This is a genomic window from Kitasatospora sp. NPDC001309, assembly GCF_042896295.1.
Classification (GTDB): domain Bacteria; phylum Actinomycetota; class Actinomycetes; order Streptomycetales; family Streptomycetaceae; genus Kitasatospora.
Genome location: NZ_JBIAXC010000004.1, coordinates 114,142 through 312,136, shown reverse-complemented (window position 1 = coordinate 312,136; position 197,995 = coordinate 114,142). Strand labels below are relative to the sequence as shown.

169 protein-coding genes and 3 pseudogenes are annotated in these 197,995 nt (G+C 73.8%); 90 read left to right on the top strand and 82 right to left on the bottom strand.

The features are described from left to right. Positions 1–406: 406 nt before the first annotated feature. The 3 genes from ACFY2K_RS06720 to ACFY2K_RS06710 all read left to right on the top strand — a co-directional run bounded on the left by ACFY2K_RS06720 (position 407) and on the right by ACFY2K_RS06710 (position 5,753). The gene (locus ACFY2K_RS06720) at positions 407–1,483 is read left to right on the top strand and encodes a GAF domain-containing protein (protein ID WP_380395852.1); all 1,077 of its coding nucleotides are present in this window, start codon (positions 407–409) and stop codon (positions 1,481–1,483) included. Between the two features lie 361 nt (positions 1,484–1,844). Next, a complete protein-coding gene (locus ACFY2K_RS06715; RefSeq protein WP_387709968.1) occupies positions 1,845–3,434 on the top strand; it encodes a lipase maturation factor family protein in 1,590 nt (529 codons plus the stop codon). Positions 3,435–3,638: 204 nt separating this feature from the next. Next, positions 3,639–5,753 carry a hypothetical protein gene (locus tag ACFY2K_RS06710; RefSeq protein ID WP_387709954.1) on the top strand — a complete coding sequence of 705 codons (2,115 nt, stop codon included), beginning with the start codon at positions 3,639–3,641 and terminating at the stop codon, positions 5,751–5,753. Between the two features lie 91 nt (positions 5,754–5,844). Here ACFY2K_RS06710 and ACFY2K_RS06705 read toward each other — a convergent pair whose 3' ends face one another. Next, the gene (locus ACFY2K_RS06705; protein WP_380532384.1) at positions 5,845–6,888 is read right to left on the bottom strand and encodes a transglycosylase SLT domain-containing protein; all 1,044 of its coding nucleotides are present in this window, start codon (positions 6,886–6,888) and stop codon (positions 5,845–5,847) included. A gap of 57 nt (positions 6,889–6,945) precedes the next feature. After that, on the bottom strand, positions 6,946–7,698 hold the full coding sequence (locus tag ACFY2K_RS06700; RefSeq protein ID WP_380644439.1) for a helical backbone metal receptor: 753 nt from the start codon (positions 7,696–7,698) through the stop codon (positions 6,946–6,948). Between the two features lie 219 nt (positions 7,699–7,917). Here ACFY2K_RS06700 and ACFY2K_RS06695 point away from each other — a divergent pair, with 219 nt between their 5' ends. From ACFY2K_RS06695 to ACFY2K_RS06685, 3 genes are all read left to right on the top strand, one after another. Then, positions 7,918–9,012, top strand: coding sequence for an ABC transporter substrate-binding protein (locus ACFY2K_RS06695; protein ID WP_380532382.1), 1,095 nt, complete (start codon positions 7,918–7,920; stop codon positions 9,010–9,012). A gap of 87 nt (positions 9,013–9,099) precedes the next feature. Further along, positions 9,100–10,134 carry a FecCD family ABC transporter permease gene (locus ACFY2K_RS06690; protein WP_387709966.1) on the top strand — a complete coding sequence of 345 codons (1,035 nt, stop codon included), beginning with the start codon at positions 9,100–9,102 and terminating at the stop codon, positions 10,132–10,134. Continuing rightward, positions 10,131–10,949 carry an ABC transporter ATP-binding protein gene (locus tag ACFY2K_RS06685; protein ID WP_387709951.1) on the top strand — a complete coding sequence of 273 codons (819 nt, stop codon included), beginning with the start codon at positions 10,131–10,133 and terminating at the stop codon, positions 10,947–10,949. Before ACFY2K_RS06690 ends, ACFY2K_RS06685 begins: the two co-directional genes overlap by 4 nt. Here the strand turns inward: ACFY2K_RS06685 and ACFY2K_RS06680 are convergent. The 4 genes from ACFY2K_RS06680 to ACFY2K_RS06665 all read right to left on the bottom strand — a co-directional run bounded on the left by ACFY2K_RS06680 (position 10,931) and on the right by ACFY2K_RS06665 (position 15,594). Further along, the gene (locus ACFY2K_RS06680) at positions 10,931–11,902 is read right to left on the bottom strand and encodes an L-tyrosine/L-tryptophan isonitrile synthase family protein (RefSeq protein WP_387709949.1); all 972 of its coding nucleotides are present in this window, start codon (positions 11,900–11,902) and stop codon (positions 10,931–10,933) included. The genes ACFY2K_RS06685 and ACFY2K_RS06680 overlap by 19 nt on opposite strands. Before the next feature lie 63 nt (positions 11,903–11,965). Next, positions 11,966–13,324 carry a cytochrome P450 gene (locus ACFY2K_RS06675; RefSeq protein WP_380640095.1) on the bottom strand — a complete coding sequence of 453 codons (1,359 nt, stop codon included), beginning with the start codon at positions 13,322–13,324 and terminating at the stop codon, positions 11,966–11,968. Positions 13,325–13,363: 39 nt separating this feature from the next. Then, positions 13,364–14,740, bottom strand: a complete 1,377-nt coding sequence (locus ACFY2K_RS06670; protein WP_387709947.1) for an MFS transporter — start codon at positions 14,738–14,740, stop codon at positions 13,364–13,366. A gap of 290 nt (positions 14,741–15,030) precedes the next feature. Beyond that, positions 15,031–15,594, bottom strand: a complete 564-nt coding sequence (locus ACFY2K_RS06665) for a sigma-70 family RNA polymerase sigma factor (protein ID WP_380520846.1) — start codon at positions 15,592–15,594, stop codon at positions 15,031–15,033. Positions 15,595–15,724: 130 nt separating this feature from the next. Here ACFY2K_RS06665 and ACFY2K_RS06660 point away from each other — a divergent pair, with 130 nt between their 5' ends. Next, positions 15,725–15,991 carry a zf-HC2 domain-containing protein gene (locus ACFY2K_RS06660; protein WP_380520848.1) on the top strand — a complete coding sequence of 89 codons (267 nt, stop codon included), beginning with the start codon at positions 15,725–15,727 and terminating at the stop codon, positions 15,989–15,991. 337 nt (positions 15,992–16,328) lie between these two features. Here ACFY2K_RS06660 and ACFY2K_RS06655 read toward each other — a convergent pair whose 3' ends face one another. After that, entirely contained in the window at positions 16,329–17,255 is a 927-nt protein-coding gene (locus ACFY2K_RS06655) for a hypothetical protein (RefSeq protein WP_387709945.1), read from the bottom strand. A 258-nt stretch (positions 17,256–17,513) separates the two neighbouring features. Between ACFY2K_RS06655 and ACFY2K_RS06650 the strand changes: the two genes are divergently transcribed. Next, positions 17,514–18,773, top strand: a complete 1,260-nt coding sequence (locus ACFY2K_RS06650) for a cytochrome P450 (protein WP_380520852.1) — start codon at positions 17,514–17,516, stop codon at positions 18,771–18,773. A gap of 62 nt (positions 18,774–18,835) precedes the next feature. Here the strand turns inward: ACFY2K_RS06650 and ACFY2K_RS06645 are convergent, their stop codons facing one another. Beyond that, positions 18,836–19,531, bottom strand: a complete 696-nt coding sequence (locus ACFY2K_RS06645; RefSeq protein ID WP_380520854.1) for an N-acyl homoserine lactonase family protein — start codon at positions 19,529–19,531, stop codon at positions 18,836–18,838. Positions 19,532–19,758: 227 nt separating this feature from the next. Between ACFY2K_RS06645 and ACFY2K_RS06640 the strand changes: the two genes are divergently transcribed. Both ACFY2K_RS06640 and ACFY2K_RS06635 read left to right on the top strand, forming a co-directional pair. Beyond that, positions 19,759–21,261, top strand: coding sequence for a CoA transferase (locus ACFY2K_RS06640; RefSeq protein ID WP_387709942.1), 1,503 nt, complete (start codon positions 19,759–19,761; stop codon positions 21,259–21,261). An 86-nt stretch (positions 21,262–21,347) separates the two neighbouring features. Next, positions 21,348–21,986 (top strand): DUF6461 domain-containing protein, encoded by a 639-nt coding sequence (locus tag ACFY2K_RS06635; RefSeq protein ID WP_380520858.1) that lies wholly within the window; start codon positions 21,348–21,350, stop codon positions 21,984–21,986. 29 nt (positions 21,987–22,015) lie between these two features. Here ACFY2K_RS06635 and ACFY2K_RS06630 read toward each other — a convergent pair whose 3' ends face one another. Beyond that, complete coding sequence (locus tag ACFY2K_RS06630; RefSeq protein WP_380520860.1) at positions 22,016–22,696, bottom strand: HdeD family acid-resistance protein; 681 nt, start codon at positions 22,694–22,696, stop codon at positions 22,016–22,018. Between the two features lie 72 nt (positions 22,697–22,768). Here ACFY2K_RS06630 and ACFY2K_RS06625 point away from each other — a divergent pair, with 72 nt between their 5' ends. Then, positions 22,769–24,649 (top strand): NAD-binding protein, encoded by a 1,881-nt coding sequence (locus ACFY2K_RS06625; RefSeq protein ID WP_380640107.1) that lies wholly within the window; start codon positions 22,769–22,771, stop codon positions 24,647–24,649. 149 nt (positions 24,650–24,798) lie between these two features. Here ACFY2K_RS06625 and ACFY2K_RS06620 read toward each other — a convergent pair whose 3' ends face one another. From ACFY2K_RS06620 to ACFY2K_RS06600, 5 genes are all read right to left on the bottom strand, one after another. Further along, complete coding sequence (locus tag ACFY2K_RS06620; RefSeq protein WP_380640109.1) at positions 24,799–25,590, bottom strand: enoyl-CoA hydratase; 792 nt, start codon at positions 25,588–25,590, stop codon at positions 24,799–24,801. Between the two features lie 142 nt (positions 25,591–25,732). Next, positions 25,733–28,477, bottom strand: coding sequence for a pyruvate dehydrogenase (acetyl-transferring), homodimeric type (gene aceE / locus ACFY2K_RS06615; RefSeq protein ID WP_387709939.1), 2,745 nt, complete (start codon positions 28,475–28,477; stop codon positions 25,733–25,735). A 207-nt stretch (positions 28,478–28,684) separates the two neighbouring features. Further along, positions 28,685–29,362, bottom strand: coding sequence for a GntR family transcriptional regulator (locus ACFY2K_RS06610; RefSeq protein WP_387709937.1), 678 nt, complete (start codon positions 29,360–29,362; stop codon positions 28,685–28,687). A 103-nt stretch (positions 29,363–29,465) separates the two neighbouring features. Continuing rightward, entirely contained in the window at positions 29,466–30,599 is a 1,134-nt protein-coding gene (locus tag ACFY2K_RS06605) for an enoyl-CoA hydratase/isomerase family protein (protein WP_387709935.1), read from the bottom strand. 188 nt (positions 30,600–30,787) lie between these two features. Next, complete coding sequence (locus ACFY2K_RS06600; RefSeq protein WP_380520872.1) at positions 30,788–31,432, bottom strand: TetR/AcrR family transcriptional regulator; 645 nt, start codon at positions 31,430–31,432, stop codon at positions 30,788–30,790. A gap of 95 nt (positions 31,433–31,527) precedes the next feature. Between ACFY2K_RS06600 and ACFY2K_RS06595 the strand changes: the two genes are divergently transcribed. Beyond that, a complete protein-coding gene (locus ACFY2K_RS06595) occupies positions 31,528–32,301 on the top strand; it encodes an SDR family oxidoreductase (protein ID WP_380590921.1) in 774 nt (257 codons plus the stop codon). Positions 32,302–32,443: 142 nt separating this feature from the next. Here the strand turns inward: ACFY2K_RS06595 and fahA are convergent, their stop codons facing one another. The 5 genes from fahA to ACFY2K_RS06570 form a co-directional block, all read right to left on the bottom strand. Then, complete coding sequence (fahA, locus tag ACFY2K_RS06590) at positions 32,444–33,664, bottom strand: fumarylacetoacetase (RefSeq protein ID WP_387709933.1); 1,221 nt, start codon at positions 33,662–33,664, stop codon at positions 32,444–32,446. Beyond that, the gene (locus ACFY2K_RS06585; protein WP_380640123.1) at positions 33,661–34,530 is read right to left on the bottom strand and encodes a hypothetical protein; all 870 of its coding nucleotides are present in this window, start codon (positions 34,528–34,530) and stop codon (positions 33,661–33,663) included. Before ACFY2K_RS06585 ends, fahA begins: the two co-directional genes overlap by 4 nt. Beyond that, the gene (locus ACFY2K_RS06580) at positions 34,527–35,729 is read right to left on the bottom strand and encodes a homogentisate 1,2-dioxygenase (protein ID WP_380520880.1); all 1,203 of its coding nucleotides are present in this window, start codon (positions 35,727–35,729) and stop codon (positions 34,527–34,529) included. Before ACFY2K_RS06580 ends, ACFY2K_RS06585 begins: the two co-directional genes overlap by 4 nt. 66 nt (positions 35,730–35,795) lie before the next feature. Continuing rightward, positions 35,796–37,010 carry a 4-hydroxyphenylpyruvate dioxygenase gene (gene hppD / locus ACFY2K_RS06575; protein WP_375890714.1) on the bottom strand — a complete coding sequence of 405 codons (1,215 nt, stop codon included), beginning with the start codon at positions 37,008–37,010 and terminating at the stop codon, positions 35,796–35,798. 269 nt (positions 37,011–37,279) lie between these two features. Further along, the gene (locus tag ACFY2K_RS06570; RefSeq protein WP_387709930.1) at positions 37,280–38,701 is read right to left on the bottom strand and encodes a phosphoribosyltransferase family protein; all 1,422 of its coding nucleotides are present in this window, start codon (positions 38,699–38,701) and stop codon (positions 37,280–37,282) included. Positions 38,702–39,048: 347 nt separating this feature from the next. Here ACFY2K_RS06570 and ACFY2K_RS06565 point away from each other — a divergent pair, with 347 nt between their 5' ends. Genes ACFY2K_RS06565 through ACFY2K_RS06555 form a run of 3 tightly spaced genes read left to right on the top strand, consistent with a single transcriptional unit; the run spans position 39,049 to position 40,606 of the window. Continuing rightward, positions 39,049–39,489, top strand: coding sequence for a hypothetical protein (locus tag ACFY2K_RS06565; protein WP_380520885.1), 441 nt, complete (start codon positions 39,049–39,051; stop codon positions 39,487–39,489). Continuing rightward, on the top strand, positions 39,486–39,896 hold the full coding sequence (locus tag ACFY2K_RS06560) for a hypothetical protein (protein WP_380520887.1): 411 nt from the start codon (positions 39,486–39,488) through the stop codon (positions 39,894–39,896). Before ACFY2K_RS06565 ends, ACFY2K_RS06560 begins: the two co-directional genes overlap by 4 nt. Before the next feature lie 26 nt (positions 39,897–39,922). Then, positions 39,923–40,606 carry a hypothetical protein gene (locus ACFY2K_RS06555; protein ID WP_387709927.1) on the top strand — a complete coding sequence of 228 codons (684 nt, stop codon included), beginning with the start codon at positions 39,923–39,925 and terminating at the stop codon, positions 40,604–40,606. A 26-nt stretch (positions 40,607–40,632) separates the two neighbouring features. Here the strand turns inward: ACFY2K_RS06555 and ACFY2K_RS06550 are convergent, their stop codons facing one another. Both ACFY2K_RS06550 and ACFY2K_RS06545 read right to left on the bottom strand, forming a co-directional pair. Continuing rightward, positions 40,633–40,857 (bottom strand): hypothetical protein, encoded by a 225-nt coding sequence (locus tag ACFY2K_RS06550; RefSeq protein ID WP_380520891.1) that lies wholly within the window; start codon positions 40,855–40,857, stop codon positions 40,633–40,635. A 178-nt stretch (positions 40,858–41,035) separates the two neighbouring features. Further along, the gene (locus tag ACFY2K_RS06545; RefSeq protein ID WP_380590945.1) at positions 41,036–43,135 is read right to left on the bottom strand and encodes an ATP-binding protein; all 2,100 of its coding nucleotides are present in this window, start codon (positions 43,133–43,135) and stop codon (positions 41,036–41,038) included. Positions 43,136–43,364: 229 nt separating this feature from the next. On the opposite strand from ACFY2K_RS06545, the gene ACFY2K_RS06540 reads away from it, so the two are divergent. Beyond that, a complete protein-coding gene (locus ACFY2K_RS06540; RefSeq protein WP_375890700.1) occupies positions 43,365–44,060 on the top strand; it encodes a response regulator in 696 nt (231 codons plus the stop codon). Positions 44,061–44,170: 110 nt separating this feature from the next. Here the strand turns inward: ACFY2K_RS06540 and ACFY2K_RS06535 are convergent, their stop codons facing one another. Both ACFY2K_RS06535 and ACFY2K_RS06530 read right to left on the bottom strand, forming a co-directional pair. Further along, positions 44,171–45,871: an acyl-CoA dehydrogenase family protein gene (locus ACFY2K_RS06535; protein WP_380520896.1), complete on the bottom strand. Its 1,701-nt coding sequence runs from the start codon at positions 45,869–45,871 to the stop codon at positions 44,171–44,173. Between the two features lie 143 nt (positions 45,872–46,014). After that, positions 46,015–46,581 carry a PadR family transcriptional regulator gene (locus tag ACFY2K_RS06530; protein WP_380395886.1) on the bottom strand — a complete coding sequence of 189 codons (567 nt, stop codon included), beginning with the start codon at positions 46,579–46,581 and terminating at the stop codon, positions 46,015–46,017. 188 nt (positions 46,582–46,769) lie between these two features. Between ACFY2K_RS06530 and ACFY2K_RS06525 the strand changes: the two genes are divergently transcribed. Further along, the gene (locus ACFY2K_RS06525) at positions 46,770–47,240 is read left to right on the top strand and encodes an SPW repeat protein (protein ID WP_380395887.1); all 471 of its coding nucleotides are present in this window, start codon (positions 46,770–46,772) and stop codon (positions 47,238–47,240) included. An 88-nt stretch (positions 47,241–47,328) separates the two neighbouring features. Here the strand turns inward: ACFY2K_RS06525 and ACFY2K_RS06520 are convergent, their stop codons facing one another. Beyond that, positions 47,329–48,735, bottom strand: coding sequence for a class II fumarate hydratase (locus ACFY2K_RS06520; protein ID WP_375890692.1), 1,407 nt, complete (start codon positions 48,733–48,735; stop codon positions 47,329–47,331). A 53-nt stretch (positions 48,736–48,788) separates the two neighbouring features. Continuing rightward, positions 48,789–49,586, bottom strand: a complete 798-nt coding sequence (locus ACFY2K_RS06515) for a carbon-nitrogen hydrolase family protein (RefSeq protein WP_387709923.1) — start codon at positions 49,584–49,586, stop codon at positions 48,789–48,791. A 295-nt stretch (positions 49,587–49,881) separates the two neighbouring features. Between ACFY2K_RS06515 and ACFY2K_RS06510 the strand changes: the two genes are divergently transcribed. Next, complete coding sequence (locus ACFY2K_RS06510; protein ID WP_387709922.1) at positions 49,882–51,750, top strand: cholesterol oxidase substrate-binding domain-containing protein; 1,869 nt, start codon at positions 49,882–49,884, stop codon at positions 51,748–51,750. Positions 51,751–51,850: 100 nt separating this feature from the next. On the opposite strand, the gene ACFY2K_RS06505 is transcribed toward ACFY2K_RS06510, so the two are convergent. Beyond that, on the bottom strand, positions 51,851–52,441 hold the full coding sequence (locus tag ACFY2K_RS06505) for a helix-turn-helix domain-containing protein (protein WP_375890687.1): 591 nt from the start codon (positions 52,439–52,441) through the stop codon (positions 51,851–51,853). Positions 52,442–52,639: 198 nt separating this feature from the next. On the opposite strand from ACFY2K_RS06505, the gene ACFY2K_RS06500 reads away from it, so the two are divergent. Continuing rightward, positions 52,640–53,386, top strand: coding sequence for an AzlC family ABC transporter permease (locus ACFY2K_RS06500; RefSeq protein ID WP_387709920.1), 747 nt, complete (start codon positions 52,640–52,642; stop codon positions 53,384–53,386). Then, positions 53,386–53,694, top strand: coding sequence for an AzlD domain-containing protein (locus tag ACFY2K_RS06495; protein ID WP_375890767.1), 309 nt, complete (start codon positions 53,386–53,388; stop codon positions 53,692–53,694). The genes ACFY2K_RS06500 and ACFY2K_RS06495 overlap by 1 nt, the downstream gene beginning before the upstream one ends. 86 nt (positions 53,695–53,780) lie before the next feature. Here the strand turns inward: ACFY2K_RS06495 and ACFY2K_RS06490 are convergent, their stop codons facing one another. After that, on the bottom strand, positions 53,781–54,095 hold the full coding sequence (locus tag ACFY2K_RS06490) for a hypothetical protein (RefSeq protein ID WP_380395893.1): 315 nt from the start codon (positions 54,093–54,095) through the stop codon (positions 53,781–53,783). Positions 54,096–54,154: 59 nt separating this feature from the next. After that, on the bottom strand, positions 54,155–54,694 hold the full coding sequence (locus ACFY2K_RS06485) for a GNAT family N-acetyltransferase (RefSeq protein WP_387709918.1): 540 nt from the start codon (positions 54,692–54,694) through the stop codon (positions 54,155–54,157). Positions 54,695–54,783: 89 nt separating this feature from the next. On the opposite strand from ACFY2K_RS06485, the gene ACFY2K_RS06480 reads away from it, so the two are divergent. The 6 genes and pseudogenes from ACFY2K_RS06480 (at position 54,784) to ACFY2K_RS06455 (ending at position 60,817) form a co-directional block, all read left to right on the top strand. Further along, positions 54,784–55,971, top strand: a complete 1,188-nt coding sequence (locus ACFY2K_RS06480) for an acyl-CoA dehydrogenase family protein (protein ID WP_387709917.1) — start codon at positions 54,784–54,786, stop codon at positions 55,969–55,971. A 74-nt stretch (positions 55,972–56,045) separates the two neighbouring features. Further along, positions 56,046–56,423, top strand: a complete 378-nt coding sequence (locus tag ACFY2K_RS06475; protein ID WP_387709915.1) for a hypothetical protein — start codon at positions 56,046–56,048, stop codon at positions 56,421–56,423. 5 nt (positions 56,424–56,428) lie between these two features. Next, a pseudogene (locus ACFY2K_RS06470) lies at positions 56,429–57,226 on the top strand (ATP-grasp domain-containing protein). Between the two features lie 173 nt (positions 57,227–57,399). Then, entirely contained in the window at positions 57,400–58,278 is an 879-nt protein-coding gene (locus ACFY2K_RS06465; protein ID WP_387709913.1) for an alkaline phosphatase family protein, read from the top strand. A 519-nt stretch (positions 58,279–58,797) separates the two neighbouring features. Further along, positions 58,798–59,280: a hypothetical protein gene (locus tag ACFY2K_RS06460; protein ID WP_375890675.1), complete on the top strand. Its 483-nt coding sequence runs from the start codon at positions 58,798–58,800 to the stop codon at positions 59,278–59,280. Between the two features lie 220 nt (positions 59,281–59,500). Continuing rightward, a complete protein-coding gene (locus tag ACFY2K_RS06455) occupies positions 59,501–60,817 on the top strand; it encodes a multidrug effflux MFS transporter (RefSeq protein ID WP_380520918.1) in 1,317 nt (438 codons plus the stop codon). Positions 60,818–60,928: 111 nt separating this feature from the next. On the opposite strand, the gene ACFY2K_RS06450 is transcribed toward ACFY2K_RS06455, so the two are convergent. From ACFY2K_RS06450 to ACFY2K_RS06405, 10 genes are all read right to left on the bottom strand, one after another. Beyond that, positions 60,929–62,983 carry a glycosyl hydrolase family 18 protein gene (locus ACFY2K_RS06450; RefSeq protein WP_387709910.1) on the bottom strand — a complete coding sequence of 685 codons (2,055 nt, stop codon included), beginning with the start codon at positions 62,981–62,983 and terminating at the stop codon, positions 60,929–60,931. 494 nt (positions 62,984–63,477) lie between these two features. Further along, positions 63,478–64,050, bottom strand: coding sequence for a hypothetical protein (locus tag ACFY2K_RS06445; RefSeq protein WP_380520922.1), 573 nt, complete (start codon positions 64,048–64,050; stop codon positions 63,478–63,480). Positions 64,051–64,236: 186 nt separating this feature from the next. Then, positions 64,237–65,214: an ABC transporter substrate-binding protein gene (locus ACFY2K_RS06440; protein ID WP_387709908.1), complete on the bottom strand. Its 978-nt coding sequence runs from the start codon at positions 65,212–65,214 to the stop codon at positions 64,237–64,239. A gap of 50 nt (positions 65,215–65,264) precedes the next feature. Then, the gene (locus ACFY2K_RS06435) at positions 65,265–65,942 is read right to left on the bottom strand and encodes an ABC transporter permease (protein WP_375890664.1); all 678 of its coding nucleotides are present in this window, start codon (positions 65,940–65,942) and stop codon (positions 65,265–65,267) included. Next, positions 65,939–66,607 carry an ABC transporter permease gene (locus tag ACFY2K_RS06430; protein ID WP_375890662.1) on the bottom strand — a complete coding sequence of 223 codons (669 nt, stop codon included), beginning with the start codon at positions 66,605–66,607 and terminating at the stop codon, positions 65,939–65,941. Before ACFY2K_RS06430 ends, ACFY2K_RS06435 begins: the two co-directional genes overlap by 4 nt. Then, positions 66,597–67,778, bottom strand: a complete 1,182-nt coding sequence (locus ACFY2K_RS06425) for an ABC transporter ATP-binding protein (protein ID WP_387709905.1) — start codon at positions 67,776–67,778, stop codon at positions 66,597–66,599. The genes ACFY2K_RS06430 and ACFY2K_RS06425 overlap by 11 nt, the downstream gene beginning before the upstream one ends. Positions 67,779–68,056: 278 nt before the next feature. Next, entirely contained in the window at positions 68,057–68,443 is a 387-nt protein-coding gene (locus tag ACFY2K_RS06420; RefSeq protein WP_375890658.1) for a rhodanese-like domain-containing protein, read from the bottom strand. Further along, positions 68,437–69,024, bottom strand: coding sequence for a cysteine dioxygenase (locus tag ACFY2K_RS06415; protein ID WP_387709903.1), 588 nt, complete (start codon positions 69,022–69,024; stop codon positions 68,437–68,439). Before ACFY2K_RS06415 ends, ACFY2K_RS06420 begins: the two co-directional genes overlap by 7 nt. A 217-nt stretch (positions 69,025–69,241) precedes the next feature. Further along, positions 69,242–69,319, bottom strand: a complete 78-nt coding sequence (locus ACFY2K_RS06410; RefSeq protein ID WP_101948289.1) for a putative leader peptide — start codon at positions 69,317–69,319, stop codon at positions 69,242–69,244. 171 nt (positions 69,320–69,490) lie between these two features. Continuing rightward, complete coding sequence (locus ACFY2K_RS06405; RefSeq protein WP_387709901.1) at positions 69,491–72,652, bottom strand: hypothetical protein; 3,162 nt, start codon at positions 72,650–72,652, stop codon at positions 69,491–69,493. Between the two features lie 486 nt (positions 72,653–73,138). Here ACFY2K_RS06405 and ACFY2K_RS06400 point away from each other — a divergent pair, with 486 nt between their 5' ends. The 4 genes from ACFY2K_RS06400 (at position 73,139) to ACFY2K_RS06385 (ending at position 78,261) form a co-directional block, all read left to right on the top strand. Beyond that, entirely contained in the window at positions 73,139–73,981 is an 843-nt protein-coding gene (locus ACFY2K_RS06400; protein ID WP_375890653.1) for a nitrilase-related carbon-nitrogen hydrolase, read from the top strand. An 11-nt stretch (positions 73,982–73,992) separates the two neighbouring features. Next, positions 73,993–75,423, top strand: coding sequence for a dihydropyrimidinase (hydA, locus tag ACFY2K_RS06395; RefSeq protein WP_380590978.1), 1,431 nt, complete (start codon positions 73,993–73,995; stop codon positions 75,421–75,423). Positions 75,424–75,575: 152 nt separating this feature from the next. Next, positions 75,576–76,589 (top strand): TIGR03842 family LLM class F420-dependent oxidoreductase, encoded by a 1,014-nt coding sequence (locus tag ACFY2K_RS06390; RefSeq protein ID WP_380395910.1) that lies wholly within the window; start codon positions 75,576–75,578, stop codon positions 76,587–76,589. A 91-nt stretch (positions 76,590–76,680) separates the two neighbouring features. Further along, positions 76,681–78,261, top strand: a complete 1,581-nt coding sequence (locus ACFY2K_RS06385) for an NCS1 family nucleobase:cation symporter-1 (protein ID WP_387709898.1) — start codon at positions 76,681–76,683, stop codon at positions 78,259–78,261. A gap of 107 nt (positions 78,262–78,368) precedes the next feature. Here the strand turns inward: ACFY2K_RS06385 and ACFY2K_RS06380 are convergent, their stop codons facing one another. Beyond that, the gene (locus ACFY2K_RS06380) at positions 78,369–79,610 is read right to left on the bottom strand and encodes a glycosyltransferase (RefSeq protein WP_387709896.1); all 1,242 of its coding nucleotides are present in this window, start codon (positions 79,608–79,610) and stop codon (positions 78,369–78,371) included. 185 nt (positions 79,611–79,795) lie between these two features. Between ACFY2K_RS06380 and ACFY2K_RS06375 the strand changes: the two genes are divergently transcribed. Together ACFY2K_RS06375 and ACFY2K_RS06370 are read left to right on the top strand one after the other, a co-directional pair. Further along, a complete protein-coding gene (locus tag ACFY2K_RS06375) occupies positions 79,796–80,062 on the top strand; it encodes a GlsB/YeaQ/YmgE family stress response membrane protein (RefSeq protein ID WP_375890644.1) in 267 nt (88 codons plus the stop codon). Positions 80,063–80,112: 50 nt separating this feature from the next. After that, complete coding sequence (locus tag ACFY2K_RS06370; RefSeq protein ID WP_375890643.1) at positions 80,113–80,376, top strand: GlsB/YeaQ/YmgE family stress response membrane protein; 264 nt, start codon at positions 80,113–80,115, stop codon at positions 80,374–80,376. A gap of 81 nt (positions 80,377–80,457) precedes the next feature. Here ACFY2K_RS06370 and ACFY2K_RS06365 read toward each other — a convergent pair whose 3' ends face one another. From ACFY2K_RS06365 to ACFY2K_RS06350, 4 genes are all read right to left on the bottom strand, one after another. Further along, the gene (locus ACFY2K_RS06365; RefSeq protein WP_387709894.1) at positions 80,458–81,363 is read right to left on the bottom strand and encodes an ADP-ribosylglycohydrolase family protein; all 906 of its coding nucleotides are present in this window, start codon (positions 81,361–81,363) and stop codon (positions 80,458–80,460) included. A gap of 152 nt (positions 81,364–81,515) precedes the next feature. Next, entirely contained in the window at positions 81,516–82,136 is a 621-nt protein-coding gene (locus ACFY2K_RS06360; RefSeq protein WP_380395915.1) for a TetR family transcriptional regulator, read from the bottom strand. Between the two features lie 66 nt (positions 82,137–82,202). Next, the gene (locus ACFY2K_RS06355) at positions 82,203–83,216 is read right to left on the bottom strand and encodes an aldo/keto reductase (protein ID WP_380520943.1); all 1,014 of its coding nucleotides are present in this window, start codon (positions 83,214–83,216) and stop codon (positions 82,203–82,205) included. A gap of 183 nt (positions 83,217–83,399) precedes the next feature. Continuing rightward, a complete protein-coding gene (locus ACFY2K_RS06350) occupies positions 83,400–84,242 on the bottom strand; it encodes a class I SAM-dependent methyltransferase (RefSeq protein ID WP_387709892.1) in 843 nt (280 codons plus the stop codon). A 163-nt stretch (positions 84,243–84,405) separates the two neighbouring features. Here ACFY2K_RS06350 and ACFY2K_RS06345 point away from each other — a divergent pair, with 163 nt between their 5' ends. The 8 genes from ACFY2K_RS06345 to paaE all read left to right on the top strand — a co-directional run bounded on the left by ACFY2K_RS06345 (position 84,406) and on the right by paaE (position 92,957). Then, entirely contained in the window at positions 84,406–85,869 is a 1,464-nt protein-coding gene (locus ACFY2K_RS06345) for a sensor histidine kinase (RefSeq protein WP_387709890.1), read from the top strand. Next, complete coding sequence (locus tag ACFY2K_RS06340; RefSeq protein ID WP_375890631.1) at positions 85,866–86,525, top strand: response regulator; 660 nt, start codon at positions 85,866–85,868, stop codon at positions 86,523–86,525. Before ACFY2K_RS06345 ends, ACFY2K_RS06340 begins: the two co-directional genes overlap by 4 nt. 718 nt (positions 86,526–87,243) lie before the next feature. Beyond that, positions 87,244–88,716, top strand: a complete 1,473-nt coding sequence (locus ACFY2K_RS06335) for a M20 family metallopeptidase (RefSeq protein ID WP_380520950.1) — start codon at positions 87,244–87,246, stop codon at positions 88,714–88,716. Positions 88,717–89,013: 297 nt separating this feature from the next. Beyond that, the gene (gene paaA / locus ACFY2K_RS06330; protein WP_387709888.1) at positions 89,014–90,075 is read left to right on the top strand and encodes a 1,2-phenylacetyl-CoA epoxidase subunit PaaA; all 1,062 of its coding nucleotides are present in this window, start codon (positions 89,014–89,016) and stop codon (positions 90,073–90,075) included. Beyond that, the gene (paaB, locus tag ACFY2K_RS06325) at positions 90,072–90,377 is read left to right on the top strand and encodes a 1,2-phenylacetyl-CoA epoxidase subunit PaaB (protein ID WP_387709886.1); all 306 of its coding nucleotides are present in this window, start codon (positions 90,072–90,074) and stop codon (positions 90,375–90,377) included. The genes paaA and paaB overlap by 4 nt, the downstream gene beginning before the upstream one ends. Then, entirely contained in the window at positions 90,361–91,296 is a 936-nt protein-coding gene (gene paaC, locus ACFY2K_RS06320) for a 1,2-phenylacetyl-CoA epoxidase subunit PaaC (protein WP_387709884.1), read from the top strand. Before paaB ends, paaC begins: the two co-directional genes overlap by 17 nt. Beyond that, positions 91,290–91,832, top strand: coding sequence for a 1,2-phenylacetyl-CoA epoxidase subunit PaaD (paaD, locus tag ACFY2K_RS06315; RefSeq protein WP_387709882.1), 543 nt, complete (start codon positions 91,290–91,292; stop codon positions 91,830–91,832). The genes paaC and paaD overlap by 7 nt, the downstream gene beginning before the upstream one ends. Beyond that, the gene (gene paaE / locus ACFY2K_RS06310; RefSeq protein WP_387709880.1) at positions 91,833–92,957 is read left to right on the top strand and encodes a 1,2-phenylacetyl-CoA epoxidase subunit PaaE; all 1,125 of its coding nucleotides are present in this window, start codon (positions 91,833–91,835) and stop codon (positions 92,955–92,957) included. A 9-nt stretch (positions 92,958–92,966) separates the two neighbouring features. Here the strand turns inward: paaE and ACFY2K_RS06305 are convergent, their stop codons facing one another. Together ACFY2K_RS06305 and ACFY2K_RS06300 are read right to left on the bottom strand one after the other, a co-directional pair. Beyond that, positions 92,967–94,142: an NAD(P)-binding domain-containing protein gene (locus ACFY2K_RS06305; RefSeq protein ID WP_387709878.1), complete on the bottom strand. Its 1,176-nt coding sequence runs from the start codon at positions 94,140–94,142 to the stop codon at positions 92,967–92,969. 164 nt (positions 94,143–94,306) lie between these two features. Continuing rightward, complete coding sequence (locus ACFY2K_RS06300; RefSeq protein WP_375890615.1) at positions 94,307–94,678, bottom strand: YbjQ family protein; 372 nt, start codon at positions 94,676–94,678, stop codon at positions 94,307–94,309. A gap of 124 nt (positions 94,679–94,802) precedes the next feature. On the opposite strand from ACFY2K_RS06300, the gene ACFY2K_RS06295 reads away from it, so the two are divergent. The 3 genes from ACFY2K_RS06295 to ACFY2K_RS06285 all read left to right on the top strand — a co-directional run bounded on the left by ACFY2K_RS06295 (position 94,803) and on the right by ACFY2K_RS06285 (position 97,164). Further along, positions 94,803–95,732 (top strand): hypothetical protein, encoded by a 930-nt coding sequence (locus tag ACFY2K_RS06295; RefSeq protein ID WP_380520961.1) that lies wholly within the window; start codon positions 94,803–94,805, stop codon positions 95,730–95,732. A 105-nt stretch (positions 95,733–95,837) separates the two neighbouring features. Then, positions 95,838–96,320, top strand: coding sequence for a hypothetical protein (locus tag ACFY2K_RS06290; protein ID WP_380591017.1), 483 nt, complete (start codon positions 95,838–95,840; stop codon positions 96,318–96,320). Positions 96,321–96,411: 91 nt separating this feature from the next. Beyond that, positions 96,412–97,164: a peptidyl-tRNA hydrolase gene (locus ACFY2K_RS06285; protein WP_380520964.1), complete on the top strand. Its 753-nt coding sequence runs from the start codon at positions 96,412–96,414 to the stop codon at positions 97,162–97,164. 125 nt (positions 97,165–97,289) lie between these two features. Here the strand turns inward: ACFY2K_RS06285 and ACFY2K_RS06280 are convergent, their stop codons facing one another. Together ACFY2K_RS06280 and ACFY2K_RS06275 are read right to left on the bottom strand one after the other, a co-directional pair. After that, positions 97,290–98,408 (bottom strand): fatty acid desaturase family protein, encoded by a 1,119-nt coding sequence (locus ACFY2K_RS06280; RefSeq protein ID WP_375890607.1) that lies wholly within the window; start codon positions 98,406–98,408, stop codon positions 97,290–97,292. A gap of 7 nt (positions 98,409–98,415) precedes the next feature. After that, positions 98,416–99,501, bottom strand: a complete 1,086-nt coding sequence (locus tag ACFY2K_RS06275) for a ferredoxin reductase (RefSeq protein ID WP_380593358.1) — start codon at positions 99,499–99,501, stop codon at positions 98,416–98,418. 86 nt (positions 99,502–99,587) lie between these two features. On the opposite strand from ACFY2K_RS06275, the gene ACFY2K_RS06270 reads away from it, so the two are divergent. From ACFY2K_RS06270 to ACFY2K_RS06245, 6 genes are all read left to right on the top strand, one after another. After that, positions 99,588–100,727 carry a PucR family transcriptional regulator gene (locus ACFY2K_RS06270; RefSeq protein WP_375890603.1) on the top strand — a complete coding sequence of 380 codons (1,140 nt, stop codon included), beginning with the start codon at positions 99,588–99,590 and terminating at the stop codon, positions 100,725–100,727. Between the two features lie 231 nt (positions 100,728–100,958). After that, positions 100,959–101,543, top strand: a complete 585-nt coding sequence (locus ACFY2K_RS06265) for a bacilysin biosynthesis protein BacA (protein ID WP_375890601.1) — start codon at positions 100,959–100,961, stop codon at positions 101,541–101,543. After that, positions 101,540–102,868 (top strand): DUF6421 family protein, encoded by a 1,329-nt coding sequence (locus tag ACFY2K_RS06260; RefSeq protein WP_387709875.1) that lies wholly within the window; start codon positions 101,540–101,542, stop codon positions 102,866–102,868. The genes ACFY2K_RS06265 and ACFY2K_RS06260 overlap by 4 nt, the downstream gene beginning before the upstream one ends. Before the next feature lie 41 nt (positions 102,869–102,909). Further along, positions 102,910–103,938 carry a DMT family transporter gene (locus ACFY2K_RS06255; RefSeq protein ID WP_387709873.1) on the top strand — a complete coding sequence of 343 codons (1,029 nt, stop codon included), beginning with the start codon at positions 102,910–102,912 and terminating at the stop codon, positions 103,936–103,938. An 89-nt stretch (positions 103,939–104,027) separates the two neighbouring features. Continuing rightward, a complete protein-coding gene (locus ACFY2K_RS06250; RefSeq protein WP_387709871.1) occupies positions 104,028–105,347 on the top strand; it encodes an ATP-grasp domain-containing protein in 1,320 nt (439 codons plus the stop codon). Beyond that, positions 105,344–106,225: a branched-chain amino acid aminotransferase gene (locus tag ACFY2K_RS06245; RefSeq protein WP_387709869.1), complete on the top strand. Its 882-nt coding sequence runs from the start codon at positions 105,344–105,346 to the stop codon at positions 106,223–106,225. The genes ACFY2K_RS06250 and ACFY2K_RS06245 overlap by 4 nt, the downstream gene beginning before the upstream one ends. 193 nt (positions 106,226–106,418) lie before the next feature. Here ACFY2K_RS06245 and ACFY2K_RS06240 read toward each other — a convergent pair whose 3' ends face one another. From ACFY2K_RS06240 to ACFY2K_RS06230, 3 genes are all read right to left on the bottom strand, one after another. Beyond that, positions 106,419–107,165 (bottom strand): hypothetical protein, encoded by a 747-nt coding sequence (locus ACFY2K_RS06240; protein WP_380640177.1) that lies wholly within the window; start codon positions 107,163–107,165, stop codon positions 106,419–106,421. An 81-nt stretch (positions 107,166–107,246) separates the two neighbouring features. After that, entirely contained in the window at positions 107,247–107,981 is a 735-nt protein-coding gene (locus tag ACFY2K_RS06235) for an ABC transporter permease (protein ID WP_380640179.1), read from the bottom strand. Further along, positions 107,978–108,895: an ABC transporter ATP-binding protein gene (locus ACFY2K_RS06230; protein WP_375890588.1), complete on the bottom strand. Its 918-nt coding sequence runs from the start codon at positions 108,893–108,895 to the stop codon at positions 107,978–107,980. The genes ACFY2K_RS06235 and ACFY2K_RS06230 overlap by 4 nt, the downstream gene beginning before the upstream one ends. 179 nt (positions 108,896–109,074) lie before the next feature. Here ACFY2K_RS06230 and ACFY2K_RS06225 point away from each other — a divergent pair, with 179 nt between their 5' ends. Both ACFY2K_RS06225 and ACFY2K_RS06220 read left to right on the top strand, forming a co-directional pair. Continuing rightward, positions 109,075–110,346: a sensor histidine kinase gene (locus ACFY2K_RS06225; protein ID WP_387709867.1), complete on the top strand. Its 1,272-nt coding sequence runs from the start codon at positions 109,075–109,077 to the stop codon at positions 110,344–110,346. 80 nt (positions 110,347–110,426) lie between these two features. Beyond that, complete coding sequence (locus ACFY2K_RS06220) at positions 110,427–111,086, top strand: response regulator (RefSeq protein WP_375890584.1); 660 nt, start codon at positions 110,427–110,429, stop codon at positions 111,084–111,086. Between the two features lie 65 nt (positions 111,087–111,151). On the opposite strand, the gene ACFY2K_RS06215 is transcribed toward ACFY2K_RS06220, so the two are convergent. The 3 genes from ACFY2K_RS06215 to modA form a co-directional block, all read right to left on the bottom strand. Continuing rightward, the gene (locus ACFY2K_RS06215; protein ID WP_380520981.1) at positions 111,152–112,273 is read right to left on the bottom strand and encodes an ABC transporter ATP-binding protein; all 1,122 of its coding nucleotides are present in this window, start codon (positions 112,271–112,273) and stop codon (positions 111,152–111,154) included. 112 nt (positions 112,274–112,385) lie between these two features. After that, positions 112,386–113,201: an ABC transporter permease gene (locus tag ACFY2K_RS06210; RefSeq protein ID WP_375890764.1), complete on the bottom strand. Its 816-nt coding sequence runs from the start codon at positions 113,199–113,201 to the stop codon at positions 112,386–112,388. A 131-nt stretch (positions 113,202–113,332) separates the two neighbouring features. Next, positions 113,333–114,199, bottom strand: a complete 867-nt coding sequence (modA, locus tag ACFY2K_RS06205; protein ID WP_380593350.1) for a molybdate ABC transporter substrate-binding protein — start codon at positions 114,197–114,199, stop codon at positions 113,333–113,335. 424 nt (positions 114,200–114,623) lie between these two features. On the opposite strand from modA, the gene ACFY2K_RS06200 reads away from it, so the two are divergent. The 9 genes and pseudogenes from ACFY2K_RS06200 to ACFY2K_RS06160 all read left to right on the top strand — a co-directional run bounded on the left by ACFY2K_RS06200 (position 114,624) and on the right by ACFY2K_RS06160 (position 125,079). Next, a complete protein-coding gene (locus tag ACFY2K_RS06200; RefSeq protein WP_387709863.1) occupies positions 114,624–115,691 on the top strand; it encodes an RNA ligase (ATP) in 1,068 nt (355 codons plus the stop codon). Positions 115,692–115,812: 121 nt separating this feature from the next. Continuing rightward, positions 115,813–117,177, top strand: coding sequence for a cytochrome P450 (locus ACFY2K_RS06195; RefSeq protein WP_387709861.1), 1,365 nt, complete (start codon positions 115,813–115,815; stop codon positions 117,175–117,177). A 368-nt stretch (positions 117,178–117,545) separates the two neighbouring features. After that, on the top strand, positions 117,546–118,481 hold the full coding sequence (locus tag ACFY2K_RS06190) for an MHYT domain-containing protein (protein WP_387709859.1): 936 nt from the start codon (positions 117,546–117,548) through the stop codon (positions 118,479–118,481). Between the two features lie 51 nt (positions 118,482–118,532). Then, positions 118,533–120,524: pseudogene (locus ACFY2K_RS06185) on the top strand (nitrate- and nitrite sensing domain-containing protein); the annotation flags it as partial. Positions 120,525–121,392: 868 nt separating this feature from the next. Next, positions 121,393–121,803, top strand: coding sequence for a roadblock/LC7 domain-containing protein (locus ACFY2K_RS06180; protein ID WP_375890573.1), 411 nt, complete (start codon positions 121,393–121,395; stop codon positions 121,801–121,803). Further along, positions 121,800–122,315, top strand: a complete 516-nt coding sequence (locus ACFY2K_RS06175) for a DUF742 domain-containing protein (RefSeq protein ID WP_387709963.1) — start codon at positions 121,800–121,802, stop codon at positions 122,313–122,315. Before ACFY2K_RS06180 ends, ACFY2K_RS06175 begins: the two co-directional genes overlap by 4 nt. Positions 122,316–122,391: 76 nt before the next feature. Further along, a complete protein-coding gene (locus ACFY2K_RS06170; protein WP_380520994.1) occupies positions 122,392–122,991 on the top strand; it encodes an ATP/GTP-binding protein in 600 nt (199 codons plus the stop codon). A 367-nt stretch (positions 122,992–123,358) separates the two neighbouring features. Beyond that, a complete protein-coding gene (locus ACFY2K_RS06165; protein WP_387709857.1) occupies positions 123,359–123,955 on the top strand; it encodes an RNA polymerase sigma factor in 597 nt (198 codons plus the stop codon). Positions 123,956–124,113: 158 nt separating this feature from the next. Continuing rightward, positions 124,114–125,079 carry a hypothetical protein gene (locus ACFY2K_RS06160; protein ID WP_375890567.1) on the top strand — a complete coding sequence of 322 codons (966 nt, stop codon included), beginning with the start codon at positions 124,114–124,116 and terminating at the stop codon, positions 125,077–125,079. Between the two features lie 137 nt (positions 125,080–125,216). On the opposite strand, the gene ACFY2K_RS06155 is transcribed toward ACFY2K_RS06160, so the two are convergent. Further along, complete coding sequence (locus ACFY2K_RS06155; protein ID WP_380521000.1) at positions 125,217–126,611, bottom strand: cation:dicarboxylate symporter family transporter; 1,395 nt, start codon at positions 126,609–126,611, stop codon at positions 125,217–125,219. 208 nt (positions 126,612–126,819) lie between these two features. Between ACFY2K_RS06155 and ACFY2K_RS06150 the strand changes: the two genes are divergently transcribed. From ACFY2K_RS06150 to ACFY2K_RS06135, 4 genes are all read left to right on the top strand, one after another. Next, positions 126,820–128,544 (top strand): ATP-binding protein, encoded by a 1,725-nt coding sequence (locus ACFY2K_RS06150; protein WP_387709855.1) that lies wholly within the window; start codon positions 126,820–126,822, stop codon positions 128,542–128,544. Next, a complete protein-coding gene (locus ACFY2K_RS06145; protein WP_387709853.1) occupies positions 128,541–129,284 on the top strand; it encodes a response regulator in 744 nt (247 codons plus the stop codon). The genes ACFY2K_RS06150 and ACFY2K_RS06145 overlap by 4 nt, the downstream gene beginning before the upstream one ends. A gap of 229 nt (positions 129,285–129,513) precedes the next feature. Then, a complete protein-coding gene (locus ACFY2K_RS06140) occupies positions 129,514–131,016 on the top strand; it encodes a diaminobutyrate--2-oxoglutarate transaminase (protein WP_387709852.1) in 1,503 nt (500 codons plus the stop codon). A gap of 32 nt (positions 131,017–131,048) precedes the next feature. Beyond that, complete coding sequence (locus tag ACFY2K_RS06135) at positions 131,049–132,533, top strand: pyridoxal phosphate-dependent decarboxylase family protein (RefSeq protein ID WP_375890760.1); 1,485 nt, start codon at positions 131,049–131,051, stop codon at positions 132,531–132,533. 99 nt (positions 132,534–132,632) lie between these two features. Here the strand turns inward: ACFY2K_RS06135 and ACFY2K_RS06130 are convergent, their stop codons facing one another. The 10 genes from ACFY2K_RS06130 to ACFY2K_RS06085 all read right to left on the bottom strand — a co-directional run bounded on the left by ACFY2K_RS06130 (position 132,633) and on the right by ACFY2K_RS06085 (position 145,076). Then, positions 132,633–133,430 (bottom strand): inositol monophosphatase family protein, encoded by a 798-nt coding sequence (locus ACFY2K_RS06130; protein ID WP_380521139.1) that lies wholly within the window; start codon positions 133,428–133,430, stop codon positions 132,633–132,635. A 286-nt stretch (positions 133,431–133,716) separates the two neighbouring features. Continuing rightward, positions 133,717–134,949 carry a type III PLP-dependent enzyme gene (locus ACFY2K_RS06125; RefSeq protein WP_387709850.1) on the bottom strand — a complete coding sequence of 411 codons (1,233 nt, stop codon included), beginning with the start codon at positions 134,947–134,949 and terminating at the stop codon, positions 133,717–133,719. Next, complete coding sequence (locus tag ACFY2K_RS06120; RefSeq protein WP_387709848.1) at positions 134,946–136,724, bottom strand: IucA/IucC family protein; 1,779 nt, start codon at positions 136,722–136,724, stop codon at positions 134,946–134,948. Before ACFY2K_RS06120 ends, ACFY2K_RS06125 begins: the two co-directional genes overlap by 4 nt. Continuing rightward, positions 136,721–137,944, bottom strand: coding sequence for an MFS transporter (locus tag ACFY2K_RS06115; RefSeq protein ID WP_387709846.1), 1,224 nt, complete (start codon positions 137,942–137,944; stop codon positions 136,721–136,723). Before ACFY2K_RS06115 ends, ACFY2K_RS06120 begins: the two co-directional genes overlap by 4 nt. Next, positions 137,941–139,725 carry an IucA/IucC family protein gene (locus ACFY2K_RS06110; protein WP_387709844.1) on the bottom strand — a complete coding sequence of 595 codons (1,785 nt, stop codon included), beginning with the start codon at positions 139,723–139,725 and terminating at the stop codon, positions 137,941–137,943. The genes ACFY2K_RS06115 and ACFY2K_RS06110 overlap by 4 nt, the downstream gene beginning before the upstream one ends. Further along, positions 139,722–140,921 (bottom strand): acetyl-CoA carboxylase biotin carboxylase subunit family protein, encoded by a 1,200-nt coding sequence (locus ACFY2K_RS06105; protein WP_387709842.1) that lies wholly within the window; start codon positions 140,919–140,921, stop codon positions 139,722–139,724. The genes ACFY2K_RS06110 and ACFY2K_RS06105 overlap by 4 nt, the downstream gene beginning before the upstream one ends. Before the next feature lie 154 nt (positions 140,922–141,075). Continuing rightward, positions 141,076–142,077, bottom strand: coding sequence for an ABC transporter substrate-binding protein (locus tag ACFY2K_RS06100; RefSeq protein ID WP_380521015.1), 1,002 nt, complete (start codon positions 142,075–142,077; stop codon positions 141,076–141,078). A 62-nt stretch (positions 142,078–142,139) separates the two neighbouring features. After that, the gene (locus ACFY2K_RS06095) at positions 142,140–142,994 is read right to left on the bottom strand and encodes an ABC transporter ATP-binding protein (RefSeq protein ID WP_387709840.1); all 855 of its coding nucleotides are present in this window, start codon (positions 142,992–142,994) and stop codon (positions 142,140–142,142) included. Next, positions 142,994–144,028: a FecCD family ABC transporter permease gene (locus ACFY2K_RS06090; protein ID WP_380644470.1), complete on the bottom strand. Its 1,035-nt coding sequence runs from the start codon at positions 144,026–144,028 to the stop codon at positions 142,994–142,996. Before ACFY2K_RS06090 ends, ACFY2K_RS06095 begins: the two co-directional genes overlap by 1 nt. A gap of 82 nt (positions 144,029–144,110) precedes the next feature. Beyond that, positions 144,111–145,076, bottom strand: a complete 966-nt coding sequence (locus ACFY2K_RS06085) for a FecCD family ABC transporter permease (RefSeq protein ID WP_375891472.1) — start codon at positions 145,074–145,076, stop codon at positions 144,111–144,113. Between the two features lie 232 nt (positions 145,077–145,308). Between ACFY2K_RS06085 and ACFY2K_RS06080 the strand changes: the two genes are divergently transcribed. Then, positions 145,309–146,220 carry an iron-sulfur protein gene (locus ACFY2K_RS06080; protein ID WP_387709837.1) on the top strand — a complete coding sequence of 304 codons (912 nt, stop codon included), beginning with the start codon at positions 145,309–145,311 and terminating at the stop codon, positions 146,218–146,220. A 48-nt stretch (positions 146,221–146,268) separates the two neighbouring features. On the opposite strand, the gene ACFY2K_RS06075 is transcribed toward ACFY2K_RS06080, so the two are convergent. Next, positions 146,269–146,586: a DUF6191 domain-containing protein gene (locus tag ACFY2K_RS06075; protein ID WP_387709835.1), complete on the bottom strand. Its 318-nt coding sequence runs from the start codon at positions 146,584–146,586 to the stop codon at positions 146,269–146,271. 119 nt (positions 146,587–146,705) lie between these two features. Here ACFY2K_RS06075 and ACFY2K_RS06070 point away from each other — a divergent pair, with 119 nt between their 5' ends. From ACFY2K_RS06070 to ACFY2K_RS06050, 5 genes are all read left to right on the top strand, one after another. Then, a complete protein-coding gene (locus ACFY2K_RS06070) occupies positions 146,706–147,467 on the top strand; it encodes a dienelactone hydrolase family protein (protein ID WP_380521025.1) in 762 nt (253 codons plus the stop codon). A 109-nt stretch (positions 147,468–147,576) separates the two neighbouring features. Then, positions 147,577–148,611 carry an alpha/beta fold hydrolase gene (locus tag ACFY2K_RS06065; protein WP_387709833.1) on the top strand — a complete coding sequence of 345 codons (1,035 nt, stop codon included), beginning with the start codon at positions 147,577–147,579 and terminating at the stop codon, positions 148,609–148,611. Positions 148,612–148,723: 112 nt separating this feature from the next. Beyond that, positions 148,724–150,754, top strand: a complete 2,031-nt coding sequence (locus tag ACFY2K_RS06060; RefSeq protein WP_387709831.1) for a serine/threonine-protein kinase — start codon at positions 148,724–148,726, stop codon at positions 150,752–150,754. Next, a complete protein-coding gene (locus tag ACFY2K_RS06055) occupies positions 150,751–151,092 on the top strand; it encodes a glutaredoxin domain-containing protein (protein WP_380589890.1) in 342 nt (113 codons plus the stop codon). Before ACFY2K_RS06060 ends, ACFY2K_RS06055 begins: the two co-directional genes overlap by 4 nt. Positions 151,093–151,645: 553 nt before the next feature. Continuing rightward, positions 151,646–153,241 carry a M4 family metallopeptidase gene (locus ACFY2K_RS06050; protein ID WP_380589995.1) on the top strand — a complete coding sequence of 532 codons (1,596 nt, stop codon included), beginning with the start codon at positions 151,646–151,648 and terminating at the stop codon, positions 153,239–153,241. 384 nt (positions 153,242–153,625) lie between these two features. On the opposite strand, the gene ACFY2K_RS06045 is transcribed toward ACFY2K_RS06050, so the two are convergent. Then, on the bottom strand, positions 153,626–154,621 hold the full coding sequence (locus ACFY2K_RS06045) for an ABC transporter substrate-binding protein (RefSeq protein ID WP_387709828.1): 996 nt from the start codon (positions 154,619–154,621) through the stop codon (positions 153,626–153,628). A gap of 58 nt (positions 154,622–154,679) precedes the next feature. Further along, complete coding sequence (locus tag ACFY2K_RS06040) at positions 154,680–155,468, bottom strand: MerR family transcriptional regulator (RefSeq protein WP_375891348.1); 789 nt, start codon at positions 155,466–155,468, stop codon at positions 154,680–154,682. A 225-nt stretch (positions 155,469–155,693) separates the two neighbouring features. On the opposite strand from ACFY2K_RS06040, the gene ACFY2K_RS06035 reads away from it, so the two are divergent. From ACFY2K_RS06035 to ACFY2K_RS06025, 3 genes are read left to right on the top strand one after another with little or no spacing between them, the layout of a single operon-like run. Continuing rightward, a complete protein-coding gene (locus tag ACFY2K_RS06035; RefSeq protein WP_380521038.1) occupies positions 155,694–157,280 on the top strand; it encodes a flavin-containing monooxygenase in 1,587 nt (528 codons plus the stop codon). Continuing rightward, complete coding sequence (locus tag ACFY2K_RS06030) at positions 157,277–158,338, top strand: alpha/beta fold hydrolase (RefSeq protein ID WP_387709826.1); 1,062 nt, start codon at positions 157,277–157,279, stop codon at positions 158,336–158,338. Before ACFY2K_RS06035 ends, ACFY2K_RS06030 begins: the two co-directional genes overlap by 4 nt. Further along, positions 158,335–159,246 (top strand): SDR family oxidoreductase, encoded by a 912-nt coding sequence (locus ACFY2K_RS06025; RefSeq protein ID WP_387709824.1) that lies wholly within the window; start codon positions 158,335–158,337, stop codon positions 159,244–159,246. The genes ACFY2K_RS06030 and ACFY2K_RS06025 overlap by 4 nt, the downstream gene beginning before the upstream one ends. Positions 159,247–159,325: 79 nt before the next feature. Here the strand turns inward: ACFY2K_RS06025 and ACFY2K_RS06020 are convergent, their stop codons facing one another. After that, positions 159,326–160,672: a PLP-dependent aminotransferase family protein gene (locus ACFY2K_RS06020; RefSeq protein WP_380521044.1), complete on the bottom strand. Its 1,347-nt coding sequence runs from the start codon at positions 160,670–160,672 to the stop codon at positions 159,326–159,328. Between the two features lie 100 nt (positions 160,673–160,772). On the opposite strand from ACFY2K_RS06020, the gene ACFY2K_RS06015 reads away from it, so the two are divergent. Beyond that, the gene (locus tag ACFY2K_RS06015) at positions 160,773–161,453 is read left to right on the top strand and encodes a LysE family translocator (RefSeq protein ID WP_380521046.1); all 681 of its coding nucleotides are present in this window, start codon (positions 160,773–160,775) and stop codon (positions 161,451–161,453) included. On the opposite strand, the gene ACFY2K_RS06010 is transcribed toward ACFY2K_RS06015, so the two are convergent. The 4 genes from ACFY2K_RS06010 to ACFY2K_RS05995 form a co-directional block, all read right to left on the bottom strand. Continuing rightward, positions 161,450–162,487 carry a serine hydrolase domain-containing protein gene (locus tag ACFY2K_RS06010; protein ID WP_387709822.1) on the bottom strand — a complete coding sequence of 346 codons (1,038 nt, stop codon included), beginning with the start codon at positions 162,485–162,487 and terminating at the stop codon, positions 161,450–161,452. The genes ACFY2K_RS06015 and ACFY2K_RS06010 overlap by 4 nt on opposite strands. Continuing rightward, positions 162,484–163,416 (bottom strand): DUF6895 family protein, encoded by a 933-nt coding sequence (locus ACFY2K_RS06005; RefSeq protein ID WP_375891362.1) that lies wholly within the window; start codon positions 163,414–163,416, stop codon positions 162,484–162,486. Before ACFY2K_RS06005 ends, ACFY2K_RS06010 begins: the two co-directional genes overlap by 4 nt. Continuing rightward, positions 163,413–164,147: a hypothetical protein gene (locus ACFY2K_RS06000; protein WP_387709820.1), complete on the bottom strand. Its 735-nt coding sequence runs from the start codon at positions 164,145–164,147 to the stop codon at positions 163,413–163,415. Before ACFY2K_RS06000 ends, ACFY2K_RS06005 begins: the two co-directional genes overlap by 4 nt. A 91-nt stretch (positions 164,148–164,238) precedes the next feature. Then, the gene (locus ACFY2K_RS05995; RefSeq protein ID WP_375891366.1) at positions 164,239–164,439 is read right to left on the bottom strand and encodes a hypothetical protein; all 201 of its coding nucleotides are present in this window, start codon (positions 164,437–164,439) and stop codon (positions 164,239–164,241) included. 154 nt (positions 164,440–164,593) lie between these two features. Here ACFY2K_RS05995 and ACFY2K_RS05990 point away from each other — a divergent pair, with 154 nt between their 5' ends. Next, complete coding sequence (locus tag ACFY2K_RS05990; RefSeq protein ID WP_380404085.1) at positions 164,594–165,367, top strand: SDR family NAD(P)-dependent oxidoreductase; 774 nt, start codon at positions 164,594–164,596, stop codon at positions 165,365–165,367. Positions 165,368–165,571: 204 nt separating this feature from the next. Next, positions 165,572–167,404 carry an ABC transporter ATP-binding protein gene (locus ACFY2K_RS05985; RefSeq protein ID WP_387709818.1) on the top strand — a complete coding sequence of 611 codons (1,833 nt, stop codon included), beginning with the start codon at positions 165,572–165,574 and terminating at the stop codon, positions 167,402–167,404. Between the two features lie 112 nt (positions 167,405–167,516). Here ACFY2K_RS05985 and ACFY2K_RS05980 read toward each other — a convergent pair whose 3' ends face one another. Continuing rightward, positions 167,517–168,185, bottom strand: coding sequence for a lysophospholipid acyltransferase family protein (locus ACFY2K_RS05980; protein ID WP_375891371.1), 669 nt, complete (start codon positions 168,183–168,185; stop codon positions 167,517–167,519). 176 nt (positions 168,186–168,361) lie between these two features. Here ACFY2K_RS05980 and ACFY2K_RS05975 point away from each other — a divergent pair, with 176 nt between their 5' ends. Continuing rightward, entirely contained in the window at positions 168,362–168,574 is a 213-nt protein-coding gene (locus ACFY2K_RS05975) for an EF-hand domain-containing protein (protein ID WP_375891373.1), read from the top strand. Between the two features lie 92 nt (positions 168,575–168,666). Here ACFY2K_RS05975 and ACFY2K_RS05970 read toward each other — a convergent pair whose 3' ends face one another. After that, positions 168,667–170,889 carry a CDP-glycerol glycerophosphotransferase family protein gene (locus ACFY2K_RS05970; RefSeq protein ID WP_387709815.1) on the bottom strand — a complete coding sequence of 741 codons (2,223 nt, stop codon included), beginning with the start codon at positions 170,887–170,889 and terminating at the stop codon, positions 168,667–168,669. Between the two features lie 785 nt (positions 170,890–171,674). Here ACFY2K_RS05970 and ACFY2K_RS05965 point away from each other — a divergent pair. Together ACFY2K_RS05965 and ACFY2K_RS05960 are read left to right on the top strand one after the other, a co-directional pair. Beyond that, positions 171,675–171,944: a hypothetical protein gene (locus ACFY2K_RS05965; RefSeq protein ID WP_375891376.1), complete on the top strand. Its 270-nt coding sequence runs from the start codon at positions 171,675–171,677 to the stop codon at positions 171,942–171,944. A 204-nt stretch (positions 171,945–172,148) separates the two neighbouring features. Next, positions 172,149–172,604, top strand: a complete 456-nt coding sequence (locus ACFY2K_RS05960) for a YjbQ family protein (protein ID WP_380521061.1) — start codon at positions 172,149–172,151, stop codon at positions 172,602–172,604. An 85-nt stretch (positions 172,605–172,689) separates the two neighbouring features. Here ACFY2K_RS05960 and ACFY2K_RS05955 read toward each other — a convergent pair whose 3' ends face one another. Beyond that, complete coding sequence (locus ACFY2K_RS05955; RefSeq protein WP_387709813.1) at positions 172,690–173,187, bottom strand: DUF1990 family protein; 498 nt, start codon at positions 173,185–173,187, stop codon at positions 172,690–172,692. A 178-nt stretch (positions 173,188–173,365) separates the two neighbouring features. Between ACFY2K_RS05955 and ACFY2K_RS05950 the strand changes: the two genes are divergently transcribed. Next, complete coding sequence (locus ACFY2K_RS05950; RefSeq protein WP_380589919.1) at positions 173,366–173,599, top strand: hypothetical protein; 234 nt, start codon at positions 173,366–173,368, stop codon at positions 173,597–173,599. 57 nt (positions 173,600–173,656) lie between these two features. Here ACFY2K_RS05950 and ACFY2K_RS05945 read toward each other — a convergent pair whose 3' ends face one another. Together ACFY2K_RS05945 and ACFY2K_RS05940 are read right to left on the bottom strand one after the other, a co-directional pair. Further along, complete coding sequence (locus ACFY2K_RS05945; RefSeq protein WP_380521066.1) at positions 173,657–176,701, bottom strand: AAA family ATPase; 3,045 nt, start codon at positions 176,699–176,701, stop codon at positions 173,657–173,659. Further along, positions 176,698–177,867, bottom strand: a complete 1,170-nt coding sequence (locus tag ACFY2K_RS05940) for an exonuclease SbcCD subunit D (protein ID WP_380521068.1) — start codon at positions 177,865–177,867, stop codon at positions 176,698–176,700. Before ACFY2K_RS05940 ends, ACFY2K_RS05945 begins: the two co-directional genes overlap by 4 nt. 538 nt (positions 177,868–178,405) lie before the next feature. On the opposite strand from ACFY2K_RS05940, the gene ACFY2K_RS05935 reads away from it, so the two are divergent. Continuing rightward, positions 178,406–179,833: a serine/threonine-protein kinase gene (locus tag ACFY2K_RS05935; protein WP_387709810.1), complete on the top strand. Its 1,428-nt coding sequence runs from the start codon at positions 178,406–178,408 to the stop codon at positions 179,831–179,833. 219 nt (positions 179,834–180,052) lie between these two features. On the opposite strand, the pseudogene ACFY2K_RS05930 reads toward ACFY2K_RS05935, so the two are convergent. Beyond that, positions 180,053–180,429: pseudogene (locus ACFY2K_RS05930) on the bottom strand (GntR family transcriptional regulator); the annotation flags it as partial. Positions 180,430–180,979: 550 nt separating this feature from the next. Between ACFY2K_RS05930 and ACFY2K_RS05925 the strand changes: the two are divergent. From ACFY2K_RS05925 to ACFY2K_RS05910, 4 genes are all read left to right on the top strand, one after another. Then, positions 180,980–181,969, top strand: coding sequence for a hypothetical protein (locus ACFY2K_RS05925; RefSeq protein WP_387709808.1), 990 nt, complete (start codon positions 180,980–180,982; stop codon positions 181,967–181,969). A gap of 191 nt (positions 181,970–182,160) precedes the next feature. Continuing rightward, a complete protein-coding gene (locus ACFY2K_RS05920; RefSeq protein ID WP_375891388.1) occupies positions 182,161–182,799 on the top strand; it encodes a hypothetical protein in 639 nt (212 codons plus the stop codon). 320 nt (positions 182,800–183,119) lie between these two features. Further along, positions 183,120–183,917, top strand: coding sequence for an SGNH/GDSL hydrolase family protein (locus ACFY2K_RS05915; RefSeq protein ID WP_380589931.1), 798 nt, complete (start codon positions 183,120–183,122; stop codon positions 183,915–183,917). A 274-nt stretch (positions 183,918–184,191) separates the two neighbouring features. Beyond that, the gene (locus ACFY2K_RS05910; protein WP_380521077.1) at positions 184,192–184,989 is read left to right on the top strand and encodes an SGNH/GDSL hydrolase family protein; all 798 of its coding nucleotides are present in this window, start codon (positions 184,192–184,194) and stop codon (positions 184,987–184,989) included. A 142-nt stretch (positions 184,990–185,131) separates the two neighbouring features. Here ACFY2K_RS05910 and ACFY2K_RS05905 read toward each other — a convergent pair whose 3' ends face one another. The 3 genes from ACFY2K_RS05905 to ACFY2K_RS05895 form a co-directional block, all read right to left on the bottom strand. Then, a complete protein-coding gene (locus tag ACFY2K_RS05905) occupies positions 185,132–186,022 on the bottom strand; it encodes a nitroreductase/quinone reductase family protein (RefSeq protein ID WP_387709805.1) in 891 nt (296 codons plus the stop codon). A gap of 432 nt (positions 186,023–186,454) precedes the next feature. Next, positions 186,455–187,621, bottom strand: coding sequence for a polysaccharide deacetylase family protein (locus tag ACFY2K_RS05900; RefSeq protein WP_387709961.1), 1,167 nt, complete (start codon positions 187,619–187,621; stop codon positions 186,455–186,457). 274 nt (positions 187,622–187,895) lie between these two features. Beyond that, positions 187,896–189,725: an AMP-dependent synthetase/ligase gene (locus tag ACFY2K_RS05895; protein WP_387709803.1), complete on the bottom strand. Its 1,830-nt coding sequence runs from the start codon at positions 189,723–189,725 to the stop codon at positions 187,896–187,898. Between the two features lie 550 nt (positions 189,726–190,275). Here ACFY2K_RS05895 and ACFY2K_RS05890 point away from each other — a divergent pair. From ACFY2K_RS05890 to ACFY2K_RS05870, 5 genes are all read left to right on the top strand, one after another. Continuing rightward, positions 190,276–193,431 carry a nitrate- and nitrite sensing domain-containing protein gene (locus ACFY2K_RS05890; RefSeq protein ID WP_387709802.1) on the top strand — a complete coding sequence of 1,052 codons (3,156 nt, stop codon included), beginning with the start codon at positions 190,276–190,278 and terminating at the stop codon, positions 193,429–193,431. Continuing rightward, positions 193,428–193,847, top strand: a complete 420-nt coding sequence (locus ACFY2K_RS05885) for a roadblock/LC7 domain-containing protein (RefSeq protein ID WP_375891400.1) — start codon at positions 193,428–193,430, stop codon at positions 193,845–193,847. Before ACFY2K_RS05890 ends, ACFY2K_RS05885 begins: the two co-directional genes overlap by 4 nt. An 8-nt stretch (positions 193,848–193,855) precedes the next feature. Further along, positions 193,856–194,464 (top strand): DUF742 domain-containing protein, encoded by a 609-nt coding sequence (locus ACFY2K_RS05880; RefSeq protein WP_387709799.1) that lies wholly within the window; start codon positions 193,856–193,858, stop codon positions 194,462–194,464. Continuing rightward, positions 194,445–195,092, top strand: a complete 648-nt coding sequence (locus ACFY2K_RS05875; protein WP_380404130.1) for an ATP/GTP-binding protein — start codon at positions 194,445–194,447, stop codon at positions 195,090–195,092. Before ACFY2K_RS05880 ends, ACFY2K_RS05875 begins: the two co-directional genes overlap by 20 nt. Before the next feature lie 722 nt (positions 195,093–195,814). Continuing rightward, on the top strand, positions 195,815–196,570 hold the full coding sequence (locus tag ACFY2K_RS05870) for a winged helix-turn-helix domain-containing protein (protein WP_387709797.1): 756 nt from the start codon (positions 195,815–195,817) through the stop codon (positions 196,568–196,570). A gap of 241 nt (positions 196,571–196,811) precedes the next feature. Here the strand turns inward: ACFY2K_RS05870 and ACFY2K_RS05865 are convergent, their stop codons facing one another. Beyond that, complete coding sequence (locus ACFY2K_RS05865) at positions 196,812–197,594, bottom strand: IclR family transcriptional regulator (RefSeq protein ID WP_387709795.1); 783 nt, start codon at positions 197,592–197,594, stop codon at positions 196,812–196,814. Positions 197,595–197,995 lie beyond the last annotated feature (401 nt).

The window sequence follows — 197,995 nt, the reverse complement described above, 5'->3', positions numbered from 1 at the left end:
CCGCGTTGTCGTCGGTCGCCAATGCGCTGCATTGGGCTCCCTCCTCCGCCTTGCGATGCACGCACCCCAACGCCGCCCCGCCCGCCCTCCGGGCGGACGACGGGAGTTTGAAGACGGACCCTAGGGGCGGCGCTCCCGTGGGGCCCGGGGAACTACCGTCCGTGTCTTCGGCAGGGCTCATTGTCATATGGGCACATGGGATCCATACATAGTGGATCTTGGAATGGCGGGATTCGGCCCGTCCGCTTCGGGGCGGGTTTTGCCAGGGGGTCGGGAGGGGATTGACCTTCCCCCCTCGGCCGGAGCGCCCGTGGTCGCTCACATGCTGCTTTGACTGTCCATCAGCAACGTCGGTGGCCGGTACCGGTAGCACCGCGGCGCCCGGATGTCTGATTACATGTGCGCCATGACTGATGTGATGAGCACTCAAGGCCAGTTCCCGAGTGCTGCCGGGGAATCCGAGCGGACCCGCAGGCTGCGCAGCCTGGGTCTCAACGAACCCTCCGCGGACGAGGCCTTCGACCGCTTCGCCCACCTGGCAGCCAGCATCACCCGCGCTCCCATCGCGATGGTCAACTTCATCAACGACGAGCGCCAGATGTTCCGGGGGCTCTACATTCCGCCAAATTCCTCCGACCTGGCGGCCGAAGAAGGCGCGTCCTGGGCGGATCGGGGCATCGCCTTCGACCTCCCCACCCGACAGATGCCGATGAGTCACGGTTTCTGCCCGCACGTGGTCGCCCAGCGCTCACCCCTCGCACTGGACGACATCCTCGCCTACCCCCGGTTCGCCGGTAACCCGGTCGTGGACGAACTCGGCGTCCGGGCCTACCTCGGCGCCCCGCTCGTGGACGACACCAACACCGTCATCGGCACCGTCTGCGTCCTCGACCGGGAACCCCGGCAGTGGGGACGCGAGCGGCTGCGCGACATCCAGCACCTCGCCGAGGCGCTGCTCTCCGAGATCCGGCTGCGCGACAACCTGCTCGCCCAGCAGCAGGAGATGTTCGCCGCCTTCGACGGCTCCCCGTTCCCCATCATGCTGACCGACGGCCCCGGCCAGGAGATCCGCTACGCCAACGCCCAGCACGCCGACACCTTCGGCGCCCCGGTGGCGTACGGCTCGATCGGCACCGCCTACCCCCAGCTCGGCGCGGCCGGCCTCCAGCAGGCCGTCGCGGAGGCCTTCCACACCGGACGGGCCACCGTCCTCAACGACGTCCGGATCCAGTCCGGCCGTCCCGAGGCACAGCGCATCCAGCAGATCTTCAGCTTCACCTGCACCCCGCTGCGGACCGCGCGCACCGGCCAGGTCAACGGCGTCCTCACCGTCGGCATGGACGTCACCGCCCAGTCCCGCACCGAGGAAGAACTCGGCACCCTGGCGGCCCTGCTGGTCGACCGGCTCCAGCAGAACGGCGCGGCCACCGCGACCGGCCGACCGGGCATCGCCGGCGGCACCGGACTCGTCCTGCCGAGCTGAGCGGCCGACCGTCGCTCGTGCGCGGCAGCACGGCGCCCGGGCGCAACCGGCCACCGCACCAACCGAACCACTCGCACCACTCGCACCACTCGTATCGACGGCGCCAACCGCGCCAACCGCATCAACCGCACCGCCCATCGCACCACCCGCACTGCCCACCACTGTGGCGGGGCGCCTCTCACCCCCGAGGAGAGGCTCCCCGCCACAGTGCTGTCCCGGCCGGACCCGCTGTCCCGGCCGGACCCGCTGTCCCGGCCGGACCCGCTGTCCCGGTAGGGCCCGCCGTCCCGGCCGGGCCGCAACCAGCGAGCCGCCGTCCGCCGCCGGTCCGCCGGTGGTAGGCATGGGCCGCATGGACTGGATGGACTGGTTCGCCGCCCCCGACTACTGGCTGAGCCGACTGCTCGTCCAACGCCTGCTCGCCGGCCTCTACCTGATCGGATTCCTCAACGCGGCCGCGCAGTTCCGCGCCCTCATCGGCACCGACGGCATGCTCCCGGTGCCCCGCTTCACCGCCCGGGTCCCGTTCCGCCGCTCGCCCGGCCTCTTCCACCTCCACTACAGCGACCGCTTCTTCACCGCCGTCGCCCTGACCGGCGCCGCACTGGCCGCCGCAGTGGCGGCCGGCCTCGGCGACGCCCTCCCGCTCTGGTCCTCGATCCCGGTGTGGGCGGTGCTCTGGGCCCTCTACCTCTCCATCGTGAACGTCGGGCAGACCTGGTACTCCTTCGGCTGGGAGTCGCTGCTGCTCGAAGCGGGCTCGCTCGCCGCCTTCCTCGGCAACGCCGACACCGCCCCGCCCACCCCCGTGCTCTGGCTGATGCGCTGGCTGGTCTTCCGGGTCGAGTTCGGCGCCGGGCTGATCAAGCTGCGCGGGGACAGCTGCTGGCGCGACCTGACCTGCCTGCGCTACCACCACGAGACCCAGCCCATGCCCGGACCGCTCAGCTGGTTCTTCCACCACCTGCCCGACCCGCTGCACCGGGTCGAGGTGGCGGCCAACCACGTCGTCCAACTCCTCGTCCCGATCGGCCTGCTGCTCCCGCAGCCCGTCGCGAGCTGCGCCGCCTGCGCCGTGATCGCCACCCAGCTGTGGCTGATCGCCTCCGGCAACTTCGCCTGGCTCAACTGGCTGACCGTCGTGCTCACGCTCGCCGCCGTCGAACCGGCCCGCCTCGGCCTGCCCGTCCGCGCCCACACCGTCCCCGACGCCCCCGTCTGGTACCAGGCGGTGGTCATGGCGGTCACCGCCGCCGTCCTCGTGCTCAGCTACTGGCCGGTGCGCAACCTGCTCTCCCGGGGCCAGGTGATGAACCGCTCCTTCAACCGGCTGCACCTCGTCAACACCTACGGCGCCTTCGGCAGCGTCAACCGCCTGCGCCGGGAGGTCGTCGTCGAGGGCACCGACGAGGCCGTCGTCACCCCGCACACCGTCTGGCGCGAGTACGGCTTCAAGGGCAAACCCGGCGACGTGCGCCGCCTCCCGCGCCAGTACGCCCCCTACCACCTGCGCCTGGACTGGCTGATGTGGTTCGCCGGCATCTCGCCCGCCTACGCCCGGCCCTGGTTCCTGCCCTTCGTCGCCCGCCTGCTGGCCGGCGACCGGGCGACACTGCGGCTGCTGCGCCACAACCCCTTCCCCGACGCCCCGCCGACCCACGTCCGGGCGACCCTCCACCTCTACCGGTTCACCGGATGGCGCGAACTGCGCGAAACCGGCGCCTGGTGGCACCGCACCGCGCTCCACGCCTACCTCGCGCCGGTCGACCTGGCCGCCCTCGGCCGGGCCGGCCACCACCCGCCGCCCACCCGGCCCGGCCGCGGCCTGCGCACCGTCCCGCTCGACCGGCTCCGACGGTCCGCTCCACCCACGTCGGGCCCGCCCCGGACGGAGCACCCCGGCCACCCGTCCGGACCAGCACCGGGCCACCCGGGTGGCCCTCCCGAGTAGCGGCCAGGCGGGCGGTACGGCATACGACACCAGTCCGTCCGGCGGTGGGTGCGTGCAAGGCTCGAACGGGCACCCGTATTCTGGGCCTCCACAACCGGCGGCCCGAATCGCACGCCCCCCGGTCCCGCCCCAGGGGCCCCGTGCACCCGGGCCGCCGCCCCCTCGCCGTCAGCCCCGCCGTCGTCGCCCAGAACCGGACCTCACATGACAGTGCTTCACTCGCGCAACGCCGACGCAGCCGACCCGGCGGACGTCGCCGACGCCGCAGACGTCAAGGACCCCCAGGACGCCGCTGCGGAGCCCGACCTCCGCGAGGACCTCGGCCGCTACGCCGAACTCGGGGCCTTCACGCTCAGCGCCGACACCCACGCCTGGTACGCGGCCGTCGACACCGTGGCCACCCCCGAGGACGCCCGCGCCGCCTCCACCGCGCTCGCCGAACTCCGTGGCAGCGACCTCCAGCAGACCTGGGAAGCCGTCACCGCGATGGCCGCCGAGGTCAAGCTGGACGAGCCCGACACCGTGGCCAAGACCGCGCTGCTGGTCGAGATGCTCCAGCGGGTCCGCCGCACCTCCGCCACCCTCACCGACGCCGCGTACGACGCCGACCTCGTCGCCCTCGCCGCCGCCACCGCGGACAGCACCTGGCGCCGCGAGAACGGCGTCAAGCTGTCCTGGCTGCGCGGCCGCTCGCTGCGCAAGCAGGCCGCCGCCCTCGCCCACGACCGCAAGGTCCGCCGCGAGGACCTGCACGAGGCGCTCACCTCCGCCGAGATCGAGCGCCGCGCGTGGGCCGCCGTCGCCCCCGCCGGCACCCTCCCGCGCGTGCCCGCCGACGGCAGCCTGGTCGAGCGCACCGCCCAGGCCTTCGAGCCGATCAACACCGGCCTGCGCGGCCTCGCCCGACTGCTGCCCGAGCACGACCTCGACGGGCTCGCCTTCGCGGAACTGGCCGACCTGGTCGAACGCCTCGCCGCCGACGAGGGCACCCTCTACCGCCTGCCCACCATCCGCGGCCTGCGCGCCACCCTGGAGGAGGCCGGCCTCGCCGACCTGCTCGCCGAACTCACGGCCGCCAAGGCCGACCGCCGCGCCGCCGAGGCCGCGTACGCGGCGCGGCAGGCGCTCGCGGGCGGGCAGCGGGACGGGCTGGCGGGGTCGTCGGCCGCGGAGCCGGTCGTCGCGGAGCCGGCTGCCGAGGAGCTGGACACCGAGGAGACGGACACCGAGCTGCCCGAGGCCGAGGCCGAGGCCGAGGTTGAGGCCCAGGTCGAGGCCGACGCCGACCCCTCGGCGGAGGCCGTGGACGAGTTCCAGGCCGAGGCGGACGTCGAGGCCGAGTCGGCTGCGGTGGAGGAGGAGAAGGAGGAGGCTCCGGTCGCCGTGGTCTCCCTCCCGGCGCCCTCCCCGGCCGCTGACGACCTGGTGGCCGCCGCCACCGCCGCCCTGGCCGAGGCCGCAACGGCGGACGAGGTCGCGGAGGAAGCGGACGAGGCGAAGGCAGAGTCGGTCGAGGTCGAGGAGCCTGCCGCCGAGGTCGAGGTCACTGCCGAGGCCGAGGTCGAGGCCGCGGCCGAAGTTGAGGCCGAGGCCGTCGAGGTCGCGATCGCCGTCGAGCCGGAGGTGATCGCGGAAGCACCCGTCGAGGTCGCCGAGCCCGAGGCCGCTGAGCCTGAGGTCGCCGAGCCCGAGGCTGCTGAGGTCGAGGAGTCGCCGATCGAGGTCGACGCCGTCGAGGAGGCTCCGGCCGTAGCGGAGGAGGAGGCCGAGGCTGTTGCCGAGGCGCCCGCCGTCGAGGTCGCGCCCGAGATCGCCGTCGAGGTCGAGGCCGTCGAGGAGCCCGCTGTCGAGCCGGAGGCCGTGGTCGAGGCCCCTGCCGTCGAGGTCGTTGAGGTCGTCGAGCCGGTGGCCGAGGTCGAGGTCGTTGAGGAGGCTCCGGTCGTAGGTGCCGAGGCCCCTGCCGTCGGGGCCGTCGCCGAGGTCGAGCCCGAGGTCGTCGCCGAGGTGGCCCCTGAGGTCGAGGCCGTGGTCGAGGCGGAGCCCGAGCCCGAACCGGCCGTCGACGTCGAGCCCGAGCCCGAGCCCGTCGCCGAGGCGGCCACCGGCCGTCCCGCGAAGCCGGACTTCACCCCCGGTCGCCCCGTGACCGCCTACTCGGCGGACGAACTGCTCGCCGTCGTCCGCTGGATCGACGGTGACGGCACCGGGCGGAGCGACGAGGAGCTGCTCCGTGCGGCCATGAAGGAGCTCGGCTTCGCCCGCCTCGGCCCCCGGATCAAGGAGGCGCTGGGCGCCGCCGTCACCGCCGCGCGCGGCTGACGTCCGGGCGGCAGCCGGACACGCAGGGCCCGGGACGCGATCGCGTCCCGGGCCCTGCGCCGTGTCTGCCGGTCCTGCTGCGAAGGGGCGGTCAGCCCGCCTTGTTCCAGGGCTGGCTCGCCATCAGCGCCTTCACGTTGGCGACGTACTTCGGGTTCGGTATGTCGAGGCTGCCGACGACCTCGCCCGAGGTGGGGTCGGTGACGGTGGTGTAGTGCACGTTGCCCGCGCCCGCGTTGTACGCGGAGATGACCAGGTCGAGCAGCGGTGTCTTACCGGTGGCCGGGTCGGGGGAGAGGTCGTACTTGCCGCCGAAGGAGGAGTCGCCGTAGTAGGCGACCAGCCAGTCGATCAGCTGGGTGCCGAGCTGGACGTTCCCGGTGAGGGTCTTGGGGTCGGAGCTGGTGCCGTACTTGCCGTTCATCCAGCTGACGGTGTTGGGCATGACCTGCATGGTGCCGATCCCGCCGTCGCAGGCGAGGATGCCGGACTGCCAGCCGCTCTCCTGCCAGGCGATCGCCTTGACCAGGTTGACCGGCAGCGGCGGGAGCCTGTCGGTGCCGCCCGAGCTGAGGTTGAGCACCCGGGACTGGCCGGCGGCCGTCGTGAGCGCCGCGGCGACCGCGGGCTTGGCCTCGTCCGGCTGGGGCTTGCTGGGCTGGCAGCCGCTCTGCGCCGGGGGCACGTGGCCGGCGGGCGGCGCGGGCGGTGCCGGGAGGGCGACGGCGCCGGGCTTGGCGGTCGGTACGGGCGCCGGGATGGCGGGCTTCTCGACCGGCGGCTGGGTGGCGGGCGCGCCGGCCGCGGTGCCGCCGCTGCCCTTGGCGTTCCCACTCTGGGCGTTGCCGCTCTGGGTGGTGGGCGAGGCCTTTGCGGCCTTGCTCGGGCCGGCACTCGGGCTGTGCGAGGCGTCGGGGCTCGCGGAGGCGGAGGCGCTCGGCGTCGGGGTGGTGCTCGCGGGCGGGCTCGCGCTCGACGTGTCGGTCGGCGCGGCGGAGGCCGCGGTGAGGGTGGTGCCGGATCCGGCGCTCGGGTGCTTGTCACCGCTCTCGGTGCCGCAGCCCGCCAGGACGGCGGTCGACACGGCGACGGCCGACACCAGGACGGTGGCCCGCCGGGTGGTGCGCAACTTCATTGGTGGTCCCCCCACTCGTCGCCGGTGATCCCGTGATCCCGGCGAGTGGCGGTCATCCTATGGTGCGGTCGTCTCCCCCTGGACGAACGGGTGCTCGATCGCCCGCCGGAGGACGGCCGGGGCCTCCGCGAGCGAGGGCCCGTACCAGGTCAGGTGCCGTCCGCCGACCAGCGCGACCGAGATGCCGGGGAAGGCCTCCGGGCCGTCCTCGGCGGTGAAGCGGTACGGCTCGTCCGGCAGCACCACCAGGTCCGGCCGGTCAGCAAGCAGTTCGGGCAGCGGCACGGCCGGGTAGCGCTCGGGGTGCTCGGCGTGGACGAGCCGCAGGCCGAGGCGGCGCAGCAGGTCCCCGGCGAAGGTGTCGCGGCCGAGCACCATCCACGGGCGGCGCCAGATCGGCACGACCGCCCGCGGGCCGCGGTCACCGCTCGGCCGGACGTCCCGCCACGCCTCCTCCGCCTCGTCCAGCCAGGCCGGGCGCGGCAGTCGGCAGGCGACGGTGAGCAGCCGGTCCAGCGAGCGGAAGGCGTCGTCCAGGGTGCGGATGTCGGTGACCCACACCGGAACCCCGGCCGCCCGCAGCGCCTCCAGGTCGGGGCGGCGGTTCTCCTCGTCGTTGGCGATCACGAGGTCCGGGCCGAGCGCGAGGACGCCCGGCACGTCCGGGTTCTTGGTGCCGCCGATCCGGGTGACGGCGAGTTCGGCGGGGTGGCTGCACCAGTCGGTGGCGCCGACCAGCAGGCCGGGCGCGGTGGCGGCGACGGCCTCGGTCAGCGAGGGCACCAGCGAGACCACCCGGCGGGGCGGCAGCGGCCCGAGCCGTACGGGCAGGCCGAGGTCGTCGCGCGGGTCGGTGAGGTCTGCCACCCGGCCACCCTATGCGCGACCACTGGGTACGGGGGCCTCCGGAAGCTCCGGAAGTCCCGGAAGTCCCGGAAGTCCCGGGAACCCGGTGCGGACCCCGCCCGACTACCTGGTCCGGGTCCGCAGCGCGGGCCCTCAGCACGATCACCGACCAGGAGAGTCCTCATGCGCCCTCGCGTCGTCTGCGGTATCGCGGCCGCCGTCGCCCTGTTCGCCACGGCCTGCGGAAGCGGCGGTGGCGGGAACGGTGGCGGTGGCAGCGCCGCCCTCACCGCCCAGGCCACCCCCGCCGGGGCCGCCTACCCCGTCACGGTCGCCGACTGCGCGGGCAAGGAGACGACCATAGCCAAGGCCCCGACGAAGATCGTCACCAGCAACGCGTCGAGCCTGGAGCTGCTGCTCCAACTCGGCGCGGGCGACCGGGTGATCGGCACCGGCTTCCCGCCCGGCAAGGGCACCCTGCCGGCCGCGCTCGCCGAGCAGGGCGCCAAGGTCCCGGTGCTCGGCGACAAGACCATCCCCAAGGAGAAGCTCCTCGGCTCCGGCGCCGACCTCTACGTCGACACCTTCGGGGCGATGCCGATGATGGGCGGCGGCGCCACCGGGCCCAGCGAGGCCGAGTACGCCGCGGCCGGCATCCAGCACGTCTACCTGCTCTCCACCGCCTGCGCCGGCACCCCGAAGGCCGCCAAGGCGCCGCGCACCGACCTCGCCGGGATCGAGGAGGACATCCGCCGCCTCGGCGCCGTCACCGGAACCGGCGCCCGGGCCGAGGAACTCGTCACCGGGATGGAGAAGCAGATCGGCGGGGTCCGCACCGCGCTCGCCGCCGTCCCGGAGGACAAGCGGCCGAGCTACTTCGTCTTCGACTTCGACGCCGGGACCAAGCAGCCGGTCGCGGTCTGCGGCCGGCAGGTGGCCAACGCCGTCATCACCCAGGCCGGTGCCCGCAACGTCTTCGCCGACTGCGACGCCGACTTCAAGCCCGGCTCCTGGGAGGACGTGGTGGCCAAGAACCCCGACTGGATCCAGCTCGCCGTGCGCAACCGCGGCAGCGAGGAGGACACCCGCAAGGCCTTCGACGACGCCGAGGCGTTCCTGCGCGGCTTCCCGGCGACCCAGGGCCTCAAGGCCGTCCAGGAGGGGCACTTCGTCCGGCTCGGCTCCGAGGTGACCACCATCGCGGGTGTGCGCAACGCCGACGCCGTCCGGCAGATCGCTGCCACCGTCCACCCCGACCTCGTCAAGAACGGGCAGTAGGCGGTGACTTCGGCCGACCTCGCCGAGGCCCCGGACAACCGGAGCCCGGACAGCCGTGGTCCGGACAGCCGGCGCCCGGCCCGCACCCTGCGGGCCGGGCCGCTGGCCGCCGCGCTCGCCGCCGCCCTGGTGCTCGCGCTGACCGCCGCCGTCTCGCTCGGCTCGGTGGACATCCCGCCCGGCGAGGTCTGGTCGGTGGTCGCCCACCACCTCACCGGCCGGGCCCCCGAGCCCGGCACCCGCGACCTCATCGTCTGGCAACTGCGCGTCCCACGCGCCCTGCTGGCGGCCGTGGTGGGCGCCGGACTCGGCCTGGTCGGCACCGCCGTCCAGGCCCTGGTCCGCAACCCGCTCGCCGACCCCTACCTGCTCGGCATCTCCTCCGGAGCCTCCCTCGGAGCGGTCGCCACCCTCGTCCTCGGCACCGCCTTCGGGCTCGAACTCTCCCTCGGCAGCGGGCTCGGCCTCACCGTCTCCCTGGCCGCCTTCGCCGGGGCGCTCGCCGCGTTCTCCCTGGTCTGGCTGATGGCCCGGCGCGGCGGCGGCTTCTCCCCCCTGCGCCTGGTGCTGGCCGGCATCGGCATCGCCCAGTTCCTCGGCGGCATCACCAGCTACCTCGTCCTGCAGACCAGCGACGAACAGCAGACCCGGGGCGTGCTGTTCTGGCTCATGGGCAGCCTCGGCGGCGCCGTCTGGTCCCAACTCGCCGTCCCCGTCGCCGCCGTGGCACTCGGCCTGGCCCTGCTCCAGGCGCGGGCCCGCGGGCTCAACGCGATGCTGATGGGGGACGAGACGGCCGCCGGACTCGGCGTGGACGTCACCCGGCTGCGCCGCGAGGTCTTCGTCGTCACCAGCGTCCTCACCGGAGTGCTGGTCGCCGTCTCCGGGGCGATCGGCTTCGTCGGGCTGATGGTCCCGCACGTCTGCCGACTGCTCGTCGGCGGCGACCACCGGCGCCTGCTGCCGCTGTCCGCCCTCATCGGGGCCGTGCTCCTGGTCGTCGTCGACACCGTGGCCCGCACCGCCCTGGACGGCCAGGAACTGCCGATCGGCGTGGTCACCGCCGTACTCGGCGCCCCCACCCTGCTCTACCTGCTGGACCAACGACTGGAGCGCAGTTGAGGATCGCCGTCGAGGGCCTGAGCGTCGCCCTGGCCGGGCGCACCGTGGTGGCCGGAGTCCACCTGGTCGCCGAGGAGGGCGAGATCGCCGGACTGGTCGGGCCCAACGGCAGCGGCAAGTCCAGCCTGCTGCGCACCGTCTACCGGCACCTGCGGCCCAGCGCCGGCCGGGTCCTGCTGGCCGGGCGGGACCTGGCGGAGCTGCGGCCCGCCGAGTCCGCCCGGCACATCGGGGCACTGCCCCAGGAACGCGGCGGGGACTTCGAGTTGAGCGTGCGCGAGGTCGTCGCGATGGGCCGCACCCCGTACAAGCGGGCGTTCGCGGCCGACGACCCCGAGGACCACCGGATCACCGCCGAGGCCCTGCACCGGGTCGGCATGTCCGGGGCCGCGGACCGCCGCTTCGCCCAGCTCTCCGGCGGTGAACGGCAGCGGGTGCTGCTCGCCCGCGCGCTCGCCCAACAGCCGGACGTCCTGGTGCTGGACGAGCCGACCAACCACCTGGACGTCCGCCACCAGGTCGAACTCCTCGCTCTGCTGCGGGAGCAGCGCCGCACCACCCTGGTCGCGCTGCACGACCTCAACGCCGCCGCCTCGGTCTGCGACCGGCTGCACGTGCTGCACCGCGGCGCCCTGGTGGCCTCCGGGGCGCCGCGCGAGGTGCTGACGGCGGAGCTGCTGGCCGAGGTCTTCGGCGTCCGGGCCGCGGTGGTCGAACACCCGCTGACCGGGGATCCGTTGATCGCCTTCGACCACCGCGCCCCGGCTGGGTCCGTTGTGCCGCGGCGGTCCGGGGCTCAGGGCCTGGCCGGGTAGCCCTCGTAGTGGCTCGGACGGCCGTCGCGCAGCACCGGCCGCCCGAGCCGCGCGGCCTCCTCGTTGCGCAGCAACTCCCAGCCGCCGTCCGGCCGGTGGAGTGCCGCGGAGTGCCAGGGCGTCATCCAGGCGTCGGCGGCGGCGAGCAGCCGGATGCCGAACTTGGGCGCCCCGGCCGGCTGCGGATGGATCGACAGCCGCACCGCCCGAGGATGCTGCTCGGCGATCAACTCGCCCCAGGCGCGACTGCGTTGGATCACCCCGTAGGCGCGCCGACGGCACTCCCGCTGGAGGGCCGACCTGGTGCCGGGGAAGTTCACGGCGTCCTCGGTGAGGAAGCGGGTGATGCCCCGGTAGAGCCGCAGGGTCTCCTGCTCGGTGAGCACCTGCTCGCGCAACTCCTCGACGCTCGGCGCGTACCGCGCGTGCACCCGGGCGCGCTTCTCGTCGTACGGCAGGTCGCCGAGCACCGCCCGCAGGTCGAAGGTGTCCAGGTGGCGCAGGCCCTCGCGCTCGATCATCGCGGTCAACTCGTCGGAGTACTCGTCGATGTGGTGGTCCGGGACGTCGATCAGGTCGCCGAAGATGTGGCCGTCCGAGCAGATCAGGATCCGGGCGCCGGGCGGGTGGATCCGGGCTATCCGGCGGCAGAGCCCGTCCAGGAAGGTCAGCGACAGCCGCTCGCCCTCGTCGGGCAGGTGACCGAGCACCTTGGCCGGGTTCGGCGACTTGCAGGGGAAGCCCGGGAGGGTGAGGACGATCGGCTCACCGGCCGCGATGAAGTCCGCCAACTGCGCCAGCTGGAAGGGGAAGTGCTCGGGCCGGGCGTCGAACTCCGGGTCGGAGGCGCGGCGGTGCGGGAGCAGCAGGCCGAGGACGCGGGCGGCGAGCTGCGCCGTCGACGGCTGACCGGGGGCGCTGGTGGCGAGGGTGGCGGTGCCGACGGGCGGCATGATGGATCTCCTCCGGGGGCGGCGGGTAGGGCTGGTCGGTGGGTGTGGCGAGGGGCGGGGGGCTCAGCGGCGCCGGTCGTAGGCGACCGGCAGCCGGTTCACCCCGCGGGCCAGGACGGCCGGGATCCAGGCGAGTTCGTCCAGGCCGTCCCCGGGCGCACCGGCCGGGCGCAGCCCGTCCAGTCGGCCGACCAGGGCGTGGACGGCGATCTGGAGCTCGGCCCGGGCCAGGGCGGCGCCCGGGCAGTAGTGGATGCCGTGGCCGAAGGCGAGGTGGGCGTTCGGCGTGCGGTCGAGGTCGAGGCGGTCGGCCTCCGGGAACTGCGCGTCGTCCCGGTTGGCGGCGCAGAGCGAGACGATCACCGAGTCGCCGGCCGGCACGGTGGTGCCGAACAGGTCGCTGTCCTCGGCGAAGAAGCGCCAGGTGGTGAGCTCGAACGCGGCGTCGTGGCGCAGCAGTTCCTCCACCGCCCGGGCCAGTCGGCCGGGTTCGTCGAGGCCGGCGCGCAGCGCGGCCAGCTGCTCGGGGTGGCGCAGCAGGGTGATCAGCATGGTGGTGATCTGGTTGGTGACCGGCTCCTGGCCGGCGACCAGCAGCTGGAACACGATCGAGTCGAGCTCCTCGCGGCTCAACTCGCCCGCGTCGTGGGCGGCGACGAGCCGGCCCAGCAGGTCCTCGGCCTCGGTCCAGCCCGGCTCCCGGCAGTCCGCGCGCTTGCGGGCGACCACTTCGGCGATGTACGTCTGCAGCCCGCGCAGCCGTGCCTCGTACGCCGGTCGGCCAGGGTCCTGCGGGCCGACCGGCTGGACCACCTTGCCCCAGTCGCGGTCGAAGCGCTCGGCCAACTCGGCGGGCAGGCCGATGACTTCGGCCAGCACCCGGAAGGGGTAGTGGGCCGCGAAGCCCGCCACCAGGTCGGCGCCGCCGGTGGCGGGCAGGCCGTCCACCAGCGAGTCGGCGAGCTCCCGCAGCCGCGGGCGCAGCGACTCCACCCGGCGCGGGGCGAAGGCGTCCAGCACCAGGCGGCGCATCACGGTGTGCTTGGGCGGGTCCTGGTGCAGCAGGTGGACCTGGAGCTGGGAGTGCTGCGGCTCCGGCATGATCGAGGCCAGCCGGCGCCAGTTCTCGTTGCCCAGGCTGTGGTTCTTGCCGAGCCGGGGGTCGTTGAGGGTCGCGTGGGCGGCCTGGTGGCCGGTGACCAGCCAGGCGTGGATGCCGCTCGGGAACTCCACCCGGTGCACCGGCCCGGCCTCGCGCATCCGGGCGTAGAGCGGGTACGGGTCGCTCTTGTAGGCCTCGCCGTACAGCGGGACGGGACTGGGGAGCCGGTCGTGCCCGTACGGGCAGCGCGGGGGTTCGGCCTCGGCCGGGGCCTGCGCCCCGGTTCCGGACGTGGTGGGCATGGGTGCGGTGTCGGTCATGGGTGTGCTTCCTCCGAGGGGGCGGATGTGTCGGGGGCCCTACGCGCGCGGGCGGCGGCCGTGCAGGGCGAGCAGCGGTACGGCGGTGGCGGCGGCCACGGTGGCCAGGGCGATGCCCGCGTGGGTGCCGGTGGTGGCGCGGTCGCCCGCCAGGGCGGCGGCGGTGGCCAGGGCCGGGCCGAGGGCGAAGCCCAGGCTGCGGGAGAGTTGGACGGCGGAGCCGGCGGTGGCGAGCTTCCCGGGCGGGGCGGCGGTCATCACCAGGGCCTGGGTCGGGCCGCCGTTGAGGCCCATGCCGGCGCCCGCGACGGCCAGCCGGACGGCGATGTCGAGGGCCGACCAGTCGCCGCCCACCGGAATGAGCGAGGCCAGGCCGCAGGTGGTGACGACGGCGCCGGTGAGCGCCGTCGGCCGGGCGCCCCAGCGGTCGGCCAGCCGACCGCCGACCCGGCCGGCCAGCACCATGCCGAGCGGGAAGGCCAGCATGGTCAGCGCGGTGGCGGTGGCGCTCTCGTCCCGGGGGCCGCGCAGCTGCTGGACCAGCAGGTACTGGCAGGCCGCGAAGCCGGCGGCGAGCGCGAGCACCGAGGCGTTCACCCCGGTCGTTCGGGCGGCCCGCAGCACCTCGGCGACCGGCCGCCCGCCCGGGCGGCGCAGCCACCGCAGCACCAGGGGGACGGCGGGCAGCGCGAGCAGCAGCCACGCCGGGGCCGTGGGTGCCAGGGTGAGCCCGAGCAGCACGGCGGCCACGGCTCCGCCGATCAGGGCGGCGTCGCCGAGCGAGCCCCGGTCGGGCAGGCGGAGCCCACCGCGCCGCGGGGCGTGGCGGTGCACGATCAGTACGGCGGCCAGGCAGACTGGCAGCTTCACCAGGAAGACCGCCCGCCAGCCGAAGTGGTCCAGCAGCAGGCCGCCGACCACCGGGCCGGTGACGGCGCCGAGCGGCCCCAGCGTCGCGGGCACGCTCATCGCCCGCGCGCGCAGCTCGGGCCGGACGGAGGTCGCGGCCAGGACCGGCATCAGCACGAACAGGACGGCCCCGAAGGCACCTTGCAGCAGCCGTGCGGCTATCAGCCAACTCGCCCACGGGGCAAGGGCGGCCAGCACGCTGCAGGCCGCGAAGCAGCTGACGGCGAGCAGGAGCGCGGGCCGGGTGCCCACCTGGTCCAGCCACCGCCCGGCCGGCAACAGCAGCGCCACCAGGGGGAGTTGGTAGCCGAGCGCGGCCCACTGCGCGACCCCGGCGGAGACGTGCAGGCCGGAGGCCAGGTCGGTGAGCGCCAGGTTGACCACGTTCATGTCGAGCATCGCGACGAACGAGAGCATCCCTGCGGCCACGACCAGGCTCCACCGGTCCACCGGTTCGATCTGATGGCCCGTCAGGTCGTTCGTGGCCGAGGGGCGTTGCGCTCGCATGAAGGTCCTCCGTTCCCCGCTGCCGTACCGGCACCGCCTCGGCGGCGGCGTCCGGTACAGCAGTCGGAGGCGGGCGGGCTCCAGTTCCGAACACTTGGGGGATTTTTCGGCGGAGGCCGTCGCGGCGTCGGCGGCGAACAGATGACAGCAGACGGATAACAGATGACAGAGTTCGAAATCTGTCATCTGTTATCCGTTATCTGTTCGCTGTCATCTGTTCGCCGTCGGTCGTCGGTCGTCGGCCGCCGACTGTTGGATGTCAGCCGTCAGCCGTCGGCTGCGCCCGCCCCTCAGCAGGCCGCCGCGAGTTCCCCGGCCTCGGCGGCCCGCAGGCGCGCGACCAGTTCCTCCCGTGCCCGGGCGACCCGGGAGCGGACGGTGCCGATCGGGCAGCCGGCGACCTCGGCCGCCTCCGCGTAGCTCAGGCCGACCACCTGGGTCAGGACGAAGGCCTCCCGTCGCTGGGCGGGTACCCGTTCGAGCAGGTCCCCGAGGGCGATCCCGTCCTCGAACCCGGCCGTCGGGGTGCCGCCCTGCCGTTCCGCCGCCTCCTGCCAGTCCGGCAGCGCCGCGCAGCGCGGCCGGGCGGCGGCCATCCGGTACCGGTCGATGACCGTGCGCCGGGCGATCGACAGCAGCCAGGTGCGGGCCGAGGAGCGACCGGCGAAGGCGGGCAGGCCGCGCAGGGCCCGTAGGAAGGTCTCCTGGGCGAGGTCGTCGGCGGACTGCACGTCGGTCAGGTGGGCGACGAAGCGCCAGACGTCCCGCTGGGTCGCCCGGACGAAGGCCTCGACGTCCGCCGCCCGGCCCGAGCGGGCGGTCAGCGCGAGTGCGGTGAGCTGGTCGTCATCCACGGCGGCCCCCGATCCGGCCCGCGCTGCCCCGGCCCGCGTGAGCCCGGCCTGTATTGACCCGGCCCGCGTGGGCCTGGCCCGCGCTGCCCCGGCCGGTACCGCCCTGGCCGCCGTGCGGGACGATGGTCATATGAGATGCGCGCAGTTCCGTACCGCTCTGTCCGCCCGGCTCGACGGCGAACCGAGCGGCCTGCCCGGCACCCGGCTGGACAAGCACCTGGCGCGCTGCGCCGGCTGCCGCGACTGGCTGGACCGGGCCGAGCGACTGCGCGCCCAGGTGCGGGCGGCCGCCGACGACGGCCCGGCGCCCGAGTGGGCGGCCGGGCTGTCCGCCCGGCTGGGGCTGGAGGGCCCGGTCGGCCCCGCGCCGGAGGCGCCGCAGGCCGCGGAACGGTAGGACGGTGGCGCCGGTGTGAACCGGTGCGCCGTCGAAGTGAGGCATGGGAAGGTCCCGAGGGGAAGGCAGGGAGCGGCGCCGCGCACAGCGGCACCGCAGGCGTCCATGGGCCGGCCGCGCGGCGCTGCGCACCTCCCGCGGAGGTGTCGGCGGTCGCGGATCCGGGCCCGGGCCCCGACGGCACCCACGGCGCGGGAGGCGACGACACGGGACGTGACGGCGCAAGGGCGCGGTGGAGCGGCAGGGCGACCTGCCCGACGGCGGGGTCCCGGAAGTTCCGGCAGCGGGGCCGGTCACCGACCGGTCATCGGCCGGATGGGGGAGCGCGTCGGGCGCGTCAGCAGGCGAGGGCGAACGCCGGTGGACCGCGCCGGACGACGGCATGCGTGAGCAGTACCGACCGGGCCAGGCCGTCCGGCCGTTCGACGGGCCGGGGGACGACCGGCGGCCGGTACCCGAAGGGGCGGGCGAACAGCGTCAGCAGCGGAAGCGGCAGCGCCCCGGCGACGACCGCCCCGAGGGCGGCGAGCAGCTCGAAGACCCGGACCAGCGCGGCGTCACCGCGCCAGAGCAGCAGTGCGCAGGCCAGCGCCGCCAGGACGTGGGCGAGTGCCATCCCGGGCGACATGCCGTGCGCCATGTCGTGGCCCATCCCGTGACTCATCCCGTGGGACGTCCCGTGGGCCGGGCCCGTCGGCAGTGCGTGCGACATCCCCGGCATGTCCGGCATCCCGGACATGCCCATGTCCATGGACGCCCCGTCGGCCATCCCGCCCCCGCCCCCGCTCCCGGGAGCGACCCCGGTCCCCGCCGTCGCCCCGTGGTGCATGCCCGCCATCGGCCGCAGGCTGCCCGCGGCCGGGGGGACGTCCGGGTCGATGCCCGCCATCCGGGCCAGCTCGGCGGGCGAGAGCCCGCCGGCCGTCCGGTCCGGGTTGCAGAGCAGCAGGGCGGCCCAGTCCGTGGCGGCGAGCCGGCCCAGGCCCCCGCCCCCGCGGCCGAGCGTCGCGGCGTGTTCGAAGAGCAGGTGCAGGGCGGCCTGCGCCGAGACCATCCAGGCGCTGATGACCCCGAGCCCGCGCCGCGTCCCGGCCAGCAGCCAGGTCAGTCCGAGGACCGCCCCGAACGCGCCGAGCAGGACCGGAGCCGAGACCCCGGCCCCGGCCATGGCGACGTGCGCCGCGGCGGCCATCGCCACGCACAGCGCGGCGAAGACCGCGGCGCGCAGCAGGCGGATCCGGTCGGTCATCACGATGGCACTCATCGTCGCACCCGCCACGCCCCGCCCGTGCCGCACCCTCCGGTGATGGCCGGTTCCGGCCCGTGAGACCATGCCCGGCCCGTCGGGTCGACCGGCCACCGGCCTCTAACACCACCCCGCACCACGGTCCAACCGGCTTGACACGCGCACCCTCCACTCACTAAATGTGCACACTCCGGCACGGAACGTGTGCGCCGGAACGAACCCTGACCGAACCGGCACGAGTCGGCGCGAACCCGACCGGAAGCAGGAGGCACGGCCATGGACACCCCGACGGAGGTCTCCGCCCCGGCGGCAGGCACCCCCGACCTCACCGACCCCCGCTTCTGGCAGCTACCCGCCCCCGCCCGCGCCGCCGCCTTCGCCGAGCTCCGCCGCCGCCCCGCCCCCGTCTACTTCGGCGACCGCGCCACCGGCCGGGGCTTCCACGCCCTGGTCCGGCACGCCGACGTGGTCGAGGCGAGCCGCAACCCCGCCGTCTTCCGCTCCGCCCCCGGGGTGACCACCCCCGAACCGGCCCGCTGGGTCCGGCTGCTGTTCGGCGACTCGATGGTCAACCTCGACGACCCCCGGCACGCCCAGCTGCGCCGGATCGTCTCCCGGGCCTTCACCCCGCGGCTGCTCGGCCGGGTCGAGGAGGACATCCGGCACGTCTGCACCGCCCTGGTCGACGCGGTCGAGCGCGACCGGCCCGAGGACTTCGTCCGCCCGGTGGCCGCCCAGCTCCCGTTCCAGGTGATCTGCACCATGATGGGCATCCCCGAACAGCCCCGGCGCACCATCCTCGACCTGGTCGACCGCAACTCCGCGGACGTCGGCGTGGCCCGGCCGCTGCGCCGACGGCTCCGGGTGCCCGGGCGAGGCCTGGCGGCGCTCGCCCGGATGCAGGGCATCGTGGCCGCGGTCGGCCGCGAGCGCCGACGCCGTCCCGCCGAGGACCTGATCTCCGCGCTGGTCGCCGCCGACGTGGACGGCCGCCGGCTCACCGGCCGCGAGCTGGGCGCCTTCTTCTCGCTGCTGCTGGTCGCCGGGATCGAGACCACCCGCAACGCGCTCGCCCACGGGCTGCACCTGCTGACCGTCCACCCCGAACAGCGCGCGCTGCTGCTCGCCGACCTGGACGGCCGGCTCCCCGGGGCGGTGGACGAGATGGTCCGCCACGCCACCCCGATCGTCCAGTTCCGCCGGACCGTCGCCGTCGACCACGAGCTCGGCGGCCCTGGCGGCCCGCTGCTGCGGGCGGGGGAGAAGGTCACGCTGTACTACGGCTCGGCGAACCGGGACGAGGCGGTCTTCCCCGATCCGGAGGCCTTCGACATCACCCGCACCCCCAACCCCCACCTCGGGTACGGCGGCGGCGGGCCGCACTACTGCCTGGGCGCGCACCTGGCCCGGCAGGAGATGACGGCGCTGTTCCGCGAGCTGTTCACCCGGCTGCCCGGGGCGCGGTCGGTCGGCGAACCGGTGCTCGTCCCGTCCAGCTTCGACCACCGGGTCCGCTCACTGGGCTTCACCTTCTGAACCCGCACCGCTCGGCTTCCGGACCAGCACGGCTCGGCCGGACCCGCACGGCTCGGCGTCGGCTAGACCGACAGCTCCCACACCGCGTGGTCGTGCGCGAACATCGCGTGGCACGGCCGGTGCTCCGCGACCCGGTCCAGCCAGGCCCGGTAGCCGGGCAGCGGCGCCGCCACCCCGTCGCGCGCGGCCTGCCGGGCCAGCACCGCCTGTCCGTACTCGGAGGCGAAGTCGTACGCCTGCCCGGCCAGCAGCACCCTGGAACCGTCCATGCGCTCGACCAGCAGCGACTGGTGCCCCGCGGTGTGGCCGGGCGTGGGCAGCACCCGGACGCCGGGCCAGAGTTCGGTCTCGCCGTCGAGCTCCTGGTGGACGGCGCCGGGGAAGTCGACCAGGGCGTCGATGGTGTAGCCGCCGCGCCGGGCGGTGGCCAGTTCCCCGGCCTGGACGAGGACCGGTGTCCCGGCGAAGAGCGGATTGCCGCCGCAGTGGTCGAAGTGCAGGTGGCAGTTGACCACCAGGTCGATGTCCGAGACCGCGACGCCGGCGGCCGCGAGCGCCTCCGGCAGCGGACGGCGGGACGGGCGGTAGTGCGCCTCGGTCTCCGGCGAGCCCGCGCCGATCCCGGTGTCGAACAGCAGCAGCGACCCCGGGCCGCGGACGAGGTACGCGAGCACCGGCTCCACCCGCGGTTCGGGGCCGCCCACCTCGGCGGCCGGCCGGACTATGTGGCCCAGGTCCAGACGGCGGATCGTGTGCATGCGTCCCCCTTTTCGCTCAGCCCCCGTGTGCCGGCCGTGGCGGCCGCCGTTCGCACCCTACCCGGCGTCCGGAAGCCGCCGGCCGGACTTCGGCTGCTCGTCCGTCAGGGCTGCTCCGGCGGGCAGGAATGCGGGGCGGAGTGGGCGGCGTGGGCGGCGCGGACGGTCGGCAGGCGCGGTGGCGTGCGTCACGGCGGGCGGTCCGGATGCGGAGCACAATGCGCGGCATGACCGATCGTCCGACACCGCCCGAGTCCGCGCTTGAGTCCGCGTCTGCACCCGGGGCCCGGCCCGAGCCCCGGCCCGAGCCCTGGCCCGAGTCCCGGTCCGCGGGCGGCCCCGCCGCCGACCGTCCCACCGCGGAGGTCTGGGCCGCCCTCGGCGGGTCGGCCGGGCTCCTCGACCGGGTGGCCTTCCACGGCCCGCAGGGCGGCCTGCCCTCGGGCCTGCCGGTGAGCCGGTTCGCCCGGGCCACGGTGGCCGCCTGCTCGCTGGCCGCCGCCGAACTCGCCGCGCTCCGCAGCGGCGGGCCCGTCCCCGCGGTCCGGGTGGACGAGGGGGCGGTCGCCACCTCCTTCGTCAGTGAGCGCCACCTGGAGATCGACGGCCGCAAGCCGGTCGGCTTCGCCCCGCTCTCCGGCTTCTGGCGCACCGCCGACGGCTGGATCCGCACCCACGCCAACTACCCGCACCACCGGGACCGGCTGCTCGCCGTCCTCGGACTCGCCCCCGGCGCCGGGCCCGAGCAACTCGCCGAGGCGCTCGGCAAACTGCCCGGCGAGCAGGTGCAGGAGCGCGCGTACGCGGCCGGGGCGCTCGCCGTGGCGGTCGCGCCGGTGAGCACGGCCGCGCACCCCCTGGTGGAGTGCCGGGAGATCGGCGCCGCGCCCGTGCGCCCGCTCGCCGCGGCCCCGGTGGACCGCCCCGCCGCCGGGATCCGCGTCCTCGACCTCAGCCGGGTGATCTCCGGACCGGTCGCCACCCGCACCCTCGCCCTGCTCGGCGCCGACGTGCTGCGGATCGACTCGCCCCGGCTGCCCGAGGCCGAGGACGCCCACACCGACACCGGCTTCGGCAAGCGCTCCACCCGCCTCGACCTCGCCGACCCGGCCGACCGCGCCACCTTCGAGGGCCTGCTCGACACCGCCGACGTCGTCGTCAACGCCTACCGGCCCGGCTCCCTCGACGCCCACGGCCTCGCCCCCGAGGCGCTGTTCGCCCGTCGGCCCGACCTGGTCCTCGCCCGGATCAGCGCCTGGGGCTGGACCGGCCCGTGGGCCGGACGCCGCGGCTTCGACAGCCTGGTCCAGGCCGGTGTCGGGATCGCCGCCCACGAGGCAGGGCCCGACGGCCGGCCCGGGGTGCTGCCCGCCCAGGCACTCGACCACGGCACCGGCTACCTCCTCGCCGCCGCCGTCCTGCGCGCCCTCACCGAGCAGCGCACCCACCGCCCCGGCGGCCGCCACCTGCGCTTCTCCTTCGTCGGCTCGGCCTCCTGGCTGATGCACGGCATCCCGGCCGGGCCGGCCGAACCGGTTGACCAGGGCGGCCCGGCCGGACCGGGGCTGCCGGGCACCGAGCCGTACGACCCGGCGCGCTGGCTCACCGAGACCGACTCGGCGTACGGGCGGCTGCGGTACGCCCTGCCGCCGATCGGCTACGCCGGCGCCCCCACGGACTGGGCCCGCCCGCCCGGGCGCTGGGGGACGGACGCGCCGGTCTGGCGCTGAGCGGGGTCGGGCCGGGGCACGGGCGGGGCCGGGGCGTGGGCGGGGGCGGGGTGGGCGGTGTCGGTGAGGTCTGACAGCATCACCGCATGACCGCCCCGCACGCCACCGACTTCACCTGGTTCGACCAGCGCTACCCCGTCCTGGGCGAGGCCTACTGCCTCACCCACGTCCAGGCGGTGACCGGTGAGGAACTGCTGCCCCGCTTCGACGCCCTGATCGGCCGGGAGGTGACCGGGCTGAACGCGGTCGTCGCCGCCTGGGAGACCTTCGACGACGGCGAGGACGCGGAAGCCGAGGAACTCTTCGACCTGGACGAGGACCGGCTGCTCGTCGCCGTCACCGAGCTCGACGGCTGGGCCCTCGCGATCGAACCGTACGGATACCTCGGCAGCCTGCCCGAGGTCATCTCCCGGCTCACCGAGGGCACCCGGCTGGTCTCGCACTTCCGCAACGCCAACGCGGTGGACCACTTCAACTGGTGGGAACGCGCCGCCTGCCGCCTGCAGTTCGAGCCGCTCTTCGCGGACCAGCGGCACGGCGCCGACGCCGACGCCCCGGGCATCCCCGAACTGCTCACGGCCTGCGGCTTCCGGCTGGACGGGGAGCGCGGCGCGCTGCACACCGAGGCCGCGTTCGCGCTCGCCGAGCGGCTCACCGACGTGCGGCTCACCCCGGAACGGCTGGAGGCCGCCACCTTCCGCCTCGGCTACGCGCGCCGACCGTAAGGCCGCGGCCTCCCCGCGGTGGCGGTGGGTCAGACCCCGGAGGGGATCCGCTTGGCCCGACCGCGCACCTGGACGGCGGTCGCGATCTCGACCAGGCCCAGGATCACCAGCCAGCACCCGGCCAGCACGGTCAGCGCGGCGATCGAGCCGACCGGCCAGACCATCAGCAGCACGCCGGCCAGGGTGTTGGCCGCGCCCGCGAAGGCCTGCCAGCCGCGGGCGGGCATCAACGGGTCGGAGATCGCGGCGGCGAGCTGGGTGATGCCGCGGAACAGCCAGCCGATCCCGATCCAGAGGGCGAGCAGCAGCAGCGACTGGACCGCGCTGCGGAAGCAGAGCAGCCCGAGCAGCACGCAGATCGCGCCGCTGATGAAGGCCAGCACCCGCAGGGCGGTGGTGGCGTGGGTGCCGAACGCGGCGACCAGCTGGACGACGCCGATGACCAGCAGGTAGAGGCCGAACAGCACGCCCACCACCAGCAGCGTCTCCCGTGGCCAGGCGAAGACGACGATCCCCAGCGCGAGCGAGGCCACTCCCGCGGCCAGCAGCACCTGCCAGGCGGCCTTGGCGAGCAGGCCGAGCGGGCCCTGGACCGGGGTTCCGTCGGGGGTGATGATGGGAGGGGCCACGGCGGCGTACTCCTCGTGGTCGGGGGCGGAGAACGAACCCCAGCCTCCGCGCACCGTCACCGGACCGCCCGTCAGGTACATCCGTTCGAGTGATCCCCCTCGGTCTCCGGATTGACACCCTCCGGTCACCTGCCGTCGATACCATCCGTCGGTATGACTTCTGAAGGGTGGGGGACCCCTCCGGTCGAGCCGATCAGCCAGCACTACATCGTGTGCGGGGGCAATGCCCTGGCGCACCGGCTGGTCCTGGAACTCGTCGAGCACTACGAAGTCCCGGTCGTCGTCCTGGTCACCGACCGCACCCGGGACCACGCACCGCGGATCGAAGAGATCACCGGCGTCGCCGCCGTCGTCGAATACCCGAACATCACCGAGGAAGCACTGCGCGCGGTCTCCGTCGACACCGCCCGCGGCCTGGCCCTGGTCGAGGGGAGCGACCAGGAGAACATCCACGCCGCGCTCAGCGCCCAGGGCCACAACCCGAACATCCGGATCGTCTTCCGGATGTTCAACCAGCGCCTCGGCGAGAACATCGAACGGCTGCTCAGGAACGGCGCCGCGCTCTCCGGCTCCGCCACCGCCGCCCCGGCCTTCGCCGCGGCGGCGCTCGGCCGGCCCAACTCGGTCGAGATCGGCGGCCGTTACCTGCACATCGCGTTCGACGACGCCATCACCCCGGACCGGATCTGCGTGGTCGCCGACCAGATCGACCGGCAGGACCTCAGCAAGATTCGCCTGCTGCCGGAACAGGAGGGCGACTCGGCCGAGTTCGTCCGGCTCGCCTCCGAGTTCGGCGGCGACGGGCCGGTCCGGCCCGGCGGGGTCCGCCGCGAGGCGGCGCAGGGGCCTGAGCCCGAGCCGGTGCCCGAGCCTGTGCCGGGGCCTGGCCTTGAGTCGGAGCCCGAGCCGGAGCCCGAGCCCGAGGAGTCGCCGGGTGGGATCGCCGCCCTCCAGGCGCTGCGGATGGAGCCCGGGGAGCCGATCACCTGGGCGCGGCGGCTGCGCTGGCGGGTGCTCGACACCATGCGCTTCTTCACCAGCGCCCGGATGCGGCTGGTGCTGCTCACCGCGCTCGCTGCCGTGCTGCTGGCGTTCAGCGTGCTCTGGTACCTCAGCCGGGACTTCGGCTGGACGGTCTACATCTCCCTGCTCGACCTGGCCGGCGCCGCCCAGCCCGACCAGCAGGCCGACATCGCCGCCGGGACGGGTACGGGCGGGGCCTGGCAGCGGGTCGCCCAGGTGGTGATCACCCTCTGCGGGATCACCTTCGCACCGGTCGCCACCGCCATCGTCGTCGAGGTGCTCGGCTCCGGACGGCGCGGACTTCCGCGCAACCCGAGCGCCGGCACCCGGGACCACGTGATCGTCGTCGGGCTCGGCAACGTCGGCACCCGGGTCGCGACCCAGCTGCACGAGATGGGGGTGCCGGTGGTCTGCATGGAGCGCGACCCGCAGGCCCGCGGCATCGCCGCCGCCCGGGCGCTCGGCATCCCGGTCGTCCTGGGCGACGGGCCGTTCGAGGAGCAGCTGCGCCGGGCCCGGTTGAAGCACAGCCGGGCGGTGGTCGCGGTCAGCGGGGACGACGCCACCAACCTGGAGGCGGCGTTGGAGGCGCGCCACGGCAATCCCGAGGTCCGGGTGGTGGTCCGGCTCTTCGACGACAACTTCGCCGGCCACTTCTACAAGACGCTGGACAACGCGGCCTCCCGTTCGGTCTCCTACCTGGCGGCGCCCGCCTTCGCCGCCGCGCTGATGGGCAGTGAGGTGCGCGGGACGCTCTCGGTCTTCCGGCACGCGCTGCTGATCGCCGAGCTGACGGTGGAGGACGGCAGCGGACTGATCGGCCTGAACCGGCACGACCTGGAGGACCCGGGCGGCGTCCGGGTCATCGCGGTCCGCTTCGCCCGCAGCAACCAGTTGCACTGGGGCTTCGCCGACCGCACCCGGCGACTGACCCCGGGCGACCGCATCGTGGTCGCCGCCACCCGCAGTGGGCTGGCGCGGCTGAACACGGTGCTGGTGGAGGAGGGTTGACGGCGAACAACTGACAACAAACAGATGACAGCGAACAGATTTCAGATGATGAAATCTGTTCGCTGTCATCTGTTGTCTGTTATCTGTTCGCCGCCACCCGCCACCCGTCACCGGTCACCCGTGGCCGGTCGTCGACCGCCTGTCGGCCGTCAGCGGTTCTCGAACTTCGGCGCCCGCTTCTCGGCGAAGGCGGCCATGCCCTCCTTCTGGTCCGCCGTGGCGAACACCGAGTGGAACAGGCGGCGTTCGAAGCGGACGCCCTCGGCGAGCGTCGTCTCGAAGGAGCGGTTGACGCTCTCCTTGAGCATGACCGCGGCCGGGCTGGACATCGCCGCGACGGTCTCGGCGGTGGCCAGCGCCTCGGTGAGCAGCTGGTCGGCCGGGACGATCCGGGCGACCAGGCCGGCCCGCTCGGCCTCCTCGGCGCCCATCATCCGGCCGGTGAGGCACAGGTCCATCGCCTTGGCCTTGCCGATGGCGCGGGTGAGGCGCTGCGAGCCGCCGATGCCCGGGAGGACGCCGAGCTTGATCTCCGGCTGCCCGAACTTCGCGGTGTCCGCGGCCAGCAGGATGTCGCACATCATCGCCAGCTCGCAGCCGCCGCCCAGCGCGAACCCGGCGACCGCCGCGACCACGGGCTTGCGCAGCGCGCCGAAGCGGTCCCACGGGCCCAGCCAGTCGTCGAGGTAGACGTCCGGGAACCGGTTGCCCTGCATCTCCTTGATGTCGGCGCCGGCCGCGAAGGCCTTCTCCGAGCCGGTGATCACCAGACAGCCGATCTCCGGGTCCCGGTCGAACGCGGTGGCCGCCGCCACGACCTCGTTCATCAGCTGGGTGTTCAGCGCGTTCAGCGCCTTCGGCCGGTTGAGCGTGATCAGCCCGACCCGGCCCTTGCGCTCGACCAGGATCGTCTCGTAGGTCTCGGTCCCGCTCTCGGTCATCGCCGCACTTCCCATCCGCTGCTCGGCCATTCCACTGCTCGCCGCCCTAGGGGCGCGCCCTGACCACCCAACGATCTACGACGCGCCCCGTCGCGCGCCAGTCCCGGCATGCGAGACGCCGGTCACCAGCGCGGCGGGGGGTTCAGAACCGGACGCCGTACCGTTCCGCGGCCTGGCGTACGGTCTCGGCCTTGACCTCGCCCCGGCGGGCCAGTGCGGCCAGCGCGGCGACCGTGACCGACTCGGCGTCCACCCCGAAGTGCCGCCGGGTGGCCGCCCGGCTGTCCGAGAGGCCGAAGCCGTCGGTGCCCAGGGAGGTCCAGTCCTGCTCGACCCAGGGGCGGATCTGGTCCGGCACCGCGCGCATCCAGTCGCTGACCGCCAGCACCGGGCCGGGTGCCCCGGCCAGCGCCCGGGTGACGTACGGGACGCGGTCCGCCGCGCCGGTGCCGGCCGCGGCCCGGGCCAGGTTGGCGGCGTCGCAGTCGAGCGCCTCCCGGCGCAGCTCGGTCCAGGACGGTGCGGACCAGACGTCGGCCGCCACGCCCCACTCCTCGCCGAGCAGCCGCTGTGCGGCGAGCGCCCAGTGCACGGCGGTGCCGGAGGCGAGGAGTTGGAGCCTCGGTGCGTCGGTGGGCAGGTGGTCGGCGTCGGCCGCGCGGTACCGGTAGAGCCCGCGCAGGATGCCGTCGACCACTCCCTCCCCGACCACTCCCTCCCCGGCCACTCCGTTCGCGGCCGCCGGGCCGTCCGGGAGCGCGGGCTGGGGCAGTGGCTCGTTGTAGACGGTCAGGTAGTAGAACACGTCCTCGCCGTCCGGGTGTTGCTCGCTGCGGCCGTACATCCGGCGCAGTCCCTCGCGGACGATCACGGCGACCTCGTAGCCGAAGGCCGGGTCGTAGGAGAGTGCGGCCGGGTTGGTGGAGGCGATCAACGGGGAGTGGCCGTCGGCGTGTTGCAGGCCTTCGCCGGTCATGGTGGTGCGCCCGGCGGTGGCGCCGATCAGGAAGCCGCGGCCCAACTGGTCGGCCAGCGCCCACATCTGGTCGGCGGTGCGCTGCCAGCCGAAAATCGAGTAGAAGATGTAGAACGGCACGACCGGCTCGCCGTGGGTGGCGTACGAGGTCGCGGCGGCGGTCAGCGAGGCCATCGAACCGGCCTCGGTGATGCCCTCGTTGAGGATCTGGCCGCTCACCGACTCCTTGTAGTGGAGGAGTTGGTCGCGGTCGACGGGGTCGTAGGTCTGGCCGAGCGGGGAGTAGATCCCGGCGGTCGGGAAGAGCGACTCCATGCCGAAGGTGCGCGCCTCGTCCGGGACGATCGGCACCCAGCGGTGGCCGGTGGCCCTGTCCCGGACGAGCTCCTTGACCAGTCGGACGAAGGCCATGGTGGTGGCGATCTCCTGCGTGCCGGAGCCCTTGAACAGTGTCTCGAAGGGCTTGGCGGGCAGTTCGGGCAGCGGGGTGAAGCGCACCCGGCGGGCCGGGGCGGGGCCCCCGAGCGCGGCGCGCCGTTCGCGCAGGTAGCGGACCTCGGGCGAGTCCGGGCCCGGGTGCGCGTACGGGACCAGCTCGGTGTCCAGGGCGCTGTCGGGGATGGGGAGTTCGAGCAGGTCGCGCATGGCGCGGAACTGCGCCCCGGAGAGCTTCTTCATCTGGTGGTTGGCGTTGCGGGCCTCGAAGCCGGGGCCGAGGGTCCAGCCCTTGACGGTCTGCACCAGCACCACGGTGGGGGCGCCCCGGTGCTCCAGGGCGGCCCGGTAGGCGGCGTACACCTTGCGGGGCTCGTGGCCGCCGCGGGAGGTGGCGACGATCTCGGAGAGCCGTCGGTCCTCCAAGGAGTCGGCGAGGGAGCGCAGTCGGGGGTCGGCGTGGAAGAGGTGCGCGCGGATGTAGCGGGCGTCGGAGGCGGCGTAGGTCTGGAACTGCCCGTCCGGTACCTCGCCCAGCCGGCGGACCAGGGCGCCGCCGGTGTCGCGGGCCAGCAGCTCGTCCCAGGCCTCGCCCCACAGTGACTTGACGACGTTCCACCCGGCCGCGCGGAACTGGCGCTCCAGCTCCTGCACGATCTTCCCGTTGCCGCGGACCGGGCCGTCCAGGCGTTGGAGGTTGCAGTTGACCACGAAGGTGAGGTTGTCCAGGCTCTCGCGTGCCGCCAGGGCGAGGGCGGCGGTGGACTCCGGCTCGTCCATCTCGCCGTCGCCGAGGAAGGCCCACACGTGCGAGCCGGAGGTGTCCTTGATCCCGCGCGCGGTCAAGTACCGGTTGAAACGGGCCTGGTGGATCGCGGAGAGCGGGCCGAGCCCCATCGAGACGGTGGGGAACTCCCAGAACCAGGGCAGTCGGCGCGGGTGCGGGTAGGAGGGCAGTCCGTCGCCGCCGGTCTCCTGGCGGAAGCGGTCCAGCTGGGCCTCCGTGAGCCGGCCCTCCAGGAAGGCGCGGGCGTACACGCCCGGGGCGGCGTGGCCCTGGACGTACAGCTGGTCGCCGGAGCCGTCGGCCTCCTTGCCCCGGAAGAAGTGCTGGAAGCCGACCTCGTACAGCCAGGCGGCCGAGGCGTAGGTGGCCATGTGCCCGCCGAGGCTGCCGCGGTGGTTGCCCCTGGTCACCATGGCGGCGGCGTTCCAGCGGTTCCAGGCGGTGATCCGCCGCTCCATCTCCTCGTCGCCGGGGAACTCGGGTTCGGCGGCGGTGGGGATGGTGTTGACGTACGGGGTGTCCAGGAGCGGGGGGACGTCGAGGCGGCGCAGTTGGGCGTGTTCGACGAGGCGGCGCAGCAGGTGGGCGGCGCGGTGGGGCCCGCCGAAGTCGCGGGCGGCGTCGAGCGAGTCGCGCCACTCCGCGAGCTCCTCGGGGTCCTGGTCGTGAAGCTGGTCGAGCTGGGACACGGGTGGTTCCCCTTTGCCGGTTGCCTCAGGGCACTTATTCCGTGATGCGGAATAGTGTTTCTCCTAATGGAACTCACTGTGGACGGTAGGGAGTGGCGGGGCGGTGCGTCAACCGCTACCGGTGAGTAGTCTGCTCGATGATCGATCATCCCTGTGCGAACAATGGGAGGGTGGGGAGACGCCGAGCGGGGGCGTCGAAGCCGGTGCTCAGTGGGAGCGGTCGGCGTACTCCAGGACGTGCTCCGCGAGCAGCCGCCCGACCTCCGGGTCCTGCCGCCGGAAGGCCTCGATCAGCGGGAGGTGGTCGGCGGCGTTCTCGTGCAGCTCGGGCCGGACCCGGTGCAGCGACAGCACCGTCCAGACCTCCACGCCCAGGCCCTCCCAGGTCCGCAGCAGCGTCCCGTTGCCCGAGGCGGCGACGATCTCGCGGTGTAAGGCCACCCCGTGCCGGGCCTGACCGAGGGTGTCACCGGCCGCCGCGGCGCTCGCCATCCGTTCGGCGTGCCGCTCCAGTGCGGTGGTGTCACCGGCCAGCCGGACGACCGCGGCCTCGGCGGCCGGGCGTTCCAGTGCCGCCCGTACCAGGTAGACCTCGCGCAGTTCCGCCGGGCCGATCTCGCGCACCCGGACGCCCCGATTGGGCTCCGCGTCGAGCAGCCCGAGGGTCTGCAGCGAGCGCAGCGCCTCGCGTACCGGCGCCTGGCTGACGTTCAACTCGGCCGCCAGGCGCCGTTCGACGATCCGGTCACCGGGCTGCCAGCGACCGCCGAGCAGGCCCTCCAGCAGCAGCCCGCGCACCTGCTCGCCGAGCGGGACCCGGGACAGCGGGTCGGCGCCCCCGTCCGGCGTCGGCGTGGCCGCCCGCGTCGGCAGCGGATGGGTCATGGCGTTCTCCAGGCGTTCCGGGGAGCAGGTGTTCTGGCGGGGAAGGTGTTCCGGTGGGGTGGGCTTTCCGGCGGGGTGGGTGTTCCGGTGAGGGGCGGGCGGGTCAGGCGAGGCCCAACTCGTCGCCCTCGCGCGGGGCGAGGAAGCTCGCGACCTCGGCCTCCGTCACCTCGGCGAGCGTGCGCGGCGACCACTGCGGATCGCGGTCCTTGTCGATCACCTGGGCGCGGATGCCCTCGGCGAGGTCCGGCCGGTCGAGCGCGGCGCAGGAGATGCGGTACTCCTGGTCGAGCGCGGCCTCCAGCGAGGGCAGCGTACGGGCGCGGCGCAGTGCGGCCAGGGTGACCTTGACGGCGGTGGGGGAGTTTCCGAGCAGCAGCTCGGCGGCCTCCTTCGCCTCCGGCACGCCGGAGTCGAGCAGGAGCCGGACGATCTCCTCGACGGTGTCGGCCGCGTAGCAGGCGTCGATCCACTCCTGCTGAGCGGCCAATCCGGCGGGGCCGGTGGTCCCAGTGGTCCCGGTGGCTTCGCCGGCTCCGGTGGTTCCGGCGGTCGGCGCGGGCTCGGCGTGGGCGGCGACGGTCGCGGCCGGATCGGCGCCACCGGCGAGGGCGTCGAGCAGCTCGGGCAGGCGGGAGGACGGGACGAAGTGGTCCGCGAAACCGCACAGCAGCGCGTCGGCGGGGCCGATCGAGGCCGAGGTGAGCCCGAGGTGGGTGCCGAACTCGCCCGGGGCACGGGCGAGCAGGAGGCTGCCGCCGACGTCCGGGGTGAGCCCGATCCGGGTCTCGGGCATCGCGATCACGGAGCGCTCGGTGACGATCCGCACTGCGGCGTGGGCGGACAGGCCGATGCCTCCGCCCATGGTGATGCCGTCCATGACCGCGACGAAGGGCTTCGGGTAGCGGGCGATCAGCGCGTTCACCCGGTACTCGTCGCGGAAGAAGGCGCGGGTGCCGGCCCCGCCGGCCGTGACGTCGGCGTGCATCGCGCGCAGGTCCGCCCCCGCGCACAGGCCGCGCTCACCGGCGCCGGTCAGGACGACGGCGCGCACCCGGTCGTCGGCGGCCCAGTCGTCCAGCGTCGCCCGGATGGCGGTGATCATGCCGTGGGTCAGGGAGTTGAGGGCCCGCGGACGGTTGAGCACGATCCGCCCGAGGCCGCCGTCGCCGTCCAGGACGGCCTGGACCTCCTGGACCTCCTGGACCGCTGCCGTCTCTGCCGCCCCTGCGCTCATCGGAACCGCTCCCGTCCCCTCGGTGATCTGGCCTGCCGCGGTCCACCGTACCGGGGCGGTGGGGCCGTTGTGATCACGAGGCCGCCCGGGCCTGCGGCCCCCCGGGTGGGGCAGCAGGGGCGGCCGGGTGACGGTTGTGGTCGAGGTCGTGGCGGGCGCTCGTGGCGGGCGGCCGCGGCAGGTGGTGGCTACGGCCAGGCGCGCAGGGCGAGTTCGGCGACTCGGCCGAGCTCCTCGGCGGTGGCGCCGTCGCGGGCCTGCTGGGACATCCCCTGGATGACCGTGGCGAGATACCCGGCCAGCGCCTTCGGGTCGGTCCCGGGCGGCAGTTCGCCGTCCTGCCGGGCGGCGAGCAGCCGGTCCTCGAAGACCTGCCGGTTCCGGTTGCGCAGGTCGCGCAGGAGGGTCTGGACTCCGGCGTCCTGCGGGGTGACGTTGGTGGCGGCGCTGATCACCAGGCAGCCGGCGGGGTGGGACGGGTCCGGGTAGATCGCGGCGGCCTCGCGCAGGATCCGGGCGAAGGCGGCCCGGGCGCCGGTCTCCTCGGCCAGCGCGACGCCGACGAACGCGCCGACCGGGGAGTGCCCGTACCGGCGGACGACCTCCTCGAAGAGCGAGCGCTTGTCGCCGAAGGCGGCGTAGAGGCTGCCGGGGCGGATGCCCATGGCGGTGGTCAGGTCGGTGACGGAGGTGGCCTCGTAGCCGCGTTCCCAGAACAGCCGGGTCGCGGCGGACAGGGCCTCGTCCCGGTCGAAGGCGGGTGGCCGTCCGCGTCGGGGGCGGGGGGCCGGGCCGGCCGCCGGTGCGCTGTCGGGTGTCGCTGCCTCGGTCATGGATCGAATTTTAGAGCAGTCGCTCAAGAAGTGTGTGCTAGGTTCCTTTTTGAGCGATCGCTCAAGAAATGTGGACGCAGCAGGAGGGCTCGGTCATGGGTGCGTACGGACTCGAGGGCAAGGTGGCGCTGGTCACCGGCGGCAGCAGGGGGATCGGCCGGGCGATCGCCCGCCGGCTCGGACGGGACGGTGCCGTCGTCGCGGTCGGCTACGCCCGGGACGACGCGGCGGCACGGGAGGTGGTCGACGGGATCCGGGCCGACGGCGGGCGGGCCTTCGCGCTGCGCGCCGAACTGGGGCGGCACGGGGACGCGGCCGCGCTCTGGGCGGCCTTCGACGCGGAGGTCGGGGCGCACGCGCCCGGCGGCGGGGTCGACATCATCGTCAACAACGCCGGGATCGGGCGTAGTTCGGACCTCGCGACACTGACCGAGGAGGGTTTCGACGAGGTGTTCGCGGTGAACGTCCGGGCGCCGTTCTTCGTGGTGCGGCACGGGCTGGAGCGGATGCGGGACGGCGGCCGGATCATCAACGTCTCCAGCGGGGCCGCCCGGCTGGCGATGCCGGAGATCATCGCCTACGGCGCGACCAAGGGCGCGCTCGACACCTTCACGCTCAACCTGGCCAAGCAGCTGGGCCCGCGCGGGATCACGGCGAACTCGGTCGCGCCCGGCGTGGTGGACACCGACGTCAACGCGGGTTGGCTGCGCGGCAACCCGCAGGCGGAGGCGCACGCGGCCTCGCTCGCCGCGCTCGGCCGGGTCGGGCAGCCGGAGGACATCGCGGACATCGTCGCCTTCCTGGCCTCGGACGATGCGCGTTGGGTCACCGGGCGGGTCGTCGACGCCACGGGCGGCGCCGGGCTGTAGGCGGGGGCGGGCACAGGCGGGGCGGGGGTGGGGCGGGCGAACAACGAACAGCTGACAGATTTCAGATGATGAAATCTGTCAGCTGTTGTCCGTCGTCTGTTATCTGTTACTTGTCATCTGTCATCTGTCAGCCGCCGAGCCGTCAGCCCCGCACCCGCCCAGAGACCTCGCCGAAGCCGACCGGCACGCCGTCCGGCCCCGGGGCCGTCGCCGTGATGACGACCTCGTCGCCGTCCTCCAGGAAGGTCCGGGTGGTGCCGTCCGGCAGCTTGAGCGGCTCCTCGCCGTTCCAGGTCAGCTCGATCAGCGCGCCGCGGGTGTCCCGCTCCGGCCCGCTGACCGTCCCCGAGGCGAACAGGTCGCCGGTGCGCAGCGAGGCGCCGTTGACGGTCATGTGGGTCAGCTGCTGCTGCGCCGTCCAGTACATGGAGGCGAACGGCGGCCGCGACACCAGGTGCCCGTTCAGCCGGACCTCCATGGCCAGGTCCAGGCCCCACGGCTCGCCGCCGCGGTCGTCCAGGTACGCCAGCGGCTCGACGTCGCGCTCCGGCGGCGTGACCCGGGCGTGCTGGAGGGCGTCCAGCGGTACGATCCACGGCGAGATCGAGGTCGCGAAGGACTTGCCCAGGAAGGGGCCGAGCGGCACGTACTCCCAGGCCTGGATGTCGCGCGCCGACCAGTCGTTGAGCAGGCAGACGCCGAAGACGTGCTCGCGGAAGTCGTCCAGCACGACCGGTCGGCCCAGCTCGGACGGCGTGCCGACGACGAAGCCGACCTCGGCCTCGATGTCCAGCCGCCGGGTCGGCCCGAAGCTCGGCGCGGTGTCGGCGGGCGCCTTGCGCTGCCCGTGCGGGCGCACCACCGGCGTGCCGGAGACCACGACCGTGCCCGCCCGCCCGTGGTAACCGATGGGCAGGTGCTTCCAGTTGGGCGTGAGCGGCTCCGAGCCCGGGCGGAAGATCCGGCCCAGGTTGGTGGCGTGGTGCTCGGAGGCGTAGAAGTCGACGTAGTCCGCGACCTCGAACGGCAGGTGCAGTTCGACCTCGTCGGCCGGCAGCAGCGCCGGCGACAGCGCCTCCCGGAACGTCTCGTCGGTGAGCCAGGTGGTGAGGTCGGCGCGCACCTGCGTCCACACCGAACGACCGCCCGCCATCAGCGGGTTGAGCGAGTCCGCGTCCAGCAGGACGGACGGCGCCCCGGCCGCTCGGGCGGCGGCCCCGGCGTCCAGCACGAAGTCCCCGACGCGCACGCCGATCCGGCGCCGCCCGGGCCGGTCGGCCGCGGTGAAGACGCCGTACGGCAGGTTGTGCACGCCGAACGGCGAGTCCTGGGCGCTGGCCAGCCAGCTGCGGGGGGTGCTCAACGGTCCTCCTGGAGGAGTGGACTGGGCGACAGCAGGCCGAGCGCGGCCAGGTCGTCCAGGGGTTCGGCGACGCTGCAGGTGCCGAACGCGGTGAACGAGTTGCGGATCACCGTAACCTGGTGCCCGGTGAGGGCGTGGACGGCCTTGGCCAGTACCTCGCCGTCGCGTTCGGCCAGGACCGCGGCGGCTGCCGCGCGGTCGGTCTCCTGGGCGGCCAGCAGCACGTTGAGGAAGCCGTGGTGCTCGAAGCCGGTCACCGGGTCGGTGTGCCGGACGGCGTTGTGCAGTCCGGCCGTGCACTTGTACGGCAGGCCGCGCTGCGCGCAGCCGGTGAGGAAGGCGGCCAGTTCGTCCTCGTCCGGGAAGGCCGCCGCGACGACCCCGCCGGTGCGGAACTTCGCCCGGTAGGCGCTGTCGACCAGGGCGTCCAGGGTCTCGTCCAGGCCGTCCCCGCGCAGGAGTTCGCGCGGCAGCTCGACGGCGGCCGGCACGTCCGGCGGCAGCAGCCGGTCCAGTTCGGCCACGGCCTCCCGCACGTCCCGGGTGGCGAGTTCGACGCCCGCGAGCTCGAACGGTGCGGCGGCGGTGAGCGCCGGCCCGAGCTCGGCGCTGCCCCCCGGCAGCACGAGCCCGACCCTGAGCGGCCCGGTGCCCGCCACCGCCGCGGCCAGTTCGCCCAACCGGCCCGCCCCGCACAGGAACGGGCCGACCGCGTCGGCGTACCAGGCCGTGCGGTGGACGCGGTGCGCGGGCACCGCCTCGACGACCGGCAGGTTCCCCGGGGGGAACACCGCCGCGTCGTCGAAGAGGCCGCGGAACAGCTCCGGGACCGGCGAAGCCTGTGCCGGCGAGCCGTCGGCGCTCATCGCGCGGGCCCCCGACCCGCCCAGGTCCAGGCGTAGTTGGCGTCCTCGCTCGCCCGCCCGCCCTCGCCGAGCTCCAGCGGGCGGAAGGTGTCCACCATGACGGCCAGTTCGTCGAAGAACTCCGCGCCGATGCTGCGCTCGTAGGCGCCCGGCTGCGGCCCGTGGGTGTGCCCGCCCGGGTGCAGCGAGATCGAGCCCTGGGCGATGCCGGAGCCCTTGCGGGCCGCGTAGTCGCCGCCGCAGTAGAACATCACCTCGTCGCTGTCCACGTTGGCGTGGTAGTAGGGCACCGGGATCGACAGCGGGTGGTAGTCCACCTTGCGGGGAACGAAGTTGCAGATCACGAAGTTGTTGCCCTCGAACACCTGGTGGGCCGGCGGCGGCTGGTGGATCCGCCCGGTGATCGGCTCGAAGTCCCGGATGTTGAAGGCGTACGGGTACAGGCAGCCGTCCCAGCCGACCACGTCGAAGGGGTGGTGCGGCACGGTGTAGCGGGTGCCCGCGACCCCGTTCGGGCCGCGGTGCTTGACCAGCACGTCGACGTCGCCGTCGGCGTCGACCACCAGCGGCCCGACCGGCCCGCGGAAGTCCCGCTCGCAGTACGGCGCGTGCTCCAGCAGCTGCCCGTACTTGGAGAGGTAGCGCTTGACCGGGGTGATGTGGCTGTTGGCCTCGATGCAGTAGGCGCGCAGCGGTTCGTCCCCGGTCGGCACCCAGCGGTGGGTGGTGGCGCGAGGGATGATCACGTAGTCGCCCTGGCCGACCTCGATCGAGCCGAAGACCGTCTCGACCGTGCCCGCGCCGGACTCCACGTACACGCACTCGTCGCCGAGCCCGTTGCGGTACAGCTCGCTCGGGGCCCCGGCGGCGACGTACGAGATCCGCACGTCGCCGTTGCCGAGGACGAGCCGGCGGCTGCCGACGACGTCCGCGGACTTCCACTCCTGGTCCGCGAACAGCTCGTGCAGCTTGAGGTGGCGGGGGAGCAGGGGATGGTTGGGCACCGTGGACTGGTCGGGCAGCTCCCACGGCACCGCGTCGACCACCGCCGAGGGGATGCCCCGGTGGTAGAGCAGCGAGGAGTCGGAGGAGAAGCCCTCCTCGCCCATCAACTCCTCGTAGTACAGCCCGCCTTCGGGTGTGCGGTGCTGGGTGTGCCGCTTGGGCGGGATGCTGCCCAGCTGCCGGTAGTACGCCATCTCCGTGCTCCTCCTCGACGCCTCGAACGTCCGTCAGGGCCGCCGTCAATCAGGGTAGGCCGACGCTCACAGGTTGCCGCGACGGTCCTGCTCGCGCTCGATGGACTCGAACAGCGCCTTGAAGTTGCCCTTGCCGAAGCCCAGCGAACCGTGCCGCTCGATGAACTCGTAGAAGACGGTCGGACGGTCGCCGATCGGCTTGGTGAAGATCTGCAGCAGGTAGCCGTCCTCGTCGCGGTCGACCAGGATGCCGCGCTTCTTCAACTCCTCGATCGGCACCCGCACCTTGCCGATGCGCTCCCGCAGTTCCGGGTCGTCGTAGTAGGCGTCCGGGGTGTTGAGGAACTCGACGCCGCGCGAGCGCAGCACGTCGACGGTGGTGAGGATGTCGTTGGTGGCGAGTGCCATGTGCTGGCAGCCGGGGCCGGTGTAGAACTCCAGGTACTCGTCGATCTGGGACTTCTTCTTGGCGATGGCCGGCTCGTTGAGCGGGAACTTCACCCGGTGGTTGCCGCTGGCGACGACCTTGGACATCAGGGCGGAGTACTCGGTGGCGATGTCGTCGCCGACGAACTCGGCCATGTTCACGAAGCCCATGACCCGGTTGTAGAACTGGACCCACTCGTCCATCCGGCCCAGCTCGACGTTGCCGACGGCGTGGTCGAGGGCCTGGAACAGGCGCTTGGGGGTGCCCTCCGGGCGGGTGACGCTGCTCTTCGCCACGACGTAGCCCGGCAGGTACGGGCCCTGGTAGCGGGAGCGGTCGATCAGGGTGTGGCGGGTCTCGCCGTAGGTGGCGATGGCCGCGCGGCGCACGGTGCCGTTCTCGTCCGAGACGTCGTTCGGCTCCTCCAGGACGGTGGCGCCGCTGGCCCGGGCGTGCTCGATGCACTTGTCGACGTCCGGGACCTCCAGGGCGAGGTCGACCACGCCGTCGCCGTGCCGGCGGTGGTGGTCCAGCAGCGCGCTGTCCGGCTGGACACCGCCCTTGATCACGAAGCGGCAGGAGCCGGAGCGCAGCACGTAGGCCTTGCGGTCGCGGCGGCCGGTCTCCGGGCCGGAGTAGGCGACCAGCTCCATGCCGAACACGACCTGGTAGAACTGGGCCGTCTGGGTGGCGTTGCCGACCACGAAGACGACCGCGTCCTGGGCGGTGACCGGGAACGGGTCGGAGGCCTGGTCGTGCTCGACGAGGCCGACGAGGCGGCGCAGCTGGTCGGCGTCGAGGCCGGCCTCGCGCTCCTCGGGGGTCAGCTCAAGGGCGTGGGACTGCGGGGTCATCGCTCGTTCCTCCAGTCAGGGCCTCGGCGTTGAGGCTTCCGGGGGTGTTCGGGGGCCTTGCGGCCCGCCGGGTCGGATCGCGTGGATCGCGGCCGCACGGCGACGGGTGGGCGGTGCGGTTGCGGAGAGCTTGCTCCTGTCGTGGGGGTTGGGCAACAGGTCGGTTTTTCACTGCTCAATGTGTACAAGCTGGCCAGGAAATCCCGGCTTCGGCTGCGCAAAATGCGCTGCCTCCGGGCGGTCGCCGCCCGAATTCTGCGCAGCCGCACCTACCGGTCCACGGGGCCGGGCCCGTCGGCGGGCGGGAGGTGACGCAGGAACCAGTCCCCGGCCAGCTCAGCGGCCTGGTCGAGGGTTCCGGGCTCCTCGAACAGATGGCTCGCGCGCGGCACCACCACCAGCTCGCCCGCCCCGCCCAGCCGGGCCAGGGCCCGCCGGTTGAGGTCCAGCACGGCGGTGTCCAGCGCGCCGACCACGAGCAGCGTCGGCGCGTCCACCCGGGCCAGCACGTCCGGCCCGGCGAGGTCCGGCCGCCCGCCCCGGGAGACCACGGCACCTACCGCGGGGCCCAGTTCGGCGGCCGTGTACAGCGCGGCGGCCGCGCCGGTGCTGGCGCCGAACAGCCCCAGCGGCAGCCCACGAGCCCCCTCGGTGCGCCCCAGCTCCTCGGCCACGGCGGTCAGCCGCGAACCGAGCAGGGCGACGTCGAACACCTTGCGCCGGTCCGGCTCCTCGGCCTCGGTGAGCAGGTCGAACAGCAGGGTGCCCAGCCCGCGGCGGTTCAGGTGCCGGGCGACGTGCCGGTTGCGCGGACTGCGCCGGCCGCTGCCGCTGCCGTGCGCGAAGACCACCGCCGCGCGGGCCCCGGCCGGCACGGTCAGCCGGCCGGTCAGCCGGACCCCGGCGACGGCCAGCGGCAGCTCGCGGTCGATGCCGTCCCCGCCGGGCGGCTCCTCGTCGGGCGGCTCCTCGTCGGGCGGCTCATCGTCGTGCGGTTGGCGGTCGTGCGGTTCGCCGTTGGGTGGCTCCCCGTCGGGCGGTCCGCGTCGGGCCTCGGCCAGCAGCCGCAGCACCTCCTCGTCGCCGGTCTGCGTGAAGTCGGCGTAGAACTCGCCGATCGCGAAGAACGGCGACGGCGTGTCGACGCAGACCAGCTCGTCGGCGACCTCGGACAGCCGCTCCGTCCAGTCCCGCGGCGCCACCGGGACGGCCAGCACCACCCGTGCCGCCCCGCGCGCCCGGACTATCCGGCAGGCGGCCCGGGCGGTCGAGCCGGTGGCGACGCCGTCGTCCACCACGACCACCGTGCGCCCGCGCAGGTCCGCCGCCGGGCGGTCGCCCCGGTAGCGCAGCGCCCGGCGCTCCAACTCGGCGCGCTCGCGCCGCTCCACCTGCGCCAGCTGCCCGTCACCCACCCCGGCGAGCCGGATGACCTGCTCGTTCAGCACCCGGACGCCGTCCTCGCCGATCGCCCCCATGCCCAGCTCGGGCTGGTACGGCACGCCCAGCTTGCGGATCACGCAGATGTCCAGCGGCGCACCGAGCGCCGCCGCCACCTCGGCCGCCACCGGTACGCCGCCCCGGGGCAGGGCGACCACCACGGTGCCGGGGCCGGCGAGGTGGCCGAGCCGGCCGGCCAGGCGGCGGCCGGCCTCTGCGCGGTCGGTGAAGGGGGTTCCGGTGACGTGCATTCCACGGCCTCCGGGTTCCACCGTACGCCGGTCCGGTACACCGGTCCCGGGCGTCGCTGCGGGGGGTTCGGTGGGCTGTCCGGCGGTCGCCTGCTGGGGGCCGTACGGGGGGCGTGCGGGGCCCGGTGGGACAGGGGCGGGACCGGGGTGGGACCGGGGCGGCCACGGGCCCGGGACCGCGACGGGCACCGCCCGGGACTTCGCGCGTACGGGCCCGGGACGGTCCGGCCGCGCGGCCGGGAACGGGACGGGACGACACCCCCGTGCGACCGGGACGGCGGGCGGCGGAACGTGGTGCGCAGAGGCGGTCCGCAGAGCCCGCCCAGAGCACCGAAGGAGCGTCCGAGATGCCGGGCACCGTCATCACCGACCTGCGCCGCCGCGGCTGCGCCGTCGACCCCGGAGGCCTGCTCGCGGGACCGCTGCGCGCCGTCGGCCTGCAGTGGCTCGAACCGGGACGGAGCGCCGAGGTGACCGCCGAGGGCGTCGAGCACGCGCTGTACGTCACCGCGGGCTCCGGCCTCGCCGCCTTGCCGGAGGACGTCGTGCACCCCGACCACCCCGAGCGCGCCGACACCGGCCTGCCGCTGGTCGAGGGCACCGCCGTCGTGCTCCCGCTCGGCGCGCGGACCGTCCTGACCGCCGGAACGGCCGGACTGGAGTACTTCCACGCCGTCCTGGCCGTCCCCCCGTCCGCGGAGCCGGCCGCCGAACCCTCCCCCGAAGTACCCGAAGGACTCGAAGAACCCGAAGTACCCGAAGTACCCGAAGAAGGTGACCAGAGGTGATCGTCACCACCGACACCGGCTCCGCCATGGTCCTGCTCGGCCCGAACGGGGAGCGGGTCCGGATCCGCTCACTGGCCCGTCGTGCCATGCTCGCCAGCGCCTGCGAGGCCTTCGACCACCTGCGGCTGAGCCCGGGCGCCCATCACGTCCTGCCCGGGCGGCCCGACGCCGAGACGGTACTGCACGTCCTGCGCGGCGCCGCCGTCATCGGGCAACTCGCCGACCAGCCGGACCATTTGGCCTCGGACGGCGACCTGCTGCTGGCCCGCAGGGGCCGCACCCTGCGGATCGAGGCCGGCCCGCTCGGCGCGGAACTGCTCTGCCTCACCCTGGCCGTGCCCCGCCACCGCGCCGGCACCCGGGCTTCCCTCGCCCACCGTCGCGCCGAACGCCGCGACCGGCCCTGACCTTCACCGTTCTCCGGGAGCCACTTGTGATCCTCGTCCCCGCTGCCGTCCCGCGCACCGCGCCCGTCTTCCAGCGGCTGATCGACCCCGGGCACCGTCCGGCCGTCCGTGCCGCGCTGACCGTCGAGACCCTGCCGCCCGGCGTCCTGGTCGAGCAACTTCCTTGCGAACCGGTCGAGTCGGTCACCGTGGTGCTGGCCGGACGGCTGTCCGCGGGCGGCCGGATCCTGTCCCCGGGCGAGGCGCTGCACCACCCGCCCGGCAGCAGTCACCGGCTCACCGCCGTGCGCGGCGCACCGACCGCCGTGCTCACCGTCCGGCCGGTCCGGTCCGCAGCCGACATCCCCGTCCAGCGCGGCGGTTCGCGAGCCCTCGGGCCCGTCCGGTCCGCCCGGCGGATCGCCGTCGACACCGTGCTGCTCGCCCCCGGCGGACAGCACGGGCCGTACGCCGTGGCCGCGGTGGACACGTTCCTGGTGCTGCTCTCCGGCGCCGACGCCCGCCTCGCTCTCGACGACCGTGAAGTTCCCTTGTTCCCAGGTGACTTGGTCTACCTCCGGGCCGGTGAGCGGTACGTCCTGCGGGCCGGTGCGGGTGAGCCGGTGGCCGCCGTGCGTGGCCGGGTCGGCGCGGTTCTGGGACCTGAACAGGACCTCGAACCCATGCGAACGGGGCAGGCCCGTCCGCACAGTGGTGGGCAGAGCGATTGATCGATCGGATCGGCCGCTCGGAAGAATCAGGAGTACCACCTCATGTCCACGAACACCGCGACTGCCTCGACGACTGCGACCATGATGATCTGTACGGCTGGAGTGCTGGCGGGCGTGATCGCGGCAGCCCTGGCACTGCGCAAGGTCTGTTCCGGCTCCGCCTCGGAGTCGATCGGGCGTTCCGGGTCGAAGTCCGGCACGGTCACGCCGAAGGATTGCCCGTTCGGATGCGGGCCCGGCCAGTAGCTCACCCCGGCCGCCCCCTCTTCCGACTGACAGATGACAACGAACAGCTGACAGATTTCAACATCTGTCAGCTGTTCGTTGTCATCTGTCAGCTGTTATTCGTCGGCTCTCGCCCGCTGCCTGCTGCCTGCTGCCCGCCGCCCGCTCGCACCGCCACCCCCGGGCCCGCTAGTGCTGAGCCCGCTACCGGTTGGCCGCCGCCGAGCGCGGCAGCACCGCCAGCACCTGCGTGCCGTGCTGCTGGGGCAGCGGTCCGACGGTGCAGCGGCCGCCGATCTCCGCGGCCCGGTCCGCCATCGACCGCAGGCCGACCCCGCCGCCGGGCGGTTCGTCGACGGTCTCGGTCTCCCGGTACCCGACCCCGTCGTCCTGCACGGTCAGCGTCAGCGCCTCGTCGTCCACCCGGAGCGCCACCCGCACCGTCCGGGCCCGGGCGTGCCGCAGCACGTTGTTGAGCGCCTCCGCGCTGATGCGGTAGGCCGCGACCTCCACCGCCGCCGCCAGCTCCGGCAGCGGCTCCGGCGAGACCTCGACCGTCACGGTCAGCCCGGCCCCGCTGAAGTTGTCCGCCAGCTGCCGGACCGCCCGGGCCAGTCCGAGTTCGCCCAGCGGCGCCGGCCCGAGCCGGTCGGTGATCCGGCGGACCTCCTGGATCGCCATCCCCAGGCCCTCGGAGACCGTGTGCAGCGGGTCCGCGAGCCCGCCGTCCGCCGTCGAGGCCGCGTTGTCCACCCGCAGTCGCAGGCCGGCCAGGGCCGGTCCGAGCCCGTCGTGGATGTCCCGCCGCAGCCACCGTCGTTCCTCCTCCCGGGCGGCGATGATCTGCTCCCGGCTGGCCAGCAGGTCCTCCTGGAGCTGCAGCGAGGCGACGGCGGGCGAGGCCTGGTCGGCGAGCGAGCGCAGGATGTCGACGTCGGTCGCCGCCAGCCGCTCCTCGCCCGTCCGCAGCCCGACGGTCAACTCGCCGATCGGCAGCCCGTTGTGGACGAGCGCGAAGCCCTGGCTGCGGCCGTTCAGCCGCCCGGCGGTGGCCAGCGTGCGCCGTCCGGCCCGGGTGGTGACGGCCAGGGTGACGCCGGGCAGTTTGAGTTCCTCGGCGACCGTCGCGCACAGCGCCGCCGGCAGCTGCTCCGGGTCGACGACCTGCCGCACCCGCCCCGCGAGCGTGCGCAGCACCTGGTACGGCTGCGCGCGTTCGCCGTAGTACAGCCGGTCCACCACGGCGACGGCTCGTCGCGCCGCCTTCGGCAGGGTGGCGCCGAGCGCGTACACCAGGGCGATCAGCAGCAGGGCGGGCCCACCGCGCCCCGGTAGCAGCGAGTTGGACAGTGCGGCGGCGGCCACCACGAACAGTCCGGTGACGCCGGTGCCCAGCAACAGCCCGATCAGGACGCTGCGGGCCGCCCGGTCGAGCCGCCAGCCGTGGTCCCGGATCACCAGGAAGCCGATCGCGACGGCCCAGACCGCCCCCGCCGCGGTGAACAGCCAGTAGCTGAGCCAGTAGTGGTCGGCCCGGTTGCGCATGTAGAAGTCCTGCAGCGCGACCCAGAGCACGTACGCCCCGAGCATGCCCGCCACCCGCAGCCGGTGCCGACGGGTCTCGGCCGCGTCGCGCCCCGGGACGGCGGCCGGCCGCAGCAGCCGGGACAGCAGGACCAGCGTGACGAACCCGAGCACGCACTCGCTGATCAGCAGGTCGTGGCCGCCCAGTCCGTCGACCACTCTCACGGCGAGGTGCGCCGGCGGGCTGTCGGCCAGCGGATTGGTCCGCCCGTAGGTCGTCGGGTCGGCGAGGCCCTGGGCCACCTCGGCGCTCACCCACACGCCGACGGCCCCGATGAACCACCACCATCGCCGCGTCGTCAGCCGTCCGCTCGGCAGCCAGAGCGGCAGCGCGTAGATGAGCGTCGTCCTGACCGCGCTGAGCACCGTGTCGAAGGCCAGCACGGCGCCGGCGATGCCCGGGTCGCGGACCTCGACCCAGAGCGGTGCGGCCGCCACCCGGGGGAGGATGTTGGTGAGCGCGTAGACGAGCATCACCCAGCCGAGCGGGCTGCCCGGGCGGTGCGCGTGGAGCAGCATGCCGGCCCCGGCGGTCGGCAGGGCGTAGACCAGGATGGCGAGTTCGTCGCGGGGGTGGGAGACGCCCGGTTCGCCGAGGTGGACGAGCACGTAGCAGATCCACACCGTCGCCGAGACGAAGCAGAGCGCGGTGACGACCGCGGCGGCGGTCAGTTGCCGCTCGGCCCGGGTGCGGCGCGGGGGAGAGGAGACCGTGATCATGGCACCACCTCGGTTCTCGACAGCGGGTGTTCCGCCGGCCGCGTCGTGGTCCGCCGGCGCCTCGTCCCCAGGGTGTCCGGTCCCAGTCTGCTCGGCCCGGTGTCCCGGTCGCCTGAGGCAGCGGTCACGCATTCCGGGCGGGACGGCGGTGGGCGCCACCCCCGCCGTGCGGACGACCTCCGGGCATGTCACGGAGAGTCACGTGATCGCCGCTGCTAGTGTCGGCCGGGTGGATGAACACCAGCTGGTCGCACCCTCCGGCCCGGCGGGCGGGGCGGCACCCGTTCGGGTACTGATCGTCGACGATCACCCCCTCTTCCGGGAGGGGCTCAAGGCGGCGCTGGAGAGTGCCGAGGGCGTCACCGTGGTGGCCGAGGCCGAGCGGGTCGCCGATGTCCCGGACGCGGTCGCCCGACACAGCCCGAACGTGGTGATCATGGACCTCTCCCTGCCCGACGGCTCCGGGCTGGAGGCCGTCCGCCGGCTCTCCGGCCAGGAGCAGTCCCCGCCGGTGCTGATGCTGACCATGTCGGACGACGACGGCAACCTGCTCGCCGCGCTCCAGGCGGGCGCCCGCGGCTACCTGGTCAAGGGCGCGGGGCGCGAGGAGGTGCTGCATGCCGTCCGGACGGTCGCCGCGGGCGGCGCGGTGTTCGGCGGCGAGGTCGCCGGGCGGATCACGGCGCTGCTGGCCGGGGCGAAGATGCGCGAGGCCGGGCAGCTCTTCCCCGACCTCACCGCCCGCGAGGCCGAGGTGCTGGACCTGGTCGCGCGCGGCCACGACAACCGGCGGATCGCCCGGGAGCTCGTGGTCGCGGAGAAGACCGTCCGCAACCACGTCACCCACATCTTCGAGAAACTGCACGTCGCGACCCGCGCGGAGGCCGTCGCCCGGGCCCGCGACATGGGCCTCGGCGACGGCTGAAACCGCCCCCGACGGGGGAGCGCCGCAGCCGTCCGGGGGTGCCGGTCCGCCGACCGGCACCCCCGGAGTCGTCCTGGTCCCACCGGACCTACGACTGCGTCACCACTGCGTCACGGCTGCATCTCGTACGCGCCCGAGAGCGCCTCGACCCGCGCCCACACCTTCGCGGCGCGCTCGGCGTCCGCCACCGGGCGGCGCACGTTGGCCAGCGCCCAGGCGGCCTGCTCCTCGGTGGCGGAGGCCTTGCCGTGCAGCTCGGTCGCGTGCGCGGAGAAGTCGCGGACCAGCGCGTCGAACACCTGGTCCAGGACATCGGCGTCGAGGCCGGTCAGCTCGGCCTGCTCCAGCACCAGCTGGCCGTAGACGATCAGCGCGAACAGCTGGCCGATCTCCAGCAGGAAGTCCAGGTCGGCCTGCTGCTCCTTGCTCGGCGCGTGCTTGAGCAGCAGCTCGCAGAAGCCGTCGGCCTGCTCGCGGAAACGGGCGACGTTCGGCAGCTGGGCGTGGCGGTCGTAGGCGGCGCGCCAGTCGTGGAAGCGGATCGCGCCGAGGCCGCGGGCCGGGCCCTGGTGGAACAGGAAGGCGTCGTCGGCGGCGTCCAGCCGGGTCGGCACCGGCGGGTACTCGGCGGGCGCGAACAGGTAGTTGCCCATGAACTTGAGGATCAGCGCCAGGTTGACGTGGACCGTGCCCTCCAGCTTCGGCAGGCCGCGGATGTCCTTGGCGGCCTTGTCGAAGTAGGTGTCCGCCTCGAAGCCCTTGGCCGCGATGACGTCCCACATCAGGTCGATGACCTTCTCGCCCTCGGTGGTGACCTTCATCTTGGTCATCGGGTTGAAGAGCAGGTAGCGGCGGTCCTCGGCGGAGGCCGTGCGGAAGTAGTCGACGGCCCGCGCGCTGAACAGCTTCATCGCCACCAGACGGGCATAAGCGTCGGTCAACTCCCGCCGCACGTGCGGGAAGTCGGTGACCTTGCGGCCGTACAGCACCCGGTTGTGGGCGTGCGTGACGGCCTCGTACATCGCGTGCTCGCAGATGCCGACCGAGGCGGTGCAGAGGTTGAACTTGCCGACGTTGACGGTGTTCAGCGCGGCGTCGAAGGCGGCCTGCCCGGTGTGCAGCACGTCCTCGGCCCGGACCGGGTAGTCCTCCAGACGGAACTCGCTGACGTACATCTGGGCGTTCACGACGTTCTTGACCAGGTGGTACGCGTCGTGGCGGCTGTCGGCGGCGAAGAAGACGTAGCCCTCGGGGCCCTCGACGTCCGAGCGGCGGCCGAACACCGAGACCAGGCCGGCCACGTTGCCGTTGCCGATGTAGTACTTGGGGCCGGTCGCGGTGAAGCCGCCCTCGCCGTCCGGGGTGAGGATCATGTCGGTGGAGTAGATGTCGGCGCCGTGGGAGCGCTCGGACAGGCCGAAGGCCATCACGTGGCCCTCGGCGAGGAGCTTGGCGGCGCGGGCCCGGACGGCCTCGTTCTCGCTCTGCCAGACCGGGCCGAGGCCCAGGATGGTGACCTGCCAGGTGTACCAGTAGCCGAGGCCGTAGAAGCCGAGGATCTCGTTCAGCTCGGCGATCCGCGCGGTGTCCCAGCGCTTGTCGGCGTCGGCCGCGGACGGGGTCAGGAACTCCGCGAACAGGCCCTCCCGGGCGGCGAATTCGAGGAAGTCGCCGTACCAGGCGCGGTCGATGTAGGTGTCGATGAGCGCCTTCTTGCCGCGGGACTCGAACCAGTCGACGGTCGCGCGCAGCAGCCGGCGGGTCGGCTCGTCGAACTGCGCGGGGTCGTAGGTGCGCGGGTTGAAGAGCATCGGGGGCTCCCAGGGGGTCGAGGGTGTGAGGACTCGGCGGGGCGGGGTGCGGCGGGCGGGTGGACGGACGGCGGCGAACAGAGTTCAGAAGACAGATGTCAGCGAACAGATTTCAGATTTCAAACTCTGTCATCTGTGATCTGTCATCTGTGATCTGTTCCCCGTCCGTCCTCCGCGAGCCGGCGCAGGGTGGCGAGCACGTCGTCCAGCCAGGCGAGGGTCATCCGCTCGAACTCGATGCCGCCGCGCAGCACGACGTGCTGGAGCTCCTGCCGGGTGTCCAGCGCGGTGAGGTCGGGGAAGTCCCGCTGCTCGCCGTGCAGGTAGCGGGCGAGGAGGGCGGCGTGGCTGTCGCGGTGCCGCTCGACCTCGGAGATCAGCGCGGCCGGGTCGTCGAAGGCGGCGGCCCGGATCTTGACCGCGAGCTCGTGCCGTACGGTCTCCGGTTCGACCGGTTCGCGCAGCCAGTCGGCCAGCGCGGCCCGTCCGGGCCCGGCCGCCGAGTAGACCTTCTTGTCCGGGCGGCCGTCCTGCGCGACCTCCTCGGCGGCGACCCAGCCGTCCGCCTCCATCCGCCGCAGCACCCGGTAGATCTGCTGGTGGGTGGCGGTCCAGAAGCGTCCGATGGAGCGGTCGAAGCGCCGGGCCAGTTCGTACCCGGAGCCGGGCTGCTCCAGCAGCGAGACGAGGATCGCGTGCTCCAGTGCCATGCCCAGCATCCTGCTATGCAACGAGTTGCATAGGCAATGGGCCCTCGGAGTGTTGAGACGCAGGTCACCGGCGTGATCGGATGGTTATCGGTCATTTCGGACTATCAGGTGCAAAACCTTGGAGAAGCGCCAGAATAGGTACGGGGCTTGCCCCTTCCCATGGTCCGAAACCACAGGAGGTGGTATCGGTGGCAACCCATGTGCCGACAGGCATGGAGCACCACCCGGACATCGTCGAACTCCGGGAACACTACGAGCGGGTCACCTCGACCCCCCGCGCCCAGGGCGTCGAAGCCCTGGCCGTTCTGGCCGGCCTGTTCCTCGCGGCATCGCCGTGGATCGTCGGCTTCACCGCGTTCAGCACCCTGACCGTGACCTGCCTGATCGTCGGGCTGGCCTACACGGCACTGATGGCCGGCTACGGCTCGGCCTACGAGCGCACCCACGCGAGGGCCTGGGCCGCCGCCGCGCTCGGTATCTGGACGATCATCTCTCCCTGGGCCGTCTCAGGGTCCGTCGCGCACGGCAAGAACATCGTCACCTGCGTCATCGTCGGTGCCGTGATGTTCCTGCTCGGACTCGCGGCGATCTCGATGGCCACGATCACGTCGAACGGAGCAGCGATGCGGCTCGGCCGGGCCGGCCGCGCCAAGGGCTGACCTTCCCCGCAGCCCGCGTCCGGGGCACGGAGGGCACTCGTGCCCGCCGCGCCCCGGCGCACCGGCCGACGAGGCCGGGCCGGGCCGGCTACGGGTGCGTCATCCGCAGCACGTCCAGCGCCCGGTCCAGCTCCTCCTCGGTGAGCGCGCCCCGCTCGACGTACCCGCGTTCCAGCACCACCTGGCGGATGGTCTTCCGCTCGGCCAGCGCCTGCTTGGCGACCTTCGCCGCCTCCTCGTACCCGATGTAGCGGTTCAGCGGCGTCACCACCGAGGGCGAGGACTCCGCGTACTCGCGGGCCCGTTCGACGTTCGCGGTGATGCCGTCCACCGTCCGGTCCGCCAGCAGCCGGGCGCTGTTGGCCAGCAGCCGCACCGACTCCAGCACGTTGCGGGCGATCACCGGGAGCATCACGTTCAGCTCGAAGTTGCCGCTCGCGCCGGCCAGCGTCACCGTCGCGTCGTTGCCCACCACCTGGGCGGCGACCATCAGCACCACCTCGGGCAGCACCGGGTTCACCTTGCCCGGCATGATGGACGAGCCGGGCTGCAGATCCGGCAGGTTGATCTCGCCCAGGCCGGTGCGCGGACCGGAGCCCATCCACCGCAGGTCGTTCGCGATCTTCGTGAACCCCACCGCCACCGTGCGCAGTTGGCCGCTCAGCTCGACCAGCGCGTCCCGCGCGCCCTGCGCCTCGAAGTGGTCGCGGGCCTCGGTCAGCGGCAGCCCGGTGGCCCGGGCGACCTCCTCGATGACGGCCGCCGGGAACCCGGGCGGGGTGTTGATGCCAGTGCCCACCGCCGTTCCGCCGAGCGGCAGTTCGGCGACCCGGGGGAGGGTCGCCAGCAGCCGCTCCCGCCCGTGCCGCACCTGGGCCGCGTAGCCGCCGAACTCCTGGCCGAGGGTGACGGGCGTGGCGTCCATCAGGTGCGTACGGCCGGACTTGACCACCTGCGCGAACTCGACCGACTTGCGCTCCAGCGCCTCCGCCAGGTGCTCCAGCGCCGGGATCAGGTCGTGGGTGACGGCGGCGGTGGCGGCGATGTGGATCGAGGACGGGAACACGTCGTTGGACGACTGGCTGGCGTTCACCTGGTCGTTCGGGTGGACCGGCCGCCCCAGCCGTTCGCCGGCCAGGGTGGCGATCACCTCGTTGGCGTTCATGTTGGACGAGGTGCCCGAACCGGTCTGGAACACGTCCACCGGGAACTCGTCGTCCCAGCGGCCCTCCGCGACCTCCTCGGCGGCCGCCGCGATCGCCCCGGCCGTCTCCTCGTCCAGGACCCCGAGGCGGGCGTTCACCCGCGCCGCGGCCGCCTTGACCCGGGCCAGCGCGGCGATGTGCGCGCGCTCCAGCCGTTGGCCGGACACTGGGAAGTTCTCCACCGCCCGCTGCGTCTGCGCCTGCCACTTCGCGGCCGCCGGCACCCGCACCTCGCCCATCGAGTCGTGCTCGACCCGGTACTCCTGCGGCCTCTCCCGCTCGTCACCCATCGCGCGCTACACCTCCTGTACGGGCCGGTCCGGCCCGGTCACGGGACTTCCGATCACCACAGCCGCTCGCGGGCCCCGGGTATTTCCACCCACAGCAGCCCACCCGGCTCGGCGCCGAGCTGCCCGACGACCGTGCCGTCCGGGGCCCACACGCCGGAGCGGCCCGAGGTCTCCGCGAACTCGCCGCTGGCCCCGGCACTGGTGGACAGTACGCCCCAGACCCCGTGCGCGCCGGTCCGCTCCCGCAGGTGCCCGGCGAGCCGCTCGGCCTGCGCGGGGCCGGGACCGTACAGGGTGGAGGCGACGTAGGCGTCGATACCGAGGGCGGCGGTCTCCTCGGCGTGGGCCGGGTCGGCGGCGTCGGCGCACACCGCCAGGCCGAGCCGCAGGCCGTCCAGCTCCAGCACGACGGGCCGCTCGCCGGGGCTGAACCGGTCGAGCTCCGGCCCGTGCAGCCGCATCTTGCGGTAGACGACCCGGGCGCCCCCGCCGGTGACCGCCAGGGTGGCGATGGACTCGCGCCCGTCGGCCTCCGCGACCGGCGCGCCGACCAGCGCCAGGGCGCCGGTGGCGCCGCAGGCCTCGACCAGCGGGGCGAGCCGGGCGTCCGCCGGGTCGACGGCGGGGGCGGTCAGGTCGTAGCCGGTCAGGGACAGCTCGGGGAACACCACCAGTCGGGTCCCCGCCTCCCGGACGGCCGCGGCGTGCCGTCCGGCGTTGACGGCCAGGGTGTCCGGACGGCCGGGGGCGGCGCAGACGGGCTGGGCGACGGTGACCGTGACGGCGGCGGGGGTGGCGGGCGCGGTGCCGACGTCGGCGAGCGGCGCGGACGCAGGCGCGGACGAGGGCACGGCGGAGCCTCCGGCGGGCGGGGGAGTCGATGGTCAAGATCAACCTATGGGTCCCTCGGACGGCCGGGCAACAGTTCGGCGACCGCCGAAACCACGCCGCCCCGCCCCGCCGACCGCACCAGGTGGACGGCCCTCGGCCGTTCGCGCCATGATCACTCGAACGAGTGAGATCCCGGCCGGAACGCTTCAAACGGTCGTACGGCACTTCGTACGCTCCTGACCGGGTCGGGCGGATTCCGACCGCCCCGGAGCGCCGCGATCCGGCCCGGGGAAACCGACGCAGGGGGCGGACCGGATGACCACAGAACACGACGGCAACGACACCCACCGCGGCCTGACCAGACGGCAGCTGCTCGGCGCCTCCGCGGCGCTCGGCGGCGCAGCCTGGCTGCTGCGCGGCACCATCGGCCCCGACAGCGCCGAGGCGGCCACGCCCGTACCGCCCGGCCTTCCCGCCGGCACCGAGCTGTACCAGCGGGTGTTCCAGAACTGGTCCGGCGAGATCCGCACCGACCAGCTGTGGACCTGCGCACCGCGCACCCCCGAAGAGGTCCCGGCCCTCGCCGACTGGGCGCACGCCAACGGCTGGCGGCTGCGCGCCACCGGCTACCGGCACACCTGGGTCCCGCTCACCGTCGCCAACGGCACCCCGGCCGACGCCCGCGTCCTGCTCGTGGACACCAACCGGTACCTCACGGCCATCACCGCCGACTCACCCACCACCGTGCGGGCGCAGACCGGCGCGAGCATGGACGCGCTGCTCACCCACCTGTCCGACCGGGGCCTCGGCCTGACGGCCTGCCCGGCGCCGGGCGACCTCACCGTCGGCGGAGTGCTCGCCATCGGCGGCCACGGCACCGCCACCGGCGCCGGCGGCGAACTGCGCCCGGACGGGCACGGCTACGGCTCGGTCAGCAACCAGGTGGTCAAGCTCACCGCCGTCGTCCTCGACCCGGCGACCGGCCGCTACGCGCTGCGCACCTTCGACCGCGCCGAGGCCGACAGCGCCGCGTTCCTGGTGCACCTCGGCCGCGCCTTCCTCACCGAGGTCGTGCTGCGCGTCGGAGCCGACCGCCCGCTGCGCTGCGTCAGCCGGCTGGACATCCCGGCGAGCGACCTGTTCGCCCGCCCCGGCACCCCCACCGGCGGCGGCGGACTGCTCGGCGGACTGCTGGGCGGCGGCGGTGGCCCGCGCACCCTCGCCGACTTCGTCGAGCGCGACGGCCGGGTCGAGGCGATCTGGTTCGCCTACACCGACTACCCGTGGCTCAAGACCTGGACCGTCGCCCCGAGCAAGCCGCTCGCCTCCCGGGCCGTCGACCAGCCCTACAACTACCCCTTCTCGGACAGCATTCCGGAACCGGTCGCCCGACTGGCCGGCCAAATCATCTCCGGCGCCTGGGGATCGGCCCCGCTGTTCGGCCAACTCCAGTACCTCATCGCCAAGGTGGCGCTCACCGGCGACCTCACCGACGTCCTGCTCTCCGGCGGACTGCTGCGTGACCTGCTCACCGGCGACCTGATCACCCACCTGCTCGCCGGCGGCCTGCGCTCCGACCTCTGGGGCCCCTCGCGCGCCCTGCTGCAGTACGTCCGGCCCACCACGCTGCGGGTCACCGCCAACGGCTACGCGATCCTGACCAAGCGCGCCGACCTGCAGTGGGTGGTCAGCGAATTCGCCGCCTACTACCGGCAGTTGCTCGGCGAGTACCAGGCCAGGGGCGAGTTCCCGGTGAACGGCGCGGTGGAGATCCGGGTCACCGGCCTGGACGACCCGTCCTACTCCGGCGTCCCCGGCGCCCGGCCGCCGCTGCTGTCCGCGCTGCGCCCCCGGGCGGACCGCCCGGAGTGGGACACCGCGGTCTGGCTCGACGTCCTCGCCTTCCCCGGCACGCCCGGACTGGAGCGCTTCGCCCGGGACTTGGAGCAGTGGCTGCTGCGCACCTTCGACGGCACCCGGGCCGGGGCGAGGGTCGAGTGGTCCAAGGGGTGGGCGTACACGGCGGACGCCGCCTGGTCCGACCAGGACGTGATCGGCCGGGCCATTCCCGACAGCCTGCGCGCCGGGGGCGGGCCCGGCTGGGACGAGGCGGTCGCCACGCTCGACCGGTACGACCCGCACCGGGTGTTCGGGAACCCGTTCCTGGACGGGCTGTTGAAGTAACGGCGAACGGCGAACGGCGAACGGCTGACAGAGAACAGGTAACAGATGACAGCTGACAGATTTCGAAATCTGTCAGCTGTCATCTGTTTGCCGTCACCCGTCAGATGTGCTCCATCACGATCACCGCGAGGGTGTCCGGGGCCAGTGCGCGGAAGACGTGGGGGGCATCCCCGGGATAGCTGATGTAGTCGCCCGGGCCGAGTTCGACCGGCGTCTCGGTCGGGCCGACCAGGGCCCGGCCCGAGCCGATCAGCACGTGCTCGACGGTGCCGGGCATATGGGGCTCGGAAGCCCTGGTGTCGCCCGGCTGGGCCTCGATCCGGTAGATGTCGCGCCGGGCGTTCGGCGGGCAGGAGGAGAGCACCGTGGCCGCGTAGTTGGCCTGCTCGGAGTGGGTCACCGGGCCCTCGCCGGCCCGGAGCACCTTGACGGTGGGGCGCGGCGGGTCGACCAGCCTGCTGAACGGCACGTTCAGCGCGACCCCCAGCGCCCAGAGCGTCTCCACGCTGGGGTTGCCCGCGCCCGACTCCAGCTGCGAGAGCGTCGACTTGGCGATGCCGGCGCGGCGGGCCAGCTCGGCCATCGACAGTCCGCTGCGTTCGCGTTCGCGCCGGATGGACGCGGCGATCTGGCCGATCAGCTCCGCACCGGAGCCGTTGGCGCCCTCGGGTCGGGTGGTCCGGTCACTCATGCTCGCCACTCACGCTTTCTCCAGGCTCCTTCGGTCGGCTTCCCGCTGGTGGTGCCGTTCATGCTGCCACGCCGGTCCCCGGGTGGGTCGGGGTCATGGGGCCATGGGGCATGGGGCTGCGGGACCCAAGGGTGTTCGCCATATCGGTCCTTCCGTTCGCCTTGACGAACACGGGCTTCCCGGTTCATTCTGATGAACATGCGTTCGCTACTCCGAACACTCGAACATGCGACCCTTCGCGACATCGCCCTGGTCTGCCTCGCCGACGCACTCGTCGGCGCCTCCTTCGGCGCGATCAGCGTCTCCGGCGGCCTGCCGCTCTGGGTGCCGACCGCCCTCTCCGTCCTGGTCTTCGCGGGCGGCTCGCAGTTCGCGGCCGTCGGCGTGGTGCTGTCCGGTGGTGGCGTGCTCGCGGCCGTCGCCACCGGGCTGGTGCTCAACGCCCGGCTGCTCCCGTTCGGGTTCGCGGTCGCCGACGTGCTCCAGGGCCCGTGGTGGCAAAGGCTGTTCGGGGCGCAGATGCTCACCGACGAGAGTGCGGCCTTCGCGCTCCAGCAGCACGAACCGCGCCGCCGCCGGGCGGCGTTCTGGGTCTGCGGGGTCTCGCTGTTCGTGGTGTGGAACGTGGCGGTGCTGCTCGGCGGCCTCGCCGGCGGACTGATCGGGGACACCGACGCGCTCGGGCTGGACGCGGCCTTCCCGGCCGTGCTGCTCGCACTGGTGCTGCCCTCGCTCACCGACCGCGCGACTCGTACGGCCGCGGTGGTGGGCGCGGTGGTGGCCGTCGCGGCCACGCCCTTCGTGCCGGGCGGGCTGCCGGTGCTGCTGGCCCTGGTCGGGCTGCTGTTCGCCGGGCGGCCCGGGGCGGGGTCGGAACCAGGGGAGCCGGGGGAACCGGGAGAGCAGGCGGTCGCCCCGGCGGCCGTGAAGGAGGAGGTCCGATGATGCCGCTGTACGCGATCCTGCTGCTGGCCGCCGGGACGTACGCCTACCGGGTGGCCGGCCCACTGCTCGGGCACCGGCTCGCGCTCTCCGCGCGGGTCCGGCACCTGCTGGCGGTCGCGGCGGCGGTACTGCTGGTCGCACTGGTCGCGACCGGCGCGCTGACCCAGGGGCACGGCTTCGCCGGGTGGGCCCGTCCGGCGGGGGTGCTGGTCGCGGGCGTGCTCGCGTGGCGCCGGGCACCCTTCCCGGTGGTGGTCGTGGCCGGGGCGGCGACGGCGGCGCTGCTGAGGCTGTGCGGAGTGTGGTGACGGCGGACGGCGGACAGTGTTCAGCGAACAGATGACAGATTTCGAAATCTGTCATCTGTTCGCTGAACACTGTCATCTGTTATCTGTCAGTCGTCAGTCGTCAACCGCTCCGCCTGCACCTCGGGCCGCTTGCTGTCCCACAGCAGCTCCCACACCTTGAACACGCAGTGGTAGTCCCGCATGCTCCCCCGCGAGATCAGCAGGTAGGTGTCCCCGTCCCGCAGCAGCGTCTGCTGCCGACTGCTCATCGGATGCTCCGGGGTGTAGGTCGGGACGATCCGCCGCAGCTCCGCGACGGCCTCCTCCCGGGTGCCCTCGACCTCGCCGAGCACCTTGTTGCCCCAGGTCCGGTCCTTGCCGATCCCGACCGTCTCCTCGACGACCAGCGCCCAACGCGCCATGCCCCGCCTCCCCTTCCGTGTTCCGTACCGGCCGTTCGCGTTCGGCCCGGCCGTTCCCGTCAGCGCACCAGCGACTTGAAGAAGATGGTCGTCGGGTGCAGCACGCCGGTCGTGTCGGCCGCGTAGTCGGGCACCGAGCCGACCCGGGTCCAGCCCGCCGCCTCGTACATCCGCTCGGCCGGGCTGCCCGTCTCGGTGTCCAGCACCAGCAGCCGGATCCCCGACCGAGCCGCCCGCTCCTCCAGCGCCGCCAGCAGCCGCCCGGCCAGCCGCTGCCCGCGGTCCGCCGGGTGCACCATCAGCTTGGCCACCTCGCCCCGGTGCCGCCCGTTCGCCGTCGTGGCCGGCCGCAGCTGCACCGTCCCGGCGAGCCGCCCGTCGGCCGCCGCCCGGGCGGTCCACAGCACCAGCCGTCCGGCCGCGAGCTCGGGGACCAGTGCCCGCCACCACGCCGCGGACTCGTCCGGCTCCAGCGGGGCGAGGAAGCCGACCGAGGCACCGTCGTGGACGGTCGCCGTCAGCAGCCCGGCGAACTCGGCCACCGAGCCGTCCAGTTCCTCGGCCGTCACCTCGTCGAGCACGTACGCCGTGCCGGACATGTCGCCTTCCTCACTCGCTCCCGTCGGTCCCTGACCGGGCGGGTTGCGGAATACTCGCCGATGTCCCGCCGAGACTACAAGGAGCTTCCATGCCGAAGCCGACCCGGATCGACCCGGCCGACCTGCTCGCGGTCGGCGACCTCCTCACCGACGAGGAGCGGCTGGTCCGTGACACCGTCCGCCGGTTCACCGAGGAGCGGATCCGCCCGCACATCGGCGACTGGTTCGAGCGCGGTGTCTTCCCGGCCCGCGAACTCGCCCCCGAACTCGGCGCGCTGGGCGTGCTCGGCATGCACCTCGACGGCTACGGCTGCGCGGGCGCCGACGCCGTGGCGTACGGGGTCGCGTGCATGGAGCTGGAGGCGGCCGACTCGGGGCTGCGCAGCTTCGTCTCGGTCCAGGGCTCGCTGGCGATGCGCTCGATCCACGCCTTCGGCTCGGAGGAGCAGAAGCAGCGCTGGCTGCCCGGGATGGCGGCCGGTGAGCTGATCGGCTGCTTCGGCCTCACCGAGCCCGACTTCGGCTCGGACCCGGCGAACATGCGCACCCGGGCGGTCCGCAAGGGCGGCAAGGGCGGCGACTGGGTGCTGTCCGGCAGCAAGATGTGGATCACCAACGGCAGCATCTCCGACGTCGCCGTGGTCTGGGCGCAGACCGAGGAGGGCGTGCGCGGCTTCCTGGTCGAGCGCGGCACCCGTGGCCTGACCGCGACCGACGTGCACGGCAAGCTCTCCCTGCGCGCCTCCGTCACCAGCGAGCTGGCCTTCGACGAGGTCGTGCTGCCCGCCGACGCCGTGCTGCCCGGCGTCACCGGCCTGCGCGGCCCGCTCTCCTCCCTCAACGAGGCCCGCTACGGCATCCTCTGGGGCACCGTAGGCGCCGCCCGCGACTGCTACACCGCCGCGCTGGACTACGCGAAGAGCCGGATCCAGTTCGACCGCCCGATCGCCGGCTTCCAGCTGACCCAGCAGAAGCTGGTCGAGATGATGCTGGAGGTCGAGAAGGCGTACCTGGTGGCCCTGCGGATCGGCCGGCTCAAGGAGGAGGGCGCGGCCCGCCCGCCGCACGTCAGCTTCGGCAAGCTCAACAACGTGCGCACCGCGCTGGAGATCGCCCGTAGCGCCCGGACCGTCCTCGGCGCCAACGGCATCACCACCGAGTACCCGGTGCTGCGGCACGCCAACAACCTGGAGTCGGTGCTCACCTACGAGGGCACCAGCGAGATCCACACCCTGGTCCTCGGCGAGGCCATCACCGGCGAGTCCGCCTACCGCTGACCGACCGCCGCCCCCCGCCCCGAACGGCGAATAACCGGTGGCCGGGTCCTTCGCGGCCCGGCTACCGTCCCGCCATGACCAGTCAGCCCGCCCGGCAGCAGCCCCCGACCACCACCCTCTGGCGCCCCACCGGCCCGGAGGAGCTGGCCCTGGTCGAGGCCGCCAACCGGCGCGCCTGGCCGCCCCGGCTGCCCGAGCAGCCGATCTTCTACCCCGTGCTGAACGAGGACTACGCGATCCGGATCGCCCGCGACTGGAACGTGCCCGCCTCCGGCGTCGGCTACGTCACCCGCTTCGAGGTGGAGACGGACTTCCTCGCCCGCTACCCGGTGCAGCGGGCCGGCGGCCGGACGATCCTCGAACTCTGGGTGCCCGCCGAGGAGTTGGAGGAGTTCAACCGGCACATCGTCGGCCGGATCGAGGTCGTCCACGAGTTCCGGCCGGAGGGCTGACGGCCGTGCGCGCGCCCGTCCTGCTCACCTCGGCCCAGCCGACCGGCACCACCGGCCTGCTCACCGGGGCCGCCGCCCGCCGGGGCCTGGCCACCGCCGTACTGGCCGGGCCGGACACGGTCGGGCGGCTCGCCGGACGGCCCGTCCACTGGTACGGCGGGCCGCTCGCGGCCGCCCGGATCGCGGCGCCGCTCGGGCTCGCCCTGCTCGAACCCGAGGACGACTGGCTCGCCCGCCTCCCCGAGGAGTTCACCCGCCGCCGGATCGAACTCACCACCCTTGCCGAGGCCTGGACGCTGCGCCACCCCGCCTTCGTCAAGCCGCCCGCCGACAAGTCCTTCCCGCCCGCCGTCCACCCGGACGGCTCCCGGCTGCCCCGCACCGGCGAGCGGATCGGCCCGGACACCTCCGTCCTGGTCAGCGAGCCGGTGACCTTCACCGCCGAGTACCGGCTGTTCCTGCTCGACGGGCAGGTGCGCACCGGCAGCCGCTACGCGCGCTTCGGCCGGCTCGACCCGGCTCCGCTCACCGCCTAGGCCACCGCGTTCGCCCGCCGCCTGCTCGACGCCGTCGGGGGCACCGGGCCGCTCGCCCTGCCCAGCGCCGTCGCGCTGGACGTCGGCCCGATCGCCGACCCGTACGACCCGGTCGAGCACTGGGCCGTGGTCGAGGCCAACCTGCCCTGGTTCGCGAACTGCTACGCCGCGGACCCGGACGGCGTCCTGGACGTCGTCCTGCGCGCGGCGGGGCCAGCCGCCGACCTCGCGGAGTCCGACCGCCGCTTCGTCCGGGCGGCGGGCTGACCTCGCGACACCTCGCGACACCTCGCTAGGCTCCCGACGCTCCCGACACCTCGCGGACACCCGCCGTTCGGCACCCCGTCGCCGACCGGTACGGCCGGCCGTGAAGCATGGCGCGGTCGGCGGCGCCCTCGGCGGGCGCGGCCGGGTGTGCACGACCGAAAGGAAGCCCCACCATGTCCGCAGTCCAGTGGCCCCGCCCCCGCGTCCTCGTGGTCGGGATCGACGGAGTCCGCCACGACTACCTCGCCCAGGTGCCGATGCCGCGCCTCCAGGAGGTCGCCGAGGCCGGGTTCCTGGTGCCGGTCACCGTCGCGGACTCCACCCCGACCATGTCCGGACCGTGCTGGGCCACCATCGTGACCGGCGTCGAGCCCGCCAAGCACGGCGTCTGGGGCAACCACCTCGGCGGCAACCGGCTGGACGTCTTCCCCGACTTCGCCACCCGCCTCAACCGCGGCGACCGCCGCCGCACCTTCGTCGCGGCCGGCTGGGACCCGCTGATGATCAACGAGTCCGGCGGCCCGCTGTTCCGCGCCCCCGGCCGGCTCTCCTACGTGGCCCCCGCCGAGGACACCCCCGAGGCCTGGGAGGCCGTCGACGAGGAGGTCACCCGGGAAGCCGTCCACGTCCTGGGCACCGCCGACCCCGAGGCCTCCTTCGTCTACCTGGGCGCCGTGGACGAGACCGCCCACTTCCTCGGCTGCGGCGAGGAGTACCGCGCCTCGATGCGCACCGCCGACGAGCGCCTCGGCCGCCTGCTCGACGCCGTCCGCGGCCGGGAGGGCTATCCGCAGGAGCAGTGGACCGTCATCGTGGTCACCGACCACGGGCACGTCGACGCCGGCGGCCACGGCGGCCGCACCGTCGAGGAGCGGACCGCCTGGGTCGCCTGCGCCGGGCACGACATCCCGGCCGGCCCGCCCGCCGGCGAGATCCGCCACCCCGACGTCGCCGCCCAGGTGTACGCCTCGCTGCTGCGCCCGATCGACCCGCACTGGACCCTCGACGGCCGCCCCTTCCCCATCGCCCGGCCGGTCCCCGCGACCGCCTGACCCGGCGCCCCGTTCCCAGTCCCGCCCCCAGTCCCAGCCCCGGTCCAGCCCTGGCTCCGGCCCGCCGTGCGCCCGGTCCGCCACGGGCCGGTGCCCCGGGTGCAGCACACCGGGCTGCGGCGGCGCCCCGCCTGGGTCAGGCTCGATCGGGGCCCGGGACGTACCCGGGCCCGGCGTGGCAGCCCGAGCGCCGGAGCGGCACCTACCTCCGGGGTCGGCCCCACGGACATACGCCTGAAGGTGGAGACGGTACCCCGTGGGTTGGATGCAAGCTCGCGACCTGGTGGTGACGATCCGGAAGGTCGGCCCGCGCCACCATGGATACACCCGGACGGCGGACCGTTCAGCTCGGACGGGTCACGGACGGGCCGGCGACGGTCCCGGCCGAACCGGACGTCGTACAGGCACCGGGCGTCGTACAGGCACCGCACGCAGCACAGGCAACGGACGCAGCACAAGCATCGGACGTACCGGACCCACCGGACGCACCGGCACCGCACACGGAGAGGGCAGCCAGGCATGAAGGGCATCGTGAGCAAGGTCGCGCTGGGAGTCGCGGGCACCGGCATGGCCGTCGCCGTGGCAGCGGTGGCAATCGGCCCGCGGGTGTCCGAGTGGTACGACGGGCGCCACCAGGAGCAGGCCGCGTTCGACAGCGGCTCGCAGGCCAAGGCCGAGCGTCGCTCGATGCCGACCTGGCTGCCCGACAACGCCTCCTCGGTCAAGTACCTGAGGTCCACCACCGGCGACGACCGGCTGCTGCGCGCCACCCTCCCCGAGGGCCGGCTGCCCTCCGGCTGCAACACCGGGGTGCCGGGCAAGGGGCCGCACCCGGTGCCGGTCTCGCTCAAGGCGGGCTGGTTCCCGGAGGGCATCGCGGCCAAGGCCATCGGCACCTGCGGGCACTACAATGTGACGCTCACCGGCAACCAGCTCTACGCGTGGCAGGACGGCGCGACACTGCAGGCGGCCCTTCGCGCCGAGCACGTCGCCAAGCACTGAGGGTGCTGACCGGGCACTGGTCCCGGATCAGCCGTCCTGACCAGGGAACGAACGGCCCGCCGGGCACCGGAAGGTGCGGGCGGGCCTTCGTCGTGCGCGTGCTGTGGATCGGCCGGTGGGCGGATCCGTCCCGGTGCACCCCTGCCGTCAACGCGTCCGAGGGGCTGCGATAGGACGGATCGCGAACGAACCCCACGTCACCGCGTCCGTTAGGAGAGCCATGCCCGGCCCGACCGTCGGTCCCACCGACGACACGTCGACCGATCCAGCCCAAGCCCCGGCCCCGGCGTCCGGCAGGTCGGCAGCCGCCGGCCGGGCCACCGTCGTCGTCCTCGGCGGCCTCACCGCGCTCGGCCCGCTCACCACCGACCTCTACCTGCCCGGCCTGCCCGCGATCGCCGACGACCTGGTCGCCGAACCGGCGGCCGTCCAGCTCACCCTCACCTTCTCGATGGTCGGGGTGGCGGCCGGGCAACTGCTCTTCGGGCCGCTCAGCGACCGCTTCGGGCGCCGGCCGCCACTGCTCGCCGGGCTGGTCGTCTACACCCTGTCCAGCGTGGTGTGCGTGTTCGCGCCGAACCTGGCGGTGCTGATCGCGGCCCGCTTCGTCCAGGGCGCGGCCGGGTCGGCCGGACTGGTCATCGGAAGGGCCGTCGCCCGGGACCGCTTCCAGGGCGTGGCGATGCTGCGCTTCCTCGCCTCGATCGCGCTGATCTCCGGGCTGGCACCGATCCTCGCCCCGATCATCGGGGCGCAGCTGATGCGCTTCACCTCCTGGCGCGGCACCTTCGGGGCGCTGACGGCGCTCGGACTGCTGCTCACCCTGGCCGCGTTCGGCGCGCTGCGCGAGAGCCTGCCGCCGCAGGCCCGGGACGGCGGTGGGGTCGCCGCGACGCTGCGCACGATGGCGCGGCTGCTGCGCCACCTGCCCTTCCTGGGGCTGGCGTTGACCAGCTCGCTGGCGTTCGGCGCGCTGTTCGGGTACATCAGCGGGTCTTCGACGGTCCTCCAGCACGTCTACCAGGTGTCGCCGCAGACCTACAGCCTGCTGTTCGGGCTGAACTCGCTCTCCATCGTGGTGATGACCCAGCTGAACGGGCGGGTGCTGGCGCCGCGCTTCGCCGCGCGGTCGCTGATGCTGGCCGGGCTCGGGACGGCGGTCGCGGCCGGGGTGGCGCTGGTGCTGCTGACCGCGGTGTGGGACTTCGGGCTGGCCGGGTTCTGCCCGCCGCTGTTCGTGCTGATGGGCAGCCTCGGGGTGGTGCTGCCGAACACGGCGGCGCAGGCGCTGAGCCTGGTGGAGCCGCAGGCGGCCGGGACGGCCTCGGCGCTGTTGGGGACGGGCAACTTCCTGTGCGGCGCGGTGGTCGCGCCGTTGAGCAGCCTCGGCGGGCGGCCGTCGGCGACCCTGCTGGCGCTGGTGGTGCTGGGCTGCGGTGTGCTGGCGCTGGCGACGTACGCGACGCTGTGCCGGCCTGGGCAGCTGCGGGAGGGGGCGGAGGGGTCTGAGCGGGCCCGAGTAGGCCCGGACAGATGACAACAAACGGATAACAGCTGACAGATGTTGAAATCTGTCAGCTGTTATCCGTCATCTGTTACTTGTCAGCTGTCAGCTGTCAGCTGTCAGCTGCCGTCTGCCGCCCGTCGCTCAGGAGATCGAGAAGTCGTCCCCGTACACGCTGCCCTGCCCGTACCAGCCGTGCAGGTACACCGTGACGCTGCCGGAGGCGTCGGTGGTGAAGGGGACGGAGAGCTTGGTCCAGCCCGAGGAGATGGTCCAGGTGCTGGCGTTGGCGCCACCGCTGACACCCAGGTAGGCGTAGTTGCCCTGCACCCAACCGCTCAGCGTGTAGCTGGTGTTGGGCTTGAGCGTCACGGTCTGGGTGCAGTCGCCGGTCTGGCTCGCGGAGGCCGCGGCCTGCAGCGCGTACGAGCCGGAGTGGACCGGCGTGGTCACGATGCCGCCGCCGCTCTGGCAGGTCCAGGGGGCCACCTTGCCGGTCTCCAGGTCACCGTTGACCAGGCCGGTCGACGGGGCCGTGCCGGTGACGGTCAGCGAGTAGGTCGCCGTGTGGCTGCCGGAGGGCGCGGTGGCCGTCACGGTCAGCGGGTAGGTGCCCGCCGCCGCGGCCGAGGTGGTGGCGATGTTCAGGGTGGCGCTGTTGCCGGCGGTGACGCTGCCGGGGGTGACGGTGGCGGTGACGCCGGTCGGGGCGCCGCTGACCGAGAGGTTGACGCTCTGCGCCGAGCCCGCCGTGACCGCCGTGGCGATCGCCGCCGAGGCGGACGAACCGGCCGCGACGGTACCGGAGTTCGGGTTCACCGCGACCGAGAAGTCGTTGCCCGGCTGGTTGCCCGTGACGGTCAGCGTGAAGACGCCGGTGTGGCTGCCGGAGGCCGCGCTGCCGGTGACCGTCAGCGGGTAACTCCCGGGCACCACCGACGAGGTGGTGGTGACGTTCAGGGTGGCGCTGTTGCCGGCGGTGACGCTGCCGGGGGTGACGGTGGCGGTGACGCCGGTCGGGGCGCCGCTGACCGAGAGGCTGACGCTCTGCGCCGAGCCCGCCGTGACCGCTGTCGCGATTGCCGCCGAGGCGGACGAACCAGCCTTTACGGTGGCGGAGTTGGGGTTCACCGCGACCGAGAAGTCGTTGGTCACCGTCGAGCCGCTGGTGAAGGGCGCGAAGATGTGGGTGAAGTCCCAGGTGCCCTGGTTGATCCCGGAGCAGGAGTCGTCCCCGCCCTTGCCCGGGCAGCCGCCGTTGTCGCGCTGGAGCGCCCAGAAGGACAGCGTGTTGATGCCCTTGGACACCGCCCAGTTGTACACGGTGGTGGCGTTGGCGACCGTGAAGGTCTCGGCGGCGCCGAAGTCGTCGATGCCGGGCATCTCGGTGATCCCGATCGAACCCCACAGCTGGGTGGGGGACTTGGTCGGGTAGAGCTGGGCCAGCTGGTTGTACAGGCCCTGCGCCGAGGTCTGGGTGTCCGCCGCCATGTCGTGGGTGGCGTTGTCGTAGTAGTCGAAGGTCATCATGTTGACGACGTCGATCCGCGCCTTGTTGCTGACGGCGTTGCGCAGTACCGCGAGGCCGTTGTCGGCCAGCCCGCCGGTGGTGGTCGGCAGCGTGTAGGAGAACTGGATGCTGCGCCCGTTGGCGGCGGCCCAGTCCTGCACGACCTTGATCGCCTTGTTGCGGCGGTCGATGCCGGCCGTGTTGGTCAGCGAGTTGTCCTCGATGTCGAGGTCGATCCGGCTGATGTCGTAGGTGGTGATCAGGTTCTCGTAGGCGGTCGCGATCTGGTTGACGTCGGTGCAGCTGTCCGCCAGTTCGGTGCCGGTGTTGTCGGCGGTGTAGCCGCCGAAGGAGGGGATCACGTCCCCGCCGTTGGCGCGGATGGTGGCGATGTCGGCGCCGAAGGTGGAGGAGGACACCGGCTTCGAGGTGTCGCCGTTCCAGTACGGGGTGCAGGAGCCCTTGGTGGCGGCCTGGAGGAAGGCCATCGTCAGGTACTTGGCGCCGGACTGGGCGGCCAGGGTGGCGGGGCTCTGACCGGTCCAGGACTCGAAGTAGGGCGCGAAGACCCGGGTGGGGAGCGGGGTGGCGGCCTGGGCGGAGCCCGTCCCGGCGGCGACCAGACCGGCCGAGGCGGCCAGTGTGACGCAGGCCGTCAGCGCGGCCCGGAGGGTTCTGCGAAGACGCATGGATTCTCCAACAGACGTGGTGGGGCAGGACGTTGGGGATGTGCGGGCCACGGCTCGTCCGGTGGTCGTGTGGGGTCGACCGCGCGGACGTGCGGAGCCGGAGGCGGGTGTGCGGGGGCGGGTGCAGGGGGCGTTCGATGCGGACACAAGGGCGTGCGGAGCCCACCGCCTCGGGTGGAGGCGGGAGGTGGTGCGGGAGGTGGTGCGAAGGTGCGCACGCCGTACGGAGCGGGGGTGGAGCGGAGCAGGGCAGGGCAGTGCCTCAGCCGCCGGTGGTCACACCCCCACAGTGCATCCCGGTCGGATCGACATGCTTATGTTTGGACTAGACCACTGGTCTGTCAAGAGACCTAACAGTTCGTCAGCGGACGGCCCCGGCCGCCGAAGGGCGGGGACGCCGATGGCCGCGCACCCGGCGGGCGGGGCACGGCCACGGCTGCCCGGAGCTCAGGACACCGGGCGGTTCGGGGTGGTGCGGGGCGGCGTGGACGGCGTCAGCGCGCCGCGGGGCAGAGGGTGGAGCGCAGTGCGTCGTCGATCTTCGCGGCGGTGTCCGGTCCGAAGCCCTGCGGGTGCTCGGGCGAGGTGAAGTGCTGGTCGGCCAGTTGGGCCAGCTTCGCCTTGTCCTTGGGGAACTGGTACAGCGCCTGGCACTGCTTGCGGGCCTGTTCCACCGCCTGGTCGGGCTTGCCGCCGACGATCGCCGGGTCGATCGCGTTCAGTGCGGCGACCACCTTGCCGGTCAGGTCGGCGTCCGGCTTGGCGGGCAGGCCGGCGTCGGCCGGCGGTGCGGGCTTGGCCGGGGCCGAGCCGTCCGCGCCGGCCGTGGAGCCCGGGTCGGCGGGCGCGGACGGCGCGGCCGTGGTGGGTGCCGGGGTGCCTGTCGAGGCCGTGGCGTCGGCCGTTGCGTCAGCGGTGGCGGCGACGGTGGGGGAGCCGGCCGCGACGGTGGCCTTGGCCGAGCTCGAGCCGGAGCCCGATCCCGAGCTCGAACCGGAGCTGGAGCAGGCAGCGAGGCTCACCGCGGCGAGTGCCGTGAGGGAGGCGGCGAGGAGACGAGTGCGCATGGCGCCACACTGTCATGTTCGCGGCGTAGAAGGGAAGGTCCCGTGGGGCCGCCCCGAACGGCCCGGGAACGGCGAACGGCGGCCCCGGAGGGAAACCCTCCGCGCCGCCGTCCGCTGCCGTCGATCCCCGGGCCGGGCCAGGTCGAGCCGAGCCGGGTCCAGCCGGGTCAGGACCGGGTCGGACCGTCAGCCGAGCCCGTTGCTCTTCAGCCAGTCCTTGGCCACCGCCGACGGGTCCTCCTTGTCGACCGAGACCCGCTTCATCAGCGCCGTCAGCCCGGCGGTGTCGAGCTTGGCCGACACCGCGTTGAGCGCCGCCGTCGCGTTGGCGTCCACGCCGGCCTTGTTGATCAGCGGGGTGACGTTCTGCGCGCCGAAGACGTTCTTCGGGTCGCTCAGCGGCACCAGCTTGTACTGGACGATCTTCGGGTCGGTGGTGAACACGTTGCCGACCTGGATGTTGCCGTCCTTGAGCGCGTTCGCGGTGGTGTCGGCGGTTGGCTTCCACTCCTTGAAGGTCAGCCCGTAGACGTCCTTGAACTGCTGCTCGCGGCGGGTCTTGAACTCCGGCGGGCCGCCGATGGTGAACTCGCCGGCCTTGGCCGCGAGGTCCGCGATGCTCTTGAGGCTGTACTTGTCGGCGGTCTCCTGGGTGACGCTGAGCGAGTCCTTGTCCTCCGCGGGGGAGGAGTCGAGGATCGCCAGCGAGGCGGGCAGCGCCTTGGTCAGCGCCGCGTTCACGTCCGGGGTGGTGACGGCGGTGTTCTTGGCGTCCAGGTAGGCGAGCAGCGCGCCGTTGTACTCGGGCAGGACGGTCAGGTTGCCGCTCTGCAGCTGCCCGTAGAGCACCTCGCGGCTGCCGATGTTGAACTTCTCCTGGACCTTGACGCCCTTGGCCTTGAGGGCCTGGGAGTAGATCGAGCCGAGCAGCACGTTCTCGGGGAAGTTCGCCGAGCCGACCACCACGGTCCCGCCGGAACCGCCCGTACCGCCGGACCCGCCCGAGGCGGCACCGCTGCCGGAGGCCGTGGCGCCGGCGGAGGCGCTCGACCCGCCGCCGAGCGGGTCGCCGCTGCCCGATGAGCCGCAGGCGGTGGCGCCCAGGGCGAGTGCGGCGAGAGTGCCGAGGAGCACGGCGCGGCGGCTTCCCTTGAATGTCGACATGGTGACAGTTGTCCTTCCGGAGCGGATGGGAGGGAGAAGAGGGAGGGGCCTCAGCGGGTCCGGCGCTGGGCGCGCACCCCGGGCGGGAGCGCGAACCGGGCGAGCAGGGCGAAGAACAGTTGGGCGCCGACCGCGAGCAGCACCACCAGCAGCGCGCCGCCCACGGTCACCGCGTACTGCCGGGTGGCCAGCCCGTCGATGACGTAGCGGCCGAGGCCGCCCAGCCCGACGTAGGCGGCCACCGTGGCGGTCGCGATCACCTGGACGGTCGCGGTCCGGAAGCCCGCCAGCAGGGTCGGCGCGGCGGAGGGCAGGCAGACCTGGAACAGCACCTGCGGGTGGGTGAGGCCGATCCCGCGCGCGGCGTCCCGGACGTCCGGGTCGGTGCCGCGCACCCCCTCGACGGCCGCCACCAGCAGCGGCGGCGCCGCCAGGGCGACCAGCGGGAACAGGACGGCGGTGTCGCCGACCCCGGCGAGCAGCACCGCGAGCGTGACCAGGCCCAGGGTCGGCAGGGCGCGGGCGGCCCCCGCCAGCGCGGTGACCACCGTGACCCCGCGGCCGGTGTAGCCGATCAGCAGCCCGAGCGGGACGGCCAGCAGCGCCGCGAAGAGCAGGGCCTCGCCGGAGAGCAGCAGGTGCTCGGAAACCCGGTGCACGATCGAGTCCGGACCGCTGCGGCGGTCCGGGGCGGAGAAGAAGTCGTTCAGCCAGTTCAGCCAGTTCACGAGCCCGCCCCCTGCTCCCGGACGGCCCACGGCGCGAGCAGCCGGCGGGCGGCCACCAGCAGCAGGTCGACGGCCAGCGCCAGCACGGCGATCAGGACGATCCCGGCCACGATCGGGGTCGGGAAGGTCCGCTGGAAGCCGTCGATGAACAGGTAGCCCAGCCCACCGCGGCCGATCAGCGCGCCGACGCTGGCCAGCGAGATGCTGGACACCGCCGCGACCCGCAGCCCGGCGATCAGGTACGGCACGGCGGCGGGCAGTTCGACGGCGGTCAGCCGGTGCCAGGGCCCGTACCCCATCGCGGTGGCGGCCTGCCGGACGGAGTCCGGGACGGCGCGCAGCCCGTCCACCGTGGTCGGCAGCAGGACGGCGAGGGCGTAGAAGGTGAGCGGGATCATCACGGTCGCCTGGGTGGCGAGCCCGGTGTACGGGATCAGCACCACGAAGACGGCCAGCGAGGGCAGCGCGTAGACGATGTTGAAGACGGCGGACAGCGGCTGGTACAGCCGGGGGAAGCGGGCGCAGGCCAGGCCGAGCGGGACCGCCAGCAGCAGGCCGATGAGCACCGGGACCAGGGCGATCACGGCGTGGTCGGCGAGCAGGTTGCCGAGGTAGCCGACGTGGTCGCCGATCCAGTACCAGCGGACGATCGGTTCATCGTCCACCGTCGGCTCCGTCCGCCGGGGTCTGCGCGGGTGGCTGCGGGAGCGCTTCGTCCGCCGCGTCCGCCGCGTCCGCTTCGTTCGCCGGGACCTCCGGGTCCGCCTTGGTGAGGGCGACCGGCGTGAGGGCCGGAGTGGGGGCGACCGGCGTGAGCGCGGCCAGGACGGCCTCCCGGCCCGCGGTGCCGACCGCCCGGCCGTCGGCGTCCAGCGCGACCGCGACCCCGGCGGGGGAGAGTACGGCGGCGTCCAGGGCGGCGCGCAGGGTGTCGGTGTCCGGGCGGTAGCCGGCGACCGGCTGCAGCTCGGTGGCACCGGCGGCGCGGTCGATCCAGCCGATCGGGCGGCGCTCGTCGTCCAGGGCCAACTCCCAGCCCCCGTGGCCGGGTCCGTCCTCGATCGGGCGGAGCTCGACGGCCTTCGCGGGCCGCAGGCCCAGGCCGCGCAGGCCCCGGTCGCGGCCGAGGAAGGCGGCCACGCCGTCGTCCGCGGGGGCGGTGAGCAGGGTGTGCGGGTCGGCCAGCTGGGCGATCCGGCCGTGCTCGCGCAGCACCACGACCTGGTCGCCGAGCCGCACGGCCTCCTCGATGTCGTGGGTGACGAACAGCACGGTCTTGTGCAGCTCGGACTGCAGGCGCAGCAGCTCCTCCTGGAGCCCGGCCCGCACCACCGGGTCGACGGCGCTGAACGGTTCGTCCATCAGCAGGACCGGCGGGTCGGCGGCCAGCGCCCGTGCCACGCCGACCCGCTGCTGCTGGCCGCCGGAGAGCTGGAACGGGTAGCGCTTGGCGGTCTCGGGGGCGAGGCCGACCAGTTCGAGCAGTTCGGCGGCCCGGGCCCGGGCCTTCTTGCGGTCCCAGCCGAGCAGGTAGGGGACGGTGGCGATGTTGTCGATCACCTTGCGGTGCGGGAACAGCCCCGCCTGCTGGATCACGTACCCGATGCCTCGGCGCAGCTTGGCGGGTTCCAGTTCGGCGACGTCGGTGCCGTCCAGCAGCACCCGGCCCGAGGTGGGCTCGACCATCCGGTTGACCATGCGCAGCAGGGTGGTCTTGCCGCACCCGGAGGGCCCGACCAGGACGGTTATCCGACCGGTCGGGACTTCCAGGTCCAGTCCCTCGACCGCGATGGTGCCGTCTGGGTGGCGCTTGCCGGCGCCCTCGAATCTGATCACGGAGTGTTTCCTCGTCAGGGCGCCCCGGGGAGGCGGCGCCTGTGTCGGTCGGTCTTTCGGGTCGTTCGGTTGGCGGCGGTCGCACCGCCCGGGCGTTCTTCCGCCCGCCTGGCTGCCCAGCTTCGGACCGGCGGAAACTCTGATCAGACTATGACCTGCATCATCTCCTGTCCCTGATTTACCGCCCGGCACGTGGCGTGACTTCCGGCCCGGCGGCCCGCCGGCCCGGGAGGTGACCCGGGCTCAGCCGCCCGGGAACACCCCATGTGACCTCGGGTTCAGTCGCCCGGACGGGTCGGCAGCCCGGACGCCGCCCAGCCGACGAAACCGCCGTCGAGATCCGTCGCCCGGTGCAGCCCGAGCTCGCGCAGCGAGGCCGCGGCCAGACTGGAGGCGTAGCCCTCGGAGCAGACCACGATCACCTCGACGTCGTAGCCCGAGGCCTCGGGGATCCGGTGACTGCCCGTAGGGTCGAGCCGCCACTCCAGCACGTTGCGCTCGATCACCAGCGCGCCGGGGATCCCGCCCTCGGCGGCCCGCTGCGCCACCGGACGGATGTCCACCAGCAGCGCGCCGTCCAGCTGGGCCTGGTACGCCTCCCGGGCGCGCGGGCGGTGGACGCCCTCGCGGGCCCGCTCCACCAGGTCGTCGATCGTGGTCACCATTGCTCCGGTCCTTCCTCAGAGGTGCGGACGAGCCCGCCGGCCCGCAGGTCGTAGTGCGCCATCGAGCTCAGCGGGGGCGAGTAGGCGTGCAGGGTGACCGCCGGGCCCGAGGCGGTGTTGCGCACGTCGTGCACGTACTCCGGGCCGAAGGCGCGGGCGGTGCCGGCCGGGACCCTGCGGATCAGCAGGCCCTGGTCGGGGCCGCCGAGGGACAGCTCCTCCAGCTCGCCGAGCGCGACGGTGAACGCGCCGCGCGAACCGCCGTGGTCGTGGAAGCCGGTCGACTGGCCGGGCAGCCAGCTGATCAGCCAGACCTCGTGGTCGTCGTCGGCGACCAGCCGCTGGTACCAGCGCTCCTCGGTGGAGAGCCGGACCAGGTGGATCCACTGGTCGGGCCGCTCGGCGAGCTCGCGGACCACGGTCCGCAGCGTGCTCGGGCTGAGCGGGGGCTGTGCGGGGTCGGCGGCGGGGCCGGTAGCGGGGCCGGTGACCGGGGCGGTGGTGGCGCCCGTGGCGGGGCCGGCGGCCGGTGGTTGCTCGGGGCGGCGGGTCGGGGTCTCGGTTGCGAGGTCCAGGCTCATGAGGCGTCCTCGGGTGCGGCGGGAACGTCGGGAGGGGCGCTCGGATCCGGCGGCGGGGCCGCGGGCTGCGGGCCGCGGGCCGGCGGAGCGGCCCGTGCTCGGCCGGGCACGGCACGGGCGGTGCCGCCGGGCGGGCGGGTTTCAGGACTGCGGGTACGGGTGCGCGGTGCGGGTCCTGGCAGTGGTCACAGGGCGGAACCGGCGAAGTGGAACAGGGTCAACAGGCACAGATGGAACTCGCCTGGCGTCGCAGATCGACGTGCAGGCGGCAAACCAGAGTGGTGCCGGAGTCCATGCCCCGGATCTTTTCCGAGCCGGTCGCACGAAGTCAAGCCGGGGCGCCCGTTCGTTGCGGCCTGTTGCGCCCCGTGAACGGGCGGCCCGACGCCCCGGCCGGGGAGCCGGCTCAGCGCGCTGCGCAGCCTGCTGCCCGGCTCCCTGCCTGGCTCCCTGCTCAGCTCCCTGCTCAGCTCCCGGTCCGGTCCTCGGCGGGCCGCTCGGGTGCTGTGGGCTCTTCGCCCCGCGGCTGCGCGGGCACGGGTGCGGGTGGCGCGGTGGCCGCCGCAGCGGCGGACAGCGCCCGTTCGATCACCGGGCCGGCCTGCTCGCCCAGGTAGCGGCCGAGCGTCTGGTAGGCGTCGAACTGCTGGTGGTCGAACCACTGGTCGCTGGTGCCGTCGTTCGGGAAGGCCGGGTGGGTCACCGCGTAGGACTGCAGCTCGTACGGCATGTCGGCGGTCAGCACCGCCTGGAGGACGATCAGCGTGCCGTGCCGTTCGGAGTCGGGCTCGCCGTCGATGGCCGGGTAGCGGACGTCCCCGGTGATCACGCCCCGGGCCGAGAGCCGTTCGGAGAGCTGGGCCGCCAGCCCGCGCAGGGGCGTGCCGCCGTCGGCGTCGGTCCCGTCGGCACCGGCCCCGTCGTGGTCGCTGCCGTGGTCGCTGCCGTGGCCCCCGTCGGGGGTGCGGCCGGTGGTGGCGCTGCCCGGGATCAGCAGCTCCGGCCGGTGCAGGGTGATGACGACGCCGAGCTCCTCGCGGGCCAGGGTGATGGCGGCGGCCAGGTTGGCGGCGTAGCCGGAGTCCCCGCTGGCGTCGATGCTCACCGCCGTCCGGACCCGGTGCCGTAGCAGTTCGACCAGCCCGAGGTTCTCGTAGTGCCCGCCGTCGGTGGTGAGCAGGAAGCGGTCGTCCGCCGGGAACCGGCCGGTCAGTTCGCGGAGCTGGTAGGGCAGTCGGCGCACGGCGGGCTGCCCGGCGCGGCGCCAGTCGGGCGTGCCGGACCAGGCCGGGCCGAGCTCCGCCGGGTTGGGCAGCCACGTCCCGAGCCGGGCGTTGGTGACCGCGAACAGGCCCTGGTAGACCCGGGACTGGCGGCCCATCGCGGAGGAGAAGGCGGCGCCGGAGACGGCCATCGCGGACTGCACGGTGAGGTCGCGGGCGATGTGCCGACGAGTCCGCCGCTCCAGCAGGTCGGTGCGCGCGTAGCCGACGTCCGGGCCGCCCACGTAGTCGTACGAGAGCGAGAAGGAGACCGCCCGACGTCCGGGCGGCGTACGGGAGTTGCCCGACAGGTTGGCCGCCGCCGAGAAGATCACCTGGGGGAAGTCGGGGTGCCGGGCGCCGTAGTGGCTCAGCCAGGTCTGCTCCCGGTAGAAGTCGTACCGGCGGGCGAGCGAGCGGCCGCCCTCGGTGACCCGGCGGACGGCGAAGGCCGAGGCCAGGCGCAGCCGGTAGAACGGGTGCAGGCTCATCCAGGTCTGGTCGAGGTTCAGCCCGACGGCGCCGAGCACCAGCGGCAGCAGCACCTGGACGGCCGTCGGCCAGGCGTACCCGGTGGCGATCGCCCAGCCGAGGGCCAGCAGCGCACCGGCCGTCAGGCTGCCGAGGGCGGCCCAGACCACCAGGTACTGCGGGAGGTTGGCGGTCAGCCCGCCGCCGATCCGGCCGGCGCCGCGCAGCGCCCCGGCGGCCGCGCGCACGCCGCTGCCGATCGCCCGGCGGTCGCGCCAGAGTATGCCGAGCAGCAGGGCGAGGTAGCTGAGCACCACGGTCAGGCTGAGCCCCGCGCCGGTCAGTCGCGGGCCGGCCGCCAGCGCCTGCTGGAGCCGGACCGCGCCCCAGGCCAGGCCCGGCACCGCCAGCACCCCGAGGGCCAGCAGCCCGGCCAGCGCGAGCGCGGCGTAGTTGAGCCGGCGCAGCGCGCGCGGCAGCAGCGCGTGCCAGCCGAGCGGTGGGAAGGCCAGCAGCCAGAGCAGCCAGCAGCAGGCCGCCGCGCCCAGTACCACGCCGAGGGCGGCCAGGGCGGGGGTGCGGAACTCCAACCCGCCCGGCACGGCGCCCGGGTGGCGCAGGCCGGCGGCGGCCAGCGCGTCCAGGTCGGTGACCGGGACGGCGTGGTAGAAGCGGCTGAGGCCGAGGCCGAGCACCAGCACGGCGGCCAGCAGCAGGGTGAGCGCCGAGAGCACGCCGCGCAGCAGCGTGCCGAGGGCGACCAGCCACTCGCCGGTGCCGTCGGCGATGTACTTGCTGTGGCGGCGGAGGTGGTCCTCCTCCGGGGAGCCGGGCTCCAGGACCGTGTCGGCCGTCAGGCCCGAGACGGCGCGGACCGGGCTGCCGGGGGCGGAGTCGCTGAGCGCGAGCTGCAGCGCGCCCACGGTGTACCCGCCGCCGGAGACGGAGACCAGGTAGCGGGCCCGTTTCAGCCACGGGCGCAGGGCCTGGAGCGCGCCGAGCGTGACGCAGGCCGAGCGGATGCCGCCGCCCGAGGCGCAGAAGCCCAGCTCGGCGGGCTCGCGGCCGGGCGGCACCCGGCCGGCGTCCCGCCAGTGGGCGTGGGCGCCGGGAGCGTCGGGTGGCGTCGCCGCCTCCGGTCGCCGGGAGTCGCGCGGCGGTTCGTGGGGTGGTTCGTGCGGTGGTTCGGATCGGGACGCGTGCCGGAGCCCGTGCCGGGGCCCGTGCAGCGGGCGGCCGTGCCGGGTGAGGACGGGCCAGGGCGGTATCAGCGCCGGGCGGTCCGGGTCGGCGTCGTCACCCGGCTTCACCGCCGTGGCGCGCAACCCGCGGGCGGCCCTGGCGGCCGTCACCGCGAGCAGGGCCGCGGCCGCCACCCCGGCGGGCAGGAGCAGCAGCCGGCTGACGGTGGTGAGCGCCGCCGCCACCGCGAAGGGGGTGTCGGAGTCGGCGTGGTCGAGCCCCAGGCGCAGCAGGACGTCGGCGGCGAGGTCGCAGCCGGCGGCGAGCAGCCCGGCGGCCCCGACCAGCAGGGCCGGCCCGAGCCGGCGGCGCCGCCCGAGCACGTACCCGCCCAGCAGGGCCGCGGCCGTCAGCGTCAGCCCGTAGCCGGCGATCGGCCAGGGCTCGTCGCCCAGGGCGGCCCGGTACGCTCCGGAGCTCCCGCCGACCACCGCCTCGGCCGCCGCCCGGGAGCCGGCCAGGCGCAGGGCCGTCAGCCCGGCCCGCGGCACCTGCCCGGGGGCGAGGAGGAGGCCGGCGGCGAGCGGCAGCAGGGCCCCGAGAGCGAGCAGCAGGCCGGCCCAGGCCGGCAGCGCGGGCGGCCGCCCCGCCGGCATGCCCGCCGTGCCCGACGTACCCGACGTGCGCTCCGCGCGCTCGTCCGTCGCTGTCATCAGTACCACCCCCCGTTCGGCCCCCGGCCGACCGTCGATCCCCGTGGCCGATCCCCGCATCCGGCCCCGCACCCGATCGCCGGATGATCAGCTCATGATCACCGAAGTCGCCCCGTACGCGCGCCAGATGACGATCTGTCGCACCGTCAAGGCGCGTTTTACCCTGTCGTGGCCGATTCCGCACCCCCGGCGCCCGCTTTCACTCGAATGAGTAAGGAGGCCACCAATGGGGTAGATGAGCATTTCATCCCACCCATGGCCACCCGCGTGTCCGCGTAACAAGATCGCCCCGCAGGCGTTACCGCCGACGTATTGTCAGGCGACCGAAGCCCGGCCTACCGTCTACAGATCGCGCCTTCTACGCACGTAGACCCTTCCCGTAGACCCCCGCGGCCCCCGAGCGGAGCCGCGGGCGAGACCCGCCCCGTCAACCCTCAGACCGCGGGCCCGACCGCACGGCCGGGACGCGGAGTTGCGGAGGTACCCATGTCGCAGATCGTCCGTGCCGCGCTCGTCCAGACCCGCTGGACCGGCGACCAGGAGAGCATGATCGCGCTCCACGAGCGGTACGCCCGCGAGGCCGCCGCCCAGGGCGCGAAGATCATCGGCTTCCAGGAGGTGTTCAACGCCCCGTACTTCTGTCAGGTCCAGGAACCCGAGCACTACCGCTGGGCCGAGGCCGTCCCCGACGGGCCGACCGTGCGCCGGATGCAGGACCTCGCCCGCGAACTGGGCATGGTGATCGTCGTACCGGTCTACGAGGAGGAGCAGACCGGCGTCTACTACAACACCGCCGCGGTGATCGACGCGGACGGCAGCTACCTCGGCAAGTACCGCAAGCACCACATCCCGCAGGTCAAGGGCTTCTGGGAGAAGTACTACTTCAAGCCCGGCAACCTCGGCTGGCCCGTCTTCGACACCGCCGTCGGCAAGGTCGGCGTCTACATCTGCTACGACCGGCACTTCCCCGAGGGCTGGCGCGCCCTGGGCCTGGCCGGCGCGCAGATCGTCTACAACCCCTCCGCCACCAGCCGCGGCCTGTCCGCCTACCTCTGGCAGCTCGAACAGCCCGCCGCCGCCGTCGCCAACGAGTACTTCGTCGCCGCCATCAACCGGGTCGGCACCGAGGAGTACGGCGACAACGACTTCTACGGCACCTCCTACTTCGTCGACCCGCGCGGCCAGTTCGTCGGCGAGGCCGCCTCCGACAAGGAGGAGGAACTGGTCGTCCGCGACCTCGACCTCGGCCTGATCGAACAGGTCCGCCAGCAGTGGGCGTTCTACCGCGACCGCCGGCCCGACGCCTACGGACCCCTCGCCGAGGCCTGAGGAGCAGCGCGATGACCACCCGTGACCCGCAGCAGCGCACCGTTGTCCGCGGCGGCCTCGTCATCACCGCCACCGACGAACTCCACGCCGACGTCCTGATCGAGGGCGAGCGCGTCGCCGCCCTGGCCGCCACCGGCAGCGCCGCCGCCGAGGCCTGGACCGCCGACACCGTCATCGACGCCACCGGCCACTACGTCATCCCGGGCGGCGTCGACGCCCACACCCACATGGAGCTGCCGTTCGGCGGCACCGCCGCCTCCGACACCTTCGAGACCGGCACCCGCGCCGCCGCCTGGGGCGGCACCACCACCGTCGTCGACTTCGCCGTCCAGCCCGTCGGCGGGGCGCTGCGCGAGGGCCTGGACGCCTGGCACGCCAAGGCCGAGGGCAACTGCGCGATCGACTACGCCTTCCACACCATCGTCTCGGACGTCAACGACGCCGTCCTCAAGGAGATGGACACGCTGGTCGACTCCGGCGAGTCCACCTCCTTCAAGCTCTTCATGGCCTACCCCGGCGTCTTCTACAGCGACGACGGCCGCATCCTGCGCGCCATGCAGCGCGGCGCGGCCAACGGCGGGCTGATCATGATGCACGCCGAGAACGGCATCGCCATCGACGTCCTGGTCGAACAGGCCCTCGCCGCCGGGCGGACCGCCCCCCGCTACCACGGCGAGGTCCGGCGCGAACTCCTGGAGGCCGAGGCCACCCACCGGGCGATCAAGCTCGCCCAGGTGGCCGGCAGTCCGCTCTACGTGGTGCACGTCTCCGCCGCCTCGGCGCTCGACGAACTCGCCCGGGCCCGCGACGCCGGGCTCCCCGTCTTCGGCGAGACCTGCCCCCAGTACCTCTTCCTCTCCACCGACAACCTCGCCGAGGAGGGCGCCGACGGCTTCGAGGGCGCCAAGTACGTGTGCAGCACGCCGCTCCGGCCGCGCGAGCACCAGGAGGCGCTCTGGCGCGGGCTGCGCACCAACGACCTCCAGGTGGTCTCCACCGACCACTGCCCGTTCTGCTACGTCGGGCAGAAGGAACTCGGCCGCGGCGACTTCTCGAAGATCCCCAACGGCCTCCCGGGCGTGGAGAACCGGATGGACCTGCTGCACCAGGCCGTCGTGGACGGACGGATCAGCCGGCGCCGCTGGATCGAGATCGCCTGCACCACCCCGGCCCGGATGTTCGGGCTGCACCCGCGCAAGGGCACCGTCGCGCCCGGCGCCGACGCCGACCTCGTCGTCTACGACCCCACCGCGGTGCAGACCGTCTCCGCCGCGACCCACCACATGAACGTGGACTACTCGGCCTACGAGGGCCGCCGACTCACCGGCCGGGCCCGGACGGTGCTCTCGCGCGGCACCGTCGTGCTGGACGACGGCCGCTGGCTCGGCCGGGCCGGACACGGCGCCTTCCTGCGCCGGGACACCTGCCAGTACCTGACCTGATCCCCTTCGCCTTCCTTTCGGTTCCCTCCCCCCTTCCTCCTTCCCTTCCCTGTCCTTCTCTTCGCTTCGCCTTCGTCTCGCCTTCGTCGCCTGGGGCCGCGCCGAGTGCGCCGGCCCCGGGCCGCCCTCCCACCCCTCTCCCGGAGCACCCCATGGACATCGGCCTCGTCCTCCAGACCGACCCGCCGGCCCGCCTGCTCATCGACCGGATGATCCGCGCCGAACAGGCCGGGTTCAGCCACGGCTGGACCTTCGACTCCTGCGTGCTGTGGCAGGAGCCCTTCGTCATCTACAGCCGCATCCTGGCCGAGACCGAGCGCCTCACCGTCGGCCCGATGGTCACCAACCCCTCCACCCGCACCTGGGAGGTCACCGCCTCCCTGTTCGCCACCCTCAACGACATGTACGGCAACCGGACGGTGTGCGGCATCGGCCGCGGCGACTCCGCCATGCGGGTCGCAGGCCGACGCCCCGCCACCCTCGACCGGCTCTCCCAAGCCATGCATGCCGTCAAGGAGTTGGCCGAGGGACGCACCGCCGAGGTGGACGGCGCCGAGATGCACCTGCCGTGGGTCGGCCCCGGCGCCTCGCTGCCGATCTGGATGGGCGCGTACGGGCCCAAGGCACTCGCCCTGACCGGACGTCAGGCGGACGGCTTCATCCTCCAGTTGGCCGACCCCTACCTCACCGAGTACATGGTCAAGGCCGTCCGGGCGGCCGCCGTCGAGGCGGGACGGGACCCGGCCGACGTCACCATCTGCGTCGCCGCGCCCGCGTACGTCACCGCCGACGACTCGCCCGCCGCGCTCGCCCACGCCCGGGAGCAGTGCCGGTGGTTCGGCGGGATGGTCGGCAACCACGTCGCCGATCTGGTCAGCCACTACGGCGAACACTCCGACCTGGTACCCGACGCCCTCACCGAGTACATCAAGGACCGCCAGGGCTACGACTACAGCCACCACGGACGGGCCGGGAACCCCGACACGGCCTTCGTCCCGGACGCGATCGTCGACCGCTTCTGCCTGATCGGACCGGTTGAGGCCCAGCGCGCCCGACTCGCCGAACTCCGCTCGCTCGGCGTCGACCAGTTCGCCGTCTACGCCATGCACGACGCGGTCGAGGCCACCATCGACGCCTACGGGGCGGACGTCATCCCACACCTCTGAACCGCCGGCCTCGTGAGTTCGTGGCCCCCTGGGTCTGTGGCCCCTGAGCCCGTGATTCCTCGATCCTGCCCGTGGCAGAAGGGAGTTGCCCATGGCCGACACCGCGACCGGCGGCGGACAGCGGCAGCATCCCGACGGCCGGGTCGAACTCGACCCGGCCGAAGGGGTGTTGCCTCCCAACGGCTTCACCAGTGACGACCTCCGGCCGGTCCCGGTGCGGCGGCGTACCTGGACCACCTACAACTTCCTCGCGCTCTGGGTCGGCATGGCCCACAACATCCCCTCCTGGACGCTGGCTTCGGGCCTGGTCGCGCTCGGGATGGACTGGAAGCAGGCGGTGCTGACCATCGCGCTCGCCAACCTGATCGTGCTCGCGCCGATGCTCCTCACCGGACACGCCGGGACGAAGTACGGCATCCCCTTCCCGGTGTTCGCGCGGGCCTCGTTCGGGCTGCGTGGTGCCAATCTGCCCGCGCTCATCCGGGCGACCGTCGCCTGCGCCTGGTTCGGCATCCAGACCTGGATCGGGGGTGAGGGGATCTTCCTGCTGGCGGGCCGGCTTCTCGGCGAATCCTGGCGGACCGCAACCGAGTTCGGCGGCTACCCGTGGACGCAGTGGGCCTCCTTCCTGCTGTTCTGGCTGATCGAGATGGTCATCATCGCCCGGGGGATGGAGGCGCTACGGCGCTTCGAGAACTGGGCGGCGCCGTTCGTCATCGTCGGCGCGCTCGCCCTGCTGGTCTGGATCGGCGTCAAGGCGGGCGGGCTCGGCCCGTTGCTCGACCAGCCGTCGAAACTGGGCTGGGGCAGCGGGTTCTGGAAGGTCTTCTTCCCCTCGCTGATGGGGATGATCGGCTTCTGGTCCACGCTGGCGCTCAACATCCCCGACTTCACCCGCTTCGGCGGCAGTCAGCGGGCACAGATCCGCGGCCAGGCCCTCGGTCTGCCGACGACGATGACGCTCTTCGCGCTGCTGTCGGTGCTGGTCACCTCGGGCTCCGCGGCGGTGTACGGCGAACCGGTGTGGGACCCGATCAAGCTCGCCGCGAAGATGGAGAGCCCGGTGGCGCTCCTGTTCGCGCTGCTGACGGTCCTGATCGCGACGCTGTCGGTGAACATCGCGGCCAATGTCGTCTCCCCGGCGTACGACCTGGCCAACCTGGTGCCCCGGTTCGTCAACTTCCGTACCGGGGCGCTGATCACCGGGGTGGTCGGGATCGCCATCTTCCCGTGGAGGCTGACCGCCGACCCGCACGTCTACATCTACGTCTGGCTGGGCGTGGTCGGCGGCCTGCTCGGGACGGTCGCCGGGGTGCTGATCGCCGACTACTGGCTGCTGCGCCGCACCCGGCTGCAACTCGCCGAGCTCTACCGGCCGTTCGGCGCCTACTGGTACGCGGGCGGATGGAACTGGCGGGCGGTCACCGCGCTGCTGGTCGGCGGTCTGCTGGCGGTCGGGGGGTCGTACTCGACGGTGGACGCGCACGGGGTGAAGCAGGGGCCGTTCCCGGTGGACGGGTTGGTCCCGTTCCTCCAGCCGCTGGCGGACTACGGGTGGGCGGTGGGGCTCGCGTCGTCGGCGGTGGTCTACCTGGTGCTGAGCGCGGGGCGAGGAGAGGGGCGGGGCGGAACGGGTCGGGGGCAGGAGGAACGGGGAGCGGCGGGCGGGTGACAACTGGCGGGTGACAGATGTCAGCGAACGGATAACGGATAACAGATGACAGCGAACAGATTTCGAAATCTGTTCGCTGTCATCTGTTATCCGTCATCTGTCATTTGTCACCCGTCACCCGTCGCCTCCACCGCGGCCAGGACCTTGGCGGCGCCGTCCTCGGTGGCGAGGGCGGCTGCGACGGAGCGAGCGCGGGTGCGGTAGTGGGGGTCGTCCAGGGCCTGGCGGATGGAGGCGGCCAGGTGGGCGGGGGTCAGGGCGCGCAGGGGTACCGGGCCGGGGGAGACGCCGAGCGCGGTGAGCCGCGCGGACCAGAAGGGGGCGTCCAGCTGGGCGGGCACCGGGACGGTGGGGGTGCCGGAGCGGAGGGTGGCCGCCGTGGTGCCCGCGCCCGCGTGGTGGACGACGGCCGCGGTGCGCGGGAACAGCCAGTCGTGCGGGGTGTCGCCGATGGTCAGTACGGTCTCCGAGTCCTCGGCGGCCAGGCCGCTCCAGCCGGACTGCAGGAGGAGGCGCACCCGGGCGGCGCGGCCGGCGGCGAGGACGGTCGCGGTGAGTCGTTCGGGATCGGGCACGACCAGGCTGCCGAAGCCGACGAAGACCGGGGGCGGTCCGGCGGCCAGGAAGTCGAGCAGCCGCTGCGGGGGCTGCCAGCCCGCGGGTCCGGCGGGCCACCAGTACCCGGCCACGTCCAGTCGGGGGTGCCAGTCCGTCGGCCGGGGGACGACGCGCGGCGAGAAGCCGTGCAGGACGGGGTGGTCGCGTCGGGCCCGGGCGATGCCCAGTGGCGGCAGCCCGAGCCGGCGGCGCAGTCCGCGGACGGCCGGCACGAACAGTTGGTCGGTGGCCGCCTGGACGGCGTGGCCGGCGAGCAGGTTGCCGGGCCGTCCGAGCGAGCGTGCGCCGGTCACGGCCGGGGCGAACTCGCGGGTGGGGGAGAGCGGTTGGAGGTACAGCCCGATGGTGGGGATGCCGGCCGCCTCGGCCGCGACCTGGCCGAGCGCACTGGTGGTGCTGGTGGTGAGCAGCAGGTCGGCACCGAGCGCCGTCGCGTCCGCGATGCCGTCGCCGAGGGCGGGCATGAACCTCCGCCCCAGGCGCAGGAGTTGCAGGACGACGCCGTGCCCGCTGCCGGCCCGCAGCAGTCGCCGGCCCTCGGTGGAGGCGAGTTCGGCCCGCGGGTCGACAGGCAGCGGACGGAACTCCAGTCCGGCGGCCCGTACCGAGTCGGCGAAGGTGGCGTGGGTGGCGACGGCCACCTGATGTCCGGCCGCCTGCAGGCGGACGCCGAGCCCGGTGAAGGGTGCGACGTCGCCCCGGGAGCCGGCGGTGGCGATCAGGATGCGCATGGCCGCAGTATTTCGGCGGGTACGACCGGCCGGAAGGACGCCACGCGCGGACCGGTCGGCTCCGGGTGGCCGGATCCCGCCGTCGGCCGGGGTCGGCCGGAACCGCCTCGGTGGGTGTCGGCGTCCTCCGTGGCAGAGCGCGCGGGACGGGGCCGTCGCGCCACGGACGGGAGGGACGGGTTCGGATGAGCGTCGTCGCGTGGATCGTGCTGGGCCTGGTGGCCGGGGCCCTGGCCAAGCTGCTGCTGCCTGGGAGGGACCCGGGCGGTCTGATCGTGACCACCCTGATCGGGATCGCCGGCTCCTTCGTCGGCGGCTGGATCGCGTCGCACTTCCTGCACCGGTCGATCACGGCGCGCTTCTTCGACGGGCCGACCTGGGTGTCGGCGATCGGCGGCGCGTTGGTGCTGCTGATCGCCTACCGGCTGCTGTTCGGCAACTCGCGCCGCTGACGGACGAGTGCGGCGGGGTCTCGTCACACCGATGACGCAAGGGGCGGCGGATGAGCTGGATGGAGTGGATCGTGCTCGGCCTGGTGTCGGGGACGCTGGCCAGGATGGCGATGTCGAGGGGGGAGCGCGGTCTGATCGGCAGCACCTTGATCGGGATCACCGGCTCCTACATCGGCACCTGGATCGTCCTGCACTGGATGCACGGGACGGTGAGGGTGGGCCTCCTCGACGTCACGACCTGGGTGTCGGCGATCGGCGGGGCGATGGTCCTGCTCATCGGCTACCGGGTGCTCCGCTTCCTCGCCCGGCGCTGACCGCCCGGCGGTGACTGCCTGGCGCTGACCGCCCGCCGTTGACCGCCCGGAGCTGACTGCCCGGTGCCTCCGGCGTTCCGGCTACCGGTCGGCGGCCCACTCCGGCAGCTCCTCGCAGGCCGCGAGCCAGTCGGCCGGTACGTCCGAGAGCCCGGTGCGGGCGGCCACCACGCCGGCGGCGATGGCACAGGTGGTGTCCATGTCGCCCCAGCCCTCCAGGGTGTGCCAGATCGCGTCGGGCAGTGAGTCCAGGTGCCCGGCGGCGGACCAGAGGGCGAAGGGGACGGTGTCCGGGGCGGAGATCATCAGCCCCGAGCCCAGCACGTTGGCGGCGTGCCGGACGCTGGTGTGCTCCGGCAGCCGGGCGGCGATCCGCAGGCCGGAGCGGACGTCGCTCTCCGGCAGCCGGTCGGCGACCTCGGTGAGGAGCTCGGTCCGGCCCGGCGCCCGGTGGCCCCGGCTGCGGACGGCGAGCGCCGCGGCGAGTGCCACCGCCACCGCCCCGGTGACCGCCTCGGGGTGGAAGTGGGTGGTGAGCGCCTGGAGTTCGGCCTGCCGGGCGACCTCGTCGAGGTCCTCGGCGAACCCGGCGCCCAGCGGGGCGACCCGCATCGCGGCGCCGTTCCCGTACGAGCCCTGGCCCTCGAACTGGCCCGAGGTGATGGCGCGCCAGTTCCCGCCGGCGCCGATCCCGCGCAGCACCCGGTGCATCGACGGGCCGTACTTGCGCTGGTACTCGCGGGCGTACTCGGCCGCGAACCCGGCGGCCAGCGCGTCCTGCCGGACCTCGCCGTGGGCGGCGAGGTGGCGGACCAGGACGAGGGCCATCGCCGTGTCGTCGGTCCAGTGCCAGGGCGCCGGGCGGACCAGGCGGGCCGCCAGGGCGGCGGGTGCCTCGTCCACCGGGACGGAGAACCACCGGTCACCGAAGGCGTCGCCGAGCGCGAGCCCCCGCAGGCTGTCCAGGACGGGACCGGCCGCACGCATGTCATCCTCCGAGTGAGATCAACTGGGTGCGACAGTCTGCCTGAAAGGGTGAGGCGCCGACGACCGGATTTCGCTCCGGCCGCCGACGCCTCACCGCCCTCGCACGGGACGGGCTTCGCTCGGGGCGCGCTCCGCACGAGGACGGGCCCCGCTCAGAACTCCGTCGGCTCGGGGACCAGCTCGGCGGGCCTGCCCTTCAAGCCGCTGAGCACGAGCTTCCAGACCGCCGCGAAGCGCTCGTCCGCGGTGGGCTCGGACCAGGTGTGGGCGAAGACCGGGTTGTGGAAGGGGGCCGTGGCGTCGAAGACCGCGCGAGCGGTGGAGGGGACGTGGGCGAGCTGGAACTCCTTGGCGTCCATGCCGTCGTGGACGATCTGGGCGATCTGCTTGACCAGGGTCTCGACGTGCGCGTCGACGACCGTGCTGTTCTCCTCGGCCAGCACCAGGTAGGTGGCGAACAGCTCCGGGTCGTCCAGTGCCTTCTTCCGCTTGGCCCCGAACAGCGTGGTCAGCCAGCGCTGGAGGCGCTCGACGGCGCCGCCGGCGTCGTTCGCGACCATCTCCAGGTCGTAGTGCGCCTGGTTCAGCCAGCGCTGGGTGACCGCCTCCCGCAGCGCCGCCTTGCTGGGGAAGTGGCGGTAGACGCTGCTGTGGCTGACGCCGAGTTCCCGGGCGACGTCCACGACGGTGGCCTTGGCCGGGCCGAACCGCCGGAGGGCTTCCTCCGCCGCGATCAGGATCTGCTCGGCGGTGAGTGCGGTGTCCGTGGTCACGGGGCCGTCCTTAGGGTCGTGCGGTCGGGTGGTGCGGAGGGTTCTCGCCGGTCAGCGCGGGCTCGGTCAGCGCTCGCTGTCCAGGCGCGCCATCTGCGCGGCAGCGTACCGGTCGCCGGCCGCGGCCCCGGCGGGGACGGCGGCCTCGATGGCGGCCAGGTCGGCGGGGGTGAGGGTGACGTCCAGCGAGCCGAGCGCCTCGGTCAGCCGGTCGCGACGGCGGGCGCCGACCAGCGTGACGACGTCCTCGCCGCGCGAGGCCACCCAGGCGATGGCGATCTGGGCGACGCCGGCGCCCTTGGCGTCGGCGACCGCGCGCAGCGCCTCGACCAGGGCGAGGTTGTGGGTCAGGTTGTCGCCCTGGAAGCGGGGGCTGGCGGTGCGGAAGTCGGTGCCGGCGAGCGAGCGGTCCGGGTTCCAGTGGCCGCTGAGCAGGCCGCGGGAGAGCACGCCGTACGCGGTGATGCCGATCCCGAGTTCGCGGGCGGTGGGCAGGACGGCCGCCTCGATGGAGCGGCTGAGCAGCGAGTACTCGATCTGCAGATCGCTGATCGGGTGGACGGCGGCGGCGCGGCGCAGGGTGTCGGCGCCGACCTCGGACAGGCCGATGTGGCGGACGTAGCCGTCCTTCACCAGGTCCGCGATGGCGCCGACGGTCTCCTCGATCGGGACCTTGGGGTCGAGCCGGGCGGGGCGGTAGACGTCGATGTGGTCGGTGCGCAGCCGGCGCAGGGTGTACGTCAGCGCGGTCTTGGTGGCGGCCGGGCTGGTGTCGTAGCCGAGCCACTGGCCGTCGGGGCCGCGCTGGGCTCCGAACTTCACGCTGATCTGGACGCTGTCGCGGTCGCGGCCGCGCAGGGCCTCGTGGATCAGCAGCTCGTTGTGGCCCATGCCGTAGAAGTCGCCGGTGTCGAGGAGGGTGATCCCGGCGTCCAGGGCGGCGTGGATGGTGGCGATGCTCTCGGCCTCGTCGGCCGGGCCGTAGAGGTCGGACATGCCCATGCAGCCGAGGCCGAGGGCGGAGGTGACGGGGCCGGAGGTGCCGAGGGGGCGCTGGGCGGGGCGGGTGGTCGAGGCCATGGGAGCTCCAGGGGCGGGTGCGGTGCCGGAGGGCGGGGGCAGTGTGACCCGGATCTCACTATGGCACGACAGCGAACAGATTTCAAAATCTGTTCGCTGTCTTTTGTCATTTGTTCGCGGCGAGATGCCCGCTAGGAGTCGCGCCGAGAAGAGTCGCGCCGCGAGGAGTCGCGCCGCCTGGAGTCAGGAGTACGGCCCCGGGGAGCGCAGCAGGTGGGCCCGGGCGGGCGGCAGGTTGCGCCACACCGTGCGCTCGCCCAGCCCGTACGTCGCCTCGAAGCGCCGCAGCAGCCGCACCACCGCCCGGTGGCGGGCGCCCCGTCGGGGGCCCGAGGTGAGGGTGCGGGCCGTCGTGGTGCCGAGGTACCCGAAGTAGGTCAGCTCGCCGCCCGGGGCCAGCAGACGCAGGTAGAGGTCGAGGATGCGCCGGACCAGGGCCGGCTCGAAGTTGGTGAACGGCAGCCCGGACACGATCACGTCGTACCGCTCGGCCGCGGCCCCCGTCGGCGCGGCCGCCTCCGGCAGCTCCTCCACCCGGCAGGTCGACAGTCGCAGCCCCACCCCCGGCCGGCGCGCGGCCAGGACCGAGTCCTCCCGCAGCCGGTCGGCGAACCGCGGGTTCGCCTCGACCACGTGCAGCCGGTCGCCGGGGCGCAGCACCTGGGCCAGCCGGCGGGTCACCACGCCCGTGCCGGCGCCGACCTCCAGCACCGAGATCGGCCGGTTCGGGCGGCTGGTGGCCGGCACCACCAGGGCGTTCACCAGCGCCGGTCCGCTCGGCGCCAGCGCGCCGGTGTCGTGGAAGGTGCGCAGGGCCTCGGCGAGGAACAGCAGGCGGTCCCCGCCGTACGGAGAGCCGTGCGTGCTGGGCGCGGCCTGCCCGGCTTGCGTGCCGTGCGTGTCGTGCGTGTCGTGCGTGTCGTGCGCGCTGTGCTGGTCGTGCACGCCCTGCCGGTCGTGCGTGTCGGCTGAACTGTGCTGCTGTGGAGGGGAATCGGGGCTCGGGTGGAGCTGTTCGGTCGTCATGTCGACGACGCTAGGGAGCGCGGGAACGCCGCGGATCGGCCGGTGAGCGGCGCCGACCCCCGACGAAAGTCGAGGGTGCCGACGTCCGGGAGGAGGGGGTGCCGCGCCGCCGTCCGCCCGTAGCATTCGAGCGGGTGGACGGGACCGGGCGGGGAGGAGCTCCATGCGCACAGGCCTGCTCGGCTGGTACGGCCCGGACCACCGGCCCTGGGCCGACAGCCTGTTGCTGCTCGGGATCCTCGGGCTCGCCGTCGAGGAGGGCGTCTTCCAGTGGCTGCACCTCGACGGCCCGCTGCGCCTGCCCCGGGTGGCGGTGGCCGTGCTCGCCGCGCTCTCGCTGCTGCTCGCCCGCCGTCACCCCGTCGCCTCGGCCGTCCTGCCGGTGCTCACCGGCGGGCTGCTCAACCGGGCCTTCCCGGGCTTGATCAGCGTCTACTACCTGGCCTCCCTCGGCCGGGTCGGTCCGGCGGCGGCCGGCGGCGCGGTGATCGCCGTGGGCAGCGCGATCACTGCGGACTCGCTGGTCGGCTGGGCCGGCACGACCGGTTCCCAACTCCTCCTCCAGGCGGCCACCTTGTCCTTCGGGCTGTGGCTGCACGGCCGCCGGGTGCTGATCCGGACGCTGCACGCCCAGGTCGAAACCCTGCGGCGGGAGCGGGAGTTGCGCGCCGAGCAGGCCCGCTCCGCCGAACGCTCCCGGATCGCCCGGGAGATGCACGACGTGCTGGCCCACCGGCTGAGCCTGCTGGTGCTGCACGCCGGAGTGCTGCGCGACCAGGCCCGGGCCGGGACCGTCGCCGCCGACCCGGACCGGCTCACCCACCGTCTCGAACTCCTGCGCACCACCGCCGCCCGCTCGCTCGACGACCTGCGCGACGTCCTGGGCGCCCTGCGCGCCGAACCGCCGGAGCGGGCCGCCGCCGAGGCCGACGTGCCCGTACCGTCCGGGGAGTGGTCCGCGCCGTTCGGGTCGTCGACCGGGGCGCTGTCCGTCCCGTTGTCCGGCCGGTCGTCCGTCCCGTTGTCCGTCCCGTTGTCCGGCCCGCCTCCCGTCCTGCCGCCTGTCCCGGCACCTGCGCTGCGCGACCTCACCGACCTGATCGACGAGGCGAACCAGGCCGGGCAGCTGGTCGAACTCGCCCTGGCGGGAGACCCGGAGGCTGTGCCCACCACCCATCGGCTCGCCGTGCACCGGGTGGTCCAGGAGGCGCTGACCAACGCCCGCAAGCACGCCCACGCCGCGCCCGTCACCGTCCGGGTCGGCTACGGGGCACCGGCGACCACCGTCGAGGTCCGCAACGGCCCCGGAGGGACGACGCCGAATGGGCCGGTCTCGGGTGGCGGGTACGGGCTGGTGGGCCTCGGCGAACGGGTCGGCGCGCTGGGCGGCCACCTGGACGCCGGGCCGGACGGTGCCGGCGGCTTCCGGCTCTCCGCCCGGCTGCCCGCGCCGGACCGGCCGGCGCAGTCCGTGCCGCCATCCCACGCCGTGCCGCCACCCCACGCCGTGGCGCCGCCGGAGGTCCCGCCGCCGGAGGTCACGCCGTCGAGGCCCCCGTCACCGGAGCCGCCGTCGCCGAGGTCGCCGTCCCGGAAGAAGCCCCCGCAGCCGAAGGACACCGCATGATCCGCACGATGGTGGTCGACGACGACGCACTGGTGCGCCTCGGCCTGGTCGATCTCCTCGCCCAGGACCCGGCCCTGACCGTGGTCGCCGAGGCCGCCGACGGGCTGCAGGCCGTCGAGCTCGCCCGCGGCCGCCGGATCGACGTCGCGCTGATGGACATCCGGATGCCCCGCCTCGACGGGATCGCCGCGACCCGGCGGCTGCGCCAACTCCCCGACGCCCCGCGGGTCATCGCGCTCACCACCTTCGACCTGGACGAGTACGTGTACCAGGCGCTCGCCGCCGGGGCGGACGGCTTCCTGCTCAAGGACACCCCGCCCGCCGAGATCGCCCGCGCCGTCCACGTGGTCGCCGCCGGCCAGGGGATGCTGCACCCCGCCGCCGCGCGACGGCTGATCGACCGGTACCACCGGGTCGGCGCGCCGCGCTCCGTCGCCGCCCGGGGCAGGATCGCCGGGCTCACCCCGCGCGAGACCGACGTGTTGCGGGAGCTCGCCGACGGGCTGTCCAACGCCGAGATCGCGGGCGTCCTGGGGATGCGGGAGAGCACCGTCAAGGCGCACGTCAGTCGGATCCTGACCGCGCTCGGTGTGGCCAACCGGGTCCAGGCGGCGCTGCTCGCACGCGATGCGGGGCTCGTCGGGGACGGCGCCTGACCGCGGGCGCTCGGGAGGGCAGGGCGGGGCGCAGCGTCGGACGGTGTTCACACGGATGTTCCCCGGGCGTCGGTCCAGGTGTCGCCGCGGGCTTCCCTGAGCCGTCGCGTGCCTCCGGTTGGTACCGCCCGCTGAGCCGCTGTCACCCATCCGGCGTGGAAATGCCGTGCCTTGGCGGTTTGCGCTGCCGAACCCGGGCGGCGGGTCCATGGTGGAGATGGGCGCGATCCGGCGACCGTGCCCGCGCGTCGATCCGGGCCCGCCCGCCGAGCGCCCGCCGCTTCCGCCGACGGGTGCCCGGCACCGGGGCCCGTACCGGCACGCTGGGAGCAGGGCCACCTCGCAGGAAACCGAACGGTTCTTCTAGGCTCACATCTCGGCTTCCCTGCGGCGGTCCGGCCCTTGCGCCCGCCACCAGGAAGCCGCCGTCCACGGGGCTCCGGGCGGAACCGGGGCCACCGGATCGAGCGAGGAGGACGCAGATGCCAAGCACGCCGCCCAACCGTTCCACCGCACTTGGACCAGACGGGCCGTTCCGACGGGCCGTCCGGCCCCCCGGCCGACCGGCGCGGTCCGGCCGGGCCTGGCACCCGGGCGGGGGCGGTCGGCCGGTGCGGCCGCTGAATACCGGCTGCGGCCGCGGAGGCGAGCGTTGAGTCCCCAGATCGTCGGGTCGCCGGCCGCACCGGGCAGCGCCGCGGAACCCGACCGCGTACCCGTGACCGTTCCCGCCGCGGCCGACGGTGAGGCCCTGGTCGCCCTGGGCGGTTCCGCCAAGGTCGGTTCGTCCACCGTTGGTTCGTCCACCGTTGGTTCCGCTGTCGAGAGCCCGCCGGTCGCGACGTCCACGACCGGTGCCGCGGTCAGGCCCGGTGCTACGGCCGCGTCGGTGGCCGCGGTGAAGGTCGATGCCACGGCGAAGTCCGGTGTGATGGCGAAGTCCAGTGCGGTGGCGGTCGGATCCGCCGGCGCTGTTGCCGCTGTCGCCGCCGGTGCCGCTGCGACGAGCATCACCGCTGCGCTGCCCGGACTGCCGCAGGCGCTCAGCACCCGGGCCCGTACCCTCGCCGGCGCGGTCCGGCGGCGGTGCGCGGACCTGGCCCGGATCGAATCGCCGAGTGGTGACGCGCCCCGACTCGACGCGCTCGCCGAGGAGTTGGAGTCCGGATTCCGGGCCACCGGGGCAACCGCCCGCCGTGAACCCGGACCGGCCGGTGACCACCTGGTGCTGGAGTGGGAGGGGCGGGACGAGACCCTGCCCCACCTGCTGATCGTGGGGCACCACGACACCGTCTGGCCCGCCGGCACCCTGGCGGACTGGCCGGTGACCGAGCAGGACGGGCGGCTCACCGGGCCCGGGGTGGTCGACATGAAGGGCGGACTCGCCGTCCTGGAGGGCGCCTTGGCGCTGCTCGCCGACCTGGGGCAGCGGCCGCACCGCACCGTACGGCTGGTCGTGGTGTCCGACGAGGAGGTCGGCAGTCCGGACGGGCGTGGCCTGGTCGAGCGCCAACTGCGGGGCGCGGCGGCCGTCCTGGGACTGGAGCCGCCGCATCCGGACGGCCGGTTGAAGACCGCCCGGCGCGGCAGTACCCGGGTGCGGCTCACCGTCACCGGCCGGGAGGCCCACGCGGGCAACGACGCCCACGACGGGGTGTCGGCGGTGGACGAGCTGGTCGACCAGCTGGTGCTCGTCCGCGACCTCGCGGGCCAGCCCGGTACGGAGCTCAACACCGGTCGGATCAGCGGGGGTTCACGGGCGAACGTGGTCGCCGGACGGGCCGAGGCGGAGCTCGGCCTGCGCTTCTCCACCACCGAGGCGCAGCGCCGCACGCTCGACAACCTCGCGCGGCTGACCGCGTTGCGGCCGGGCGCGCGGGTGCGGACGGAGGTGCTGTCCAGCCGGCCGGCCTGGCCCGAGCGCACCGGTAACCCACTGCTCAGGCACGTGCGTTCGCTCGCCGCGGTGCTCGGGCAGCAGCTCGACGGCGCCCCGGCCGGCGGTGCCGGGGACACCAACCTGCCCGGCTCGCGCGGTCTGCCGACGCTGGACGGGTTCGGCGCGGTCGGCGCCGGCGCCCACGCCCGGCACGAGTACATCAAGCTGGACCAGCTCGCGCCGCGGATCGCCCTGCTGGCGGCGCTGCTCGCGGTGCCGCTGCCGCGACTGCGGGACCGCGCGGAGGGGTGACCCTCGGTGGCTGACGGCTGACGGCTGACAGGTAACAGCGAACAGATAACAGCGAACAGATAACAGCTGACAGATTTCAGATTCTGTCAGCTGTTATCTGTTGTCTGTCTTCTGTTCGCCGCCCCTCGGCCTGCCCCTCGCTCCCTGCCCCTCGCGCCCGCCCATTCGTCGGCGTCCCTTGCCATCCCTCCGTCCCGCCGCGCAGAATGGTACCGACCGAACGGTCAGTCGGTTCGCTCCCTGCCGCCCAGGCCGGGGAGCCGGGAAGCCGGAGCAGGAACACGAGAGGGGACCGTGGTGACAACAGAGGTGGAAGAGGCGGTCCCCGCGCAGACGCCGGAGGACCGGTTCGACGCGGTGATCGCCGCCGAGCAGCGGATCGAGCCCCGGGACTGGATGCCCGACGCCTACCGGGCCACCCTGATCCGCCAGATCGCCCAGCACGCCCACTCCGAGATCATCGGCATGCAGCCCGAGGGCAACTGGCTCACCCGGGCCCCCTCGCTGCGCCGCAAGGCGATCCTGCTCGCCAAGGCCCAGGACGAGGCGGGCCACGGCCTCTACCTCTACGCCGCCGCCGAGACCCTCGGGGTCGACCGTGCCGAGCTCACCGAGAAGCTGATCAGCGGCCGCCAGAAGTACTCCTCGATCTTCAACTACCCCACCCTCACCTTCGCCGACGTCGGCGTGATCGGCTGGCTGGTGGACGGCGCCGCGATCTGCAACCAGGTCCCGCTCTGCCGCTGCAGCTACGGTCCGTACGCCCGCGCGATGGTGCGGGTCTGCAAGGAGGAGTCCTTCCACCAGCGCCAGGGCTACGAGCTCCTGATGACCCTGATGCGCGGTACCGAGGGCCAGCGCCGGATGGTCCAGGACGCGGTCGACCGCTGGTGGTGGCCGTCGCTGATGATGTTCGGCCCGCCGGACGCCGACTCGCCGAACACCGCCCGCTCGATGGCCTGGCGGATCAAGCGCCACACCAACGACGAGCTCCGGCAGCGCTTCGTCGACATGACCGTCCCGCAGGCCGAGCACCTGGGCGTCACCCTCCCCGACCCCGAGCTGCGCCGGAACGAGGAGCGCGGCGGCTGGGACTTCGGCGAGCCGGACTGGTCCGAGCTGACCAGGGTCATCCGCGGGCAGGGCCCGTGCAACGCCCAGCGGGTCGACCGCCGCCGGGCCGCGCACGAGGAGGGCGCCTGGGTGCGCGAGGCGGCCGTCGCCTACGCCGCCAAGCGCGCCGCCGACGCCGGACACGCCGTCGATGCCGGACACGCCGCCGTCGCCGGACATGCCCCCGATGCCGGACACGCCGCGGCCGCCGAGCGGCCCACCCCCGAACAGGAGAACGAGAAGTGACCGAGTCCGAGGCAGGCCCCAAGGCCGGCTGGCCGCTGTACGAGGTGTTCGTGCGCCCCCGGCGCGGCCTGAACCACGTCCACGTCGGCTCGCTGCGCGCCGCTGACGACCGGATGGCGCTGCTCGCCGCCCGCGACCTGTACACCCGCCGCAACGAGGGCGTCAGCCTCTGGGTCGTCCGCTCGGACGCGATCACCGCCTCCACCCCGGACGAGCGCGACCCGTTCTTCGAGCCCAGCGGCGACAAGGTCTACCGCCACCCGACCTTCTACGACATCCCCGAGGATGTCCCGCACATCTGACGGGGGAGCCACCGTGCACGACCACACCACGTCCGCCACCGAGGACGACCACGTCTACCTCAGCCTCGCCGGGGCCACCCCCGGCCCCGAGGGCGAGGGCCGCTGGGCGTACGGGACGGGCTTCACCGACCCGCTGCTCGGCGTGGACACCGCCCTGCCCGCCGGCCTGGCCGGTGCCGACCTCGCCGCCTACTGCCAGATGCTCGGCGACGACGCCCTGGTGCTCTCCCAGCGGTTGATCGAGTGGTGCACCCGGGCGCCCGAGCTGGAGGAGGAGGTCGCGCTCGCCAACCTGGGCCTGGACCTGCTCGGCCAGGCCCGGCTGCTGCTCACCCGGGCCGGCCAGGCGGACGGCTCCGGCCGCACCGAGGACGACCTGGCCTACTGGCGGGAGGACCACGAGTTCCGCAACGTCCGCCTGGTGGAGACCCCGAACGGCGACTTCGCGCACTCGATCGCCCGGCTGCTGCTGTTCGCCACCGCCCGCTGCGCGCTGTACGAGGCGCTGAGCGCCCACCCGGACCCGGTGCTGGCCGCGGTCGCGGCCCGGGGCGTCAAGGAACTCGCGTACCACCGCGAGTACGCCACGGCCTGGACGCTGCGCCTCGGCGACGGCACGCCGTACTCGGCGGAGCGGATGCAGGCCGGGCTGGACGCCGTCTGGCCGCTGCTGGAGGAGCTGTTCACCGCGCACCCCGTGGAGCTGCGGGCCGGCGTCGACCCGGCCGGTCTGCGCGAACCGGTGCTGCGCGAGCTCGCCGCCGTCCTCGCCGAGGCCGGACTGACCGTGCCGGACCTCCCGCCGCTGGCCACCGTCCTGGGCCGGGCCGGCCGCGACGGGGTGCACACCGAGGCGCTCGGCCCGCTGCTCGCCGAGCTGCAGGTGGTGGCGCGCGCCCACCCGGGGGCGACGTGGTGACGGGCACCGCGGACACCGTCCGCGAGAGGGCCTGGTCGGTGGCCGCGGCCGTCCCGGACCCGGAGCTGCCCATGCTCACCCTGGCCGACCTGGGTGTGCTCGCCGGGGTCGAGGTGGACGACGGCAGCGGTACGGTGACGGCCTGGCTGACGCCGACCTACTCGGGCTGCCCGGCCGTCGCCGAGATGGCCGCCGACGTCGACCGCCGGCTGCGCTCCGCCGGGTACCCGGACGTCCGGGTGCGGCTGCGGCTGGACCCGCCGTGGTCCACCGACCTGATCACCGCCGAGGGCCGCCGCAAGCTCGCCGAGGCGGGCATCGCCCCGCCGCGCCCGACCTCGGCCCTCGCGCCCCGCCCCGGGCCGGTCCCGCTCACCCTCGGCGCCACCCGCACGGGCGCCGCGGCCCCCGTGCCCTGCCCGCACTGCGGGGGCGCCGACACGGAGGAGCTGTCCCGCTTCGGCTCCACCGCCTGCAAGGCGCTCTGGCGCTGCCGCGCCTGCCGCGAGCCGTTCGAACGCGTCAAGGAGATCTGAATGCCCGCCGCGACCCCTGTGACGGACCCCGTCCGCCCGGCCCGTCGGCCGAGCTTCCACCGGCTGCGGATCGAGCGGGTGGAGCGGCTCTGCGAGGACGCCGTGGCGGTGACCTTCGCGGTGCCGGACGCCCTGGCGGACGAGTTCGCGTTCCGCCCCGGCCAGACCCTGACCCTGCGCAAGCTGGTGGACGGCACCGACGAGCGCCGCTCGTACTCGATCTGCGCGCCCGTCGGCGGCCCGCTGCGGATCGCCGTCCGCGAGGTGCCCGGCGGGCTGTTCTCGCGCTGGCTGGTGCGCGAGGCCCGGCCCGGCGAGGAGGTCGAGGTGCTGACCCCGTCCGGCCTGTTCTCCCCCGAACTCGGCGTCCCCGCCGATCACGTGCTGCTCGCGGCGGGTTCCGGCATCACCCCGATGCTGTCGATCGCCGCCTCCGTGCTGGCCGCCGACCGCCGTTCCACCGTCACCCTGCTCTACGGCAACCGGCGCAGCGACACCGTGATGTTCGCGGACGAGCTGGCCGACCTCAAGGACCGCTACCTCGGCCGGTTCCAGCTGGTCCACGTGCTCTCCCGGGAGAGCAGGGACGCCGAACTGCTCAGCGGCCGGCTGGACCCGGAGCGGGTCCGGGCGCTGCTGGCGGCGCTGGTGGACGTCGACGCCGTCGGGCACTGGTGGCTGTGCGGGCCGTTCGGCATGGTCACCGGGGCGAAGGAACTGCTCGCCGACCTGGCCGTGCCCGGGGAACGGGTGCACCAGGAACTGTTCCACGCCGAGGACGAGCCGCTCGCCGAGCGGGACGAGGACCTGGACGGCCCCGACGGCGCGGCCGGGGCCGAGGCCGGCGAGCGCAGCGAGGTCACCGTCGTCCTCGACGGCCGCGGCAGCACCCTCACCCTCCCGCGCGACCGCTCGATCCTGGACGGCGCCCAGCGCTCCCGCCCCGACCTGCCCTTCGCCTGCAAGGGCGGGGTGTGCGGCACCTGCCGGGCCCTGGTCACCGAGGGAGAGGTGGAGATGCGCCGCAACTTCGCGCTGGAGGAGAAGGAACTGGCGGCCGGCTACGTCCTCACCTGCCAGGCCCGGCCGGTCACCGACCGGGTCACCGTCGACTACGACCGCTGACCCGGGCCGTCAGGCGGGGACGGCGGCGGGGACGGGAACGGGGACGGGTACGGTCCCGCGCTCGGCCGCCCCAGCCGCCCCGGCCGCCCCGACCCGATCGTCCAGGCCGGCCCGACCGGCCCGCCCGGTCGGGTCCCCGAGCAGCTCGACCAGGTCGTTGACGGCGGCGCGGCCCGCCCGGTTGGCGCCGATGGTGCTGGCGGACGGCCCGTAGCCGACCAGGTGGACGCGCGGGTCGGCGGTGGCGCGGGTGCCGGTGAGCGCGATGCCGCCGCCGGGGGAGCGCAGGCCGAGCGGGGCGAGGTGGCCGACCTCGGGGCGGAAACCGGTCGCCCAGACGATCGCGTCCACTGCCAACTCCTGGTCGCCCCAGGCGACTCCGTGCTCGGTGAGCCGGTCGAACATCGGGCGGCGGTGCAGCGCCCCCAGCTCCTCGGCGCGGCGGTAGGCGACGGACGGGCCGAGGCCGGTCACGCTCACCACGCTGCGCACCGGCAGGCCCTGGCGGACCCGCTCCTCGACCTTGGCGACCACCGCGCGCCCGTACTCGGGGGTGAACGGGCCCTCGTGGAAGACGGGTTCGGAACGGGTGACCCAGACCGTCTCGCCGACCGCGGCCACCTCGGACAGCACCTGGATCGCCGAGGCGCCGCCGCCCACCACCAGGACGCGCCGGCCCGCGAACTCCTCGGGGCCGCGGTACTCGGCGTAGTGCAGCTGACGGCCCGCGAAGTGGCCGGGGTAGTGGGGGAGGAACGGGCGGGTCCAGGTGCCGGTGGCGTTGATCAGCGCGCGGGTGGACCAGGTGCCGCGGTCGGTCTCGATCAGCAGCCGGGAGTCGGGGCGCTCGGACTCGGCGTGTACGGCGCGCACCGCGACCGGGCGCACGACCGGGAGCGCGTGCCGGGTCTCGTACGCCGTGAAGTACCCCGGCACGACCTCCCGCGCGCGGGCCTCCGGGTCGGGTGCCGGGAGCTCGGCGTCCGGGAGGTCGTGGAAGCCGTGCACGGTGGCCATCCGCAGGGACGGCGAGCGGTGGGCCCAGGCGCCGCCCGGGGCGGGGTTGGCGTCGAGCACGACGAAGCCGCCGTCGACTCCCGCCCGGTAGGGGGCGAAGCCGCGGCGGCCGAGGTGGTAGGCGGCGGACAGTCCGGCCTGTCCGGCACCCACCACCAGGACGTCCACGCGCCGCGCGCCGGTTTCGTCCGTCGCCCCTGTCGCCCCTGCTCCACCTGTTGCACCTGTTGCACCTGTTGCACCGTAAACAGTCACGCACGTGAAACATCGGGGTGGCGGTGGCTGTTCCCGAGCGGAGCGGCGCGGTCAGGTCCGTGGTGAGGTGCTGGGCCTCAGCCGATCGGCGAGATCACCGCGGCGGTACCGTACGCGCAGACCTCGGTGCCGACGTCCGCCGCCTCCGTCACGTCGAAGCGCATCATCAGGACGGCGTTGCCGCCGCGCGCCTTGGTCTGCTCGATCAGCCGCTGCATCGCCTCGTTGCGGCTCTCGACCAGGGTCTTCGTCAGACCCCGCAGCTCGCCGCCGATCAGCGACTTGAGCCCGGCACCGATCTGGCTGCCGATGTGGCGGCTGCGCACGGTCAGCCCGAAGACCTCGCCGATCACGTGGTCGACCCGGAAGCCGGGGATGTCGTTGGTGGTCACGACCATGACGTCGGCGTTCGGGCCCTGCCCGCCGCCGTACTCGTTGATGTCAGCCATGGGGGCCATCCTGCCGGTGTCGTGCGTCCGGGTGACAGAGGCGCGGCCGGGCGGTGGCCGAGAAGCTCTCCGGAAGCTGGTACGGACCGGTGATCGGGCGGCCGAAAAGCCGTACCGTAGCCCCATGGGCGAGCGAAGCGATCATCCGCAGGGGCCGGGCGCGGCAGAGTACTCCGGCGCGCCGGAGATCGAGGCGACGGTGGTGCTGGGCCTGCGGATCAATGACTGGCCGGCGCTGCGCGCGGCCGCGATCAGGGCCGTCGAGGAGTTGGACTTCGACGGCGTCGACCCGGCCGGCCAGCGCCGTGAACTGCTGCGCGAGGTGGCCGAGGACGCCAACGCGGCGCTCGGCGCGCTGCTCCACCCGGACCGGCTGGTGGCCGCCATTCCCGGGGTCGAGGCGATCGGCGGCACGCTGGAGATCAGCGTCACCGAGGACTTCACCCCGGACTTCGCCGAACTGTTCCCGCTGGACGGCGAGGACGAGGAAGGCGGCGCGGGCGCCGACTGGACCCTCACCCCGCGCACCGCCTGCCTGCTGCACGCCCAGCTGCTCGGCCTGGCCGATGCCGCCTACGACGACCTCGACGAGCACGGGGACGACCCGGTGGTCGACGGCGAGGACGTCGACTGGACGGTCTTCGCCCGGCTGCCGCAGCGCACTTGGCGGCTCCACCGGAACTGGCGGCGCACCATGGCGCGGGCCTTCGACGACCTGGCCGACGACCTCGCGCTCGGCGAATGGCCGCTGCCGCGCTGCCTCGCCGATGAGATCGCGCTGCGGATGGCCCTGGTGGACGCCCGGACGCTGCTGGGCTCCCAACCCGAGTCGGTGGCCGACATGATGGGCGACCTGCCCGCCGACCTGTACGACTACGACTGGGACGGCTGCCACGACGAACTGTTCGGCGTCTTCGGGCCGGACGACGGCGACCCGGAGCTCGGCGCGGAGCAGCGCACCGAACTGCTGCTGGCCGCGACGCACCCCGAGGGCTGGTTCCTGATGTACGAGGACGCCGAGGAGCGGGACCCGCAGCGCGGCTACCGGCGCTGAGCGGGCGGCCGGGCCTGTCCGGCGGACCTTGCCGGGCGGGATGCGTCGGACCGGCCCTAGGCTGCGGGCATGTCCGATGTGTCTGATGTGTTTGGGGTGTCCGGTGTGCGCGGTGCGTCCTCGGCGGAGTCGGGTCCGGACGAGTCGGCGCTCGGCCGGATCGCGCTCGGACTGGACGGCGTGCGGGCGGCGCAGCGCGGGCGGACCGCCGAGGCGCGGGCCAGCTTCGAGGCCCTCTGGGAGGAACTGGGCGAGCGGGACGTCTTCCACCGCTGCGTCCTGGCGCACTATCTGGCCGACCTCCAGGACGACCCCCGGGCCGAACTGGAGTGGGACCGGCGGGCCCTCGCGGCCGCCGACTCGCTGACCGCCGAGCGCGCCCGGACCTACGACTCCGCGCTCCAGGTACGGGCCTTCTATCCGTCGCTGCACCTCAACCTGGCCTCCGACCACCTCAAGCTCGGGGAGCCGGATCTCGCGCGCGAACAGCTGGAACGGGCGGTCCGGAGCCTGGACGCCCTGCCGGAGGACGCCTACAGCGCCGGGATCCGGGCGGCGGTGGACGAACTGCGGCAGCGGCTGCGCTGAATCCGGCCGGCCCGCCCCCGTGCCCTCGGGGCGCGCCCGAGGGCACGGGGGCGGGCCGGGGCGGTGGTGGCGGGGCTGGCATGCTGGACGGGTGACTTCTCCGTTCGATGACCCGGCCCCCGCTCCCGCCCCCGGCGACGCTCCCGACCCCGAGGACCGCGACGCGCGGCCGCAGTACGTGCTGCCGCTGCTGGTCCGACTGGAGAAGGCCACGCCGCCCGGGCGCACGGACGCGCTGGAGACCTCGGCGCGGGCGGTGCTGACCCTGCTCGCCGACCCCCGGGTGACCGAGGTGGACGGGGAGTGGGCGGAGCGGGTCGCGGCCTGGGAGGACGCCCGGATCCGCAAGGTGGTCCGGCGGGCCCGGGGCGGGGAGTGGCGCCGGGCCGGGGAACTGCCCGGCATCACGGTGCGGGGGCGGGAGGCCGAGGTGCGGGTGTTCCCGCCGGTCCCGCTGGACGGCTGGCCGAAGGACCTCGCGAAGTTGCAGGTCTCCGGTACGGAGCTGGAGGAGACCGCCGAGGTCGGCGCGCCCGCGCCGGGGCTGCCGGTGCTGTGGGTCAACCCGGAGCTGGAGATGAGCGCGGGCAAGACCATGGCCCAGACCGGCCACGCGGCGCAGCTCGCCTGGTGGCGGCTGGACGAGGCGCAGCGCAAGGAGTGGGCGGAGTCGGGCTTCGCGCTCGCCGTCCGCACGGCGGAGCCGGGGGCGTGGGAGGAACTGGTCCGCAGCGAACTGCCGGTGGTCCGGGACGCGGGCTTCACGGAGATCGCCCCCGGGCCGACCGTCGTTTTCGAAGGCGGCGAGCGCTACTGCCCCACCCTGCGCTTTCGGCGCCCGTGAACGCGGCACGCTGACCCCGCCACGGGATGTCGTCACCCGGGGTACCGAGTCCGGGGCACCGAGCCCGGGAGACGAATCCGGGGAACAGAGCCCGGGAGACCGAATCCGGGGAACCGGTACCGGGATCAGGCCGTGACGAGTTCCTTCCCGCGGTCCGGCGTCCTGGCCTTGGGCTTCCGGTTCGGCAGCGAGAGCCGGAAGACCTTGTGCCACGCGGAGAACACCTGCTTGGGCAGCGGCCCGGTGACGTACTCCAGCTCGTACTTCTCGAACAGGGCGCGCACCTTCACCGCGACCTCGGCGTACCGGTTGCTCGGCAGGTCGGGGAACAGGTGGTGCTCGATCTGGTGGGACAGGTTGCCGCTCATGAAGTGCATGGCCCTGCTGCCGCTGATGTTCGCCGAGCCCATCATCTGGCGCAGGTACCACTGGCCGCGCGTCTCGCCGTTGATCGACTGCCGCTCGAAGACCTGTACGCCCTCGGGGAAGTGCCCGCACATGATCACCGAGTGGGTCCAGATGTTGCGGACCAGGTTCGCGGTGAACGTGGCGGCGAGCGTGGTGAGGAACGACGGGCCCGACAGCAGCGGGTGGATCACGTAGTCCTTGAGCACCTGCTTGCGGATTTTGCGGCCCACGGCCCTGGCCCGCGCGCGGAACTCCGGGTTCCTGCGGCGGTCCTTGCGCAGGTTCTTGCCGAGCTCCAGGTCGTACGCCGCGATGCCGTACTCGAAGAAGCAGGCGTTGACGAGGTTCCACAGCGGCTGGCCGAGGTGGAACGGGTGCCACTTCTGGTCCTCGTCGACGCGCATGATGCCGTAGCCGAGGTCGTTGTCCTTGCCGATCACGTTGGTGTACGTGTGGTGCAGCTCGTTGTGCGAGTGCTTCCACTGGTCGGACGGCGAGACGTGGTCCCACTCCCAGGTGGTGGAGTGGATCTTCGGGTCCCGCATCCAGTCCCACTGGCCGTGCAGGACGTTGTGGCCGATCTCCATGTTGTCCATGATCTTCGCCACCGACAGGCCGGCGGTGCCCAGCACCCACGCGGGCGGGAAGATCGAGAACAGCAGCACGCCCCTGCTGGCCAGTTCGAGCTTGCGCTGCGTCGAGATGACCTTGCGGATGTAGGCGGCGTCCTTCTCGCCGCGGTCGGCGATCACCTCGTCGCGGATCGCGTCCAGCTCGCGGCCGAGCTCCTCGATCTGCTCCGCGGTCAGGTGGGCGGTGGGGTCGATGGCGGTCAAGGTGCGTCTACCGTTCGATGTCGCAGGGGCCCGCCGCGGCGGACACGCAGGTCTGGATGAGGACGCCCGGCTCGGCCTCGGTGATCTCGCCGGTGCGCAGGTCGCGGACGGCGCCCGCCTTGAGCGGCGTGACGCAGCCGAAGCAGATGCCCATGCGGCACCCGGAGGGCATGAGCACACCGGCCTCCTCGCCGACGTCCAGCAGCGGCGTGGCGCCGTCCGCCTCGACGGTCCTGCCGGTGGTGCTGAACGTGACCTCGCCACCGCCACCGCCACCGCCACCGCCACTGCCACCGTTGCCGGAGACGGCGATGCGGGGGCGGAAGCGTTCGGTGTGCAGGCGCTCCCGGACGCCCTGCTCGCTCCAGTGCCGCTCCGCGGCGTCGAGCAGGCCCGCGGGGCCGCAGGCCCAGGTCTCGCGCTCGGCCCAGTCGGGCACGAGCTCACCGAGACGGGCGATGTCGAGTGTGCCGTCCGTGGCGGTGTGCACCTCGGTGAGGCGCAGCTTCCCGTCCGCGACCAGGCCGTGCAGTTCGTCGCGGAAGATCACGTCCTGCGGCCGCGGCGCGCAGTGGACCATGACGACGTCGTCCAACTCGATGTCGCGCAGCATGCCCATCACGGGCGTGATGCCGCTGCCGGCCGTCAGGTAGAGCACCTTGGCGGGCCTGGTGGGCGGCAGGACGAAGTCACCGGTCGGCTGGTCGAGCTGGACCAGCGTGCCCGGTGCCACCCCACGGACCAGGTGGTTGCTGACCTTGCCGTCCGGGATCGCCTTCACGGTGATCGTGATGCGGCCGTCCCGGCGGTTCGTCGGTGAGGTGACGGAGTAGGCGCGCCACAGGCGCCTCCCGTCGACGTCGACCCCGATCCGCACGTACTGACCGGCCGTGTGGCCGCGCCAGCCCCGGCCCGGCCTGATCACGACGGTCGCGGCGTCACCCGTCTCGGGGTGCACGGCCTCGATGCGCCCCCGCAGGTCGGCGCCCGCACGCAGCGGGCTGACCAGGTCGAGGTAGTCCGACGGCAGCAGTGGCGTCGTGACCATCTCCAGCAGTTTCCAGGCCCTGCTGCGGAGGGCTGCACTCGTCATGACTCCAGCTTGCTGCGCCCGAGGCGTAAAGTCCTGACCGCAGGACGTAAATCTGGTCGGTAGAATTGTTCGTAGGGAACAAGAACATGAGCCATGCCATCCGGAGGGCCAGCGAGCTGGCCCTGGACGGGACGACGGTCGCCGCGCTCCGGGCCGCGCTGACGGCCACCGCCGACGAGGTCGTCCAGGCGATCATCGACGAGGTCCCTCCGTACGCCAACGCCCTCTCGGGCCGCATGGGCGGCACCATCCGCCGGGCCGTCCGCACCGCCCTGGGGCACTACCTGGACCTCGCGAGCGGGAACGCCACGGGCGGCGACGCCGGTGACGCGGCCTACGAGCTGGGCCGCGGCGAGGTGCGCGACGGCCGTTCGATGGACGCCCTGCTCAGCGCCTACCGCGTCGGCGCCCGGGTGGCCTGGCGGTGCCTGGCGGCGGGTGCCGTACCCGCGGGTCTGCCCGCCGCCGAGGTCGCCAAGTTCGCCGAACTGACCTTCGCCTACATCGACGAGCTCTCCGCCGCGAGCGCCGCGGGCCATGCCGACGAACTGGCCGCCCGCGGCCGGGCCCAGGAGCGCCACCTGGAACACCTGGCCCGTGACCTCCTCGCCGGCGCGAGCCCGGACGTGCTGCTGGCCGCCGTTCAACGGGCCGGGTGGCAGCCTCCGGGTTCGCTGACCGCGGTCCTGCTGCCCGCCGCTCAGGCCCGGCCCGCCTACCGCACGCTCGACCCGGGCACCCTCGTCCTCGACGATCTGCCCGATGCCACCGGTGTGCTGCTCGTCCCCGACGCCGACCGGTCGCACCTCCTGCGGCAGTTGGCCGACCGCACCGCCGTGGTCGGCCCGGCCCGGCCCTGGATCCGTGCGTCCGCCTCGTACGCCCGAGCCGTGCGCGCGCGCTCCCTCTCCGCGGACATCCGTGACACCGAGGACCACCTGCCCGAACTGGTGCTGAGCGCCGACGCGGACGCGTTCGCGGACCTGCGTGCCCGGGCCCTCGCGCCGTTGCGGCCCCTGCCCGCCGCGACCGCACGGCGGTTGGAGGAGACGCTGCGGGCGTGGCTGCTGCACCAGGGCAGGCGGGACGAGGTGGCGGCGGTGCTGTTCGTCCATCCGCAGACGGTCCGGTACCGGATGTCGCAGCTGCGGGAGCTGTTCCCGGACCTCGCGTCACCGGACCGGGTCCTCGAACTGACCCTGGCGTTGGGCCTGCGGGTCGGCTGACGCCCACTCGGACCACAACGGCACGCGGGAGAACGGCGGTTGCGCGGCACGGGGAGTCCCGGTCGCGGGCCGTCCGGTCGGCGGCGGCCGGGAGCGGGCAGCACGAGCCCGCCATCCGAGATCACATCTGCAGTCACTTGATCACTTTCAGCGGGCATGTTCTCCTAGCGGAGGCCTTCCGGAACCACCCGGTACGGTCGCCGTGTTCTTTCTTTGGGGGAGGGGGAGCCGATGAGGCATGCCCAAAACGGGGCGGACGTCGACGAGGTCCGGCACCTGCACACGCTCGGTCCGAGCGGCACCAATCTGCAAGCAGCGTCCCACGAGTGGCTGCGCCGCCGGGGAGTCCGGGGGACGGTGGAGCTGCACTCGTCCATCGAGTCCGCGCTCGACGCCGTACCGGACGACGGACGGCACGCGCTGGTCGCCTGCGCGGTCTACCCGGCGCTGCACACCCTGGTGTTCGGGAACCTGCACCGCCTGCACATGGTCGACAGCTTCATCATGCCGACGCACAACATGGTGCTCGCCACCAACGGGGTCGACGCGCCCGCCACCGTCGCCTCGCACCCGGCGCCGACGGGTCTCGTGCCCGACGGCACGGAGATCCGGGAGGTCCTGAGCAACTCCCGGGCGGCCATCGAGTGCGCCGAGGGCCGCGTCGAGGGCTGCATCACCACCATCGTCGCGGCCGAGGACCAAGGGCTGCGCGTGGTGCGGGACTTCGGCCCCGTACCGATGGTGTTCACGGTCCATCAGGTGCTGGCGGTCGGTGCCGGGGACGAGCGGCGGATCCCGGTGGGAGCGGCCCTGTGACCACCGCGACCGCACCCGTCCCCGCGAACCTGCTCGCCGACGCCGACGAACTGGCCGGCTCCCTCATCCCGGAGGTCGACCGCTTCCGGGCGCGTCAGGCGGACGACGGCACCGTCCCCGACGCGACCGCGGAGGACCGCGCGCTGCTCGGCCGCATCCGCGACGAGGCCTGCGCCTGGTACGCGCGGCGCGGACAGGACGACCAGGCGGCCGCGCTGGCCGCCGACGTCGACGGCTGGCTCGCGGCCGGCCTCGACACCAAGCCGCACTTCGCCCGCTCGCGGGACGCCCTGCGGGTGCCCGAGGACGGTTCGGCCGTCTTCTTCCTCGCACCGCTGCAGAGCACCAACAGCGCGCCGCCCGTGGGCAAGCGACTGGACTGCTTCTTCGCGCTGCGCAAGGAGCCCGCCGCGCTGCCGGAGCTGGCCGGGTCGTACCCGCATCCCAAGAACAACTGTCAGTCGCTCATCCTGATCACCGGCAGCGCGGGCTTCCGGCAGGGCAACTGCCTGGTGTTCTTCCCGGAGAACGTGGCCGCTCACGACAAGATCACCGAGCAGCCGTACGCCATGTTCTTCTACAACAAGATGCGGAAGATCCACGAGACCTACGCGCTCCGCGGCGCGGAGGCCGTCCTGACCCCGGAGTCCCTGCCCCGCGCGTCCACGGGCCTGGACGCCGACGTGTGCTTCGAGGCCCGCGCCATCTGGGGCTACCTGCACGACTCGATGCACTACCAGGGCCTCTGGCCGTTCGACCAGCACATCTCGCTGAAGATGAACTGGTTCGTCGGCCTGCTGGAGGAGATCAAGGTCGACGCCAAGACCGTGCTGGCCTGCGCGGACAGCGGTGTCGTCCCGTTCGCGGCGGAACAGGTCGACATGATCCTGCTGGAGCGGGTCTTCCGCTACCCGCAGGCGGACGACGCCACCCGCAACTTCGACTCCGGCACCGGGGTGTTCATCTACTCCTGGCTGCGCGAGCACGGTGCGCTGACCGGCTCCCCGGACGACGGCGGACTGCTGCACTTCGACCGGGCCGAGGCCCTCGACGCGCTGCGGGAATTCGTCGCCACGGTCGAGGAGTTGGAGGCCGCCGTCACGACCGACGACGAGTACCGCTCGGCGGCCAAGGAGCTGGTCCGCAGGTACCTTCCCGAGCCCGAGTCCGTCGCGGCTGGTGTCACCGCTGGTGTCGCTGCCGGTGTCGCTGCTGGTGGGGCACGGCAGCGGTACGCCTTCACCGAGGACCAGCGGGTCCTGCTGCGCGCCAAGCAGGGGCTGGACCGGATGCCTGCCTTGGAGTTCGAGCGGGCGGAATGGTGACGGGCGCGCCCCTGCGCCCCCGCCGGGGCGGACACCTCGTGGTGCCCGCCCTCTCGGCACTGATGATCTCCCTGCTGGCCGCCGGCTGGCTGCTCGCCGGGCGGCTGGTCGACGGCGTTCCCCCACTGGCGGTGGCGGCCGGGCGGACGGCGGCCAGCTTCGTGGTCATCACCGTCATCGCCCTGCTGTACCCGCGGTCGCGGTCCGACGTCCGGGCCGCGACCGCCCGCCGCGGAACCGTCGTGCTCCTGGCCTTCCTCGGCTTCTTCGCGTACTACTCCGGAACGCTGCTCGGGACCGGCTTCATCGGAGCCTCCCGGGTCGGCCTGATCGTCTCCCTGCTGCCCTGCATCACCTTCGTGATCGGGGTCGCCGCCTTCCGGGAGCCCTCCTCGCCGCGCAAGGTCCTGGGCACGGTGCTGGCCGTCGTCGCGGCCTGCGGGTACGCCCTCGCCGACGGCTCCGCGGCCGCCGGCGCCGGCTCAGGGGCGGGCGGCGGCGCCCTCGCGGGCGGGAGCCTGCTGGCGCTTGGCGGCACCTTCACGTACGCGGTGTACGGCTACGTCTACCGGCGGCGGATGGCGGACCTGACCCCGGTCGCGGCCCTGCCCGCCGTCACCGGGGCGGGCACGGTCATGCTGGGGCTGGCGGTCGCCCTGTTCGTCCCGCTCGGCGGCGTCTCCCCGGCCGACTGGGGCGGCATCGCGGTCCTCGGCGCGGTCCTCACCGCCCCGGTCTTCCTCATCTCGCACGAACTCATCCTGCGCAAGGGGCCGTTGTTCACCTCCGCGCTCGCGCTCGTGGTGCCGTTCCTGGTGCGCCTGGGGGAGTGGGCCCTGGGCCGGGAGGCCGCGCCCGGACCGCTCGTGATCCTGCTGCTCCTGCTGTGCGGGGGCGGCGTGTGGCTCACCATCGGCGGTGCCCGCCCCGCCGGGCGCGCCACGGCCGAGGTGGTCGAGGTGGTCGAGGTGGACCCTGCGGCCGAGGCGGCCCCCGCAGCCGCCGCGGCCCCGGACGGGACGCACACCGGGCAGGGGACCGAAGTGCCCGCCCGGCAGGGGACATCGTGACGGCGAAGGACCTCGTGACGGCAGAACACCTCGTGCCGGAAGAACGCCTCGTGACGGCAGAACGCCTCGTGACCGCAAAGGACCCCGTGATGACAGCGGACAGCCCCAGGCCCACCCTCGTACTGGTCTACCAGCGCACCTCGCTCCCCTGGGTCTTCGAGAGCGCCCAACGGGCCGGGATCGACCTCGTGCTGGTGCCCCGGCCCGACGAAGCGGTGTCCGCGGACCGGTTGCCGCCGGCCGTGGTCGACCTCCTGCGGCTGGACGTCGAGGGCGACCCGGCCGGCGCACTGGACGCCCTGCGGCGACGGCACGAGGCGAACGCCTTCCAGGGCGTCGTCACCCTCTACGACCCCGCCGTGCCGTTCGTCGCCGAAGCCGCCGAGCTGCTCGGACTCCCCGGAATCGGCCGCGACGCGGCGCTCGGCGCGCAGGACAAGCGCGTCATGAGGGAGCGTCTGGCCGCTGCCGGCCTCAACGTGCCGGGCTTCGTCCGGCTGGACGACCCGGCCGACTGGGAGAAGGCGGCGCGCCTGGCCTTCCCCGTCGTGGTGAAGCCCGCCCACGGCTTCTCCAGCCTCGGCGTCACCAAGGCGGAGACCCCGCAGAGCCTCAAGAGCGTCGTGGACGAGGTGTGGCAGACCTCCGCGAACAAGCTCGGCCGCACGGACGGCCTGGTGGTCGAGGAGTACCTGGACGGCCCCGAGTTCGCCGTCGAGTCCCTCGCCCAGGGCGGAGACGTGCGAGTCCTGGCCATCGGCTACAAGGGCGACCCCCAGGGGCCGCACTTCGAGGAGGGCGTCTACCGGGCACCGGCGGCCCTGCCCGACGCCGTGCAGGAGTCCGTCCGGCGCGAGGTGGTCGCCGCGCACCGGGCCCTCGGCATCACCGACGGGCCCACCCACACGGAACTGCGCCTGCGCGGCGGCGAGACGCCGTACCTGCTGGAGATGGGAGCCCGGATCGGGGGCTCCGGGGTGTCCCACTACATCGCCTCCGGAGTGACCGGCATCGACTTCGCCGCCCAGGCACTGCGGATCGCCGCCGGCACCGCCACCGAACCCCTGGGCTCCGGCCCGTCGCCGACACCCGTCGCGGCCGCGGCCAACTACATCGTCCCCTGCGGCGGTTCCGGACGGATCACCGCGATCCACGGCCTGGCCGAACTGCGCGACGACCCCAGGGTCGACCACGTCGTGCAGATGCTCTTCCCCGGGGACGTCGTGCGGCCCTACCCGGATTTCACCGGCTACCCGGCGTTCGTGCTGTCCCGCCACGCGGACACCGCCGAGGCCGAGGAGTTCCACCGGTTCCTGGAACAGTCCATCCGCATCGACTACACCGATGACACCGTCGACACCGTCGACACCGACGACACCGAAGACACCGACCACGAGGGGCAGGCGTGACCACCGTTCCGTTCGACGACCGCGACGGCGTGATCTGGCTGGACGGGGCGTTCGTGCCGTGGCGCGACGCCCAACTTCACGTCCTCTCCCACGGCCTGCACTACGGCGGCGGCATCTTCGAGGGCATCCGCGTGTACGACGGGCGGCCGTTCAAGTCCGCCGAGCACTTCGAGCGCCTCCACACCTCGGCGGGGGAGCTGAACTTCCGTATCCCCTTCACCCCTGCGGAACTCGACGCCGCGATGCAGGAGACCATCCGGCACCAGGGGATCGTCGACGGGTACGTCAGGCCGGTGGCCTGGCGGGGCAGCGAGCAGATCAGCGTGTCCGGGGCGGGGACGTCCGTCCACGTCGCGATCGCCGCCTGGGAGTGGCCGCACGTGTTCTCCGGCGACGCGCAGAGCCGCGGCATCCGGCTGCGCACGTCCCGGTGGCGGCGGCCGTCCCCCGACACCGCGCCGGTACGGGCGAAGGCGGCGTCGCTGTACAACATCTGCACCCTCGCCCGCGACGAGGCGGAGGCGGCCGGATGCGACGACGCCCTGCTCCTGGACCACCGCGGGTACCTGGCGGAGGCCACCGGGGCCAACCTCTTCCTGGTGATCGACGGAGCCCTGCACACGCCGACCGCGGACACCTTCCTCGACGGCATCACCCGGCGGACCGTCCTGGCCCTCGCCCGGGAGCTGGGGATCCCCGTCCACGAGAGGCACATCCAGCCCGAGGAACTGCCGGGCGCCGACGAGGTCTTCCTCACCGGCACGGCCTACGAGGTGCAGCCGGTGTCCGGCGTGGACGGCCACTCCTTCGAGGTCGGCAGCATCACCACGACCCTGTCCAAGGCGTACGCCGGGCTGACCCGCCCGGGCGAGGGGTGACGGGGTGGCGGGGTGGCGGTTCGGCGGGGTGATGGTTCGGCGGGCGGCTGACCGGGATCAGGCGACGGCGAACAGATGACAGAGAACAGATGACAGCGAACAGACTTCGAAATCTGTTCGCTGTTATCTGTCATCTGTTTTCTGTCACTTGTCAGCTGTCACTCGTCAGCTGTCACGGGTCGGCTCTCGGCGGTCACCCGCCCGAGGCCTGGTGCCGCCGCATCGCCCGTAGCCCGCCGTAGACGGCCGCGGCCGTCCAGAGCGCCATGATCAGCAGTCCGGTCCAGTGTCCGTAGTGGATACCGGGTTCGGTCCGGGTGCGCATCGCGTACAGGCCGCCCCGGTCGGGCAGGAACTGTCCGACCTCGCGGACGCCGGGGATCGCGCCCAGCCAGGTGGTGCCGAGGAACACCATCGGGGTGAGCAGGCCGAGCGCGGCGCTGAAGTTGCCCAGCATCGCGGTCAGTCCGAGGCAGAGCAGCACCATCAGCGGGTGGTAGAGCACCCCCGCCACGAAGCTGCGGGTCAGGCCCGGGGTCGACAGGTCCAGGTCCGCGGTGGCGCGGACGGAGAGGAAGCAACTGGTCGTCGAGACCAGGCCGAGCAGCAGGCCCAGCCCGGCGCCGAGCGCGAGCTTGGCGCCGTACAGCCGGCCGCGTCGGGGCACCGCCGTGAGCGAGGTGCCGAGCATCCGGGTGTTGAACTCCTGCCCGATCAGCAGGATTCCGAGGCAGGCCACGGCGACGTGGCCGAACAGCAGCCCGAAGTAGATCATGTCGGCCGGGTCCTTGCCGGAGCCCGGCGCCGGGGGGCCCTCGCTGGCGCCGACGGCCGCGGTGATGCCGACGGTCAGTGCCAGGGCGGTGAGCGGTGCCGCCCACTGCGAGGGCAGGGTCGTGAACTTGATGCGTTCGGCCCGTAGGGCGTTGCCGAAGGCCATCGCCGTCTCTCTTTCGTCCAGGGGTACTCGGGGCGGTGCCGGTTCCGCGGCCGGTACGCGGTTTCGCGGCCGGTGCCCGGTTCAGCGGCCGGTGCGTTGCAGGGCCCGCAGTCCGCCGTACGCCGCCAGGGCCGTCCAGAGCGCCATGACGATCAGCCCGGTCCAGTGCCCGTACCCGGTCTGCGGGTCGTCGGCGTAGCGCAGCGCGTACTGGCCGGCCCGGTCGGGCAGGAACTGGACGACGTTCCGTACCCCCGGCACCCCGGAGAGCAGGGGCGAGAGCAGGAAGACGGTCGGGGTCAGCAGGCCCAAGGCGGCCGTGAGGTTGCCGAGTTGAGCGGTCACCCCGAGGCAGAGCACCGCCAGCAGCGCCGGGTAGAGCACTCCGGCTGTGGCCGCGCGGGCGAAGCCCGGTCCGTGCCACTCGGCGGGGACGGTGGCCGCGTACCCGGCGAAGGCGCCCGCGGTGCCGACCGCGCCCACGCCGAGGCCGACCAGGGCGCCCAACGCCAGCTTGGCGCCGTACAGTCGGCCGCGTCGGGGGACGGCGGCGAGCGAGACGTCGAGCATCCGGGTGTTGAACTCCTGGCCCATCAGCAGGACTCCGAAGGAGACCAGCGCGGCCTGGCCGAAGTTGAGCCCGTAGAAGATGCCGACGCCCGGGTCGTCGGTGATGTTGTGGTCGGCGTCGCCGAGCGCCGCGCCGACGGCCGTGGTGACACCGGCGGTGAGCAGGACGGCGATCAGCGGCGGGAGCCAGAGCGAGCGGAGGGTGGTGAGCTTGATCCGCTCGGCGCGCAGGGCGGTGAGGTTCATGCGGAGGCCTCCGCGCGGTACTCGACGCTGTCGGCGGTCATCCGCATGAACGCCTCCTCCAGGGAGTCCTGTTGGACCGCGATCTCGTACAGCACCACGCCGTTGGCGGCGGCGAGCGCCGCGATCCGCTCGGGCTCGGCGCCGGTCACCTCCCAGGCCCCGTCGGCGACTTCGGTCGCGTCGAGGCCGTGGTCGCCGGTGCCGAACAGGGCGGCCAGCTTGGTCGGGTCGACGGCCCGCACCCGGATCCGGGGCCGGCCGTGGCGGTCGATGAACTCGGCGGTGGCGGCGTCCGCGAGCAGCCGGCCGCGCCCGATCACCACCAAGTGGTCGGCGGTGAGCGCCATTTCGGTCATCAGGTGGGAGGAGACCAGCACCGCCCGGCCCTCGGCGGCCAGGTCGCGCAGCAGGGTGCGGATCCAGCGGATGCCCTCCGGGTCCAGGCCGTTGACCGGCTCGTCCAGCAGCAGCACCGGCGGATCGCCGAGCAGCGCGGCGGCCACCCCGAGGCGCTGGCGCATGCCGAGCGAGAAGCCCCGGACCCGCCGCCGCGCGGCCTCGGCCAGCCCGACCTGGGCGAGCACCTCGCCGACCCGTCGCTCCGACAGGCCGTTGCTCGCGGCGAGCCAGCGCAGGTGGCCCTGCGCCGTGCGGCCGCCGTGCAGCGCCTGGGCGTCCAGCAGCGCGCCCACCTGCCGCAGTGGCTGGGCGAGTTCGGCGTACGGGCGGCCGCCGACCAGGGCGCGCCCGGCGGTGGGGCGGTCCAGGCCGAGGATCAACCGCATGGTGGTGCTCTTCCCGGCGCCGTTCGGGCCGAGGAAGCCGGTCACCACGCCGGGCCGGACCTCGAAGGACAACTCGTCGACGACCCGTCGTCCGTCGTACTCCTTGGTCAGGCCCTGGATCTCGATCACGGCCGTCTCCCTCCTCGCAGGTGCTCACCGTCGCTCTCCCCGGACGGTGGTTCCATTCGACCGGAGGGGTGGTCCGGGCGGATCCCGCCGCGGCGGGGATCCGCCTCCCTCCCGGGAGGGAGGGGCGCGGCGGCCCCGCGGGGGAGTCGGGACGGCCGCCGGGCTGGCAGGATGGCCGGATGCCACGAACGACCGCGTCCCGGTTCAGGGACGGAGCGACCGCGATCCTCGCCCCGCTGGTGGCCGGCGTCACGTACGCCCGGCTGTTGCACCTGCTGGTCGGGTGGATCTTCGCGGGCGTCGTCCTGCTGGTCTACCCGGGGACCTACCACAGGAGCCTCGGCGCGATCGTGCTGCAGGCCACCGCGACGGACGTGGTGCTGCTGGCGCTGATCGCGCTCGTCCCGGCGGCGCGGCGGGCCGAGGGCGTGCAGGCCCGGCTGCTGCTGGTGCCCGACCGCGAGGAGGACATCGGGGTCGAGCCCTCCGGCAGCTGGGCCGACCGGCGGCGGATGGCCGGCTGGCTGATCGGCCGGGTGGCGCTCGGCTCGGCCATCGGCTTCGTGACGGTCTTCGGGCTCACCGGTGCGTACGGCCTGCTGACCGGTCCGGGCGCCGCCCGGTACCTGCTGTCCGCGCCGCTGGTGGTGCTCGGCTACGGTTGGCTGGTCATCGGCGCCGGCCGCCTCCAACTGGCCATGGCCGAAAGGTTGTTGGGGCCGTCCCCGGCGGAGCGGCTGGCCGAGGCCGAACTGCGGGCCGAGCGGCTGCTGGAGCGCAACCGGCTGGCCCGCGAGCTGCACGACTCCATCGGCCACGCCCTGACGGTGACGGTCCTCCAGGCGGGTGCGGCGCGCGAGGTCGGGGAGCCGGCCTTCGTCGCCAAGGCGCTGGAAGTCATCGAGGAGACCGGCCGGCGGGCGATGGAGGACCTCGAACGCACCCTGGTGCTGCTGCGCGAGACACCGGCGGGCGGCGGTACGGCGGGGGGAGGCGTGGCCGGGCAGGGGGCGGCCGGGCACGGGACGGCCACCGAGCAGCCGGGCATCGACCAGCTGTCCGCGCTGTTCGACACCGCCCGTGCGGCGGGCAGTCCGGTCGACGCGCGGATCGACGTGCCGCCCGGCGTGCTGCCCGGGGTGCTCTCGCGCGAGTCCTACCGGATCGTCCAGGAGGGCGTCACCAACGCGCTCAAGTACGCACCCGGTGAGCCCGTCGGCGTCCGGATCGCCGTCCGGGACGGGAGATTGGAGCTGCGCTGTGCCAACCGGCTGGCGGCGCCGGGCCGGGGCGGCCCCGGCCGGGTCGGCTCGCGCAAGGGCGGCAAGGGGCTGCGCGGCATCCGGGAGCGGGCCACCCTGCTCGGCGGGGAGGCCACGGTCGGGGCGGGCGGCGAGGGGGGAGCGGAGTGGGTGCTCGACGTCCGGCTGCCCCTACGCTTGGGCTCGTGACGAACGATCTTGCGGGCGGAGGCGTCGGTGCCGGTGCGGCTACCGGTGCCGGTACTGGTGCGGCTGCCGGTGCGGCGGGGATGACCGACGTCCTGCTCGCCGACGACGAGGGACTGGTCCGGGCCGGGCTGCGGGCGGTCCTGGAGGCCCAGGGCGACCTGCGGGTCGTCGGGGAGGCGGGCGACGGCGCGGAGGCGGTGGTCCTGGCCCGCGCGCTGCGCCCGCGGGTGGTGCTGATGGACGTCCGGATGCCCGTCATGGACGGCCTGGCGGCCACCCGCGAACTGCTGCGCCCCGGCCCGCCGGGGGAGTTGCCGCCGCGGATCCTGGTCGTCACCACCTTCGAGAACGACGACTACGTCTACCAGGCGCTGCGCGCGGGCGCGGACGGCTTCCTGCTCAAGCGCAGCCGCCCGGCCGAGATCGTCCACGCGGTACGGCTGGCGGCGGCCGGCGAGTCGCTGCTCTTCCCGGCCGCGATCCGGCGACTGGCCGCCGGGCACGGCAACCCCGCCGCCCGCGCCGCCATGGACCGCGCGGCGCTGACCGGGCGCGAGGCCGAGGTGCTGCGGATGATGGCGCGCGGGCTCAGCAATGGCGAGATCGCCGAGCAGCTGGTGCTCGGGGTGCAGACGGTGAAGACGCACGTCAGCAGCGTGCTGGCGAAGCTCGGCGCTCGGGACCGTACCCAGGCGGTGATCGCCGCGTACGAGTCGGGGTTCGTCGAGCCGTCGGAGTAGCGCCGCCCGGCGGGGCGGCCCGGCGCGGTGGAGCGCGCCTCGGGGCAGGGTCGGGGCAGGCCGGGTCAGGCCGGGTAGGCGTGGGTCTGGGCGGCCTTGACCGAGGCCCAGACCGGTGTCCCCGGGGCCAGCCCCAGTTCGGCGACGGCGGCCGGGGTGAGGTCGGCGGCCATCGGCAGGGCGCCGGAGAGTTCGGCGCGCACCTGGTCGCCGTGCAGGTCCAGGCCGGTGACCTCGGCCTGCCACAGGTTGCGGGCGCTGGACTGCGGCCGCTCCCGGTAGAGGGTGACGGCGGAGGGCGGGAAGGCCACGAAGGCCGGTCCGGACAGCTCCTCGGCGCTGGTCAGGACGGTGCCGTCCGGGAGGGTGACCGAGGTGCCCTCGGCCCGTCCCTGGTACAGGTTGAGGCCGACCAGGCGGGCGATGTAGTCGGTGCGCGGACGCCGGGCGACCTCCGCCGGGCTGCCGGACTGCACCTCGCGGCCGTCCTCGATCACCACCAGCCGGTCGGCCAGCACCATCGCGTCCAGCGGGTCGTGCGTCACCAGCACCGCCACGGCCTCGAACTCGGCCAGATGGCGGCGCAGTTGGGACCGTACGTCGAGCCGGGTGCGGGCGTCCAGGGCGGCCAGCGGCTCGTCCAGCAGGAGCAGCCGGGGGCGGACGGCCAGGGCCCGGGCCAGCGCCACCCGCTGGGCCTGGCCGCCGGAGAGCCGGCCGGGGCGCACCGAGGCGTGGTCCGTCAGGCCCATCCGCTCCAGCCAGGCCGCCGCCTCGGCCCTGGCCTCGCGCTTGGGGCGGCCCTGGCAGCGCGGACCGAAGGCGACGTTGTCGAGCGCGCTCAGGTGCGGGAACAGCAGGTAGTCCTGGAACACCACGCCGACCGGCCGCTGTTCGGCGGGGGTGTGCAGGCGCCGGGCCGGTTCCTCCAGGACGTGGCCGTCCAGGCGCAGGTGGCCGCCGGTGAGCGGGAGCAGGCCGGCGAGGGCGCGCAGCGCGGTCGACTTGCCGGCGCCGTTCGGGCCGAGCAGGGCGATCACCTCGCCGGGGGCGGCGGTGAGCGCCAGGTCGAGGGCGAACGCGGCCCGGTCGACCCGCAGGTGGGCGTCGAGGGAGGCGGACGGGGCTCCGGCTCCGGCACCCGGTGCGGGAGCGGGCGCGGGTGCGGGGGGCGGTGCGGGGGTCATCGGTGCGGCCGTCCTGTCGGCGTCCTGGGTGCGGGTGCGGGTGCGGCCGTGGGTGTGGGCGTGGCTGCGGGTGCGGGGGCGTCCGTCCGGGGCCGGGACGGTGGGGCCGGGGTCACGGGGTCGACATCCAGCGGTCGCGCAGGCCGACCAGGACGGCGACGGAGACCACCAGCAGCACCAGCGACAGTGCGATCGCCGCCTCCGGGTCTGACTCCATGGCCAGGTAGACGGCCAGCGGCATGGTCTGGGTGCGGCCCGGGAAGTTGCCCGCGAAGGTGATCGTCGCACCGAACTCGCCGAGCGCCCGGGCCCAGGCCAGGACGGCTCCGGCGGCGATCCCCGGGGCGATCATCGGCAGGGTGATCCGGCGGAACGCGGTCAGCCGGGAGGCGCCCAGGGTCGCGGCGGCCTCCTCGAACCGGGGATCGGCCGCCCGCAGCGCGCCCTCCACGCTGATCACCAGGAAGGGCATCGCCACGAAGGCCTCGGCGATCACCACCCCGGTGGTGGTGAAGGGCAGGGTGATGCCGAACGCCGAGTCCAGCCAGGAGCCGACGATCCCGCGCCGCCCGAGCACCAGCAGCAGCGCCACACCGCCCACCACCGGCGGCAGCACCAGCGGCAGGGTGACCAGCGCCCGGATCACCCGCCGGCCGGGCAGCTCGGTGCGCGCGAGCAGCCAGGCCAGCGGGACGCCGAGGACCAGCGACACCGCCGTGGCGGCCGTCGCGCAGATCAGCGAGAGCCGCAGGGCGTCCCAGACGGCGGCGCTGGTCAACTGCTCGGACAGGCCGCTCCACGGCGCCCGGACGAGCAGCCCGACCAGCGGGAGGATCAGGAACGCCAGGCCGAGCAGCGCCGGTAGCAGCAGGGTGACCGGGACGCGCTGGGCGCCGGGGCGGCGCGGGCCCCGGCGGCGGCCCGGCAGGGCGTTCGCGGGTCCTGTCGGGGCCGGTGCCGGGGCCCGCGCCGGTGCCGGGGCAGCGTCGTCCCGGGTGGTGCCGGGGCCGGCGCCGGAGTCCCGGTTCCGGTCCCGGCCGCTGCCGGTGGTGCGGTCCGTCACGGCGCCTGGAAGCCCGCCGCGGTCAGCACCTGCTTGGCCTCGGCCGACTGGACGTAGGCGACGAAGGCGGCCGCGCCGTCCTTGTTCGGCGCCTTGGCGAGCGCGGCGATCGGGTAGTCGTTCACGGCCTTGGCGGCCTCGGGGAAGTCCACGCCGTCGATCTTCGCAGCATCGGCCTGCACGTCGGTCTTGTACACCAGCGAGGCGTCGACCTCGCCGAGCTCGACCTTGGTGAGCGCGCCCTTGACGTCCTGCTCCAGGGTGACCGGGGTGAGGTCGACGCCGGCCGCCTTCAGCGCGGTGAGGGCGGCGGCGCCACAGGGCACCTCCTTCGCGCAGAGCGCGACCTTCACGCCGGAGCCGGTGAGGTCCTTGAGGCCCGTGAGGTGCTTGGGATTGCCCTTGGGCACGGCGATGGCGAGGGTGTTCTTGACGAAGGTCGTCGGCTGGCCGCTCGCGCCGCCCGCGTCGGTGACCGTCTTCATGGTGGCCGGGCTGGCCGCGGCGAAGACGTCCGCCGGTGCACCGGAGTTGATGCTGGTGGCGAGGGCGGAGCTGCCGCCGAAGTTGAAGGTGACCTTGGTACCCGGGTTGGCGGCCTCGAACTTCTTGCCGAGCTCGGTGAAGGTCTCCTTGAGGGAGGCGGCGGCGAACACGGTGACGGCGCCCTTGGCCTTCGGGGCGCTGGCGCCGTCGGTGCCCGCCGCGCCGGCGGCGCCGGTGGCGGCGGTGGTCGCGGCCGAGGAGGCGGAGCCGGAGGACTTGCCGCCGTCACTGCCGCAGGCGGTGGCCCCGAAGCTGAGGACGAGGGCTGCGGCGGCGGCGACGGCGAGTCTGCGGGTGGGGGTGGTGCGGGTGCTCATCGGTGCTTCCCCTCCAGGGTTCGCGCCGGAAGGGGCGCGGAGGTGTGGCCGCAGGTGCGGCCATTACGGCGATCATAGTGCCGCAGTTGCGAGCGATAAATCCTCTGTCACATCGCACAGCGGAAGTGGGGTGACGGTCTCGGGGCTGCTGTGCGAAGGCTCAAACGTGCACGGACGGTTCGGCTCGGAAGGGAGGCCGGTCCGGCTCGGAAGGGTGGGCCGGTTCGGTGCGCGGCGGGCGTGCGGTTCGGTGCGTGGTGGGCGTGCGGCTGTCGTACGGCCGTTGTGCGGCGCCTGGTGGAAAACCCTTCGCATCCGGGCAGGTGGAGCGGTCAGAGTGGGCGGCAGCCCGTAGGCGCGGCCGACCGTCGGCCGCCCGGGCCCGAAGGTCGATCCGAACGGATCCACGGGGAGGAGTCCGCCCATGTCCACGCTGCGCGTCACCGCCGAGAAGCTGGTCATCCTGGAGCACCCGAACGCCGACGCACTGGAGTTGGCCCAGGTCGGCCTCTACCGCGCCGTGGTGGCCAAGGGCTCCTACCGGACCGGCGACCATGCCGTCTACATCCCCGAACAGGCCGTCCTGCCGGAGGAGTTGGTCGAGGAGCTGGGGCTGACCGGCAAGCTGGCGGGCGGCGCGGCGAACCGGGTGAGGGCGGTACGGCTGCGCGGGGAGCTGTCCCAGGGCATCGTCTGCCGGCCCGGCGCGCTGGCCGGCACCGACCTGGCCGGGGCGGCCGAGCGGGGCGAGGACTTCGCCGAACTGCTCGGGATCGTCAAGTGGCAGCCGCCGGTGCCGACCTCGATGAGCGGTGACGTCCTCAGCGCGCCCGACCTGCTGCCCTGGGTGGACATCGAGAACCTCAAGCGTCACCCCGACGTCTTCGAGCCCGGCGAGCCCGTGGTGCTGACCGAGAAGCTGCACGGCAGCTGCTGCCTGGTCACGTACACCGCCGCCACCGGCGAGGTGCACGTCTCGTCCAAGGGGATCGGCGCGCAGGGGCTGGCGCTCGTCGAGGACGAGCGCAACCTGTACTGGCGGGCGGTGCGCGCGTACGACATCCCGGCGGTGGCGGCCCGGTTGGCCGAACGGCTGGGTGCCGAGCGGATCGGCATCTTCGGCGAGGTGTTCGGCGAGGGCGTGCAGGACCTGTCGTACGGCGTCTCCGCGCGCACCGAGCGCCCCGGGTACGCGGCCTTCGACGTGTCGGCCGTCGTGGACGGGCGGCTGGCCTGGCTGTCGGCCGCCGAACTCCTGGACGGCGAACTGCCGTTGGTGACCGAACTGTGGCGCGGGCCGTTCGACACCGCGACGGTGCTGGCCCACGCGCAGGGCAAGGAAGCCCACTCCGGGCGCGAACTCCACCTGCGCGAGGGCGTGGTGGTCCGGCCGGCGGTCGAGCGCTGGAGCCCGGTGCTCGGCGGACGGGCGATCGCCAAGGTCGTCAGCGACGCCTACCTGACCCGCAAGGGCGGCACCGAGTACGAGTGAGCCGAGGCGACCGGGCGCGGACTTGGCCCCTTTGCGCGGCTTCCTCGGCTGAATACCCGTCAGTAATGTTGAAGGGTCACCGAGTGCGCGTCAGCGCCGAGGAAGTCCAGAAGGAGTGCCGATGGCCACCGCAGCCGCCGTACCCGGACCGGCCGGGAACCCCCTGGTCGGGTCGCTCTTCGACCTCACCCGCCGTCCGCTGCGCACCTACCTCGCGGCCCGGCGCGACCACGGCGACGTGGTGCGCATGGTGGCCGGGCCGCCCGGGCTGCGGGTCGAGTTCTACGGGGTGTTCTCGCCGGAGGGCGTCCACCAGGTGCTGGGCAGCGAGGCGGCGAACTTCCGCAAGGAGAACAGCTTCTACGACGAACTGCGGACCAGCGTCGGCAACGGGCTGCTGACCAGCCAGGACGAGGTCTACCAGCGCCAGCGCCGGCTGGTCCAGCCGCTGTTCACCCGGCGCCGGGTCGACGGCTACGCCCAGGTGCTCGCCGAGGAGGCGCAGGCGCTCGCCGAGCGCTGGCGGGCGGTGCCGGGCGGGGTGGTGGACGCGGCGGAGGAGATGTCGCGGTTCGCGCTGCGGGCCGTCGCCCGGATCCTCTTCGGCGCCGACGTGGAGGAGGCGGTGGAGGTGGTGAACCGCAGCTTCCCGGTGCTCGGCGAGTACGTCAAGGAGCGCGGCTTCGCGCCGGTCCGGTTCCCGCGCACCTGGCCGACGCCGGGCAACCGGCGCGGCCTGGAGGCGCAGCGGGCGCTCTACGAGGTCTGCGACCGGATCATCGCGGAGCGGGCCGCGCGCGGGGGTGGTGACGAGGAGGCGGACGACCTGCTGACCCTGCTCGGCCGGGCGCGCGGCGAGGACGGCGAGCGGCTGGACCCGGCCGAACTCCGGGACCAGGTCCTGGTGTTCCTGCTCGCCGGGCACGAGACCACGGCCACCTCGCTGGCCTTCGCGCTGCACCTGCTGGCCAAGCACCCGGAGCAGCGCAAGCTCGCCCGGGAGGAGGCGCTGACCGTTCTGGCCGGGCGGGCGCCGACGGCGGCGGACCTGGAGCGGCTGCCGTACCTCACCCGGGTGATCAAGGAGGCGATGCGGCTCTACCCGGCGGCGGCGCTGATCGGGCGGCGGGCGGTCGAGGAGACGGTCATCGACGGGTACGTCATCCCGGCGGGGGCGCAGGTCGTGGTCGCGCCGCTGGTCACCCAGCGGCACCCGGACCACTGGGTCGACCCCGAGCGCTTCGACCCGGACCGGTTCCTGCCGGAGGGGGAGAAGGCGCGGCACCGCTACGCGTGGTTCCCGTTCGGAGGCGGGCCGCGGGCCTGCATAGGGCAGCACTTCTCGATGCTGGAGTCGGTGCTGACCCTCGGGGTGCTGCTGCGGGACTTCGACCTGGAGGTGGTGGACCGACGGGTGGCGCTCGCGCAGGGGATCACGCTCCGGGCGGCGAGCGCGATGCGGGTGCGGGTCGCGGCGCAGGACTGACGGCGCTGGGCCGACGGGAACGGCTGACGGGTTTCAGAGTTCAACTTTCAGAAGACAGATAACAGATTTCAACATCTGTTATCTGTCTTCTGACTTTTGTCTTCTGTTCGTCGTCAGCCGCCCGCCCGCCCGGACGCCGCCGGACACAGGACCGTTTCATTCGAACACAGCGCCCGCGCCACGCGTGCAGCTTTTCAGATCTTCGTCTGGCCGATTCCGGCCGCTCGATAGCGTCCCACGCACCCCAGGCCGGAAGCGCACATGCGATGGGCATATGCCCATGTGCCCGTCGGATGCAGTCCGCCCGGCCGGGGGTGCCCGGGGGCACCGCATTCCGCCCCGGGCCCGACCGGTCGACCGGAGGTCCCATGGGCGCCCTCAACCAGTTCAGCTTCGGCTGGCTGACCCCTGTCCTCTCCTACGCGATGGCCTGCGCCGGCGCCGCCCTCGGGCTGCGCTGCACCCTGCGCGGCCTGGCCGCCACGGGCGCCGCCCGCCGGAACTGGCTGCTCACAGCGGCCGCCGCGATCGGCTCCGGGATCTGGGCCATGCACTTCGTCGCCATGTTCGGCTTCGCCGTCGACGGCACCGAACTGCGCTACAGCGTGCCGCTCACGGTGCTGAGCCTGCTGGTCGCCGTACTGGTCACCGGGCTCGGCCTGACCGTGGTCTGCTACGGCCGGCACCGCGGCCTCGCCCTGCTGGGCGGGGGCTGTACCACCGGCGTCGGCGTCGCCGCGATGCACTACCTCGGGATGGCCGCCGTCCGGATGCACGGCGGGCTGCGCTACGACGGCGGGACGGTCGCCCTCTCCGTCCTGGTCGCGGTCGGTGCCGCCACCGCCGCGCTCTGGGCCGCCGTCACCGTCCGCAACGGGTACGCCGCGGCCGCCGCCTCACTGGGTATGGGCCTCGCCGTCAGCTGCATGCACTACACGGGCATGGCCGCCGTCCACGTCCAGCTGGATCCCGCCCGGACCGGTCTGGGCGGGGTCAGCCCGATGGATTTCGTCTTCCCGCTCGCCGTCGGCCTCGGCTCGTTCCTCTTCCTGGCCTCCGCCTTCGTCGCGCTCTCCCCGACCACCCAGGAGCGGGCCGGGTACCCGGAGGCGGGGGAGCTGGCGATCGAGGAGTTCGCCGGGCCCGCCGCCGGGCCCGTGGCCGACCCGGGCGCTGTGCCCTCGGGCCTCGCGCTCACAGATCTGTACGGCCCCGCCGCGGACGGCTTCGACCCGTACGGCCGGGGCCCGGACGGCTTCGACCCGGCCGGCCGGGATCCGTACGGCCGGGACCGTGCGGCCTGAGCCCGTCCGCGCCGCCCGAGCCCCGTCGCCCCCGCCTGAAAGGCCCCGTCCATGCGAGAAGACCGTGGCACCACCCCCGGCGCCCGCCGGGGTGCCCACGCCGGACCGCCCGCCCGCTCGTCGCGCCCCGGCCCCCGATTGCGCGGGCTGCTCGGGCCGCTTGGGCCACTCGGGCCGCTCGGGCTGCGTGGGCTGCGTCCCCGGAGCGTGCGTGCCCGGATCATCGCCCTGCTGATGGTCCCGGTCGTTTCCGTCATCGCCCTCTGGGGCTTCGCCACCGTCACCACCGCCCAGGGCGTCTGGGACCTGCTGCGCCTGCGCGACGCCCAGCGCAGCCTGCTCACCCCCGTCGCCGACACGGTCGCCGGCCTGCAGGCCGAACGCGCCGCCGCCGGACAGTTGTTGGCCGGTCCGGGCCTCGTTCCGGGGACGGTGCCCGCCGCGGGGCGGGAGAGTGCCCTGCGCGAGGCCGCCGCCGCCACCGACCGGGCGCTCACCCCACTGTTCCCCGACCCGCGCCATCCCGGCCAGGGCTACAACCGGTCCGACGCCCAGGGCCTCGGCGCCGACGCAGCCGCCCGCCTGGACGGCCTCGGCACCGCGCTCGCCGCCCTGCCCGAACTACGCGTCAGGGTGCTCACCCGGAGCGTGGGCTGGTCCGAGGCGTACGCCGCCTACGGGGCGGCCGTGGACCGGGCGCTGGCCGTGTCCGGTGCCGTCGCCGCTACGGCCGACGGCCGTTCCGGGGCCGACGCGCGGGCGCTGCCGGAGCTGGACCGCTCCCGCGAACTCCTCTCCCGCGAGGACGCGTTGCTGCGGTCCGCCGAGCTCTCCGGCGGGCTCGGTGACGACCAGCTGCGGGAGTTCGCCGGGACGGCCTTCGCCCGCCGCGCGTTCGAGCAGGGCGCGGCCGCCGGTCTCGGCTCCGCCGGCCGGGAGGCACTGCTTTCCGTCACCGGCGGCCCGGACCACCGGGAACTGGTGGGCTACGAGGAGGAGGTCCGGACCGCCGCTGACGGCCGGTCGGCCGTCGCCGCGGTGCCGGCGGACCGCTGGGCGACGGTGGCCGGGAGCGTCGCCGCCGGGCTGCGCGACGTCGCCGACCGGGCCGGTCGGCTCGTCGCCGAACAGCAGAACCCTTACGCGCTGGGCCTGTTCACCCCGGCCGGGATCGCCGTCCTGCTCGGGCTGCTCGGGGTGATCGCCTCGCTGGTGATCTCGGTGCGGATCGGCCGCGGTCTGGTCACCGAGCTGACCGGCCTGCGCAATACGGCACTTGACCTGGCGGGGCGCAAACTCCCCTCCACCATGCGGAAGTTGCGTTCGGGTGAGGAGGTGGACATCGAAGCCGAGGCGCCCCGGCCGGTCGGCCGCGACGACGAGATCGGCCAGGTGCACCGGGCGCTCGGCACCGTGCAGCGGGCCGCCGTCACGGCGGCGGTGGAACGGGCCGAGGTGCTGTCGGGGGTGTCCGGGGTGTTCGTCAACCTCGCGCGCCGCAGCCAAGTCCTGGTGCACCGCCAACTCGCCTTGCTGGACGCCATGGAGCGCCGCACCGAGGACCCGTCCGAGCTCGCCGACCTGTTCCGGCTGGACCACCTGACCACCCGGATGCGCCGCCACGCCGAGGGCCTGATCATCCTCTCCGGCGCGGCCCCCGGCCGGGCCTGGCGGCGGCCCGTCCCCCTGGTGGACGTGGTGCGGGCGGCCGTCTCGGAGGTCGAGGAGTACGCCCGGGTCGAGGTGCACCCGCTGCCGCGCGCCGCCGTCGTCGGCCACGCCGTCGCCGACCTCACCCACCTGGTGGCCGAACTGGTCGAGAACGCCACCGGGTTCTCCCCGCCGCACACCAGGGTGCACATCCGCGGTGAACAGGTCGGCAACGGCTACGCGGTGGAGATCGAGGACCGGGGCCTCGGGATGGGTCCGGCCGCACTGGCCGCCGCCAACCGGCGGATCGCCGCGGCCGAACAGACCGACCTGTTCGACAGCGACCGGCTCGGCCTGTTCGTGGTCAGCCGGCTCGCCCGACGGCACGACGTCCGGGTCTCCCTGGTGACCTCCGCGTACGGCGGCACCACCGCGGTGGTGCTGCTGCCCACCGGGCTGCTGGCCGACGAGCGCGAGGGCCCGGGACAAGGCTACGAGCCGGTACCGGAGTTGGACATCACGCCGGAGCCGGTGCCCGAGTGGGAACCGGCGTCGAAGTGGGAACCGGCACCCGAGCGGGGGCCGGCCCCCGGCGTCGGGCCTGCGTGGTGGCCGCCGGCCGGGCCGGATCCGGCCGGGGCCGGAACGGAACCCGCCCTCCCGGGCAGCGGGGTGGCGGGGACAGAGCTTCCGGCGGCGGGTGGGCCGCCGCCGGAGGGCGGGGCGCTGCTGCCGTTCGGAGCCCGGGGCGTCCACCCCGAGCCGATGCGCCGCACCCCTTCCGGGCCTCCGGTGCCCGGACGGCCGGACCGGCTGCGGACGGGGGCCCGGGTGCGGCCTCCCGTTCGCAGCCCGGTCCGCCGCAGCCCGGTCCGCCGCAACCCCACCACGGCGCCACCGCAGCGCCGGCGGGTGCGATGCCGGGTGAGTGTGGATCGGTGGACGGTCCGGAGGAGTTGCCGCGCCGGGTGCGCCGGGCGAGTCTCGCCCCGCAGCTGCGGGAGGCGCCTGCCGCCGCCCCGTACGGCCGCCGCGGAGTCGGCGCCGGAGTTGCCACCGGAACCGGTACGGGGCCGACGGCCCGCAGTCCGGAGGAGGCGCGGGCGGCGATGGCGGCCTTCCAGCACGGCTGGGCCCGTGGCCTGCGGCCCGACGTCCGGCCCGGAACCCCGTCCGACGTCGGGCCCGGAACCCCGTCCGACGTCCGGCCGGAAGCCCGGCCCGGAGCGAGACCCGACACCCGAACCGAAGGAGACCGGCCGTGATCGGCACCACCCACCGCACGGGGGAACTGAACTGGCTCCTCGACGAGTTGGTCCAGCGCGCGCCCGAGGTGAACTTCACCGTGATGCTCTCCGCCGACGGCCTGGCCATGGCCAGTTCGGCCGGTCTGGCCCGGGAGGACGGCGAGCACCTGGCGGCCGTCGCGGCCGGATTCCACAGCCTCGCCAAGGGCGCCGGACGGCACTTCGGCGCGGGCGAAGTCCGGCAGACCATGGTCGAGTTGGAGGGCGGCTACCTGCTGGTCGCGGCGGCCGGGGAGGGCACCTGTCTGGCCGTGTTCGCGACCGCGCGGGCCGATCTCGGGCTGGTCGCCTACGAGATGGCCAGACTGGTCCGCCGGGTCGGCGAGCACCTGAGCGCCACGCCCCGTACGGTGCACGGCGGGTGAGCTCGGTGCCCCGGCCGGACGGCCCGTACCACCGGGCGGAGGACGCCTTCCATCCGTACCGCCAGCGACATCCGGAGCACCCGCGGGCCGACCCCGACCGGCTGCCCCGGAACCCGCTCGCCGCCGCCCACCGGGCCCACTGGTACGACGACGAGGCCGGGCCGCTGGTCCGCCCGTACGCCATGACCGGGGGCCGGACCGGGGGCGGTGAGCAGCAGTTCGACCTGATCGCCGTGGTGGTGTCCGAGCTGCCCGACCCGGCGCTCGCGCCGGACGCGCCCGAGCTGCCGGTCGGTCCGGAGCAGGCGCAGATCCTGCGTCGGTGCCTGGGCACACCGCTGTCCGTGGCCGAGCTCGCCGCCGACCTCGACCTGCCGGTGGGCGTCGTGCGGGTGCTGCTCGGCGATCTGCTGGCGGCGGGGCTCATCCGGGTCAACCGCCCGGTCCCGCCCGCCCTGCTCCCCGACGAACGCATCCTCCAGGAGGTCATCCATGGGCTCCGCGCACTCTGACCGTCCGTCCGGCCGTCACCACCCCGCCGGCCCGGACCGCCCGATCAGCCGGTGGCCGTCCGCCCCGGTAGGCCCGGTGGACCAGTCCGACTCCGTGCTCGCGCTCAAGATCCTGGTCGCGGGCGGATTCGGGGTCGGCAAGACGACGCTGGTCGGCGCGGTCAGCGAGATCCGTCCGCTGCGCACCGAGGAGCGGCTGACCGAGGCCGGGCGCGGGGTGGACGACCTGGACGGGGTGGAGCGAAAGTCCAGTACCACGGTGGCGATGGACTTCGGCCGGATCACCATCCGCGAGGGCCTGGCCGTCTACCTGTTCGGAACCCCGGGGCAGGACCGGTTCTGGTTCCTCTGGGACGAGTTGGCCCAAGGGGCGCTCGGCGCGGTGGTGCTCGCCGACACCCGTCGGCTGACCGACTGCTTCCCGGCCGTGGACTTCTTCGAGCAGCGCGGCATCCCCTTCGTCGTCGCGGTGAACCGGTTCGCCGGGACACGCGAGTACGGCCCGGACGAGGTCGCCCGCGCGCTGGACCTGGACCCCGGTACTCCGGTGCTGCTCTGCGACGCCCGGCAGCGCGCCTCCGGCAAGGAGGTGCTGATCAACCTGGTCGAGCACGCCGGCCGGGTGCACGCCGCCCGGTTGCTCGCGGAGGTCTCGCCGGCGGCGGCCGGCAGCTGACGGACAGCGGAGGACGGGCAGCAGAGGACGGAAGACGGCGAACAGATGACAGATGACAGAAAACAGATGACAGATGACAGAAAACAGATGACAGCGAACAGATAACGGATAACAGATAACGGATAACAGATGTTGAAATCTGTTATCCGTTAGCGTCGCCCGGTCCCTGCGATGGGCGCAGTTGTGGCCAGTGGTGGCCGGTGGTGGTGAACTCCCGCCCTGGGACCGGTCGATGACGAGTTGCACACGAATGACTGCGCAGAGTGAGAGGGCGGCTTATGATGTGACCTGTGTCACAACATGTCCGGTAGGGGTGGGAAACCGCCCCAACTGGGCGTTCGGGGTGCCGATTTCCGGGGAGAGCGGCATGGCGGAATGCAACGAGCGGTGTGCGGGCGGGCCGCGCAAGGACTTCGGCCCGGGGCCGACGGAACGCCAGTCGGCGGACTTCAACCGGTTGTTCACCGAGTTGCTGCCCAGGCTCCAGCAGGCGGCCGCGATGCTCGCCGGGAGCCCGCTCGCCGCCGGTGACGTCGTCCACGACGCGTACCTGCGGATCGCCCGCCGCCCGGAGCGCTTCCTCAGTCACCCGCAGCCGTACGCCTACGTGTTCACCACGATGACGAACATCCTGCGCGACCAGTGGCGCCGGGAGCGCCGTCGGGCGGCGCTGCGCGAGCACCCGGAGTCGGCCGAGGCCGCGGGGCACGGCCGGGCGGCGGCGTTCGGCCCGGCGCCCGGCGGGATGGCCGAGCTGCAGGCGCGCTGGGAGGTGGTCCGCCTGCTCGGCTTCCTGACCGTCAAGCAGGCCCGCGCCGTGGTGCTGGTGGATCTCGACGGCTACTCCGTCGACGAGGCCGCCGAGTTGCTCGGCCTGCACCGCAGCACCCTGGCCGTCACCCGCCGCCGCGCCCACGGCCGGTTGCGCGCCGTCCTGGAGCACGAGCGCCGGCACGAGCTCTGACAGCCCGGCCGCCCGCCGAGCCGTCCGCCGAGCCGCCCGCCGGGTCGCCCGTCCCGGCCGAGCGCCGAGGCGGCCCCCTGGGATGCCGTCACCGCCCCGACGCACCGAGCCGACGGCAAGTCGGCTGATGCGCCACCCCGGCCCGTACGCTGAAAATCGTGATCACGTACGAGGACCACAGCGTCCGCGCCCTGGCCGAGGACGGTCGCTGGCCCGAGCTGCTCGCCGCCTACCGGCAGGGCCGGGCGGCCGCCGTCGTGCAAGCCGGTGAGCGGGCCGCGGTGGCCCTGACCGCGCCGCTCGGCCATCTGATCGCCTACGCGGCGCCGCCCGAGCTGGCCGTCCGGCTGTTCGACGCGGACGGCGGCGCGGGGACCTTCGCCGGGGTGGCGGACCACGACGCCGGTCCGCTGTGGGAGGTGCTGGCGACCCGCCACTCCTGGCTGCGGCTGGCCCCGCTGCTCGGTCCGGCGCCGGTGCGCCGCCTGGTGGCGCACACCCGGGTGCTGCTCGGCGAGGACCTCTCCTACGGTGCCGAGCCCGACCCCGAGGGCGTGCCGCTGCGCCTGGAAGCCTGGGAGAAGGCGGGCTGGGAGGAGGCCGCCCGGGTGCGCGAGTACCTGCCCGGCGGGGGAGCGCGCAGCGCGGTGCTGACCCTGCCGGCCAGCCGGGAGGGCCTGGGCCAGGTCGACCTGCCGCAGTCGACGGCCCGGCCGGGCGGTCAGCGGGTCACCCGGGGCCTGACGGAGCTGGCCGCGTTGGCGCCCTGGGCGGAGGTGGTCTGCGTCCGCGGTCCGGCCCCGTCGGCGGCCGCCGTGCTGGCCCGGGCCCGGCGGGTGGTCGGCGGGTTCCTGCCGTTCGCGCTGGCCTACCCGGCGCTCGTGCAGGCCGCCGCGGTGGGCCGGACGCACGGTTGCGCGCACGGGCGGCTGAGGCTCTGGCGGGCGCTGGGCGCGATGGCCGGAGTGGACGGGCCGAACCGCCGCGAGGTGGACGCCCTGGTGGCCCGGATGCGCTGCTTCACCTGGCAGGAGCCGGCCGCCGGGCTGCGCCACCTGCACGTGGCGCTGGAGGATCCGGCCAGCGGGGTGGCCTGGGCGGTCAGCGGCTCGCAGGAGTTCTGACCCGGGTTCCGGGGGGATCCGCGAGCGCCGACCCGCGCCGACCCGGTGCGGGTCGGCGCCGGGAACGGGAAGCCCCCCGGCCCGGCGCCGTTTCCGGGGGAGGTGCTGGCGCCGGACCGGGGGAGTCGTGGGAGCGCTCAGACGGTGGCCGCCGTCGTGGCCGCCGTCGCGGGCACCGCGGGGACGGCCTCCGGCTCGGGGGCGGCGCCGCCGTGGCCGTCGACCAGGGTCAGCTCGTCGAACGGCAGCCGGCCGTCCAGGACGCGGCGGGCGCGCTCGGCGTCCAGTTCGCCGGTCCAGTGCCCGATCAGCACGGTCGCGACGGCGTTGCCCGCGAAGTTGGTGAGGGCGCGGGCCTCCGACATGAACCGGTCGATGCCGACGATCAGGCCGACCCCGTCCACCAGTGCGGGCTTGTGCGACTGCAGGCCGCCCGCGAGGGTGGCCAGCCCGGCGCCGGTGACCCCGGCCGCGCCCTTGCTGGCGATCACCATGAAGACCAGCAGCGAGAGCTGCTCGCCGATCGACATCGGCTTGTCCATCGCCTCGGAGATGAAGATCGAGGACATGGTGAGGTAGATCGCGGTGCCGTCGAGGTTGAAGCTGTAGCCGGTCGGCACGGTGATGCCGACGACCGGGCGGCTGACGCCCAGGTGCTCCATCTTGGCGATCAGGCGGGGCAGCGCGCTCTCAGAGGAGGAGGTCGAGAGGATCAGCAGGAACTCGCGGCCGAGGTACCTGAGCAGCGCGAACACGTTGACCCCGGCGACCAGGCGCAGCAGGGTCCCGAGCACCACGACGACGAACAGCGCGCAGGTGACGTAGAAGCCGATCATGATCACGGCGAGGCTCTTCAGCGCGTCGACGCCGGTCGCCCCGACCACCGCCGCCATCGCCCCGAAGGCACCGATCGGCGCGACCCACATGATCATCGACATGATCCGGAACACCAGCCGCTGCAGGTGCTCGACGCCGCGCAGCACCGGTGCGCCGACCGGTCCGAGGGCCTGCAGGGCGAAGCCGGCCAGCAGTGCGACCAGCAGGGTCTGCAGCACCTTGCCCTGGGTGAGGGCCGAGAACAGGGTGTCGGGGATCATCCCGAGCAGGAAGTCGGTGGTCGACTGGGCGCCGCCGGCGGCCGCCTGGGCGTGGCCGGACTTGGCGAGCGCGGCGGTCAGGTGCAGGCCGCCGCCGGGCTCCAGCAGGTTGCCGACGACCATGCCGATGGCCAGGGCGACGGTCGACATGGCGAGGAAGTAGCCGATGGCGAGGCCGCCGACCTTGCCGACCTTCGCGGCCTTGGTGACCGAGCCGATGCCCAGCACGATGGTGCAGAAGATCACTGGACTGATCATCATCTTGATCAGGTTGACGAACCCGGTGCCGATCGGCTTCAACTCGACGGCGAAGCCGGGGGCGGCCAGTCCGACCACCACGCCCGCGACCACCGCGGCGATCACGGCGAGGTAGAGGTAGTGGGTCCGGTCCTCGCGTCTGGGTCCCCCCGCCGTGGCGGTCTCGGTGGTCGACATCTGCGGCTCCTTCGCCCTGCAGTCCTGGCGGCCCCGGGTGGTGGGCCGATCCGACTATGGGGCCCTGGAGTGACGGAGGTCACGTTTGCGTTCATAGAGTTCACGGCGGGACGGGAACGGCCGGGGTGCCGCTCGGGGCCGGGCAGTACTCGGGCGCGGGGTGCCCGGGGCCCGGGAGTGTGCGGGGCCGTGGTGCACACTGGCAGGCATGTCCGTGAGCACCGCCCCCACCCGCTCGCGTCGCCGCTGGCTCCCGCTGCCGCGCCGGCTGGTCCGCAGCCTGGCCGGGCAGCTCTTCGTCGTCCAGGTGGTGATCGTCGCCGCCGTGGTGGCGGGTGGCGCGGTGCTGGCGTACCTGTTCACCGCCGAGCGCACCGAGGACGCGGCCCGCCGCGAGGTCACCTCGGTGGCCCACGCCGTCGCCGACTCCCCGTCCGTGCGCTCCGCCGTCGCCGGGCCGGACCCGACCGCGGTGCTCCAGCCGTACGTCGAGCAGGTGCGCCAGGACGTCGGGGTCTCCTTCATCACCGTCATGGACACCGAAGGGGTGCGCTGGACCCACCCGCTGCCCGAGCAGATCGGCAAGCGCTACCTCGGGCACATCGACTGGGCGCTGGCCGGGCAGACCCGCAGCGAGACCTACACCGGCACGCTCGGCCCCTCCGTCCGGGTGGTCACCCCGGTGTGGGACGACCAGCATCGGGTGATCGCGCTGGTCAGCGTGGGGCTGACGCTGGAGTCCATCTCCGCGCAGCTGAGCGGACCGCTGCTCGCCCTGGTCGGGGTCGCGGTGGCCGCGCTGGCGCTCGGAGGGGCGGGCACCTACCTCGCCAACTCCCGGCTGCGGCGGCACACTCACGGCATGCGGCCGGACGAGCTCAGCCATCTCTACGAGTACCACCAGGCGACCCTGAGGTCGGTGCGGGAGGGGCTGATCCTGCTCGACCGGGCCCACCGGGTGGTGCTGTGCAACGATGCCGCTCGCGAACTTCTCGGACTGGAAGGCGAGTTGGACGGGCGCCCGGTGGCGGAACTGGGGCTGCCGGAGGCCCTGGTGGCCGCCGTACTCGGCGAGGAACCGGTCCGGGACGAGGTGCACCTGACCGCCGAGCGGGTCGTGGTGCTCAACACCTCCACCATCGGCACCGGTCTCGGCCGGGTGGTGACCCTCCGCGACCACACCGAACTGCAGTCGCTGAGTGGAGAGTTGGACTCCGTACGCGGCTTCACCGAGGCGCTCGGGGCGCAGGCGCACGAGGCCGCCAACCGGCTGCACGCCGTCGTCTCGCTGATCGAACTCGGCCGCCACGAGCAGGCGGTGGAGTTCGCGACCGCCGAGCTCGCCCTCGCCCAGCAGCTCACCGACCGGGTGGTCGCCGCGGTCGGCGAGCCGGTACTGGCCGCGCTGCTGCTCGGCAAGGCGGCCCAGGCGGCCGAACGGGGCGTGGAGTTGACCCTCACCGAGGACAGCCGGATCGACGACGGGGTGCTCCCGCCCGGGCTCTCCGCCCGGGACCTGATCACCGTCCTCGGCAACCTGATCGACAACGCGGTGGACGCCGCCATCGCCGGGGCCGCGCAGAGCCCGGGCCCGCCGGAGGTCACCGTCACCGCGCGGATCGACGGCGATGGGGGCGATGGCGGTGCGGTCGACGGCGGGGTGCTCGGCGTGGGCGCCTGTCTGCTGCTGCGGGTCGCCGACACCGGTGCGGGCATCGACCCGGCCGCCGTCGAGGACGTGTTCCGGCGCGGCTGGAGCACCAAGCAGGACGGCCACGGGCACGGCCTGGGTCTGGCACTGGTCGCCCAGGCCGCCCGGCGCAACGGCGGCACCGTCGAGGTCGGGCGCGAGCGCGGCGCGGTGCTCACCGTACGGCTGCCGCTGACCGGCGGCCGGGTGCGGGAGCTGGAGCAGGGCGGGGTGTCGGCGTGAGCGGCGGAGGTGTGGACGGCTCCGGCGTGAGCGGTGCCGCCCCGAGCGGGATCTCCGTCCTGGTCGTGGAGGACGACCCGGTGGCCGCCGCCGCGCACACCCTGTACGTCGAGCGCGAGCCCGGCTTCCGCGCCGTCGGCACCGTGCACAGCTGCGCCGACGCGCTGCGCTTCCTGGAGCGGGCCCGCGCCGCCGGGACGCCCGTCGACCTCACCCTGCTCGACCTCTACCTGCCGGACGGCCACGGCCTCCAGCTGTGCCGCACCCTGCGCGCGGCCGGGCACGCCACCGACGTCATCGCGGTCACCTCGGCCCGTGACCTCGCCATGGTGCGCCAGGCGGTCTCGGCGGGGGTCGTGCAGTACCTGCTGAAACCGTTCAGCGCGGCGGCGCTGCACGACCGGCTGGAGCGCTACGCCCGCTACCGGGACAGCCTCGGGCGCACCGGCGAGGCGACCGGACAGGACGAGGTCGACCAGGCGTTCGCCCTGCTCCGCACGCCCGAGCGCAACTCGCTGCCGAAGGGGCTGAGCGCGCCGACCCTGGACACCGTGGCCTCGGTGCTGCGGGAGGCCTCGACCGGCCTGTCGGCGGCGGCCGCCGGTACCGCTGCCGGGGTGTCCCGGATCACCGCGCGGCGGTACCTGGAGCACCTGGTGGACACCGGGCGGGCGGCGCGCGAGCCGCAGTACGGGAGCGTGGGGCGGCCGGAGCTCTGCTACCGCTGGAAGGGGCGGTGACGGCGGGGCGTTGATGGGGGGCGGCGACGGCGGGGCGTTGGTGGCGGGCGCGGATGGGGCGCTGCCGCCCGTGACCTTTCGGTGCCCTCGTTCGTTGGGCCGGACGGGGGCGCCGCGGGCGCTGTCGGGGGAGGTTCACTCACTCGGGTGGTTCTGGGTGCCCCCGCGGCATTCCGGCAGGTCACGGGCGATAAAGTTAGGCTTACCTAACTTCTTCTGGGGGTTCGCCTTGTCGCTCGCCGCCGTACCCGCCCAGGCCGCCTCCGGGGCCACCGCCGCCGCGGCCCCGCCCGCCGGCGAAGCCATCCTGCGCCGCCAGCGCGTCCGCGAGTCCGCCGCCCGGACGTACGCCCGGTCCTTCCCGATCGTCCCGGTCCGGGCCCACGGCATGACCGTCGAAGGCGCCGACGGCCGCCGCTACCTGGACTGCCTCTCCGGTGCCGGGACGCTCGCCCTCGGGCACAACCACCCGGTGGTGCTGGAGGCGATCCGCCGCACCCTCGACAGCGGCGCCCCGCTGCACCTGCTCGACCTGGCCACCGCCGAGAAGGACGACTTCACCAGCGCGCTGTTCGAGAGCCTGCCCCCCGAGTTCGCCTCCCGCGCCCGGGTGCACTTCTGCGGACCGGCCGGGACGGACGCCGTCGAAGCCGCCCTCAAGCTGATGCAGACCGCCACCGGGCGCTCCGGCGCCCTCGCCTTCACCGGCGCCTACCACGGCATGACGGCCGGCGCCCTCGCGCTCACCGGCAACGTCGCCGTCAAGGAACCGCTGCCCGGCGGCGGCGAGGTCGTCCGGCTGCCCTACCCGTACGGCTACCGCTGCCCGTTCGGGGTCGGTGGCGAGGCGGGCGCCGAGCTCGGTGCCACCTACGTCGAGCGGCTGCTCGACGACCCCTCCGGCGGTGTGGTGCCGCCCGCCGCGATGGTCCTGGAGGCAGTCCAGGGCGAGGGCGGGGTCGTGCCCGCCCCCGACGGCTGGCTGCGCGAGATGCGCCGGATCACCGCCGAGCGCGGCATCCCCCTGATCGTGGACGAGGTGCAGACCGGCGTCGGACGCACCGGCGCGATGTGGGCCGTCGAACACAGCGGCATCGTCCCGGACGCGATGGTGCTCTCCAAGGCCATCGGCGGCAGCCTGCCGCTCGCCGTGGTCGTCTACCGCGAGGACTACGACGGCTGGCGGCCCGGCGCCCACACCGGCACCTTCCGCGGCAACACCCTCGCGATGGCCGCCGGCGCCGCCACCCTGCGGTACGTCGCCGCGCACGGACTGGCCGAGCGGGCCGCCGTGGCGGGCGAGCGGATCACCGCCCGGCTGCGCGAACTCGCCGCCGAACTGCCCGCGATCGGCGACGTGCGCGGGCGCGGGCTGATGATCGGGGTCGAACTGGTCGACCCCGGCGCCGACCCCGACGCCTGCGGTGCCCGCCCGGCCGATCCGGCGCTCGCCGTACGGGTCCGCGAGGCCTGCCTGGCCCGCGGGCTGATCGTCGAACTCGGCGGGCGGCACGACGCGGTGCTGCGGCTGCTGCCGCCGCTGACCATCACCGACGAGCAGGTCGCGGCCGTGCTGGAGCGGCTGGCGGAGGCGATCGCGGCGGCCTCGGCGGCCTCGGCGGCTCAGGCTCCGGCCACGGCTCAGGCCACGGCTTCGGGATCGGGTTCGGGCTCGGGCGCGGGAGCGGCTCGGGTTCAGGCTTCGGGTTCGACGGTGCGGGGTGGGGCGTGACCGCCGCCGACCCCGGGGCGGTACCGCCCGAACTGCCCGGCGGGGGCGGCGATCCGGACGCCCTCGCGGGCGGCGCCGCCGGGCCCGGTGCCCTCGGCCCGCTGCTGGCCACCGTCCTCGACGCCCTCGACACCGGCACCGCGCTGCGCTCCGGGCCACTGCCCGCCGGCAGCCCGGCCGAGATCGCCGCCCTGGTCGCGGACGGCCTCGCCGGTGCCCGCGGACGCGGCGCGCTCGCCCGGCTCACCGAACTGCTCGCCTACGGCGCCGCCGACCCCGCCGACCCGGCCTGCGCCGCCCACCTGCACTGCCCGCCGCTCGCCGTCGCGGCCGCCGCCGACCTCGCGGTCAGCGTGCTCAACCCCTCCCAGGACTCCTGGGACCAGGCCCCGGCCGCGACCGCCCTGGAAACCGCCCTGCTCGCCGAACTCGCCACCCTGGTCGGCTACGACCCGCGCCGCGCGGCCGGGGTGCTCACCTCCGGCGGCACCGAGTCCAACCTGATGGGCCTGATGCTGGCACGGGACCAGAAGCTCGACGGCATCGTCGAGCTGGACGGGATCCCGGCCGGCGCCCGGCCCTGCATCCTCGCCTCCGAGGCCGCCCACTTCTCCGTCCAGCGCGCGGCCGCCCTGCTCGGACTCGGCGAACGCTCCGTCCTCGCCGTCCCCGTCGACCGCCGACTGCGCATGCCCCCCGAGGAGTTGGAACGCGCCCTGGCCGAGGCCAGCTGGGCCGGACGCACCCCGATCGCCGTCGTCGCCACCGCCGGCACCACCGACACCGGCGCCATCGACCCGCTGCACGCCGCCGCCGACCTGGCCGGCCGCTACGGCGCCTGGCTGCACGTCGACGCCGCGTACGGCGGCGGCGCGTTGCTCTCCGACCGGCTCGCCCCGCTGCTCGACGGCATCGCCCGCGCCGACTCGGTCTCCCTGGACTGGCACAAGCTCGGCTGGCAGCCCGCGGCCGCCGGGGTCTTCCTGGTCCGCCGGGCCGAGACCTACGTCTCGCTGGCCCGGCGCGCCGAGTACCTCAACCCCGTGGACGACGAGCAGGCCGGCTACCCCAGCCTGCTCGGCCGCTCGCTGCGCACCACCCGGCGGGCCGACGCCTTCAAGCTCGCCGTCACGCTGCGCACCCTCGGCCGGGAAGGCCTCGGCCGGCTCGTGGACGCCTGCCACGACCTGGCGTTGGCGGCCGCGGACGCCGTCCGGGCCGAACCCTCGCTCGAACTGCACGCCGAGCCCGTCCTCACCGCGCTGCTCTTCCGCTACCGGCCGCCCGGGATGACGGACGAGGCCGCCGTGGACGAGCTGAACGGGCAACTGCGCCGGCTGCTGCTGCGCACCGGACGGGCGGTGGTCGGGCGGACCGAACTGCCGGGGGACGGGCCCGGGCGGGTGCGGCTGAAACTCACGCTGCTCAACCCCCACACGACGGCGGGTGAGGTGGGGGCGCTGCTGCGGGAGGTGGTCGGCGCGGGGCGCAAGGTCGCCGGGGAGCGGGCGGGGTAGCGGCGCCGTCGCTGTCGCCGTCGCGGGTGGGCGGGCGGTGACCGGGCCGGGGCGGGGCGGACGGGGGGTCCGGCGGGCTGGGGGCGGGTCCCGGTGCGGTCAGCCGTTCAGGAGGATGCCGCGGGTGAGCTCCCAGGTGTCGGGGTCGGCGGCGACCAGCAGGCCGTCCTCGCAGCCGGGGGCCTCGGGGCGGTACGGGGCGCCGTCCATGCGGGCCGAGACGCCGCCGGCCTCGGAGAGCAGCAGTGAACCCGGGGCGTGGTCCCAGGGGAGGGTCCGCCAGTAGAAGATGAAGTCGGTCCGGCCCTCGACGACGTCGGGGTACTCCATCCCGGCGGCGCTGCGGCCGGGGGAGATCTCGCCGAAGGCCGCGCAGTGGGACTCCAGGCGGTGCCGGTCGGCCGGGGCGAGGAAGCGGCTTTTCAGGATGCCGGTCAGCTTCCCGGCGTCGGCGGGCGCCGGGCGGCGGGTGAGGCGTTCGCCGTCCCGCCAGGCGCCGGAGCCCAGTTCGGCCCGGTAGGCGGTCGCGGTGGCGGGCTGCCAGATCCACGAGGCGACGGTCAGGCCGCTGCGGACCAGGGAGCACATCACGGCGTAGTCGGGGCGGCCCGCGACGAAGTTGGCGGTGCCGTCCACCGGGTCGACCAGCCAGACGGCGGGCTCGTCGTGGATGGCCAGGGCGAGTGCCGGGTCGGCGGACACCGCCTCCTCGCCGACCACGGGTACGGGCAGCAGTTCGTGCAGGCGGCGGGCGATGATCGCCTCGGCCTCGCGGTCGGCGACGGTCACGACCTCGCCGGGCGCCTTCTCCATCACCTCGCCGGCGGTCAGCGCCCGGAAGCGCGGCTCCACCGCCTCGGCCGACGCCTCGGCGAGTATCTCCGCCACCTTGTCCATCAGCACGTTCGCGCTCCCTTCGCCGGTTACCACTCTCCCACGAGTGGGTGGAGCGGGTGTCGGCCGGCGGGTGGCGGCGGACGGAGAACGGGGAACAGATGACGGATAACAGATGACAGATTTCGAAATCTGTCATCTGTTATCCGTTGGTTGTCCGCCGGTTCCCCGGCGGTTCGGCTTCGGTCGCCGGTCGCCGGTCGCCGGTCGCCGGTCGCCGGTCGCCGGTCGCCGGTCGCCGGTCGCCGGTTGGCTGCCGGCTGCCGGCCGGCCTCCGACCGGCCGCGGGTCAGTCGCCCAGGTAGTGGAACCCGGGCCGCGGGTGCATCAGGAACTCGTGGTGCGAGATGTTCCACCCGTACGCGCCCGCCATCGCGAACAGCACCCGGTCCGCCGTCCGCAGGCCCGCCGCGCCGTCCGCCGCCCGGGCCAGGACGTCCTTCGGGGTGCACAGCTGCCCGGCCAGGGTGGCCCGGCCGGTGGTGACGGCGGGGCGCGGCCAGGGATGCGGCCAGGCGTCCACCGGGAGCACCGCGAAGGGCTGGGAGTGCCCGCGGGTGGCCGGGGTGCGCAGGTGGTGGGTGCCGCCGCGGACCACCGCGAAGTCCTCGCCGTGGCTGCGCTTCACGTCCAGCACCTCGGTCGCGTACCAGCCGCAGTAGGCGGTCAGCGCCCGCCCGGGCTCGATCCGCAGGGTCAGCCCGGGGTGGGCGTCGAGCACCTTGGCCAGGCCCTCGCCGAAGGCCGTCCAGTCGAAGCGCCGTGCCGGGTCGTCGTAGTCCACCGCCATCCCGCCGCCGACGTTGACCTCGGCGAGCGGGAAGCCGTGCCGCTCGGCCAGTTCGGCCGACCAGGTGACGATCTGCTCGGCGACCGCCAGCTGCTCGTCCGCCGCCAGCCCGCTGGCCAGGTGGGCGTGCACCCCGCGCAGCCGCAGCCGGCGCCCGAGCGGGCCGCCGTCGGTGAGCAGCCGGGCGCACTCCTCGGCCTGGTCGGGGTCGAGCCCGAACGGGGTCGGCCGTCCACCCATCGCCAGCGGCACCGCGTCCAGGGCGTCGGTGACCACCGGCAGGTTCACCCGCAGCAGGACGTCCACGACGGCCGCCGGGCGCTCCGCCAGGACGGCGGCGAGCCGGTGCAGTTCCTGCTCGCTCTCGACGTGCCAGCGGTGCACTCCGGCGTCCACCGCCGCGAGGATCTCGGCGGGGGTCTTGCCCGGCCCGCCGAAGGCCAGCGGTGCGTCCGGGACGGCGGCCCGTACGTGCGCCAACTCCCCGCCGCTGGAGACCTCGTAGCCGTCGACGGCGTCGCGCAGCGCGGTCAGCAGCGGCGCGTCCGGGTTGGCCTTGGCGGCGTAGTACAGCTCGACCCGCTCGGGCAGTGCGGCCCGGACGGCGGCGGCGTGCTCCCGCAGTACGGCCAGGTCGTAGACGTAGGCGGGCAGTTGGTCGGGCGCGAGGGAGGCGACGTGGCGGTGGACTGCGTCGCTCACCGGGGCGCCGGTGGTGGGGGTCTGGCTCATCGGACGGCGCTCCCGGTCGGAAGGTGGGCGGTCATGCGGGCGGCCTCGGCGAGCACCGAGCCGGCCAGCGGGGAGGGCAGCCGGACGTACCCGGCCTCCCGGTCGGCCTTGCGCTCCCAGCGGGTGAGCAGGTTGGCCTTGGCGGGCAGCGGGACACCGGCCAGCAGGGCCCGCAGCCGCGGCGGGCGGCCGTGGGCGGCCGCGTACTCCTCCAGGGCGTCCCGGACGGCCTGCCAGAGCGCGCCCTCCAGCTCGGGGTGGCGGTCGGCGAGGGCGGCGAGCAGTTCGGCGACGTGGTTGACCAGCAGGCAGTAGACCACCCGGTCCCAGCCGCGCTCGGCGTCGTAGGTCATCGGGCCGGCCACCTCGGGCGGCAGCGCGGCCAGCAGTTCGGCGTTCTGCTCGGGGACGAGCTTGGTGCCCTCCAGGTCGCGGAAGAGCACCTGGGTCGGCCGGCCGTCCGCGTCCACGCCGATGAGCACGTTCTGCAGGTGCGGCTCCAGCACCACGCCGTGGTCGAAGTAGGCCGCCAGCACCGGCGGGAGGAGCAGTCGCAGGTAGTCGCGCCACCAGTCGAGCGCGGCCGCCCCGCCCGAACTCGACTCCAGCAGCCGGGAGATGTGGGCCGAGCTGGTCGGGTGCTCGTCGGCGACGGCGCCGGCGAGCAGCGGGGTGACGCCGGGCCGCAGCAGGCCGCCGAAGCCCTCGCGCAGGATCAGGCCGAAGCCCTCGAACAGGGCCCGGTCGGGGTGGCCGTCGGCGCCGGGGAGGGCGAGGGTGCGGAAGGCGGGTTCGCGCAGCATCGCCGCGTCCGGGAAGCGCCCGGCCAGGTCGGTCAGCACCGGGTCCAGCAGACGGGTGAGCCGGACGGCGCCGGTGAGCTCGTAGGCGGCGTTCTTGCGCAGGCAGTTGGTGATCCGGACGTTGAGGCTGAACTTGAGGAAGGCGTCCGCGCCGTACAGGGTGCGCACCGAGGCGGTGGCGGCGAAGTGCTCGCCGCGCGGGCCGAGGTCCAGGACGTCGCCGCGGGCCAGGGCGGCGCGCAACAGCGGGTGGTCGCCGATGAGTTGGTACTGCCAGGGGTGGGCGGGCAGCAGCCGGTAGCCGTCCGGCACCTCACCGAGGCCGTCCAGGACGGCGCTCGCGTCCCGGTCCAGGGACTCCTCGGCCAGCAGCTCGGCGCGCACGGCCAGGTGGCGCAGCGGGAAGGCCGCGCGGGACTCGGGCGCGTAGTGGCGCCAGTCCCCCCGGGCGGCGGAGCGGGACTTGGGGGCCGGGTGGAAGCGGTGGCCGAACAGCAGGGCCTGCTCGGACTCCAGGTAGCGGTCCGCCTCGGCGGCCGGCCGGTCGGCCAGGCCCGCGCCGACGCCCTGGTGGCTGGAGGCCACCTGGTCGAGGAACTCCTCGTTCACCGTGCCGGTGCGCAGTTCCAGCTCCTCCTGGGCGTACCCGGCGAGCTCGCGCCAGCCCAACTCGCGCCACCCTTCGGGGGTTTCCTCGTGCGCGGGGCCGGTGAACCGGTGCGCCCCGAGCAGCGAGGTGCGGCGCAGGGCGACCCGCAGCAGGGTGCCGCGGCGGGGCAGGCGCAGCAGCAGGTGCCCGTCGTCGACGGCGGTCTGGTGCTCGGGGGCGGACACCTCGCGCAGCAGGCAGTTGAGCAGGGTGTGTGCCACCGCCGCGTCCGCGCCGGGCAGTTCGGCGGGGTCCGTGGCCGACGGCGTGGTCGACGGCGCGGCGGGGAGGGTGGCAGGGAGGGTGGTGGGCCGGGCGGTCATCGGGGGCTCCTACGGGTCAGGAGGGCGAGCAGGGCGGCGGCCAGTGCGGCGACGGTGCCGGTGACGACCGGGGCGGCCGGTCCGCCGCTGCCGTTGGCGAGCGCGGCGGCCAGTCCGGCGGCGACGGCACCGCACTTGGAGACGGTTTCGCGGGTGCCGAACATCCGGCCCGGCGCGCGGCCGCGGGCGGCTTCGGCGGCGAGGACGGCGAGGCAGACCAGGCCGAAGGTCATGCCGAGTCCGAGCACGGCCCGGGTGAGGGCGAAGGTGAGCAGTGAGTGGGCCGGGGCGTGGCCGGCCAGTCCGACGGCCACCAGGGCGAGGCCCAGGGCCAGTCCGCTGCGCGGGCGCGCCTCGACGGCGGCGTGCACCCGGCCGGCAGCGACCAGGTAGACCAGGTGCGGCAGCGCGAACAGCAGGCCCGCGACGGTGCCGCCGGCCCCCGGCAGCCGCTGCTGGACCAGGGTGATCAGGTACGGGAAGGAGATGATGGTGGCGAAGACGAAGGCGAACTCGAAGGCGTAGAGCAGCCGGAGAGAGCCGGGCGGGTCGGCCGGGCCGGTCGCGGCGGTCGCGGCGGTTGCGGCGGTTGCGGCGGCGGCGCGGCCCGCCGGCGCGACGGTCGGACGGACCGGCTCCGGCAGGGAGTTGAGCAGTGCCGCCGCGGTCAGCGGCAGCACCGCCATCACCAGGTACTGCCGGTGCGGGTCGATCCACGGCGACAGTGCGCCCACCAGGATCGGCGCCGCCACCAGGGCGGCCCGGGCACTGCCCTGCATCAGGGTCAGCGCCTTGGACAGCCGGGAGCCGTCCAGGGCCGCGGCGAGGTAGCCGTTGGTGGCGGAGAAGGTGCCGCCGAGGAGGCCCTGGAGCACCAGCGCGGCGGTGAACGCCGGCAGGCTGTCGGCGGCTCCGGCGAGCAGGAAGGAGACGGCGAGGCCGAGTTGGGCGCGCAACAGCAGCCGCTTCTGGCCGAAGCGGTCGGCCAGCCGGCCCCACAGCGGGGCGCCGAGGGCGGTGAAGACGGTCGGCACGACGTACAGCAGACCGGCCCAGTGGCCGCTGTGGTCCCCGAGGGTGGGGAGGATCTCGGTGAGGTACGGCGGCAGACCGAGGGCGGCGAAGGAGGCGACGAAGTAGCAGGCCGCCACCGCGTGCACCTGGCGCCGGTCCAGCCCCGCGGCCTCGGTCGGCCGCGACAGGGGTTCGACGGTCGTCACGAGCGGTCCCCGGACAGGAGGTAGTTGGGGCCGTCGGTGTAGTGCTTGTTGATGTCCGCGGCGCCGCTGCGCTCCTTGCTGAGCAGCGACCCGGCGCTCACCATGGCCTTGACCGGCAGCCGTTCGGCGTCCAGCAGGTCGGTGCGCAGCGGTTGCCCGGCCGGTCCCAGCCGGTCGACCGCCTCGCCGAGGACGGTGCGCAGCAGCTCCAGGCTCCGCGCCAGCGGCACCCGGCCGTGCGCGGCCAGGCCGAAGGCGAGCGAGGCGGTGCACAGGTGGCCGGTGATGGTGGTGAACAGGTCGGTGAGTGCGCGGTCCTGCTCGCCGAGGATTCGCGGATCACGGAACTCGGCCACCAGGGCGGCCAGTTCGCGGACCGGGGAGCGGACCGCCCGGGCGGTGTTGACCCGGGGGCCGTCGTTGTCCTTGTAGAGCAGCCGCAGGCCGGTCCCGTCGAGGACCAGCGAGGTGTTCTGCTGGTGCGACTCCAGGGCGATGCCGTGGCCGAACAGGGTGGTCTGCCAGTCGACCAGCAGCCGCAGCAACTCCTCGTACAGCGCGGGGACGGAGCCGTGGTGGAAGCGGTCGGCCAGGTGGTCGATCACCAGCCGGCCGTCGGGCGCCTCGGCGAGCAGGGCGGCCAGCGGGACGCTGACGGCGTCGTCCAGGCGCTCCGGGTAGCGGCGCAGCAGGACGGCCAGCAGCTCGTCCTCGGCGTGGGCGTAGTGCTGTTCGTCGGCGTGCAGGATCCGCCCGGCGAAGCGCGGTTCGCGGGCGGCCACGGCCTCCACCAGGCGCTGTCCGACCGCGCCGTTGACCAGGGTGACCGGCTTGATGGTGCGGCGGTTGCGCAGGCCCAGGGTGGCGGTGGCGAGCGGCAGTTTGAGGTGGCAGGACGGGTCGGCGGCCACGGCGACGGTGCGCATGGACAGCGTGGGGAGCACTTCGAGGTACGGCTCGGGGGCGAGCACCGCGCCCGGCGCGATCCGGGTGAAGTCCTCGTCCGCGGTGAGCGGATGGACCGGAACGGTGGCGAACTCGCCCGGTACGCCCAGCTGTTCGGCGCTCGGCCACCAGGCGGGCAGCGGACCGTCGCCGTGCACGGTCAGCCGGCCGGCCGGGACGGCGAGCCAGCGCAGCTCGAAGCTCGGGTGGAACTCCGGCGCGTAGGAGCGGAGTTGGGCCTCGCTCAGGCCGGAGCGGCCACGCGCGGTCGGGTAGACCGGGTGGTCCAGGAAGGCGGCGAGGGCCTCGAAGCCGAGCGCGGCGCGCGGGCCGGCCCAGTCCGCCACGTCCTTGCCGTAGCGCTCGGCGAGTTCGGCGTGCACCTCGGGCCGCACCCGGTCGTGCAGCTCCATGGTGGCGAGGGTCTGCCGGCACTCCACGGCGAAGGCCAGGTGGCCGGGGCGGTCCAGCGGATCGGCCCGCTCCGCCAGCAGGGCCAGGACGGCGGTCAGTTCGGTGAGCCGGGCGCCGTCGACCTCCAGCTCCGGCAGCCGGGCGGCGTGGTCGGCCTGGAAGCCGTCGGGGGCGACCGGCAGGGCGAGCGAGCCGTCGCTCAGCCAGGGTCCGTCGGGGCGCTGCTCCAGGGTGCCCCGGGTGCGCAGGCCGAGCACGTCCTCCCGCAGCAGGGCGGACAGCACCCGCAGGGTGAGCTGCTCGGCCGGGGTCGAAGCGGCCGGGGCCGTTGCGGTGGGGGCCGTTGCGGTGGGGGTCGGCCCGGCGAGGGTCGAAGCGGCGGGGGCCGTTGCGGTGGGGGCGGGATGATCGGCCGGGTTCATGAGGTGATCTCCCAGCGGTTGGCGGCGATGAACTCCGCGACCGCGCCGTCCACCGCATCCTGGTCCGGACCGACCGCCCAGACGATGCCCAGGTAGTCGCGGTTGGTGCGGTAGAGCTCGTGCCGGGCGCCGAGCTCGCGCACCGGCAGGTAGGACAGCGTGACCCCGTCGGCCCGTCGCTCGAAGTGCGGCTCGGGGGCGGCGGTCAGGGTGCCGGGCTGCTCGGCGCAGACCCGCTCGTGGCGGGCCCGCCGGTCGCCGCGGGCTCCCAGGTCGGCGGGCAGCTCCTCGCCGAGGTGGGCGCGCAGCACCAGCTCGAAGTAGGGGATCCCGAGGATCTCGGCGAGCATCAGGTCGCACTGGTCGCCGATGGCGCGGTAGTTGACCTCGATGATGCGGGCGCGGCCGTCCGGCTGGAGGACGAACTCGGTGTGGCAGGCGCCGAGCCCGACCCCGAGGGCGTCGAGCTGGGCGAGCACCTGCTCGACCACCGGGTGGGGGTGCGCCGGGGTGAAGGTCAGCACCTCTTCGATGAAGTCCGGCGGCGGGGAGAGCTGGGTGCGGAAGCCGCCGAGGACGCGCCTGGTCCGGCCGTCGCCCAGGGTCTCCAGGGTGCACAGCTCGCCGGCCAGGAACTCCTCGACCACCAGGGTGGCGCCGGGGCGGCGCTGCTGGATCTCCTTGACCCGCAGGGCGAGTTCGGCGGTGTCGGCGACCAGGGTGACGTCCTCGCTGGCGACGCCCTCGCGCGGCTTGACGATGCACGGGAACGAGGGGGTGAGGCCGCTCGGGTCCTGCCCGGGTGCCAGCTCGGCGGACTCCACCGCGTCCAGGCCGCGCTCGGCGAGGTGGCGGCGCAGCTCGCCCTTGTTCTTGGCCCGCAGGGCGGCCTTCCAGTCCTTGCCGGCCAGGCCGAAGTACTCGGCGACCAGGGCGGTCTGGGTCTGCAGGTGGTCGCTGTTGCTGAACACCGCGGCCGGGGTGTGGTGCTGGGATATCAGGCCGATGACCTCGCGGAAGTCCTGGACGTCGCACTCCACCACCTCGCAGGCGAACTCCGCTCTGGCGTACGCGCGTTGGTGGGCCTCGACGTGGTCGGTGAGGACGGTGACGTCGAGTCCGAGCCGGGCGGCGGCGGGCAGGAATCCGCGGGTGACCGAGTCGGTGGGGTTGAGGGCGAGCAGGTAGAGCCGCATGGGGATGGTCCTCGGGGCGTGGGGGCGGACGAAGGACGGCGAACAGATGACAGAGTTTGAAATCTGTTATCTGTTATCTGTCGTCTGAAAGATGAACTCTGAAAGTTGAATTCTGAAATCTGTTCGCCGTCAGCTGTTCGTTGTGGCGCGACGACTACTTGGGCGCGTCCACGCCCGCCGCCTTGGCGATGTCGACGAGCATCGCGTCCGCGGCCTGGACACCGATGCCGGACATCCAGGTCTCGTCCGGCACGGTGAAGACCTTGTTGTTCTTGACGGCGTTCAGGCCCTGCCAGACCGGGGTCTGCTGGACCTCGCTCTCCTTGGTCTTGGACGGGTCGTCAGCAGTGGTGACGAACACCAGGTCAGCGTCGGCCTGGCTGACCTGCTCGGCGCTGACCTCGATGATGTTCTTGTCCACGTCCTGCGGGGCCGGGCGGGTCAGGCCGACGTCCTTGAGGACCACGCCGCTGTACGAGGCCTTCGCGTACAGGCGGGTCGGCCCGGCCACGAAGCGGACCACCGAGGCGGTCGGCATCGTCCCGTTGTACTTGGCCTTGATCGCCTCGCCCAGCTTGTGCGCCCGCTCCTCGTAGTCGGCCAGCGCCTTCTTCGCCTCGTCCTCCTTGCCGAGGGCCTGGGCGTACAGCGCCAGGTTCTCCTTCCACGGGAAGCCGGTGGTCTCGGCCAGCACGGTCGGCGCGATCGCGTTCAGCTGGTCGTACACCTTGGCGTGCCGGACCTTGGAGGAGAGGATCAGGTCGGGCTTGAGGGAGGTGATCAGCTCCAGGTTCGGCTCGTTCATCGGGCCGACGTCCTTGGTGTCCTTGATCTTGTCCTTGAGGTAGTTCGGGAACCCGCCCTCGGTCTTCATGTGCGGGGACACCGCGCCGACCGGCGTGATGCCGAGCAGCGTGACGTCGTCCAGCTCACCGCTGTCCAGCACCACGACGCGCTTGGGCTGGGACTTGATCTGGGCGGTCCCGGCGGCGTGCTTGACGGAGCGCGGGAAGCCGGCGGCGGTGCCGGCCGAGGCGGCGGCGGAGGAGCCGGAGTCACCGCCGGACTTGGCGCCGTCCCCGTTGCTGCCGCAGGCGGCGAGGAGCGTGGCGGACAGCGTGACGGCGAGGACGGCGACGGGGAGTCGGCGGTTCATCGGAGTTCCTTGGATCGGGTCGAACGGGGAGGCGGAAGAGAAGGGGGGACGGGAGGAGGAGGTCAGACGGTGGCCGACGCGGCGGACACGGCGGACGCGGCGGCAGTGCGCACCCGGGCCCGCGGCACGACCAGCGGAGTGCCGGTCTCCGGGTCGGGCACCACCCGGCACGGCACGCCGAAGACGGCCTCGACCAGTTCGGCCGTCAGGACCTCCGCGGGCGGACCGGCCGCGGCGAGCCGCCCGTCCTTGAGCACCACCAGGTGGTCGGCGTACCGCGCGGCCTGCCCGAGGTCGTGCAGCACCATGACGACGGTGCGTCCGGCCTCGGTGTGCAGGTCGGCGACCAGGTCGAGCACGTCGAGCTGGTGCCGCAGGTCGAGGAAGGTGGTCGGCTCGTCGAGCAGCAGCAGGTCGGTCTCCTGGGCGAGCGCGAGCGCGATCCAGACCCGCTGGCGCTGCCCCCCGGAGAGCCGGTCGACCTGCCGGTCGCGCAGTTCGGCGGTCCCGGTGCGCTCCAGCGCCTCCTCGACCGCGGCCTGGTCGGCCTTGGACCACGGGCTGAGCATCCGCTGGTGCGGGTAGCGTCCGAGCCGGACCAGCGCCTCGACGGTGACCGCCTCCGGCGTGACGGGCTGCTGCGGCAGCAGGCCCATCCGCTTGGCGAGGGTGCGGGCGGGCATCCGGTGGATGTCGGCGCCGTCGAGGGTGACCGTGCCGGCGGCCGGGTCGAGCAGCCGGACGAGACCGCGCAGCAGGGTCGACTTGCCGCAGGCGTTCGGTCCGACGATCGCGGTGACGGCGCCGCCGGGGAGTTCGAGGTCGAGGCCGTCGACGATGGTCCGGTCGCCGTAGCGCAGTCCGAGGCCGTGGGCGGCGAGCCGGTTGGCGGTCGTGGGGGCCGGGAGGGAGGTCATCAGCTGCTCCTCTGGGGAAGCCGGCCCTGGCGGATCATCAGCACCAGGAGCCAGGGCGCGCCGAGGGTGGCGGTGACGGCACCGACCGGCAGGCCGTGGACGGGGATCACGTGCAGCACGAGGAGGTCGGCCGCGAGCAGCAGCACGGCGCCGGTGAGCGCGGTGAGGCCGAGGGTGCCGGGGGTGGGCGGCCCGGCGAGCAGCCGGACCAGGTGGGGGACGGCGAGGGCGACGAAGGCGACCGGTCCGGTGAGGGCGGCGGCCAGCGAGGCGAGGGTGATGGTGAGCAGCAGCAGCCAGAGCCGGTCCCGGGCGGGGTCGAGGCCGAGGCCGCCGGCCGAGTCGTCGCCGAGGTCGAGGACGGCGACCCGCCGCTGGCAGAGCACGAGGGCCCCGGCGGTGAGGGCGATGGCGGTGCCGCCGATCCACACCTCGGTCCAGTTGCGCCCGTACAGCGAGCCGGTGGTCCACTGCATGGCGGAGGAGGCCAGTTCGGCCGGGAACCGTACGATCATCAGGTTCACGGCGGCGGCCAGGCCCTGCTGGACCGCCAGGCCGACCAGCACCAGCCGGGTCACGGCCATCCTGGAGCGCCAGGCCAGGCCGCCGAGCAGCAGCGCGGCGAGCAGCCCGCCGCCGACCGCGGCCAGCGGGATCAGCTGCTGGGAGGCGCCGGTGGCGAGCATCAGCACCGCGCCGAAGGAGGCGCCGCCGGTGATGCCGATCGTGTCGGGGGCGGCCAGCGGGTTGCGGAACAGCCGCTGCAGCATCGAGCCGGCCATCGCCAGCCCGGCTCCCGCGATCAGCGCGGACACCACGCGCGGCGCCCGGAACTGCTGCACCACCAGGACGTCGCCGGACTGGCCCTGGCCGAACAGGGCGCGCAGCGCGTCCCAGGCGGAGATGTTCACCTGGCCGGTGCCGAGCGCGATGCCGGTGAGCACCACCAGCAGGGCGACGGCCAGCAGCGACCAGGCGGCGGTACGGGCCCGGCGGCGCGCGATCGCGCCCATCGGGACGGCGAGCGAGCTCATGCGCCCACCCCGTTCCGGCCGGCGGTCGTCCCGCTCACGCCACGCACGGTGCACCTCTTGACGGTTCGCTGGTTCCGGTCGTTCACTTGGCCACCTTCCGGGCCAGCACCGCGAGCAGCGGCGCGCCGAGGAAGGCGGTGACGATGCCGACCTCGATCTCGGAGGGCTGCACCACGAGCCGGCCGAGCACGTCGGCGGCGAGCAGCAGCAGCGGGCCGGTGATCAGGCAGCCGGGCAGCAGCCAGCGGTGGTCGTTGCCGAGGAGGGCGCGGACCAGGTGCGGCGCGGCCAGTCCGATGAACGCCACCGGTCCGGAGACGGCGACCGCACTGCCCGCGAGCAGGACGACGGCCAGTCCGCCGACCACCCGGATCCGCGCCACCGGCACGCCCAGTGCCTGGGCGGTCTCGTCGCCCAGGGCCAGCGCGTTGAGCGCGGGGGAGATCGCGAAGGCGGCCACCAGGCCGAGCGCCAGGAACGGCAGCACCGGGGTGAGGGTGTCCAGGTGGCGTCCGGCGATCGAGCCGGCCAGCCAGAACCGGGCCTCGTCCAGGGTGCGGTGACTGGCCAGCATCAGCGCGGAGGTCCAGGAGGTGAGCACCACGGTGAGCACGGTGCCGCCGAGCGCGAGCCGGATCGGGTCGAGGTCCCCGCCGCGCCGGGACATGCCGTAGGCGGAGACGGCGGCGACGGCCGCCCCGGCGAAGGCGAACCAGACGTACTGGGAGGGGCGGGAGAGGTCCAGCGCGTAGATCGCGGCGACCACGGCGAGGCTCGCGCCGGCGTTGATGCCGAGGGTGACCGGGGAGGCCAGCGGGTTGCGGGTGACGCCCTGGGCAACCGCCCCGGCGACGCCGAGCGCGGCTCCGACGGCCAGGCCGATGAGCGTGCGCGGGACCCGAAGGCCCGTCACCACGTCGGCGTCCCCGCCGTGGGCGGCGCCGGTGAGGGCGTCGACGACGGTGGACAGCGGGATGGCGCGGGAGCCCAGCGCGAGGCTCAGGGCGGCGCACAGCACGAGTGCGGCCACACCGGCGACCAGCAGCAGCGGCCGCTGGAGCGCCGCCGCGGGACGGGGCGTCGCCGGGGCTGTGGTGGCGGGTGGGTCGGTTCTCAGCACGAGTCGACATCTTAGGTTAGGTTTGCCTAAATTCGTCAAGATCGTGCCGATGGTCGTACATCACACAGGGGTGCGCAGCTCGGTGGTCGGTGCACCCTTTGAGGCATTGTAAGGTGAGCCTCACCTTAACGATCACTCGGAGTCGAACTCGGGAGTGCGGATGGTCCCCGGAACACCCCTGCCCGTCGCACCCGCCTGCTCCCGGCCGGTCGACTCCCGGCCCGTTCGCCCCGGGGACCGGTCGACCGTCCTCACCGGCGACTACCGGCGGCTGCGCGACCTCTGCCCCGCGCTCCGGCTGCACCTGCTCGACCCCGCCGAACCCGACCCCTCGGCCGCCGACGGCTGGTACTCGGGCGCCCGACTCGCCACCGACGAACAGGCCCTGGCCGCCGTCCTGGCCGGGGCGGAGGAGCGGATCGCCGCCGAACACGGCCGCGCGCCCCGCCCGCACGTCACCGCCTCCCGACTGCTCCATCACTACGCCTGGTCCGTCTGCCTGCTCGTCGCCGGCCCCTGGCACCTCGCCCGGCGCGTCCCCGCCGTCGACCCCGCCGACCTCTGGCTGCACGCCCCGACCGGCGACCTCGCCCTGCGCCCGCGCGGGCACGTCACCCTCCCCGGCGACGACGAACTGCGCGCCGAACTACGGGCCGCCGTGGTGGCCCACCTCGAACCGGTGCTCGCCGCGTTCGCCGGACCGACCCGGCGCCGCGACCGCGCGCTCTGGGGCATGGTGACCGACGACCTCGCCTCCGCCGTCTGGTACCTCGGCCGGATGCTCGACGCGCAGGACGACGCGGCCGGGGGTACTACGGCCGGGAGCGCTACGGCTGGGGGTGTCACGGCCGGGGAGGACGCCGCCGTCGTCGCCGCCGCGGCCCTGCTGCCCGGCGGCACCCTGCCGCTGCCCGGAGCCGCCGACTTCCGCCGGCTGCGCACGCCGGACGGCCAGGACCACCACACCCGCACCCGGCTCGGCTGCTGCCTCTACTACGCCGTCGGGCCCGAGGCGCTCGCCTGTCTGACCTGCCCGCGCACCACGGACGAGGAGCGGATCCGCCGGTTCTGACGGACGGTCCACGGAACGCGCCCCGCCCCTGCCCGGCCCGCGCCCGCCCTAACGCTCGGTGCCGGTGCCGGGGCCTTTGGCGCTGTCCGGCCGGCGCAGCACCGCCACGCCACGGTCCAGGTCGACCCCGAAGTGCGGCGGGGCTCCGGTCAGGGTGTCGTCCCGGCGGGAGGTCTGCTCCCGGCGCTGCTCGACCTGGATCCGCTTGCCCGGACTGAACAGCGCGTGCATCTCGCCCAGCACGCCGCCACCGCCACCGCCGCCACCACCACCGGCTCCAGGCGTGCGCTCACGACGGCGCGGCGAGGACTCGGACCACACCTGCCAACTCGCCAGTAGCACCAGCCCGACCGCGGCCAAGGCCACGCACGCCACTCCCACGACCAGCCCCATGTCAGGCCCAACGTGTCGTCCCGACATGAGCGTTCCCGGTTCCGGGCCCGCAGCGGTTACGCTGCCCGCGACCCTAAGGAGAGCTCTCACCCATGACTGTGCGCGGAACCCTCGTGGACATTCCGGCAGCAGACGGCGCCGCCGACGCCTATCTCACCCACCCCGATGACGGCCTGCCCTACCCCGGCGTGCTGCTCTACCAGGACGCCTTCGGGCTCCGGCCCCACCTGAAGGCCATGGCCGACCGGATCGCCGAGGCCGGGTACACCGTCCTCGTCCCGAACCTGTACTACCGCAGCGGCCGCGCACCGCTGGTGGAACTGCCCGAGATGATCGACATCGAGCAGTGCGACGAGATCTTCGCCCAGCTCGGCCCGCTGCTCCTCGCCGCCAGGGACCCGGAGACGGCCGCGCGCGACGCGGGCGCCTTCCTGGCCTGGTTCGAGGAGTCCCCGCTGGTCCAGGACGGTCCGATCGGCGTCACCGGCTACTGCCTCGGCGCCTACCTGGCCCTGAGCGCCGCCGTCAGCCACCCGGACCGGATCGCCGCGGTCGGCGGCTTCCACGGCGGCCACCTGGCCACCGACCGCCCGGGCAGCCCGCACCTGCGCGCCGAACGCATCACCGCGGAGCTGTACTTCGGCCACGCCGACCAGGACGTGTCGATGCCGCCCGAGCAGATCGCCCGCCTCGACGAGGCGCTCACCGCCGCCGGGGTCCGCCACCGGGCGGAGGTGTACGAGGGCGCCGGGCACGGCTACACCCAGGCTGACACCACCCGGTACGACGCGGGCGGTGACGCCCGGCACTGGTCGGCACTGTTCGACCTGTTGAAGCGCAACCTGCCGGCGTAGCGCCCCGGTTCGCCGCCCAGGCACCCCAGGCACCCCAGGCACCCCCGGCCGGTCGTGGACGGAGCGACGTAAGGTGGCTCCGTCGTGGCGGCCGATCGGGGGAGCGGAAGTGGCAACCAGCAGGTGGGGTGTGCGGACCGGCCGGGCACCGGCCCTGACCGGAGTTCAGCAGGTCATCGCCGAGGCACTGGCCGAGCACCTGCCCGGCGGTGTGCGACGGGGTGAACTCGACCGTGGCGGACGGGCGTTGCGCTGGCTGGAGGCAGGGCCCGGCGCGGTGCCGGTGCCGGGCGACGGTCCGGATGGCGGACCGGGCGATGGTCCGGGGTCGGGCTCCGGGCCGGGCGGCGGTGTGCCGGTCGTCCTGGTCACCGGGATGGGCACCAGCTCGCTCACCTGGGCCCCGCTGCTGCCCGAACTCGCCGGGTGGGCCAGGGTCGTGGCGTACGACCGGGCCGGGCTCGGCGCCAGCGAACCCGACCGCTCCCCGGCCCCGACCCTGGCCGCGCAGGTCGCGGACCTGGCCGCGCTGGTCCGGCACCTGGACGCCGGGCCGGTGGTGCTGGTCGGGCACAGCTGGGGCGGGCAACTGGCTCAACTCCTGGCCCGGGAGCGGCCGGAACTGGTCGCCGGACTGGTCCTGATCGATCCGGCGCACGAGGACTTCCGACCGCGCGCGATCAGCGTGATCGAGTCGCTGCTGCTGCAGATCGGGCTGCTCCGGGCGGCGCGGGCGCCCGCCGGGTTGGGGCCGAGGGATGCGCCGGGGCCGGGGGATGCGCCGGGCCCGGGCAACGCGGCGGACCGGGCCGAGGCGGCCGTCCTCGCCCACCCCCACCAGCGGCGGGCCGTACGGGCCGAGAACCGGCTGTCGAACCGGGCGACCGGGCAGCTGCGCCGTCTCCGGGCCGCCGGGCCGTCACCCGAGGTGCCGGTCACCGTGCTGAGCGCGACGCTGGGGCTGCCCCGCGGGCTGCGGGCCCGGTTCACCGCCGCGCAGGCGCGGATCACGGCCGGTACCGCCCTCGGCGTCCACCTGGTGGTGCCCGGGGCCGGGCACGCCGTCCACCAGGACCGGCCGGGGGTGGTTGCCGAGGCCGTCCGGGCCGTGTCCCGGCAGGTCCGAATCGCCCGGAAGGCCTGACTTCCGGGGGCAATCCCCCTCCTCACAGCGGCTGCTGGGCCCGCGGCACGCTCTGGCACACTGTGTGCCGACGACCCGGCGGGGAGGGTCATGACACCTGGGGGCAGGGGAGATGAGTAGCGCGGGCACCGTGCTCGGCGGGCGGTACACGCTGGTCGAGAAGGTCGGCGGCGGGGGGATGGGGTCGGTCTGGCGGGCCGAGGACGGGGTGCTGGCCCGGCCGGTCGCCGTGAAGATCCTCCGCGCGGACCTGTTCGAGGACGGCACCGGCCTCCAGCGGTTCCGCCGTGAGGCCCAGCTGGTCGCCGCGGTCGACCACCCCGGCATCGTGGGCGTGCACGACTACGGGGAGAGCGGCGGGGACGGCGACGACGCCCGCTGCGCCTACATCGTGATGGACCTGATCGAGGGCCGGCCGCTGGACCGGGTACTCGAGGACGACGGTCCGATGAGCGCCGAGCGGGCGCTGCGCCTGCTCGCCGACGCCCTGGACGCGCTGCACGCCGCCCACCGGCGGGGGATCGTGCACCGTGACCTCAAGCCCTCCAACCTGATGGTGCGCGAGGACGGCGGGGTGGTGATCACCGACTTCGGCATCGCCCGGGCCGTCGCCAGCACCAAGCTCACCGCGCCGTACGCGGTCATCGGCACCGCGGCCTACATGTCCCCCGAGCAGGCCTCGGGGGAGACCACCGGCCCGGCCTCCGACCTGTACTCGATCGGCGTGGTCGGCTACGAGCTCCTGGTCGGGCGGGTGCCGTACCAGGGAGAGGGGCCGCTGCAGGTCGCGCTCAAGCACGTCAACCAGCCGGTACCGGAGTTGCCGGAGACCTTCCCGGCGGCGGTCCGGGCGCTGATCGCCACCGCGCTGGCCAAGCAGCCCGAGGACCGCTTCGAGAGCGCCGCCGGGATGGCGGCGGCGGCCCGGGTGGCGATCGGGCTGCCGGGGGCGGCCCGGAAGGCTGCGGACAGCGGGACGGTCGACCTCCGGGCGGACGCCGGTGCGGCCCCGGCGGGCGGTGCGGCGCCCGGTGCTGCGCCCGCTGACCCGGCCGGTGCGGCTCCTGGTGCCGCGGACGCCGCCGCAGTCGTCCCGGTGGGGGCCGCTGTCGGCGCCGCACCAGCCGCTCCGGAGCAGTTGGTGCGGACGGACCCGCAGGCGGAGACCGAGCCGGGCCGACGCCGCTCGCGCCGTACCCTGCTGCTCCCGGTGGTCGTCCCGATCGTGATCTCGATGGGCACGGCGACGGTGCTGCTGGTCGACCGCGGCCCCGGCCGGTCCGACGCGGCCGTGCCGCCCGCCGCCCAGCCCACCGTGGTGGTGACGGTCCCGGCGGCCCCGGCCGCCACCACCCCGGCCGCAACCACCTCCGGACCCGTCATGCCGTCACCGACCGACACCCCGTCGGCCGCCCCGAGCGCCGACCAGCAGGCCACCGTCGGCGGGGCGCCGCCCGGCACCCAACTGCCCGTACCCGTACCGGCCCAGGGCGGCGGCGGAAGCGGCGCCGCCCAGGGGCGCGGCGGCTCGAATCCCGGTGGCGGCGCGGCCGCCGGAGGGGCTTCGGGTGGCCAGCCCGCCGGCGGGGGGACGGCGGCGGACCAGCCGCCGTCCAAGCCCGGCAACCCGGCCTCCCAGGGAGGCGGTTCAGCCGGCTCGGGCAGTTCGGGAGGTTCAGGTGGTTCGGGTGGTTCGTCGGCGGGTGGGAACCCGCCCGCCCCGCCGGCGGCCGGCCGCCCCGCGTCCTGCGGCGGCAGCAGTTGGAGCACCATCGTCAGCGTCAAGGACGGCCGCCCGATCGGGATGCGCAGCGACAACCTCAACGGCGACAACCCGATCGTCCTCGGCGGCGCCTCGCAGTACGGCTGGGTGCGTGCCACCGACCCGGGCAACTGGATCCTGTTCAACGCCTGCAACAACGGCGGCCCGCAGCTCGTCCAGACCATGGACGGCAAGGTCGTGCTGAGCAACGGCTACAGCTTCCTGACCCGGTGGACGGTCCGCAACGGCAGCACCCCGGGCTCGTACACGCTGGGCGACTACCAGAACCAGTCGTGCATGACGGACAACGGCCCCGGCAACGAGCTCACCATGGTCGCGTGCACACCCGGGAACACGGCGCAGGAGTGGAGGCTGCAGTGACGGACGCAACGAGCGGCGCGGCGAGCGGTGCAACGAGCGGCGCGGCGACGGACGGTTCGGCGACGGACGGGGTGGCCGGGAGCGGTGAAGTGGTGCTCTACTGGCGCCCCTTGTGCACTTACTGCATGAAGCTGCGGTTCGGGCTGCTCTTCACCCGCCTGCGGTACAGCCGCCGCTTCACCCGGGTCAACATCTGGAAGGACCCGGACGCGGCCGCCTACGTGCGCTCGGTCGCGGACGGCAACGAGACCGTGCCGACGGTGCGGGTGGCCGGCCGTCCGATGGTGAACCCCTCGTTGCGCCAACTGCTGGCCGCCGCACGGGAGTACGGCGCGTAGGCGGCCGGTCACCGGGGCGCCGGTCCTATCAGGCCGTCGCCCCGGCGGGCAAGGGCGTTCGATGGCGGGACCTCGCCAATGGGGCATCAAGGGTGTGTATGGAAACTTCTACAAGGATGTAAAAGCCGATCGGCCGGTCATCGGTATTGACACCCCGGCCGGTGGTCGGTGACCGATCCGCTGTCGGCGCAGGCGGTCGGGCCTGGTTCGGATCGGAACCCCCTGCAAGGCCGCTCGCATTGCCCCGGTTTGACCGCCTTTTGAATCCCTTTACCAACTGGCGGGACCTGGCCAATCACTGATGCAGACCTGTCAATTCATCTGTTGGATTGTCATGCTTCTGGTCACCCCCCAGCGGTAGCCCCCACCCCCACCCCTCGGTGGCAAGCCGCTCGACCGCACGGGGTTCCTGCACGTCAGCGCCCGCTCCGCCCCACAGGTGCCGACCCCGGCCCCCGGAGCGTGGTGCGACCGCGCCCAGACGCGGTTTCCCGGAAGGACTCTTACGTTGAAGCGTAAGCTCGCTGCTGTCGCCGTGCTCTCGGCCACGGCCATGCTGACCGGTGTCATCCAGGTGGCCACCACCGCCCAGGCCGCCCCCGCGGCCCCGTCGCTGCAGGCGCAGGCCGCCTCCCAGCACGCGGCCGTGCTCGCCGTGGCCCAGGGTCAGTCCACCCCGCTCGCCCAGGTGCTCGGCCTCGGCGGCCAGGAGAAGCTGGTGGCCAAGGACGCCGTCGTCGACCAGGACGGCACCAAGCACCTGCGCTTCGAGCGCACCTACGCCGGCCTTCCGGTGATCGGTGGCGACCTGGTCGTCCACCAGAAGTCCGACGGTGGCGTGAAGTCGGTCGACAAGGCCGTCTCCGCCCGGATCGCGCTGCCGAGCCTGACCCCGAAGATCCCCGCGGACAAGGCCGCCGACCAGGCCGCCGGCACGGTCAAGGCCACCATCGGCCAGACCATCGACGCCGACCAGGCCCCGATCACCGGCGTCCACCAGGTCGGCAAGGCCGAGCTGGTCGTCTGGGCCACCGACGGCAACCCGCGCCTGGCCTACCGGACCACCGTCGAGGGCGTGCGCGCCGACGGCACCCCGAGCGCCCAGATCCTGGTCACCGACGCGGCCGACGGCAAGGTCCTCTCCACCCACGAGAAGATCGAGACCGCCACCGGCACCGGCAACGGCATCTTCGTCGGCCAGGTCTCCCTCAACACCAACCAGAACGGCTCGCAGTTCGAGCTCAAGGACACCAGCCGCGGCGGCCAGTCCACCACGGACATGAGCAACAGCGAGTCGGGCAGCGGGTCGCTGTTCGCCAACCCGAGCAACAGCTTCGGCGACGGCACCAACAACAGCCGCGAATCCGCCGCCGTGGACGCCCAGTTCGGCGCCGCCACCACCTGGGACTTCTACAAGAACACCTTCGGCCGCAACGGCATCCGCAACGACGGCGTCGGCGCCCTCAGCCGGGTCCACTACGGCTCCAACTACGTCAACGCGTTCTGGAGCGACGACTGCTTCTGCATGTCGTACGGCGACGGCAACAACAACAGCGCCCCGCTCACCGAACTCGACGTGGCCGGCCACGAGATGAGCCACGGCGTCACCGCGGCGACCGCCAACCTGAACTACTCGGGAGAGTCCGGCGGCCTCAACGAGGCCACCTCCGACATCATGGGCACCATGGTGGAGTGGTACGCCAACCTGCCCGCCAACCCGCCGAACTACCAGATCGGCGAGCTCATCAACATCAACGGCGACGGCAAGCCGCTGCGCTACATGGACCAGCCGAGCCAGGACGGCAACTCGGCCGACTACTGGGACGCCAACGTCGGCAACCTGGACGTGCACTTCTCGTCCGGCGTGGCCAACCACTTCTTCTACCTGCTGTCCGAGGGCAGCGGCGCGAAGACGATCAACGGGTTCAACTACAACAGCCCGACGGCGGACGGCTCCTCGCTCGCCGGCATCGGCCGGGACAAGGCCGCGCAGATCTGGTACAAGGCGCTGACCGCGTACTTCACCTCGACGACCGACTACGCGGGCGCCCGTGTGGCCACCCTGAGCGCGGCGTCGGACCTGTACGGCGCCAACAGCGCCGAGTACAACGCGGTCGCGGCCACCTGGACCGCGGTCAACGTCAACTGACTCGGGCCTGAGCCGGGTCGGGCCTGAGTTGGGCAGGCCCGACCCGGGGCGCGTCCGAGCAGGTCCCGGTCGGACTGTGGGTGCCGAACGGCCGGGTCGGGCGGCGGGGGCGACGGTGTGCGGACCACCGTCGCCCCCGCCGTCGTGCGTGGCGGCGCTGCGGGGTGGCGCTGCGGGGCCCGGGTTCGGGTTCTGGCGTCGGGTGCGTCGGGTGCGTCGGACGGCTGACGGGCGACAGACGACAGACGACAGGCGACAGGCGACAGCGAACAGATAACGGATGTCAGATAACAGATGTTGAAATCTGTCATCTGTTATCTGTTTGCTGTGATCTGTTCGCCGTGATCTGTCAGTCGCCGGCCGTCCGCCCCCACCCGCCGGCCGTCACGCCAGGTCCTTGCGGATCTGGTCCAGGATCAGCCCGGCTCCGGTGTAGCCGATGCCGAGCATCCAGAGGCTGTCGTCCACCTGGTACACCCGGCCGGTGCGGACGGCGTCGATGTTCTTCCACAGCGCTCCCTCGGTGATCCGGGCCCGGTCGGACTTCGCCGCGTCCCCGTACACCGAGTAGAAGATGACGTCGGCCGCCGCCTGGTCCACCTGCTCGGGGCTGATCTCCAGTGAGAACCCCGGCTTGCCCTGGTTGGCCGGGCGGCCGAGCCCGAGGTCCTTGAACAGCGAGCCGACGAAGGTGTCGTCGAGGTAGAGCCGGGTGGGCGCGCCGGCCAGGAAGCGGGCCATCTCGACCCGGGTGGCCGCTGCCTTGGTCGGCCCGCCCAGTGCGGTCACGAGGTCCCGCACCTTGGTCCGGTACGCCGCGTCCGCCGGCTCGGCCTCGGCCGCGCGCCCCATCGCTTCGGCGTGCAGCCGGACGTTCTCCTTCCAGGTCGGGCCGGTGGTCCTGGACAGTACGGTCGGAGCGATCCTGGAGAGCTGGTCGTACCGCTTGTCGTCGCGGACCTGGTTGCTGAGGATGAGGTCCGGCCGCAGCGCCGCGATCGCCTCCAGGTTGGGCTGGCCGATCGCGCCGACCGCCTTCGTCCCGGCCAGCCGCTCGGCGGGGAGGTACCCGGGGAAGGGCGCGCCCTCGCTGACGGTGGTGGCGCCGACCGGGCTCAGCCCGAGGGTGACCACCGAGTCGAGGGCGTCGGTGTCCAGGGCCACCACCCGCGCGGCCCGGTCCGGTACGGTGCTCGTGCCGCGCGCGTGCTGGACGGTACGGGTACCGCCGGAGCCGGTCGGACTGCCGCCCGGCGTGGGGGAGTCGGCCCCGCAGGCGGCGAGCGCGAGGCCCGGGGCGAGCCCGGCGGCGAGGCCGAGTGCCGTGCGGCGACTGAGAGTTCGGCGGTCGGGGGTTCGACGGCCGAGGGTGCGGGGCATCGGCGGCTCCTCAACGGACTGACGGGGCGCGGAAATCCCTGCCCGCCCAGCCGACCCGCTACGCCTCGGAGCCGTACTCCCGTCGCTGGCGCAGCAGTTCGGCGTACTCGGCCCGCACCCGGCGGTCCATCGCGAGGGTGAACTGCGCGTCGGCGACGGTGCGGGCGAGCGGCCGTACCCGCAGGATGCGTTCGGTGAGCCGGGCCGCCTCGCCCGGCGCCAGCGGGGTGTCGGCGGAGAGCACGCTGAGCAGGTGGTCGCTGACCACGTCGATGAAGATCTCGGCGATGGCGTCGACGTGCTCCCGGGTGCGCCGGCTGGCGTCCAGGACGGCCGAGAGCGGTACGCCCTCGGCGACCAGCTCGGTGGTGGCGTCCATCAGCCGGCGGCTGACGTGGGTGATCCCGTCCTCCTCGACCGTGATGTAGCCCTGGGCGATCGATTCGGCGGTGTTCTCCTCGGTGAGCTGGTCCCCGAAGGCGGCTTTGAGCTCCTCCCACTCCAGGCGCACCGGGGTCTCGTCCGACCAGGGGGCGACGATCGCGGCTTCGAGCCCGATCAGCTCGGCGACGTCCCGCCCGCTCTCGCCGGCGCCGATCAGTTCGGCGATCCCGCCCAGGGTGTGGCCGCGGTCGAGCAGTTCGCCGATCATCCGCAGCCGGGTCAGGTGCTCCTCGCCGTACCAGGCGATCCGGCCCTCCTTGCGGGGTGGTGGGAGCAGCTTGCGCTCACGGTAGAAGCGCAGGGTGCGGGTGGTGATCCCGGCCGCTTCGGCCAGTTCCTCCACCCGGTACTCGCGTTTTCTGTCGCCCGCAGCAGCTCTGACCTTGTCCACGGCGATCAGCATAGGTCCGTCACGTCGGCGGCGGGCCCTGGGGGAAGTCCGGGGACTTCCGGTGGATCCGGGCCGTCGTGCTTCTTCCATCCGGTGTCAGCAAGGACTACCCTGCCAACCATGCCAGTGATTACTGGCGCGATTGGCAGGGTTCCGGGGCACGGCCCCGGAGGTTTCCGAGGGCGCCGCCCCCGGAAGAGCGTGAAGACCACCGCCCCACCCTCAGGAGGAGGCCGCATGGCATCCAGCAGCAAGCGCCCCCGCCCCGGCGCGACCCCGGCGCCCGACCCCGGCGCCGCGACGGAGGCCGTACCGCACGTGCGGGTGGCCGTGATCGGCTCCGGCTTCGGCGGCCTCGGCGCGGCCGTCCGACTGCGCCGCGCCGGCATCACCGACTTCGTCGTCCTGGAGCGCGCGGACTCGGTCGGCGGCACCTGGCGCGACAACAGCTACCCCGGCTGCGCCTGCGACGTGCCCTCGCACCTCTACTCCTTCTCCTTCGCGCCCAACCCCGACTGGCCGCGCAGCTTCTCCGGCCAGCCAGACATCCGCGCCTACCTGGAGAAGGTCGCCACCGTCTTCGGGATACGCCCCCACCTGCGCTTCAACGCCGAGGTGCTGGAGGCCCGTTGGGAGGCCGAGCAGACCCGCTGGCGGATCACCACCGCGGCCGGCCAGTGGACCGCCGACGCCGTCGTCTCCGCCGCCGGACCGCTCGCCGACCCGCAGATCCCCGACCTGCCCGGCCTGAGCACCTTCCCCGGCAAGGTCTTCCACTCCTCCCGCTGGGACCACGACTTCGACCTGGCCGGCAAGCGGGTGGCGATGGTCGGCACCGGCGCCTCCGCCGCCCAGATCATCCCGTCGATCCAGCCGAAGGTCGGCAAGCTGACCGTCTTCCAGCGCACCCCCGCCTGGGTCCTGCCGCGCCGCGACCGCGAGATCAGCCAGCTGGAGAAGTGGCTGCACGGCCGGCTGCCGGTCACCGCCAAGATCCGCCGCGGCACCCTGTTCGCGCTCCGCGAGATGCAGGTCGACGCCTTCGTGCGCCGCCCCGGGCTGCTGCGCGTCGTCCAGCAGCTCGCCGAACGCCACATCGCCCAGGGCGTCGCGGACCCGGCGCTGCGCGCCAGGCTCACCCCGGACTACCGGATCGGCTGCAAGCGCATCCTGCTCAGCAACACCTACTACCCGGCGCTCGCCGCGGCCAACACCGAGGTCGTCTCCTCCGGCCTGCGCGAACTGCGCGGCTCCACCCTGGTGGCCGCCGACGGCAGCGAGCACGAGGTCGACGCCATCGTCTTCGGCACCGGCTTCCACGTCACCGACATGCCCGTCGGAGCCCGGGTGTTCGGCGCGAACGGGACCAGCCTGGCCGAGGAGTGGAAGGACGGGATGGAGGCGCTGCGCGGCTCGGCCGTGCATGGCTTCCCGAACCTCTTCTTCGTGATCGGCCCCAACACCGGCCTCGGCAACAGCTCGATGATCCTCATGATCGAGTCCCAACTGAACTACATGATCGACGCGTTGACCACGCTCGACACGGTGGGCGCCGCCGCCATGCAGCCCACCGTCCGGGCCCAGCGGCAGTGGAACCTGGAACTCCAGCACCGGATGGACCGCACCGTCTGGACCACCGGCGGCTGCCGCAGCTGGTACCTGGACCCGAGCGGCAAGAACACCGTGCTCTGGCCCGGTTCCACGACCTCCTTCCGCCGCGCCACCCGCAAGGTCGACCTGGGCGAGTACGAGCTGATCATGCGCACCGGGCCGAGGACCACCCGTCCCGCCGCTTCCACCGCCGCCCAGGAGGCCACCGCGTGAGCACCGTCCAGCTCCCCGCCGAGTACGTCCAGCCCACGCCCGTCGAGGAGTTGAGCATCCGATCGGCGGACGGCATCCGACTGCACGTCGAGGTGCACGGCCAACCCGGCGCTCCCACCGTGGTGCTGTCCCACGGCTGGACCTGCTCGACCGCCTTCTGGGCCCCGGTGATCCGCGAACTCTCCGACCGCTACCGGCTGGTGGCCTACGACCAGCGCGGCCACGGGCAGAGCGAGATCCCGCCCAGCCGGGCCCGCTACTCCACCCGGGCACTCGCCGAGGACCTGGCCGCCGTGCTCGCGCGGACCGTCCCGGCGGGGGAGCGGGCCGTGCTGGCCGGGCACAGCATGGGGGGCATGACCATCATGGCCGCCGGCGGCCGCCCCGAGGTCGCCGAGCGCACCGCCGCGAACGTCCTGATCTCCACCGGCCCGGCCGACCTGGTCGCCGAACTCACCGTCCTGCCGGACGGCCTGCGCGCCCCGCGTCTGCGGCGCTTCCTGCACCGGCAGCTGCTGCGCTCCCGGATGCCGCTCGGGCCGGTCTCGGGAGTGAGCCGGGCCGCGCTCAAGTACGCGACCATGGGGCCGGGTTCACCTGCCGGGCAGGTCGAGGCGACGGCCCGGATCGTGCACGCCTGCCCGGCCGCGGTCCGCTACCACTGGGCCGGAGTGCTCGACCGGCTGGACGTACGGGCCGGGCTCGGCCGGATCACCGCCCCCACCGCCGTGGTGGCGGGCACCGCGGACCGTCTCACCCCGCCGGTGCACGCCCACCGGATGGTCGCCGAACTCGTCGACCCACAGGGGCTGTTGCTGCTGCCCGGGGTCGGTCACATGGCGCCGCTGGAGCGTCCGGCGGAGGTCGCGGCCGAGATCCACCGGATGGCCTCCGCCCACCTGGCGGGTGCACCCACCGGGACCGCTTCCGTCCCCGCCCCCGCTCCTGCCGTCGACCCTGCTCCTGCCGTCGACCTTGCTCCCGCCGTCGACCCCGCCGTCGACCCTGCCGTCGATCCTGCCGTCGATCCCGCCGTCGAGAGGACCACCGTCGCATGAATGCCATCCCGCCGCTGTCCGCGCAGGTCGTGGTGGTCACCGGGGCCGCCCGTGGAGTCGGCGCGTCGCTGGCCCGGAAGCTGGCCCGGCGCGGGGCCAGGGTCGCGCTACTGGGCCTGGAACCCGAGGAGTTGAAGGCCGTCGCGGCGCAGTGCGGCGCCGCAGCCACGGCGTGGGAGGTGGACGTCACCGATCTGGAGGCGCTCGCTGACACCGCCGAGCGGATCAAGGAGCACTACGGGCGGATCGACACCGTGGTCGCCAACGCCGGGATCGCGATCGGCGGACCGCTCGCCGACAGCGACCACCGGGCGTTCAGCCGGGTGATCGAGGTCAATCTGCTCGGCAGCGTCGCCACCGCGCGGGCCTTCCTGCCGGCCCTCACCGAGAGCCGCGGCTACCTGCTGCAGATCGCCTCGCTCGCCGCGCTCACGCCCGCACCGCTGATGAGCGCCTACTGCGCCAGCAAGTCCGGGGTGGAGGCCTTCGCCCACTCGATCCGCGCCGAGGTCGCCTACCAGGGCGTCAAGGTCGGTGTGGGGTACCTGAGTTGGACCGACACCGACATGGTGCGCGGTGCCGACGAGGACGCCGTACTCAAGCAGATGCGCAGCCGGCTGCCGTGGCCGGCCAACAAGACGTACCCGCTGGAGCCGGCCGTGGACCGGATCGTCGCCGGGATCGCCCGGCGCTCGGCCCATGTGTACGCCCAGGCGTGGCTGCGCGGGATGCAGCCGGTGCGCTGGCTGCTGCCGAGCCTGATCGCCGTGGTCGGCTCCCGCGACGTCGCCAAGCTCGCCCCGCAGCTCGCGGCCACCGCCGCCTCCCGCCTGCGCGCGGTCGGGGCCGGCGGCGCGGCTGACACCGCGGTGCGGAGGGAGCGGACGGGGCGGGGGACTGACGGCTGACAGCGAACAGCTGACAACTGACAGATGACGGATAACAGATGACGGATAACAACTTTCGAAATCTGTCATCTGTCAGTCGTCACCCGCCACCCTCACCCGCCCCCGCGATCCCCGCCAGCACCCCCAGCGCCCACCCCAGCACCGGCAACGGCGGTGAGGCCAGCCCCACCCGTACCGCGGACGGCGTGCTCCGCGGGTCCACCGCGAAGGCAGCCGCGGGTGTGACCGAGATGCCCGCCCGGGCGGCCGCGGCGACGAAGGTCTCCGCCCGCCAGGCCCCCGGCAGCTCCCACCACAGGTAGTACGAGCACGGGTCCGCCCGCAGCCGCTGTCCGGCGAGCACCTCCCGGGCCAGCGTCTGCCGGGCGGTCGCGTCCGCCCGCTTCGCCGCCGCCACCGCGGTCGGTGTCCCGTCCCCGATCCAGCGCACCGCCGCCTCCAGTGCGAAGCCGTTCGGCGTCCACCCGCCGGCCCGCAGCGCCCCCGCGACCCGCTCGCGCAGCGCGTCCGGGACGACCGCGACCCCGGTGGTCAGTCCGGGGGCGAGCCGCTTGGAGAGGCTGTCGACCAGCACCGTCCGCTCGGGCGCCAGCGCGGCGAGCGGAGCCGACCCGGGCCGTAGGAAGGACCAGATCGCGTCCTCGACCACCGGCAGGTCCAGTCGGCGCAGTTCCCCGACCAGGGCCGCCGCTCGCTCGGGCGGCAGGCTGGTGCCGAGCGGGTTGTGCAGCCGGGGCTGGACGTACACCGCGCTGAGCGGCGCCGCGCGGTGGGCCGCCGCCAGGGCGTCGGGCCGCAGCCCGTGCTCGTCGACCGCGAGCGGCACCAGCCGGATGCCCAACTGTCCGGCCACGGCCTTGACCACCGGGTAGGTCAGCGCCTCGACCCCCAGTCGCCGCCCGGGCGGCACCAGCGCGGCGAGCGCCCCCGCGACCGCCTGCCGCCCGTTGCCCGCGAACAGCAGCTCCCCGGGGTCGGCGCCCCAGTCGCCCGCATCCGTCGACAGCAGGTCCGCGAAGGCCCGCCGGGCGGCCGCCGTCCCCGCCGCGCCGACCGGCCGCAGCGCCTCGCCGAGCGCGTCCGCCCGCAGCAGCGGCGCCAGTGCGGCGGCCAGCAGTTCGGACTGCCCGGGCACGGTGGGGTAGTTGAGCTCCAGGTCGATCGGCGCGTCGGCCGGTTCGGCGAGCGGGATCCGCCCGTCGTCGGCCGCCGTACCGCGCCCGGCCCGGACGAAGGTGCCCCGGCCGACCTCGCCGACGGTCAGCCCGCGCCGGGCGAGTTCGCGGTAGACCCGGCCGGCGGTCGAGGCGGCGATGCCCCGGCGGCGGGCGAAGGCCCGCTGGGTGGGCAGCTGCCCGCCGGGCCGTAGCCGTCCGGTCATGATGTCGGCGGCGACCTCGTCCGCGATCAGCCGGTAGTCGTCCATCGGTCCCCCACTCCTTCGCGCCCCGGGAGGCCGGGGGCCCATTGCACCGAGTGCAAAGCCATCATTGCATCGAGGCGGCTCCGCGCCCTAGCCTCCTCGCATGGACGAGCTGGATGCGTGGGACACGTTGACATCCGCCGTGGACGGCCACGCCGTGCTCGGCATCGCCGCCGTGGCGCTGGGCATGGTGCTGTCGCCGGGACCGAACATGATCTACCTGGTGTCCCGCTCGATATCCCAGGGCCGCCGGGCCGGACTGGTCTCGCTGACGGGCGTCGCGACCGGTTTCCTGGTCTACCTGGTCGCGGTGACGGCCGGAGTGGCCGCGGTCTTCTCGGTCGTCCCCGCCCTCTACACCGGGATCAAGCTGGCCGGCGCCGGCTATCTGCTCTGGCTGGCCTGGAAGGCGGTCAAGCCCGGCGGTGCGGCGGTCTTCGCCCCGCAGCAGCTGCCGCCGGACCCGCCGCGCCGCCTGTTCGCGATGGGCTTTCTGACCTGCCTGCTCAATCCCAAGATCGCCATCGTGTACATCTCGCTGCTGCCCCAGTTCGTGGCGCCCGAGCGCGGCCACGTCGCCCTGCAGAGCCTGGTGCTGGGCCTGGTCCAGATCGTGATCGCGGTCACCGTGAACGGCCTGATCGCGATGACTGCGGGCGGCATCGCGGGCTTCCTGGGCCGCCGCCCGGCCTGGCTGCGCGTCCAGCGGTACGTGATGGGCACGGTGCTCGCCGGTCTGGCGGTGCACATCGCCGCCGACCGGGCCAAGGCGGTGGCCGTCTAGCCAGCCCGGGCGGCGGCCCGCAGCAGCTCGTACCCCGCCTGCACGAACCGTCCGTTGAGCGCGGGCGCGGTGTTGGCCAGCGCGGCGACGGCGGCCGGTCCCTCCGGCGCGAATCCGACGAAGGCGGTGAACCCCCGGGTGCCGCCGGAGTGGAAGTACAGGTCCCGCCCGCCCGACTGCCGGTGCATCCAGACCAGGCCGAGCCGGTCGGTCGAGTGCGGCAGCCGCAGCCTCAAGCGCTGGACGTCCCGCGCCGCTGCCCCCAACTCGCCGTCCGCCCCGTCGAGATGGAGCCTCAGGTAGCGCATCAGGTCGGCCCCGCTCGCCCGTACCGCGCCGGCGCCCGGGAGGCCGGGGATCCGCCAGGGCGGCAGCGCCCGCCCGCGCCGGTGTCCGACCGCCTGCCCCGGTGTGTCCGGTGAGCAGCCCGTGGAGCGCAGCCCCAGCGGTCGGCAGATCCGTTCGGCGAGCAGCTCCCCGTACGGCATCGCGGCGGTCTCGGCCAGGGCCCGGCCGAGGAGCGCGACCCCGTAGTTGGAGTACCCGTACCGGCTGCCCGGCGTCCCGCGTACGGTGGTTCGGGCCAGTCCTTCCCTCAACTGCTCGTCGCCGTACGCGGCGTAGGGGTTGCTGGACCAGGCCGGCGCGGCGCTCGCGAGCAGCCCCGGCGGTAGGCGGGGCAGGCCGGAGGTGTGGGTGGCCAGGTGCAGCAGGCGGATCGGTTCGGTGGAACGGACGCGCGCCGGGCGCCAGTGGGGCGGCAGCCGGTTCTCCACCGGGTCGTCCAGGGCGAGTTCACCGCGTACGGCCAGGTCGGCCAGCAGCAGCGCGGTGAAGGTCTTGGTCACCGAGCCGAGTTCGAAGACGGTGTCCGGGGTGCACGGCGGCGCGGTCGGCCGGTGCCCGAGCCGTCCGTGGCACCGGATCTCCTCCGCGCCCCCTCGTGCGACGGCGACGGTGACGGCGGTGGCATGCGGCCCGGCCGCCCGCACCGCCCGGGCGACCAGCGGGTCGAGTCCGGGGGCCGGGTTCACCCGGCCGCCGTGGTCGCGCCGAGCGCCCGGGCGAGCGTGATGTCCCCGGCGACCACCGCGACGACGGCGGTGTGCTCGTGGTCGCGGAACGCCCGCTCGGGGTCCTCGTCGACGGGGTCGGTGTCTCGGGGGAGCAGTCCGTCCTCGCGTTGGACGGTGGCCAGCGCCTCCCAGCCCTGCCGCCCGGTGGCCGGTTCGCCGATGCACGCGTCGACGACGAGGAGTTCGGCCACCAGGTCCCACTGTCCGATCTCCGCCCAGATGTCGAGCCAGACCGGCAGCCAGTCGCGCAGGTAGTCGCGCATCGGTGCGGGCAGGCCGTCCGGGCGGGCGCCCCAGTCGGTGAGGTGGAACACGGTGTGGGTGACCTGGTAGCCGGTCATCCAGTTGACGGTCCAGGGCTCGGGGGTCGCGCCGAGCCAGGTGCCGGCGGCCAGGGCGGACCAGTCCGGCCGGTGGCCGAGCCCGACGATCCGTCGGGCGTTGGCCACGGCGAGCCGCCGGTTGGGCTGGACCTCGGCGGCGTGCACGGACCGCAACCGGCTGAGCGAGTCGAGGAGTTCCTCCAGTGCGGGGTGGCGGTACCCGGCCCGGGCGAAGTGGGCGTAGGTCTCCAGCGGGTCGGTCATGGTCAGGTGGCGCAGCTGCCGCTCGTAGAGCAGGTCGCCCTCGCGCAACTGTGCCCAGGCGTGGTCGAGCAGTTCCTGCGCGGCCCGGCTGTCGGCGGGCCCGGTGACGCCGTCGCGCAGTACGAGCGAGGCGGCCAGGGCGACTTCGCCCAGCGGCTTGTAGACGTCGTTGGGGTCGGCGAGGTCGATGACGATGTCGTCGGGGATCCGGCCCAGGCCGTTGCGGTGGGAGGTGTGCAGCCAGCCCAGCGCGCGGGAGGCGAGCCGTTGGGCGGTGGCGAGGACGAGGGTGTCGGTCACGGTGCCCGGTTCCCTTCGGCGGTCGGCGGCCGGGAGCGCAGGAGCAGTCGGCGGGCGGCTTCCAGCTCCAGTCCGGTGCGGGCGCTGCCGTCGCCGGCCAGCCGGATCCGCTCCAGGACGGGTTCGAGTTCCAGTCGCGACGGGTGGCCGTCGGCGGCGGCCCGGGCGAGCCAGCGGGTGAGTCGGGCGGCGGTGGTGAGGTCGCGGCGCAGCATGGCGCGGACGGTGCCGCGGGCGAGCGCCGACGTGTTCGTCCGGGCCGTCTCGTGCACCGGACCGTCGAGGCCCGGCAGCGCGAGCGCGGACAGCTGTGCCATCCGCACCGACCAGGCCTGCCAGCCCATGGCGTCCGGGTCGGGGAGCGGGGCCGGTTGTGCTCCGGCGGTCCCGTACGGCGTGCGGGCGAGCAGTTGGCCGGCCGCCCAGTCCTGCCACCCGATCACCAGTTCCGCCTCGGGCGAGGCCGGCGCGGGTGCCGGGAAGGCGCGTCGTCCTTCGGACAGGAGGGCCGCGGTGGGGCCGTCCGGTTCGGTTCCGGTGAACAGCTGCGGGGCGAACAGGTCCGCTCCGAGCACGCGTACCGCGGCCAGCAGCGGGCGCGTGGCGGCGGTGTCCGGGTCCACGATCGCGGCGGCGCCGTCTCCGTTGCGGAGGGCGTCGAGGGTCCGGCCCGCCACCTGTTCCACGGCGGCGGCGTAGGTGTCGCGCAGCGGCGTCTCGGCGAACGGCATCGGTGGTGCCTCCCTTGCGGGCGCTGGGTCCCGGTACGGAGTGGGCCGGTCCGCCGTGGCGAACCGGCCCGGCGGTCGGGCCGCCCGGGGCTCACCGGGTCGGCTTCTCCTTGGGCTGCTTCGGCGACAGCAGGATCAGCGCCAGCAGGACACCGGCGGCCTCGGGCGAGTACGTGGGCGCGTCGGACACGACGGCCTCGTCCTCCACCATCAGGCTCGCGAGTGTCTCGGCCTCGGCGAGCGTCGCGCTGCGTGACGCCGAAGCGGTTTCGGTCCGGAACTGAGTAAGCATCAGATGTGCCTCCTCGTCTGGTTTTCATCACCCGGTCGGGCGATGCCCCTGTCCGACACTACGAGCACGATCCGGTGCCTGCATCCGCAGCCCGCTGAGCTGGGACGTTGCCCTGGGTGTGGGCGCGGCTGCGGTGAGTCGGTACGGTCTGGGCATGACCACAGCCTTGATCACCGGCGCGACCGCCGGCATCGGAGCCGCGTTCGCGCGCCGGCTCGCCCGCAGCGGCTACCGCCTCGTCCTGGTGGCCCGCGACACCGAGCGCCTGGAGCGCGCGAGCGCGAACCTGCAGCTCAAGTACGGCGCGGAGACGGAGGTGCTGACCGCCGACCTCGCCACCGACGAGGGCATCGCCGCCGTCGAGGCCCGGCTCGCGGACGCCGCCCGCCCGGTGGACCTCCTGGTCAACAACGCCGGCTTCGGCAACAAGGGCGCCTTCGGGACCGTCCCGCTCCAGGACGAGCTGGACATGCTCAAGGTGCACGTCGAGGCGATCCTGCGGCTGACCACGGCCGCCCTGCCGGGGATGCGCGAGCGCGGCCGGGGCGCGATCGTGAACGTCGCCTCGGTGGCGGCCTTCCTGCCGCGCGGCACGTACGGGGCGAGCAAGGCCTGGGTGGTCAGCTTCACCCAGGGCGTGCTGCGCGACCTCGGCGGGACGGGCGTGCGGATGATGGCGCTCTGCCCGGGCTTCACCCGGACCGAGTTCCACCAGCGGGCGGGCATGGGCACGGGCAACATCCCCGCCTGGTCCTGGCTCTCGGCCGAGCGGGTGGTGGACGAGGCGATGCGTGACCTCGCCCGCGGTCGCTCGGTGTCCGTGCCGGGCAAGCGCTACAAGCTGGCCGTGGCGCTCGCCCGGGTGCTGCCGTCCGGCAAGCTCGGCGGGCTGTCCTCGAAGGCGGCGCGCACGTACCGGACGAACTGACACGCGCGGCGGCCGGTCGGCCGGGCGGGGACAGCTCCAGCAGGAGGGGATCCAGCGCGAGGGAATCCAGCGCGAGGGAATAGAGCCACCCTCACTATTAGCTTGCCTAACTATGAGCTACTCTCGCTATGCTGGTGTCCGTCCGGCCGCCGCACCCCCGTCCGCGCCCGCACCCCGGCGCGCCCGACCCAGGGAGGCCCGTACTTGAGGCCCGCCATCAACTGGACCCCGCCCGAACGCGCCGAGGGCGACCCCCGCCCGCCGGCCCAGTGGCGCCGCATCATCGCGCTCTTCCGCCCCTACCGGGGCCGGCTCACCACGGTGGGGCTGCTGGTCGCCGCCTCCGCCGTGGTGTCCGTCGTCTCGCCGTTCCTGCTCAAGGCCGTGCTGGACACCGCCATCCCGCAGGGCCGCACCGGGCTGCTCAGCCTGCTCGCGCTCGGGATGATCCTCACCGCCGTGGTGAACAGCGTCTTCAACGTGCTGCAGACGCTGATCTCCACCACCGTCGGCCAGCGCGTCATGCACGACCTGCGCACCTCCGTCTACGGCCACCTGCAACGGCAGTCGCTGGCCTTCTTCACCCGCACCCGCACCGGCGAGGTGCAGTCCCGGATCGCCAACGACATCGGCGGCATGCAGTCCACGGTGACCTCCACCGCGACCAGCCTGGTCTCCAACCTCACCGCCGTGATCGCCTCGATCGTCGCCATGGTCGCCCTCGACTGGCGGCTGACCGTCATCTCGCTGGTGCTGCTCCCGCTGTTCGTCTGGATCAGCCGCCGGGTCGGCCAGGAGCGCAAGAAGATCACCACCGAGCGGCAGAAGCAGCTCGCCGCGATGAGCTCGGCGGTCCAGGAGTCACTGTCGGTCAGCGGCATCCTGCTCGGCCGCACCATGGGCCGCTCCGACTCGCTGGCCCGGGAGTTCACCGAGCAGTCCGACCAGCTCGCCGACCTGGAGGTGCGCTCCAGCATGGCCGGGCGCTGGCGGATGAACACCATCATGATCGTGATGGCCGCCATGCCCGCGCTGATCTACTGGGCGGCCGGACTGACCTCCGCCGCCGGGGCGCCGATCGTCTCGGTCGGCACCCTGGTCGCCTTCGTCACCCTCCAGCAGGGCCTGTTCCGCCCGACCGTCAGCCTGCTCTCCACCGGCGTGGACGTGCAGACCTCGCTCGCGCTCTTCCAGCGCATCTTCGAGTACCTCGACCTGCCGGTGGAGATCGCCGAACCGCCGCACCCGGTCACCCTGGCCGACATCCGCGGCGAGGTCCGCTTCGAGGCCGTCGACTTCCGGTACGACCCCGAGCAGGAGCGCCCCACCCTGGACGGCGTCGAGCTCAAGGTCCCGGCCGGGACGTCCCTGGCCGTCGTCGGCGAGACCGGCTCGGGCAAGACCACCCTCAGCTACCTGGTGCCGCGGCTGTACGACGTCACCGACGGCCGGGTCACCCTGGACGGCGTGGACGTGCGCGAGCTGTCCTTCGACACCCTGGCCCGCGCGGTCGGCGTGGTCTCCCAGGAGACCTACCTCTTCCACGCCTCGGTCGCCGAGAACCTGCGCTTCGCCAAGCCGGGCGCCAGCGACGCCGAACTGGTCGAGGCCGCCCGGGCCGCGCAGATCCACGACACCATCGCCGCCCTCCCGGACGGCTACGACACCCTGGTCGGCGAACGCGGCTACCGCTTCTCCGGCGGCGAGAAGCAGCGCCTCGCGCTCGCCCGCACCATCCTGCGCAACCCGCCCGTGCTGATCCTGGACGAGGCCACCAGCGCGCTCGACAACCGCACCGAACACGCCGTCCAGCAGGCCGTGGACACCCTGGCCGCCGGCCGGACCACCATCACCATCGCGCACCGGCTCTCCACCGTCCGCTCCGCCGACCAGATCGCCGTCCTGGACCGCGGCCGGGTGGTCGAACTCGGCACCCACGAGGAGCTGGTGGAACGGGACGGACGGTACGCGGCGCTGCTGCGCCGGGAGACGCCGGAGGCGGCGTCCCTGTCGGACGCCGCCCTCGGTCACGCGTAGTCGTACCGGTCGCGCGGATCACCGGTCGCGGGTGGTCGTTCCGGCCGCGCGGATCGCCGGTCACGCGTTCGTACCGGTCGCGCGGATCGTCAGGAGGCCGGAGACGCGGCGCTCAGGCCGCCTTCGGCACCTCGTTGTAGCCGTCCGCGACCTCCTGGCCGGAGAGCCGCTGGATCGCCGCCATCACCTCGTCGGTCACCTGGCGACGGGCCTTCAGCGAACGGGCCTGCCCGTGCAGCTCGTCGAAGTGCAGCGGTTCGCCGAAGCGGACGGTCACCTTCTTGATCCGCGGCAGCCGCTTGCCCACCGGAAGGATCTGCTCCGGGCCCTCCAGGGCCACCGGGACGACCGGGACGCCCGCGGTCAGCGCGAGCCAGGCGACCCCCGTCTTGCCCCGGTAGAGCCGGCCGTCCAGCGACCGGGTGCCCTCCGGGTAGATGCCGAAGGCCTTGCCGTCCTCCAGGATCTCCAGCGCCGACTCCAGCGAGGCCTGGGCGGAGCGGTAGGTGCCGCGCTCGACCGGAACCGCGCCGATCGACTCGAAGAAGCCCTTGGAGAGCCGGCCCTTGAGCCCGGTGCCGGTGAAGTACTCGGCCTTGGCGAGGAAGTGGACCCGGCGCGGGGCGGTGAGCGGGATCACCACGCTGTCGATGAACGACAGGTGGTTGCTGGCCAGGATCACCCCGCCCTTGCGCGGCACGTTCTCGATGCCCTCGATGGCCGGACGCCAGATCCCGCGTGAAACGGGTTTCAGCACCAGCCTGGTGGCGAGGTCGAGCACGGGTTCCCTCCCTGGACGAACGACCGCCCCGGAGGAGTCCGGGCCAGCAATCAGACCCGCAGACTACGACACCCACCCGGGAGCCCGTCCACTCCCGCCGACCGTGGCGAACACCACGGCCGGGTAGGGTACGGCCGTCCGAACCGAGCAAGAATTTGCAGTACCCAGGAGGAACGATGGAGAGCGTCGCGGCCATCAAGGAGATGTTCGACCGTTTCGACAAGAACGGCGACGGCAAGATCACCCCGGCCGAGTACGCGCTGGCCGCCAACGAGATGGGCGACCACAGCGTCACCATCTCGATGGCCGAGGCGCTGATCCACGCGATGGACACCCGTCACCAGGGCTACCTGGACTTCGAGGAGTTCCTGGCCGCCCGCCAGCGCTGAGCCCGCACGGACGGGGCCGGTCGCCGTACCGGCGGCACCGGTCCCGTCCGCAGGCCCCGTCGTTCGTCCTCCCGTCCGTCCTGCCGCCCGCCCTACGGCCTGTCCGTCGGAGCCACCGGGAACACCCGGCGCACCACCCGCTCCGCCGCCCCGCCGTCGTCCCAGACGCAGAACCTCTCCCGGAACCGCTTGCGCGCACCCGGCTCCGGGTCGCCCGCGCGCAGCGCCCGCGCCAGCCCCGCCGCGTCGACCGTGACCGCGCCCGGCGGCTGGGCGAACAGGTCGAAGTACACGCCGCGTTCGCGCTGGTACTCCTCCCAGTCCGGAGCGAATATGACGACCGGTCGGTCCAGCACCGCGTAGTCGAACATCATCGACGAGTAGTCCGTCACCAGCGCGTCCGCCGCCAGGTAGAGGTCCTCGACCACCGGGTGCGCCGACACGTCCACGATCTCCGCAGCGTCCTCACCGGCCGTCAGGTCGCCCGGGCCGTCGGCGTGGAAGTAGTGGGTGCGCACCAGCAGCGTGAACCGCGGGCCCAGCGCCCGCGCCAGCTCCGCCACGTCCAGCAGCGGCACGTAGCCGCCCTTGCCGCCGCGGTGGGTCGGCGCGTACAGCACCGACGTGGTGCCGGGCCGCAGCCCCAGCCGCTCGCGCATGGCCAGGACCTCCCCCGGGGTGGAGTTGGCCAGCCGGTCGTTGCGCGGGTAGCCGGTGTCCAGCATCTCGTAGCGGCCCGGGAAGGCCCGGGCGAAGTGCTCGCTGGTGTGCGGGTTGGAGGAGACCAGGAAGTCCCAGCGGTCGACGGCCTCCTGGAGCCGGTCGAAGTCCATCCCCTCGGCGGCGGCCTCGGGGCGGCCCCGCAGGTCCATCCCCATCGCCTTGAGCGGGGTGCCGTGCTGGGTCTGGACGTGCACCGTGCCCGGCCGCTTCGCCATCGTGCGCGGGAAGTTGACGTTGTTCACGAAGTACTTCGCGGTCGCCATCGCCTTGAGGTACGCCGGGGTGTTGACGATCACGTACGGGACGCCGGGCGGCATCGCGTCGGCCTGCCGGCGGTTCTCCACCACCCACACGCCGCGGATCTGCGGGGCGAGTTCCTTCGCCTTCTCGTAGATCGCCGCCGGGCTGCACGCGTAACCCCGGTGCCAGTACGCGGCGTAGACCGCCAGGTGCTCGTCCAGCGGCAGGCGGCGGAACGCGTTGTACGCCGTGAACCGGGCGCCGCTGCGCACGCCCTTCTTCACCGCGGGGGCCACCGCCCGTGCCCCGCGCTTGAGTTCGCGCGGCAGCCGGCCGGTGCGGCGCAGCTCGGCGTACGCGATCCGGGCGCCGCGCGAGGCCAGCCGGTACTGCACGCCGCGCACCCCGCCGGGGAAGCGGTAGTCGGCCGGGCGGTGGCGCTCGAAGTGCGCGGCGACCCGGTGGAAGTAGTCCCGGCGCCGGTCGACCGGGACCAGTCCGGGGGTGTCGTAGACGTTCAGCGCCTGCCGGACGGTCCGGTCGAAGACCAGGGTGCGCAGCGCCGGCGGGACGGGCCGTCCGGGGCCGTCCGGGCGCTCGCACCGGTCCAGGAAGGCGAAGATGGCGTCGTACTGGGCGAACACGTCGGCGTGCTTGGGGGAGGCGGTGGCGGTGATCGCGCCGTCCCGGCCGCGCCGGTAGTTGTAGCAGGGGCGGTCGAGGTAGCGCAGCCGCCCGGCGGCCAGCAGCGCGGGGTAGGTGACCGAGATGTCCTCGTAGTAGCCGCGGCCGAAGGAGACCCCGAGGCCCTCCAGGAACGCGCGGCGGAACACCTTGTTCCACACCGACATCACGGTCTGGAACAGCGCCGGGTGTTCGGCCACCGTGCAGCCCTCGACCAGCGGGGAGCCGACCAGCACGTGCCGCCAGGGGTTGGGCTCGCTCCCGCCGTCCGGGTAGACGTGGGTGAAGTCGGTGAGCAGGACGTCGGCGGGCGCCTCGCGGCGGCGCTCCTGCGTCAGCTCGTCCAGGATCACGCCGACCGTCCGCTCGGGCAGCCAGTCGTCGCTGTCCACGAACCAGACGTACTCGCCGCGCGCCTGCGGCAGGGCGGCGGCCCGGGCGCCGCCGAGGCCCTGGTTCTCGGTGAGGTGCATCACGCGCAGCCGGGGGTCGCGGGCGGCGTAGGCGTCCAGGATCGCGCCGGAGCCGTCGGGGGAGAGGTCGTCGACCGCGATGACCTCGAAGCGGGTCTCGGCGGCGGGGGTCTCGCCGAGGATCGAGTCGAGGCAGCGCGGCAGGTACCGCTCCACGCCGTGGACCGGGAGCACGATGCTGAGGAGGAGGGACACGCTGGCCGAGTCTACCGATCCACGCGGTGCGACCTGCGGGGACGTCCGCCCGGGACGGGACGGGGGCGGCCACCGGGTGCGCCGGGGGTCGGAGCGGGGGTGATCACCGGTCCGGGACCGCCGGTGCCTGGCCCCGGAACGGGGTGGCACCGGCAGTCTGGTGGCGGCCGGGCCGACCCTCTACGGCCGGCCGCCGGTCCGGGCACCGTACGGGCCTGGTCACCGCAGCGTCGAGGTGACCGGGCAGTGGCCCGCAGGAGCCGGAGTTCGATCGAGTCGCTTCACGACTCGAACACGCACCTGCGTGCGGTGCGGGCACCGGTGCGTGCCTCAGATACTGCTTGGAGGATCGACGCGAGTCAATCCCTCGTATGTGTTCACTTCATGAATCGGCTTGCGTGCGGTCGACCACCCGCTGGTGATCGTTTTGTCGACCTCGCGACTGTCCCCTATATGGGGGCGATTCGTCGACGCCGCAGTCGAGGTCGCAGTCGGCGCCGCGGGAGTGCCTGTCGTACGCCGGCTCGGGCCCGCCCGCACCCGCCTGCGCGCGGCGTGCACCGCGCGGACGGACGCCGGGGCCGCGCCTCCTGGCCCTGGTGACGAATGGCGGGTCGTGCACCATCATTGATGCCTAGTCGTGACCGCCCGAGCTGCCCCTGGTGCATCGTCAGTTGACGCCGCACGGTACGGTGGCACAACACCGAGGACGGTTGCGCGAAGGCCGTCCCTCACGGATAGTCTTCGCCTCACGGCCCTGGCGCCTCGTAGGGGTGGGAAAACTGATGGAACACATGCAAGTGCGGACTCGGCCCCGTGTGCCGGCGGTCCAGTGCGGTGTCGGCGCGACCGGCCGCCGGATCGAGCGACACCTGGCCGTGCTCGGCGCGCCCGCGCTCCCGGCGGTGGACACCGCCGAGGCGCTCGGGTTGATAAGGGAGCTGACGCCGCGCGGCGCCGACACCCCGGCGGCGGCCCGCCGTCGCCACACCCGGGTCTCGCTGCTGGCGCCGCTGCGCCGGCTGCGCCGCAGCCTCTTCGGCGGGCGCGGCTGAGACCCTGGAGCAGGCCCGCGGCCTCGGCCCGGGACCGGCTCACGAACGACCCGACGGACCACCGGCCCGTCGGGTCGTCGGCGTATCCGGAGACGGGACCGCCAAATTGGTCTGAACCTTTCACCCTACGCGAGGCCGCCGCCCCCGCGTGGGCAGTCGGCGAGGCAGTACGCCCGACCGGTCGACCTGGGCCAGGATGGCGCCATGGCGGACAACAACCACTCCACGTCAGCCGGGGCGACCGGGTCCTTCCAGACCACCACCCTGGAGATCACCACCGGCAACCGCGAGGTCGCGCTGGACATCACCGACCGCTGCGCCGCGTTCCTCGACGAGCGGGCCGCCGGGCGGGACGGGCTGCTCAACGTCTTCGTCCCGCACGCCACCGCCGGGATCGCCGTCCTGGAGACCGGCTCGGGCAGCGACGACGACTTCCTCGCCACCCTGCGCGCGCTGCTCCCCGCCGACGACCGCTGGCGCCACCGGCACGGCAGCCCCGGCCACGGACGGGACCACGTGGTGCCCGGCCTGGTCGCCCCGCACGCCACCCTCCCGGTGCTCGGCGGCCAACTGGCCCTCGGCGTCTGGCAGTCCGTGGTGCTGATCGACACCAACGGCGACAACCCGCGCCGCACCGTGCGGCTGTCCTTCCTCGGCTGAGTGACGGGCCGGCCTGCGAGCCGGGCTGCGGGCCGGACTACGCGCTGAGCTACGGGTGGGACCACGGGCCGGACGACCCGCTGAGCTACGGGCCGAGCCTCGCGACGTGGCCGGCCACGGCCGCGAGGTAGCGCTCGATCGCCAGGTACTGGCAGAGCAGAGCGACCGGCCGGCCCAGCCGGGCGTACCAGGCGGACAGCCGGGAGAACGCGGCCACCTCGAACCACACCTCGCCGTCGGCGTCCATCGACACCAGGAACGACTCCTCCCCGCACTCCGGATGCCCCGGCAGCGTCCCGTACGCGAACCCGATCCGGTCCGGCCCGGCCACCGTCCACACCACCCGGCAGGGGATCACCAGCCTCGGCCACCGGCTGCCCGGCAGGCTCAGCCGCAGCAGCACGGTGGCCCCGTCCCGGACCGGTCCGCCCGGGTACACCGCGAACCCGGTCCCCAGCTGACTGCCCCACCCGAGCACGTACCGCCCGGCCTGCTCCAGCACCTCCGGCCCCCGCCCCAGGTGCACCCGTCGGCGCAGGTGCGCGTACCCCTCCGGCAACGGCCCACCCCGGGTCGCCCCCACCTCCGCGTACGTCGGCCCGCCCGCCCGGGCCTCCCGCAACCGCCGCCGCAGACCCCCGGACCCACGAACCGTGCCGACTGTGCCGACTGTGCCGCTTGTGCCAACCATGCCGGCCACGCTAGCCCCGGGCCGCAGGCCCGCCTTGCGGCGGGGTGGGGGCGGGGAGTAGGAAGGCGGCATGAGTGAGAGCAGGACGGACGGCGCCGTGGTGGGCGGGGACGCGGCGGCCTGTGGGCCGGTGCCGGTGGGGGCGACGGAAGCGGCGCTGCGGGAGGACCCGGGGGCGGAGGGACCGCGGGCCGACTGCGTGCTGTGCGGTGAGCCGACGGTGCTGCCCGCCGACCAGCCGGGCAGCACCCTGTGCCCGACCTGTGCCTGGCAGCAGGCCCAGCGGATCGCCTGTTCGGGCTGAGCGGGCTGGGCGTGTCGGGCGGGGCGGGCGTTTTGGGCGTGTAGGGCGGGGTGGGCGTCAGGCGTCCTCCCGGCCGGCCAGGGCGAGGGTGGAGCCGTGGCGGCCCTTGCGGACCAGGAGCTGGGCCGGGATGCGGCTGCGCAGGTCGGCGACGTGGCTGACGATGCCGACGGCGCGGTCCCGCTCGCGCAGGCCGTCGAGGACGTCCATCACCTCCTCCAGGGACTGTTCGTCCAAGGTGCCGAAGCCCTCGTCGATGAAGAGCGTGTCCAGTGGCATCCCGCCGGCCTCGTCGGTGACCACGTCGGCCAGGCCGAGGGCGAGGGAGAGCGAGGCGAAGAAGCTCTCGCCGCCGGAGAGGGTGGCGGTGTCCCGCTCGGTGCCCGTCCAGGCGTCGACGACCCGCAGGGCCAGTCCGGAGCGCTTGTTGCCGGTGCCGCGGTCGTCACTGTGGACCAGGGTGTAACGGCCGCCGGACATCCGGACCAGCCGGTCGCTGGCCGCCGCCGCGACCTGCTCCAGCCGGGCCGCGAGCACGTACGACTCCAGCCGCATCCGCAGCCGGTTCTCGGTGGAGGTGCCGGCGGCCAGCGCGGCCAGCCGGTTGATCCGCCCGTACCGCTCCAGGGTCGGGGCCAGCTCGGCGGCCAGCTCGCCCAGCCGGTCCCCGATCTCGGCGAGTGCCGCGCAGCGCTCCCGGGCGGCCGACCGGGCGGCGTGCGCCCGGCCGAGGCGGTCGGTGGCGGCGCTCAGCGCGGCCGCGGCGGCGGGCAGGTCGACCGGCGGACGGGCGGCGGCCTCGGCCAGTTCGGGCAGCGCCAACTCGTGCCGGACGGCGGCGGACTCCGCGCGGTGCCGCTCCAGCCGGGCCTCCAGCCGCTCCCGCTCCTCCCGGGGCAGTAGGACGGCGAGCGCGGCCCCGGCATCCGGGAAGCCCGCCGCGGCGGCGGCCTTGCCGAGTTCCTCCTCGGCCGCGTCGAGCCGCTCCCGCGCCTCCGACGCCGCCCGCGCGGCCCCGGCCACCGCGGCGACCGCCTCGGCGAGCCGGCCCAGCGTCGCGGCCCGGTCGGCGACCGAGGCGGCCGCGCCGCGCGCGGCCGACACCCTGGCGCTCAGCGCCCGCTGGTCGTCCGCCAGGGCCTGCAGCCGGTCGGTGAGGACGGCGGCGCGCTCCTTTGCCTCGTTCAGCTCGTCCAGCCGACGGGTGCGGTCCTGCGACAGCCGGGCGATCTCCCGGCCGACCCGGCCGAGCGCCTCCGCCTCGTGCAGCGCGGCGCGGTGCTCCCGCTCCAGCTCGGCGAGCGAGCGCGCGAGCACGTCCGCTGCCTCGGGGCCGGCCGCACCGGCGGCCGTCGCCTCGCGCACCCGCAGCGCGGTCAGCGCCTGGTCGGCCTCGCCCCAGGCCCGCTCGGCGGCGGCCTGCGCCCGACCGGCCCGCTCCTCGTCCTCGGCGCTCACCCGGCCGCCGTCGGCGGCCTCGGCGGGCGCCGGGTGCTCGGCCGAGCCGCAGACCCGGCAGGCCTCGCCCGAGCGGAGCTGCTCGGCCAACTCGGCGGCCATGCCGGCCAGTCGGCGGTCCCGCAGGTCCAGGCCGAACTCACGGGCGTCCAGCGCGGCCGTGCGCAGCTCGGCGACCCTCGGCTCGGCCGCCGCGATCTCCACCCGCAGGCCGTCCCGCTCCCGGGCCGCGGCCAGGCGGGTGGTCGACTCGGCGCGCCGGCCGTCCAGTTGCTCGACCCGGACGCCCGCCGTCCGGGCCCGTTCCTGCTGCTCCTCCAGGCGGCCCAGCTCGCCGTCGAACTCGGCCAGCCAGTCCTCGGCCTCCTCGGCCCGCTCCTCGGCGCCGCGCCGCTCCGCGGCCAGGGCGAGCTGCTCGCGGCCGAGTTCGGCGCAACGCCGCTCCTCCGCCCGGGCCGTCTCCAGCCGGACCACCTCGGCGCGCAGCCGCAGTTCCGCGTCGGCCAGCTCGGCGGCACCGGCCCCGGCCCCGGCCGGGACGTGCTCCGCGATCCCGGTACGGGCCAGCGCCTCCCGGCGCCGCTGCTCCGTCTCCCGGGCCCGGCCGAGCGCCTCGGCCGCGCTCTCCCGCAGGCGCAGCGCGGATTCCACGCCGACCGCCTCCTGGGCGGCCGCGAGCCGCTGCCGGTCCCGCGCCGCGGCCGGTTCGAAGGCGGCCAGCCGGTCGGCCTCGGCCAGTGCCTCCCGGTGCCGGCGCTGGCGGGCGGCGAGCTCCTCGGCGCCTTCGCGCCCGTGCTGGGCGGCCCGGTGCGCGGCCTCGGCGCCCGCGAGGGCGGCCTCGGCGACGGTGAGCTGCTCGGCCGCGCCGCCGCGCAGGATCGCGGCCCAGCCGAGCAGCCCGGGGGCGAGGTCGGCGTCGCCGTCCTCGGCCGGCACCCACGCCCCGGCGGGTTCGGCCCCGGGGCCGGCGGCCTGCTCGGCCTTGCTGGCGAGGTCCCGCAGGCGTCGGCGTCCGGCCTGGACGGCCGTCTCCTGGGTGCGGCGCCGGTCGGCGAGCCAGGCCTCGACGTGCCCGTAGCGCTCGGTGTCGAAGAGGCGGCGCAGCAGCTTGCCGCGCTCCTCGGAGTCCCCCTTGAGGAAGCGGGCGAAGTCACCCTGCGGCAGCAGCACCACCTGGCAGAACTGTTCCCGGCTCATGCCGATCAGCCGGTGGATCTCCTCCCCGGCCTCCTGGTGCGACTTGCTGACCGGCTGCCAGCCGGGGGCGCCGTCGCCCGCGTCGGCGGCCCACGCGCGCAGCAGGGTCTGCGGCCGCTCGACGGTGGTGCCGGTGCCGACCTTCTTCGGCCGGCGCTGCTCGGGCAGCCGGGTGATCCGCAGCCGGCGCCCGCCCAGCGTCAGCTCCAGCTCGACCTGGGTCAGCTGTCCGGGGTCGGCGTGGTCGCTGCGCAGCCGGTTGGCCCGGCGGGCGTTGGGCGTCTCGCCGTACAGCGCGAAGCAGACCGCGTCCAGCACGCTGCTCTTGCCCGCGCCCGTCGCCCCGCGCAGCAGGAACAGCCCGCCGGCGGCGAGCGCGTCGAAGTCCACCGTCTCGCTGCCCGCGAACGGGCCGAAGGCGGTGACGGTGAGCCGGTGCAGCCTCATCGGGGCAGGTCCGCCTTCCGGTCGGCGTCCGTGCGGACGTGCTCGAAGCCCTCGCGCAGCCAGCCGAGCTCGTCCGGCTCCGGCTCGGCCCCGGGGCGGACGTGCCGCAGGAAGCCCTCGGCGATCTCCAGGTCCTCCCGGCCGCTGACCCGGGAGGCGTACGACCGGGCCGGCTCGGTGCCGCCGTCCTCGGGGTCGAACAGCAGCTGGAGGGTGTGCGGGAAGCGGCGGCGCAGCTGCTCCATCGGCTCGCCCGGGCGGGCGGCGTCGGTGAGCGTGGCCTGCACCCAGGACTGCTCGTCCTCGGTGTACCTCTCGTCGGTGAGCAGCTCGGCGAGGGTGCCGCGCAGGGCGGCGAGGGCACGCGGTCGGGGGCAGTCGACCCGCTCGGCCGTCACCGCGCCGTCGGCGGCGAGGTCGACCAGCCACATGGTCTTGCGCTGGCGCGCCTCGGAGAAGGAGTAGGCGAGCGGGGAGCCGCTGTACCGCAGGTGGGGGGCGAGGGTCTGGCAGCCGTGGAGGTGGCCGAGCGCGGCGTAGTGCACCCCGTCGAACACCGAGGCGGGGACGGCGGCGACCCCGCCGACGGCGATGTCCCGCTCGCTGTCGCTCGGTGCTCCGCCGGTGACGAAGGCGTGCGCGAGCACCACCGCCCGCGTCCCCTCCGGGCGGGCCGACAGGTCGGCGCGGACCTGCTCCATCGCCGCGCCGAGCACCGCCGCGTGCCCGCCCTTGGCCAGGCCGAAGCGCTCGCGGACCAGCGTCGGCTCCAGGTAGGGCAGCCCGTACACCGCCACCGGGCCGTGCTCGTCCGCCAGCAGGACGGGCTCGGCGCACGCGCCCGGGTCCGTCCGCAGGTGGATCCCGGCGCGCCCGATCAGGCCGGCGCCGACGCCGAGGCGGCGGGCCGAGTCGTGGTTGCCGCTGATGAAGACCGTCGGGACCCCGAGCTCCGCCAGCCGGTGCAGCACGTCGTCGAACAGCGCGACCGCGTCCAGGCTGGGCAGCGCCCGGTCGTACACGTCCCCGGCGACCAGCACGGCGTCCACGCCCTCGGACCGGACCACCTCCACGAGGTGGTCCAGGAAGGCGCGCTGGGCGTCGTGCAGGCTCTCCCGGTGGAACGAGCGCCCGAGATGCCAGTCGGAGGTATGCAGCAGTCTCACTACAGCGCTCCTACCTGCACGTTTGCCACTTTGATGTCCTCCGGGTCAGCACCGAGTCAGCACGGGTCACGCGGCCAGTGCCTGGTCAGTACCGAGTATCACAGGACCCACCGACAGAGCCTCGTCCATCACGGTCCTCAGTCTCTCTCGCGCATCAGGGGAGAGGCGGCCGTAGATGTCGGCGGTGATCCGGATCGTGGAGTGCCCGAGCCAACGGGAGACCTCCAGGGGGGACACCCCACCCGCGATGGCACCGGAGGCGAAGAAGTGCCGGAGGTAGTGAGCCGTCCACGGCTCATCACCGTACCCCGAGGGCGTGCACCAGGAGCACGGCCCGCTCTTCGCCCGCCGGGCTCTCCGCCTGGGCCTGGTCCGGCTCGAAGAGGACGATGATCCCTGCCACGATCCCCATGTGCAGGGCCGCATGGGCGACTGCATTTCGATCTCGATCGAGTTCCGCCGATGTCTGGTCCCGTCATGTACACACTGCGTACGCTCGAACCCGACTGCTCGTTGGTGCGAGAGCCCGGGGGACACGATGGCTCACGAGGCAAGCCCTGGCCAGCTCGTCGGGGGGAAGTACCGGCTGGTCTCCAGCCTGGGGTCGGGTGGCTTCGGACGGGTTTGGAAGGCTCACGACGAGCACCTTGACGTAGACATAGCGATCAAGGAGATCTGGCTCCCACCCGCGCAGTTCGAGGAGGAGTACAACGAGCGCCTCAAGCGCGCCGCGCGTGAGGCCCGAAGTGCCGCCAAGCTCCGCGATCACCCCAACATCGTGACCGTTCACGAAGTCGTCGTGGATGCCGGCCGCCCGTGGATCGTGATGCAACTGGTCAACGGCTGCTCGTTGGACGAATACGTCAGGCAGCGTGGCCCGTTGCCCCGTGACACGGCGCTCAAGGTTGCCAGGGCACTCCTGGAAGCCCTTGACGCCGCTCACCGCGCCGGTATCTTCCACCGCGACGTCAAACCGGCCAACGTCATGATGGCCTCTGACGGAAGAATCCTTCTCACCGACTTCGGGATCGCCCGGCACGAGAACGACACGGTGCTGACTGCGTCGGGGACAGTCATTGGCTCCCCGGAGTACATGGCGCCCGAGCGAATCCGGGGACGGGCCGACATGCCGGTCAGCGACCTCTTCTCCCTCGGAGCCACGCTCTTCCAAGCCATTGAAGGAATCTCCCCGTTCAGGAGGGAGACGTCAATGGCATCCATGTCCGCAGTGCTGATGGATGAGCCTCCACCGCTCGTGAAGGCCCGTGACCCGCTTAGAACAGTCGTCCGTCTGCTACTTGAGAAGAAGCCCGAACAGCGGCTCGGCATTTCAACAGCATTGGTCTTCCTTGCCGGACCTTCTCGCTCGGAGAACCCCGGTGGGCCGCAGACTGAGCACAAGGTCTTGCTGCCGAAGAAGGATAACCAAGCCTACTTGAGAGCAGCCATAGAGCTTGAGCGGCAACAGCAGGTTGAGAAATTACTGCTCAACAGGCCATCACCTGCCACGCCGGTGCCCGCTGTCAACACACGCGGGCCACTGGAACAGCGGCACAGCAACTCCGAAGGCCAGGATGGCGCAAGCAGTGCAACCGAGCGATCGGGTGGTCTCACGGCAAAGAAGGCCCGCGATGCAGTAGTCGTAGCAATGGGTGCCGTAGTTATGGTTGGCGCAATATCCTGGGGCCTTCCGAAATTAGTGAACAACACGGCCTGCGGGTGGATGAAGAGCGCGCTCGTCAAGTATGAGCCGAATGGCTATACTACATATCAAAATCGACAGCAGATCATCAATCAGGCGAAAGATGCTCTAGATCTCCCAGAGCTTGACTATGACATAAAATCCCGGCTTGAGACATATGAAGACAGCCTATTGAGAAATTGGTATGCCCAAGACGCTGGGGATGGTCAGGCGAGCCGGGCGCGGTCGGAGGTTTTGAAGGCATGCGGAGATGAGGGGAACTAGCGCGCCGAGGAGGCGCCAGGTGGGGACTCCTCCGAACTGCTGCCGCATGTCGGCGCCCGGCCACGGTCGTCCGCATGGACTCCTACCGCCCCGCCAAGACCACGCCCCCGGCTCCAGTGCCCGATCCCCGGCCTGAGCCGGTTGCCTCCGGGAACCCGTTCCTCGCGCTCCTCAGAACGCTCGAAGCAAAGCAAACCGCCCCGGCCTACTTGGCCGGGGCGGTTCTCTCATTTGCTGGTCCCGGGCATGCGTGATCGTCCGACCGGACGCCTCGAGCACCTTTGCCGTGAGCCCCGCGTTCTTGCCGGGCGCGGTCGACAGCAGGTCGGGGACCACGGCGGCGAAGTGAGCCGGGACCAGGCGACTGCCAGCATGGTTCGGGTCTTCCCCCGGCCTGCGATGTACTCCCGCCGGACAAGCTGGTCGCCAGGGGCCAGGTTGAAGATGTCCTGGACGTACAGCGGGGGAACCACCAGTTCGGCCGCAGTGACACGACTGGTCTCGCCTTCCACCGGGCTCGACCTCAGTCGCTGCGCTGACAATCCCGGCCTGCTCAGTGGCCACGGGGGGTTGTCCGCTGGGCGAGCCGAGGGCGGGCGGTGGGCGAGTGGCGGGTGGACGGTGGGCGAGTGGTCGACGAGGGGCTCATGTTTGCCCCTTGGCGGGCTGCGGTGGACCGGCCTTGGGGCAAATGTTGCTCCTCTGGGGAGCCTCGGGCGCCGGTGTTCGATTACTCGGGGTGGATTGTCAGTGGCTCTGTGTATGTTCCGTGGCGTCGGCGGATCCGGGGGTCGGAGGCCGACGGGACAGGAGGAGACCATGACCGTGCGGGAGTCGGTGTACGAGGTGTTGGGCGTCGTGGTGGTGCGGAAGCGGCTGCTGCGGGCGCCGGGGGCGCTGCTGTCCGGCGGGCGGAGGCCGGGGTCCGGGCCCGGGAACGCATCCGGGCCCGGGAGCGGGCCCGGGAGCGGGCCCGGGAGTGGGGCCGGCCCCGGGTTCGGGCGGCCGTCGGCGGGTGGGCCCGGTGGGGCCGCGCCGCCGGGCGCGGGGCGACCGCCGGGTGCGCGGGCCGTCGGGGCCGGGGGAGCCGGGGCGCGGGGGCGGCGCGACGGCCGGGCCCGCGGGGCGCCGCCCCAGCCGGTGGCGGTGGCGCTGGCCGTCGAGGCGGAGGACTTCGCCGTGCTGGCCGAGTACGGGCTGTTCGGCGCGCTCGGATACCGGGAGTACCTGGTGCGGGCGGAGGAGCAGCTCAGGGGCCTATACCAGCAGGGGCTGGAAGTGCACCTGCGCGTCCTGGAGGCGGGTGACTTCGAGGACTACTGCGCCGCGCTCGGCCTCGACCCCCGGGCGTCGGCCGCCCGGGTCGCGTACGCGGGGGATCCGGAGCTCGCCGGGGAGCCCTTCGTCTACGCGGGGGAGCCGATGGCCGACCTCCTCCCGGTGCTGCTGGACGACCACCGGGCGCGGGTGCGGATGTCCGTCGGCTGTGCGGCGCTGCTCGACGTGCTGGGCGACGACCTGGCCGGGCAGCGGCGGATGGCGGCCGTGATGCGGTACGTGACGTCCGTGTACCTGGCGCTGGCCGAGGGCGCGGGGGAGGGCTGCCACCTGCTGACGCTGCGCTGCCACGGCCCGGAGGACGGTGAGCAGCTCACCTCGGCGGTGGACGTCTGCGTCGAGGCGGGGCGGCTGCTACCCGCCGGGCGGGATGTGGAGGCGTTCTGCGTGACGCTCGCGGCCGGCGTGGCCTCGGGCGGTGCGGGGGCGTTGCTGCTGCACGGCGATCCGGCCGCGTCGCCGTACCGGTCGGCGGGCCACGCGGCGGTCCGGGCCCCGGACCGGGCCCCGGACCGGGCCCCGGACTGGGAGGCGGACCGACCCTCGGACCACCCTTCGGGGCGGTCGGCGAGCGCTCCGCCGGGCGGGCTCGCGGACGGGGCGAGGAGCGGTCCGCGGGTGCGGGGCTGGGCGCTGGCCGGTGGGCGGCTGCGGCCGATGACCGCCCACGAGGTGTTCGACGAGCTGGCCGACGACGCGGCGCGCGGGCTGCCCTTCCCGCCCGGTGCGGTCCCGCAGCCGGGGTTCCCGCTGCCGGGCCTCCCGGAGGCCGGGGGCGGGGGTGGGCTGCTGGGGTGATCAGGGCGTTCGCGGCCTCCGCATCCACCATGCGGCGCTGGGGACTGTTCATCGACCGCCTGTTCGGGGAAGATCGGAGAAGATCAACAGCAGGAGTGCGCGGTCCCCCACGCCGCCACTCCGGTCGCTCCGCTCCGTACCGTGCTCCGTAGGGTCCGGCGAGCCCGACACCGAGAGGGGGGACGCGCGGCATGGGCCGGATCGAGTTCACGGCGGAGATCGCCGAGCTGCTCGGGAAGGTGCGCCGGCGTCCCACGGCGGGTTGGCCGTGGCGGCCGGGTGAGCAGGTGCCGGAAGGGCTGCCGATGAAGCAGTCCTGGGGCTGGCTGTTCGCCCCGGACGGCCGGGTGCTGACCCTGGTCAACCCCCGGGACGGGATCTGCTCGCTGCCCGGCGGCTCGCTGGAGCCGGAGGACGACGGCGACCCGGCCGCCGCCCTGGCGCGGGAGGCGGGGGAGGAGGCCCAGGCCGTGATCGGCCGGCCGTACTACCTCGGCTACCTGTACGACCGGGTCGGCTCGGCGAACGGCGGGCACGAGTGCGCCCGGGTCCGGATGGCGGCGGCGCTGCGGGCGGTCGGTCCGAGCGCGGCCGATCCGGCCTCGGGCCGGCACTACCGGCGGCTGCTGGTCGCGCCGGGGCTCGCGGTCGAGCTACTGGGTTGGGGCGAGCCCGGGCTGCGCCAGGCCCGGGCGGCGGTCGCCACCGCCGTCCACTGGCTCGGTGTGCCGGCCGCCGCTAACGAGGAGATCGAGGAGCTCCCGGTCGAGGGCTGCACGGTCTTCCCCGGCCCGGTGTACCCGGGCGGCGGACGCGTCCCGCGGTACTGAACCGGGCCCCCGGAACGCGGCCGGCGGCGCGCCGTCCCCGGAGCAGGGCTGCCCGGCTGCGGGCGCGGAACCGACGCACCGGCGGCCGCAGCCTGACCGGTGGCTGACGGCGAGCTGACTTCTCGGAAGTTTTTTGTCTACACGCGATGACCGACGCGCGTCGACGTACACCCACACCCACCTGGGCGAACTCACGCTCGGTCGGTGGTAGTTCACGTTTGCGCTATCAGACGGCCCGTCAATGTCCTTGGCATGAGCGCTTCCGTGCCGGGCTACCGCCTGGTATCCCTTCTGTGACCCGCGTCATATCAGGAGGTGCCATGCTCCGCCCTGCTCGTGCCCTGTCCGTCGCCGCCATTGCGGCCGGTCTCACCATGACGACGCTCTTCACGGCGTCAGCCGCCAACGCGGCGGGTGTCAACTACGTCGCCCTCGGGGACTCGTACTCGGCCGGCGTCGGCGCCGGTAGCTACCTGAGCGACAGTGGTAGCTGCAAGCGCAGCACCAATGCGTACGCGTACCTGTGGAAGAACACGAACAAGCCGTCCTCCTTCTCCTTCGTGGCCTGTTCGGGGGCGAGAACCGGCGATGTGCTCAACAGTCAGGTCTCCGCGCTGAACACCGGCACCACGCTGGTCAGCCTGTCGATCGGCGGCAACGACGCGGGCTTCGCCGACACGATGAAGACCTGCGTGCTGGGCTCGGACAGCGACTGCCTCAACGCCGTCAACACGGCGAAGAGCTACGCGACCAACACCCTGCCCGGCCAGCTGGACCGGGTGTACTCCGCCATCAAGGCCAAGGCTCCGAAGGCCCACGTCGTGGTGATGGGCTACCCGCACCTGTACAAGGTCGGCGGCGACTGCATCTTCGGCATCGGTGACACCAAGCGTGCCGCCATCAACGGTGCGGCCGACACGTTGGACGGCGTGATCGCCAAGCGGGTCGCCAACGCCGGATTCACCTTCGGCGACGTGCGCAGCGCCTTCGCCGAGCACGAGATCTGCGGCTCGCAGAGCACCTGGCTGCACAGCACCACGCTGCCGATCGACGAGAGCTACCACCCGAACTCGGCCGGCCAGTCCGGGGGTTACCTCCCGGTGTTCAGCCGCTCCTGAGCGAAGCGGCGTCGAGTACGCCGGTGCCGGGCGGTCACGGCCGGCAGGCACCGGCGCGTTGTTCCGTGCCGGAGCGCGCGTCCGCCTGTGCGTGTCCGCGTGTCCGCGGGTGCGCCGGCGCCCGGGGTGGCGGTCGGCGTGAACTGACCTTGCGCGCGCGGCAGTTCACTTCCGCGCCAGCAGACTGCCCGTCAATGTCTTTGGCATGAACGCTTCCGTGTTCGATTACCGCTTGGTATCCCTTTCTGTGACCCGCGTCATACCTGGAGGTGCGATGCTCCGCCCTGCCCGTGCCCTCTCCGTCGCCGCGATCGCGGCGGCCCTCACCATGACGACGCTCTTCACGGCGTCAGCCGCCAACGCGGCCGGCGTGAACTACGTCGCCCTCGGCGACTCCTACTCGGCCGGCGTCGGTGCCGGCAACTACCTGGGCGACAGCGGCAGCTGCAAGCGCAGCGCCAACGCGTACGCCGAGCTCTGGACGAACGCGAACTCCCCGGCCTCCTTCTCCTTCGTCGCCTGCTCGGGCGCGAGAACCGGTGACATCCTCAACAGCCAGATCTCCGCGCTGAACAGCGGCACCACGCTGGTCAGCCTCTCGGTCGGCGGCAACGACGCGGGCTTCTCCAGCACCATGAAGACCTGCGTGCTGGGCTCGGACAGCGACTGCCTCAACGCCGTCAGCACGGCCGAGAGCTACGCGACCAACACCCTGCCCGGCCAGCTGGACCAGGTGTACAACGCCATCAGTGCCAAGGCCCCGAACGCCCACGTCGTGGTGATGGGCTACCCGCACCTCTACCAGATCGGCGGCTACTGCCTCTTCGGCATCGGCGACACCAAGCGTGCCGCCATCAACGAGGCCGCCGACACCCTGGACGGCGTGATCGCCAAGGAGGTCGCCAACGCCGGCTTCACCTTCGGCGACGTGCGTGACGCCTTCTCCGGCCACGAGATCTGCGGCTCGCAAGACACCTGGCTGCACAGCACCACCCTGCCGATCGACGAGAGCTACCACCCCAACTCGGCCGGCCAGGCCAACGGCTACCTCCCGGTGTTCAGCCAGTCCTGAGCGTCCGCGCTCTGCCGCTCTGCCGCTCTGCCGCTCTGCCGCTCCGCCGTCCCGTCGGGTCGCCATCCCGGTGGGCTGACGGTGTGACGCCGGTGCCGCCGTCCCCTCCCAGGACCTGGGAAGGGACGGCGGCACCGCCGCGTCAGCGCCCGGCGCCGGGGTCCGGCCGCACCGGCGGGAAGGGGATCCCGGCGAGAGCGGGCAGCAGCTCCGCCTCCTCGTGGGCGAGGTGAGCCTCCAACTCGGCTGACATCCGGTCCAGTTCGGAGCGGAGCTGATCCGGATCCGTGACCTCGATCCCGGCCAGCAGCGCCAGCAGCTCCTCCTTGATCCGTCCGATCGCCCGGTGCTGCTCACCGAGCCGCTCCAGCACTCCGGCGAGTTCGGGGTGGCTGCGCGCGAGGGCGGGGAAGATCGCGGAGTCCTCGCCGGTGTGGTGGTGCGTCAGCCCCTCGCAGAACGCCAGGCAGTGCTGGCGCAGTTGCAGCCCGAGCCCGGCCGGGCGGCCAGGGGAGTGGGCTTGGGCCTCGGCCCGGACGTGGCGCAGTTGGGCCCGCAGCCAGCTGTGCGCCTCCAGCAGCTTGTCGGCCAGGCTGCGGACGTCGCGCGGGTGGCCCGGCGGCGCTTCGGGGCGCTCCAGGACGACCACCGGCAACTCCCGCTCGGTGTGGGCCTGGTAGTCGCCGTACCCGGGTGCCCGGCGGACGACGGCGGCGAACAGTCGCCCCCGGCGCGGGCCTTCGGCGGGTACCGCGATCGCGTCGAAGGTCTCGGTGCCGAGCTCGACCCTGACCACGGGGTGGGCCAGCAGATTGCGGTACCACTGCGGGTGTTCCGGCGCGCCGGCCGCCGAGGCGATGACCAGGAGCAGCCCCTCGGACCGGACGTACCCGAGCGGTACGGTGTGCGGCCGGCCGGAGTGCGCCCCGGTGGTGGTCAGCAACAGCAGGTCGCCGCCCTCGAACGGACCGCCGACCCGGCCGTCGTTGGCGCGGAACTCCTCGATGACATTCAGGTTGAAGGACATGGGCATGTGTGTGGTGAAGTCTCCTGCGAGTGAGGGGGCGCGGCCACACACGGCATCACGCGACGAACGGGCGGACACCGTGGTGGCCGCCTGGGTCAGATCAGGGCAGCGGAGAAGGTACTCATCGCGCATCGTCCCTTTGCGTGCAAGGTGCTGGCCCGACTGCCGGCCGGCCCACTTCTCTGTGGCCGACGCCGCGCTGCACACCCCCATGAGACGTGGGCCGTGGATGCCGTGTCAATAGGCGTGATCACCGTGGAGCGTGCGCGGGGAGAGGGGGTGGGGCCGACGGTGGCAGCGACGGGACGACCGCGAAGGGATGACGGGTAACAGCTGACAGAGAACAGATAACAGAGAACAGCTGACAGATTTCATCATCTGAAATCTGTCAGCTGTCATGCGTCGACTGCCATCCGTTCGCCGCCCGGGGCGGGCCGGTCAGTGCAGGTAGTCGATCAGCCCGGCCGGCTTGAGGCCCGCGGCGTCGGCGGCGGCGAGGGCGCGGGGCAGGTCGGTGGCGAGGGTGTCGGTCCAGTGCATCAGGATCACGTCGCCCGGCTGGAGCGGGCCCGGGTGCCAGATGTTGGAGGCGCCCCAGCTGTAGTCGGCGTCGGCGGTCAGCACGGTGCGGGTGCCGCAGTTCGCGGCGGCCTGCAGGGTGTCGGCGTTCCAGGCGAAGAACGGCGGGCGGAACACCACGGGCGCGGTGCCGAACAGCCGGGTCATCGCGTCGCGCGCGTCGCAGATCTCCACCTGCTGCTGCTCCAGGGGGAGTTTGCTCAGGTCGGAGTGCGAGACGCTGTGGTCCTGCACGGAGGAGCCGGGCACGGAGGTGACCCGCTTGAAGAAGTCCGGGTCGGTGCCGGCCGGCATCGGCAGCGGGAAGGCCGTGATCGGCAGGTGGTGGTCGGCGATGAAGCGTTCCGCCTCGGGGGTGCGCTGCCAGCCGTCGTCCACGGTGAAGAAGACGACCTTGTCGGTGGTCGGGATCGAGCCGGCCGCCACCGCCGGGGCGGGCGCCGGGCCGTCGACCCGTACGTCGTCCACCGAGAACGGGCCCTGCTGGTACCAGCCGTGCACGTACAGCCGGATGCTGTGGGTGTTCGGGCCGGTGGTGAAGCGGGTGGTCAGCTGCTGCCAGCCGCCGGAGGTGGTCTCGGTCCAGGCGGGGGCGACGTCCCGGCCGGTGCCGGTGGCGCCCAGGTAGACGAAGTTGCCGCGCACCCAGGCCGAGGCGGTGTAGGTGGTGCCGGGCTGGACGGCGACGGTCTGCGCGCACTCGCCGGTGGAGTCGTCGTTCGCCGGGGTGACGGTGAGCGCCGAGGTGCCGGAGTGTGCGCCGGAGGTGGTGACGGCCGCCTCGGCCGGGCCGCCGGTGCAGCTCCAGCCGGGGATGCTGCCCCAGTCGGCGAGGGCGGGGGAGGGCAGTTCGAAGCCGGGGTTGGTGGCCAGGTTGACGGTCGTGGCGCCCGCGCCGCCGGCGGGGGAGACGGGGGTCGCGGGTGAGGCCGTCGGGGAGGCCGTCGGGGAGGCGGAGGCCGCCGGGACGGCGAAGGCGGTGAGCAGCGCGACGGAGGCGGCCAGCGCGGACAGGCGCGTGGACATCGACACGTGAGGACTCCAGCAGGTGGGGGCACGCCCGTGGGGAGGGCGCGGAACGGGAATCTGGACCGTGGAACCGGGGCGCTCCCGGAGGGGCGGGAGCGGGTGGTGCAGGTGCGCCGCACTCGGACCGAAGAGCAACAATGGACTGGACCAATCCACCCGTCAAGGGAACGGCAGGTGAACCGCAGCGCGAACGATCCGTCCCGAAAGGGGACAAGACGGTACGTCAGAAGACTTGCCCGACGGCATGGTTCGGACGGAGGTCAGGCCCGGCTCAGGAGAGGTACAGCTCCTCGATGTCCGTCGAGTAGTACTCCGCGATCGCCGTCCGTCGCAGCTTGAGTGAGGGGGTCAGCAGTCCCTGCTCCAGGCTGAACTCCCGTGGCAGCAGGCGGAACGCGCGGATCGACTCGGCCCGCGAGACGGCGGTGTTCGCCGCCGCCACCGCGCGCTGGACCTCGACGTGCAGCTGCTCGTCCGCCAGCACCGCCCAGGCGTCCAGTTGCTCCCGTCCGTGGGTCTTGAGCCAGTGCGCCAGCGCGGCCGGGTCGAGGGTGATCAGCGCCGCCACGTACGGCCGGTCGTCGCCGACCACCAGGCACTGGGAGACCAGCGGGTGCGCCTCGACCCGTTCCTCCAGTGCCGTCGGGGCGAGGTTCTTGCCGCTGCTGGTGACGATCAGGTCCTTCTTGCGGCCGGTGATGGTGAGGTAGCCGTCCTCGTCCAGCCGGCCCAGGTCGCCCGTCCCGAACCAGCCGTCGACCAGTGATTCCGCCGTGCACTGCGGGTGGTTGAGGTAGCCGCCGAAGACCGAGCCGCCGCGCACCCACACCTCGCCGTCGTCCGCGATGGCCACCGAGGCGCCCGGCACCGGCTGTCCGACGGTGCCGAGCTTCTGCCGGCCGGCCGGGTTGGCGGTGATCGCCGCGCTGGTCTCGGTGAGGCCGTAGCCCTCGTAGAACTGGAGCCCGGCGCCGGTGAAGAACAGGCCCAGGTCCCGCCGCAGCGAGGAGCCTCCGCACATCACGGTGCGCACCCGCCCGCCGAGCACGGCGCGCAGCTTCGGGTAGACGGTCCGCTCGTAGGCCAGGTGGCGCAGCCGCAGGGCCGTACCGGGGCCGGGTCCGCGGCCGAAGGCCTTCTGCTCCCGGGCGGCCGCCCAGTCGACGGCCACCTGCCGGGCCTGCTCGAAGAGTTCGCCGCGCCCGGCCTCCTCGGCGGCGCGCCTGGCCCGCTGGAAGATCTTCTCGAAGACGTACGGGACGGCGTGCAGGAAGGTCGGCCGGAAGCTCGCCAGGGCGGGCAGCAGCGCGTCGGTGGAGACCTCGGGGACGTGCCCGATCCGGAAGCCGCCGCGGATCGCCGCGATCTGCACCGCCCGTCCGTAGACGTGCGCCAGCGGTAGGAAGAGCAGGGTGGCGGGCTGGCCGCCACCGCCGGTGTCGCGCAGCACCTCGCCCCAGCCGACGAGCAGCGAGTCGGCCTCGGCGGCCAGGTTGGCGTGGCTGATCAGGCAGCCCTTGGGGCGTCCGGTGGTGCCCGAGGTGTAGACCACGGTGGCGATGTTGGCGGCGGTGACGCCGAGCCGCTGGCGGTGCACCAGGGCGTCGGGGACGCCCAGGCCGTCCTCGGTGATCGCGGCGACGCAGTCGCGGTCCAGCTGCCAGATCCCGGTCAGGTCGGGCAGGGCGTCGCAGACCGCGCCGACGGTCATCGCGGCGTCCTCGTCCTCGACCAGGCAGGCCACCGCCTGGGTCTCGGCGAGGATCCAGCGGACCTGCTCGGGCGCGGCGGTGGGGTAGACCGGGACGGTGATCGCACCGATCGACCAGAGTGCGTAGTCGAACAGCGTCCACTCGTATCGCGTGCGGGACATCAGGGCGACCCGGTCGCCGTAGCGCACGCCGCGGGTCAGCAGGCCCTTGGCGAGGGCGAGGACGTCGTCCCGGAACTCCCGTGCGGTGACGTCCTGCCAACGTCCGCCGCCGGTCCGCCGGGACAGTTGCACCAGGTCGGGGCGGCGTTCGGCGGTGTCGTACAAGGAGTCGGCGAGTCCTCCGGTGGCCTCGGGCCCGGCCGGGGCGGGGGTGGTGAACTCGCGCACAGTCCTCCCCAGTTCGCGTCTCGCGGCGCTGTCCGTCGGCCCCGGCGCACGGGCACCGGGATGGCGGCGCCCGGTCGTGCGGGGTGGTGCGAAACTATCGGATCGGCCTGTCACTGCCCAGGGTTGTGACGGTGACGCGACGAGATCGACACCGGTCAGCACGGATGGTGTCGCAGTTGGGGAGGAGTCGCGGAGGCGGCGGTGGGCGCCCCGGGGGTGCCCCGGGAGCCGAGTGGGAGTCGTCGGTGACGGCACGGCGACGGGCCGGGGAGGAGGGGCCGGGTCCGGCTCGGGGTGGAGCGGGGTGGATCGCGGCCGTCCCCTGACGTGTCCGGGGCAAGGCGAAGAAGCGGATCGGTTCGACCCTCGAACGTGTGGTCAGGGCGTAGTAGAGTCTCGCAGACCCGTGACCGGGAGCCCCCGCAGCTCCCTGTCCAGGACTCCCCGAGTACCGCCCCGCCCGCCGTCCAGTCTGCCCTCCCACCAGTACCCCGGAAGCCCTCCGAACCGCTCCCCGTCCGCGCCTGGCACTTCCCCGACCGAGGACTCCATGCGTCTGCGCAGCAGCTCGATCCGCGCGAAGATCATCGCGCTGCTCCTGGTGCCCATCGTCGCGCTCGTCGCCCTGTGGGCGTACGCGACGCTCGCCGCCACCGGGGACGCCTGGAGCCAGCTGTCGATCAGCAGTGCGTACAAGGACTACGGGGCGGCGGTGGACCAGTACACCGGCGACCTGCAGAACGAGCGCCGCGCCGCCGTCCAGCACCTGGCCGACCCGAACTCGCCGGTCGCCCGGGACGGCTTCGAGCACGCGCGGACGGCCACCGACCACAGCCTCGCGGTGCTGCGCCAGAAGAAGGACGCCGCCGGCGACCGGCTCTCCACCGGCCAGCGGGCCCGCCTGCTGCAGATCATCGCCGCGGCCGACCAGCTCGGCCCGCTCCGCGCCCAGGTCGGCCGACTGGCGCTCAACTGGGAATTCGCCCTCGGACAGTACAGCGACCTGATCCGCCCCGTCTTCGGCTTCCGGTCCGCGTACGTCGCCCGGCAGAGCGGCCAACTCCCGCGCCAGGGCACCATCCTGATCGAGCTGGTGCGCGCCCGCGAGTACCTCTCCCAGGAGGACGCGGCGATGGAGGGCCTGCGCACCGGCGCGGCCCGGCCCACCGCCGAGCAGTACCAGGCCGCGCTGGACGCCCTGCACAACCAGCAGGCCCTGTTCACCGTCTACATCGCCGAGCTGGAACCCGCCGACCAGGCCGACTACATCGCGCTGCGCGGCGGCGAGGCCTGGGGCGCGCTGGCCCGGGCCGAGGCGGACTTCGTCGGCGCCGGCGGCCCCGACCGGGTGGTCCAGGCCCTCAACGGCGACAACTGGCGGGAGACCGCCGACCGCTCGCTCGGCGACCTCTCCTCGATCAACTCCCGGATCACCGCAGGGATGGACGAGCGCGGGCGCTCGGCCGCGATCGCGGCGCTGTGGCGCGGCGGCATCGCCGGCGCGATCGGCCTGGTCGCCGTCGTGCTGTCGGTGATGATCTCCTTCCGGATCGGGCGCGGCCTGGCCCGCGAGCTGATCAACCTGCGCAACGCGGCCAATGAGCTCGCCAGCACCCGACTGCCGTCCGTCATGCTCCGGCTGCGCCGCGGCGAGCCGGTGGACGTCGCCGTCGAGGCACCCGAACTGCGCTTCGGCCAGGCCGAGATCGGACAGGTCGGCCAGGCCATCAACGCGGTCCAGCGGGCCGCCGTGGAGGCCGCCGTCGAGCAGGCCGAACTGCGCCGCGGCGTCGCGGCGGTGTTCGTCAACCTGGCCCGGCGCAGCCAGGTGCTGCTGCACCGGCAGCTCACCCTGCTGGACACCATGGAGCGCCGCACCGAGGACCCGGCGGAGCTGGAGGACCTCTTCAAGGTCGACCACCTCACCACCCGCATGCGCCGCCACGCCGAGGGCCTGATCATCCTGGCCGGCGGCTCGCCCGGACGCGCCTGGCGCAAGCCGGTCCGGATGGTGGACGTGGTCCGCGCGGCGGTCGGTGAGGTCGAGGACTACGCCCGGGTGACCGTCCGGCCGTTCCCCGGCACCGGCCTGCTCGGCAGCGCCGTCGCCGACGTCACCCACCTGATCGCCGAACTGGTGGAGAACGCGGCCGTGTTCTCCCCGCCGACCACCCAAGTCACCGTTCAGGGCGAGGTGGTGGCGCACGGCTTCGCGCTGGAGATCGACGACCGCGGACTCGGGCTGAGCGAACAGCTGCTCGCCGAGATCAACGAACGCATCACCGAGGAGCAGGAGTTCGACCTCGCCGACACCGACCGGCTGGGGCTGTTCGTGGTCAGCCGGCTCGCCCGGCGGCACGGCATCCGGGTCCACCTGCGGCCGTCCCCGTACGGGGGGACGACGGCGGTGGTGCTGATCCCGCGCGAGCTGCTGGCGGAGGCACCGGACGGATTGCCGGAGCCGCCCGCGGCCGGGGGCGGTGCCGGCGGTGTCACGGGTGGAGGACGACGGCCGGTGGGCCGGGCGGCCGGGCGTACGGCCGGGCGGCGTGACCTGGTCGCGGTGCCCGACCCGGCCTCCGGCGGCGCCGCGGGCCCGTCCGCGGGCGCGTCTCCGTTCGCGGATTCGTCCACGTCCATGTCCACGTCGCCGTCCACGGATCCGTACCCGGGCGGGTCTGCCGGTCCGGTGCCCGCCGGGGGCACGGGCGGGCGGCACCGGGTGACCGGCGGACCGCGGCCGTCCGTGCCCGAGACCGGGCTTACGGCCAACGGGTTGCCGCGCCGGGCGGCACGGACCAAGGGCGGTCCGGTGCTGGTGCCCGCGCCGGCCTCGGACGTCGAGACCGGGACGGGCACGGGACGGCACCGGCGGGACGTGGGGCAAGCCGCAGTCGCCGCGGTGCCCGCCCTGGTGGACGCCGTGCCCGTGGATGCCGCGCCGGTGGACGCCGTGCCCGTGGACGCCGCGCCGGTGGACGCCGTGTTCGGGGGCGCCGCCCCCGTCGCCGCGGCTGGGGCCGACGCCGCGCCCCGGACGCCCGGCGGGCTGCCCCGTCGGGTCCGGCAGGCGAACCTCGCTCCGCAGCTCAAGGAACTGGCGAAGGACCGCCTCCGCGGGGAAGCCGGGGCCGCGGGCCGGGCCGGTGGACCGTCGGCGGAGGCCGCCGATACAGGGGAGGCCGACCGGGCCGCGGAGGTCAGGGAACGCTCGCCGGAGGAGGCCAGGGCCACCTTCGCCTCGTTCCAGCGCGGCTTCACCCGCGGCCGCGGCACCGCCGCCCCGGCGGACCGTACGGCCGCGTCGGGTGCCCGGCCCGTCGCCGTACCGCGCTGGCAGCCGCCGGACACCTCCCGGCTGGCGATCAGCCCGGCGCCCGCCCCGGCGGCGCTGCCCGCACCCCCGCCCGGGGACGCCGCCCGGGCGCCGCTCGCCCGTCGGATCCCGCCGGGCCAGCCGGTGCGGCGGAACCCTGCGGCCGTCCCGGCCGTACCACCAGTGACACCTTCAGTGCCCGTAGCACCGGCAGTGCCCGCCACACCGGCAGGACCCGTAGCACCGGCAGGAACCGTCGTACCCGCAGGACCCGTAGCACCGGCAGTGCCCGCTACGGCCGCAGGACCCGCTGCACCCTCAGGATCCGCAGGATCCGCAGCCCTCGTAGTACCCGCACCACCCGCTCCAGCGGAAGGAACTGATTCATGACCACTTCGACGCAGCCGTCCGGGGACCTCAACTGGCTCCTGGACGACCTGGTGGGCCGGGTCGCGGCCCTGCGCTACGCGGTGATCCTCTCCAGCGACGGGCTGGCCACCGGCGCCTCGCGCGACCTCGACCGCGAGGACGCCGAGCACCTCGCCGCGGTCGCGGCCGGGTTCCACAGCCTGGCCAAGGGGGCCGGCGGGCACTTCAAGGTCGGCGGGGTCCGGCAGACCATGGTGGAGCTGGACGAGGCGTTCCTGTTCATCACGGCCGCGGGCGACGGCAGTTGTCTGGCCGTGCTGAGCGAGGCCGAGGCGGACATCGGCCAGATCGCCTACGAGATGGCCCTGCTGGTCAAGCGGGTCGGCGAGCACATGGCCGCCGAGCCGCGCACCGAAACCGCCGCGCCGAGGGGCTGAGCGGTCCGATGGCGGATCCGATGGCGGACGGCTCGGTGACCCCGGAGGGCGCGGAGCCGGCGGGCACGGCCCCGGACGGTGCGCGGCCCGTCGGCCCGGCCTCCGACGGTGCGGCCTCCGACGGCACGGCCCCGGAAGGCACGGAGCCGGACGGCCCGGCCACCGACGGTGCGGGGCCGGAGCAGGACACCCCGGGCGGACCCGAGGTCGACCTGTTCCGGCCCCGCACCCCGGTCGACGACCGGTGGTTCGACGACGAGGCCGGACCGGTGGTGCGGCTCTACTCGATGACCAGGGGCCGCACCCGGCCGGTCGAGGAGGGGCTGTTCGACCTGATCTCGCTGGTCACCGCCAAGGAGCCCGGGCCGGACGCGGGGGCCGTGCCCGCGCACGTCCTCGACCCGGAGCACCAGACCCTGCTGGCCTGGTGCCGCCACGAGCCGCTGTCCGTCGCCGAGCTCGGCTCCTACACCGACCTGCCGGTCAGCGTCGTGCGCGTCCTGCTCGGCGACCTCTACGACGCCGACCTGATCAGCGTCACCCGACCCGTTCCGCTCGCCGAGCTGCCGGACGAGCGCCTGCTGCGAGACGTGATCAATGGACTCCGTGCGCTCTGACCCCACCCCGCCGAGCACCGCCGCGAAGCCTGCCGGGAGCGCCGATGACCCGCGCTGGCGCGGCGGTCCGGCCGCCGCGGTGAAGATCCTGGTGGCGGGCGGGTTCGGCGCGGGCAAGACCACCCTGGTCGGGTCGGTCAGCGAGATCCGGCCGCTGCGCACCGAGGAGGAACTCAGCGAACTGGGCCGCCCGGTGGACGACACCTCGGGCGTGGAGGCCAAGCGGACCACCACGGTGGCGATGGACTTCGGCCGGATCGACCTGCGGCCCGGCCTCGCGCTCTACCTGTTCGGGACGCCCGGGCAGGACCGGTTCTGGTTCGTCTGGGACGAGCTGGCGCGTGGCGCGCTCGGCGCCGTGGTGCTCGCGGACACCCGGCGGCTGGCCGACTGCTTCCCCTCGGTCGACTTCTTCGAGCAGCGCGGCATCCCGTTCCTGGTCGCGGTCAACTGCTTCGACGGCACCGAGCGGTTCGCCCCGGAGGAGGTCCGGGACGCGCTGGACCTCGACCCGGGCATCCCGGTGGTCCTGTGCGACGCCCGGCTGCGGGAGGACGGCAAGGGACTGCTCGTGGCGCTGGTCGAGCACGCCGCCGAGCTCCGTCGGCGGGCTGCGGCCCGGACCTGAGGCTCCGTGGGATCGGTCCTGGTCAGGGGCGCTTCGTGCACCCGACGTCTCATTCGGTGGTCCACATGTCGGACGAACGGTGCGCGGAAGGTTGCCTAGACAGGCTCGGGCGTGGAAGGCTCTGTGGACGTAAGCCGTCCCGGCGCGCACCGGATCATGGGTGTGTCGCCGCGCGGGCAACGAAGCGCAACGAAGCGCAAGCGCGTGGAGCGCGACTAGGCAGGACGAAGGGGGAGGGCAGCAGGGATGACCGTCGGCAAGCGACGCATCACCGCCGTGCCCGGCCCCGTCATGCCGGTGCTCACCGTCCGCCGCTACATCGACCACGCGCTGATCTGCAGCGCCTGTTGTCGCTGACCGGCCTCCTCCACCCCGGTACGTCCCCGGCACCCCAGGCCTGCACCCGGCCGCCGCCCGACGCACCACCGACCCCGTCGACCAGGCCGTAGCGGACCGCACGTCAGGAGCGCCCGCGGCCGACCGATCCGGCCCCGCCCCGCGGAGAGACCACCAGTGAACACCGTTCGCCCCAGCAACTCCCTCGAACCGTTCTGGCCGTCCCGGCAGCCACACCTGTTCGATCAGACGTGTCCGGGTTCGCCCAGCGCGTCCCGGCCCTCCGCCCGCTGAACCCGGTCCCCCCGGTCCAGCTCCGGCAGTACGCCCGGTCGACGCGCAGACGACTCCACCCCGTCCGTCACGCGCGAAATGAGCGGCACACCATGTCTTCCTCCTCCACGGCCACCCTGCCCCTGCCCGTCGCGACCCCGCACCTGCGCGCGGTCCGCTCCGTTCCCCCGGTCTCCGTCCCGCCCGTCTCCGTCGTTCCCTCCGCCGTGCCCTCCGGCCCGTCGGTCCCGCCCCAGTCCGGGGCGGTCGCCCCGTCGGCGCCCGCGTCGCTGCTCGCCGCACTGCCGGAGGGCGCGGCCGTCGTCGCCGCCCTGCCGCAGGGCGTGCTGCCGCAGGGCCTGCTCGCCCAGTACGGTGCGCAGACCGGCGCGCCCGCCGGCCACCCGATGGTCGGCTACCTGGTGCTGGTACCGGCCGAGAGCCCGGCGGCCGGTCCGCTCGGCCTGGCCGGGCACGCCGCGCCGGGCACGCTGCCGGGTGGCGCCGGATCGGGCCTTGCGGGTTCGGGTCTTGCGGGGACGGGCACTGCACCGGCCGCCGTCCGTCCGGTCCGGCCCGCCGGACGCGGCATCGCCGTCGACGCCGAGCGCCGCAACGCCTACGTCGACGGGCGGCTGCTCGACCTCACCTACCTGGAGTTCGAGCTGCTGGCCCACCTCACCGAGCACCCGCAGCGGGTGCACACCCGGGACCACCTGGTCTCGGCGGTCTGGGGCTACGGCCACGTCGGGGACGGTCGCACGGTCGACGTGCACGTCGCCCGGCTGCGCCGCAAGCTCGGCCCCGCCTACCGGGACTCGATCGTGACGGTGCGCCGGGTCGGGTACAAGTACACGCCGGTCAACTGAGCTGCTGCTCCGCGCTGTTCGGCCGTTGGCCCAGGGTCTTCGGTCCACCCTCTCCGGCCCACCGTCGGTGGCCGACCGTCTCCGGCCGACCGCTTGTGGCCGACCGCCTTCGGCGTGAGGCCGCCCTGCGTCACAGCGGGCCGCCCGTTCCTTCCGTGAACGGGCGGCCCGCTGCCGCGTGTTGGCGCTGCGCGTGGGCGGGCGGTACGAGTCGGATGGACCGGTTGTGCGGGCGCCCGGGTCAGGCCCGTTGGTCGGGGGGCAGCAGGAGGACGGAGAGGGCTTCGGCGCAGGTCCGGGCGGGGGTCAGGAACCGGTCCAGGCGGTCGTCGGTGAGGTGCGCCGGGGTCGAGCGGACCGCGAGCGCGAACCGGGCCTGCCCGGCGGCGTCCAGTACGGGAACCGCGAGCGTCCGCACCCCGGCGGCGGACTCGCCGTCGTTGAGCGCGTGACCGGCCGCCCGCACCCGACCCAACTCCTCTTCCAGGAGCGACGGTTCGGTGATCGTACGGTCGGTGAAGGACGGTAGCGGGCCGAGTGCGGACACCGCCGCCTCGCCCGCGCGCGGCCAGGCGAGCAGGACCTTGCCGAGCGCTGTGGAGTGCAGCGGGCGGCGCAGCCCGAGCCCGGTGTCCGGCCGGACCGAGCCGCCGACCAGGATGACGGCGTGCGGGCCACTGCGGATCGCCAGGTCGGCGGTCGTTCCGGTGCGTCGGGAGAGCAGCTCCAGCTCGGGGCCGGCCAGGTGCAGTCCGCGCTGGTGGAAGGTGAGTTGGCCGAGTTCGGCGACCGCCGGGCCCAGCCGGTAACGGGCCGTCTGATCGTCCTGCTCCAGGAATCCGGCGCTGACCAGCGTGCGGGCGAGCCGGTGCGCGGTGGAGACCGAGAGGTCCATCCGGCGGGCCAGGTCCGAGGCGCTGAGGTCGGGGCCGTTGTCGTGGAAGCAGTGCAGCAGTCCGAGTGCGCGCTGGACGGCCTGGGCGCCGGCCGGGGGGCTCTGGACGGCGGTGGCGGCCTCGGCCATGGCACCTCGCGTTCGGTTCGTGGCTCCGGGCGGCGCGCCGGAGGGAGTCTCAGCGTAGGGCAGCGAGTGCTGCGGAGATGTGTCAACGACGTTGCAATGGAATGGCGTTGATGAACAACTGATCCCACCATGTGGCAAAGGCTTGCCTCCGGCTCGACCGACGTGGAACGCTCCTCGCATCGCGCCGCCCGGCTCCTCGGTACGGACGGCGCGCCATCGCCATCGTCGTCGCCACCCCACCTCGCCCGCGCTCGGTGCACCCGTGTGCCGCGACGCGTGGATCCCCGTGCGCCGGACCGGAAGGAGTAGCGCCGTGACGTCCCACCGGTGTGTTCCCTCCTGTCCCTGTTGTCGCTGACGCTCCTCGTTCCGCTCCTCCTGCGCCTTCGTACGCCGTACGC

Bases quoted from the DNA above. Each gene is read 5' to 3' on its own strand.
- ACFY2K_RS06720 (WP_380395852.1), top strand. From the start codon at position 407: ATGACTGATGTGATGAGCACTCAAGGCCAGTTCCCGAGTGCTGCCGGG.
- ACFY2K_RS06715 (WP_387709968.1), top strand. From the start codon at position 1,845: ATGGACTGGTTCGCCGCCCCCGACTACTGGCTGAGCCGACTGCTCGTC.
- ACFY2K_RS06710 (WP_387709954.1), top strand. From the start codon at position 3,639: ATGACAGTGCTTCACTCGCGCAACGCCGACGCAGCCGACCCGGCGGAC.
- ACFY2K_RS06705 (WP_380532384.1), bottom strand. From the start codon at position 6,888: ATGAAGTTGCGCACCACCCGGCGGGCCACCGTCCTGGTGTCGGCCGTC.
- ACFY2K_RS06695 (WP_380532382.1), top strand. From the start codon at position 7,918: ATGCGCCCTCGCGTCGTCTGCGGTATCGCGGCCGCCGTCGCCCTGTTC.
- ACFY2K_RS06680 (WP_387709949.1), bottom strand. From the start codon at position 11,902: ATGCCGCCCGTCGGCACCGCCACCCTCGCCACCAGCGCCCCCGGTCAG.
- ACFY2K_RS06675 (WP_380640095.1), bottom strand. From the start codon at position 13,324: ATGACCGACACCGCACCCATGCCCACCACGTCCGGAACCGGGGCGCAG.
- ACFY2K_RS06670 (WP_387709947.1), bottom strand. From the start codon at position 14,740: ATGCGAGCGCAACGCCCCTCGGCCACGAACGACCTGACGGGCCATCAG.
- ACFY2K_RS06660 (WP_380520848.1), top strand. From the start codon at position 15,725: ATGAGATGCGCGCAGTTCCGTACCGCTCTGTCCGCCCGGCTCGACGGC.
- ACFY2K_RS06655 (WP_387709945.1), bottom strand. From the start codon at position 17,255: ATGAGTGCCATCGTGATGACCGACCGGATCCGCCTGCTGCGCGCCGCG.
- ACFY2K_RS06650 (WP_380520852.1), top strand. From the start codon at position 17,514: ATGGACACCCCGACGGAGGTCTCCGCCCCGGCGGCAGGCACCCCCGAC.
- ACFY2K_RS06645 (WP_380520854.1), bottom strand. From the start codon at position 19,531: ATGCACACGATCCGCCGTCTGGACCTGGGCCACATAGTCCGGCCGGCC.
- ACFY2K_RS06640 (WP_387709942.1), top strand. From the start codon at position 19,759: ATGACCGATCGTCCGACACCGCCCGAGTCCGCGCTTGAGTCCGCGTCT.
- ACFY2K_RS06635 (WP_380520858.1), top strand. From the start codon at position 21,348: ATGACCGCCCCGCACGCCACCGACTTCACCTGGTTCGACCAGCGCTAC.
- ACFY2K_RS06630 (WP_380520860.1), bottom strand. From the start codon at position 22,696: ATGTACCTGACGGGCGGTCCGGTGACGGTGCGCGGAGGCTGGGGTTCG.
- ACFY2K_RS06625 (WP_380640107.1), top strand. From the start codon at position 22,769: ATGACTTCTGAAGGGTGGGGGACCCCTCCGGTCGAGCCGATCAGCCAG.
- ACFY2K_RS06620 (WP_380640109.1), bottom strand. From the start codon at position 25,590: ATGACCGAGAGCGGGACCGAGACCTACGAGACGATCCTGGTCGAGCGC.
- ACFY2K_RS06610 (WP_387709937.1), bottom strand. From the start codon at position 29,362: ATGACCCATCCGCTGCCGACGCGGGCGGCCACGCCGACGCCGGACGGG.
- ACFY2K_RS06605 (WP_387709935.1), bottom strand. From the start codon at position 30,599: ATGAGCGCAGGGGCGGCAGAGACGGCAGCGGTCCAGGAGGTCCAGGAG.
- ACFY2K_RS06600 (WP_380520872.1), bottom strand. From the start codon at position 31,432: ATGACCGAGGCAGCGACACCCGACAGCGCACCGGCGGCCGGCCCGGCC.
- ACFY2K_RS06595 (WP_380590921.1), top strand. From the start codon at position 31,528: ATGGGTGCGTACGGACTCGAGGGCAAGGTGGCGCTGGTCACCGGCGGC.
- ACFY2K_RS06585 (WP_380640123.1), bottom strand. From the start codon at position 34,530: ATGAGCGCCGACGGCTCGCCGGCACAGGCTTCGCCGGTCCCGGAGCTG.
- ACFY2K_RS06580 (WP_380520880.1), bottom strand. From the start codon at position 35,729: ATGGCGTACTACCGGCAGCTGGGCAGCATCCCGCCCAAGCGGCACACC.
- hppD (WP_375890714.1), bottom strand. From the start codon at position 37,010: ATGACCCCGCAGTCCCACGCCCTTGAGCTGACCCCCGAGGAGCGCGAG.
- ACFY2K_RS06570 (WP_387709930.1), bottom strand. From the start codon at position 38,701: ATGCACGTCACCGGAACCCCCTTCACCGACCGCGCAGAGGCCGGCCGC.
- ACFY2K_RS06565 (WP_380520885.1), top strand. From the start codon at position 39,049: ATGCCGGGCACCGTCATCACCGACCTGCGCCGCCGCGGCTGCGCCGTC.
- ACFY2K_RS06545 (WP_380590945.1), bottom strand. From the start codon at position 43,135: ATGATCACGGTCTCCTCTCCCCCGCGCCGCACCCGGGCCGAGCGGCAA.
- ACFY2K_RS06535 (WP_380520896.1), bottom strand. From the start codon at position 45,871: ATGCTCTTCAACCCGCGCACCTACGACCCCGCGCAGTTCGACGAGCCG.
- ACFY2K_RS06530 (WP_380395886.1), bottom strand. From the start codon at position 46,581: ATGGCACTGGAGCACGCGATCCTCGTCTCGCTGCTGGAGCAGCCCGGC.
- ACFY2K_RS06520 (WP_375890692.1), bottom strand. From the start codon at position 48,735: ATGGGTGACGAGCGGGAGAGGCCGCAGGAGTACCGGGTCGAGCACGAC.
- ACFY2K_RS06510 (WP_387709922.1), top strand. From the start codon at position 49,882: ATGACCACAGAACACGACGGCAACGACACCCACCGCGGCCTGACCAGA.
- ACFY2K_RS06505 (WP_375890687.1), bottom strand. From the start codon at position 52,441: ATGAGTGACCGGACCACCCGACCCGAGGGCGCCAACGGCTCCGGTGCG.
- ACFY2K_RS06500 (WP_387709920.1), top strand. From the start codon at position 52,640: ATGCGTTCGCTACTCCGAACACTCGAACATGCGACCCTTCGCGACATC.
- ACFY2K_RS06495 (WP_375890767.1), top strand. From the start codon at position 53,386: ATGCCGCTGTACGCGATCCTGCTGCTGGCCGCCGGGACGTACGCCTAC.
- ACFY2K_RS06490 (WP_380395893.1), bottom strand. From the start codon at position 54,095: ATGGCGCGTTGGGCGCTGGTCGTCGAGGAGACGGTCGGGATCGGCAAG.
- ACFY2K_RS06485 (WP_387709918.1), bottom strand. From the start codon at position 54,694: ATGTCCGGCACGGCGTACGTGCTCGACGAGGTGACGGCCGAGGAACTG.
- ACFY2K_RS06480 (WP_387709917.1), top strand. From the start codon at position 54,784: ATGCCGAAGCCGACCCGGATCGACCCGGCCGACCTGCTCGCGGTCGGC.
- ACFY2K_RS06475 (WP_387709915.1), top strand. From the start codon at position 56,046: ATGACCAGTCAGCCCGCCCGGCAGCAGCCCCCGACCACCACCCTCTGG.
- ACFY2K_RS06465 (WP_387709913.1), top strand. From the start codon at position 57,400: ATGTCCGCAGTCCAGTGGCCCCGCCCCCGCGTCCTCGTGGTCGGGATC.
- ACFY2K_RS06460 (WP_375890675.1), top strand. From the start codon at position 58,798: ATGAAGGGCATCGTGAGCAAGGTCGCGCTGGGAGTCGCGGGCACCGGC.
- ACFY2K_RS06455 (WP_380520918.1), top strand. From the start codon at position 59,501: ATGCCCGGCCCGACCGTCGGTCCCACCGACGACACGTCGACCGATCCA.
- ACFY2K_RS06450 (WP_387709910.1), bottom strand. From the start codon at position 62,983: ATGCGTCTTCGCAGAACCCTCCGGGCCGCGCTGACGGCCTGCGTCACA.
- ACFY2K_RS06445 (WP_380520922.1), bottom strand. From the start codon at position 64,050: ATGCGCACTCGTCTCCTCGCCGCCTCCCTCACGGCACTCGCCGCGGTG.
- ACFY2K_RS06440 (WP_387709908.1), bottom strand. From the start codon at position 65,214: ATGTCGACATTCAAGGGAAGCCGCCGCGCCGTGCTCCTCGGCACTCTC.
- ACFY2K_RS06420 (WP_375890658.1), bottom strand. From the start codon at position 68,443: ATGGTGACCACGATCGACGACCTGGTGGAGCGGGCCCGCGAGGGCGTC.
- ACFY2K_RS06415 (WP_387709903.1), bottom strand. From the start codon at position 69,024: ATGAGCCTGGACCTCGCAACCGAGACCCCGACCCGCCGCCCCGAGCAA.
- ACFY2K_RS06410 (WP_101948289.1), bottom strand. From the start codon at position 69,319: ATGGACTCCGGCACCACTCTGGTTTGCCGCCTGCACGTCGATCTGCGA.
- ACFY2K_RS06405 (WP_387709901.1), bottom strand. From the start codon at position 72,652: ATGACAGCGACGGACGAGCGCGCGGAGCGCACGTCGGGTACGTCGGGC.
- ACFY2K_RS06400 (WP_375890653.1), top strand. From the start codon at position 73,139: ATGTCGCAGATCGTCCGTGCCGCGCTCGTCCAGACCCGCTGGACCGGC.
- hydA (WP_380590978.1), top strand. From the start codon at position 73,993: ATGACCACCCGTGACCCGCAGCAGCGCACCGTTGTCCGCGGCGGCCTC.
- ACFY2K_RS06390 (WP_380395910.1), top strand. From the start codon at position 75,576: ATGGACATCGGCCTCGTCCTCCAGACCGACCCGCCGGCCCGCCTGCTC.
- ACFY2K_RS06385 (WP_387709898.1), top strand. From the start codon at position 76,681: ATGGCCGACACCGCGACCGGCGGCGGACAGCGGCAGCATCCCGACGGC.
- ACFY2K_RS06380 (WP_387709896.1), bottom strand. From the start codon at position 79,610: ATGCGCATCCTGATCGCCACCGCCGGCTCCCGGGGCGACGTCGCACCC.
- ACFY2K_RS06375 (WP_375890644.1), top strand. From the start codon at position 79,796: ATGAGCGTCGTCGCGTGGATCGTGCTGGGCCTGGTGGCCGGGGCCCTG.
- ACFY2K_RS06370 (WP_375890643.1), top strand. From the start codon at position 80,113: ATGAGCTGGATGGAGTGGATCGTGCTCGGCCTGGTGTCGGGGACGCTG.
- ACFY2K_RS06365 (WP_387709894.1), bottom strand. From the start codon at position 81,363: ATGCGTGCGGCCGGTCCCGTCCTGGACAGCCTGCGGGGGCTCGCGCTC.
- ACFY2K_RS06355 (WP_380520943.1), bottom strand. From the start codon at position 83,216: ATGGCCTCGACCACCCGCCCCGCCCAGCGCCCCCTCGGCACCTCCGGC.
- ACFY2K_RS06350 (WP_387709892.1), bottom strand. From the start codon at position 84,242: ATGACGACCGAACAGCTCCACCCGAGCCCCGATTCCCCTCCACAGCAG.
- ACFY2K_RS06345 (WP_387709890.1), top strand. From the start codon at position 84,406: ATGCGCACAGGCCTGCTCGGCTGGTACGGCCCGGACCACCGGCCCTGG.
- ACFY2K_RS06340 (WP_375890631.1), top strand. From the start codon at position 85,866: ATGATCCGCACGATGGTGGTCGACGACGACGCACTGGTGCGCCTCGGC.
- paaC (WP_387709884.1), top strand. From the start codon at position 90,361: ATGTCCCGCACATCTGACGGGGGAGCCACCGTGCACGACCACACCACG.
- paaE (WP_387709880.1), top strand. From the start codon at position 91,833: ATGCCCGCCGCGACCCCTGTGACGGACCCCGTCCGCCCGGCCCGTCGG.
- ACFY2K_RS06300 (WP_375890615.1), bottom strand. From the start codon at position 94,678: ATGGCTGACATCAACGAGTACGGCGGCGGGCAGGGCCCGAACGCCGAC.
- ACFY2K_RS06295 (WP_380520961.1), top strand. From the start codon at position 94,803: ATGGGCGAGCGAAGCGATCATCCGCAGGGGCCGGGCGCGGCAGAGTAC.
- ACFY2K_RS06275 (WP_380593358.1), bottom strand. From the start codon at position 99,501: ATGACGAGTGCAGCCCTCCGCAGCAGGGCCTGGAAACTGCTGGAGATG.
- ACFY2K_RS06270 (WP_375890603.1), top strand. From the start codon at position 99,588: ATGAGCCATGCCATCCGGAGGGCCAGCGAGCTGGCCCTGGACGGGACG.
- ACFY2K_RS06265 (WP_375890601.1), top strand. From the start codon at position 100,959: ATGAGGCATGCCCAAAACGGGGCGGACGTCGACGAGGTCCGGCACCTG.
- ACFY2K_RS06250 (WP_387709871.1), top strand. From the start codon at position 104,028: ATGACAGCGGACAGCCCCAGGCCCACCCTCGTACTGGTCTACCAGCGC.
- ACFY2K_RS06240 (WP_380640177.1), bottom strand. From the start codon at position 107,165: ATGGCCTTCGGCAACGCCCTACGGGCCGAACGCATCAAGTTCACGACC.
- ACFY2K_RS06235 (WP_380640179.1), bottom strand. From the start codon at position 107,981: ATGAACCTCACCGCCCTGCGCGCCGAGCGGATCAAGCTCACCACCCTC.
- ACFY2K_RS06225 (WP_387709867.1), top strand. From the start codon at position 109,075: ATGCCACGAACGACCGCGTCCCGGTTCAGGGACGGAGCGACCGCGATC.
- ACFY2K_RS06220 (WP_375890584.1), top strand. From the start codon at position 110,427: ATGACCGACGTCCTGCTCGCCGACGACGAGGGACTGGTCCGGGCCGGG.
- ACFY2K_RS06215 (WP_380520981.1), bottom strand. From the start codon at position 112,273: ATGACCCCCGCACCGCCCCCCGCACCCGCGCCCGCTCCCGCACCGGGT.
- modA (WP_380593350.1), bottom strand. From the start codon at position 114,199: ATGAGCACCCGCACCACCCCCACCCGCAGACTCGCCGTCGCCGCCGCC.
- ACFY2K_RS06200 (WP_387709863.1), top strand. From the start codon at position 114,624: ATGTCCACGCTGCGCGTCACCGCCGAGAAGCTGGTCATCCTGGAGCAC.
- ACFY2K_RS06195 (WP_387709861.1), top strand. From the start codon at position 115,813: ATGGCCACCGCAGCCGCCGTACCCGGACCGGCCGGGAACCCCCTGGTC.
- ACFY2K_RS06190 (WP_387709859.1), top strand. From the start codon at position 117,546: ATGGGCGCCCTCAACCAGTTCAGCTTCGGCTGGCTGACCCCTGTCCTC.
- ACFY2K_RS06165 (WP_387709857.1), top strand. From the start codon at position 123,359: ATGGCGGAATGCAACGAGCGGTGTGCGGGCGGGCCGCGCAAGGACTTC.
- ACFY2K_RS06155 (WP_380521000.1), bottom strand. From the start codon at position 126,611: ATGTCGACCACCGAGACCGCCACGGCGGGGGGACCCAGACGCGAGGAC.
- ACFY2K_RS06150 (WP_387709855.1), top strand. From the start codon at position 126,820: ATGTCCGTGAGCACCGCCCCCACCCGCTCGCGTCGCCGCTGGCTCCCG.
- ACFY2K_RS06130 (WP_380521139.1), bottom strand. From the start codon at position 133,430: ATGGACAAGGTGGCGGAGATACTCGCCGAGGCGTCGGCCGAGGCGGTG.
- ACFY2K_RS06125 (WP_387709850.1), bottom strand. From the start codon at position 134,949: ATGAGCCAGACCCCCACCACCGGCGCCCCGGTGAGCGACGCAGTCCAC.
- ACFY2K_RS06120 (WP_387709848.1), bottom strand. From the start codon at position 136,724: ATGACCGCCCGGCCCACCACCCTCCCTGCCACCCTCCCCGCCGCGCCG.
- ACFY2K_RS06110 (WP_387709844.1), bottom strand. From the start codon at position 139,725: ATGAACCCGGCCGATCATCCCGCCCCCACCGCAACGGCCCCCGCCGCT.
- ACFY2K_RS06105 (WP_387709842.1), bottom strand. From the start codon at position 140,921: ATGCGGCTCTACCTGCTCGCCCTCAACCCCACCGACTCGGTCACCCGC.
- ACFY2K_RS06100 (WP_380521015.1), bottom strand. From the start codon at position 142,077: ATGAACCGCCGACTCCCCGTCGCCGTCCTCGCCGTCACGCTGTCCGCC.
- ACFY2K_RS06095 (WP_387709840.1), bottom strand. From the start codon at position 142,994: ATGACCTCCCTCCCGGCCCCCACGACCGCCAACCGGCTCGCCGCCCAC.
- ACFY2K_RS06090 (WP_380644470.1), bottom strand. From the start codon at position 144,028: ATGAGCTCGCTCGCCGTCCCGATGGGCGCGATCGCGCGCCGCCGGGCC.
- ACFY2K_RS06080 (WP_387709837.1), top strand. From the start codon at position 145,309: ATGGTCCCCGGAACACCCCTGCCCGTCGCACCCGCCTGCTCCCGGCCG.
- ACFY2K_RS06070 (WP_380521025.1), top strand. From the start codon at position 146,706: ATGACTGTGCGCGGAACCCTCGTGGACATTCCGGCAGCAGACGGCGCC.
- ACFY2K_RS06060 (WP_387709831.1), top strand. From the start codon at position 148,724: ATGAGTAGCGCGGGCACCGTGCTCGGCGGGCGGTACACGCTGGTCGAG.
- ACFY2K_RS06050 (WP_380589995.1), top strand. From the start codon at position 151,646: ATGCTGACCGGTGTCATCCAGGTGGCCACCACCGCCCAGGCCGCCCCC.
- ACFY2K_RS06045 (WP_387709828.1), bottom strand. From the start codon at position 154,621: ATGCCCCGCACCCTCGGCCGTCGAACCCCCGACCGCCGAACTCTCAGT.
- ACFY2K_RS06040 (WP_375891348.1), bottom strand. From the start codon at position 155,468: ATGCTGATCGCCGTGGACAAGGTCAGAGCTGCTGCGGGCGACAGAAAA.
- ACFY2K_RS06035 (WP_380521038.1), top strand. From the start codon at position 155,694: ATGGCATCCAGCAGCAAGCGCCCCCGCCCCGGCGCGACCCCGGCGCCC.
- ACFY2K_RS06025 (WP_387709824.1), top strand. From the start codon at position 158,335: ATGAATGCCATCCCGCCGCTGTCCGCGCAGGTCGTGGTGGTCACCGGG.
- ACFY2K_RS06020 (WP_380521044.1), bottom strand. From the start codon at position 160,672: ATGGACGACTACCGGCTGATCGCGGACGAGGTCGCCGCCGACATCATG.
- ACFY2K_RS06015 (WP_380521046.1), top strand. From the start codon at position 160,773: ATGGACGAGCTGGATGCGTGGGACACGTTGACATCCGCCGTGGACGGC.
- ACFY2K_RS06000 (WP_387709820.1), bottom strand. From the start codon at position 164,147: ATGCCGTTCGCCGAGACGCCGCTGCGCGACACCTACGCCGCCGCCGTG.
- ACFY2K_RS05995 (WP_375891366.1), bottom strand. From the start codon at position 164,439: ATGCTTACTCAGTTCCGGACCGAAACCGCTTCGGCGTCACGCAGCGCG.
- ACFY2K_RS05990 (WP_380404085.1), top strand. From the start codon at position 164,594: ATGACCACAGCCTTGATCACCGGCGCGACCGCCGGCATCGGAGCCGCG.
- ACFY2K_RS05975 (WP_375891373.1), top strand. From the start codon at position 168,362: ATGGAGAGCGTCGCGGCCATCAAGGAGATGTTCGACCGTTTCGACAAG.
- ACFY2K_RS05965 (WP_375891376.1), top strand. From the start codon at position 171,675: ATGGAACACATGCAAGTGCGGACTCGGCCCCGTGTGCCGGCGGTCCAG.
- ACFY2K_RS05960 (WP_380521061.1), top strand. From the start codon at position 172,149: ATGGCGGACAACAACCACTCCACGTCAGCCGGGGCGACCGGGTCCTTC.
- ACFY2K_RS05950 (WP_380589919.1), top strand. From the start codon at position 173,366: ATGAGTGAGAGCAGGACGGACGGCGCCGTGGTGGGCGGGGACGCGGCG.
- ACFY2K_RS05945 (WP_380521066.1), bottom strand. From the start codon at position 176,701: ATGAGGCTGCACCGGCTCACCGTCACCGCCTTCGGCCCGTTCGCGGGC.
- ACFY2K_RS05935 (WP_387709810.1), top strand. From the start codon at position 178,406: ATGGCTCACGAGGCAAGCCCTGGCCAGCTCGTCGGGGGGAAGTACCGG.
- ACFY2K_RS05920 (WP_375891388.1), top strand. From the start codon at position 182,161: ATGGGCCGGATCGAGTTCACGGCGGAGATCGCCGAGCTGCTCGGGAAG.
- ACFY2K_RS05915 (WP_380589931.1), top strand. From the start codon at position 183,120: ATGCTCCGCCCTGCTCGTGCCCTGTCCGTCGCCGCCATTGCGGCCGGT.
- ACFY2K_RS05910 (WP_380521077.1), top strand. From the start codon at position 184,192: ATGCTCCGCCCTGCCCGTGCCCTCTCCGTCGCCGCGATCGCGGCGGCC.
- ACFY2K_RS05905 (WP_387709805.1), bottom strand. From the start codon at position 186,022: ATGCCCATGTCCTTCAACCTGAATGTCATCGAGGAGTTCCGCGCCAAC.
- ACFY2K_RS05900 (WP_387709961.1), bottom strand. From the start codon at position 187,621: ATGTCCACGCGCCTGTCCGCGCTGGCCGCCTCCGTCGCGCTGCTCACC.
- ACFY2K_RS05890 (WP_387709802.1), top strand. From the start codon at position 190,276: ATGCGTCTGCGCAGCAGCTCGATCCGCGCGAAGATCATCGCGCTGCTC.
- ACFY2K_RS05885 (WP_375891400.1), top strand. From the start codon at position 193,428: ATGACCACTTCGACGCAGCCGTCCGGGGACCTCAACTGGCTCCTGGAC.
- ACFY2K_RS05880 (WP_387709799.1), top strand. From the start codon at position 193,856: ATGGCGGATCCGATGGCGGACGGCTCGGTGACCCCGGAGGGCGCGGAG.
- ACFY2K_RS05875 (WP_380404130.1), top strand. From the start codon at position 194,445: ATGGACTCCGTGCGCTCTGACCCCACCCCGCCGAGCACCGCCGCGAAG.
- ACFY2K_RS05870 (WP_387709797.1), top strand. From the start codon at position 195,815: ATGTCTTCCTCCTCCACGGCCACCCTGCCCCTGCCCGTCGCGACCCCG.
- ACFY2K_RS05865 (WP_387709795.1), bottom strand. From the start codon at position 197,594: ATGGCCGAGGCCGCCACCGCCGTCCAGAGCCCCCCGGCCGGCGCCCAG.